Here is a 190,893-nt window from a genome sequence, read left to right as displayed (position 1 = left end):
TACGCAGAAGGTGACCACGGCGAACATCACGTTGAACCTGGGTTTTCCGGGGCAGTACTACGATGCCGAAAGGCAGACCTGGAACAACGGCTATCACGACTATAGCTCCGTGTTAGGTCGTTATATAGAAAGCGACCCCAGCGGCTTGGCAGGTGGAATTAATACCTATGCCTATGTCGGCGATAACCCCCTGACGGGGGTTGATCCATTCGGATTATTAACGGAGCAGCAAATTGCAGCTATCGTATTTAATGAGACGAGGTCTCTTTCTGGATCGAATATATTGCAGGCTAGAATTGACGTCGCTTCTGCCGTTATTAATGGGTCGAATGCGTATGGTGATAACGGTCGGCCAAAAACCGCATCTGACGTCGCTAATGTGCCAAGCGCTGAAGAAAGTGCTTATCAGAATAGCTTAGAAGCAACAAAAACGGCCCTTTGTGAAAACAAGAATGGTCAAGATCCAACAGATGGAGCCACCCACTTCAACTTGCGCCCGAATGATTCGACCGGGCCTTTTTTTGGTAGCCCCCTGTCTACCCAATCTGGGCCATTTAACAATAGCTTTCCCACCTCAGATCTTCCTGCAACAGGAATTTATGTTAATACTTATAGGTGATTTATGATTGGGATTATATTAGCTCTAATGACGCCCTTCGTTCACGACAATTTCTCGAACGATGCACTTTTTTTCGACCAATTTCATCGGGGTGAAGTTGTCGCTTACACAGCATGCCGTGTGAACGACGACGTGAGGGCTTTAGTATTTTATCAAAGCATAAATAATCCTGATTTTGTAGAAATTACAAGCGGCCATGTTTCAATGATGGCCCATATCCAACTTGGCGCCAATAAATTGAAGGTTATTGATGCTAATGGCGGTGTATCGACTTATGAAAAAATTCATGATATGGCAAAATTTTTGAGTACGTTGAGTCTAAAGCTATCTGGATCTGAGGAAATTCGGCAAGTACTCGCTGATAAAACATCCATAAATAGCTGCTCAAATGCTGGCAATGGTCCGTCTCACAGCTGATATCGATGTTAATGACATTTCTTAACCACCGACAGCCATAATTCGGGAAGTTATGGCTTCAGTAGGTCTCGATAAACCATCCTCTTGATGGTTTATCGAGACAACGCGCTTGGCGCAGGTTCGGACTCGTCTTGGCCAATTGTTGAGTTCCATCCAAAACTGAGCCACTTCGCTGGGTGATTTTCGTCGAATTTTGAGCCACCTCCTACCACCCTCACAAACAAATAGGACGGAGGTAGTTAAACCATGGCCGTCAGCAGCGGCGGCCGACATGGACAATCGTCAATGTCTGGCTGATCAGGTGCAGATGAGTCTCCACACTCGGCGAGCAACCCATGCGGACCTACCATGCCTCGCCAACCCGGTCTCGAGATCCCCGGCATTCCCGTTCATGTCACTCAGCGTGGAGTCAATCGGTGCGCGGTATTCCTCGACGATGACGACCGACAACACTATTTGAAACTCCTAGCCGCCAGTGCGCAGCGGCACGCGCTGCAAATTCATGCCTACGTGCTCATGGGGAACCATGTGCATTTGCTCATCAGTTCCGAGAAAGCGGGCGCGTTGTCCAAGGCAATGCGCCAAGTCGGGCAAAATTATGTATCGACATTCAACCGCAGGCATCGGCGTACCGGTACATTGTGGGAGGGGCGTTTCAAGTCTTGCTTGGTCGATTCGAATCGCTATCTGCTTACGGTGTACCGCTATATCGCGCTCAATCCAGTGCGCGCCGCCATGGTCGAATTACCCGAGCACTACCCGTGGTCAAGTGTTCACGCCAATCTGGCTTTGCTACAAGATCCGGTCGCCACTCCCCATGAGGCATTTCTAGCTATGGCTCCAGATCGACTGCAACGCGCCGAGGCATATTCTGCGTGGCTTCGTGCCGGAGTCAGCGACGACGAGCTGACAGGTATCCGCCAGCACATCAAGAGCGGGCGCTAGGAAGCCCACGATTTCAGGCGATGGCAGAGAAAACATTGGGACGATCAGTCATCGTGCGGCAGCAAGGAAGACCGCGAAGCAAACAAAAGGATGAAAGCTCAGCCAAACGCTCAGGTTAACTACCTCCGTCCCCTTTGCTGGGTATGATCAGCTACAGATCGTCGTCGACCGTTGGTAACCAACCCGAAACGGGCGTTTCGACCACGGAGGCCCAGGTCACGGAGGATAAATGGCACGTCGCGCTTTTGGCATCTCAGGTAAATGGATTTGTTTCATCGTTTTCGCTCTTTTCGCGGAAAACGCGCTGGCAACCTGTACGCCCGACGATTGGCTCCATGGGCTGGGGCGACCGGAGCATGGGGCCATCTATTTCGGCGTTATTGGAAGCCATCCTGTGCGAGTGATGCTGCGTCTTGATCCAGCGACAGGTCATCTTGATGGCGTCTATGGCTACAGTGGCCAACCGGGTTTGCTGAAGCTCACAGGAACTCTGCGAGCGGACGCGGCTGGCGCGGATCTTGATGAGCAAGACTCCCGGGGACATTCAACCGGCAATATTCGTTTGAGTTTTGCTGAACATTTGGAGCCGGGGCAAGATCCCGTGTTGGCGAAGAAATATCCCGCACGCTGTGACGCGCCCGTTGGCACCTGGCGGTCCTTGTCGGCAAACGAGAGCTTGCGAATTGGCCTGCATCGAGATGGTGAATGGGTCGCAGGCAACGAAAATGAAGAGCAGATGGACGACATCGTGGCTCTGAAGCTACAGCGAGCCTTGCTAGCAAAAGATCGAAGTGCTTTTGCTGCGCTTCTACAATATCCCTTTTATATGGTCGGCTTTCGATCGGGAGCGCATGCATGGAGCCGTCCAGATGATGTGATCAAGCACTATGCAGAGATCATGCGCATGACGGACATCGATGTTCGTAAAGCCGTACCTCATCTCTTGGCGGCCGATAAAACAGGAGCTGCTTACATAAGTGGGTCCGTTTATTTGTCGCACGGCAAAGTAACCATGATGTGCGAAGGAAGGTGCCCGATAGTCGCCAACTTCGAGCATCCCAATATGTGATGCTAAGTTGCAGGCCTCAATAACGTTCGACAATGTCAGCATAGCTGTCGGCAGGCGCACATTCTCGACACTACGACTTTAGAAGTCCATTCTGACCCCGGTTTCGGGCGAGTTAGGCCGGTCTTCGACAGGTTGTGAAGCGTGCTGGGGTATTCGCGTATCCGAGTAACTCGCTTCACAACACAGCCAGCCGGCTAGGTCTGTTAGACGACCCGGTCAGCAGAGTACCAATGGAAAGGGATGCGGGGGCGTCATGCTTCAATCGATTAGGAATCTCTGGAGCGGTTCGGAGCCGGTGGCGTTTGTCAGCGCGTATGGGCTGGCGGAATCAGTGGCGCGGTTGAAGGCGGCGACGAGGCCGTGGTCGCTGTTTCGGGTGGCTGAGCAGGCGGCGGTGGGCCGCGTGAGCGAGACGCGGGTGTCGTTGCGACGCGTGGTGCCGATGTTCGGCAATGGGTTCAAGCCGGTGTTTACGGGGCGCTTTAGTCAGGTCAACGGGCAGCTGGTGCTGACGGGGCGGTTCGGGCTCAGCTGGTTCGTAAAGTTGTTTATGGCGTATTGGTTCGGGTTTTGTGCGCTGTTTGTGCTGTTGTCGCTGCTGGCTGCCGCGCAAAAACCAGCTGCCGCATGGATGTCTTTGGCGGGTGTCGGCATGTTCGCCTTGGGCCTGGGCATGACGCGCCTGTTTGCCTGGTTCTCGCGCGGCGATGCCCCGTGGCTTTCGCAGGTGATCCGCACGGCGCTGCATGCGCCGTTGTCGCCAGAGGCGGCGTTGGCCTTGCCCGCATCGCCGCCGTCCGACGCGCGTCCGCGGTTCATCCTTATCGTTACCGGCGTTTTCTGCCTGTTCGGCGTGGTGTCGATTGTCAGTGCGCTGCGGGGCATGGGCGCAGGCAGCATCTATGCCGGTGGTGGACTGATCGAGCGCTATCCGCAAGCGGTACGTGTTGGAATCGTCGTCAACGGCGTGATGTTGTTGGCGAGCGCCTATGGCATCTATCGCCGTTACCTGTTCGCGTGGTGGGCCGGATTCGCGGTGCTGCTATTGGGGCAGGCGTACTCCGTGGTCGATCTCTTCATTCGCGGGGATCTGAGCAAAACACCTATGCCCGCCATGCCGTTCGCTGTGGCATCGCTGATCGTCGCAACTTTCTGGGGCTGCTGGTGGTATGCGCAGCGGGTTCACTTTCGGAGTTGGAAAAGCTGAGGGGCTTTGTCTCTGCCTGGCTCACTACCGCTCATTCGCGATAGCGCTACCGCCTCGATTCAATCACCTGACCGCAGGCTGCATCAGTGCGATGTGCTGGGCACACTGTTCTCTCCGGCCATCGATGCTCACGCGCTTGGATCCTTGCTGAAATACGGGCGTTCGTACACCGCCGTCGGTCGGCGGGGGCACTTTCGTTTCTATGTCTTGCCATCCTGCCTTCACTGAAGCGTCAAAAAATGGCGATACAGGGATGCACGGAACAAAAGGCGCAGAAAGGCTGCCAACAATAGCCAAATCGATACGTAAATCAGCATCCTTCATCTTGAAAAGTCGCTTAGGACGCAATCCGGGCACAAAACCCGGCCGACCTTTGCCCGATGGGTAGAAAGACTCTCGAACCCATACGGAAAGTTTCCAGCCGCCTTTGCCAGACAAGAGCATCGAATAATTTGCCGTATGCGGATCGTCGTATGACGTCGTCATCTTCGGCATAGCAAATGCCTTCTCCGCCGTTTCTACGCTATCCGGATCGTGCTTATCAAAACTGAGCTTGGTGATGCGTGCAACGAGCTCGCTGAAATCATATGCACATGTCGCCGTCCTTGTCGGGCGAAGCTGGCTTGCGAAGTGTGGGTCAACCGGTTCGGGAGCACCTTCGACACAGAGGGCATGAGAGCCCGCGGCCATGGCCGGACAAGCTGCGGAAAAAAGTAGTACTCCCATCAACCAACGAAAGAAAGCATGCATGGTCGAAAGCTTCGCGATTGGAAACGACTCGAGCGAGGATAGGGCCTACTTCAGCCCTGGTCTAGAACACTCTTTGATCATTGGCATTGACCAGGCGCGCAGCTGTCAGCCGCTTCAGTCGCAGTCGAGATGACGACCTCGTCATGCCGGCACAGTACGCCGAATACCCGTGGATCTAAGCAAAACACGCATGCCCGCTGTGTCCTTCGATGTGCATCGCTGATCGTCGCAACTATCTGGAGCTGCTGGTGGTACGCGCAGCGGTTTCACTTTCGGAGGTGGAAAAGCTGAGCTGATTTCACCGGGTCGAAGCCTAATGCTGACCAAAGGCCTCCTCTTTTTTGTTCGCATTCATGACGGCTAAAATGCTGTTGCTGGAATGCGGATCGATAGCTGAGTAAAGTCACATGAGTGAGTCCTGCAGTTGGGCGACGTTGAAACTGGGATAGTTCCAACTTACCGCCAGGCGCAGGACGCGGCGACATGAGTCTTCAGGCTCACTTCTTCAGTTCTAGGAAGTGAACTTGACCCTGCTTTTTCATTTGCGCGTGGCTAGGGCGGGCCAGCAATGTCAGCGGAAGACCAAGAGGCTAGATTCGCAGTTAATGTCTATTTGCTAAGAGAGGGCGTAGGTACGCCAACTAGCGTCTTAGACTTTTCGGGCTTAACCGACTCGGTTTTAGTGTCCGTTGGTCCCGATGATGCCGTTGCGCAACTTCACTATGGCCGAACCTCGGGCCCACCCGACTGGCTGGCCCGCCTTTTTCAGATGAGCCTTGGCTCTCCTGAATTGCCGAAAGGCGCGTCGATATCAGGCGTGTTACCTGTTCCGGTCAACGGTCGACACTTTATCCTCACATTTGGCCACGCGTGGCAGAAAATAAAGCCGACGCTGATCGAACCTAATTTCGGGATTAGGTGCGTCCTAAACTTGGCCGAAAAAAATTCACTCAGGGGAATTAGGCGTGATCGAATTGCCGAAGACACCCTTCAGGCGATTGAGCAAATCCCGGACAGTGACGACATTTCTCGATTTGGCATGGATCTCGAAAAGGATCTGCTACGCGGCGTTAAGGCCAAAGTTGATCCAGCTTTGGGGTACGGTCGATGGGTGGCGGGTGGGGATTCCTTCAAGACATCCTTGGATCTGTCTAAGGAATCATTCGTTAGTTTTCTTGCGAGGTGCTTGGACCTTTATGGCGCGCAGACTTACAAGGGCCGATTCGAATGGGTGGATAACATTGTGCCGCTTCGAGACTCCGGTCTCGTCGAAAAACTAGAGTATGAACTTGCTGAGTTAGTCCGGAACAAGAGTTCTACAATTGCAATGTCGGCTCCAGTACTTCTTTCTTGGAATGATCATGACTATTTCTCATTCGAGAAGAAGAAAAAAGGCCAAAGCCCTTGCGCAAACCATCTAGATATTGGCCATTGGGCTGAGCATGCTGCCCTGAAAGGAATTAAAATAAATCGAGAGGCCTTACATAACGAGAAAATATATGCGTTTCGTCAAGGAGAACAATCTTTCGAGCGTTGGTCAATTATTGAATGCCTTCATGCTGTTGTGCCTCTGGATGGTCGACTGTTTCTCGCTCACGCCGGGTTTTGGTTTGAGCTGAGTAAGAGTTTCGTCGCAGATATCGAAAAGAGAGTGGAGGAAATTCCAGTCTCAAAGATCATCTTGCCATCGACGACAATGTCTGAAAAAGAAGGGGATTACAATGCGCGTGCGGCAATAGAATCCCTCGGAGCGTTGTTGTTACTAGATAAGAAGCTTATTTGGCATGGGGGTGGCCAGAGCAGATTCGAGCTTTGTGATTTGCTTTCGCAGGAAGGCCAACTCGTTTGCGTCAAGCCTTGGGGAGGTGCATCTGGTTCGCTGAGTCACCTCTTCTATCAGGCGAAAAATGCGATTACCTTAATAAATAAGGACTCCGAATTTGTCACAAAGGTGCGAGATCACATTGCGAAAATTGATGCTGAGTTCGTCGACATTTGGGACTATGTATGCAAATATCCGAATGAGGCGGAAGTGGTTTTGGCTGTGATACGTGGGTGCAAAAAAGAGAGTCTCCCTTTTTTTGCAAAGCTAGCTCTTTGCGATTGCGTTACTGATCTACGCTCAATGCGATATATGGCTACATATTTTACTATTGAAGCTATCTAGTTTAAAGAATGATTAGTTCATGGTGCAATTTTAAAAAAATTCGACTCTGATCGCCGTTTCGGCCACGTTTCGCTGATGCTAATAACGTTCGATCGGCGGTAATTTACAAAAATTTGTTTTGAGTTCTAGCTTTGGGAGGAAAAATGGATGTTGCCTTTTGTAGAGAAGATTCCAAGGAATACGACGCCTATAGTTTCTCCCAATTAAGTCGAGCGACTCTCGAGCGAAAGCGCAGACTGTTAATATGTCCTGAATGCAAAGGCATCGCTTTTTTTCGTCGGGAGTCCTCGGACGGTCGTGCGGCCTGCTTCGGTGCACGACCTCATGCAGATACATGCAGCTTGGCTGGTTCGGAAGCCGGCGATTGGGGTACTGACGGTAGCGACGTCGAGGACGAGCGGCGTAATGCAGGCGACCATATTGTTATCGATTTGAGCTATGGCGCGGATGCTGATGGTCCAGACGGAGCTGCCGGCGGCGATCGTCGCCATGCAGGCGCAGGAAGAACTTTTACTGGTTCTGGAATGCCAAGGCAGTCGCGCAGCCAGAAGCGACTTAGTACCTTGTTGCGTTGGTTGGTTAAATCTGAAAACTTCAGGCAATCCACCCAGGTGATTGAGCTTCCGGGTCGTATAACTTTGCCAGCGAACCAACTTTTTGTTCCCTTTGATCGTATTGACGCGAGTCTGAGGGCGAAGTTCCACGGATTTTGGGGGATGATTAGCGATGCTACGGCAAGTAAGGGTGTCGTCTGGTTGAACACATCCGGCCATAAGGGCTTCAGCGTCATGATCGAGACTCAGTCAGCTGTGGATGCATTTAAGAAGCGCTATTCGATTACCTCTCTTGAGCAACTCGCGGGCGCATACGTCCTTGTGTTTGCTCAGCTTGTGAAGTCCGGAAAGACCGACAAGCTATTTTCCCGCGTAGACGATATCGGGTACATCGTAGTTAACATCGCTGATACTAAGTAACGTTAGGAACGGCATCATGCTCACTTGTTTCCAACAAGGTGAGAATTTCCTCTGTCCTTTTAAACCCTGTTCTTCGAAACGAATTACAAGATTGTCATGGCAAGCAGTTCTGACAATGGATCTTCCGCCTTCTTGAAATAATGCTCGAATACCGCATTGCGGTGATACTGGAGATAGGATCGTTGCTCTTTGAAGAAGTCACCGCATCGCTTACCCTGGGTGAGATCAAGGCCGATGCGTTCTATGACTTCTTTCGGGAGCTGATCTGATCTTACGAGCGACCCATTGTCTTCGAATGTGATCCAGCCGCGATCAAATAGAAAGTCGGCATGCGGGCTGAGTAGTAAGCCGTTGCTCCCATCAATGCGTTCCGTGCCGTCGGCGCATCTTGCCCACGGTTTGATATGACTTGCTCGCAGAAAGCGAAGGTCCGCAATTCCGCTGAGCCTGCACTTCTTTTCGACGGTTAGCAGCCGTCGTTTGAAAAGGGATTGTTTTGAACGGATTTCTACCAACTGTCGAGATGCGGTCGCAGATAAATCGAGTTGAGCTTTTATCCGGTCGGCAATCACGTTTTGGAAAGGATTGAATTCTCTCTCGACCGGCTCCAGCATGAATACGATGGCGGTTCTCGCCCTTCCTCTCGTGTCTGGAACGCCGTCTTTACTATAGGCGTGGCGAAAGCGGAATTCGCCCAGAAAGCGATAGGGTTGTGTACGTCCCATCATCTGGAAAAGTAGCAAACGTTTTCCGCTTTGTTGGTGCTCACGGACAGCGCGGTTACCGCCTTTGTCTTGCATGTCTCCACTTTGGCCTTCGCCGTAATAGTGGAGAACTCCGTTGTCGTCCCAGAAGTCGTCATAGCCATGCTGCTTCCCGGCTTCGCCAGTGAACAGGATTACGAATGGACTGTTAGCAGGAGTAGAAATTCCTCCTTGCGTCTGTCCACCCAATCGCCCGTGTATCTCCTGCTGCCGGTTGTAAAGGGCGCCGACTTGATAGGGGAGGTCGATGGAAAGTTGAGATGGCTCCATAGCGTTCGGAGGATACCAGGTGGTTCTCGATTAAATGCGAACAGGTCAACGACATAGTATGTGGCCAGGCATTGAGGTCTGACGGATTAGCTTCGCTGAGCGCCGCATCATATTTCTGCGACGCGATTGCTACGCAACACTCAATCTTCTGCAGAATTATGAGTGCACCATTCCAGTCCTAATCACGCCACTAGCTCAGCGCTTTGCCTTCGCCTTCAATTCGGCAGCCATTCGTCGTTGTTCTACAGGCGACATGCTTGCTACTGCGAGAATGATGTCCGCCAGCGCATCGTTGTCTGCCAGTAGGTAAGCCAACGGAACGCCAAGTTCTTTAGCCAGCTTGCTGGCTGTCGCGAAGTCCGGCTCAGAGGTTCCGAGTTCGTACCTTGTGACCCTGCTGGACACGACGTCCTCCGATAGTCCAATTCTCCTGCCCAGCTCCCGCTGGGAGATTTTCAAAGCCAAGCGTGCCTCTTTCAGGCGCTTGGTGAACATGCTGCGGGAGTTGGAAGGCGACATGAACTGTAGAAAGCCATTTCTGTAGTTCGCTACAGGATGGCTTCCCAAAGCCCAATCGTATGCTACATTATATGTAGCATCTTGCGAATGGCACGTTTGACCTGAGTGATGCTGAAGCGCTCAACGTTTTCTGACTGCCGTGCGAGGGAATAGAGCGGAGGAAAAGCGGATATAGCTATGTCGCCAAAGCTACATTAAATGTAGCTAATGATTGTCGCCGCACAATTTCTGGCTATCGAATTTTTGTGATTCACGACCGTGTGGCGGGGGAAAGATGAGGCGGGTGAAACGTGAAAGGGTGTCTTCGCTAGCGATGCTCCGCCGCCTTCGCAAGCCACACACAAAACAGCTCATGCCCGACGACTTTGCCAAGGCCCCGACACAACCGGACCGGCAGGCCAAGAGGGTCAACCCAGGGGAAAGCAAAGGACGCCGTTATGAAAACAAGCACGTTACGACACGCCGTTTCCATCGCCTTGCTGGTGGCTGCCACCGGTACGGCCGAACCGACGCGGGCGCAGAAGGCCGTCACGGACACGAGCCCGCCACCGCGAGCCGCGGTGACCGGTTCGCCGATCGATGGCGATATCGATCTGCCGGCCGGCACGCTGGCCGCGTCGCTCGATGCGCTCGGCCAGCAGAGCGGTCTGCGGATGGACTATGCGCCCACGCTGGTGTCGGGCAAGCAGGTGGGTGCGGTGCATGGCCACATGAGCTGGCGCGACGCGCTCGGCCGTTTGCTGCAGGGCAGTGGGCTGGCGTATCGGCAGGCTGCCGACACGAGCGTTGTGATCGTGCGCGTGCCGGACAGCGCCGCCTCCACCAAGCGTTCGACGGCCAACGACGCGGCAGCGACGACGTCGACCGCAGCACCGGCAGCGGCCCAACTGGCCACGGTGACCGTGACCGGCACGCGTATCCGCGGCGGCAGCACGCCGTCGCCGGTAGTGTCGATCGGCAGCGAGCAGATTCAGCAGGAGGGCTTCGCCGACCTCGGCGAGGTGATACGCAGCGTGCCGCAGAATTTTTCCGGCGGACAGAATCCGGGCGTCGCCGCGGGCGCCACCGGTGGCGGGCAGGGCAACCAGAACATTACCGGTGGCTCGGGCCTCAACCTGCGTGGCCTGGGCCCGGATGCCACCTTGACGCTGCTCGACGGCCGGCGCATGTCGTACGGCGGGTTCACCCAGATGGTGGATATCAGCGCCATTCCGGTGGAGGCGGTGGATCGCATCGAAATCGTCGCCGACGGGGCCTCGGCCATTTACGGCTCCGATGCGGTGGGCGGCGTGGGCAATGTGATTCTGCGTCGCGACTTCGACGGCGTGACGGTGGGCTCCCGCTATGGCAGCGCCACGGACGGGGGGCTGACCACGCACGAGTACACCGCCACGGGCGGCACGCACTGGTCCACCGGCGGGTTCATCGCCACTTGGCAGAAGACTGACAATGATCCGATCTATTCGGATCAACGCTCCTATACCCAGGGCATGTATGCGCCGTCCACGCTGTATCAGGCGAGCGATCTGCGCAGTGGCCTGTTCAGCCTGCATCAGTCGCTGGGCGATATCGGCGAGTTTCGGCTGGATACGTTTCGCACCGAGCGCGAGATCGCCACGGACGAGGGCTATGCCACCAACTACGAACACAATGCGCCATCGACCACCACGTCGCTGATTTCTCCCAGCCTCGACCTGTTTCTGCCCGGCGACTGGACGTTGTCGGTCGATGGCACCTGGGGCAGGGAGAGTACCGACGTGAACTACTCGGTGGTGACCCCGGCCAGCGAAACGTCCACGCTCTCGCGCACGGGCTACCGCAATCGAAGCCGCGATTACGAGATCGGCGCCGAGGGGCCCTTGTTCTCGCTCAACGGGCAGGAGGCGCGGTTGGCGGTGGGCGCCGGTTATAGGGACAACGCTTTTCAGAGTCGCAACCTGGTCAGCGGCGTGGCGCAGGTCGACGGCAGCGTCAGCAGTCGCTTTGCCTATGCCGAGCTCAACGTGCCGTTGATCGGTCCGGAGCAGGGTGTGCCCGGCGTGCAGCGGCTGGCGCTGACCGGCGCGCTGCGCGGCGAGGACTACGACAGCTTCGGCAGCGTCACCACGCCGAAGCTGGGCGTGGTCTACAGCCCCAGCGCGGACTTCACGTTGAAGGGCTCGTGGGGCAAGTCGTTCAAGGTGCCCACGCTGTCGCAGCAATACCTGGAGCGCGATGCGTTTCTGTTTCCAGCCGCGGCACTGGGCGGCACCGGCTACGCGCCGAATGCGAGCGTGCTTTATCTCACGGGTGGCAACCCCGACCTGCGTCCGGAGAAGGCGCGAACGTGGAGTGCGTCGCTGGCCTTTCATCCCGAGGTGTTGCCTGGGCTGGAGACGGAGCTGACCTGGTTCGACGTCGATTACGCCGACCGCGTCGTGCAGCCGCTGGTGCCCGCGCAGGCGCTGAGCAACCCGGCCTTTGCGCAGTTCATTGTCGATGCGCCGTCCGCCGCCGAGCTGGCGCAGATACTGCAGACCTTCCGATTCACCAACGCCACCGGGGCCGCGTACAACCCTGCCAACGTGGTCGCGATCGCGCCCAATCTTTTCATGAACACGTCCCGGCAGCAGGCGAAGGGGCTGGATGCGTCGGGCTCGTACCGGTTCGATCTGGCGCCGGGCCGGTTGACGCTGCGCGGTTCGGCCAGCTGGCTGCACAGCACGCAACAGATATCGTCGGCCCAGCCGGCCTACGACCTCGCGGGCACGTTGTTCTATCCGGCGAGGCTCAACAGCCAGCTCGGGGCGGTGTGGCAGCAGGGCGGCTTTACCGCCTCGCTGTTCGGCAACTACAAGAGCGGCGTGACCGACACCGTCGATGGCCACCAGGGTGCCTCGTTCACCACCTTCGACGCCACGCTGCGCTACGACACCGGCGCACGCGACGACGCATGGTCCGGTGTGGCGCTGGAGCTGAGTGTGCAGAACGCGCTCGACCGGGCGCCGCCGCTGTACGCCGTGACATCGCGGACGTATGCGCCGTACGACTCGACCAATTACTCGGCGATCGGGCGTTATCTCAGCCTGTCCGTTTCCAAGCACTGGTGATGCCGCGCGATGCACAGCGCACTGCGCTGCAAACCCCACAGGAGCGAGATCATGAGGTTTGTTTTATGCCGAACCATGGTCAGGCGTGTTGTCAGCCTGGCTGTGTTGCTGAGCACCTTTGCCGCGAGCACGCACGCGTTTGCGGTGTCGCCACGGCAGCTGGTGGAGATGGCGGACTTCAGCAGTCCCGTGGTGTCGCCCGACGGTTCGCGCGTGGCGTTCCGGATACAGCGGGCGTCGATCGAGCGCGATACGTACGACACCGTTTGGTACGTCCAGCCGATGGACGGATCGTCGCCGCCGCAGCGCGTGGGCGATGGCGGTGTTCCCTTGCGCGACTCGGCCGGCATCGAGCTGCCGCCTACACCCGTCTGGTCGCCTGACGGACGATGGATTTACTACCGTGCCCGCCTGAATGACCGGATAGACATCTGGCGCGCATCGGCCAACGGCGATGCCGCCGAACGCGTGACCCAGGGCGATGCAGATGTGCGGGACTTTTCGCTGAGCGTAGACGGCAAGGTGCTGCAGTACAGCGTCGGGCCGACCCGCGAGGACGTTGCGGCAGCAGAGCAGGCCGAATACGACCGTGGTATTCGCGTCGACCGGAGCACGCCACTCGGGCAGAACCTGTTCCGATCCGGCGCCACTGGGGGACGGTTGGCGACCCAGCGTCTGGGGCTGATCTTCAACCGGGTCGATCTGACGGACGCGGTGCCGGATCGATGGAAGGCGGTGGATATGGCGACCGGCGCGGTACGCGATCTCGCGCCGTCCGAAAAACCTGCTGCCGCGTCGACGGCGGCGGATCTGGCGACGCAGGTAAGCCATGTCTGGAAGCTGGATCGTGACCGCGCAAGCGGACGCCTGGCGCTGTTGACGCGCACGGCAGAAACCACCGACCACCCGCAGATCGTGCTGGCCATGTTGCCGGCCGGCAGCACTGGCCGCGTGGTGACGTGCGTGGCGCAGGCGTGCAGCGGCAAGGCGATCAGCGGTGTGCAGTGGCGTCCGGGGAGTGACGAGGTGATCTTTACCGTGTCGCCCTACAGCGACGGGTTCGCACAGTCCATCTATCGCTGGAACGTGGACACGGGTGTCGTGACGCCAGTAGCGACGTCCACTGGCATGTTTGGCGGCGAGGGCAGTTGGGGGCCCGGCGTCTGCGGCGTATCGCCGACCGCGCTGGCGTGCGTCACGGCCGAAGCCAATCGCCCGGCGCGACTGGAACGGGTCGATCTGCAGACGGGCGCGCGCGCGGTGTTGTTCGATCCCAATCAGGCACTGGCGCAGGCTATCTCCGGTATTCCCATGCAGCGGCTTCGCTGGACGGATGCGAAAGGGCAGACCTTCACCGGGCAGTTGTATTCCGCGCGCCGCACCGGCACCGCGCCGCCGCCGCTGTTCGTGACCTACTACCGATGCCTCGGCTTTATGCGCGGAGGCTCGGGCGATGAGTGGCCGTTGGCGACGATGGCAGAGCAGGGCATCTCCACGCTTTGCATCAACGCGCCCTCGTTTTCGAGCGACGCTGCCACACGCTACGAGGTGGGGCAGTCGGCGGTGGAAAGCGCGATCGATCGACTCGCCGCCGAAGGCAAGGCCGACCGGTCGAAGATAGGCATGGGTGGGCTCAGTTTCGGCAGCGAAGCGATGATGTGGATACTCATCCATTCTCACGCCATTGCGGCTGCATCGATGGCGTCGCCGACGACATCGCCGATGTATTACCTGCTGGGCAGCAATATCGGCGATCCATTCGTGTCGCTGCTTCGAAGCAACTGGCAGCTGGGCAACCCGGACGAAGCCTCGGCGCCGTGGCGACAGATTTCCCCCACCTTCAACCTGGGCAGGATCGACGCGCCGATCTTGATGCAGTTCTCGGAGCAGGAGTACATGCACGGTCTCGACTATGCCATTCCGATGATGCGGAGCAACCGCGCGGACCTTTATGTTTTCCCCCACGAGCCGCACAACAAGTTTCAGCCAAAGCACAAGCTGGCGGTGTACGAGCGCAATCTGGACTGGTTTCGATTCTGGCTGCTGGGTGTGGAAGATCCGGCGCCGGAAAAGGCGTCGCAATACGTCCACTGGCGATCGATGCGGTCGAGCCTGCACGACGCGCGCTAGAGCACTCCCTATGGCTGGTGACGGACCCAGTTTTCGACCATGCACAGATCGAACATCCTCAGAAAGGTCTGGTCGCGCGGTGGCAAAGGCCTTGCAACGAAGTCGTGGATGGCGCGTGCGTCGAGGAGGCGTTGCGACTGCAGGCGACCCGACAGCAGAAAGTCTGCGATGTGATGCTTGTTCTTTTCGTAGACGGCGCCGAGATAGCTCATATAGGTCGCCTTGCTCTGGCGGTTCATGACGTCCGGCGGTAGCACGTCGGAAAACGCCGCTCTGGCAAGCGCGCGATTTTTGCCGTCGGCTATCCACATCCAGCTGGGGGCGCGAAGGCAGGCTTCCATCACCGGCTGTGACAACAACGGGAAGCGCAGGGGGCGGCGCGCTCCACGCGACGCTTGGCCTTGAAAGAGCTGGTTGCCGGCCAGGTCGAACAGGCGCTCTCTGTCCCCGGGTAAGGCATGCTTCGGGGCCGTAAACCAGGGGTGCGCTTCCGGGCTGACGTTGGCCGTGCTTGGTGCGAGGAAGGTGGCATCGTCGTGGTAAGGCGATGTCGGAGGCCGACGCAGTTTGGCGATGGTGAGCCGGCCTGCTTTCCAGAGCGTGCATTGGTGCAGTTTGGATAAGTCTCTCGACGCAGCCCATGCCGCGCGAAACCCGCTCGCCCTGAGCGCATCCGCCGCGGGGGCCGCCGTTCGGAGGTAACAGAACACCGAGTCGCCGCCGCCTCCCGAGTGGTACGCGTCGGCGCCGTGGCGTTCGGCGGCAGACTCCATAATTTCATCGATGGCGTGCTGGAGCGCTCCCATGCCGGGGGCAATGGAATCGGGCGATGGAGTGAAATCAAAGCGCGCTCTGTCGATCTCCAGGCGCTCGGTATGGAGTTCGACATCGAGCTGTCGGGCCATCAGGTGCGCGTAATGCCGCTCGTCCACGCCGGGGACGGACGTCGTCAGATTGCAACAGATGACGCGCGCATGGCTATCGCGCAGGCAGGCCGCGACAATCGAAGAATCGAGACCGCCGGACAGTTCCAGCAGTATGGACCGGTCCGCATGCGTCCACGCGCGGACGGCGATCGAGACGGCGTGCCGGATATGGTCGGCGGCCTCGCGCCGATGGCGGTAGCGCTGATCGGGGCGGACGAAATCCCAGGGCGTCCACGCTTGGCGGGCGGCGATTTCGCTACCGCTTACGCTCAGCGAACATCCGGGCAACAACTCGACAAGATCGACGAATCCGCAGCGCTGTGTCTTGATGCCGGGATACGTCAGGCGATGGGCGATGAAATCCCAATCGATCTGTTTTCGATAGAGCCCTGCCCTGATCGCCAGGGAGATATCCGATGTCAGAAAACCGGACCCTGCCTGGATGGAATAGATGCATGGAAGATTGCCCGCGGCCGATGGGGCTCGCGTGATCGTAAAGGCTTCCGGGGCATGCGCATCGGGTTGGATGATGAGGTAAGAGCCCCAGCAGGTTTCCAGAATGTGCTTCCGGGTCTGCGCCGGATTTGCGTGTTCCGAAAACTTCGCGCTGTCACTGATGGGCATTCCGTCCTGCCCGAACAGATACCCGATGAGAACCCCGCCGCCGGGTAGTGACAGCACCGGCAGGTCGTTTGTGCCGAATAGCGTCATCGAACCGGACGCATGGCGGACGCGCATGCCCATCGTGTGCAGGGTGTCGCCGAGGTTGGGGAAGGCCACATCGAAAAGGCCTGCCGCAGGGGCAAGAACGGCAAGGTAATCGCTGTCCATCAAATCACCCGTATCGGCGTATAGGTCAATGCGTGTCCCAGCGCATCGTTCAGCACCGTCGTACCGTATTGCGCCCAGCAATGTGCCGAGAACGGATCTGCCGTCACGCCAAAGACGAGATCGGCATGAAGTTGGCGCTTGGCCAGGAACGTGATCATTGCGATGGAATCAAGCAGGCAGCAGGTATCTATCGGAACGTACGGGCGTGCGCTGCGGAAGGCGGCGGCCGTATCCATCGCTCGTGATTCGCTATCACTGGAGGTTGGCAATCCAGGCGTCAGCTTCGCTCTACGAGACGCCAGCCCGTCGAGTACTTTTTTCAGGCGGCAGGATTTCAATTGCCGCTGTGTCGAGCAAACGATGGCGGCGGTGTCCAGCACCTCACCGACACTGGCTCGCCTGGCACGGGCCGCTTCCTCCATCGCGCTGCGTTTCGGAACGTTCTTGAAGGCGGTCGGTATGTGGCCGAAGTCGTTCGATCCGTCGACAAGTATTTTTCTTTCGATCAACGTGCGGACATCGCTGTCTCGGCTGTCGACGCGATCCAGGTAGGCGATTAAGGCAGACTCCAGACGCTCTGTGAGACGAAAGTAACGATCGTTTTGAACGTCGAGGAAGATCAGGTGGCCGTCTATATTGCAGTACGACAGGTCGCCATGCAGTTTGAGCTGGGTCATTGCACCACTCCAAAAAAGGCGCGCCCTTCGGCGCGCCTTGTCGATCATGCTTCGGAGATACCATCGATGGGGACGAGGCCGAAGTTTTCGGTGATTCCGGCCATACCCTTTGTCTCGACGCTGGCGACGCCGAGCTCGATGACGTCTTCCGATGTGTCGTTGCGGATTTTCTCGTTCGTGTTCATGTCGGTCTCCTACGTTCGCGTCATGGCAGTTCCATGACGCGCGCAGCGTAGACGCCTGAAAATTTAATTTGCCAATGATTATTGCGTTGTCATCCGGTGATTAATTTCGGAGGGTGACGCAGGTCTTGTTGGGCCTGTCTGCGCAGGTTCGTCGGTCGACGCATGCTGCCATTGCGAGGGCAGCGCGGATGGATGCCTTGTCGTCAGCGTGCGATTTAGTGCAGGTAATCGATGCGGCCGCTGAGCGCGGCCACGATGGTCGGTACGAGTTGCTTGCGGCGCTCGTGGTAGTCGCGCAGGGCCGACTTCAAGCGGGGGATGTCGCGCATGCGCCAATGCCGGTCCAGCTGCGATAGTTCCTCGTCGGCGTGCTCGATCAATTCTTTTTTCGCGCGTCGTATCGGCGCCAGCCGGTCATTGGCCCGCTTTACGGCATGGTGCAGCGACCAGTGGGTTGTTGCGCGGGCGATCGCATCGAACAGCTGCCATGTCAGCTTCACCACATCGTCGTCGGCGGACACGATCTCCGGCTCGGCGATCGGCCGAAGTGTCGGCACGACCCCGATATCGCAGGCCATCAGCAACAGGCGCTCCATCCAGTCGTAGAGGTCGCGCAGCGCGACTTCGGTGAGCAGCGGCACATGCAGCCCACTGCGTGCATGATCGGCAATCAGGCCCTCGCCGACGAGTCGATACAGCGCGAGTCGAACCGGCGTGGGGCTGGTGTGGAACTCTTGCGCGAGCCTGGACGGGTCGATCCGCTGCCCCGGTGCATAGCGTCCCGATTGCAGAGCGCGTCTGACCTCCCCATACACGAAGGCACTCTTGGAGTGGATGGCATCCATAGCTGAACTCCCTGTCTGCTGATGACTGCTTCCCTGGACCGGACGGTACGAGGATCGTCCGGCAGGGGAATGGGTTTTCGTCGCATGGGGCGTCAGAAAAAAACGCTCGAGCAGGACGACGAAGTGCGAAACCCTGATACACGCAAAATGTTACGGCGAAAGGATGCACCAAAATCGGTTCAGAGTCACTTTCTCGATACGACACACGGGTGCTCTGCCTGGTTTAGGACGCAGGCTTTGCGATGCCCTCCGGTGTTGGTCTAGGCGTGCGCTCCCGATCCCTTATGATTTACATGCACCTTGAGCCGCTACACCTGTGGGATAAGTTCAGGTAGAGGATCTTTGACCCGGGTGCGCACCCAACCTTCGGAAATCCATGAGCACGCATCTTAAAATTTTCATCTGTCGCTGGTTGACCCTGTGTCTGGCACTTTCGCTAGTCACGCCTGCCATGGCTGCCGAAGCGCCAGATACACGCCTGCAACACGCGCTGGCGCAACTCGCCGACAAGGCGCAACCCGGCGTCCTGGGCATCACGGTGGTAGATCTGGATACGCATGCGCGACTCCGAATCAATGCCGATCGCGCGTATCCGATGATGAGCGTGTTCAAAGCGCCGGTCGCTGCGGCGGTGCTTGCACAGGTAGATGCGGGTCGCATTCGTTTGAGTCAGGAGGTGACGATCACCCGCGCACAAGTGGTGGATGGCACTGCCGTACCTTCCATCGGTGCGCATTTCTCGGGTGAGCAGATGCACTTCACGGTCGAGCGATTGCTGGCAGCTGCGGTGAGCGAAAGCGATAACACCGCCGTCGATGCATTGATCCGATTGCTGGGCGCCCCGCAAGTGGTCACGGCGTTCTTGCGCAAGCACGGCATCGAGGGTATGCGCGTGGACCTTGGCGAGGGCGGCATCAGCCGTATCTTCGAAGAGACGGCCAATGGGCAAACCATCCCGACCAACGAAACCGATGAAGCGGCGCTGGCACGACGGCGGCGCGGTTATCGCGCGTATTTGAATGACCCTCGCGATCGGACGACGCCTGACGCGGCAGTGGACTTTCTCGACAAGCTTTGGACGGGTCGACTGATTTCGGCGGATTCGAGCAAGCGGCTGCTCGATCTGATGTACGGACAGACGAAGCCGGTTCGTTTGCGCGCCGGCCTGCCCGCCGACGTGCGCTTTGCCGACAAGTGCGGCACGTCCTATTCGCTGGACGGCGAAACCGCCGCTTACAACGATATCGGCATCCTCACCTGGCCCAACGGCCACACCGTCATCGTGGCGGCCTTTCTCACGGGGTCGAAGGCCGACAAAAACACGCGGGACGCGCTGTTTGCCGAGATCGGCAAGGATGTGAGCGACATGTCCGGGCGTCCGTAAACATAGGGGCCGAAACATTTTTTGGATGGTGGGTGAAGGCCTGTGCCGACGGCCCCCTTTCTCTTAGTCCGCGCGTGGATTGCCTGTCCTTGAACGGGAAAGGGAGCCGAAGCGGCTCCCTTTCAAACAACAGAATCAGACTGACTCGCTTAAACGGTCAGCGGCATCACGGGTCGACGCCGAAGTCGTACAACCCGCCACTGAAGAGGCCGTATTCGCCCGGCTTCAGATCGTTGCTCGGCGTCAGTTTCCACTGGTTGCCGTTGCCCATCGAGACGACGTCGTAGGCGACCTGGTTGTCCTTGTCCGGCGCGCCCACGTTCTTCATGCCGCCCCAGAAGCGGGCGTTGCCCAGCTTCAGCGAACGATCCTGATCTCCCTTGTCCACGTCGAGCGACACGATGTAGATGCTGCCCTTCGGCTGAACCGTGGAGTTGACGATGAATGACGGTCGCGGGTCGTGCGTGCGCACGGCGGCTGCCATACCTGGGTAGTTCTCATGCATCAGCACGGTGACCACGGCATTCGTCGTGCTCATGGTCCCGGAGATGCTGCGCAGGTGCACACTGCCGCCGTCCTTAGTCACCAGCGTGACATCGGGGCCGCCCGGATAACCGGCCGGGCCGGATGCAGAGGCCATAGCGGAACCCGAAGTCGAAGCGGCCCCACCACCGTCGGCACGCTTGAGCATGGCGGAAATGACGTCCTGCGAAACACCGGCGTTCTTCAGCTTGACCAGATCATCGACATCCAGCTTGAAATTGACCGTCGATGCCCCGTTGATTTTTTCCTTGATGATCTCCGAGCCGAAACCCAGCTTGGCCAGCTTGACGACATCCGCATTGGTCATCGCCGCACTGCTCGACGACTGTGCGTAAGCCGTGGAGGGCGTAAGCAGTTGGACCGATGCCATACCCAGCGCGAGCAGCAATCCGGCCATGGCTATCCTTGCGTAACGTGACTTCATCGAGCATCTCTCCTTGGTTGCAATGGGGCAATCCGTTTGACTGCCCTCGAGTTTCCGCATTGTATGGCAGCCTTGCTTCTCGGCGCGATGGCCACCCAAAAAGGACCGTCGGCGTGGGATGACTTCACCCACCCGCAGAACTACTGGCGGCCGGTGCACTGGCGGGAACGCTGGTGCGCTGCGCAGCGTGGGTCGTGGCTTTCTTGGGCGACTTTCTGCGCGGACCTTGGGCGGCGATCAGCGCCGCTTTGTCCTGTTTCCTCTTGGCCTTGGCAGCCACCTTGGCGGCCTTGGCGGCCTTTTTGGCAGCCTGCTGTTTGGCTTTGGCTGCTTGCTTGGCTGCCTTCTGGGAAGCCTTGTCAGCGTTCCTGGTGGCTTTGTCGGTGGCTTTGGGCGTTGCACTCGGCGGCGCCGCTGCCGGTGCGGTGGCAGGAGCTGGAGCGGGATGAACTCCCTGAGCCTGCGCCAGCACCGCGCCGGAGAGAGTCACGCCAGCCGCGAGCAGCACGGCGATTACACGTTTGCGTATCATGATGATGAGGCCTCGAGTTTTGAGTTGCCGCGGCTCCGGCATGCTTTGCACGCACGAGCGATAGGGCGCATCGACAATGCATGGATATCGGCATACCGACGCTGAATAGTCAGGGGAAATGGCGTAAGGCACCGTTTCAGTTCGGGCTAAGCACCGGGCTAAGCGGGTCAGGGCACGTTCCTGTTGTGTACTTTGATCTGTATCAATCGGCTCCGACGTGCGTGGTCGCTGGCATCGCGCCTAACGTCTCAGGAAAGCACCGGCATCGGTCCCATGTATTTGTCCATGCCAAAAGCGACGGCGTCGTGCCAGCCGATCGTCCCCGATGCGGACGGACTGATCCATCTGGAGATGCGCCTGGCCAACACCGATGGCATTCGTCAAATCGGCGGCGTTGTCGCGAAAGCAGACGCGGCGAGTGCGCCTTGACGGTAGGCGAAGGCGGCGTTGCGACTACGCAACACCGCCGCGCGATGCCGCCACCAGATAGGCCCGGCACATCAGTGGAACCTGCGTGCGCAGCATCGTCAGCGCCGCCGGCGATGCATCGTTTTCCAGGCCGGCTCGCACGGTGCCCACCAGCAGGGTGCGCATGGCGAACGTGACGGTGGCGATGTCGTCGAAGCCGGCGTCCGGCGCACTGGCCAGCAGACGCGCGATGGCCCGGTCGGTCCGGTCCAGCACATCGCTGATCAGGTTTGCCGTGTCCAGATCCGCAGCGACCGTGTACAGCGCGAGTGAGCCGGGCAGATAGCGCAGCTTCGCATCGAGGTAGGCGCCGACCAGGCCGTCCGACATGTCGCACAGGCGCGCACCCTGGTAGCGTGCGCAGGCCTCTTCGATGGCGACGACGACCTCGTCCAGGTACTGATCCAGTACGGCATACAACAGCGCCTGCTTGTGCGGAAAGTACTGATACATCGTGCCCACGGATACGCCGGCACGTTGCGCCACGCGTGTCGTGGTGAGTCGGGCGATACCGTCGGACAGAAGAACCTGAATAGTCGCCTCGTGAATTGCCGTCACGGTCGCGGTCGAGCGCGCCTGACGCGGCGATTTGCGGGGCTTGAGCGCGTCGGTGGGTATGACTGGCATATGCGAATGTAAAAGCCGAAGGATAGTTCGCATATCACAGTACAGCACCACACCCCCACTCACCATCCGAAGGAAACGCCATGAACGCAGCAGATCGCCGTATCGCCCTGATCACCGGCGCCAACAAGGGCATCGGCCTGGAAGTCGCGCGACAGCTCGGCAAGGCCGGCCACCACATACTGCTCGGCGCCCGCGACGAAGCGCGCGGCCGCGCGGCCGAGAAAGCCCTGCGGGACGAAGGCATCGCCGTACGCTTTGTCGCCATCGATCTTGCCGATAGCGCATCGCTCGCCGCCGCCGCGGCCGATATCGAGGCTCACGAGGGCCGCATCGATATCTTGGTCAACAACGCCGGCATCGCGGTACAGGGCGACGGACTGCCCGGCACTACCGACCTCGACGTCGTACGCCGTACATTCGAAACCAATTTTTTCGGCAACGTCGCCGTGACCCAGGCGCTGTTGCCACTGGTGAAAAAATCCCGCGCGGGCCGCATCGTCAACGTCTCGAGCGGCCTCGGCTCGATCGCGCTCAACGCCGACCCGAACTGGGATTATGCGGCGGTCAAACTGATCGGCTACAACGGCTCGAAGGCCGCGCTGAACATGTTCACCGTGCTGCTCGCCGCGGAGCTCAAGGACAGCGGCATCAAGGTCAACGCGGTCAATCCGGGCTACACCGCCACCGACCTCAACGGCAACAGCGGCCACCAGTCGATCGAGGAAGGCGCCGCCGAAACGGTTCGCATGGCCCAGATTCCCGACGATGGCCCGACTGGCGGGTTCACTAGCACGGAGGGCGTTGAACCCTGGTAATCGACGCTCGGGCACCGCGAGACGACCTCGTCAGAGTGCACGTTTCACAGTAGCGACGGCGGAAAGAAAAAAGCGCAGGATGCGCTTTTTTTCTGCAATGGACTTACCCGTGACGGTGAGATTCGGTGCGGCATGGAAAGTCTTTGCACAGGCTTTATTCCTGTGGCTGTCCATATCGAGCGTTCGCTGCTGATCGAACGCTTACGGCCGTGCTTTTTTCGCCGACGCTGCATCGGCGCGCTCCTTCGCCAGCTGTGCCTCAAAATTTTCGCGCGAGGCGTTGGCGTAGGTGCGGCACAGCGTGGGGTCGATCAGCGCGTTTGCGTCGCCTTGGTCTCGCTTCGCCACGCGCGCCCAGAAATCCACCATCTCCGGATGCGGCGCGAGCGCGATGTCGCACGGCAGCGCGGCGATCATCGCAAAGCTGGCGCGAAAATCCTTGACGGCATCGGGATACTTCGCGTTGCCGATCAGTGTGAAATCCGGTGCCGATAGGCTGCCGACATCGACCATACGCAGGCAGCGTACGCCCTCGCAGGATGTCCACGTCCAGGTCGTATTGCCTTTGGTATGCCCTGGCGTGGCGTGAGCCGTCAGCACCAGATCGCCCAGATGCAGACGCTCACCGTCGGTCACCTTGCGCGTCACGTGCACCGGTGGAAACACGAATCGATCCCCGTATTCCGGGTCGTCGTGCCCGCCCCGCGCCAGCAGCGCGCTATCGGCGGCACCCGCGACCACCTGCGCACCCGTGTCGCGCGCGAGCTGCGCGATGCCGCCGGCATGATCGCAATGCGCATGCGAGTTGAGTATCCATCGGATATCGTGCAGCTCGATGCCCAGCGCTCGGATATTCGCTTCGATCAGTGTCGCGTCCTGCGGCACGCCGCCATCGATCAGAACGTCACCCGTCGGGGCGGTGATGAGGAATACGCCAAGACCGCGTGGCCCGATAAACCAGGTATTGCCATAGATGCGAAACGGCGTCTGCGCCGCCGTCCAGCTCGGATCGTTCGCGCATGAGCGCTCGCTCGCGGTGCTCGCTTTCTCTACCGAGGGCGTCTTCGCATGCGCACTCTGCGCGATCAAAGCGGTAATCAGAATCGCTGCCAGCCCTGTACGCATGTTCGACTCCGTTTTCATGGAAGCTTGCAGCATCCCTGGCTCTGGTGAATCGCCTGGGGCGCAACGCTGGCATTTTGCGGGCGACGAGTCGCTGCGATGGCCCATCGATACGTTCAGCCGCGTACGCCGATTCCCAGCGCCTGCTCGTCATCCTGCGTCGGCGCGCCGACATGTTCCCGTGCGTAATGCGTCGGCGCCTTGCCGACGTGGCGAGTGAAGGCGACGCTGAAGGTGCTGGCGGAGCTGTAGCCGATGCGTTCGGCGATGGCGGCGACGCCGGTCTCGTTCTGTCGCAGCAGATGTTTGGCGAGGGCCATGCGCCAGGCGAGCAGGTAGGCCATCGGGGCGACGCCGACGGTGCGGTTGAAGCGCTCGAAGAACGCCGAGCGCGATAGCGCAGCTTCGCTGGCCAGCTGCGCCACCGTCCAGCTGCGATCGGGCTGCGCGTGCATGGCGCGGATGGCCAGGGCGAGGCGATCGTCGGCCAGGCCGCGCACCAGGCCGGACGAGGCCGCGGTGTCGGCGTTCGAGCGCAGCGCTTCGATCAGCAGCACCTCGAGCAGGCGTGCCAGCACCACGTCGCGCGCGGGCCGCTGCTCGCGCGACTCTTCGCCGACGAGCGTCATCAGCGTCGCCAGACGCGGCTCGCCGCGGATATGCACCAGCCGGGGCAGCAGCGCCACGAGCAGATCGGCATCCGGTGACTCGAAGCTGCAGTGGCCCACCAGCATGCGTAAATCGGCCGGACCGTCCTGGTTGCCGATGCGAAAGACACCGTGGCCCTGCGCCACGGGCAGGCTGTTGAGCCCGGCCGGCGGCGTTTCCAGGCTGGACATGGCGACGCCCCAGGCGGCAGGCAGCAGCAGAAAGTCGCCCGACTGCAGCGTCAGCGCGGGCCGTCCGTCGACCTCGACTCGGCAGGCGCCTTCAAGCACCACGAAGTACCACGGCTGGCCCGCATCCGCATGGCGGATATGCCAGGTGCCAGCGCCCACCACCACTTTGGAGTACTGCGCACCGGGCTGCAGCAGCGAGACCACCTCGGCGAGGGGATCGATCATGTCCGGACTCCTGACGATGAAACATGGACTGATGATTGTAGTGAGTACGGTGTTAGCGGCCTATCGTGACGTTCCCCCATGCATCACCCCAGGAGTTTCTCCATGAACACGGTCCTTATAACCGGCTGCTCGTCCGGCTTCGGCGTCGAGATTGCCCGCTATTTCCTCGACCGCGACTGGCAGGTCATCGCCACCATGCGCACGCCGCGCGACGACGTGCTGCCCCGCTCAGAACGCCTGCGCGTGCTGCCTCTTGACATCACCGATGCGCAGAGCATTCAGCAGCTCGTCGAGGTGGCAGGACCGATCGATGTGCTGGTCAACAACGCCGGCTTTGGTGCGGGCTCGCCGGTCGAACTCACGCCGATGGCCACCGCGCGCGAGCTGTTCGAGACCAACACCTTCGGCACGCTGGCGATGACGCAGGCCTTTCTTCCGCAGTTCCGTCAGCGCGGCGCTGGCGTGATCGTCAATGTAACGTCCAGCGTGACGCTCAAGGCGCTGCCACTGGTAGGCATTTACAGCGCCAGCAAGGCAGCCGTGAACGCCTTCACTGCATCGCTGGCGGCGGAGGTCGAGCCGTTCGGCGTGCGCGTGCGGCTGGTGCTGCCGGGACGAGCGCCCGAAACCCGCTTCGGCGACAACGCCAGCACCCGCCTGCACGGCATGGACCACGAGGCCTACGCGGATTTGGCAGCCAGCGTTCTCGCCCGCATGCGCGACGAATCTGGCCCGGTCACGTACTCGTCCGACGTGGCCGAAGCCGTGTGGCGCGCCGCGACCGACCCATCGACGCCACTGCGCATTCCCGCAGGCGAGGATGCCGTGGCCTGGGCCAACGGCGGCTGAGGTGACGGACGGCTACATGCCGATGGACGGCGCGGCCTGCTGTGGCGACGACTGTTGCACGACTGGCTGGGTCGGTGCTTTGTCGGCCGTCTGCAGCGCCTGACTGCTTTGCGCCACCGGCGTGTGGACGGCTTGCGCCGTCTGCACCTGCGCGTAGTGCTTGTGCGCATCGTTCTGCACGGCGTAGGCGCGCGAGCCGTCCTCGTTGAGCACGACCTGATCGATTCGCGTCACGCCTTCGCGTTTCGCCGCCACGGTGAGCGCGGCGGCAAGGTTGTCGCTGTGCTGGTCGGGCTTTCGTCCCATGCGCGCATCGAGTTCGTATACGGCCTTTTGCGCCTGCACGTACAGCGCATGGTCGGGATGCGAGGTCTCTTCGAGGCTGGTCGTTTTGCCGGACTTCGCCTGCTGGTGGATGGCGGCGAGCGTCTTGGGTCCGGCGACGCCATCGACGGTGAGATGGTGATCGCGCTGAAACGCTTCCAGTGCCGCTTTCGTGCCGGGCCCGAAATCGCCATCGGCTTTCAGCGCATGCCCCTTGGTGTCGGTGTAGCCGAGCGCGGCGAGTTCGCTCTGCAGCGTGCCGACGGCCTTGCCGTGACTTCCCGAGTGCAGTGCGCCGCTATCGTGGTGTGCGCGTGTGGGTGCCGACTGACCGATGGCTTTCAAGGCGGCCTGGATATCCGGATCGGTTTTTTCGCTGGACGGATCGTAGGTCGCGCTGCTCACTTTGCGGTTGGCCCGATCCAGCGCCTCCTTGTTCCCCGGTTGCCCATAGGCGTTGTCGTAGGCCTCGGCGATGGTGGCCGCCTTGGGGCCGTCGTAGAACCGCACGGCGGAGCGCAGGGCGTCGGCATGCTTGAGCACGTCGTCGTAGTTGCCGCCGTCTTTGAGGACTTTTTCGAAGCCGGCGATCTTGCCGGGTATCTGGTTTTCCGTTTTGGCCAGGATGCAGATCGTCTCGAAGCGCCGATCCTCCGGGATGTTCTTGCCGTACTTGTCGACGATGGCGGTGGCGTCCGCGGTGATGCTCTTGATCTGCGGATAATCGACGTTTTGATGGATCCACTGCTTGCCGTCGCTGGACGACGCCCATTGGTTGATGCTGTCGCGCGTGTGGGTGTCGATGAAGTGGATCGACGAATGTTGCCCCTGACCGTCGCCGTGCGAGAGCAGATCCTTGCGCAGTGCGGTCAGATCGCCGGTGTAGGGCAAGTTGTGCGTTTTTGCATAGGCCGAGCTCTGTTCGATGATGGCATCGACATAGGTTTTCTCGCCCGGCTTCAACGGGCGGTCGCTGGCTGAGCCCAGCGGCCGCAGTCCCTGCTGGCCGAGGTCGACTTGAATCGTGCCTATGCTGTAACCGCTGTTGGATGCCACAGCGCTCACGTCGCCCCAGTCGGCGTTTCGAACGCCGGCAACGGACAATCGATAGGAGTCCGAGGGGCCGCCCTCCGTGCCTCGGCCGACCACGAAATACACCGCGCCGGCGGTGGAATCGATATTGCGGGTGTCGATGCGATCCGTCATGGCATGCCTCCAGGCAGCGTAATTGGGTCAGAGCTGGGCCAGCGTAAGGTAACTATCCAGTGCATTGGCTCGGGCGCAGAGTCGGGCCAGCTTGTTTTCCAGCTGCTGCGCGTTCTCTGCCTGCGAGTCGCCGTAAAGTTTGGACTCGAACGCTTCATCCTTGGCGGTGGACTGCACCCAGGTACGTTCGGCGTCGATCAGTGCCGCTTTGGCGTCCGGTTTCAGGGCGCCGAGCAGGGCCTTGTACGTTTTGTTGAGGCGAGCATCCTGCACCTTCATTTCGCTGCTCATGCACGCGTCGCTGGCGAGCGCATTGTCGCCGGCCGACGTCTGGCAGGAAATATAGGCGGGCGACATGCCCTTGAGATGCGTGAGGCCGGGATCGTCGTTGCCGGACGGCGCGGCGGCAAACGCGGCAAGCGGCCCGCAGCCCATCAATAAAGTCAGAGCCAGAGCGAAAGGTTTCCTTGAGGACATGGTGTTTCTCCCGGGTTGCGCCGATGCACAGCATAAAACGCCATGGATGAAATTGGCATGTCAACGGTTTCAGACGACGACAAACGCTGGTCTGACGCGGTGTTACCCCGGCCGCAGGCCATGCCGAAAAGCGCGCATGACGGGTACACGAAACGCTCGATGCCGGTTTGTCTGCAGCTTCACGCTGGCGGGCTTATCTCGCTGGGCGGCTAAAGATGATCGGCAAAGAACGCTTGCGCGGTGGCGATCGCCATCGCGTGAGTGGTCGACTGGGGTACGTGAAACTGCTTGCAGAGCGGCTCGTGCTCCACGCCCAGCGCGGTGCAGTCGGCCAGAAAATCGTAGTGGCCCACGCCAGGCAGCACTTTCAGGGTGGCGTGCGGCAGCAACGTTGCGGCCAGCCTGCCATTGCTGGCCGGCGGCGCCACCGGATCGGCATCGCCGAGCAGAATGCCGATCGGTGTGTCCAGCGCATGCAGGCTGGACGGGGCGATCGCTTCGATGGCGCCGGGCGCCATGACGAACACGGCACGAACGCCGGGTATCGCATAGTCGTCGCCAGCATGCTTTGCCAGCGCCGCCAGCGGTGGCGTCTTCAGCGCGAGCTCGCGCGCCGCCATGGTTTGATCGGGCGCCTCGGCCTGCGGCATGCATGTCGCGTCGGTGGCGTGCGAGCGGCAGAACTGGACGATGTGGTCGAGGTCGACCCGTGCGCCCGCGCTCACCAAGGCGGTGAAGCCACCCAGCGAAAAGCCGGCCACGCCGAGTCGCTGTGTATCCAGATGCGGTTTGATCTGCTTGTCGGCGATGACGGTATCGAGCGCCATGCGCAGATCGACCGCGCGCTCCCATATCAGCACGCTGCCGGCGATGGTCATCGAGTCGCGACCGTTATTGCCTGGATGATCCACCGCGATGACGACGTTGCCGGCGCGCGCCAGCGCCGTACCGAACCAGGCCATCATCCGCGCGCTGCCGCCGAAGCCGTGCGAGAGCAGGATCACCGGGTGCCGGCCCGACGCAAACGGCGCGTCGGCAGCGGCACTGCCGGCGTCGAACAGGGGTTGATCCGGTGGGCCGATCGGCAGCGGTGTTTCGCGCACGCCGTCGACGGCGGGATACCACGCGGTAATGCGCAGCGCTTCGCTGTGCTGCGCATCGCGAAGCGCGGCGCTTGGTAGGTGTGCCACACGATGGATTTCGCCGACGGCGCTCGCGCGTGCCGTGGTGCAAACGCCTAGCCACGCGGCAGCCAAGGCGATCAAAAGGGTACGGGCGGTCATGCGGTCCTCGTCGATGCTGATGGGTTCATGCTTGCAGGGGCAGCCAGATCTCGACATCGCCGATGCCGGTGGCATCGTCGAAGTCCGCGCTGTATTTCTCGAAATCGGGCGCGTCGGCGGCGCGAAGGCCCGAGCGCGGCAGCCAGTCGCCGACGAAGGCTTGCCAGGTACGGCGGATGTCGGAAATATGGCCGCGATGCGTGGCCACGACATACTCGCGCGCCGGTAGTCGCAAGGTGCTCAACGCGGGGTCGAGACCGCTAAAGCTCGGTACGTCGACACCGGCGATGTATTCGAAGCTGCCCTCGTCGTCGCTGTTGCAGAAAACGCCGAACGCGATGCCTTTCGTCGGCAGCGTCGCCGCGTGGTGCAGCGACAGCCTTTGCCACTGCGCCGGAATGCCCTGCGTAGTATCCGAGGTGTAGCGGCAGCCCAGGCCGGCGATCAGGCGAATGCCGTCGCGCGCCAGCCGCGGCCGATCCAGCACGACGTTCGGGCCGTCCGTGCTGCGCCAGGGTTCGACCAGCGCAAGCTCGGCTACCGAACCGCGCTCGCGCACGCTCGCCGGACTCAGGCCGAACTGCTCGCCGAAGGCTCGCGTGAACGCTTCATGCGAGCCGTAGCCGCTGGTGAGCGCTACCTCCAAAATATCAGGCGCACCACCGGCCAGCCTGTGCGCGGCCTCGCTCAGCCGGCGCGCGCGCAGGTAGCGCATCACCGAGCAGCCGGTCATCGTCTGAAACAGCCGCGCCAAATGAAACGGCGAGACGCCGGCTACGTCGGCGATAACGCCAAGCGAAAGATCCTCGCTGTAATGGCTTTCGATAAACCAGAGCGCTTTTTCGGCAGCCGCCATCTCAGACCCGGTGGTGGAATCGACCGGTGCAGATTAATGGCAGGCGAGGGCGGCGCGTTTGATCGTTCTTGCGCCTGGAGAAAAGGCGTCGAGAATGATTTGTAAGGGTTGCTCCCGGTCGGGGTCCTGGTAATGCAGCCTGTGTTTACAACCGCTCAGTTGTCGTTGCCGTTGAGCATCGAGCCGACAATGCCGCCAAGCAGGCCACCGCCGATACCCACCGATGCCGCCCGTCCGCCGCCACCGCTGCTGGGCAGATATTCGGCGATCTGGTGCGCGAGGCGGGAGATCGGCAGGGTCTGCAACCAGACGGTGCCGGGGCCGGTGAGCGCCGCGAGAAAAATGCCGTCGCCGCCGAAGATCGCGTTCTTGATACCGGGCACCGTGGTGATCTGAAAACCGACCGACGCCTGAAACGCACCGACATGGCCCGGATGCACGCGCAAGGTTTCGCCAGGCGCCAGATTTTTCTGGATCAGCTCACCGGAAAGCTCCAGCCACGCGGTCCCGTTGCCGCCGATCTTCTGCAGCAGAAAGCCATCGCCGCCGAAGATGCCGGCACCCAGCGACTGCTGAAAGCCCACGCCGAGGGTGACCTGCGGCGTGGCGCAGAGAAAGCCGTGCCGGTGTACCAGATATTCGTTGGACGGGCTTACCGGTACCGGCACGATATGTCCTGGCACCTTGGTGGCGAACGCGACCTCGCCGGGCCGCTGCACGGCGCGGTATTCGGTCATGAAGAAACTACCACCGCCGACCGCGCGCTTGAACATGCCCATCAGCCCACCGCCGCCGCCCATCTGGGTGTGCGTGGTCATCTGGATCGATGCGGTCATCCACGACAGCTCGCCGCTCTCGGCGAACACGCTGTCGTTGGGATCGAGCTGCACTTCCAGCACGGGCATGACTGTGCCTTGGATACGGGTCTGCATGAGGCGTCCTCCTGATAGTTGGCGTTGACCGGTTGCCCCTGGCGTCGGGCGACCACCGGCAATTCGGCAATGGCTAGCGGATAGTACGCCGCTGCTGCCTCTTCTGGTCGCCGTCATTCGCTTGGGTCTCGAGAGAACGCTTGCGCCACTTGCCGCTGTGCGAACCGCTTACGCACCTGACGGTGGTGCAGACGTCATCGGCGCACTGTTTTTGATGCTGCTGGCTAACTGACGCCGGTGTGACCGCTCAAGACGATTTTCACCTTGCGCGCCAACTCGGCGCGGCCGTAAGGCTTGTGGATGACGTCGAACTCGCTGCCGCGCGTATCGGTACGCTCGATGGACGAGTCGGCGTAGCCGGTGGTCAACAGCACCTTGAGACGGGGCAGGCGCTGGCAGGCCTTGCGTGCGAGCATCACGCCGTTCATGCCGCCGGGCATGATCAGGTCGGTGAAGAGCAGATCGTAGTGCGGGTTCGCATCGATGGCGTGCAACGCGTCGGTCGCATTGTTGGCGACCGTTACGCGGTAGCCGTACTCCTCCAGGATATCTCTGGCCAACACGGCCACGTCTTCGCGATCCTCCACGACAAGGACATGTTCGCGACCGCTGTGCGGCACGACCTTTTCTTTCAACACGGCCGCCGGCGAGTGCTCCAGCGCTTCGCTGGCGGGAAAGAACAGGCGCACGGAGGTTCCGACGTTTTCCTCGGAGTCGATCAGCACCGTACCGCCGGACTGGCGCACGAAGCCGTACACCATCGACAGCCCGAGGCCGGTGCCTTTGCCTTCTTCCTTCGTGGTGAAAAAAGGATCCATGACGCGCTTTTTGATTTCCGGCGGCATGCCGGCACCGTTGTCCGATAGGGAAATGACGACGTATTTGCCGGGTTTCAGATCGATACTTTCATATTTGTTGCCGTGGACGACGCTGACGTTTTCCGTCTTGATGCGTATCAGCTGATCGTCAAGGCCGGCCATCGCATCGCGTGCATTGATGACGATGTTGAGCATGGCCACTTCGCACTGCGTCGAGTCGATGCGCGCGTTCAACAGGTCGGGCGCCAGATCCAGCTCAAGCTCGGCCGATTCACCGAGTGCACGCGACATCATCTCGTGCATGTTCTCGATCAAGTGATTGACGTTGACCATGCGTCCCTCGAGCTGCTGCTTGCGCGCGAAAGCCAGCAGCTGCTTGGTCAGCGTGCCGGCGCGCTCCACCGCTTTTTGGCAGATATCTATCTGGCGATGCAGTTTCGGCTGGTCGACGTCGGGTCGGTCGATACCGTGCCCAATGCCCTCGAGAAAGCCGGTCAACACCTGCAGAATATTGTTGAAATCGTGCGCAATGCCGCCGGTGAGCTGGCCCAGCGCCTCCATTTTCTGCGACTGGCGCAGGGCATCTTCGGCATCGCGGCGGCGGCTGACGTCGAGCTGCGAAGCGAAGAAATAAACCAGGTTGCCCTGCTTGTCGTAGACCGGCGAAATGAACAGCGCGTTCCAGAAGGTAGAGCCGTCCTTGCGATAGTTGAGAATTTCGGTGGCGTATTCGCGCCGCTGTTGCACCGCGGCGCGAATGCCCGCGACAACTTCGGCATCGGTATCCTTGCCTTGCAGAAAGCGACAGTTCTGCCCGACGATTTCATCCACCGTGTAGCCGGTCATACGCAAAAACGCCTTGTTGGCGAAGATGATCGGGTTGTCCGGCCGGTGCGGATCGGTCACCGTCATCGGCATCCGGGTGATTTCGACCGCGGCGAAAAACATGTCCTCACCCGGATGATCCATGCCGGTGTAGGAAATGGCAGCGGCGGGCGAGGTGGGCTCCGGGAAATCGGGTGGCTTGACGTCGGTCGATTCGATCATGGATGGGCTCTGGCTTTGATTCGTCGATTTGAAAAGAGTTGACCTGTGCGGCAAGGCAAGGCTCGCCGGCGAGAGATCGCCTCTAACCGTTTGCACCCGATATTTCGACACCATCCATGCCGCACAAGGCGGGCGTCACGCGGCGTGGATGTTTCCACCCCCTTCCCGTTAAGCTCGGTGAAGAAAACGTGCCTGCAGGAAAAACCGCTGGCCGCCCTTCGAACGGCACCAGCAAGCCGATGGGCCTCAATCAAAGGAGTTGTTCGATGGAGCTAGCGACGATCGACGGTTCCTGCCACTGCGGTTCGGTGCGATGGCATCTCGACCACACGCCCGACAGCGCCACGGCGTGCAATTGCACGGTCTGCCGCCGTTACGGCGTGCTCTGGGCTTACGGTCACGAGAACGACGGCGTGCGAATCTCGGGGAACACGCGGGCTTACTGGCGCGGCGGCGGGATCGAGTTTCATTTCTGCGCGGTGTGCGGCGGCGTGGCCTACTGGCGCGGTCGCGAGACGGACGCGACGGGGCAGCGTCGGATCGGTGTCAATCTGCGCATGGCCGAGCTCGCATCGGTGGCGCCCATTCCCATCGAGCACCTCGACGGGCTGGACACGTTCGAGCCCCTGCCGCGCGATGGTCGCTGTGTCGGTGACTATTGGTTCTAGCGCAAGCGATTCCGCCATGCGTGCATCTCGGCGCGCGTTACCGGCTGCTAATCTGCGCGCATGATCAACACACGCCGTTCCACCATGATTGGACGACTCGGCATCGCCTTTTTTGCGCTTGGCCTGCTGGCCTTGAGCGGGTGCGCCACCACGGCGCCGCCGCGCAACAGCCAGAGTATTTGCCAGGTTTTCGATCAGTACCCGAGCTGGTATCGCGATGCTCTCGCAGCACAGAAGCGGTGGGGCACGCCGGTGAATGTGCTGATGGCCTTTGTCCAGCGGGAATCCGATTTCCGCGGCAAGGCGCGCCCGGATCGGCCGCACTTTCTTTTTATTCCGCTACCGCGCCGGTCCAGCGCCTATGGTTATGCGCAGGCGCAGGATCCGGTATGGAAGGAGTATCGGAGGGAAAACAGCGGCTGGTTCAAGAGCCGCAAAAACATGAACAACTCGCTCGATTTCCTCGGCTGGTACACCGACCGCATCCATCGTGAGCTGGCCATCTCGAAGTGGGATCCGAAGAATCTCTACCTTGCTTATCATGAGGGTATCGGCGGTTATCGCAGCGGCCAGTGGAAGCACGATGCCCACCTGCTGCAGACTGCCGACGTCGTCGACAACCTGGCGCGAGCGTACGGTGCGCAGCTGCGGCAGTGCAGGCAGTGAGAACGGTCGGAGCGCGCGTTTCCTCAGTGAGCCGTTTTTAGGCTTCTATAGGATTTCACTCTACGTTTGAAACGAAACGAAGCGGCATCCCGATCGTTCTGTGCATGCTCGTGGCTCCTTTGTTGCCGCCCAGTCCGGTACTCGCCGAAAAAGTGTCGGAGATCGGCATCGATCGCTCCGGATTGAGCAGGCAGGACGAAGCCACGCGAGAAAAGACGCTAAACGATATTCGTAGGCTTCATGCCATTTGGTTTCGTGACGGACCGACCTCCGGCTCGCCGCAGCGTCGATCTGTGGGAAGGAGTGCCGGACGGGTTCGCCGGCTCGATGGGTCGACTGGATGGCGCGGGTCAGGCACTAGCTGCTATCGCTGCTTTTCTGTCCGGGCCCATGGCCGCTTTCCATATCTCAGCTAGCGTCTGTTATCTGCGCTATGCCTCAGGCACCCACGACCCATGAGGTCAATGCCTGCCACGGCGGCAATGCCGGCAGCACGAAGATTCCGACAATCATCAGCACGTACAGTGCCAGGCCCCACCGCGTGGCCCAATGGACGCGGCGTGTCGTTGCCAGATCGTAAGCGGCGAGGGCGAGCGGAAAGGCGGTGAGAACTGCCGTGGTCATCAGGATCGAGTTCATAAAGGCGAACGGCCAGCGATCGACCGCAGGCGCCAGTATTGCGATGGTGGCAAACAGCATTAGCCGCTTGTGCGCTGCCGGTTCCTTGCGCTTGCGCAGGGCCCATGTCACCAGAATGGCGAAGGCAATCAGCTGTAACAGATCGCCGGCGAAAAACACCGACGGTGGTATGCGTGGCACCGCGTTGCGACGAAGCGCCAATACCAGAGTCGCAAAGCCGGCAATCACCATCAGCGGCGCCATCACAGCACCAAGCACGCCGAGTTGGCGATGCCAGCGCGTGTGTCCGCTGGCAACCAGCGTGATTTGCACGGCGAGCAGCAGCACCCAGCCGACGAACAGTGCGCCGTGTATATGCACCATTACGCTCGGCAGATGAGCAAAAATCAGCCCGGCCCGAAAATAGCTGTTCTCAAACCCGATATAGACGGCTGCAGCAACAGCCAGCGCCATCGCCCCGAAAAAAACGTGATCCCGTCTCCGCCCCGAAACGACGTTCAGCATGACATTCCCCTGGCTACCCCGGTTTGAGAAATAGTAGTTCAGATATTTGTCGTTCGCAGCGTATGCGCAAACGCCAGCTATGCCAGCCGAGTCACGCGAAAGGGTTCCCCGGTTTTGACGTCCAATTACTTGCGCCGGAATGACGAACTTTTTACGGGAATCCCCGCAAAGGATGTGCTCCTTTTACGCACCTGCCTGTAATTTCTTGCGACACCCACCGCGCCGAGATGGATCGGGCATTTGTCCGCCACGTTCGGCGCCACGCTGGATCGCTGATGAAAAAACCCCTTTTTATCCTTACAGCGGCACTGTTCCTTCAGAGTACCCCTATCGTCCACGCCCAAAGCGCCGACACCACGCCCATTTGCACCGACCGTCCGACCAAGGCCAACGCGACCTGCACCGTACCGCAGGGCAGCTGGCAGCTGGAAACCGATATCGGCAACACCACGCACGATCAGCATGGTGGTGTGAGCACCGATACCCTCTATTACCTCAATCCCTATTTCAAATATGGCTTAAACGATCATCAGGACATTGAGATCAACTGGGCGCCAGCCATCCGCGTGCGTACCAAGGACGATGGTCGGAACCGCAGCGTTTCCGGTGCCGGCGATGTCTACGTGCGGCTGAAGTCGCGGTTGTTCAGCGACGACACGGTCAGCATGTCGCTGATTCCCTTTATCAAGGCGCCTACCGCATCGCACGATCTGGGCAACGATCGTTGGGAGGGCGGCCTGGTGGCGCCGATCGGCGTTGCATTGCCGCGAGGTTTTTCACTGACGTTGGGACCGGAGCTCGATCTGCTGGCCGATAGCGATGGTCACGGCCATCATGCTGCCGTGACCGGCCTGGTCAACGTGGCGCATCCGCTAACCAGTCGATTGAGCCTCGCTGTCGAGCTATGGGCACAGGACAATCGCGACCCGGCCGGCACCATCCGCCAGCGATCGGCCGACGCGGCGCTGATTTTTCTGGTGAACCCGACACTGCAGCTGGACGCCGGTGCCAATTTCGGCCTCAACCGCAGCACGCCGGATAGCCAGATTTACCTTGGGCTGTCGCATCGGTTCTAGCGCTGGTGGTAGCGCGCGAGGTGGCCCAAACGCCTGCGCGCAAGCGCCGAACAAAGCTCTGCGCGTCATGAGTGCCAGCGCCGCGTTTACCGCGATAACGGCGTCGCGCTTCGCTGTTGCTGCGCTTCCGGCGCGTTCTGCATGGCAGTCGGAGCTTGCGCTTGCGCCTGCTGCTGGTTAACGCGTGCCATGGTGGCGGTGCTCTGCACGATGGACGTCTGAACCGCTAGCGCGGTGTCCACCGGGTGCGCGATCTGTCGGGCAGGTGATCCAGGATCGCCCTGAACGGCGAAGGCTCGACCGCCGTCCTCGCTCAATACCACGTGATCGATGTGTTTCAGGCCGCTGCTGCGCGCGGCTACGGCAACAGCGGCAGACAGGTTGTCGCTTTTCTGATCCGGCGTATGGCCGATCTGTGCATCGACCCTGTGCACGGCGTTTCGCGCCTGCAGATAGAGCGGATGGTCGGGATGCGCAGGCTGGTCGAGCCGCGCTGGCGCGGCTACGGGTGCACTAACGCTCGCGCGCGCTGCTTCCGTTTGCCGAGTGGCATCGAGTTCATCGCGCAGATTGCCGCTTGCGGTATTCGTACCCCACAGAGTGCCGGGTGTGCTCCACTGCCCATCGACCGCTCGCGTATAGGTATGCCCGTCCGATGCTTGCACGATGTTGTTGGACGTTTTCAGCGCGTGAGTTACCGCATCGGGCATGGCGCCGTATTGATTCCAGCCGTACTGGGCGTAAGCAGCCTGGTAGCGTTGGGCCATCCCTTGCGGCGAGGCAGCGATATTCTCGGCAATGGTTTGCCGCGCTGCCTGATCGAGCTGCGCCGCCCGCATGGGGTCGGCGGTTTCCACGCGCGTGCCGGCCATGCCGTGTTCGAGTATTTGATCGGTCACCTCGCGCGTCCACGCATGCGTCTGCGCATCGCGCGTCCAGGGCGCATTTCTCGCGCTCGGCGCATCCCCGGCAGCGGCCGGTTGCGCGTAGGGATCTTTTGGCGTGGCGGGGTTGGCCGGCGCCAGCTGCACCGCGGTGCTCGACGCCTGAAAATTGAGCTGATTGGAAAGCGCCGCATCGGCGGTCAGCGCGCGGTGCTGTTCCTGACGCGTCCAGCCCTGGGCCGGCTGCTGCGGATCATATCGCCAGGTGCTGCCTTGACTGTCAGATTGGTTATAGATGCGATGATGATCGATCGCATCGGCGATCTTGCTGCCACCAATCGCGCCAGCGATGCCACCAACGGCACCCGTGGCAAGCAGGCCTGGGCCCGATTCCACGCCCAGCGCCGCGCCGGTGGCCGCGCCAAGCTCCGCGCCCGCGAGCATGCCGAGATTTCGACCGCCAAAATGCAGAATCTCCGATTGGCCGCCGACACGGTTGCCTGCATGCAGCAGATCAGCCGTACGTTGCCCCGTAGCGGTGGCATCGTAGATCACGGCAGCCGCGCCCAGCGCGCCGAGACCCCTGCTGGCGGCATTGGACGATAGCCCTGCGCCGGCACTGCGCTCGGCCTGCACGGCGAGGCTGTTGTCCAGGCTCTTCAGGTAGGTGGGTTCGCTATACAGCCCGCGATGCGGCACCAGATACTGCTCGGCTCCGCCGGGCTTGGCTACTAAGCCGCCGAGTTCGGACGTCGGGGCGATGTGGCTGACGAACACCTCGGTCGGCGCCTTGGGTTTGATTTGATAGACGTCGTAACGCGCTGCTTCGCTCTGGATTGGCAGGCCGAAACGATCGGAGAGATTGTGGCCTTGATGCAGCGCGTCTTCGAACGCCGATTGCTTGGCGAAAAACGGCGAGTATGGCGACACCGTGCTGCCCGTCGGCACGATCTTCACCAGCGGCTCGCTGTTGAGTTCCATGCGCGGAAGTTCGCGGCCAGAGATGATCTGGCTAACGGCGCGATCGGTTATTTTCGATGCCGAGCTAGTAGGGTCGGCTTGTACCAGCCGCTGCAGATAGATCTGGCCATCCGAGGTTTTCAGATAGCTTTTTGCCGCCTCCTCACTCACGCCCTGTGTAACGAACGTTTCGCTTCGGCTGATGGCGGCGGCATGTTGCTGTCGCAGGTCGTCGGGAGTGATGCCCTCAGTCATGAGCTTTCGCTCCGTCGATCATGGCCTGAACACTGGCAATGATGTCGTTCTCTTCCTCGTCGCGCCCCCCGCGCATCTGCGCGGAGAATTCCGAATACGCCTCGTCGACATCCGGATCTTTATACGGTGTGTAGAGGCCATCGCCAAAGTTATAGTTGCCCGGACTATTCCTTCGATCGACGGGCTTCAGCACTTGTCCTGCCTTTGCCGCTTCGATAAGCGGCAGCAAAGCACGAAGGAGGCTCTGCACGTCCTCACTATCGGGATATTGCTTGAGCGTCCACTCCAGATGCTCTGCACTCGCCTGGAGCTTTGCCGGGTCGATGGACTGGGTCATGGCCTGATTTCCTGAGTCGATTGCGTGGATGAGCGAAAGGCCCGCATCCGATCAGGCCCAAGCGTCTTTCCTCGCGGGTTTCGTTCGGTGAAGCCGTCCTTCATTTCGGACATGAAGCTGTTGTGGGTGCCTTTTCGATAGAAGAGCCACGAGATGCGCTGAACACCAGCGGCGATGTTGTGAACCGCGGAAAACGGCGTAATTGCCTCAGACGTTGTGCGCGATCGCTCAACGAAAAAAAGGTTTAGCGAGTTCGACGCTGGCACAAAAACAGCTGCAGTTTCGCCGGAGCCAATCAAATTTTTGGCAGTATCACCCGGATAAAAAACGAGGCGCATGAACCGGCTCTCCGTGCGTTCAAAGCGAAATTCAACTTAGCACCGGTGGCGTCGATCCCGCAAACGTCTGCACCAACACGAGATAGGCGAACGAATGGAGCCGCAAGAGCAGCGAGCGATGAAACGATCGCCGCTGGGTCTACGTGCGTGTAAGACGCGACGATAGAACGCCGGCAATCAAATCGCTGCGTCACGCATCACATGCAGCACGCGGCTGGCGATCAGCTCGCCCGTTTCTTCGCCGTACTTGCGCATATGGTCGGTCGCCGCATGCGCATCGAGCGCCGCCACGCTGGACCACTTTTCAACAACGATATACGTGTCGGGGCCGATGGCTTCACGCGCACCGTCGAGCCCTGCGTCATTGTCGATGATGGGCCGGTATTCGATGCAGCCGTCTTCGGTGTGCACGATCGGCACCACGGCGAGAAAGCGTTCCAGCAGCTCGGCGCGGCGGCCGGGTTTGGCCGTGATGATGGCAATAACGTGGATCATTTCGTTTGCTCCTGAGCGGGAAGGGCAACCTAGCAGGGCGGTCATTCAATTGGAGTGAGGTTTATCGGTCGGTACGGCGTTTGGGAATGATTGCTTGCCGTCGATTCGAGGCCTGCGTCCAGTGCTAAAGTGATGCGATCGTCGTCACTTGAAAGCGAGCCGCGCAATGAGTAGTACCGAAGCCCCTTATTCCATCGGTACACCGGGACGTCCCTGGGGCGAGGCTGAGGTTGCGTTATGGCTGTCACGGCAAGTTGTCCAGCGCAGCTATGCCGCGGATGTGGTCAGCGTGATCGATACCTTTCGCTCTCGCTTCGATGTATCCGAGTACGGCCGGATCGACTACGCGCCGGACAGCTATCCGCTGTTCGCCATCCGCAGCCGCGACTGGAACGATGCGCTACCCGTGGTACTGGTCACCGGTGGCGTGCACGGTTATGAAACCAGCGGCGTGCACGGCGCGCTGCAGTTTGTCGATCGGCAGATGGCGAACTACGCCGGCCGGGTCAATATTTTGTTGGCGCCATGCATCAGTCCCTGGGCCTACGAACGCATTCACCGCTGGAACGCCGACGCGCTCGATCCGAACCGTTCGTTTCGCGCCGATAGTCCCGCACAGGAGTCGGCCGCATTGATGCGACTGGTCGAGCCCATCCGCGCTCGCGCCTTGATGCATATCGACCTGCATGAAACCACCGATACCGACGAGTCCGAGTTTCGGCCGGCCTTGGCCGCACGCGACGGCATCCATTACGAGCCCGACGATATTCCGGATGGCTTCTATCTGGTGGACGACAGCGAAAACCCGCAGCCCGCGTTTCAACAGGCGGTGATTGCCGCGGTTGCCAAAGTCACCCATATCGCGCCGGCCGATGAGCGCGGCGAAATCATCGGTTCACCGATGGTCGCGCCGGGGGTCATCGAGTACTCGCTGAAAAAACTCGGCCTGTGTGCCCGCGTCACTGACGCCCCCTATGTCACCACCACCGAGGTCTATCCCGACAGCCCTCGCGCCACGCCCGAGCAGTGCAACGCCGCGCAGGTGGCGGCGGTGTGTGCGGCGATCGATTTTGTGTTGGCAGAAGTCGCTAGCGCCTGAGTTGAGCTGAAGTGGCCAAACACCATCAATGCAGGTGAGAGCTCAGCTTTCGACTTGGGGTGTAAAGATAAAAGACGATAAACAGCTGCGCCATGCTAGATTCCCCGGTACTACAAGGATGCGTTCCACAGGGGAGCACAATGACTTTTAGAGATATGTCCAAGCGGGCATTTTTGCTCGTCGTTGTCTTGTCGTTGGCTGGATGCGCAACTGCTTACCAATCGAAGGGAATGACGGGCGGGTTTAGCGAAACAGATCTTGGTCCAACGAGCTTCAAGATTGCCTTCAGCGGCAACGGCTTCACCAGTGCGGAGCGCGCGTCAGACTTCGCCATGTTGCGCGCCGCCGACAAATCCATTGAAGATGGCTGCAATTATTTCGGCGTAATGAATGAGGCCGATGGCGGTTCCACCAGTTCAGTCACGATCGCAAATGCCGGGTACGGTAGGCACGGAGCGTGGGGGAGCGCTTTCACTACGCCGATATTCAAGCCGAACAGCATGCTTTTGATTAGGTGTTTTGCTGTTCAGCCACCAGGTGCCGAATTGTTCGACGCGCATTACATCGCACATTCCATTCGCACTAAATACCAGATACCGGATAGCTCAGGGCACACGACACGAACTGCTGCCGTTACATCTCAGGCGGGACCGGGCATCGTCACCGCCTCCGCACAGGTTGCGGCACCTGCCGCAAATATTGCGCAACAGGTGTTGGCAGCTCAACGCCTTTCCACAGGGCAGGGATGCGGTGATGTCAGTGCAAACCCAGACGGTACATTCCAGGCGTCCTGTCCCGCGGGCACGATGATTATCGAGTGCAGTGGGACATCGTGCCGGCCCGTGCGAATGAAGGCCGATTGAAAATCGTAAAAGCGGTGCCGTGCCATTCGCCTGCTTCAAGTCATAGGTAAGGGCGTTGCGCATACTGCGGAAGTGCTAGTCGTGTCGCGAAGTTAACAAATCAAGCCTCGTGCGTTGCAGGCATCTCAGTGGAAGAAAGGCTGTCCGCCACGATGTCGTGCACTTGTTTCGCGAGCGCCTTGCGGTCGGTGCCGGGCACAATGGCGATGGGTTCGTGGAAGGTCACGCGCACTCGCGCGCCGGTTGCGCGAAAAAACCGGCTGACGTGCGGGCCGGCTTCCATGCCGCCGTGGAAGGCGTAGCCGTCGCGATCGCCGCCGGCTGATAATGCGCGGCCATCCACGGATACGACGTCGAGCGTAAACGGCTGCAGCTGCCACGCCTGTGCGGCGGCCTGTGGACCGAGGAAGGGCGCGAGCAGGCTGGACTTAAAGGGCGCGACCTGCTCGCCGGATGAGGTGGTGCCTTCGGGGAACAACACCAGGTCGTGATCGGGGCGCATCTGCGCGGCAATAGCGGTCGCCATGCTGGCGGTGTCCTGCCGGCGCCGGCTGATGAACACCGTCTGCCCCAGGCCGCCGATAAAGCGTACGCCGGGCCAGCTTTCCATGTCGTCCTTGGCGATAAAGCGCGCGCGCAGAATGCTTCCCAGCAGCACGATGTCGTAATGCGAAATGTGGTTGCCGACAAAGAGCGTGCCGCCTGTTTCGCGCGGTGCGCCGACGATCTCCAACTGCAGACCCATCGCGCGGCGCAGGCAGACGAACCACAGCCGCGGCAGCACAAACGCGACGCGCCCGCGGGTAAAACGCATGAGCAGCCACTGTGGCGGCATCAGCACCGCGCTCGCCAGCAGGATCGCGGCGATCTTGATGCCTGCGCGCAGTGAGGCGAAAGCGTTGCCGGGGGCAGGGCGTGCGGGGTCGATGCTCATGCGGGAGATACGTGTTGTCGAGGGGCGGCGGATGCGCGCAAAGGAACCACGCACGGGTCGCCCATTGTCCCCGAAGCGGACACCTAAAACGAAACGGGTCGCGATCACTGCTTCTGTCGAAGCAAACCTAGCCCGGGGTCGTCGATGGTGCATTTATGCCGGCGCGGGTCCCGCCAGATATTCCTTGGACGTCTCGTCGATCAGCTGCGGCGCGTTCAACGAGCGCGGATAGCCGATGAATGGCAGGCTGTGCGCGTGGGAATGCGAGAAGGGTAATTATGCCTCGAACGTGCGCGCCGAAGGCCGGCTTACTTTCAGTAGAGTCCGGTAGATACTGGAGGCGTGCTGGCCCACCGGTGTCCGCCGTTTCCGGGCTATCAGGCTATCACCTGTATTACCCCAGCCGTAGTCAACCATCGTGGGCGTTTTCGCTTCTGCTGGAGGCACTGCGTCAGCGGGTTTGGCGGTGACAGCCCATGGCATCGCGTGCCTGACGCTGCGGCTCATGTTTTGAGCACGCCGCGCGCAAAGGACTATGCTGGCCCTCTTACCCAGGCTCAGAGGCATCCGTCATGAGCAACGTCGCCGGCAAGACCAGCAACGGCTATACCTACGAAGGCGACCACCATCCGGGCAGCTCCGGCCGGGTCAACTGGACGGCAACGTATCGATTGAAAGGCGAGTTTGCCGGCATACGCCACGGGCTGGTGCACGACATGCTCGGCATTTCCACCGACGGCGTCGACAGCGCGGTGAAAAGCGATATCGAATCTGTTTGGACGGATGCGGCCTGACCGGCTGCCGCTTTCACCCGTTCCAGTCACGCTAGTCGCTCGCACCCGTACTCATGAAAAGGCCTGCCGAAGCGCTTCGTACGCGTCGGCAGGTCGGTTTCACTGCATACCGGCTTAGGCCGGCAGCATGTCTTACGGGGTCTCGACAACCTTCTTCAGATTGTCCAGACCGGCCTGGTACACCCCGCCGATCACCTTCGTTGCGGTAGCGTCATTGGCGTCGTCGGCCGGCTTGGGGCCGATGTCCTTGCGCTTGAACGTGCCCGACCAGGTGACCTTGGCGCTGTCCTTGCCGACGGCGATGACTCGGAAGGTAGACGTATATGAGGTCACCGGCAGCACGCCATCGAGGATGACGTATTTGAACTGGTGGCCCTGCTCGTTGAAAGCGATCAGCTTTTCGTGGACCTTGCCGCCATCGCTCAGCGTGAGCTGGCGTTCCGCGCCGGGCTGGTTGTCGGTACCGGCAACGATCTCGTCCTTGGCCACGGCCGGGTGCCAGGTATTGAGGCCGCTGAAGTCCTTGGCTTTGGCCCACACCGCATCCGGCGTGGCGTGGATGACCACGCTTTTGCTGACCTTGAGCACCGGCGCAGCAGCCAGGCCGATACCGGGCAGCGCCACGAGCGCGACAAACGCAATCTTGTGAAATCTTTTCATGAAAGACGACCCCTTTGATTGGTGGACGCCGGAGCGCGGGGCGACCCTGCCGATCCCGGGAGCCGGACTGGCCGAATCTGACACAAAGATTCGGCGTAGGCTTGCCGCGTTGCAGCGGCTTTGCATCGGCGCGGGAAAACACATCAGATCGGAGTGTGAGCCGATCAGTGGCGATCGATCAGTTTGGCAATCACGACATTGAGCGAAGTCGTACCCTTGCGCACATGCGCGTCATCCGAATCGAAGCGAATCCATCCCTCGTTGAAGCCGTCGATCATCTGGGCGCGCGGCGTCGGGTTCTTCATGCCTTGGCGCGTGAACTCGTCGATCCAGCCATCCCGCGGAACGACTTCGGCTTTGACATGATGACCCAGTACTTCAGCGAACGCCGCAGCCAGTTGGTTCGGTGTGACGCGCTGCGGGCCTTCCAGTTCGACGATTCGGGTACCCGTCCAGGTTTCCAGCAGCAGTGCAGCGGCAAGCATGCCAACGTCCTGGGTGGCAACCATAGGAAACGCTCGGTCCAGCGGCTGCAGATAGCTGCGTAGCACGCCTTCCTTTCGCGCTGTCGCTACATCCCACAATGCGTTCTCCATAAACCAGCCGGCGCGCAGAAAAGCCACGGGCAGCGGCAATTCGGAAAAACTCGTTTCCATCATGCCCAGCAGATTGAGCAGATTGGGCTGGACTGCCTGGGCGCCTATGGTGGAAAGACAAACGATGCGCGGGGGTTTGGCGGCCTCCAATGCGGCACGTAGCGAGGCCAGCATCGCTTTGCCTTCGGTAAAGCCGGGGCTGGGGTCGAATATCGGTGGCAACAGTACGAAAACGCCATCGACACCCTGAAAGGCTTTAGTGAGCGCAGCGACATCGTTGACGTCGGCGACGGCGATCTCGCAGCCGCGCGATTTCCAGCTTTCGGCCTTTGCCGCATCGCGCACGACGGCACGAACCTCGAGACCTTGCGTCAGTAGGGTGTCGGCGACGGCGCTGCCGACCTGGCCAGTGATTCCGATGATGGCATACATGGTGATGGTCCTTAGTTATGGTGAAGCGGGATCGGAGGGGCTGGCGCGCTTGTCCTCCGGCTGCGGGCAAGATTAGCGATCGGGATGTCTTGACTGAAGATCACTTTTTTCAGATCTTTCATGACTGAAAATCAGGAGTGATGACGATGGCCTTCGATGGAAAAATGCTCGCCAATCTGGGCGTGCTGGCGGCGGTCGTGGAGTCGGGCAACTTCGCGCGCGCGTCGGATGCGCTGGGCATGACGGCCTCCGGCGTCAGTCGCGCCATCAGCCGCATGGAAGGGCGGCTCGGTATACGACTGCTGCATCGAACCACGCGCTCGATCACGCTGACCGACGAAGGCCAGCGCTTCTACGCCGAGGTGCAGCCGCTGCTGGTGGGCATCGAGGAGGCGGCGTCGCACGCGGGCAGCGCCTCGGCGTCGGTGCGCGGCCGCCTACGGATCAATGCCGACCCTTTGTTTTCACGGGAAGTGCTGGCGCCGAAATTGCCGGCGTTCATGGCGCGTCATCCGGAGCTGGAAATCGAGCTGATTACCCGCGACGAGCTGGGCGACATGATCGGCGACGGCATCGACGTCGCGGTGCGCTTCGGCGTTCCGCCATCGTCCTCGTTGGTGGCGAGGCTGTTGCTGGAGACGTGCATCGTCACGGTGGCGTCGCCGGCGTACCTGAAAAAGCACGGGCTGCCCACGGTGCCTGCCGATATCGCCCGCCATACGTGTATCCAGTTTCGCGACTCGCAGACGCGGCGGGCGTTCGACTGGGAGTTTCGCAAGGGCCGCAGGGTGGTGCCGGTGACCACGCACGGTCCGCTGCTGGTGACCGACGCGGGAACCCTGATCGGCGCCTGCGTCGCCGGTGCAGGGCTGGCGCAAATGATGTCGCTCGGCGTGGTGCAGGATCTGATCGCCAGAAAAAAGTTGGTGCAAGTGTTGCCGGACTGGGCCGACGAGCGCTTTCCGCTGTATGCCTTCTATCCCTCGCGGCATCATCCGGCGGGCAAGGTACGTGCCTTCATCGACTTCTGTCTGGAGATACTTGCCTGACGCCGCGCCTTCGATGCAGAAAAAAATACAGACGGCGTCGGCGGCTTGTGCGAATAATCGTTACTTATCGATCCGCTTTTTATTCGGGACTTCATGACAACCAACGTAACGACCGGCTCGAAGACGTTCTTCGGCGAACCGAGAGCTCTGGCCTTTCTCAGCTTTACCGAAGCATGGGAGCGGTTTTCGTATTACGGCATGACCTCGATCCTGGTGCTCTATATGAGTCAGGCGCTGCTGCTGCCGGGGCATGTGGAGGGCATCGTCGGCTTCACGGCGTTTCGGGCCGGGCTGGAGTCGGTGTTCGGACCGATGACGACGTTGGGCCTGGCCTCGCAGATCATGGGGCTGTACACCGGCTTCGTGTATTTCACGCCGGTGCTGGGCGGCTGGGTAGCCGATCGCTGGTTGGGTCGGCGGCTGGCGGTCATGATCGGCGCGATGATGATGAGCGTGGGCCAGTGGGCGATGGCCTTCGACGGCTCGTTTCTCATGGCGCTGCTGCTGCTCGTGGCCGGCTGCGGTTTGCTGAAGGGCAATATTTCCACCCAGGTCGGCGAGCTTTACGCCGAAACGGACGGCGAGGGCCGCACGCGTGCGTTCGCGATCTTCTCCATCGGCATCAACGTCGGCGCGGTGGTCGGTCCCCTGTTGTGCGGTCTGCTGGCGCAGCTGTACGGCTGGCATGCGGGTTTCGCGCTGGCCGGCACTCTGATGCTGATCGGCCTGTTCACCTATGTCGCCGGCTTCCGCTATCTGCCGAAGGATCGGCCGCGCGCCGGTCAGCGCGAGAAAACGTCACTGACGGCGCGCGAGTGGCGCGTGGTCGGCGCGCTGGCGGTAGTGGCCGCTATCACCATTTTCCAATCCGTCGGTTATTACCAGAACACCAATCTGGCGCTGGTGTGGATCGATCGCAGCGTCGATCTGAATTTCCTCGGCTTCCACGTGCCGGTGGCCTGGTTCAATTCGATCGATCCGCTGTCCAGCATTGTTTTTGTACCCGTGCTGTTCGCCCTTTGGCGGTTTCAGGCGGCGCGTGGCAGCGAGCCGGATGACCTGGGCAAGATCGCCACGGGCGCCTGGGTGACGGCGGCAGCGAATGCGCTGCTGGCGGTGTCGTGCCTGCTCAGCGCGCGCACGCCGGTGCTGGTGCCGGTGATTTACGACATCCTGCTCGGTATCGGCTTCCTCTACTACTGGCCGACCCTGCTCGCGCTGGTGTCGCGAGCGGCCCCGGCATCGATCAAGGCAACCCTGATGGGCGCCGTGTTTCTCAGCCTTTTTACCGGCAATTTCATCATCGGCTGGATCGGCGGCTTCTACGAGCACATGACGCCGGCCGGCTTCTGGTCCATGCACGCCGGCATCGCGGCGGTCGGCGGTGTGCTGGCCATCGCGCTCAGTCGTCCGTTGAAGCGGATGCTGGCGGTGGACTGAATCGACGTCCAGACGTCTTCTCGATCAACCGAGAGCTTTTAATACCGCGATGAATGCCTTCAGTCCCGGCGGCACGTGGCGGTGGCCGGGATAGTAGAGAAACAGGCCGGGTATTGAGGGGCACCAGTCGTCCAGTACGGTTACCAGATCGCCACGTTCGATCCACGGCGCAGCGGAGTGCGCCGAAACATAGGCGATGCCGAGCCCCTTCGCCGCGGCCTCGGCCATCAGTTCCACGTGATCGAGCGTGAGTGCGCCGGGAACGTCGACCGTGATTTCCTGGGCGCGTTTGGCAAACTCCCAGCGAAACATTTTGCCGCTGGCCAGGCGAAAGCGGATGCATTCGTGCTGCTTGAGGTCGTCGGGCGTCTTCGGCTTTTTGCGGCTGGCGAAATAATTGGGCGAGGCGACAGCGACAAAGCGAACCGGGCCGCCGAAACGCACGCCGATCATGTCCTGCGGTATCGCTTCGCCGAGCCGGATGCCGGCGTCATAGCCGTCGGCGACGATATCGACAAGGCGTCCTTCGGTGACCAGGTCCAGCTTCATCTGCGGATGTCGTGTGAGGAAGGTCGGTACGACCTGTTGCAGGAGCAGGCGGGCGGCGATCTCGCTGGTGTTGATGCGCAAGGTACCGCTGGGGCGGTCGCGAAAATCGTCCACTTCCGCCAGCGCCAGGTCGAGGTCGCGCAGCACCGGCTGCAGCCTTGCAACGAGGCGTTCGCCCGCTTCGGTCGCCGATACGCTGCGGGTGGTCCGGTGCAGCAGACGCACGCCCATGCTGGCTTCGAGCGTACGCATCATGTGGCTGAGTGTGGATGGCGCCACGCCGAGTTCGTCCGCCGCCTTGCGAAAACTGCGGTGGCTGACGATGGCGGCAAAGGCGGTGAGGTCGCTGAGCGCGGGCCGACTATTCATGGCTTATTTTCACTGGCTCATGCGGGATTGTGCGGATAGTAACAAGAGTGATCCGGGACTACGTTGGATGGCAGACACCCCGCGCTCCTGCGGCTCCGATCGAGGCTATCCCCGTGACCACTTCTTCCACTTGGCTTATCACCGGCACCTCGTCGGGCTTCGGCCGCGCGATGACCGAAAAATTGCTCGCCCGCGGCGATCGCGTGGCGGCCACTCTGCGCAAGGCCGATGCGCTGGATGATCTGAAGGCCGAGCATGGCGAGCGCCTGTGGGTCGCCGAACTCGATGTGACCGATACGGCAGCGGTGCATCGGGTCGTGGATCAGGCGTTTGCGGACTTCGGCCGCATCGACGTGGTCGTCAACAACGCGGGCTACGGCCTGTTCGGTGCCGCCGAAGAAGTCAGCGATGAACAGATTCGCCATCAGATCGACACCAATGTGATCGGCTCGATCCAGGTCATTCGGGCCGCGCTGCCGCATCTGCGCGCGCAGGGCGGTGGCCGCATTCTTCAGGTGTCGTCCGAAGGCGGACAGGTGACGTATCCGGTCTTCAGCCTGTATCACGCCAGCAAGTGGGCGATCGAGGGCTTTGTCGAGAGCGTGGCGCAGGAGGTCGCCCCGTTCGGAATCGAGTTTACTATCGCCGAACCGGGCGCGGCCAGAACGCGTTTCGGCGACGGTTTAGTGCAGCCCGCGCCGATGCCGGTGTATGAAGCCTCACTGGTGGGTGACGTGCGTCGTGCCGTGATGAGCGGCAATCTGGAAGATTTCGGTGCCATGGGCGACCCCGACAAGATCGCCCAGGCGATGATCGATTCGGCAAGCCTTAGTCCCGCACCGCGGCGGCTTGCGATGGGTAGTTCGACCTATGCCCATATTCGCGAAGCGCTGACGACCCGGCTCGCCGAGCTCGAAGCGTTGAAAGACATCACGCTGTCGACGGACGAGACGGCATAGCAGCAAGGCAAAGGGAATCCGCCCACGAAGGGAAGGTCGGCGGCGAGCCGGCCTTTCATTCTTTTCGAGCCTTTGCTCGTTGACCCATGCAGACCGTGGATTATATTTGCGTATATGCAACTATTGCTTACTGAGTTATAGTTGCGCCTATGCGAACACTAGCCCCAGCCGACGATTCTCTCAGCCATCGCCTTATCGCCGCCATCATGCCGCTGATGAAGGGCAGCCAGGCGGAGGTGATGTCGGCCACCGCGGAATTCGAGCTCACCATGACCCAGCTGCGCATGCTGTTCGTGTTGGAGCATGCCGGGCGCGACATGGCCGTCAACGAGCTGGCCGAACAGGTCGGTGTGTCGATGGCGGCCACCGGGCGCGCGGTGGATATCGTCGTTCGCACCGGCCTGCTGTCGCGGCGCGAGGATGACAGCGACCGCCGCATCAAGCGCATTGGCCTAACCGAGTCCGGGCGTGCCGCGATCGTGCAGATTGGCTTGGCGCGTCGCCGAGCGGTCGAGGCGTTCGTGGCCAAGCTCGATCCGGATGAGCGTGCCGCACTCGATGCGGCCGTCGCCACGCTCGGCGAACTGACCGCACGGCACCTGCCTCTGCCCGGCGGCATCCACGCTCCCTCGGCGTGCGCCGCGACGCCTTCCAAAGCTTCCCAGTGAATAAGCCCATGCCGAACCCCCAAACTCCTGCTGCAGCCACGCTCGATCCACGCCTGCTTCGCATCGCGGCGGTGGTGATTCTCGGCACCTTTATGTCGATCCTCGATACGACCATCGTCAATGTCGCGATCAAGGATTTGTCGAAAAGCTTCAGCGCACCGCTGGCGACAATGCAGTGGATTTCGACCGGTTACATGCTGGCGCTGGCCACGGTGATTCCACTGACCGGCTGGGCCGCCGATCGCTTCGGCACCAAGCGCCTGTACATGGCGTCGATCGGCATGTTTCTGCTGGGCTCGGCGCTGTCCGGCGCGGCGTGGTCGGCCGGCTCGCTGATCGTCTTTCGCGTGCTGCAGGGCTTGGGCGGCGGCATGATCATGCCGGCCGGCATGACGATTCTGACCCATGCGGCCGGGCCGAAGCGGATGGGCCGGGTGATGGGTATCGTCGGGGTGCCGATGCTGCTGGCGCCGATCGTCGGGCCGATTCTCGGCGGCTGGCTGGTGGACGACGTGTCGTGGCGCTGGATCTTTTTCGTCAACCTGCCGATCGGCGCGATTGCGCTGTTCGCTGCCTTGCGCGTGTTCGAGCGCGACGACCCCAAGCCGCACCATGCGCTGGATTGGCCCGGCCTGCTGATGCTGTCGCCGGGGCTGGCGATCTTTGTCTACGGGTTGGCGGAAACCGCGGCCGGCTCGGGTCTGGATTCGGTCGGCGGCGGCGGAGCGGTGCTGCTTGGGCTGTTGCTGGTCATCGCCTTCGTGCTGCATGCGCGCGTGCGCCACGGCGCGCTGATCGACGTGAAGATGTTCGCGCAGCGCGCCGTGGGTGCGCCGGCGCTCACCGTGTTTCTTTTCTGCACGGCGTTCTTCGGCGTGGCGCTGCTGATGCCGCTGTACTTTCAGGTGGTGCGCGGCGACTCGGCCCTGCGCGCTGGCCTGCTGCTGGCGGCACAAGGCATTGGCGCGATGATCTCGATGCCGATCGCCGCGCGCCTGACCGACAAGCTCGGCGCGCGTCGGGTCGTGACGGTGGGTTTGTCGCTGGTGGCGCTGGGCATGTTGAGCCTCAGCAGGATCTCGGCCACCACCACGCTGCTGCAGGTCGAGCTGACGCTGTTCCTGATGGGCCTGGGCATGGGCTCGACCATGATGCCGGCGATGAGCGCCGCGCTGTCCTCGATCGAGCGCCATGCGGTGGCGCGCGTCACCGCTGGGCTCAACGTGCTGCAGCGGGTCGGGGGTTCGATCGGCACGGCGCTGCTGGCGGTGGTGTTGTCGCACGAGCTGGCCGCGGCCATGCCGCCAGGTGCGGGCGCGACGACGCTTCATACCGGCGAAGCGGCTTCGGCCGTCGCTGCCGCCCGGGCGGTTCCCGCGCTGGGTGCCGCATTCGGTCACACCTTTACGTGGTCGCTGGTGCTGGTGGTGTGCGCGCTGGCTGCCGCGTTCTTTATTCGCCGCCGCCATGTGGATGTGACGGCGCCCGGCGCCGCGCATGTGATCGTCGAATAGTTGCCCGCGCTATCGGCCCTCTGAGCCTTATGCCGGGACAGACGGCATAAGGTTCAAAGCTATTCATGCCGCCGTCCCGGGCCAGCCAGTTGCCACGACTGGCCTTCTTGCAACTGGATTTCGCGATTTTCCGCAGCACGGCGGGAAGGCGGCTTCTTGCGTGGCGCCGGGGCACATTCCAGGCCCCCGCTCATGCACGACCATAAAACCCGAGCATAAAAAAACCCGCAGAGGGGAGTCTGCGGGTTCGGGGGTTCCATCTGAGTGCGGGCTATCGGAGGGGAGCCAATGCCACGCGGTGGGAGGAATGTCTCACGACATGGGGTTAATGTACTCGGTGGTTCGTTAATGAAGTGTGACCAGAAACGAGGCAATTCACCGATTTTTGCAAATCGGTTGGAACTAACCCGGATCGGCCTCGTTCGCCGCCACGGCCAGCCCCGAGACCACGCCAAGCGAGGGGTCGCCCTGGACCAGCGGGATCTCCGGGAAGCAGGACTGCACATGGTCGCGGATCTGCGGTGAACGCGAGGTGCCGCCAGTCAGAAAGAGGCTGGCCGGCAGCTGGGCAAGGTCGCCACGCACGATCGTGAGGGTACGTTCCATCTGCAGCAGGAAGCTGTCGATGGCGGCATGAAAGTCGTCGCGGCCGAGTTCGACCGCGAGGCCGGGCTCGAGGAAATCCAGTTCGGCGCGAAAGCCGGCCGATGCGCTCAGCGTGATCTTGCTGCGCTCGGCGAGCTGGTTGAGTCGGGTGGTGGCACCGGCCTCCTGCAAGGCGCGCAGGCGCGAGCCGTAAGGCTCGTCGACGAGGCGATAATCCTGCTGGCGAAATTCACGCTGCTTGGGCAGGTTGTGCACGCTGGCCGCGTCGACATAGCGATGCGCCGGCATGCTGATGATGTCCTTGCCCAGCTGCGGCATGAAACTGTGCAGGCTCACATTGACATCCAGATCGGTGCCGCCCTTGGGCAAGCCCCAGCTGCGCACGATGTGGGGCGCTTCGTCGCCGCCGAGCTGTGCGTGGGCCACGTCGGTCGTGCCGCCGCCGATATCGACCACCAGCACGTGCTGACGCTGCGCCAGGCTCTTGTGATAGTGCATGGCCGCGGCGGCGGGCTCTTCCAGAAAGCTCACGCTGTCGAAGCCGGCCGCGGCCGCCGCCTCGCGCAGAATCTCGATCGCCTGCAGCGAACCCTGCGCACCCATGGAACTGCGAAACTCCACTGGCCGGCCGATCACCGCGCCGCGCACCGGTGTGCCGAACTGCTGGCTGGCGCTGAGCCGAATGTGTTCGATGATGTGCGTGGCGATATGCACGATGACCTTGCGCACCTGCGGATCGAGTCGATAACCGAACATCGACTTGGGCGATTCGATCAGGTTGCCGCCGCCGCTTTCCAGATAACCCTCGACGGCGGCCTCGCCGAACAGCGCATGCTGAAAACTGGCGACGGATGCGGTGGCGTTGCGCGTTTGTTCTTCCATCCACTGCCGCCGCACCACGCGCAGCGCTTCGCTGCGCAGCTCATGCTCGCTGCGCGCCACCGGCGCCTGTCCGCGCGCGCTCGCGGCGGTTGCCAGCTGACGCTGCTGCTGACGGGCCAGGCGCAGCTGGTTTTCGAGCTGCGCTTCGAGCGCAGGCGTCAGGGCGAAGTCGCTGGGGTCGGGCACCAGCTCGGGGAAAAACACCGCCGTACGAAACTGCTCGGCGTCGCCGAAGCGCACGAGCTTGAGTTCGCCGTCGATGATGGCGGCCGCGGCCGAATAGCTGGTGCCGAAATCGATACCGATATGCATGGGTCACGCTGTCGCTGGATGGCAACCCGGCATTATGAGGGTTGCGCCGGCGACGGCCCATGACCACGAACGTTCGGTACGGCCGCGCTCGACCGCACCTGCCGGTGAAAAGCGCTTCAGGCCAGCGGCTCCAGATGCGGCTGCAGTACCTGTGTGATCCAGGCCATGAAAGCCTGCACGCGTCGGGGCAGGTTGCGGCGGTTGGCGTAGAGCAGCGACACCGGCATCGGTTCGGCGCGGCAATCCGGCATCACTTCCACCAGCCGTCCGGCGTCGATCAGTGGCTGCAGGCCGGCCGCGGGCGCCTGGATCAATCCCAGTCCCGCGATGCACGCGGCGGTGTACGAGTCGCTGTTGTTGACCGTGATGCTGCCCGCCATCGGCAGGCTGGCGTAGCCGCCGCCGTCGGGATATTCCCAGCCGGGCGAGCGCGCGCCCAGGGTGGACACATAGTGGACGAGCTGGTGCGTCGCCAGGTCGTCCAGCGTCCGCGGGGTGCCATGGCGTTCGAGATACGCGGGGCTGGCGCAGTTGATGATGCGGAATGCGCCCAGCGGCCGTGCCACCAGGCTGCTGTCGACCAGCGGTCCCACGCGCAGCACGCAGTCGAACCCTTCGCGCACCAGGTCCACGAGTCGATCGGTGCTGCTCAACTCCAGCTCGATCAGCGGGTGCGCCTGCATGAAATCCGCCAGCTGTGGCAGCACGAAAAGCCGCGCCACGCCACCGGACATGTCCACGCGCAGCCGGCCGCGCAGCGATTGTTCGCCCTGCTGGAACATCGACTGCAGCTCGTCCACATCGGTGAGCAGGTCTTTGCTGCGTTCATAGAATGCCTGGCCGTCGTGCGTCATCTGCACCCTGCGCGTGGTCCGGTGCAGCAGCCGCGTGCCCAGCGTGGCCTCGAGTTGCTGCACGGCGTTCGAGGCGCTGGCTTTGGGAATGCCCAGGCTGTCGGCGGCGCGGGTAAAGCTGGCCAGTTCGGCCACCCGGATAAAGATCTGCATGGCTTCGAGCGGGTTCATGCGGCGTGGCTTTCCCAGCGGCCTGGCTTATTGGTCGATTTATTTGAACATATAAATCGAATGGCGGCGATTTATCCACACTATTTCAACCAATAGAGTGTGCTTGCCGAATTCTTCCCGCCATCCCAAGGAGTTATCCATGAGCACACCATCCATCGCCATCATTACCGGCGGCAGCCGCGGCCTGGGCAAGAGCACCGCCTTGAAACTGGCCGAGCAGGGGACGGACGTCATCCTGACCTACCGCAGCGGCCACGACGAGGCCGTCGCGGTCGTCGCCGCCATCGAAAAACTGGGCCGCAAGGCCGTGGCTCTGCCGTTGGATGTCGGCAAGAGCGCCACCTTCGACGATTTTGCCGCCACGGTTCGCGACGCGCTGAGCAAGACCTGGCAGCGCGAGAGCTTCAACTTTCTGGTGAACAACGCGGGCACCGGCCTGCAGGCCAGCATTGTCGAGACCACCGAGGCGGACTTCGATGAACTCGTCAATGTCCACTTCAAGGGCGTGTTCTTTCTCACCCAGAAGCTGCTGCCGCTGATAGCCGACGGCGGGCGCATCGTGAACATTTCCAGCGGGCTGGCGCGCTTCGCGTTGCCCGGCTCTTCCGCCTATGCGGCGGTGAAAGGCGCGGTCGAAGTGCTCACGCGCTATCAGGCAAGAGAGCTCGGTTCGCGTGGCATCGCGGTAAACACCGTGGCACCGGGTGCGATCGAAACCGACTTCCGGGGCGGCGCCGTACGCGACAACCCCGAGATGAAAAAAATGATTGCGTCGATGACGGCGCTCGGCCGCACCGGCTTGCCCGACGACATCGGCGGCGTGATCGCCTCGCTGCTGCTGCCGGCCAATGGTTGGATCAACGCCCAGCGCATTGAAGCCTCCGGTGGCACGCTTATCTAGTTATAGCGGTTCGATGAAGAAGCCAGTGCACGAGATGCACTGGCTTCTGTCGATATAGGCCGCGGCGAACGGTCCGCCTACTCAAGCCAGCCGCACACCGTGCTTGGGAAGAATCACCTGCGTGACCACGAAGCGGTGTTCCTTGATCGCGTCGTGGAATTTCCGGTAGTCGGATTGTTCGAAGGCTTCCGACCACACCGGCTTTTTGTCGCCATCGCCATCCTCGTCGACGATGCCGGTGGCCTGGTCTTTCCACGAACCGGGGCCTTTGCCGATGTAAGGCGTCACCGTTTCGGCGAAGCCGGGCACTTGGCCTTCGGCGAGGGCTGCGCACAGTACGTCCAGTCGTTTGATCGGATCGTCATCGCGATTGGAGGCCAGCAGTAAAGCGAGTGCCGCCTTGGTTTCTTCGGACAGTCCTTCCTCCTGCGCGTATGCCGTGTTGCCGCAGCGAAATCCCTTGATGGCCCGATACGCCATATCTGCCGCTTCCATAAAAATCGGCAGGTTGTCGCGCTGGAAGGTCAGGCCGTGGCCGTTCTGGTACTGCCATTTGGCCCAGGGCTGGTCGGGAAAATGCAGCGCTGCGCCGTGGCCGAGCTTGACCACGTGATCGAGAAAATCGGACTGCGCCGCGTGCACTGCATCGCTGGCCATATGCTTCAGTTTTTCTAGCCATGCTTCGTGCGAGTAATCCTCGCTCGTCAGCGACGTCACCACATTGTGGTCGCTGATGGTGCCGGTAAAGTTCTGGTGCGCCCAGGTGTCGACGTAAACATGCAGGGTTACGCCCAGGCGGTGCAGCGCATTCTCGGCGCCGCGGTTGTCGATGGCGTGCGCGACCATGTCGCGTGCTATCGCGCTGTCGGGTTTGCAGATGGATTTATCTTCCAGCGTGCTGCCTTCGCCGGCCGGCAGGAAGTGGAAAGGCGCCCAGATGCGCTTGTCGCTGGTGTTGCTGATATTCATGTAATCGAACATCTTGTGCGCACTGGCAAAGCGCTCGTAGCTCTCGCCGCCGGCGAATTCCAGCGTGCCGCTGACCGTGGCGTCATCTACGTACTGGCAGCAGTGCGCCACGATCCGGGCGTCCGACTTTTCGAGTCCGGCGAGGCGGCTGACGAGATAGATCACGCCGTAGTGGAAATCGATATTCACCGGATGGCCTTTTTTCGGGTTTTTCGAAGCGGCAGCGCACTGGCCCCGCGCGGGGATGCTGTCTGGACCAGTCTTGTACGCAATGCCTCCAGCATGGCTGAAAGCGCTGGCGGCGTCTGGCGACGGCTGGGGCGATAAAGCTAGCAATTCGGCAGTGTAATGCGAAGCCCGCCGCTCTGGCTTAAGTGCTTGGCGTTATAGGCCAGATGCCGACAGGCAAATCGCGCCCAGTGGCGAAATGGGAAAGTCTTGTGACATTTGGCCTTCCATTTATGGCCGAACATCTGCAAGACATGACCCGTACGTTATGGCTCGGCGTTCGCTTGAACGACGAGCGCTGTCATGCGTTCTTCACTGGCGCGAGATCAACTTACGCATCATCCGCAGGAGAATGACCCATGACCGGTTCCACGCCCCAGACGCACACCCGCACCGCCGATGGCACTACGTACACTGTGAAAACATCGCAGCATGAGCGTGGCATCTCGATCGTCGTTACCGTGCCCGGCGTCGGGCCGGAAGAAGAGAACGACCGCACCTATGCCTCGATCGATGAAGCGCTGGCCGCGGGCGACGAGATCGCGCGTTCGCTGATTCGGCGCAAGAGTCACACCCGGTAGATTATGCAAAACCGCGCAAGAGGTCTCCGATGAGTAATGCATCCGGTTATAAGATCTACCCTTCGTGTCAGCTCCAGTCGTCCAGCGATGGAAGTTTCGTTTACGAAGCGACGTACACCATCGAGGACAAGAACGGGCTGCGCGGCGAACCGATCACGGTCGTCGGCACTTTCCAGTCGGCCGACGAGGCGATCGCCGCCGCGCAGGCCGCCGGCGAAAGGCTGCTCTCGCAGATGCACTAGGCGGCGCGTTCGCCGCGCCTTATTGCCAGCCCGGGAAAAGCCGCGCCACGCCGTTGTGGGATTGGGCGCCTTATTTCAGCCGCTTCGGTGGTGCAGGCCAAGCCAGCTCCGCGACTACCGGAAAATGATCGGACGGGTAATGACCGCCCTGCTGCGAGGTGATGGTTTGCACCGTCAGCGCGCGAAAGCCGCGGTAGAGAATCCAGTCGATACGCTGATCGGGTATGCCGGTGAAGTCGTGGAAGGTCTTTTCCGGCCCGCTGCGGCTGTCCGCCTTCAGCCATGCATCGTCCAGCCGGGATGTGAGGATCGCATGATCGGGCTGGTCGGGGGAGCTGTTGAAATCGCCAGTCAGTACGATAGGCAGTTGGGGCGGGAGCGCATCGAGACGCGCCAGGAGTTCCTTTGCCGAGCGCGTGCGCGCCGGCTCATCCTGATCGCGATGTGGGAAATGCGTGTTGCAGTAGTAGAAGCGCCGACCGTCAGCTTTGGTTTCGAAGATCGCCCACGTCACCATGCGCGGAAGGTCGTTGCCCCACGTCATGCTGCCGGGTTTGTCTGGCGTATCGGATAGCCAGTAATTGCCCGACTCGATCACGCGCAGACGATCGGTGCGATAAAACACGCCCATGTGCTCGTCGCCATCATCACCTTGGCGGCCGATACCGAACCAGACGTATTGCGGCAGCTTGCTGACGATGTAATCGCCCTGGAATTTGTTGAGCTCCTGCGTACCCAACACGTCGGGACGCTGCTCGCCGATAGTGTGCACCATGAGGTCGCGGCGGTGGTTCCAGTCGTTCGGGCCATCGTTGGCGACGCCGGTGCGCACGTTAAAGGTCATCACGCGCAGGGTCTGTGCGGCGAGCGCTGCGGTGTTCAGCGCGGTACATGCAACCATCGCGGTGACGAGAAGTAGGCGGGCTACACGCATTTTCGAAAGATTCATCCAACAAGAGGCGATGAAGTATTGCAGCGAAGATGACAGACAATCCAGAAGCCTGCCATCCCTCTGCGGGTCGAACAACGCGTCGCCTGCCTGGGATCAGCGTGAGGCGGTGTCCCTCGCTGCGTCGGATGCTTTCGATGCGCTGAGAATATCGCCGCCGTGCTTGATCTGTACCAGTGCTGCGGTCGAAAGTCCGCTGATCGTGGGCGCTGGCATGGCAAAAGTTTTGGCGTGCCCATCCCACGTACCAAGATTGACCAACTCGCGCACCACGTTGCGATGGGGCAGCGTGCGGCCGCCGTTTTCGCCGGCACGAATGGCCACGTCGATCGTGCGCGGATCGTAGCGGACCAGCCACACGTCGGTCGGCGCGGCAGGCTTGCCTGCGCCAACCTGCAGCTGGCCATTTGCCCAGGACAGCGACGGACCTTGTGTATGCGCATGGGCAATGACCTGATCGAGCTGCGCGCGATCGCTGCCCACGATGGCCGTTTGCCCGTTCACGATCACCTGCGGCGTGTAGACGCCATCCTGCTTCTGGTAATGCGAATAGTCGTACTGCCGGTTGGTGAACGCCTCGCTGGCAAAGGTGTCCTTCCAGCCGAGGTTGTCCCAATACGTCACCGCAAACGAGAGTGCGAGAATATTCGGCTGCCCGGCGATCGCATTGAGGTTGGCCTCGGCGGGCGGGCACGACGAGCAGCCCTGGCTCTGGAACAGCTCCACCACGACCGGCGACGCGATCGCTGGGGGCTCCTGGCCATAGCTGATCTCGCTGAAAGACATCAGCGCAAGCGCGCCAAGCAGGACCTTGGCGGGCAGTCGAATGAACGTGTTCATGGCAGGCTCCGACCGACACGGCGGGTGGGATGAGTGCAGCAATGCGTGTCGTTACCGAGGTTCTTCGCCGAGACGGCGGAGAAAGTTACCTCGGCATATCCGGCGATACGCCATAAGCTCTGCGCTCAACCGATGTCTGGCCAGTGAACCGTCGGCAGCTCCTCGAATCCGGGGTGAGCGAACAGGAAGCCTTGAAACAGATAAACGCCCATCGACTGCAGCACCTGCAGCTCGCCGATCTGCTCGATGCCTTCGGCAATCACCTCGACGCCCAGCGTACGGCAAATATCGAGCAGGCCCCGAACAATGGTCTGGCGGACGTGGTCCTTGTCGATGTTGCGAAGGAGTGCCATGTCCAGCTTGATGATGTCAGGCTGGAATTCGGACAGCAGATTGAGTCCGGCATAGCCCGCCCCGAAATCGTCGAAGGCGGTCTTGAAGCCTTGCCGTTGGTATTCCAGCACGATGTTCTTCAAATGCGCCTGATCGGGTCGCTCGTTTTCGGTGATCTCGAAAATCAGCCGGTCCGTGGGGAAATGGCAGCGCTCTGCTGCCGCCAGCGTAGCGCGAATGCAGGTGCTCGCCTGATACACCGCATTCGGTAGAAAGTTGATGCTCAGGAAACAGCTCATACCGAGCTTCGAAGCCATCTCCACGGCGGTCACCCGACAGGCCTGGTCGAAGGTATAGCGGTTGCGATCGGTTACCTGAGCGAGAATGCTGGCAGCGCTGCTGCCGTCGATACCGCGGATCAGGCTTTCATAGGCATAGACGCTGCGATCCCGAAAGTCGACGATCGGCTGAAACGCCATCGTGAATTCGAAGCCGAGCGGTTCCTGTTCGCGGCACAGAGAGCAGGGCCTTACTTCGTTTGGAGCTGACATGCGTCTGCCTCCCAATGCCACTGCGCTGATATCTTTCCGCGCCAGCCAAGGCAACAGTAAACGAAGCCCATGGCGACGACGTGTGAAAGTCGTTTCGAATCCCCAACTGTGGCGACCGTCAGCATAGTCTGATGTATGAACCGATGCACCCTCGCCGGCAGCGTTGTTATATGACTATCGAACGCCCGCCAGCTGCGATCGAAGCCTGCGCCACGTCGGCATCGGCGTTTTCTTCAGGCGCCGGCCTATGGTTCTCGGGAATAGGGCGGGTGTAAAGCTGCAATCGCGTGCTGGCGGCGCATCACGACTTTGGCTTTTTGTTCGGGACGTTTTGCGGCTCGTGCGGCGTCCTCGCGTCGGGCTTGTCGCTTTTTTTAGCTGTCTTGGGTTGCTCCTCCGCATACCCGGAGTTCTTTGGCGGCTGCTTGGACGGTTTATCGCTCATGTGGCATCTCCCTCGGAGGCAGGTCTCGATTCTTCGACGATGCGAGTGATGATGAGGTCATGGCCGGCCCGCCGCGTTTGGACGTCCGCGGCGTGGCATACTCGGGCCACACAGGTTGACCGGCGAATTGCACCCGATGATCCCTCTCGACGCTGGCGCTGACCTTGCTGGCGAGGCGCCAGCGCAGCCTCGACGCCATCTGGGCATTCGCCATGGCATCGCCATGTGTGCCGGTATGGTGATCGGCTCGGGCATCTTCAAATCCACGCCGATGGTGGCTGCCAGCATCAGTTCGCCAATCGGGCTTTTTCTGGTTTGGCTGATCGGCGGCGTGCTGTCGTTCTGCGGTGCGCTGTGTTTTGCCGAAATGGCGGCGGCGTTTCCGGATGCGGGCGGCGACTACCATTTTCTGTACAAGGCCTACGGACGCAAGCTGGCGTTTCTGTTTGCATGGTCGCGCTTTGCCGTGATCCACACCGGCTTTATCGCCATCCTCGCCTACGTGTTCGCCGACTACGTCAACGAGGCACTGCCGCTGGGCGAGCACGGCACCGGCTTTCTGGCGGTCGGCACGATCGTATTGCTGTGCGTGATCAATCTGCGCGGCGTGCGCACCGGCATGGGTGCGCAGACCGGTTTTGTGGCCATCGTGGTGTGCGGCATGCTGGCGCTGGGTGCGGCCGGCGTATGGATGGCTATTCACGGCATGCCGCCGCTCAACGATGCGCCGGTGCCGCCATCGACTGCCTACGGTACAGCGATGATTTTCGTGATGCTGGCCTACGGCGGCTGGAGCGACGCGGCGACGTTGTCCGCCGAGCTGCGTGCCGGGCCGCGCGGCATTGTGATGACCCTGATCGGCGGTATGTCGCTGGTTACCGTGCTGTACACGCTGGTCAACTGGGCCTATGTGCGTTGCCTGGGTCACGCGGGCTTGGCTGCCAGCAATGCGCCGGCGGCGACGGCGATGTATCTGGCTTTCGGTCGCACCGGCGAGTGGCTGGTGGTGGGCGCGGTGGCGGTCACCTCGATCGCGGTGATCAATGCGCTGCTGATTGCGGGCGCACGCACCACCTATGCCGTCGCGCGAGACAGCGGCCTGCTCGGTTCGGTGGGGCAATGGGATGGCGCACGCGGCATACCCGCTTCGGCTCTGCTGACCATCGGCGGCGTGGCGCTGGTGGAGGCGGCAGTGGCGGGACTGACTCATGGCGCCTTCGCTACTCTGGTCGACTTTGTTTCGCCGGTGTACTGGTTTTTTCTGGTACTCAGCGGCGCAGCCGTGATCGTGCTGCGTGTGCGTTTTCCGGACGCGCCGCGGCCGTTCCGGGTGCCGCTGTACCCGTTCCTGCCGATTCTTTTTTGTGCGACCAGCGCGTACGTGCTTTACGCCACGCTGGCGTACGTCAAAGCCGGTGCGCTGGTCGGCATCGTGGTGCTGGCACTCGGCACGCTGCTGCTGCCGTGGTTTGGCAAAGCGCGCCAACGCGCAAGCGTGCGTCCCGAAATCAGTGGTTGATCAGCCGCGACGCATGCGGGACATCAGCGCTGCGATCTGGCGCACGGCCGCCTCGGACGCGGCCCGGTTCGGCGTCACGTCGCTATTGTTGAAATTGCCGTTGTCGCCAAACGCCTGAATCAGCAGCCCGTCACTGCGCGGAACCATGCTGACGTGCTCGGTGTTTACGGCGTAGGTGACTTCCGGCTGCGGAATCAGTCGCGCGGTCTGTCCGCGCACGGGGATGATCGAATCATCGTCGAACAATGCCCGCGCGCCGTAGCCCGTCGCATTGATCAGGGTGCGTTCGGGCAGCTTCAGCAGCTCGCGCGGATGATCGAATTCGCGTACCTCGATCTTGCCGCCGGCGGTCAAGAAGTCCGACATCAGCATGCGCGCGTAGGTGCTGATGTTGAACATCATCGTGGTGTAGCGATGCACGTACGGCTGCGGAAACGGGGTGCTGCCGGGTGGCATATCGACCGTGCGCGGGGTCAATTCACGGATGCGGCCGCGCAGGTCGCCGTAGTCCGGCTCGTCGGTGACCTTGGACGGATGCGGCTGGTCGAACGGGGTGTCGGAAAGCGAGTAGCCGTCGATCCATTCGATCGGCCGGCCGGGCAGGCCGAGCAGGCTTTGATACATGGCGTAGGACGTGCGCGCCATGTCTTCCCAGCGCGCGCCGAAATCCGGCGCGTGCTGCGCATCGCAGATGCGCGAGTCGGGCGTCCACAGGCCGGACGCACGCATCGAATAGACGTCCGGCGGCAGCGCCTTGGCATAGATGCGCACCGACAGCCCGGCGCGCTGCGCCAGCAGTGCCGAGGTGAGACCCAGCGCACCGCAGCCGATCACGCCGAGCTTGCGCACGCCGGTGTCCTGCGCCAGACGCAGGGCCAGCGCGCTCGATCCCCACGACAACGACCAGCCGCTGCCGCCGTGGCCATAGTTGTGCACGAGCGTTTTTTCACCCAGCCGCCGCGTTTCGATCCGCGGCCCGGCGGCACGAAACGGACGCGTGCAGACGTACACGCCGGTGATGCGATCGGGCTCTGCGCGGATCGGTGCCAGGTGCAGCATGTCCGCCGATGGGGCGCTCGGTGGCGATACCAGCGCGCCCGCTTTGGGCGCCGCGAGCAAAGGCTGGCGTGCGCAGGCGGCGAGCCCTGCCGTGGACGCCACCGCCAGCGTGGCGCCGGCGCCGCGCAGAAATTGCCGTCGTTGCATGGATCGATCCCCGAGATGATTGACGAAAAACCAGCGCTGTATCGCAGAATAGGTCGAGCCGACTTTGCTTGTCCGATCGTTATTATCCGATGGTCATGGCGAAATCAAAGCCATCCTGTGGCATGGTTCTGACCTCGATCCGAAGCCCGCCGTCGCGACAAGGCGTCTACATGGGCCTGTTCCTCGCCCAGCACCGAGTCCTTTTCCATGAAAACGCCGTTTCGATATGTTGTCGCTTTTGCATCGCTGCTGCTCGCGCTCAATGCGTCGGCCGCGCAGCCCGATCCGCAGAAAACGCGGCTCTTCATCGACCACGCCTGGGATACGCTGACGCGCTCGATGGACGACTGCTCGGCGTTGCGCGACGGCGATACAGGCACGCGCGCGGCGCTCTATCTACCGGCCGATCTGTTGCCATCGCCCGACCTTGCCGATGTCGTAAGCCATTGTCATGTCCAGGTACGCATACTGCCTCGGGCAATCGGCAAGATCGGCGATTTTTCACCGACGGCGCTGCCCGAGCAGGGTCTGCTTTACCTGCCGCATCCGTACGTCGTACCGGGCGGTTTCTTCAACGAGATGTATGGCTGGGACAGCTACTTCATCGTGCTTGGTCTGCTTGCCGATCGTCGCGAGGCGATGGCGAAAGGCATGGTCGATAACGCGCTGTTCGAGGTGCAGCACTATGGCGCCGTGCTCAACGCCAACCGCACCTATTACCTCACGCGCTCGCAGCCACCGTTTCTCGGCGCCATGATCCGTGCCGTATTGGACGATCCGGCCAGTTTCAAGACCACCGCGGACGCGAAGTCGTGGCTGGCGCAGGCTTACCCGCTGGCGGTGCGCGACTATTCGACCTGGACGCGCAAAGAGCATCTCGCCGGCACTACCGGCTTGGCCCGCTACTTCGATTACGGTGGCGCTACGCCGGTGCCGGAGTTCGATAGCGAGTACTTGCCCGGGGTGATCCGCTGGCTGCTCGCGCATTCGGCCGATGATCCGGGCTACCTGATCAGGGCCACCAAACATCCGGCTGCGGCGCAGGCTGCACGGCTGAAAAAAACCAGCTGCGACATCCAGGCCTCGACGCTATGCGCCGGGGCCTGGGCCAACGGCTATCGACTCACGGCCGATTTTTATCTCGGCGATCGCGCGATGCGCGAATCGGGTTTCGATACGACTTTTCGCGCCGGGCCTTTCGGCGGCTCCACCCACCGGTACGCGACCGTCGATCTCAACAGTCTGCTCTACCGCTACGAGCGCGATCTGCATGATTTCGCCATCGAACTGGGCAACGACGCCGATGCACGACGCTGGAGCGCTGCTGCCGCTGCGCGCAAAACGGCGATCGATCGCTACCTGTGGCGTGCCGACAAGGGCCTGTACATGGACTACGACTTCGTCGCCGGCCAATCGTCGAACTACCGCTTCGTCACGACCTTCTATCCACTATGGGCCGGCGTGGCATCGCCGGCGCAGGCCGACGCGCTGCGCAAGAACCTCGGCGTTTTCGAGCGCAGGGGCGGGTTGCAGATGAGCGACCACGACAGCGGTGCGCAGTGGGATGCGCCGTTCGGTTGGGCGCCGACCCATTGGCTCGCGGCGTCCGGCCTCGATGCCTACGGTTTCCACGGCGATGCGCGACGGATTGCCGGCGAATTCACCGGCACCATCGACCGCAGTTTCGCTGACGACGGCACCATCCGCGAGAAATACAACATGGTCAGCGGCAATGCCGACGTAAAAATCAGCGCAGGCTACAAGGACAACGTGATCGGGTTCGGCTGGAGCAACGGGGTCTACCTGAAGCTGCAGCAGCTGTTGAGCACAACTGCAGCGGCCGAGGCTTCATCCGCGCATTGAATCAGCGCCGTCGCGACGTCCGGCGCGGCTTCAATTCATCCAGCGCCGAAGCGTTGCTGCGCGCCCATTCGTAGACCAGCTCGATCGGCTCGATCATGCGCTGGCCCAGCGGTGTGAGCGAGTAATCGACCTCGGGCGGTACGGTGTCGTGCACGTGCCGATGCACCAGGGCGCTGGCCTCGAGTTCGCGCAGGGTCTGGGTCAGCATTTTCTGCGAAATGCCGGGCAGGCTGTGCAGCAGCACGCCCGAGCGCGCATGGCCCTCATGCCGCACATGCAGGGCGTGCAGGATCATGCTGGTCCACTTGGTGGCGAACAGCTCCAGTACGCGGCGCGGCGCGCAGTCTTCCAGCCATTGCTCGTCGGGTGATCCGGGTTTCATGACGGTGGTTACCTTTTGGTGCCGACTTGGTTTGTCGTCGCGGCGGATTTATTTTGAACGATCATTCTTGCAGAGATACTCATGAACAAAGCGCTCGTGGTAGGAACCAGCGGTATCGTCGGCAGCGCGACCGCGCGACTTCTGGTGGAAAAGGGCTGGCCGGTGGCCGGCGCCGCGCGTCGACCGCCGGCGCAGGATGGCGTGACACCGGTGGCAGTGGATCTCACCGACGCCGAAGGCACGCGCGCCGCGCTGGCCGACGTCGCGCCGTCGCATGTGTTCATCGCCACGTGGTCGCGGCAGGCGACCGAGGCGGAGAACATTCGCGTCAATGGCTCGATGGTGCGGCATCTTCTCGATGCATTGCGTCCGGCCGGTAGCGTGCGCCATGTCGCGCTGGTCACCGGTCTCAAACACTATCTCGGACCGTTCGAGGCCTACGGCAAAGGCGTGCTGCCGCAGACGCCGTTCCGCGAGGAGCAGGGTCGTCTCGATGTCGAAAATTTCTATTACGCGCAGGAGGACGAAGTGTTTGCCGCGGCCGCGCGCGACGGCTACAGCTGGAGCGTGCATCGCCCGCACACGATTACCGGCGTGGCCGTCGGCAATGCGATGAACATGGCCACCACGCTGGCGGTTTATGCGTCCATCTGCCAATTCACCGGGCGTCCGTTTCGTTTTCCCGGCTCCGCCGCGCAATGGAACAGCCTCACCGACATGACCGACGCGCGTCAGCTGGCCAAGCACCTGCTGTGGGCGTCGACGAACGCCATCGCCGCCAACGAGGCATTCAATATCGTCAACGGCGACGTGTTCCGCTGGAGTTGGATGTGGTCGCGCCTCGCCGACTGGTTCGGCCTCGACGCGGCGCCGTTCGACGGCACGATCGAGCCGCTGGCATCGCAGATGGACGGCGACGCCGATATCTGGCGCGAGATCGCCGCACAGCGTGGGCTGGTCGAGCCGGATATCGACCGGCTCATCTCGCCCTGGCATACCGATGCCGATCTGGGCCGGCCGATCGAAGTGGTCACCGACATGTCGAAAAGTCGGCGCATGGGTTTTCTCGACTATCAGCCCAGCGACGATGCGTTCTTCAACGTGTTTGCCACGCTGCGCGAGCGCCGGCTGATTCCCTGAGAAAAAGTTGCTCCGTGAGGCGTGAGCGCAGCGAACCCCAGCGCGGTGGCCTCCGATGCTGGGGTTTGCTGCGCTCACACCAATCTACGGCAGAACTTGCCGCATTCACTCGCGGGACATCTGCCACTGACGACACTGCGCAGTCGGACTTTCGGGAGTGGCAGTGCCAAACGCTATCGGTATGAAAAACGTTTCCCGCTGCGCGGTCGTGAATCCGCGCCTTGCCCTGCGCCTCCTGCTGCTTGCCGTCGGTCTCGTGTCGATCTCGATCGTCCAGGCGCGGAGTGGCTCCCGAAGCTCGTCGCACGCGGCGGCCGACCAGCTCGCCGTTCAGGTCACCGATGACCGGCTGACGCTTGCTGTCACCGATGTACCGCAGGTCTATCTGTACGGCACGATCGACGAGGATGCGCCGCAGCGCGTCGGCGCTTTGATCCGATCCGGCAAGATTCCCAGCGGCTCGGACATTTATCTCAATTCCTCCAGCGGTAGCGTCAGCGCCGGCATGGCCCTGGGTCGACTGTTCCGCACGGGCTCGATGGTCACCCACCTGGGCAAGCCACGGCGCAAGGGCGAGTCGAATACGGCCATCTGCGTGGGTGCCTGTGCGTATGCTTACTTCGGCGGCCTTTACCGCTGGGCGCCGACCGGCAGCGATCGCATTGGCGTTTCTGCCTATCCGGCCACGTCGGCGTCGACCGCCGGCTCCAGCCAGTCGACGCAGCCATCCGGCGACGTCGCCGGCTATCTGAAGGACATGGGCATCGACCCCGCGGCGCTCGCGCCCACGCCGGGCACGGCATCCAACGGGACCGTATGGCTCTCCGCCGACCAGATGATGGCCTCGGGGCTGGCCAACAATGGACGGCTGCCGCTGGTAGCGAAGTATCAGACATTGTCCACCGGCCCCTACCTCACCCTCGATCAGGTCGATCGTCACGGCGAACATCGCATGACGATCGAGTGCAAACCCGGGCGCGTGATTCTCACGGCGATCAACAAGGTCGGCAACGAGCGCGCCAAAGATATCGTCATGCGCGGAACGCGCTCGTATTTCGAGCTCAACCGGCAGGAGATCCTGACTCAGCAAAGCGGTGGCGCCGAGGTGGCCAGCGAGTCGATCAGCATGACGCGCACCTATCCGCCGGCGCGCCTGCAGTACATCATCTACGCGCCGTCCGTCGGCGCCTGGGTTGCCGGCCGAACCAACGCGTTCCGCAACGGCTTCACTTTCGAACTCGAACCGGTCCGCAGTACCCTCAAGCAATACTACGAAGCCTGCTGGCAAGCGGCGCCGTGGCCGACGACCAAGCAAAATTCCTGAGCCTGCGTTGCCGGCGGCGCGCATGGCAGATGGAAAACGACGCTTGATCGAATCGCCACCGAACGACATCCGCTGATGGACGAGCCCCGGTGATGCCGGGGCTTTTTTGTGCGTCCGTTTTCCGGCTGGCTTGGCCGTCACATCCCGACGCCCAGTAATCGATCGCGGAATGCAAGCTTTCCGCCGCTCGGTCACGCCTGCCTGTTTAACTATGTGTGTCCCTGTCCGAATTCGCGGATGGGGCTATCAAAGGAGCAGGGGCATGATCACGTTGGGTATGGAAGAAGAGATCCAGATCATCGACGACCGGGGAGAACTGGTCGCGCATGATTTTTCGGCGGACTTCGTCGAGGCGACGATTCCGGAGGGATTGATGGATAAGGAGATCCACCGCTGCGTCATCGAAACCAAGACGCGCGTGTGCCAAACCGTGCCGGAGCTGCTGTCGTGCGTGCGGTTGATGCGTGGGCAGGCGCGTCGTCAGGCCGCGTCGCAGGGGCAGCGCATTCTCATCGCCGGCGTCCATCCGACCTCGACGTGGCAGCAACAGCCGCTGCATGAGGGGGCCGACTTTCCGCACTATGCGAGTCTGATCGACGAGTACCGCGACGTGTCGCGCAGCGCGCTGAGTTTCGGCATGCATCTGCATCTGGGCTTCGAGCTGGGCGCGCCGCGCATGGCGATCATGAACCGGCTGCGGCATGTGTTGCCGGAGGTGCTGGCGCTGTCCGCCAGCTCGCCGTTTTTCGAAGGTCGCGACACCGGGTTGCAATCGTGGCGCCACAGCCTGCTGGACCGCTATCCGCGCATGGGTACGTCGGACGCGTGGGAAAGCGAGCAGCACTATCAGGCGCACGTGGACCGGCTGCGCGCCGTGGGCTGCCTCGGCGAAGACCAGGGCTTGTGGCAGGACATTCGCCTGCATCATCGCTACGGCACGCTGGAAATTCGCATCATGGACACGCATCCCGATCCGGTACGCATCGGCCTGATCGCCACGTTGCTGAAATGGGAGGCCGAAACGCTGCAGCTGGAAATTCGAGCCGGCAGACAGGGCCCGGTGTGGTCGCGTGCATGCATCGATGAAAACAAATGGCGTGCGCGCCGGCACGGCTTGCGCGCCCAGTGGATCGACTGGAACCGCGATACGGTGTCGGACACGCCCAAACATTTCGAACGCTGGTGGTCGCGCGTGGCGCCGCGGGCCAAGGACCCCGCCGAGCGCAGCTACTGGGAGCGGCATCTGGCCGATGCGCTGATCCAGCGTACTTTCGCCGATGTGCTGCGCCAGCAGGCACTGCGACTCGGCGACTGGAAAACCACATTGCAGTGGATGGCTTCGCTGGCCTGTGACGATGCCTACGTGCCGCAAGCGGCGGAGGCCTTGGCATGAACGCCTTACCTCACGTGCATCTCGAATTCGTCGGTGAAGCGAAGTTCGCGCGCGCCCTGTCCGATACCCGCGCGCCGCACCTGCCGCAAAGCCTGTTGTCCGACCATTACGCGGTCGGCAATCGTGCGCTGCGCACCGCGCTCGACCGCAAGATCGGCCATCTGGTGACGGCACTGCAGCCGCATCTGCACCCCGAACGCGTGGCGTGGCCCGGCGCGCGGGCGGACGTTCTGGCGCTGGACATGGCGTTCACCGAGCACCCGACGCAGCCGTTCGATCTGGCCTGGGTGGAAATTCAGGCCTTCACCTCGATGCTGCCCACCTTCCACACCATGCATCTGGCGCAGCGTCGGGCGAACGATATGGACGTCCATTTACTGCCGCACGATCCGCTGCCGCGAGGGACATCGTGGGTGGATCATTCGCGCCGGTGGCTCGCCCCGCATGCCGACACGGTGCTGATCGAGGATCGTCCGCGCGACGGTTTGAGCTGGCCGGATTTCGACGGCGCGCGCCACTGGTGGAACGTCGACGTGCACGACTGGCGCGATGTCATCGTCGAAGACGGCCATCTCTACAGCCCGGATCGCTCCAGGCGCTACGCCCACGTGTGGAACCGGCTGATCTTTTCCGACCTCTCGATCGAAGATCGCGCCATGGCCGAAGCGAAGATGCGCGCCGCGCATCAGGTCAACTGGCACAGCCATCCGGCCTGGTACGACGGCATACACAAAGGCAGCCTTGCCGATCTGCCGCTGGCCGCGCATGAAGCCTGTCACTGGGTCGAGGACGCCGCCGTGCACGCCACGCAATGGAGCAGCCCCGAGCGCTGGGTGGCCAAATCCGTCAGCGGGCATTCCGGCATCGGCCTGTTGCTCAATCCCACCAGCGCGGAATTGCAGGCGTTGCCCACACCGCGGCAGTGGATCGTGCAGAACAAGTTCAAGCAGGTGCCGATCGGCAAGCATCCGATCACCGATGCGCCGCTGTTCGGCGAGGTGCGCTGCCTGCTCGCCCTGCAGGACGGCAGGGCGCCCTGGGTGATGGCCTGGATCTTCCGCTGCTCCACCAATGGCATTGCGACCATGAGCGGCCGCCAAACCCGCCCCGGTGAAGGCATGACCCTGTTGTACTTCGACACGCGCGAGCAGGATCATGAGGGGTAGTCGCAGGGCGCGATTAGATTGATTGGCGGTGATTGCAGCGGCTGTGGCGGCACGGCGCAGCAACGAGCATTTACGCAGTGGATGGTCGGAAAGGCGGGCCGAATCACCGACCCGTAAATCCAGCGCCGAGGCGTTTCATGTTGGGGTTCGCTTTGCTCACCGCCAACCTACGGGCGGAGGCACCTCACGTCTTCGACTGCGATCACAGCGGTGGCTCAACCCGCTGCGGAATAATCCATCTCCCTCAGATCATCCAGCAGACTCGGGCCGCTGGGCTCCCAGCCCAGAACCTTGCGCGTCCACTCGCTCGACGACAGCATATCCAGGCCAACGAATCCGCCCAGCCAGCCGAAGTGATCAGCCGCTTCATTCGGCAAGATGGACTTCACCGGCACGCCCAGTCCGTCGCCGATCGCTTGCGCGATATCGCGCGCAGACACGCCTTCCTCGTCGACCGCGTGATAGCGCGCACCGGGCTCGCACTTCTCGATGGCCAGCCGGTAGAGCCGGGCCACGTCGAGCACGTGCGCTGCGGGGAATCGGCTGAGTCCTTCGCCGACATAGGCCGACACGCCCTTGGCGCGAGCCACCTCGATCAGCGGCGTGACCAGACCCTGCTTGACCGTGTCGTGCACCTGCGGAAGCCGCATGACCGACACCGCAACGCCAGCGGCCAGCATCTCCTCGCCGGCGATTTCCGAAGCGGATCGCGGGTTGGGATGTGCTTTATTGAACACGTCCTCGGTGGCGGGTTTGCCCGGCATGGTGCTGCCCATGCCCGTACCCGAGGTGATTAGCAGTGGGCGGCTCGAACCGATCAGCACTGAACCCAGTGCTTTGATCACCTGACTATCCTTCGCGCAGTTCGCGACGAAGTTCGAAAAATCATGATCGAACGCGGTGTGGATCACCGCATCGGCCTTGGCAGCGCCGCTGCGCAGGCTGTCCAAATCCTCCAACTGGCCGTGGTGCACCTCGGCGCCAGCGGCAGCGAGCGTGCGCGCGCCTTGTTCCGAACGTGTCATACCGAGAACCTGATGGCCGGCCGCCAGCAGCTCGGGCACGATGCGAGAGCCGATAAAGCCGGTCGCGCCGGTGAGAAATATGCGCATAAGCAGTCTCCAGTGGTGAATATTCGCCTAGACTAGTCCTGCGCTCATAAGGGTAAAGTAGTGGCATTATCATGGTATATAAACCAACAGGATGCTCATGTCCGTCCCACCAGGCAACGCACTCGGTATCTATTTGAGAGATCGACGCACCCGGCTCGATCCAGCCTCTTTTGGCTTCGCCAGCGGTCGCCGGCGAACGCCGGGCCTGCGTCGGGAAGAAGTTGCCCAGCGCGCCAACATCAGCCCCACCTGGTACGCGTGGCTGGAGCAGGGCCGCGGCGGGGCACCTTCGGCTGACGTGCTCAACCGCATCGCCAAGGGGCTGATGCTGACCGAACCCGAACGCGAGCACCTGTTCATGCTCGGCCTCGGTCATCCGCCCGAGGTGCGTTACAAGGCCGCCGAAGGCGTCACGCCGCGCCTGCAGCGCGTGCTCGATGCGATGGAAGTCAGTCCGGCCATCGTCAAGACGCCGCTGTGGGACGTGGTCGCGTGGAACCGGCCCGCTGCCGTGCTGTTCACGGACTACGGTGCGCTGGCTCCGAACGAGCGGAATATTCTTCGAATGATCTTTGCCGATGCACGCGTTCGCGCCGCGCAGGAAGACTGGCAAAGCGTGGCCCGTTTCGTCGTGGGCGCGTTTCGCGCGGACGCGGCACGTGCCGGTGCAACAGCGGAGATCGGCCAGTTTGTGGAAGAGCTGTCCCGGCTCAGCCCCGAGTTCGAAGCGCTATGGCTGGCCAACGACGTCAACGCGTACGGTGAAGGTCTCAAGCGTTTGCATCACGCCGAACTCGGTTTGCTGGAACTCGAGTTTTCCGCCTTCGCCGTCGACGGTCGACCCGACCTCGGCATGATCGTGTACAACCCCGTGACCCGCGCCGAGGCGGATCGCATTCGTGCTTATATCGAGTCGCAAGCGGTGTCGGCCTAGCCGCGCATCGTTATGTCGCAACTCGCCGATGGCGGATTGGATCGGGCGCCGTTTTCAATAATGAGGAGTTATCGAGTGAAATCGTCGGATGCAGCAGCCGTCGTTCAGCGTCAACTGGATGCGTATAACGCGAAGGACATGGAGGCATGGCTTGCCACGTATTCCGTCCAGGCCGAGCAGTTCGTGCTCCACGGCGAAAGGATCGCGCATGGTCACAAAGAAATGCGAGAGCGCATGCGGCTCCGCTTCGCCGAACCCGATCTCCACGCTCAGTTGGTCAGCCGACTGGTCATGGGGCATATCGTCGTCGACCTCGAGCAAATCACTCGTAACTTCCCTCAAGGCAACGGAGTAATCGAGATGGTCTGCGTGTACGAAGTTGTCGACGGTCTCATCGTCAAGGCGTCGTTTGCGATGGGGACGCCGGTGTTCAAGGGGTAATCGCTATGTCCACGACGCAGACCCGGTCTCGTCTGCAAGTGTTCATCGATGTCTTGCTTGGCGGCGTGTTCTCTGCCAGCAAAGTCACGAATATGTTCGCCGTTTCGCATCGGCGAGTAGGTCGCCATCTGGCGCGATAATCAATACTCGGTGCGCTGGAGCTATTGGGCTCAGCTTGGCGCGTCTTTCATCATGCGGCCGATAACATTCGGTCCGCTCAGCACTCGATCCAATCCTCGGAGAATTCACGTGACCTATCAAGCGGCGACGAATCGCTACAATGACCTGATGCCTTATCGCCGCTGTGGCCGCAGCGGTATCGACCTGCCGGCCATTTCGCTGGGGCTGTGGCAGAACTTCGGCGGGGCGGATGTGTTCGAGACGGGACGCGCCATGTTGCGACGCGCGTTCGATCGCGGCGTGACGCACTTCGATCTGGCCAACAATTACGGTCCGCCGTATGGTTCGGCCGAGGAGAATTTCGGCCGCGTGATGGCGACCGATCTTGCGCCGTACCGCGATGAACTGATCATCTCCAGCAAGGCCGGCTGGGATATGTGGCCGGGCCCTTACGGCGGCATCGGCGGCAGCCGCAAGTATCTGATCGCCAGCCTGGATCAGTCGCTCAAGCGCATGGGCCTGGATTACGTCGACATCTTCTATTCGCACCGCGTCGATGCCACCACGCCGCTGGAAGAAACCATGGGTGCGTTGGCGCACATGCATCGCCAGGGCAAGGCGCTGTATATCGGTATTTCCAGCTATTCGCCCGAACTCACGCGCAAGGCGGCCGCCATCCTTGCCGAGGAGCGTGTGCCGCTTTTTATCCACCAGCCGAACTACTCCATGTTCAACCGCTGGATCGAAGACGGCCTGCTCGACACGCTGGAAGACCTCGGCACCGGCTGCATCGCGTTTTCGCCGCTGGCCCAGGGGCTGCTCACGTCGAAGTACCTCGACGGCGTGCCTGCCGATGCCCGGGCCACGCGCGACGGCTCGCTGAGCAAGGAGCAGCTCAGCGAGAAAAACATTGCACGCATTCGCGCGCTCAACGCGATCGCCGAACGTCGCGGACAAACGCTGGCGCAGATGGCGATCGCCTGGGTGCTGCGCGATCCGCGCGTAACCTCGGCCCTGATCGGTGCGCGCACCGTCGAGCAGTTGGACAACTCGCTGGATGCAGTGCATTCGCTCGACTTCTCCGCCGCGGAGCTGGCCGAGATCGACAAGTACGCGACCGACGGCGGCACGGATCTTTGGAAAGATTCGGCGAAGCTTTGAGTTGTGTGCAGGCCGGGCGACGGGCACCGCTCCGTTGACCTGGGCCGACGCGGAAAGCGGCGGGTAGTGCCATCGAACTGTCATACCTCGCGTGCGTGACCGGTTAGCCATCGTCGCAGACGTCAACCTGCACGCCCCGGCGACGTTCATCTCATAAGGTCAGTGGAACACGGCTAAAGCGTCTCTGACGGCCAAGCGCAGCGCACCCCAACATCGGCGCGGACTCATGTTGGGGTGCGCTGCGCTTAACCCCAACCTACAAAGCGCTCTGCGGAAGCTTGCACACTTTCCGAGAACGATTCTCGCTGCTGGTGCGTCATGACGCCGCCCCCGGTTTCTGGCTCTGCTTGCGTCGTATGTGCAGCGATTCGGCGCGGGTCTGGCTAAGCTAGCGCCAAGGCGACGATCTATGTGTTGTCCGGTGAGCCGCCAACGAGTCCCCCCCTTGCCCCACCAAAGCAGATCGTCGTGAAAACTTCCCCTCCCATGAAAGGTGCCCCCCTTCGAGCGGTGCCGGATACCAAGCTAGGATCGACCATGTCGACAGCCTCCATCACCGAGGACGCGCTGAAATACACGCGCGTGGCGATGCTGCTGCACTGGACGATCGCGCTGCTGATTCTCGCCAATATCGCGCTGGGTCTCGCGGCGTCGCTGTTGCCGACTTCGGTGTTGCCAGATACGTCCGTGCGCTTTGTCATCGACACGCACAAGTCTATCGGCATTACGGTGCTGGGGCTGGCCATCGTGCGCGTCCTGTGGCGGCTCACACACAGGCCGCCATCGCTGCCGGGCGTCTTTGCCGGCTGGGAGAAAACCGCGGCGCACGTGGCACACATCGCGCTGTACGTGCTGATCTTCGCGCTACCGCTGTCGGGATGGGCGCACGATTCGGCGTGGAACGCCGCGGCGACGCATCCGATGCATCTGTTCGGCCTTGTGCCGTGGCCGCGCATGGGTTTTCTGATGCATCTCGACCCCGCGCTGAAAGAGCAGCTGCATACCCGGCTGGGTACCTTGCACACCTGGTTTGGCTACGCGCTTTACGTAGTGCTGGCACTGCACATTCTGGGCGCCCTGAAGCACCAGTGGATCGATCGCCATTCGGTCCTTCGGCGCATGCTGCCGTAATGCGCCAGTGTGATCCATCGTTGCCCATGAACACTCGCATCCGCGACTTCCGGTACTCCCGGCTCGCGCAGGTTGCCGCCATCGAAACGGAAGAAGGTTGATGGATACGCCCCTCGGTTCTCTCGATCGCGCGCTGGCGCTTGCCTCGCCGCGCATCTCGCCGGTGCGTACGCCGGTGATCAGCGTGATGATCCACGGCGGCGTGATGGTGCTGTGGCTGGTGCTGTTCGCGCGCGCGTTCTTTCTGCACGGTGTCGGCGCGTGGTCCACCGGTATTGCCTACGTGATTTACGATACGGCGCTGCTGCTGTTCGTAGCGTGGAAATCGCTGTCGCTGATGAGGCCGCTGCCGGCCGCGCCGGCGAGCCGGCCGACTCCAACGCTGGGCGTCATCGTCGCCGCGCACAATGAAGCCGCGGTGCTGCCGATCACGCTCAATGCGCTGCTCGCGCAGACCAGCGTGCCGACACAGATCGTGATCGCCGACGACGGTTCGACCGACGGCACCGCACAGCTGCTCGCGAGCCGCTTCGGCCTCGTCGATCCCGGTGAAGGCAAGCTCAGCGAGCCGAGTTCGCTTTATCCTGCGATGCGCTGGCTGCGCGTGCCGCACGGTGGTAAGGCGCGCGCGCTGAACGCGGCGATGCTGCTGATGACTACCGAAACAGTGATGACGGTGGACGCGGACACCCTGCTCGAACCGGAAGCGTGTGCGGCGATGGCCAACGCCTTCGCGGCGTTGCCGCAGCTGGTAGTTGCCGCGGGCCTGCTGTCACCGGTGTGCAGTCGCACACTCAGCGGGCGTTTCTTCCAGTGGTTTCAGACTTACGAATACATCCGCAATTTCGTTTCGCGCTACGCCTGGATGCGCGCGCACAGCCTGCTGCTGATTTCCGGCGCGTTTGCGTGCTTCCGGCGCGAGGCGGTGTTGACCGTCGGCGGCTTCGATCCGGATTGTCTGGTCGAAGACTACGAGCTGATCCACCGGCTGCGTCGCTATTCCTTCGACCGCGGCCTGGATTGGGACGTGCGCGTGATCGGCACGGCGAAAGCGCGCACCGATGCGCCCAGCACGCTGCCGAGTTTTCTGCGCCAGCGGCGGCGCTGGTTCGCCGGCTTTCTACAGACGCAGTACTGGTATCGCAGCATGATCGGCAACCGCCGCTACGGCACGCTCGGCACGCTGATGCTGCCGGTCAAGGCCTTCGATACCGTGCAGCCGCTCTACGGCCTCGCCGCCTTCGGCCTGCTGCTCGCCTTCCTGTTCGGCGGTCGCTTCACCATCGTGCTGCCGGTTCTGACGATCATTCTGCTCAAGATCGCCATCGATCTGGCATTTCAGGCGTGGTCGGTGCATCTGTATCGTCGCTGGAGTGGCGACAGCAGCACGTCGAGTTTCGCCATGGCGCTGCTCGCCTCGGTCATCGAACCGTTCTCGTTCCAGCTGATGCGTCATGCCGGCGCCACGCTGGGCTGGGTGTATTTTTTGCTGAAGCGCAACGAATGGGGCACACAGCACCGGGTGGGGCTGAATGCAGGGAACGAACCCTAGTTTTCTGCGCGAAGACTTCTGGCTGTTGCCAGTAAATCAGCCAAACTCCGGCCCGTGCTTCCAAAGCTCGCTCCATGGCTTGCGCGTGGGGCCGCATACGAAGATATCCGGGTGATCCATGGTTTCCTCATTGGCTATACCCAGGGCATTAGCCGTGTGGCCAGCCAGGCGACACTGGGTGAAGAGCTCATCGGCGCGCTCGTGCGAACTTCCCAGCACGATAAATGTGCCGAGCGGCGTTTGCGGATAGCCTCGCAACCATCCCGTATTGACCGCGCTGATCGGCACGGGCAAATGGTAGCGCTGACCCAGTAGCGCTATGGCGCCGTACTCGCCATAGTTGCCCACCACAATGCCCAAGCTGGCTTGCTGTTCGGCAGGCAACGCATCACGTATGGTCGCCACTCGCGCGACGATTTCGTCCCAGCCGATTTCCTAGCGTAGGTCGGTGTTGTTTTTGAGCGCAAAGTCGCGCAACGGACCGCTCGATGCGATGGGCACGATGCGCAAGGTCGCGTAGATGCCGACGGCGAAGACGCCCGCAAAGGCCAGCGAAGAGATTCCGTATTTCCAGGTCGGGCGCAGCGTGCGCAACCATCGTTCGCTCACAACCGCGCCCATGGCCAGCACCATGGGGTAAGCGCCGCCGGTGTAATAGAAGCGTCCCCGGGCAAGCAGGAACAGCACGACCGGCACCACGTACATCCAGGCCAGCATGCGATAGTGGCGATGCTTGAAGTAAGCGAACAGGCCCGCCAGCCAGACAGGTGCAGCGAACAGGTTGGCACCCAGCAGAAGTTGATCGCGCAGGAAACCGTCGGCACGGCCCTGATGCACGTCGCGCGCGTGGATACCTTGAAGAAAATGGTACGAGATGAAGTCGTGCCGGATCAGCCACACCAGGTTGGGCGCAAATATCAGTAACGCGATGGCGCCGCCAACCCAGAACCAGCGATTGGCGACATATCGCCGTGCGTCGGTGAGCAATACGCCCACCAGCACGCCGGCGAGCTCGAACGTCATCGAATACTTGGTCTGCATGCCGAGCCCGGCGAATAGGCCAATGGCCATCCACCAGCGTGGCTCGTCGTCCCGCAGCAGGCGAATCGTGCACCACGCGATAAGCACCCACCACAGCAGGTCGAACGAGGAATACTGGAATTCCGTCGCCCAGAACAAGGGCAATGGCGACAGCGCGACAGCGACCGCCGTAAAGGTTTGTGCGAGCCGTCCACCACCCAGGTCGCGCGCCATAAGCCCGCTGGCAATAATCACCAGCATCTGCGCGAGCACCGAAAACAACCGCAGGCCAATCAGCGACAGGCCAAACATCTTCAGGCCCAGGTGCTCCAGCGCGGCGGTGAGCGGCGGGTAGGGCACAAAGCCCCAATCCAGACGCTGGGCATCGCTGAGAAATTGCCACTCATCTCGATGAAAACCGTACTGTCCGTTGGTCAACATGTGCGCCATGCCGAAGAGCGCGGCGATGATGAGCACCGGTGTCGCGCTCGCGCGCTCCCCCGGTGTGGCGCGTTGAACCGGAACACTGCTCGCAACCATACGTGTGTCCTTGAAAGTAGTCGACTGTTTACTCGCGCGCCTGCCCGGCTCCCCCGGCGGCAATTGCTTTACTTGCCTAAAATAGCCAATGTCGGATAGTCAATGTTGGCCTTGGAACATCACCCGTCGCGGATATTTTTGGCAACTTGCCAAGCGAGTCGCTTTTGCGGAGGGAAACCATGTTCGGTCAACGCTTTCTGGTCATTTATTCCGGTGTGCTCACGGCGGCGTTTGCGGTATCGATGCTGGCTGGATTCGCAAAGAGCCCTGTCGCGACGTTTGATGAAATCAATGTCCACCGTATCAACGTGCGCGAGCCCGATGGCACGCTGAGGATGGTGATTTCCGACAGTGCGAAATTTCCTGGCGTGATCGTCAAGGGAAAAGAGCAGCCCAAGGTCGACCGACCACAGGCGAGAATGATTTTCTTCAACGACGAAGGCTCGGAGAACGGCGGCCTGATCTTCGGTGGAAAGCGCGATGCACACGGGGACGTAGTGGATTCCGGAGGCAGCCTGTCCTTCGATCGCTACAACGCAAACCAGGTCGTGCAGCTTCTGGGCGTCGATGACAAAGACAACCGTATGGCGGGTATGGCCGTCTCGGACAGCCAGGAAAACGGTAGCAGACATCGCCGTCTCTGGGTGGGAAGATCCGCCGACGGATCGGCGCTGCTGTCGTTGATGGATGGCGGCGGCAACAAACGCATCCAGATGACGGTGGCCTCCGACGGCGCGGCCGAAATCGATTTCCTCGATGCGAATGGGAAAGTCATCAAGGCGATCAGGGGAGATAGTGCCTCGCCGTAAAATTTATCGATGGGAATGTCCATTTCCACCCGTCGCTGCCGGTGACGGCCGTCCGCTTTTTACACGGCCAATTTTCAAGCAGGGGGGCCTTAGCTGGATCGCTGAGGAGAGGCTTCCTTTGCATTCAGCGAAACGTGAAACAATCTTGGCCTAAAAGAGCTTCTGACGATGCCTCCGACCACGCCAAGTGCGATCGCTTCAAACAGCATTAGGAGAACAAAGGACATGCCGATGCCGATGAGAACGGCGCCCACGCCAGCCAGCAAAAAATAGAGCTCGGAACCTTTCGGTCGGCGCAAAACAATCGATGGACGATCCAGACTGATGTCGCTCACTGGTCAATCGCCATGACGGCCACGTAGCTTTCCAGTTGCAGTGCCCGATCACGGATGAAGTTGGTGGCATCATCTGCCTGCATCGGCACATACATCGTGCCTTGCCGCGTTTCGTAAAGCGCGCCGCGGGCTTTCGCTTCTTGATCCCGAAAGGTCAGCCAAGTTCTCTGCGAGGCGCGAAGATCGGCAGCGACATTTGGCGGCAGCTTGCGCATCAAGGTAGCGTACGCAGCGTTCATCCGGTGATCGTAGGCCTGCGTTGCCGTCGCCTCACAATCGGTCTGGCCAGCCGTCGATGCGTTGGCGGCATCATTGAGGCAATGATTGAGTACCACTGCTGTCGGGTCCTGTGATCCTGCGGCGAAGGCGGCCACCGGCAAACTGACCACCAACATCGCGACAAATTTTTTGCTGATATGCATGGACCGTTTCCTCGACCTGTAATAGTGATGTTGGCCTCAACGACATTAGGCCTCACCAGCGGTAGCCTAACAATTCTTTTGCCTGATTCATCTTTCTTCTTTGTGCGCGCAGGCTGCAGACAAAGAGGCCGCCAGGCTATCGGACGGCTCGCACGCAGTGACGGTAAGGAAGCCTTGAATTCAGCCCTTATAAAGACATATGCCGTCAGCCAAATCTGCCAACTGAGTTCGACGAGATGCTCTGTGCCGGGATCAGTGCTACGCACCTTCAAAGGAACTTCAGATGCCTGGCTATTATCTTGGTATGGCATTGAATAGCTTGGCGCGCAACTTTCCGACCGCGGCGGCCTACTTTCGGGAAACCGGCAATGCGCAGCAAACTCTCGCAGCGTTGCCTCGCGATCAGCGTATCGATTGGCAGCATCGGTAGTGTGCTCGCTACAGCTGTGCCGGTCGCTACAACGGTGACTAGCCGATGAGATCTCACTCCTGCACAGCGCCACCTACTTCAGCCGCGGGGACCAGCGCTACGCTCCGTTTACGTCGATCTCGAAGACGAAGGAACGGGCGTTCGACGAGATAGTGGAGCAGGGCGGCGATGCCGACGGCGACCAGTACGCAGCAAAGAAATGTCACGATGCCGCGGTGGTTGAGGGAGGCGGGCAGGTAGCGGACTGCGATTTTCAGCGAGGCTTTGTGCGTCAGATATATGCTGTAGGACGCGCCGGCGATCCAGGCGACGCCCGGCACTCGCGTTTTGCCGAGCAGGCCGGTGGGGCTGGCGGCGGAGGCGACAAGCAGGGCGAGGCCGATGGACAACATGGGGAAACCAAAGACGCAGGCGGCGAAGGTGAGGGTGTCGCGGAATATCCAGGCCGCAAAGCCGACGACGATGATGCCCAGAAGCGCGAGCGCATTGGCATTGCGCTGAAGACGCTGCCATAGCGGCTGCTGGTAGACGCTCAGCATGGCCAGCGCAACGCCGCACATCAGGCCATCAAGGCGAGCATAGGTGGGGTAGTAGACCAGCTGCATGTAACGCCAGATGTCCATTTCCCACACGCCACCGTCGGCGGGCGCGGCGGACTGCGACCATGCAAATCCACGCCAGGCCATGCCCAGCAGCATCAGGCTGGCCATGACAACGACGACGCGCCTCGCACGGATTCTCGGCGCCAGCACGAGTATGGCCAGTGGAAAGAGCAGGTAGAAATATTCCTCGACGCACAGCGACCATGCCGAAGAGAACGCATGCGGGACACGCTGGTCCACGAACAGGTTCATGGTGAACGTGAGGAACTGCCACAGCGGCTGGATCACCGGCTGCTCTCTGAGTCCGGGCGCGGCGAAATAAATCGCCACCACGACCAGATACGCAGGCAGGATGCGGTAGGCGCGCTGACGGTAGAACGCTTTCAGGTCCAGCCGGCCACTGCGTTCGTAGCGCACAAAAAGCTGATGGCCAATCAGGTACCCGCTCAGAACGAAGAACAGATCGACCCCCATCCAGCCATAGCTTTCGATCCAGCCGAAGCCGTTCCCCATGCCGCCGACCAGCCACGAGTGAGTACAGATAACCGCGACAATGGCCAGGGCGCGCAGCAAGTCGAGGCCGGGCAAGCGTTGCATGCATTCTTTCCTTGAAACGATAGCGAAGGATAACGACTTTCAGCTGGCCGCCGGCTTGTTCCGGTGCACCTCAGCAGCGGCTTCGCTGCCTGATTAGCTTTGCACCATGCCAATCGTTCGCAGCCACACCTCGACCAGCGCGGGCCAGCCGCTGATCGGAAACTTGCTGGGCCGCAGGCCGAACGCGTGGCCGCCGTTGGCGTAGAGGTGCATTTCCACCGGCACGCCGGCTTTCTTCAACGCGGTGTAGTAGACCAGCGACTGCTGCACGCCATCCACGTCGTCGTCCTCTGCCTGGGCAAGAAACGTCGGTGGCGTGTCGTGAGAAACCGGGACATTCTTATTCAACTTGCCACCGTCTGTGGTGAGGTGGCCGGGGTAAATCGCGATGGCGAAATCCGGTCGGCTGCTTTCCCTGTCGGTCGCATCCATCGGCTTGTACAGGTCGTGCTTGAAGCGCGTGCTGGCCTCCGCCACCAGATAGCCGCCGGCCGAAAATCCGAGCACGCCCACCTTGTGCGGATCGATATGCCATTCGGCGGCGTGCGTGCGCACCAGGCGCAGCGTGCGCTGGGTATCTTGCAACGACGGTACGGACGTCGTCAGATTGTGCGGGCGACAATCGCATTGCCAGACATACGGCACGCTCGGCACGCGATACTTCAGCAGCACGCAGGTGATGCCGCGGGATGTCAGCCAATCGCATACCTCGGTGCCTTCGAGGTCGATGGCGAGTATCTGAAAGCCGCCGCCCGGAATGACCACCACTGCAGCCCCGGTGTTCCGACCCTGCGGGGCATACACCGTCATCGTAGGGTGCGTGACGTTGGTGATGGCAGCATAGGTTTTGGCGGGAGTCACGCTAACGGTTTCGGGACCGGGCGCCGGCTGCCCGTCGGGCGTGGCTTTCGGCCAGATCGGTATTTGCGTGTGGCCGGCCGATGGTTGCCAGACGGTCGTGTTGGCGTGGACGCTTGGGCCAAGGGCCAGCAGACATGCGGCGATCATCCAGCGCTTCATGAGGCTCCCTGTTTCCGGCACGTGGCCAGCGTTGCACGATTCGAATAAGGATTCATCGGTGAACCGAAGATGCCAATCATGCCCAACGCATCGGCCGTGATGCAGCGCCTGCGATGGCTTTTTGCGGGCAGGCAGCAGGGGGCCGCCGTCTGTCATTCGATCATACGGTGGCCGGTGGCACGTTGCCGTCTCTTGGTCCGGTTTCCACCGGTAAGGCGACAGATCAGGCGATCAAGGCGACGCGCGATAAACCTTGTCTTGCGGTGGAACTCGCTTGTCTTGCGGTGGAACTCGGGCTCGGTCCATGAATGGTCCACCCGCCACTCGACGAGCCGGAAGCGGTTAGCTCCACATGCCCGCTGTCACCTTCGCGGCCAGCACACGGGCTGTTGGCGGAGCGCTGGCTCATGAGCACTCCGCCGAGATCACTTATTACCAGCCGCGGTAGTAGTAATGCGGGTGTCCATAGTAACCGCCGCGGGGCGGCACCACGATGCAGCCGGACAGCGCGGCCAGCATCGAGAGAGTCACAAGAGTCAGCAGAAGTTTTTTCATGGCATCACCTTTTCCGGTTTTGATCCATCGGTTGGTGGGCACAAGAACGATCTGCCGTCGGCGCTGTTGACGCGATTTTTTGAAACGCCTGAAACGGGTGGCGGTGTGTTCATCAACCCGACGACAACCTGACTGGACGAGAGGGAGTTAACCGCCCATACAGCGGCGTGACGCTCCACGCGATGGGATCGAGGTGCCGCCACCGCATCCCATGGGATAGCGACCTCGCTGTGAACCATCGACCGATCAGGTGCTGCGCCAAGCGTGAGCGATAGATACAAATGCTGATCGATCCGGTTCAGATGAAGATCGTCGTGCAGGTATTTTCACGACTTCATGCAAAGCGTGTCCCTAACCTCGGCACCAGCGTTCAACCACGAGCGCTGCGCGCCGTGATGACGCAGTTTCCGCGGCGCCAACCCATTCCCCCAGGAGTTTGCGATGAGCACGAACGACCATGATGTAAAAATTCTCAACGGCCTGATCGAGACCACCATCGACAGCGCCGAAGGCTACGAAGAAGCGGCCAAGGATGCCGACAATTCGCGCTTTACCGCGATGTTCCAGAGCCGTGGTTCGGAGCGTCACCAGGTCGCCTCGAAGCTGCAGCATCAGGTAGTGGCGCTGGGCGGCAAGCCGGAAGACAGTGGCACCGTGCTGGCGTCGGCGCACCGCGTGTTCGTCAACCTTCGTCACACGATCAGCAAGGGCGACACCGCGGTAGTCGATGAAGTCGAGCGCGGCGAAGACCACATTAAAGCCAAGTTCGAGGATGCATTGAAGGACAACGACGTGTCCATCGCGACCAAGCAGGTGATCACGGACGCGTATGCGTCAGTGCGCCAGGGCCACGACCAGATGCGCGACCTGAAGCACGCGCTGCACAATCAGCAGAGCTGAGTTGCATCACGCGTGATCGCATCGAAGAAAAGCCGCCTCAGGGCGGCTTTTCTTATCAAGAAGCTTTGTTGAGAGCGGCGTCGGTCCAGCGGACGCCGCCGTGGCGTCCGTTGCCCTGGGTCAGAAGGGCGGTAGCGAGGTCGGCTCGGCGATCGACGCCTTGTTTTGCCGTGCGCGAATCTTCGACATGGTGTCGTAGACGACCCTGCGCACACGCATGATCGAACCGATCGGGCGATGCGCCGCCAGACCGTGCCACGGGCTGAACGCCATGCCATCGTCGATGGCCGCCGAGCGGGCTTCGGACCAGGCCACCTGCCGCGGTACATGGATGTGCGCCACGGTGATGAACGGACTCTTGTTTTCCGGCCACGGCACCGAGGCATCTTCGATCGGCATGGCGTCGAGGTCGGTGCACAGCTGGACGCGCAGCTCCCACTGCGCCTCGTTGTGCGCAAAATAGTCGTTGACCGCGTCGCGGATGCCGTTGGGCCTGTCGTGCAGGTCCACCGGCGCGTCGGTGAGCGCCTTCAGAGCCGGCGATGTGGGAGCGATGGAGAACTTGGCGATATAAGGGCCATAGAGCGACGGCACCTGGCTGTAAAACGTTTCGCCCAGAATGTTGGTTTCCGGGTGGCCGCCCATGGCGATAACGGTGCCGCTCTTGCCGCCGAAGGCCTCGATCACTTTCTCGGTGCCGCGCGCGAGCGCCGAAAACGCCTTTTTCAGCGACTCGCCTTTGTCGGTGGTGGAGGCCAGCAGTTTCAGATTTTTCAGAAAGTGTTTGGCATCGGGTGCGCCGAACGCGGGGCCGTTGACCATCACGAAATCCTGCGTGGTGTCGCCTTCGCTGCCGGGCAGACGCTCGCCTTCGACACCGAGCAGCTTGATGGCGAGCGCGCGCGGCGTGGAAACCTTGTCGTCCAGCACGTCGCCCGGCACCGTGGAGAGGCGCAGCACCGCCGGATAGGTGCAGGCCTTGGAGAACAAACCTTGCGCCAATACCGGTGGCAGATGGTCGAGCACGCGTACTTCGCCTGTGAGCAGGCCGTGGCTCTTGGCGTGCACACCGCGCAGGCCGTGCTTGGTGTCTTCAAACGTCGTGTGGCTGATTTTTTCCAGTGTTTCGATCAGTCCGTGAATCGTTTCGGCTTCGCCGTCTTCCGGTTTTTCGAAGGCAGCTTGGTAGGGCAGCGGCGCAGCGGGGACAGTGGCGGTCATCAGGGCACTCCGATGGGGGGGAAGGCTCATAAGCACATGGCCGCAGTCAACGTGAGGTGTGCACAGCGCGGCATACGCCGCGTCATCGATAAAAAGCCGCGCCAGGAGATCCGGGCGCGGCAAAAGGTATAAACCGACCACTGCCAGTGCATCGGTGCCATCATCGGAGGGGGCCGAACGGGCAGATGCGACGTTAATCAGCGGTCGTCTCAAATCCTGCGAATCAGCCGAGGTCGACTTTCTTGTTTTCCCCCAGCTGAGGCGGCTTGCCGGTGATGCGCGCTTTCAGATAGTCGAACGCCACGACCATGCGCGAGCCGGGCGCGTCCCAGTATTCGGCCTGGTGGACATCGACTTTCAGTAACGCGAGGTTGGGATCGGACTTGCCATCGGGGAACCAGGCTTTGAGCATATCGTTCCAGTGCGCGTCGATGTCGCCACGGTCGAATACCAGGCTCGCTTCGCCGGACAGGGAGACGAAGCTGTTATCCGCTGCGCTGGCGTACGCCGCATTGACCTGATGCTCGCGCTTCACCTGATCGGCCTTGGGCGAATCGGCGCGGGTAAAAAACCACAGGCAGCCGTCGTCGAAATGCTTCTGACTGGCCACCATCGGGCGGCTGCGCAGGCGGCCGTCGTCTTCGCTGGTGAGCATGGCAACGCGGGCGTCCTTGATGAGTGCCCAGATTTTTTCGCGTTCGTCGTGGGTGCTGGTCATGAGCGGTGACTCCAGTAGGGGAGTCGTTACGCTGGCAGCCGGCCGGTGAATGCGAAGGCAAACCCATGCATGCGCGGCGACGACATCCGGCATGTGCTGCAGCCGCACATCCGTGCGAGTGCGCGCCCTCACACGACCTATACGCGGCCGCAGTGCAGGATGCGCCACCCGGTGCCGCACGCGCCTCAACCTTTTGCAACACTGACGGAGTCTCCGCCCATGCTCGTTACCATCCTGCTGGTTATTCTCATTCTGGCGCTTATCGGTGGCCTGCCGCACTGGGGCTATTCGCGTTCGTGGGGCTATGGCCCCAGCGGCGGCCTGGGCCTGATCGTGATCATTCTGGTCGTGCTGCTGCTGATGGGTCGCATCTAAGACATCGGCCACATCCATAAAAAAGCCCGGCGAGGATGTCGGGCTTTTTTATGGATGTTCATTCGTGAAGCGCTGCAAGTAACGGTCGGTCAGTTCGGATCAGCCCAGACCATGCGGCGTGCGGCGCGGTCGCTTCGGGCCAGGCGCCGAATGCTGGCCCTGGGCGGCGTCGATCGCATCGATCCATCCGGCGCGCGATGAGGGGAACGCATCGGCGTAGGGCACATAGGGTTTGATATCGAGAATCGGTGTGCCGTCCAGCAGATCCATTCCGCGCACACGCAGAATGCGTTCTTCCACGGCGACAAGTTCGACCGCCGACAGCCCAATCGCATTCGGCCGATGCGGCGAGCGGGTCGCCAGGACGCTGCGCTTGCCGCCGCCGCGCGGTGGCCGCACTTCGGCTTTCCAGCCCTCGCTGCGGTGAAACGCGAACACCAGCCAGATGCGCTCGAACCCTGCAAGATCGCGAAACGCCGCTGCGGGAATACCCTCGACAAACTCGATGCTGGCCTCGGCTGTTTCGCCGCTTTCGGTGCCCTCCACCACGGTGGGTTGATGCGGCGCATCGATCCGTCGCGCATACGGCGAGCGCGCGAAGGCGATGGGTGAATAGGCGGGGAGCTCGCTGAGTACGTCTGGCATAGGGCAAGTATCCCATCCTCAACGCTGGCTCGCTGCCTGACGGATTTGTTGGTTCTGCAAGCAGAGCGGCGATAGGTGTCCTCGTGCTGTCCTCACTGGCCTTCGCCACACTTCCCAAATTCTCGCCGCGCGCGCACCATGCATCGCCTCCATAAAGTGTTCAAAGTGATTGCCCATGAGCCATGACGACGATGATTTCGAAACCGAGTTCGACTTTGACGAAGCCGATGACGATTCGGTCGAGTCGCAGGTCTGGCAGCTGCTGCGGCTGATCAATCCGGGCGACGACGACATGGCCATGCAGCAGTTTGTCGACTACCGCGAGGCGGTGGCCGAGGTCGAGCCCGAAGACGTGGTACCGGTAGAGGTGATCGGTCGCGTAATCGACTGGCGCTCGGGCTTTATCGTGGACGAGCACGATCTGCGCTCGCTGGTGCAGGCGATCGACGAGCTGGCCTCGCGCTGGAACCTCACGATCGACTGGAACGGCGACCCGGACGACGATGAATTCTTCGACGACATCGATGCGGCCGGCCTGTTCGGCATCGCCTACGATCGCCTCGCCGAATTCGGCTACACGCTGTGGGCGTGGGAAACCGAAACCGAAAGCCACGCCGGCTGGATGACGCTGACGCGGGACAATGAGCCGATGCGTGAACTGGCCACGGTGCTGGGCATCAATCTGCGCCTTGGCAGTGAGGTTGGCTGAGACGTTCCATGCAGAAATATCCCTCCATTAAAGTGACGCATGAAGTGACTGACGGTTGGCACGAGGAGGGCAAGCGATGAGTTTTCCAAGGCGCGCCGTGCCAGCCATGCGAGTGCTGTTGCAGTGGGCGATGCTGCTGATTCCCATGGCACTGCTGGCGGCCTGCGCTGCGGCACCCGTACATAACCCACTCGCTACCTGGATACCTTCACCCAACTACGGCGAGCGCCGACCGCAGCTGATCGTGCTGCACTTCACCGATGAAACGTCGGTACAAAACAGCTTGAAGACGTTGCGTACCGGCAATAGCGAAGGACCAGTCAGCGCGCATTATCTGATCGGTGGCGATGGGCACATCTATCAGCTGGTCGCCGATTCGATGCGCGCCTGGCACGCCGGCGAGGGCCGCTGGGGCACGATCACCGACGTCAACTCCGCCTCCATCGGCATCGAACTGGACAACGACGGTCGCACGCCGTTTGCGCCGGCGCAGATCGAAAGCCTGCTGCGCCTGCTCAGCGACCTTACCGATCGGCTGCATATACCGCGCACGCAGATTGTCGGTCATGAGGATTTCGCGCCTACCCGCAAGAACGATCCCGGCCCGCTGTTTCCGTGGAGGCAGCTGGCCGGCGCAGGCTTCGGTCTGTGGCCGCAGGGGCCGCTGATCGATCCGCCGCCGGGATTCGATCCGTGGATGGCGCTGGGTGTGATCGGCTATCCGCCGGACGATCACGCCGCCGTGGTGCGCGCGTTTCATCATCACTACCGCGGCATGGATGGCGACACACTCGATGCACAGGATCTGCAAATCCTGTATGCCCTGACGCGCCAGCTGTTGCCGGCCCAGCCGTTATCGCCACAGCCGTTATCGCCGCATTGATGGAACGTAGGCCGCGACCGTTCACGGTCACGGCCGACTCTGCGATCACGACGCCTTCCGTTGGGGCCGCCTTTCCGCGGCGCGTTGCTCCATCCAGTCATACAGCACCGGCAACAGGATGAGGGTCAGCAGGGTCGAGGTGATCAGCCCGCCGACGACGACGGTCGCCAGCGGCCGCTGCGTTTCCGCACCCACACCGCTGGAGAGCAGCATCGGCACCAGGCCGAGAATCGCCACGCTGGCCGTCATCAGCACCGGACGCATGCGCAGCGCGGTGCCGCGGATGACCGCATCACGCACGTTCAATCCTTTTTCGCGCTGCTCGTTCAAGAAGCTCACCAGCACGATGCCGTTCAACATGGCCACACCGAACACGGCGATAAATCCGATCGCCGACGGCACCGACAGGTATTGCCCGGTGATCGCCAGCGCCACGATGCCGCCGATGGTGGCGAAGGGCACGTTGGCCAGGATCAGCGCGGCGTGCTTGATCGAATTGAACGCGGTATAAAGCAGCACGAAGATGAAGAAGATCGTGGCCGGCACGATCAGCGACAGCCGCTTCAGCGCACGCTGTTGGTTCTCGAACGCGCCGCCCCACTCGCTGTAGTAGCCGGTCGGCAGCTTTATTTGCTGGGCGATCGCCGCGTTGGCCTCGCGCACAAAGCCGTCGATGTCGCGGCCGCGCACATCCATCTGGATCACCGCATAGCGTTGCAGCTGCTCGCGGCGAATGAAGGAGTAGCCTTCGCCGTCGCTGACCTCGGCGACCTGCGCCAGCTGCACCAGCGCGCCGCTGGCGCTGCGGATCGGAATACGTCCGATCGCCTGCAGCGAGGCCTTTTCCGCATCGTTCAGGCGCACGGCAATGTCGAAGCGCTTCACGCCGTCGAGCAAGGTGGTGACCGGCTCGCCGCCGATACCGTTCTTGACCACGGTCAGCACATCGTCCGCGTTGAGGCCGTAACGCGCCAGCGCATCGCGATCGACCTTGATGCGGATCTGCGGCTTGCCGATATTCGCCTCGAGCGCGAGATCGGCCACGCCGGGGACGCCGGCCAGCACGTTCTTCAATCGCGCGCTCAGGCGATCCAGTTCGCCAAGGTCGTCGCCGTAGATCTTCAGTGCCAGCGTGGCGCGCACGCCGGAAATCAGCTCCTCGATGCGCATCTGGATCGGCTGGGTATAGCTCACCACGGCCGTGGGCAGTGCTTCGGTCAGGGCGGCCTGCATCGAGGTTTCGATGCTTTCCAGGGTCTGGCCGCGGCGCCACTGATCCTTCGGCTTCAGCGGCGTATAGACTTCCATGTAGTTGACGTCCGCGGTCTCGCCTTTTTCGGCGCGGCCGATCATCGCCAGCGTGGTCTGTACTTCGGGAAACTTCTGCTGGATCAGCGCGGAGACCCGATTCGACAGCCCGATCGATTCGTCCAGCGAGGCGGATGGGATCGAGGTGATGCGCCACATGATCGCGCCCTCTTTCAGGTTCGGCATGAACTCCTTGCCGAGAAACGGAAACAGCGCGAGGCTGCCGAGCAGCGCGGTCACGGCCATGCCGAGCACCCGCTTGCGACGCGCGAGCGACCACGCCAGTGCGCTCGCATAGCGGCGTTTCAGCCAGCCCACCAGGCGGGTGTCCTTTTCCTCTTTCGGCTTCAGCACCAGTGCGGCCAGCACGGGTATCAGGGTCAGCGCGAGGATGAGCGAGCCGGCCATTGCGAAGCTGATGTTGAACGCCATCGGCTTGAACATCTTGCCTTCCAGCCCCTGCAGGCTGAAGAGCGGCAGAAACACCACGATGATGATCCCGATCGCAAACGCCATCGGCTTGGCCACTTCGCGCGCGGCGGCGAGCACGGCGGCGCTGCGATCGACAGGGCCACCTTCGGCCTTGCGTTCGGCCATGATGCGATAGGCGTTCTCCACCATCACCACCGCGCCGTCGACCATCATGCCGATACCGATCGCCAACCCCGCCAGCGACATCAGATTGGCGGACAGGCCGAGCCGGTCCATGCAGATGAACGCGATCAGCATCGCCAGCGGCAGCGCCACCACCACGACCAGCGCACTGCGCAGTTCGCCGAGAAACAGAAACAGCACCAGCGCCACCAGGATCGAGCCTTCGATCAGCGCGCGTACCGCCGTACCGACGGCCGCGTCGACCAGCTCGGTGCGTTCGTACACGGGTTTCACCACGACGCCCGGCGGCAGCGCCTGTTTCACCGTATCGAGCTTGGCCTTGATCGCATCGACCACACTCTTCGCGTTTTCGCCGATGCGCGCCAGGCCCATGCCCAGCACCACCTCCTTGCCGTCGCGGGTGACGGCGCCCGTGCGCGGCGCCGCGGCCTCTTCCACGGTGGCGACATCGCGCACGTAGACCGGTGTGCCGTCCTCGGTCTTCAGCACGATATGGCCAAGGTCTTTCGCGTTCTGAATCAGGCCCAGGCCGCGCACGAGATACTGCTCACGGCCGACGTCGATGAAGTTGCCGCCCACCTGTGCGTTGTTGGCCTGCAGCGCCTCGATCACCTGCTTGAAGCCGAGCTGGTGCCCGATCAGCTTCAGCGGATCCACGCGCACCTGGAACTGCTTTTCCTGCCCGCCCCACGAGGTGACGTCGTCGACGCCCGGTGCGGTGCGCAGAATCAGCCGGATGTTCCAGTCCTGCAGCGTGCGCAGGTCCATGGCGTCCTTTGCACTGTCTTTCGACGAGGGATTGGCGCGTTCGACCGTATACCAGAACACCTGGCCCAGGCCGGAGGTGTTCGGCCCCATCTCCGGCTTGCCGTAGCCGGCGGGCAAACGGTCGCCGACCTGCTGCAGGCGTTCGTTGACCAGCTGGCGGGCGAAATAGACGTCCATACGGTCGTCGAAATACACCGACACGAACGACAGCCCGAACAGGCTGACCGAGCGGATCTGTTCCACCTTGGGCAGGCCGGCCAGCGCCGATTCCACCGGCGTGGTCAGCAGCTGCTCCACATCTTCGGCGGCGAGGCCGGAGGCTTCGGTGTACACGCTGACCTGCACCGGCGTCACGTCGGGGAAGGCGTCGATGGGCAGCTGGCGCAAGGCTTGAAAGCCAAGAAAGCCGATGACGATAAAAACAATCAGCACCAGCACCTTGTAGCGCAGTGAGAGTTCAACCAGACGTTCGAGCATCAATCTTCTCCCAGCTGCGAGCGGAGCAGTCGCGCTTTCAGGGCGAACGCGCCCTGGCGCACATAGTTGTCGCCGGGTTTCAGGCCCTGGTTGATGACTGTCCAGCCGTCCTGGGTTTCACCGGTCGTCACGGCGACCGGCTCGAACCGGCCGTTGCCCTGGTCGATGAACACGGTGGTCTGGTTCTGCAGCAGGACGATCGCCTCGGTCGGCACGGCCAGCTTCGGCGCGGCGTTGCCGACGCCGATGCGAACGTCGACGAGTTCACCGGCGTGCAGCAGATCCTTGCTGTTGTCGACCTCGATGCGAACCGGCACGGTGCGCGTGCGCTCGTCGGTCTGGTGCGACCGCTGCGCGACTTTGCCGAGCAGCGTCGCGCCATGGACGAGTAGGCGTGCGGGCTCGCCGGGTTGCAGTTTCTCCGCATCGGCCGGCGCCATCTGCGCGACGACCCAGATCAGATCCTCCTGCACCACGGTGAACAGCGTGCGGCCGGGTTCGACGCGCTCGCCCACCAGAAACTCGTCACTGGAAATCCGTCCGGCGCTGGGCGCCAGCAGCTCGAAACTGCCGTCGGCGGCGGCCGAGCCTTTGCGCAGCAGGGTGCCGATCTGGCCGTCCGAAAGGCCGTACGCGCGCAGCTTGGCGCGGGCCTGATCGCGCTGCACTTTGGCCTCGTTGTAGCGGCGGGCCGATACGGCCTGTTCGCCCAGTGCGGCGATGCGCTGCCAGTCCTGCGAAGCCACGATCAGCGCGCCCTGCGTTTCGGCCACCTGCACGCTGGAAAGCGTGACCAACGGCTGACCGGCTTTCACCACATCGCCGAGCCAGGCTTTGCGGGCCAGCACCAGAGACTCCACGCGCGGGGTGACCAGCACGGTGGAATAGGCGTTGGCCTTGACCTCACCAGGTGCTTTCAATTCATCGCTGAGTGTGCGCGAGCCGATCTTATCCAGCACGATGCCGGCGTCCTTGATCGCTTGGGCATCGAGCGACAGCGGGTTGGCCGGTGCAGCCTCCTGGCCTATGGCGATGCCGGAAACGGCGACCAGCAGCACCAGAGAAAACAAGCGGCGTCGAAACAAAGAAATGATCATCGGGAGGCGTCCTGTGTGCGGCCGTCGAGCCAGTCGGTCAGACGGCCCGCGGCGGTGAGATAGTCGAACCACGTCTGCCAGGTCTGGCTTTGCAGTTCGTCGCCGGACAGGGCGGTGTCCAGGCTTTGCTTGAGTTGAACGAGATAGTCGGAGGTGGTGATTTCACCGGCGGCCCAGAGCCGTTCCAGCAGCGCAGTGCGATCCTCGAACGCGGCCGCACGGCTGCGGCGAAACGCTGCGCTGGCGTCTCGCAGCGCGGTGTAGCGTGCCTGCGCTTCCTGCAGTCCGGCGCGCAGGGAGAACTGGCGTGCACGCACGCCGGCCGCCGTAGCGTCGGCTTCCGATTGGGCTGCAGCCACGTCGGCGCGGCCGGTGTTGAACACCGGTAGCGGAACGGACACGCTGACGCCGATCACGCGCTCGCTGAGCGCTCCGCTGCGCACGCGGCCGCCGGTAAGGCTGAGTGTGGGGTCGGGAATACGTGCGCGACGTGCCACCTGCACACCCGCCTCGGCGCTGGCTTGCCGCGCCTGTGCCTGGTGCAGTTCGGGCAGCTCGTCGACGGGTCGCGCAGTGACGCTCTCGACGGCGGGTAGCAGATCGTCGGGTAGCGGCAGCAGGTCGTCGCTGGCTCGATCGCCGCTGATCGCCATGAGCGACGCGCGTGCGGAGGCCTCATCGCTGATCAGATTCGCCTGTTGAAGCTGCGCGTCGCTCAGCGCCAGCGCGGCCAGGTCGCGCTCCGGGCTACTGATGTCGCCGACTTTCAGCCGTTGCGCAGCCAGATCGTCGAAGCGCTGCATCAGCCTCAGCCGGCGCTGGCCCAGTGCGCTCTGCTTTTGCGCGAGTGCCGCCGTGGACCAAGCTTTCAGCCAGCGCGCGGCGACATCGCGCCGCAACAGGTCATAGCCGGCCTCACTGACGCGCACTTCGGCGTCGCCCTGGCTGGCGCGGGCCACGCGTTTGCCGGACAGATCCAGCGCCAGACTGACGCCGACGGTGCGCCGATCGACGTCGGCGTTCTCGGCGTCCAGCGACAGCGATGGGTTATAGATCGGCTGCGCGGCGGCCAGCGCGCGGGCGCGAGCGGCGTCGAGCTCGGCGCGCGCCGCCGCGACTTCCGGGCTGGCTTTCCACACGCGAGCCAGGGCATCGCGCAGACGCGGTGAAGCGGCGGCGGTCGGCGTACCGACGGGTGTCGCCGCCCATAGGGCCGAAGGCGTGGCACCGAGCGCGAACGCAAACAGCAGCACGGCGCCGAGCGGCACCGAACGTAAAACGGACATGGAGCATCTCCTGAAAACAGTTCACGAAGCAATGCGCTGCAGACGCAGCGGCATCACGAAACGGAGGGTTTTCAGGCGATGGGTGGGCGCAGCAGCGAACCGGTGGTGGCCGGTTCGAATCCCGAATGGATGGCTAAAGACTCGAAACGCGTTTCCATCCTGGCGACGGAAAGCGAGGCGACAGTCGGTAGCGGCAGCGTATGCGCGCAGGCGCAGTGGCAGCCGCCGGCTTCACCCAGCACGCAGCCGCCGTCTTCATCTGCCGCTGTCGGGTCGGCGGGCGCATCGACCGACAGGCTGCTGGACGCAGCGAGGTTCTTGAGCGAGTCGCCCGGGTACGCGCCATCGGTCAGACAGATGGTACCCGCAGCGAGTTTGATCAGCAGCACCGCCACAGCGAGCACCCACAGGCCGCGATGGCGGCGCAGGCGACTCAGCAGCGATGGCATGGTGCGAAACATCCGCGAAGACTAGAGGACATCCGCACTGTTAGACAATTTCATTCGTCGGCGAATGTTCGCTTTTCGGGTGGCTGCCGCCGACGCATTGACCTTCCTGTCGCCGAAACGCATGCTCCGGCGCTGGTATCCATGCACTTCAGATCAACGGCGTATCGACATGCTTCAACTGATCGGCTTCGACGGCGACGACACCCTGTGGCACAGCGAGGACTACTACCAGCAGGCGAATGCCGCGTTCGCCGCCATCGTCGGCCGCTACGTCGATCTGGCCGACGGCCGCGTGCAGAGCGACATGCTGGCGACCGAGCGGCGCAATCTCGAACTGTTCGGCTACGGCGCCAAGGGCATGACGCTGTCGATGGTGGAAACGGCGATCGCGATGACCGATCAGCGCATTTCAGCGAGCGATATCCACCGCATCGTCGAGCTCGGCAAAACGGTGCTGCAGCATCCGGTGGAGCTGCTACCCGGCATGCGCGAGGCGGTCGAGCAGGTAGCCGCGGACTATGGGGTAGTGCTGATCACCAAGGGCGATCTGTTTCATCAGGAAAAGAAGGTGGCGCAGTCCGGCGTGGCCGATCTGTTTCAGCGTATCGAGATCGTGTCGGAAAAAGATGCCAGGACCTATCGCCGCGTGCTCAACGAGTTCGCTCTGCAGCCGGCGCAGTTCGCGATGGTCGGCAACTCGCTGCGCTCGGACATCGAGCCGGTGGTGCGGCTCGGTGGCTGGGGGGTGCACTTGCCGTACCACGTAACCTGGGCGCACGAGCTGGAAACCGGGTTGGGTGACGACGAGCAGCGGGTGATTACCGTGGCGCTACCCGTCGATGTTCCGGCTGCCGTGGCCGAGCTGGCGCAGCGGGCCGCCTGATCGTCAGCGTCGTTGAATCGCCTCAGGCCGGATCGGGCGGCACATCGTCATCGAAGCCGGTGTAGCCCTCGGGGAAGATCGGCGTGCCGTCGTCTTCCAGGCCGGTCATATCGGCCAGCGCCTTGGCGGCGGCGGCCTCGGCGACATCCTTGGCGCGAAAGCTGCGGTTTTCGCAGATCGCGAAATACATCGGAAAGCCGTTGCCGCGCGGCGTCACGGCCAGATACGCGGTATAGCGCGAGCCTTCCAGCGTGGCCCCGGAACGGGCACGGTAGTGGTTGAACTCGCGCTCGGCCATGGTTGTTTTCTCGTGCAGCGTGCAGATTCGGTGCGCGCAGTGTATCGCCTTGCCGGTAACGGCGGCGCTAGCGGCGCTTCAGTCAGCCGCGTGGCTGTTCGATATCGTCCAGTGGCACGACCTGATGGAACACGCTGTAGTCGATGATGCTGACGCCGTCGGCGTCCTCATTGACGAGATCGACGTAGCGATGATTCCAGCGCAGATCGCTGTGGCTCCAGCGCTGGCGCGCGAGCATGGACTGTGCGGTGGTTTCGTCGACGCCTTCGATGGTCAGCAGCAGGATCGATTGGTTGCGGTCCAGGCTTTCCGGCGTTTCGCCGAACAGCGGACTGCTGGCATCGATGACGTGCATCAGGCTCCAGCTGAGCACGAAGATCGGATGCCGGTCGCGCGTGAGTTTGAGGTCGTAGATCTTGCGCAGGCGAAAGCCTTCCGGCGAGGTTTCCAGCCGCAGCAGGTGCAGCTGTGCCGTGGCTTCGGCAATCACGTTCTGCCGGGTGTTGGCGGCGCGGATCATCAGCGTGGGCTGGCCGTCGATCATGCGCACTACCGGATAGTCGGCAAACAGGATCTTCGCGCGCGGCCGTGAGAAGCGCGAAAAGATCAGGCCGGTCACCACCGCAATGCTGACCATGCCGGTGAAGATCTCCACCGTTGCCACGATATGCGCATACACCGTCTGCGGATGCATGTCGCCGTAGCCGACGGTGGAAAGCGTTTCGACGCTGAAGAAGAACGCGCCGCCGAAGCCGTGCGGATACTGGTTGGCGATCGCGTTGTCGCCAAGCTGGTAGATCACCGCAAAGAGCGCGTTGAGCAGGAGAAAGATCGCGCCGATCAGACCGAAGAACACCGGCCAGCGAATGGTCAGCGCGCGATGGTAGATATCGTCCCAGAAGCGCCGCGACAGGCCGACGCTGACGAAGGCCCTGCCGCCGACATCGACAATGCGTGGACGCTGTCTGAAACGCTTGGGCGGTAAATTCATTGCAAGCCTGGGCTGGTGAAGATGCGGCACGGCCGCCGGTGCGGCGATTGTAGCGCCTGGCCTGCACGCATCCGGGGCGGCTCTGTGGCAAGCTGGCCCGCCGTGTTTCGGTCATGCGTCGATGCCTACGCCCTGCGATATTTCCTGTCCCTACTGCGGCGAGCCGATCGAGATTCTGGTCGACGAATCGGCCGGCGACCAGTTCTACATCGAAGACTGCCAGGTCTGCTGCCGGCCGATTTCGCTGAGCGTGCGCATCGATGACGACGGCGAACCGCAGGTCGGCGCCGCCGGTGAGAACGACGCTTGATGACGGCGGACCCTCCGGTTGCGCCGAGCGTGCCGCGCATCGTGCTGGACACCAACGTCTGTCTCGACCTGTTTTTGTTCAACGATCCGCATTGTGCGCATCTGATGATCGCGCTGCGCAACGGCTCGGTGCAGGCGGTGACGCGCGACGATTGCCGCGATGAATGGCGCCGCGTGTTGCACTACCCGCAGATCCCGATCGACGACGCCATCCGTCCCGCTGTGAGCGCGGCGTTCGATGCCTTGATTCATCCTCTGCCCATCGACGAATCCACCGCGTCGGATGCGGCATGGCTGCCGCGCTGCGCCGATCCGGACGATCAAAAATTTCTGCAGCTGGCACTGGCCAGCGGAGCGCGCTGGCTGATCAGCAAGGACAAGGAACTGCTGAAGCTGGACTGGCGATCACGCGCCGCGGGCCTGTTTCCGATCCTGCTGCCGCAGCAGTGGTCGCGGGCGATGGTTTGATGTGCTGACGGCCGACAGTCGTCAGTCAGGCGAACGCCAGAGCGCCAACGGCGGTGATGTCGATCCGCTGGGCGGCAAGCGCGTCGCGGGTGGCTTTGTCTGTCGCGGGCGTCACCGGACGGGTCAGATCCCACAGCACGTGCGTGCGAAAGCCGGATTCCACCGCGTCCTGGGCTGTCCATAAAACGCAGACGTCGCGCGCCAGCCCGCAGACATACACCTCGACCACGCCGCGCTCGCTCAGCCAGCCGGCCAGGCCGGTGCTAGGCCGTTCGCCGTTCGGTCCGTGGTTTTCGCGAAAGCCGCTGTACGAATCCACGCCGGCACGGCTGCCTTTGCGGATGACGGCATCGAGCGCCGACCAGTCCACGCCTCCGTGCAGCGCCGCGCCGTTCGTGCCTTGCACGCAGTGGTCGGGCCACAGCGTCTGCGGCTGGCCATACAGCGCGATCTGATCGAACGGCTTGCTGCCGGTATGCGAACTGGCGAACGACACATGGCCGGCGGGGTGCCAGTCTTGCGTGGCCACCACGTGCTCGAACAGGCCGGCGCGCAGCAACGCGTCGATGCCGGGCACGACCGCGTCGCCCTCGTGACAGGCGAGTGTGCCGCCGGGCATGAAATCCGGCTGCACGTCGACGACGATCAGGGCAGCGCGAGAGTCGATGACAGGTTTCATAGACGAGCCTTGCGGAAGGGCTTAGCGAGTCGAAGTTTAGCGTGCGCCGCCCGGGTCGGTTTTCGGATGCCTGCGCTTGATGCAGAATCGGCGCGGGGCAAGGACGAATCAGCCAGGGGAAAGCGATGGATCAGGTTTTCGGCGATACGGGATACAGGCAATCGGTGCTGGCGAGCGCGAGCTATCCGCGGACATATCGTTATTCCACTGCGGTGCGCTGGCTCATTTATGCGATTGCCGCCGCGATGATGGCCGGTGGCATCTGGATGGTGTTCATGCAAATCCGGCAAGCGTCTGCGCCGGCCGTGTTTCTATGGCTGGGCATGACTGCGTTAGGCCTGGGTTTGTTTATGGCGGCGTCCTGTACGGTCGCGTGCCTCACGCTGCGCGCCGATGCGATCGAGGTGCGCCGGCTTTTCAGTACACGGCGGCTGCGTCGCGACGAGATCGAAGGCCGCCGCCTGGTGCCGACACGAGGCAAGCCGATATCGGTACTGGTAGCCAGAAGCGGTCCGCCGCTGCGGCTGGATTCGGGTTATCGGGGTGACAGCGTGCTGGACGCGTGGATCGCCACCCTGCCGGATCTGGACCGGCAGGAGCGCGACGCTTCGCAGGCCAGACTGGCAGCCGATCGCAGCTACGGCGCCAGCCCGCAGGAACGCCTGAGCCGCCTGGCCACGGCGCGGCAGTTCGCCAAGGTCGCGCAGGTGGCGACGTTGGCGGTGAGCGCATGGGCATACGTGTATCCGCGCCCCTATCTTCCAGTTATCGCGCTGGTGGCCCTGCTGCCGTGGTGTGCGGTGGCCCTGGTCGGCTGGTCGCGCGGTCTGATCCGCTTCGACACCACGCGCAACGACGTGCGTCCGAATATTGCGATCATGCTGATCCTGCCCGGCGTCGTGCTGGGCGTGCGCGCCTTGTTCGACACTCACATGCTGGATGTCAGTTCAGTGCTCGAATACGGCGTGGTGGTCGGACTGCCGCTGCTGGCCGCGGTGATGCTGGTAAACGGTCGCAGCGATCGGACGCGCGCCTCGGGCTGGGGCGTGCTGTTGCTGGCATTCGTTGCGTTGCCTTACGGTGCCGGCGTGCTGAGTCTGTCGGACGTGTTGCTCGATCAGCAGCCGGCGCAGGTTTTTTCGACGCAGGTGCAAGGCAAGTACATCTCCAGCGGCAAGCACCCGCAGCCCTATCTGGTGCTGGCACCGTGGGGTCCGGAAACGATGGGCGACAAGGTTGCGGTAAGCCGCGCCTACTACGCGCAGACGCCGGTGAACGCGACCGTGTGTGCGGCGCTGCACCCGGGTAGCGTCAAGCTCCGCTGGTTCGACGTGCGTGAATGCCCGTCGACGACGGCCGGCATCCACTCGGCGAAGCCCTGAGATGGTGAATAGGCTCTAAGCCAACACTTCACTGCATAATGGCGAGCCAACCCACGAGGAAGCGAGACTCGCCATGCATTACGACCAGAGCTGGATGGGGTTTGGCATGGTCGGCGGCATGCAGGCCGGCCTGATCTCCGCGTTGGCGGCGTTGCTGCTGTTCGTGGTGTTCCACTGGCTCGGTCAGCGCAATGCCTGGGGTGACGGCACGCAGATCGGCTGGACCGTGCTGGTGGCTGCATTGGTCACCGCCAGCGGCGACCTGTGGGATCTGTTCTATTTCAACTACGCGAGGCTGCAGTCGATAGCGCTACTGCGCGCCAAGCTGGCCGAGGTGCACGATCCGGACAGCATCGGCGTGCGCGTGCTGTGCGAGCTGCTCGGCATCGTGGTGGGCATCTACGCGGCGTGGGTGCTGTGTCATTCGCGGTGGGGAACGCGGCTGCTGCGTCGCCGCTGACGCCTACGGGGTGGCGCGAACGGTCTCGAGCCGGTGCGAGAACATCCACGGCCACAGTTCCGGTAGCGCGTACGCCGGCACCCACGAGCCGTGGTTGACGCCGGGAAATTCGGTATAGCGCACCTCGTCGTGCGCGGCCTGCAGCGCGGGATACAGGCGATGATCGTCGGTGAGCGGCACCACCGTATCGGCGCTGCCGTGGAAGATCCACACCGGCAGACCGCCGATGTGCGAGGCGACCCACGCATACGAATCCGCACCGGCGGGAAGGCCCAGCACGTGCAGCGCCGGCTCGTCGGCGATCGGGTTGATCGCGCCGCAGATGATCGCGGCGGCGGCGAACAGGCCCGGATGATCGATGGCGATCTGCCACGCGCCGAAGCCGCCCATCGACAGCCCGGTGAGGTAGAGCCGGTGACGATCGCCGTGGAATTCGTCGATGCTGTTCTGCATCGCTTGCAGCGCCATCTGCTCGATCGGCCCGTTCCAGTAGGTGTGCTCGGGCGCCTGAGGTATCACCACCACGGCCGGGAAGCTGGCGCCGTGCTCGCGCAACCACGGCGGCAGGCCTTGGGTCATCTGTTTGGTATTGTCGCTGCCGGCTTCGCCGCTGCCGTGCAGAAACAGCACGATGGGCCAGCGGCGTTTAGCCGTCCAGCCGTCCGGCACGAACACCTGGTAGCGATAAGCAGTTCCCTGTACGGTGACACTGCGTTCGACGAAGTGCGAACCGTCGGCGGCCCTCGCACGGAAGCTTGGCAGGTACAGCGAAAGCAGCAGGAGTATAGACAGCAGGGAAAAGCGCAGGCGCATCGGCGGTGTCCATGGAAAGGTCGGACTATTCAAGGCCCTCGCGCGGACAGGCGCAAGTCACCGTGCAGCATGGCGACGCCGGAGCATTACAGCAGCGGGTCGAACAGTCGCGCCACGTGCATGGCCACGCGGTGCAGATAGGGCGCATCGAGGTATTCGCTTTTTTCCACCGGCAGCGCCTTGGCGAAATCCGCGGTCAGCATGGCTTCCACGTCGCGGGCAAACGTTGCATCGACGATCAAGGCGCTGACCTCGAAGTTGAGTCGGAACGAGCGGCTGTCGAGATTCATGCTGCCCACGGCGGCGGTGTCGTCGTCGATCAGCAGCACTTTTTGATGGGTAAAGCCGGGCTGATAGCGGAACATGCGAATGCCTGCGCCCAGCGCCTCGTGCGCGTGCAGGGTTGAGGCCAGAAACACCGTGCGGTGATCGGGCCGCGAGGGAATCAATACGCGCACGTCGACACCGCGCGCCACCGCCAGCCGCAGCGCGGCGAGCACCGCGTTGTCCGGCACGAAGTAGGGTGTAGTCAGCCACAGCCGCTCGCGCGCGGCATGAATGGCGGCGGTGAAAAACAGCGAGCAAGTTTCCTGTGCGTCGGCCGGACCGCTGGCCACGATCAGCGCGCTGGCCTCGCCGGTGCAGGGCGGTGCAGGCAGCAGCGGCGGCGGTGCGCCGGTGATCCACTGCCAGTCCCGTGCAAACAGCTGCTGCAGGTCGGATACCGCAGGGCCGCGCAGCTCCATATGCGTATCGCGCCACGGCGCCAGCGGCGGCTTCAGGCCGAGGTATTCGTCGCCTACGTTGAGGCCGCCGACGAAGGCGCGTGCGCCATCGACGACAACGATCTTGCGGTGATTGCGGAAGTTCAGCTGAAAGCGGTTACGCCAGCGGTGCGTGGCGAACGGATGAATCGCCACGCCGCCGGCGCGCAGCGTCTCGATGTAGTGCTTGGGCAGGTCGTGGCTGCCGACGCCGTCAAACAGCACGCAAACCGTTACGCCGGCGGCCGCCCGTTCCAGCAGCAGCTGCTGCACGCGCCGGCCGAGCTGGTCGTCGTGAAAAATGAAAAACTGCACCAGCAGGCAGTGCTTCGCCTCGGCCATGGCGGCCAGCATCGCTGCAAAAGCCGCGTCGCCGTCGATGAGCAGCTTCAACTGATGGCCGCTGCGAAACGGTCGGCCCTGAATCGCGCTGATGGACGCGTAGCGCGCGCAGTCCGGATCGATCACCTGCGTATTGCCGCCGTCAGGCGCGCGCGAGGAGAGCTTCGACTGCTGGCTGGTGAGATAGCCGAGAAAACGATTGGAGCCCAGGTACAGATAGGGAATCAGGGTCAGATACGGCAGCAGAATCAGGCCCAGCGCCCAGCCGATGGCGCCCTGCGGCGTGCGCGTGTGCATCACGGCATGCATGGCCGCCAGCACGCCGGCTACATGAAACAGCAAAAAGCCGGCGGTGATCAGAAACGCGGTCATCGGCGTGAGGTCTTGGAATGGAGAGTAGTGCTGACGGTGCTGGGCGTGCGCTTACTTGGCCAGCAGCTGGTCGGCCAGGCTGCGTGCCTGCTGACGGATTTCCGGCATGGCGGTGGATTCCCACAGGGTGCCGCGCAGCATGCTGCCGATCGCAAACAGATTGGACCAGTAGTCCTCGCCACGCGCCAGTCGCCCGTCGGGCATGGCCTGCATGCCCAAGCCGAGCGGATCGGAGACGACGTGCCCATTGGTAAGCAGTTGGCCGACCAGGGGATGCCCGGTGCGGCGAATATCGTTGTTCATGCCGGTGGTCTGGATGACCAGGTCGGCGTCCAGTGTCTGGGGATTGCCGGCCGGCACCGAGGCTAGCTGCAACTGCAGGTTGTCGCCGAGCACGGCAACGGATTTCATCCGGCCGCGCAGTCGATGCAGCCGGCCTTCGCCCTCGAGCGCCGCGATCGACCTGCCCACCTGCGGGGGCATGCGGTGACGCGCGCGTTCCCAGGCCCAGCGCGCGTGGCGCAGAAAGCGCGCACGCTGCTCCTGATCCAGTTCGCGCCACAGGCCCGGGGTATGCGGCCGCAGGCTGTCCAGCACCGCGCGCCAGTCGCGCTCGTGCGCCAGCGCCTCGCGCAACAGGTGCAGCCAGTGCCGGACGTCGGGCGATTCGCGCATCGCTTCGATCAGCTCGCCGCTGTCGCCGGTCGGCGCCGCCGCGGCGTTGAGATGTGCCTCGGGCAGCAGACCGTGACGGGAGATGGCGGTGAAGTCGGTTTGCGGCCAGCGTGCCGACAGCTCGAGCAGCACGTCGACGGCGGTCAGCCCCAGCCCGATCAGAACGACCTTGCGCGGCGTCGGAAGCTTGTCCGCGTTGGCCATCAGTGCCCACGGATCGACCACGTAGCGCCCACTTTCCAGCGCTTGCGCACTGACGCCGCTGAGCGGCTGTGTGGGCAGCGAGCCCAGGGCCAGCACGGCGGCGTCGAAGAGGCGGCTCTCCTCGCCGTGCATCACGGTGACGGCATCGCGCTCGGGTACGACCGCCTCGACCGCGAACGGAATCACATTCACGTCGTGGCCGTTGGCCTTGCCCTGCGCCAGCGCGCGCGCTACCTCTGCTTCGAGGTAGTCGCCGTAGCGGCGGCGCGGCATGAAATCGGTGCCCGCGATGGTGGGATCTTCGCGCTGCAGAAAGTCGAGAAATCCGCTGGGCTTGCCGGCGAACATGCTCATCGACGCCGCGCGGACGTTCAGCAGGTGGCGGTCGGAGGCGGTGCCATAGGCCACACCGCGCGCCAGTGTGCCGCCGCCGGTGTACCAGTCCAGATGCAGCGGCTGCGACGGCTTTCGCTCCAGCAATTCGCTGAGCAAAGTAGCGGCCGCGGCACCGCCGCCGATGATGGCGACCCGTCGAAACATGAATTTACCTGATCGGTTTAGCGTTGAGCGAGTGGTGGCGTGACGATCAGCTGATATGACCGGCAACGGCCGCACGCTGCAGCTTCGCCACCCAACCCGCTTCCGGCTCAGCCTTCTCGTAAGCGAAGTACTGTGCCAGATCGCCCCCATAAACGTGAAGCGTCAATGCCGTATCGCGTTGGGAGAGGTTGCGGCAGCGATGCGCATGGCTTTCGCTGCCCTCGAACCAGGTGCCGTCGCCCGGGCCGAGCCAGTCGCGACCGAGCTCGCGCAGATCGCCGGTTTGCGGATCGCGATCGTACGACTGCACCTCCAGCGCACCGAGCAGGGTGACCTCAAGTCCCCACAGGCCGCCGTGGTCGTGCACGGGGGTGATGTGGTTCGGCGGCCATGCCATGACCAGCACGCTGATGGCGGGCTTGCTGCGCTCGGCCACCAGCCAGCGCTCAAAGCCGTGACGGCGCGCGCGCAGCGGGGCGAAGCGCGTGGTCAGCGCCTCGGCATCCTGATGCACCACGCGGCCGAGCTCGCGCGCCATCAGCGCCAGATCGGGCTGTTCGGCGGCGCCGTGCTCCAGTGCGATCTCGCGCAGCGTCTTCAAAGTGTGCAGATATTTCCCCATACGTGGAATCCGGCTGAACGACTGGTGTCCAGTGGAGCATGCGACTCGTTAAAGACGCGTAAGGCTAGCGCAGGGTTTACGCGACGCTATTTGCCGGTAAATGACGTAGCCGATGAAGTGCCCGACCGGTTCTTTTTCCAGCCTTCAGCGGCGCGTCTGCATCGCTCCATGCGTCTTGGCGCCGATGCGTGCATGTCGGTTGTCGCTGCACCTGCCGTCGATGGCAAAAGCCTCGGTCTCCGGATACATACACCAAAAGGCGCTCCGGTCGGCACGTGGGTGCCGACCGGAGCGCGTTGCTCTTGGTGCCCTTATTGCTGACGCAAATCGAAACTGACCGGAACCTTTGCCCAGGCGCGTACGGCTTTTCCGTCGACCATCGCCGGTTGAAACGTCCACGACGCCAGCACCTGCTCGCGCGCGCTGCGGTCCAGCAGCGTGTGACCGCTGCTTCGTTCGATCACGACGTCGAGCGGCTTGCCGCTCTCATCCACGAGTACCCGCAAAAGCACCGTGCCGTGAAGCTGCTCGCGCAGCGCCTGTACCGGGAATTGCAGCGGCGCGGACCGGTAAGCCAGGCTCGCCTCGACCGGTTTGCCAGTCGCCGCCGGTGCCTCGGGTGCCGTCGTGGGCGTTATGGTCGGCGGTGCCGTGGGGGCCACGGCGAGCCGGCCTTCGTCCGTCGGCACGACCGCGGGCACCACCAGCGGCGTGGTCTTCGGCGCGCTGTGCGGAGCGACCTTGTGCAAGTGCGGCAGCGGCTTCATCACGATGGCCGGCGGTGGCGGTATCACGGCGGGTGGACTGATCCATCGAATCAGCGTAGCGGCAGCAGGCCGCTCCAGCCCAGGCAGGGTAGGCGCACCCATCGGACGGGTGGCGATGAGGAGTACGCCGAGATTCAGCGCGATCGCGGCGCTGAGGGCGACAATCCGGACAGGATCGGGCTGGGCGGAATGCTGCGGCGTATGACGAGCGTGGACCAGACTTGCGGAAGACATGGGCGACCTCCTGACGGCAGTTTGGATGGGCGCGGCAGAGCCACAGACCGATATGCTGGGTATTGCGCTGCAGCAATTGCAGCGTATGCTCATCTCATACGGTGGCGCAAGTGAAGCTGCTGCCGTTTTCAAGTGGACGGCTGGACGTCCGTTTCAGGAGTCTGGATGAACGTTACATCGCACATCGCCGGTCCGCGCTACAGTTTCGGCGACGAACTGGCCAGCAGCGTCATTCATGGCGTCGGTATCGTGCTGAGCATTGCGGGTCTGGCGATTCTGATGGCCTTCGCCGCGCGCCATGGCGATGCGCGGGTGATCGCGGCAAGCGCGGTCTACGGCACTACGCTGATTCTGCTTTATACGGCTTCGACGCTGTATCACTCGATTCCCGTGGTGAGAGCCAAGCCGACTTTGCGCACGCTGGATCACATCGCGATCTTTCTGTTGATCGCCGGCACGTATACGCCGTTCACGCTCATTGCTCTGCCTGGCGTTTGGGGCTGGAGTCTGTTCATCGCGGTGTGGACGATGGCGTTGCTGGGCAGCGCGCTGGAAGTGGGGCCGCTGAAGCGTTATCGGAAATTCGCCGTGCTGCTCTATGTGGGCATGGGCTGGATCGGCATGATTGCCTTCAAACCCTTGAGCGCCTATCTGCAGAGCGGCGGCACGGCGCTGCTCATTGCCGGTGGCCTGGCCTACACGCTGGGTGTGCCGTTTTATCTGTGGCGCAAATTGCCGTATCACCACTCGCTGTGGCATCTGTGCGTGCTGACCGGCAGCGTGCTGCATTTTCTGGCGGTGCTGCTTTACGTGATACCCGATCCGGCCTGAGCGGTCGGTTCGATGCGCCGGCCGGTTATCGCGATGACGCAACGGCGGCCAACGCCTTTCGACTTCTAGCCCAGCAGCCAAGCCAGCCCGAACAGCCCGACCATCATGAACGAGATCACCAGTTTCATCAGCGTGCCGAACAGCAGGCCGATCCACGTGCCCACGCCGACATGCGCCGAGCGCAGCACGCTGGTGCCGGAAGCGAGTTCGCCCAGCAGGGCGCCGATGAACGGCCCGAGGATAAGTCCGGGTATGCCGAGAAACATGCCGGCCAGGGTGCCCATACTGGCGCCCCAGAGTGCCAGCCGGCTGGCGCCGACACGTTTGGCGCCCAGCGTGCTGGCGATGAATTCGATGATGACGCCTGCGGTGCCGAGTCCGCCGATGATCAGCAGCCACCACAGTCCGAGGTGCCGGTAATCGTCCACAGCCGCGGTCAGCCAGATACCGCCGAAAATCATCGGCAGTCCGGGCAGGGCGGGAATGATCGAGCCGGCCAGTCCGCCGACGATCAACGCCGCGGCCAGCAGGTAGAGCGCCATATCCATTCGATGCGGTCCTTTACTGTCGCGCCAACGCTGTAGCGCCGACGCTCATTTTTCGACGAAGGCCCGTTCGATCACGTAGTCGCCCGGTTCGCGCGTGCGCGGCGATGCGTGGAAGCCGCGGCCGTCGAGCAGTGTGGAAAGATCGTCCAGCATCGCCGGACTGCCACACAGCATGATGCGATCGATCGCCGGGTCCAGCGGCGGCAGGCCGATGGTCTGGTTCATCAGGCCGTCGGCGATCGCGTCGGTGATGCGGCCGCGGTTGCGAAAGGGCTCACGGGTGACGCTGGGATAATAGATCAGCTTGTCGCGTACCAGCGGTCCAAGATACTCGTGCTGCGGCAGCTCGTGTTCGAGATAATCGCCGTAGGCCAGATCGGCGATGTTGCGCACGCCGTGGGCCAGCACGATCTTGTCGAAGCGCTCGTAGGTTTCCGGGTCGCGCACCAGGCTCAGAAACGGCGCCAGCCCCGTGCCGGTGCCCAGCAGGTACAGATGGCGGCCGGGCTTGAGATCGTTCAGCACCAGCGTACCGGTCGGCTTGCGGCTGACCAGCACCGGATCGCCCGGCTGCAGATGCTGCAGGCGCGAGGTCAGCGGACCATCGGCTACCTTGATCGAGAAGAACTCCAGATGCTCCTCGTAGTTCGCGCTGGCGATGGAATACGCCCGCATCAGCGGGCGGCCGTCCACTTCCAGCCCCATCATCACGAACTGGCCGCTGTCGAAACGAAAGCCGGGATCGCGTGTGGTGCGGAAGCTGAAAAGCGAATCGTTCCAGTGATGCACGTCGATCACGCGCTCGGATGCCATTGCCACCATGGTTTATCTCACTTTGGAATGGGGTTGGTCGATGGCCGCAAGGCGGCTCAACGTCGGATTGGCTGTTCGCGTCGTTTCGGCTACTGCCGCGCGATGGCTGGCTGCGCGTATTTTACGCGATCGACGATGCGCTCTGCCGCGTGAAGCGAAAGCGCCGCTGTGGCATTTCGCTGGCCCCGATCATCAACTATCGCGCCCACGCTACTGCTGGTGTGCCGCTCTGCGCATTTCGGCGCGATATCTGCGGGACGCCAAGCCGGAGCAAATTGGAACTCCACTCGCGGGCAGCAATCCAGGACAATAGGATGGTCATGACCGATTCCAGCGCCGCCGCGAACACTCCCAATACCGAATCCACCGGCATCCCGTGGCGCGTCTGCGTAGCGCCGATGATGGACTGGACCGATCGGCATTGCCGCTATTTCCACCGGCTGCTGTCGCCGCGCGCGCGCCTCTATACAGAGATGGTGACCAGCGCGGCGCTCGTGCGCGGCCGACAGTTGCGATTACTCGAACACAGTCAACAGGAGCACCCCGTCGCCCTGCAGCTCGGCGGCAGCGATCCGCGCGAGCTGGCGCAGGCGGCGCGCGACGGCGCGCAGGCCGGCTACGACGAGATCAACCTCAACGTGGGCTGCCCGTCCGATCGCGTGCAGTCCGGTCGCTTCGGCGCCTGCCTGATGCGCGAACCGGCCCTGGTCGGCGACTGCATGCGGGCAATGCGTGACGCGGTCAGCGTGCCGGTCACCGTGAAATGCCGTATCGGCGTCGACGATCAGGACGACTACGCGGGCCTGCAGCACTTCACCGAGACCATGCTGGAAGCGGGCGTCGAAGTGATGGCCGTGCATGCACGCAAGGCCTGGCTGCAGGGCCTGTCGCCGAAGGAAAATCGCGAAATTCCGCCACTGGATTACGAGCGCGTTTATCGGCTCAAGCGCGAATTTCCCGAGCTGACCGTGGTGATCAACGGCGGCATCGGCACGGTCGAGCAGGTCCAAACACACCTGGGCCAGGTCGATGGCGTGATGCTGGGTCGCGCCGCCTATCACGATCCGTATCTGCTGGCCCGGATCGAGGCGGCGCTTTACGGCGAGCCGTTGCCCACGCGCGACGACGTGTTGCGGCAGATGCGGCCTTATGTGGAGGCCGAGCTGGCGCGCGGCACGGCGCTGAAGCACATCAGTCGGCATCTGCTGGGGCTTTACCAGGGTGAGCCGGGGGCGCGGGCGTTTCGGCGCACGATCAGCGAGGGGGCGCATTTGCCCGGGGCAGGTTGGCAACTGATCGAACAGGCGATCGCACCGTGTTCGGTCGCGGCGTGACAGCCGCCGTTCGTCCGGTCAGTATTCAGCCCGGATTGCCTAATCTGAACGCTCCGGCAACTGCCGGTCGGAATGTAGACGCATGGCAACCCACAAATTCTTCACCACAGCTTTGTTTGCATTAGCCAGTTTTGGCGCGGTGGCGTCGGCGCAGTCGGGGGAGCCGGATGTGTCGATGGATCAGGCCGTGCAGAGGGTGCAGCGCGAAACCGGTGGCAAGGTGCTTTCGGCCGAACCACATCACGTGGGTCGACGCACCGAGTACCGCATCAAGGTGCTGACGCCACAAGGGCATGTGCGAGTGATGGCGATACCGTCGGATGCCGGCAGGGGTCCGATAACGACACCAGTTTTCACACCATTGATCAAGAACCCGCCCGGCCGAAATCCGGGCAGCAAGGAGAGACACTGATGCGCATCCTGTTGGTGGAGGACGAAGCGCCGCTGCGCGAGACCCTGGCGGCTCGCCTGAAGCGCGATGGTTTCGCCGTCGATGCGGCGCAGGACGGGGAAGAGGGCATCTACCTCGGCCGCGAAGTGCCGTTCGATCTGGCGATCATCGACCTGGGCCTGCCGAAGATGTCCGGCATGGATCTGGTCAAGGCGTTGCGCGAGGACGGTCAGCGTTACCCGATTCTGATCCTCACCGCACGCGGCAGCTGGCAGGACAAGGTCGAAGGCCTGAAGTACGGCGCCGACGATTACCTGGTCAAGCCCTTTCATGTCGAAGAGCTGCTGGCCCGAATCAACGCACTGGTGCGTCGCGCCAGCGGCTGGTCCAAGCCGATCCTGGCCTGCGGCATGATCAAGCTCGACACCACCGCGCAGACGGTCACGGTGGAGGGCAAACTGGTCGACCTCACCAGCTACGAGTACAAGGTGCTGGAGTACCTGATGCTGCATGCCGGCGAACTGGTCTCCAAGGCCGACCTCACCGAGCACATCTACCAGCAGGATTTCGACCGCGACTCCAACGTGCTCGAAGTGTTCATCGGCCGCCTGCGGCGCAAGCTCGATCCGGAAGGCACCCTCAAGCCCATCGAGACGGTTCGTGGACGCGGATACCGCTTTGCCATCCCGCGCACCGACGGCGACGACGAGTAATCTCGTGCCGCCGCGCCAGCCGCTGTCACTGGCGGCGCGCGCGGCGATCGCCACCGGGTTCGTGCTCGCCGGCTTTCTCGGGCTGGTCGGCCTGACGCTGTCGAAGGCCAACCAGAGCCGTGCTTTGAGCGCGCTGCAGGAACGTCTGCAGAACGACACCATCGCGCTGATCACCAACTTCGACGTCAATCGTTTCGGCAAGCTGCTGCCGCCGGATACCTTGCCCAACCCCGACTTTTCACGGCCCGGCTCCGGGCTGTATGCCGTGGCACAGGGGGACGACAACTATCGCTGGGAGTCCTCGTCGGCGATCGGCCGTGACTTCAGCTTTCTCAAACCGCTGGAGCCTGGGGAGAGTACGGCGCTGGTGGGTCCGGTCGATACCCGCATGGGCCGGCTGTACTACTACAGCTACGGCGTGGCGCTGGACACCGCCGAGAAAAAATCCGTGCGCCTCACAGTGACGGTGGCGCAGACCGAGGATCAGCTCGAAGGCGACAGCGCCGGCTATCGCCGAACTCTATTTGCGTGGTTGTCCATACTCGGCGTAATGCTGATCGTGCTGCAGTTTCTGCTGCTGCGCTGGAGCCTCACGCCGCTGCGCAAGGTGGCCAGCGACATGACCCGCGTCGAGCGCGGGGATAGCGAACATCTGGACAGCCAATATCCGCTGGAGCTCACCAGCCTAACCGAACGCATCAACGTCTTCATCGACAACGAGCGGGAGCAGCGCACGCGCTATCGGCACACGCTGGCCGATCTCGCCCACAGCCTGAAGACGCCGCTGGCGGTGATTCGCTCGCAGCTGGAGTCCACCGTCCTCGATGACGCCTCGCGCCGCAGCAGCGTGCTCGATCAGGTGCGCCGCATGGACGATCTGGTCGCCTATCAGCTGTCCCGTGCGGCGACATCCGGCCGGCAGACGTTTGCCAGCGCCGTGCCGATCGCCGGCCATGCCGAAGACCTGGTGCAGAGTCTGGAGAAGGTCTACGCGGCCAAGAATGTGCTGTGCGAATTCGATATCGACGAGCGCGCAGTGTTCTACGGCGAGCAGGGCGACTTGCTGGAGCTGATGGGCAACCTGCTGGAAAACGCGTTCAAGTGGGCCGGTCACCGGGTGCTGCTGGTGGTGAAGTCGCAGGCGACCACGGCGCGCCAGCGCACCGGGTTGTGGTTGAGCGTGGAAGACGACGGCCCCGGCATCCCCGAGGACAAGATCGAAAAAATCCTGCAGCGCGGCGTACGCGGCGACGAGCGCGTGCAGGGTCATGGCATCGGCCTGTCCATCGTGCAGGACATCGTGCATGCCTACCAGGGCGAGCTGCTGGTCGACCGTTCGCCCGAGCTCGGCGGCGCACGTTTCAGCGTGAGCCTGACGCCGGCCTGATCGTGCAAGGCGCGCGTCGACCTAAGAGCCTGTTCAAAGTCTCCGCGGGGCACGGGGAGATGGTGAACAGGCTCTAATGGGCGATCGGCTTTTTCAGCACGCGCACGGCGCTGGACGTTTCACCCCAGATGGCCGGCGAGGGCCCATAAAACGCTTCGAGCAGGTGAGCTATCGCCGGTTCCGCCTCGCGCAGAAGCGAGGGCTGCGAATAGTGCAGCTCGGTAACGACCGCAAAGTACTCGCTGGCGTTTTCAGCGCCGCGGTGATCGATCGGATGGCCGTCGTTCCGCACCGGCGCATCCGCAAGGCGGCGATACGCCCGGTCGAACTGCTCGACCCAGCGCCGCCGCGAAATGTCCATCAGCGGCGGCATGCCGTCGGGCGGTCCGTCGAGCATGTCCAGCTTGTGCGCCATTTCGTGCAGCACGACGTTATAGCCATCCCACGGTTGCTCCAGATCCAGCTGCACATCGGCCAGCGACAGCACCAGCGGGCCGTGCTCCCAGGTATCCACGCTGCGCGTATCGCCACTGACGTTCGCCACACTGCTGTGGCAGGCGTGCTGAGTGCCGCGCACCTTGAATTCACCGGGATAGATCAGCACCTCGCGCCAGCCGCGCAGGCTGCCGGCACCCTGCTGCAGGGCGGGCAGGCAGGCCTGCATGGCGATCAGCAGTCGCCAGTAGTCGTCCAACACGGCGCCGGCCAGCGCGTGAAACCGCTTGCGCGCCAGAAATAGCGCGGCCAGCCGGCGCAGACGCTGCTGTCTTTCCGCATCAAGGCCGCGAGCGAGCGGGCAGCCGAACAGCGCGCGCCGCCACAGGGGATCGGCGATGGGTGGAGGCTCGAGTCGAGCTCGTAGCGATTGCCACCAATGCCCCGGCATGACCTTGGACGCTTACTGGATGGATCCGGGCAGCAAAGACTGCCAGCCAAGATGGGTTTGTTGAACGCGCGCAGGCGGTACCGCGTCCATGCTGGAGCGGCCCGTTGCGCTGATGCCGGAGCCGCTCTTGCGCGAATCGCTGCTGCTGGGCGGGGCGTTGTCGCGAGACAGGACAGGTTCGTTGACGCTGCCCGGTTCGCTGCTGCTGCCTGAGTCGCGCGCGCTGTTGGTGTCGCCGTTTCCATGCAGCGAGCCGTCGAGTTCGCGGCTGTCCACGTTTGTCGCTGCGGCGCCGCCGATGCCGGCAAAACAGATGGCGCAGCCGATGAGCCAATGTTTGACGCGCATGGCAATCGAACTCCCTAGACTCGCAAGGCAAGCCCCGATCGTGTCAGAAACCGCGCTGCGTTGCCAGTGCTGCCCCCGCGGCGACCCAGGGGCATCGGCGTCGGCGGCGCGCCGGGCTAAACTGCGCGGATGTTTATCCCCCATTTTGCCGCTTGCCGTCATCGCGCCTCCCGTTTGCGCCTACCCGCCGTTGGGCAGTGCTGATGCAGCCGTCTCAGCTTTTGTCGGCGCTTGCCGCCGGTGAGCCGATCTCCGGCGCTGGATTAGCCATCGGGGCCGGCGTGACGCGGGCGGCGATCTGGAAACAGATCGAAGCCCTGCGCGCGCGCGGCGTGCCGATCGAAGCGCGCGGCGCCGCGGGCTACTGCTTGCCGTGGCCGCTGCAGATGCTCGATGCCGACCGGATACGTGCGGCCATACCCGCGCCATTGGCACAAAAGCTGGGGGCGCTCGACGTGTACTGGGAGCTGGACTCCACCTCCAGCGAGCTGCAGCGGCGCGGCGCCGGCGCCGCGGACTTCAGCGTAGTGCTGGCGGAAACGCAAAGCGCCGGTCGCGGTCGTCGCGGCCGCCCATGGCTGTCGCCGCCTGGACTGAATCTCTATGTGTCTTGCCTCAAGCGATTCGATCAGGGTTTTGCCGCGCTGGGCGGTCTGTCGCTGGCCATCGGGGTCATCGTGATGCGGACGTTGGAAACGCTCGGTATCGGCGGAACCGGCCTGAAGTGGCCGAACGACATACTCACCGCGCAGGGCAAGCTCGGCGGCATTCTGGTCGAGCTCAGCGGTGAATATCAGGGGCCGTGCGCGGCGGTTGTCGGCATCGGCCTCAACCTGCGGCTCACGCCGGCCTTGCGCGAGCAGGCGGGGCAGCCGGCGAGCGATCTGGCCAGTCTGACGCAGGACGCTCCGCCGGATCGCAACCGCGTCGCGGCCACGCTGATCGCTGCGCTTGTCGAAGGCCTGCAGCAGTTCGAGCGCGATGGCTTTGCCGGCTTCCTCGACGAATACGCGCGGCACGATCTGCTGAAAGACCAGCCGCTGCAGCTTAGCGGCGCACTGGGTCTATTCGAGGGCGTCGGCGCCGGCGTCGATGCGCGCGGTGCGCTGCAGGTACGCCTGCACGACGGTAGCCTGCGTCAGGTCGACAGCGCCGAAGTCACGGTGCGCCGCACATGAGGCTGCTGCTCGATCTCGGCAATACCCGCATGAAGTGGGCGCTGATGCTGCAGCCGGAGGGCTGGCTGGCGCAGGGCGCACTGGACTGGCAGGAGGGTTTCGCCGCGCAGCTTGAGTCCGCACTCGCGGGGTTGCCTACTCCGGAGATGATCGTTGCCGCGTCGGTGGTCGATGCGGCGCGCGAGGCCCTGGTCGCCGACGTGATCGGCCGCCGGTTTGCGCGCGCACCGATCTGGCTGCGCACGCCGGCCAGCGCGTGCGGCGTGCGCAATGCCTATGCCGAACCGCAGCGGCTGGGCGTGGATCGGTTTCTGGCGATGGTCGCCGCGTATGCCGACGGCTATGCGCCCTGCGTGGTCGCCAGCGCCGGCACTGCGCTCACGCTCGATGCGCTGGCAGCCGACGGACGCCATCTCGGCGGCCTGATCGCGCCCGGCCCGCTGCTCATGCAGCGTTCGCTGATCGACGCCACCGCGCGCGTGCGGCCGGAGCGTACGGGTGAAATATTCGACCTGGCCGACAACACCGCCGACGCGGTGACGTCGGGTTGCTGGCAGGCGGCGGCCGCATTGATCGAACGCTTCGCTGCGCGCGTGACACCTTTGCTTGAAGGTGCGCCCACTCTGATTCTCGGCGGTGGCGACGCCGCCGAGCTGCAGCCGCTGCTGGCCCTGCCGGCGCAAATGACTCGCGACGGCGTGCTGCGCGGTCTGGCGGTATGGGCGAACACGCAGAGCAGGGCGTCGAACTAGACCGCCTCGGTCGACGCGTCGTCGATCTAGAATGAGTTGCCGTCCGGTATGGGGGATTCGATGTTTCTGCGTCTGCTGTTCGTCCTTTTGATGGCCCTCAATATTGCGGTAGGGGCATGGCTGTTGCTTGGCCAGCCCTATGCGCACAACGGCAATGCCGTCGACCCTGGCGTACGTGAATTGCGCCTGCTGTCGGAAATGCCCCAGCCCGTAGCTACCGTGGCCGCCCCCAGCATCGCGGCATCTGTCGCAACGGCGGCTCCGGTTTCTTTGCCGGCTCCCGCCGCACCCGTGAATACCCCGCCGCCTCGGCCTGCGCAACCGGTACCGCAAATCTGCCTCGCGCTAGGTCCGTTCGCTACCCCGCAGGATCTGCGCAATGCCCGCCAGGCGCTTGGCGCGCAGGTTACACGCATGCGGTCGCGCCAGGAGCAGATCAACCAGCCCAACGGTTTCTGGGTCTATCTGCCCGCCACCAGCAGTCACGCGCAGGCGCTGGAGCTGGCCCGCCAGCTCGGCGCGCGCAACATCAAGGATTACTTCGTAGTGAGCAGCGGCGATCAGCCCAATACGGTTTCGCTGGGCCTGTTCAAGGATCCGGCCAACGCGCGCAAGCGCCGCGACGAAGTGGTGGCGGCCGGCTTTCCGGCCCGTTTGAGCGAACGCAGCGAAACCGTGCCCGAGTACTGGCTCGATCTGGTCGCCAACAACAGCCCGCGATTCGAATGGCGCAACCGCGTCCGCGCCAGCGGCGTCAACTCACACAGCACCAGCTGTTTCTGATTTACGTGCCGGGGCGATCAGCGGTTGAAAATCATCCGACTCACTCGTCCGCTTGGAGCAACCGTAGCGCGACTGCTAGAATCGCGCTCCTTGCCGGCATAGCTCAGTTGGTAGAGCAACTGATTTGTAATCAGTAGGTCCCCAGTTCGAATCCGGGTGCCGGCACCAAATGACCATCTAAAGCCATCCCATATCGGCTCAATAATCCATCGAAACCCGCATTAAAGCGGGTTTTTGTGCGATATCGTCCAAGGTCGTCCCATTGCAGCCCGCTCAAAGTGTGAAAGGTTGTGCGTAACACGGCGGTTACTCACGGTTTCGCCGATCAGTTACTCACTTTCAGGGGCCTTGTTTACTCACATGCTCACCGAGAAGGAGTTACTCACACTCGAGCGCAAGCCAAGCCTCTATCGGCTGGCTGATGGTGGCGGTCTTTGCACCGAGCTTCCTCCGACCGGCAGCCCTCGCTGGCACTATCGATATCGCTTCCAGGGCAAGGCAAAGATGCTGAGCCTGAGCACCTATTCCGAGGTCAAGTCGGCGCAGGCACGGAAGCTGGCCGCCGCGGCGAAGGATTTACTCAGCCAGGGCGTCGATCCGAGCGCAAAGCGTCAGACGGACAAGGCGACCCAGCATCTATCCGCGGCGACCGCGTTCAAAGCCGTAGGCGACGAATGGCTCGGCGGCCGCGGCGAGCTGGCTCCGATCATCCGTCGCAAGATGAAGTGGATGCTCAAGGAGCTGGCCAATCCGTGGATCGGTGAGCGGCAAGTCTTTGACATCACAGCGCCGGAGCCGCTTGCCGTGCTGCGAGGTGTGGAGTCGCGCGGGCACCTGGAAAAGGCGCAGCGGCTGAAATCGATCTGGTCTTCCGTTGTGCGGTGGCCACCGGCTGCGCCGAGCGTGATCCTTCCGCCGATCTGTGCGGGCACTGAAGACGGCCAAGACGCGGCACCACGCCAGCATCACCAGCCTGTCAAGGTCGGCGAGCTGCTGCGCGCGATCGAGAAGGCTATAGCGGCATCATGGCGGTGCGCTGTACCCTCCAGCTGGCGTCGTTGTTGTTGGTCCGGCCGGGTGAGTTGAGCAAAGCCAAGTGGTCTGAATTCAACCGAGAGTCCTACGCTTTAGTGGGCACCCTGAACTATCACTTCTGGAGTGCTCGCATGCCCGGCCCCTGTCCGCATACGACGTAGCGATATACTCAGGAATTCAAGGCGACAGCCGTCCATTTAAGTGAGTTGCCTGGCGTAGCCGTGCAAGACGTGACCGGTATCGCAGTTTCATCGAGTTTCATCCAGCGTCATTATCAATTCACCGACGCCCATAGCGAATCGATTTATGCTCGCGGAGCCGTGATGTACGGCTAATGATGGAGTAGATGATTATGAGTGAGCTCAACGTCGAAACTGAAATGTCATCAACGATTCGCCCCTTGGCTCGACTCAGCGCCACTGCCTTCGGCGAAGAGTGGGCTGATCCAAGCAGAGGCCATTTTCTAACAATGATAACGATGACTGCATCTATTCACTCTCCGGCGGATGGCGGTCTCGATTACGATCCAAGTTGATTTCAGACGATTGACTCAATGCGCTTTGGCAACAAGGCGCATTGTTCTGACAGGAGTCTTTTTTCGTGACGCGCAAAGTACATGTGCTTGCCTTCGAAGACGATCCGCATGCCCTTGCGTTAAGCTGGGCGCTTGAGCGTTTGGGCGTACAAGTGGTACTTAGCACTGGACTGGCGCAATGGCGAGGCCGTGAAGTTGGCATCGAGATAGGGCCTGGACACGCCGGGCTACGCGACATGGGCGACGCGCCTATATCAGTATGGAATCGGCGGCCGCAAGCGCCGAAATTAAAGCCCAGTTTGCCGCAAGATGAGGCTTTTCTCGCTGGCGAGTGGCGCACTTTTTATGAAAACCTTGTCGCTACCGCGCCGAAGTTCCTGCCTTCGTTCTGGGTCAATCCGCCAGAAGAATCCCGACGCGCCGAAAACAAATTGTTGCAACTCGTCGCGGCGCGAGATGTAGGGTTGAAATTTCCTGAGACAGTGATGGGTAACGACGCGGCCGCGCTGCGACAGTTGGCGCAAGGCGGCCGCGTCGTCTTCAAGGCGTTTCATCCGCACTTGTGGCGAGAAGAAGGTGGGCTCAGCGCAGCAACGACCATACTGGATAACGACCACTTGCCTGATACTCAGGTGATCGAGTTTTGTCCGGGCATCTACCAGCGTTATGTAGAGAAGACGGCTGATATTCGTGTCACCGTGGCGGGTAATCGGTTGCTTGCCGTACGCATGCGGCGACGCTCCGGAGAAGGCTACGTCGATTGGCGAACACATGTGCTCGAGCAGGATTTTTTCGCCGAGAGAATAACGCTACCTGCAACGCTTGAGGAAGGTATCCAAGCCTTGATGGCATCGCTAGGGTTGGTCTTCGGTTGCCTTGACTTTGTGGTCGATGCCGATGGTGCGTATCAGTTCTTGGAAGTCAATCAGGCAGGGCAATTTTTGTTTCTGGAAGACATGATTCCTGATATCGGAGTCATGCGAATGGTGGCTTCGTTTCTGGCTGCGGGCAAGCGTGACTACTCGGTGGTCGAAGACGCCTCGCTCACCATGGCGGAATTTCGATCGAGCAAGGCTTATGTTGACCTAGCGCGCCGACTTCACATGGATGAGCCTTCGATTGTCTAATACGGTGGCTCAGATCTATAAGAAGGCTTACGGCAGTGGTTTTTATCTCCTGGTCAATCGCAACGGCTCTCGCTGGTGGCGATGATGAAACACCGGCCATGCGGGCGATATCCGCCATCTGAGGTCATTTCAATGCATCTCGGCTGCCAGAAACTGCAGCCGTTTTCTTCTTGGCCATGGATGGACACCTACGAGATGCGCGAGCCTCCCGTCCTAGCGAGGGGATATCTATATGCGGCGATTTTAGCATTAGAAACCAAGGTGCTTTCCAAGCATCGCACCTGTCTGAGGCGTCGTGTTGCTCGGGTCTACTTCGCGGCATTTGATCTACTGTTCACCCAGCATCACTAATGATCAGAATGGTTGCCGCATGAGACGCCGTCCATGAGAAAACGTACAAGCAAGTATTTTTCTGATCCTTTGCTGTCTTTCAAGGGCGGTTCCGGCTGGGCGATTGGAAGACGCCAGGAATGGCTTGGTGTGCCGTCCAGGCGCTCACCGGCCCGCATGCGCCTCAACGTTTTGGCAGATAGCTAGATTCAAGCGGACGCCGCTTGATGGAATGGTGGGTGTTTTGGTTGAGCGATGGCGCAATAAGTTGCACCGGCCGCCTGCATGCTCAGTGCTTGGTCTCGCTGAGCGAGGCGGGAGAAGCTTTTGCGTTGCATCGTCAACAACGCTAGCGCTTCCTGGAGTTCAATGCCTCGTGTGGTGGCATCGTCCAATACGTTGCCCGCTACCCTCATAGGTTTCTTAAATGGCAACGCGAGCCAAGCACGATTCAGATGTGTCGTTCCATTGGTACGGTCGTTGCTGCTCCCTTAACAAGGCTGTTTTCAGCAACTTCGCCAATCGACGGCGATGACTTCGTGGCGGACGAGGGTGTCAGTGAATCCGCGTGGCGGACCTGAGCGTATATGCGTATGCAAGCAACCGATGATCTCACGCTTATTTGCAGGAGTATTTCATGTCTGTTGTGAACCCCATCGAGCTTTTCGCCCAAACTGCCCATATGCTCGCCAACGCGGACTGCCCTCAGTGCGGCAGGAAGGACGGTTCGGCGCTGGCACCCGGGCGCAAGGATTCCGGTGCCTGCGAATGGTGTCATGGTCGGCACCAGCTGCTTGATCAATCCAAGCAGTGGCTGCAGAGGAGCGGAGTTTCGGTCGGCAAAGACCGGCCCCAGCCCGTTGTGCAAGATGCTGTGAACCGTGAGTGCTACAGCTAAGCGCCGTCGTTAAAATTTGACAACGATGGTTTGACTCGGTCATCGGGTCGAACGCGATGTTAGGTTATCTGCGATCAATGCAATTACGCTTTCTCGCCAAAACGTGCTGCTCCGCTGTTGGGGAAATGCCGAATCGACATCGGTAGAGCGAGAGGTCCGACGCGATGCGGGCCTCTGGCCTCCAGGTCGGCCGTAACCTAGGCAAGAAATAGATCGTGCGGCGGCAGCTATGCGTCGGCGTACTTGTTGATCTCTTCAAGCAGGGCATTGAAGCGATCCACGAGCAACTGACGGTGGGCTGCATGCGCCTGACGTGCGATGGTGTCTGCTCTGCCCGCAAAAAGCGGCATAAAGTCGGCGCTGTCGAGCTTGTTGATGATCGGCTGCGGCATGGATGCATCCAGGTCGGCCAGCAAGATGGCCAGTTCATCTCGATGCTTCCATGAAGCCTGGTGCGGTACGGACTGCGGTTCTTCACGAATTGTGTACGTGGCTTGTCCCTTCAGTCATCTCACATCAAAGCAGTGCGCGATGGATCACTCGATCGTACGTTCAGGCGCTCGACGAAAAGACTTTAGAATTTCCCCCCAGCCAGTCTCTTCGGTTTTTCGGCAGGCGTATTGGAGCCATTTGTGACGCTGTGCGCGCTTTTGTCGGACAGATGCCGTGTGATTCGCTGATCCGCAAGCGCACGATTCAACCCTAAGGCCAATAGGCATAGGCATATCGAGAGGCCGATATACTTCAACATTCCGTGTGCCCATAAATTTTGATAGCCATGTGAAGCAAGTTTTTTGCCAACCGCTGGCGAAGCGTGGGCATGCTTGTGCCGCGGTTTAACGCATTACAACGCGTCACCCCGGCAAGGCTATCCATGAGCTGCTGCGGGATTGTAGCGTCCGGAAAGCGTCCGCCTTACCGGCGTTCAAGGCATGAATGTTGCATATTCTCGGGCAGTGCCTCGTTGAGAAGATTGGCCGCGTCATGCCGATGGCGCAGATTTTTTCGGTACATTGCCGCCTGGATCAGAAGGGCGCGCGGCATCGTCAAAACGCTTTCATCCCCTCCCAGGAACGCTGCTGCGTCGACACTCTTTCCGCCGACATGACCGCCAATCCCCATCTGAAATTTCGCCATTCGCCGTGGACTTTCGACGAACGCAGCACTGCCGAGCTCGAGCAGCTCGCCGATGGCGCTATCGTTGTGGATGCGGCGGGCAGCATCGTTTTTGCCAACGCGGTGGCCATCGCGATGCACGGTCGGCTCATCATGGGCGTGCAGCCGGATGACTACAGCCCGATGCACGGGCTATTTACCGAGGATGGCAGACCCTATCCGTCGACCGATCTGCCGCTGGCTCGCGCCGCCATGTTCGGTGAAACCGTTCTGGGTGCGAAATGGCGGATCCGCCGGCCGGATGGATCCAGCGTCACGGCTATGGGCGACGCCATGCCGTTGACGGACGCGCAGGGCACGCAGAGCGGCGCGATCTTGCTCTTTCATCAGACCAGTTCATGACGTTTGTTCCGAGTCGTCAGCGGCTTGGACCAGCGCTCGACGTGCGCGCCAGATGAGCGCAGCGCTACGTCGGTCAACCGCCAGTGCACCCGCGCGTATCGCCGCTACACGAAAATCCGGCTTGAGGTCATAGTGCGGCGCGACGGTCTTGTTTTGGAACCATTCTCTACGCATGCCTATCTGGGCAGCGATGGCGTGTAGTTCGGTCAGGTCGATGGCGTCGGTAAACATATGGCAGCTGGGTGTCACCTCTCCATGCACCACCCAGCCATAGTTGCGCAAATTGTCGACATAAACAGTCACGGCCGGCGCATGCTCAGTGCTTGGCGCCCGAGCTTGCGGCGGGGGCGCCGGGCGCTACAGTCGGTGTCAACGATTTCACGGTCGGGGTCTGTGTTGTCGATGGTGTGGCCGTTGCGGCCGTTGCCGTCGATGCTGTTGCCGGGGTGCTGTCCATGGTGCCGGCCATCGATTTCGATGCCTGATCCATCGCCTGGTCGCGCGCATCCGGCACGGCGGCGAGTTGCTGCGCCGTTTCCAGATGCGACTTCAGCGTGGGCAGGTTGGTCTTGACGAACTGCTGGATGTCGGTGTCCTTGGTGTCCTTGCCTTCGGCCGTAAAGAGTTTGATCGCGTCCTGGTGATCCTTGATCATCGCCTTGGACCACGTCTGGTCGAAGCCGGCCGGCTTCATGGCCGCGAGCTTGTCGTTCTCTTTCTGCGCGTCTTTCCCGGGGGCGGACGGGAAGCTCACTTTTTTGCTTTCTGCCAACGTTTTCAGCGCGGTGTTGGCTTTGGTGTGATCATCAACGATGCGCTGCGCGAGCGCTTTCACCTTGTCATCGCTGGATTTGCCGAGCGCTGTGTTGCCCATCTGTATTTCCGCCATGCCGTCTTTGGCAGCGCTTTCGATGAATACGGTGTCGGCCGCGCTGAGGCCGCTATTTGTTTCGCTGGTCTCGGACTGGGCCGCCGCTGCGAGGGCTGAGCTCAGCAACAAGGCGGCTGTGATTGCTCGGAGTACATGGCGATTTTGCATAGGGAATCCTGTTGATACTCGGTAGGTTACCGATGAAAACCCAGCGGTTGGAAAGAGTTTGTGATGGTGGGGTGTATGGCCCGAAGGTTGGCGGCTTGAAACAGGCTCTAAAAGCCGAGGTTTAGGTATCGCGGCCTCGCCCCGCCGGCCGGCCACCGGTCATGCAAAGCGATCGTGCGGGCAATCCGTTAGAATTCGAGGGCTTGGCTGCGGGCATCGCCAGCGACGGTTTTTTCGCTCGTGCCGCGGCTCACCAACACGCAGGTATACAGGTTATGAGCACAAAGACCGTTTCACTGATCGGCGTACCGACCGACATCGGCGCCGGACATCGCGGTGCGTCGATGGGGCCCGAAGCACTGCGCGTGGCGAATCTGTTCGCCCGCCTGCAACGTTGCGGACTGAAGGTAGTTGATCGCGGCAATCTGCACGGCCCGCTCAACCCCTGGCAGCCGCCTGCGGACGGCTATCGTCATCTGGATGAGGTGGTGGCATGGAATACGGCCGTCTATACGGCTGTTCATGAAGAGCTTCAGGCGGGCTATCTGCCTATCATGCTGGGTGGAGATCACTGTCTGGCGATTGGTTCCATCTCCGCCGTTGCGCGGCATTGCGAAGACCAGGGCAAGAAGCTGCGCGTACTGTGGCTCGATGCCCATACCGATTTCAATACGGCACTTGCCACGCCGTCGGGCAATATTCACGGCATGCCGGTGGCCTGCCTGTGCGGCAACGGTCCCGATGCGCTCACTCACCTCGGCGGCACCAAGCCGGCGACCAAGCCCGACGTGTTTCGCCAGATCGGTATTCGTTCGGTCGATGCGGCGGAGAAGAAACTGGTACGCGAAGCCAGTGTCGGCGTCTATGACATGCGCCATATCGACGAGGTCGGCATGAAACGCACGATGGAAGAGGCGCTCGACGACATCGACGACAACACGCATTTGCACGTGAGCTTCGACGTCGATTTTCTCGATCCAAGCATCGCGCCGGGTGTGGGCACGACAGTGCGCGGTGGCCCGAATTATCGCGAGGCGCAGCTGTGCATGGAGATGATTGCCGACACCGGTCGGCTGGCCTCGCTGGATATCGTCGAGCTGAACCCCGCGTACGACAAGCGCAACCAGACGGCCAAGCTTGCGGTCGATCTGGTCGAGTCGCTGTTCGGCAAATCCACGCTGATCCGCTGACGCTCGAATTCACGCGTTTCCATTCGATTATCCACAAGCGAACATCATGCAGACTCGTGTACTGACCGGCATCACCACCACCGGCACGCCGCATCTGGGCAATTACGTCGGCGCGATCCGCCCCGCGGTGCAAGCCAGCAGGCGCGACGACGTCGATGCGTTCTATTTCATGGCCGACTATCACGCGCTGATCAAAAGCGGCGATGCCGATCGGATCGAGCGTTCGCGGCTGGAGATCGCCGCGACCTGGTTGGCGGCCGGACTCGATCCGCAACGCGTCACGTTTTATCGGCAGTCGGACATTGCGGAAATACCGGAGCTGACCTGGTTCCTCACCTGCATCGCCGCCAAGGGGATGCTTAATCGCGCCCATGCCTACAAAGCAGCGGTGGATCGCAACACCGAGACCGGTGAAGACGCCGATGCCGGCATCAACGCCGGCCTGTACATGTATCCGGTGCTGATGGCCGCGGACATCCTGGCGTTCGACGCGCACAAGGTGCCGGTGGGGCGCGATCAGATTCAGCATATCGAGATGGCGCGCGATCTCGGCCAGCGCTTCAACCATATCCACGGCCGCGAGTTCTTCGTGCTGCCCGAGGCGCTGATCGAGGAGCAGGTGGCGACTTTGCCGGGTCTCGACGGTCGCAAGATGTCGAAGAGTTACGACAACACCATTCCGCTCTTCGCCGGCGGCAAAAAGCAGCTGCGCGAAACCATCATGCGCATCGTCACCGACTCGCGCCTTCCGGGCGAGCCGAAGGATGCGGACAACTCGGCGCTGTTCACGATCTTTCGCGCGTTTGCGGGCGAGAAAGAAGCGACGGCGTTTCGCCAGTCGCTGCTCGACGGCATGGGCTGGGGCGACGCGAAGCAGGCGCTGTACGAGCGAGTCGAGCAGGACGTGGCGCCGATGCGCGAACGCTACGAGGCGTTGATCGCCGATCCGTCCGATATCGAGCGCATTCTTCAGGAAGGGGCGATCAAGGCACGTGCGATTGCCACGCCGAAGATTGCCGCTTTGCGCGATGCGCTGGGGCTGCGTTCGGCCAGTAGCTCGCTAAAGAAGCCGGCACCGACCAAGACGGCCGCAAAGTCGAGCAAGGCGCCACGTTTTGCCAGCTTCCGCGACGCCGACGGCAGCTTCCGCTTTCGCCTGTTTTCGGCCGATGGCGATGAGCTGCTGCTGTCGGTGCCGTTCTCCGATCCCAAGGCGGCCGGCGCATTGCAAAAGCGGATCAAGACGGCTGGCACCGACGGTGTCGCGCTGCAGATCGATGCCTTGCGCGTCGTGCTCGAACTGGACGGCGAGCCGGTGGCGAGCTCCGCCGACTATCGCGACGAGCCCACTTGCGATGACGCGCTGGCGCAACTGCGTCAGGCGATCGATCAACTGGCGGCCGGCGAGTGATGCTTGAGCTCGCCGACCGGAAGAGCTGCTGACCGATGCGTTACCTCGCCTTTGTATTGCTCACGCCCTGGCTGCTGATTCTCTGCTGGGCGTACTGGGCTTACCCCAAGAGTCTGCCCAGGACACGCGTGCGGCGTGCGTTTGATGCCGCCGCTGTGCTGATTGCGCTGGTCGGCGCGGCGGAGGCTGCGGTGCTGGGTTTCGATACCGCCCTGCAGCCGGCGATCGGTCCGTTCGGCCGCAGCAGCGGCGGCATCTGGCAGCAGGTGTTGCCCGCGCTTTACGGCTACGGCGCGCTGCTCCTCGTGCTGGCGGTGGCGCTGGGCGTGCGCTGGATGCTGTGGGGCCGTCGGCGCTGAGTCGGCTCGGCTACGCAACCGTCGTCGGATGCCGGCGCCTTGGGATGCGACAATGCCGGGCATGACGCCGCTCAAATATCTCCAGGCTTATCCCGCCCACCTGCAGGACAAGGTCCGCGAACTGATGGCGCGCGATCAGCTGGGCGATCATCTCGCGGCGCGTTATCCCGAGCGTCATGCCGTGCAAAGCGACAAGGCGCTTTACGCGTACACCATGGCGCTGAAGCAGCAGCATCTGAAAAACGCGCCGGGCATCGACAAGGTGCTTTACGACAGCAAGCTCGACGTAGTCCAGCGCGCGCTGGGTTTGCACACGGCGATCTCGCGCGTGCAGGGCACCAAGCTCAAGGCGAAAAAGGAAATTCGCGTGGCGGCGCTGTTCAAGGCCGCCGCGCCGGAGTTTCTGCAGATGATCGTGGTGCACGAACTGGCGCACCTGAAGGAACTGGATCACAACAAGGCGTTCTATCAGCTGTGCCAATACATGCTGCCTGACTACCACCAGCTCGAATTCGATCTGCGCGTGTATCTGACCTGGCGCGATCTGCCGTCGGTCGACAGCGCCAAGCCACCCCACTGAGGATCATCATGGATAGCGCGGCACTACAGAAATACCTGTTGCGGTTGTTCGAGCGTCACGACGTCGAGCTCGAGGAAGACGAAGAAGACTGGCTGGTGACCGACGGTGATTTTCCGGCGATTCGCGCCAGCTGGACGCCCGCGACAGCGGACGCGCCTGGGCGTCTCGATATCGACATCGTGATCAGTGAAGAGCGACGTATCGAGGAAAGCTTTGCAGGCTTCGGCGACGGCGATGCGGCCTGCCGCGACGCGCTGAAAGCCTTCGAGCAGAACACCTTTCATCTCGTGCTGGCCGCCTGCTGGTACGTTACCGACGACCGCCGCATGCAGATTACCGCCTGGGACATCGGCGTGCGCACGTGGGACGTGTTCATCGGCCCGTTTACCGTGCGCGGCGTTGACGACGCGGTGGCGATGCCGCCCGAGGCGATGGCGTCGATCGAAACCGCGCTGAAGCGTGAGTCGCTGACGCCCGAACTGCACTGGGTGCGCGTGATCCATCGCCGCGACAGTCATGGTGAGGGACGCACCGATGTCTTGCTCGACAACGAGCCGTGGCCAACGGGTGTGCAGGCCTTGAGCGGCGTCGACTGGCCGGCTGTCGGCGACTACACCGCCAGCGCTTTCGTGATGCTGGACGTGCGGGATTATTAGACGCTTGGTCGGTATCTCCCCGACAAAAAAATTCCCGTATCAAAGCAAAAGGCCCGTGGAAAACCATGGGCCTTTTGCGTGACGGTCGCTGACGCTGCAACTCAGTTCGGCAGCGACAGATCGTCCAGCATGGCTTTGAGGAAGCGGGCCGCTTCACCGCCGGTGGCGGCGCGGTGATCGAACGTCACCGACAGCGGCATGCGGCGATGCACCTCGATACCGCCGATCACGGCGACGACGTCGTGGCTGAGCTTTCCCGCGCCGATGATGGCCACGGTCGGCGGCACCACCACTGGCGTCGCATAGCGGCCGGCGAACATGCCGAAGTTGGACAGGCTGATGGTGTAGCCGGACAGCTCCGATGCCGGGATGCTGCGATCTTCGACTTGCGTGCGCAAACGCTTGATCGCCGAACGCACGCCGGCCGCGTCGAGCACGTCGGCATTGCGCAGGGCCGGCACGAACAGGCCGTCGTCAGTGTCCACCGCGATGCCGATGTCGACGTGCGGATGCAGGGTGCGCGTGAGGTTCTTACCGTCGAACCAGGCATTCAGCGCCGGCACGGTCTTGCAGGCAAACACAATGGCGCGCACCAGCCGGGCGGTGATGTCCTGCTTGCCGATCCAGGCATGCAGGTCGGCATCGTCGACGAGGGTGGTCGGCACGACCTGCGCATGGGCGTCGGCCATGACGCGCGCCATGTTGCGACGCACACCCTTGAGCTGCTCGGGCTGGCCGCTCGCCTGTGCGCCGGGCGACGAGGTACGCACCGGCTTGCCGGCGAGCGAAACCGGGCCGCGAGCCTGCTCCTGTGGCACGGGCTGCGGCAGCTCGGGGGCGAGATGCCTTCCGGCCGACGCGGGGACCGCGCGTGCTGGCGCGGCACCGAAGCCGGCCGAGCCGCTGGCGGCGGCATCCTTGACGTCCTTCAGCGTCACCACGCCGTCGGCACCGGTGGGCGCGACGCGGGCCAGGTCGATCTTGAGTTTCTTGGCCAGCGCACGCACGGCCGGCACCGCCTTCACACCGCCGACGCTGGCGGCCTGTTCGACGTGCACGTGATTGCCGCTGACCATGGCGCCGACCACGGTGCCCTCGTCTTCGCGCACGGCCGTGGTTTCTTCGACTGCGCCACCTTCATCGGAGGCGACCACTTTTTCGCTCTCCTGTGGTGCCGGGCTACCCACACTTTTCTTCGGGCCATGCTGGTGGCCGGTAGACTCGGCTTCCGCGCGCTGCTTGGCATTCGGGTCGGGCTCGAACTCGGCCAGCGCGGCGCCGGTCTCGATGATGTCGCCCGGCGCGCCGTGCAGCTTGGTCACCTTGCCGGTGTAGGGCGAGGGCACGTCGACGACCGCCTTGGCGGTTTCCATCGAGCACAGCGGCGCGTCCAGCTTGATGCTGTCGCCGACCTTGACGTGCCACTCGACCACGGTCGCGTCGGGCAGGCCTTCGCCGAGGTCGGGCAGGTAGAACGTTTTGATATCAGCCATTGGATTTCATCCAGCAATGGGGAACAAAAAAAGGTGGACGGGAAACGGTCGGGCTGCCGAGGACTATACGTTCCTCGTTCCCTGTTCCCCGTTCCCTAAAGATCAGCTTGCCGCCAGCGTGCGCTTGGCCGCATCGACGATGCGCTCCACGCTGGGCAGGTATTTCATCTCGAGGCGGAACAGCGGGATGTGCGTGTCGAAACCGGTCACGCGCTCGACCGGCGCGAGCAGGTCGTAGAGGCATTCCTCCGACAGGCGTGCGGCGATTTCGGCGCCGAAACCGGCGGTCTTCGGGGCTTCATGCACGATGACGCAGCGGCCGGTCTTCTGCACCGACTCGGCAATGGTGTCGAAGTCCAGCGGCGTCAGCGTAGCCACGTCGATCACTTCGGCGCTGATGCCTTCGGCGGCCAGCTCGTCGGCGGCTTCCAGGCATTCCTTCACCTGCGCGCCCCAAGTCACCAGGGTCACGTCGGTGCCGTCGCGCAGCACGAAGCAGACGTCCAGCGGCAGCGCCTCGCCGTCGTCCGGCACCTCTTCCTTGTACTGGCGATAGATGCGCTTGGGCTCGAAGAACATCACCGGATCGGGATCGCGGATCGCGGCGAGCAGCAAGCCGTAGGCGCGCGCCGGCGACGACGGCAGCACCACGCGCAGGCCGGGGATATTGGTGAACAGGTGCTCGTTCGCCTCGGAGTGATGCTCCGGCGCGCGGATGCCGCCGCCCCAAGGTGCGCGGAACACCGCCGGCACGGTGATGCGGCCGCGCGTGCGGTTGCGCAGGCGCGCGGCGTGGCAGGCGATCTGCTCCATCATCGGATAGATGAAGCCCTCGAACTGCGCTTCGGCGACGGGCTTCATACCGGCAGCGGCCAGTCCCACCGTCACACCGGCGATGGTGGTTTCGTCCAGCGGCGTATCGAGTACGCGCAGCTCGCCGAATTTTTCCTGCAGCCCCTGGGTGGCGCGGAACACGCCGCCGTTCAAGCCGACGTCTTCGCCGAGCACGACGACGCTGTCGTCGTGGGCCATTTCATACGCGAGCGCCTGGGTGACGGCTTCGATAAGAGTGATTTGTGCCATGACTTTAATGGGCCCTGTTTTTATTGGACGCGGATTCGAGGGAAAGGACGTAATCCCGCTGTTTGGCGAGATCGGCGGGGATTTCGGCGAAGATGTAGTCGAACATCGCCGATACCGGCTGCGTCTTGGTTTCGAGATAGGCATTCACCTCGTTGTCCATCCACTCGTCGCACTCGGCCTTCCAGGCCTCTTCTTTCGCGTCGTCCCACACGCCCTTGGCCACCAGCCAGTTGCGCAGGCGCTTCATCGGTTCGCGCTCCCAGCCGTCCTTCACTTCCTGCTCGCCGCGGTAGCGACGGGCGTCGTCGGCGGTGGTGTGATCGCCGAGGCGATAGGTCACCGCCTCGATCACGCTGCCGCCCTGGCCGCTGCGCGCGCGTTCGAGTGCATCTTCCATCGCCTTGCGCACGGCGATGATGTCGTTGCCGTCCACTTGGATGCAGAACAGGCCGGCCGCAATGCCTTTCTGTGCCAGCGTCGGGGCGCCGGACTGGATCTTGCGCGGCACCGAGATCGCCCACTGGTTATTGACGATCACCGCCACCAGCGGCAGGTTCTGCGCGCCAGCGATATTGATGGCGCCGTAGAAGTCGCCCTTGGACGAGCCGCCATCGCCGATGGTGCACACGGCCACGCGCTTTTCGCCGCGGATCTTGAAGGCCAGTGCGGTACCCGCCGCGTGCAGGCACTGTGTGGCGATCGGCACCGACCAGGCGAAGTCGTGTCGCGCGGGCTCCTTCTGATAGTCGTTGCCGCGCTCGTCGCCGCCCCAGTACATGTAGACCTCGCGCGGCTGCACGCCGCGGTAGAGCTGGGCGCCGTATTCGCGGTAGCTCACCGCGAGAACGTCTTCGGGCCGCATCGCGCTGCCGATGCCGACATGCGAGGCCTCGTGGCCCAGGCAGCTGGCGTAGGTGCCCAGCTTGCCGGTGCGCTGCAGGGCGATGGACTTGGCGTCGAACACGCGGGTCGACAGCATCAGTTTGTACAGCTCGACCATATGCGGCAGGTCTTTGGCAAATTCGGGAAGGTCGTCACGAACTTCCTTGCCCTCGGCGTCGAGGTATTGCAGGTATTCAATTTCAAACTTGGCGGCGATGGTCACGACTCGCTCCGGCGTGGGGAATACGGGAAAAGCGGCTGAAGATCATGCGCCCGGCGGTTGCCCGCGCGCGCAAACGATCAAACAAGACCGCGCTTGATAACAGGCTCCCATGTTGCACTGCAAGGTTCGGCGCAGCAATGCGGCAGCGTATAGGGGCTGTTGCATCGACTCCCTGAAGTGCCATGAAGTTCGGTAGCAGGGGGAACTATTCAAGCCAGCACAGGCTTCGTTGGGTCGAATCAAGACCCGGCGCGGGCGTAGCCGCTAACATGACTGCTTTATAAAGTGCATTGACCTGTCCATGGCTGAAAACCAGCGTGACCTCGAAGCCGGCATCGAAACCGATCTCGAAGGCAAGATGACCTACGGCGGCTATCTACGGCTCGATCTGCTGCTGGCCGCCCAGCAACCCCGCAGCCAGCCGCCGCATCACGACGAGCTGCTATTCATCGTGCAGCATCAGGTCAGCGAGCTGTGGATGAAGCTGATGATCCACGAACTGGGCTCGGCGATCGATTTTCTGCGCCGTGATCAGGTCTGGCAGACGCGCAAGGTGATCGCGCGCTGCAAGTCGGTGCTGCGTCAACTGACCGAGCAGTGGGCCGTGCTGGAGACGCTGACGCCCTCGGAATATCTCGAATTCCGCGAAACGCTGGGCCCCTCGTCGGGCTTCCAGTCGCTGCAGTACCGGGTGATGGAGTTCATGCTCGGCAACAAAAACGCGGCCATGCTGAAGGTGTTCGAACACGATCCGGATGGGCAGGCGGCCCTGCGTGAGGTGCTTGCGGCGCCCAGCCTTTACGATGAGTTCTTGCGTTATCTCGCCCGCTTCGATCATGCGATTCCGGCCAAGCACCTCGATCGCGACTGGGCCGAGCCGCATGCTTCCGATTCAGACCTGCTGCCGGTGTTCGAACGTGTCTATGGCGATACCGACCGCTACTGGCGCGAATACGCGCTGTGCGAGGACTTCGTCGATCTGGAAACGCAGTTTCAGCTGTGGCGCTTCCGCCATCTGCGCACCGTGCAAAGGATCATCGGCTTCCGCCGCGGCACGGGCGGTTCGTCGGGTGTGTCGTTTCTGAAAAAGGCGCTGGAGCTGGAGTTTTTTCCCGAGCTGTTCGAGGTGCGGACCACCTTGCAGCCCAAAGGGTTTTAACCGAAAGGGTTTGGCGCTACCGCTGAGTCTCTCGGCAGTGTTTTTCGACCGGCGCTTCAGCTCTGCAGCTTGTCCAGAATGCGGTTCAGCCAGAGGCGCTCCTGCTCGTCGAGCTTGGCCAGCACCTCGCGTTCGCGCTGGCGGGCCATCGGCGCCACTACGTCGTGGATGGCCCAGCCCGCTTCGGTGAGATCGAGTACGGAGCGCCGCTTGTCATTGTCGTGCGTGTGCCGGCTGACCCGACCGGCGTCGACCAGTCGCGACAGCGCCCGGCTGACGGCCACCTTGTCCATCGCGGTGCGCTCGGCCACTTCGCGCGCCGACAGGCCCGCGAAGCGGGCCAGCACGGCCATGACGCGCCATTCGGTCACACCGATGTCGTAGCGTTGCTGATAGTCGTCAGCGATGGCCTGGCTCACCCTGTTGGAGAGGATCGAAAGCCTGTAGGGCAGGAAGTTTTCCAGCTCGATGGGCGCGTGCTCCCCGGGTTTTCTTGCATGCGGCGGTTTCCCGGTAGCCGGTTTGACGGATGCAGGTTTCGGTATCGGAGAGGCGGGCATGCTGCAATCGTCCTTGCAAATGGTTTCATATGTAACTATAACGTCGGTTACGCAGATTCTTTGCGCAAGCTCGCGCATGCTTGCGTCGGTCTTCGCCATCATCCAACGGATAGCGGGGGAGCGCCATGAATGGCGTAGCCCGCCGCGTAAAGAGCTAGCCATGAATGGCGTCTTTAACTTCGGGAGCTTGCCATGAATGGCGTTGTCGACTTTTTAGAAGCTAGCCATGAATGGTGTCATCAACTTTAGGAGCTTGCCAATGAACGCCCAGCCCAATCTCGGTATGCAAGTCACCACCTTCGACAACCCCATGGGTATCGACGGATTCGAATTCGTCGAGTTCGCCGCGCCGGCCGGCCGCGCGGCCGAGCTGCACACGCTGTTCGGCAAGATGGGTTTCAGTGCGGTGCTCAAGCACACGTCGCGGCCGATCACCGTGTATCGCCAGAACGGCGTCAACTTTCTGCTCAACGAAGATCCCGATTCCTTCGCCGCGGATTTCGCCAACGCGCACGGTCCCTGCGCCTGCGGTTTCGCTATCCGCTTCAAGCATCCTGCCGCGGACGTGCTGAAAACCGTGCTCGGCAACGGCGGCGAAGAGATCACCCACAAGGCCGCCAGCAAGGCGGTCGATGCGCCGGTGGTCAAGGGCATTGGTGACTGCATGCTGTATCTGGTCGATCGCTACGGCAGCGCCGGCAGCATCTATGACGGCAACTATGCGCCGATCGTCGGTGCCGAGCCGAACCCCAGCGGTTTCGGTCTGACCTTTATCGACCACCTGACGCACAACCTCTACTTCGGCAATATGCAGAAGTGGTCGGACTATTACGAGCGGTTGTTCAACTTCCGCGAGATCCGCTACTTCGACATCAAGGGCGTCAAGACCGGCCTGGTATCCAAAGCCATGACCGCGCCCGATGGCGTGGTGCGCATTCCGCTGAACGAGTCGAACGATCCCAAGTCGCAGATCAACGAATACCTCGACGCGTATAAGGGCGAGGGCATCCAGCACATTGCCTGCTTCACCGACGATATTTACGAGACGGTGGAGAAGATGCGCGCGCAGGGCGTGGAATTCCTCGACACGCCGGACACGTATTTCGACGTGATCGACCTGCGCGTACCGAACCATGGCGAAGACGTGCCGCGTCTGCGCAAGAACAAGATCCTGATCGACGCCGACAAGGAAACCAAGCAGCGCAAGCTGCTGCAGATCTTCACCCAGAACAATATCGGCCCGATATTTTTCGAGATCATCCAGCGCAAGGGTAACGAGGGCTTCGGCGAAGGTAATTTCCAGGCCTTGTTCGAGAGCATCGAGCGCGATCAGGAGCGTCGTGGCGTGCTGTAATTCCTGGCCCGACACGAGTGGCGGCGCTGCCGTCACTTGGCCCTCCTTTTTTGGCACCGCGCGCGTCGTCTAAACCAGGATTACCGACCATGAATTATCAGTCCGGCTTCGGCAATGAATTCGCCACCGAGGCGCTGCCCGGCACGCTGCCGGTGGGACAGAATTCGCCGCAGCGCGTAGCGCACGGCCTGTATGCCGAGCAGCTGTCTGGTACGGCGTTCACCGCGCCACGCCACAGCAATCGTCGCAGCTGGTTGTACCGCATTCGTCCGGCTGCCGTGCACGAACCGTTTGCGCCGCTGGCGCATGCCACGTTACACAACCGTTTCAACGAAGCGCCGGCCACGCCGAACCAGCTGCGTTGGAATCCGCTGCCGCTGCCAGACGCGCCGACGGATTTCATCGATGGATTGGTCACGCTGGCGGGCAACGGCGGCGCTGACGAACAGGCGGGCGTGGGTATCCACGTCTACACGGCCAATCGCTCGATGCAGGGGCGTTTTTTCTACAGCGCCGACGGCGAACTGGTGATCGTGCCGCAGCTCGGCAAGCTGCGGCTGGCCACTGAGCTTGGCGTGATCGAGATCGAGCCGCAGGAGATCGCGGTGATTCCGCGCGGCGTGCGCTTCCGCGTGGAGTTGCTGGATGCCGAAGCGGCCGCTCCTGCGCATCCTGCGCCCGCGGCACTTGCACATCCATGTGCGCGCGGCTACGTCTGCGAGAACTTCGGCGCCTTTCTGCGCCTTCCCGATCTGGGTCCTATCGGCTCGAACGGTCTGGCCAACGCGCGCGACTTCCTGACGCCGCATGCGGCCTACGAAGACGTCGACGGCGCCTTCGAGCTGGTCGCCAAATTCCAGGGCGCGCTGTGGTCGGCGAAGATCGATCACTCTCCGCTGGACGTGGTCGCCTGGCACGGCAACTACGCGCCCTACAAATACGACCTGCGCCGCTTCAATGCGATCGGCTCGATCAGCTTCGATCATCCCGACCCGTCGATATTCACGGTTCTTACGTCACCCAGCGATACTGCCGGCACCGCGAACGTGGATTTTGCGATCTTCCCACCGCGCTGGCTGGTGGCGCAGCACACGTTCCGTCCGCCGTGGTTCCATCGCAACGTGGCCAGCGAATTCATGGGCCTGATCGCCGGCGTCTACGATGCCAAGGCGGAAGGTTTTGTGCCGGGCGGTGCGTCGCTGCACAACTGCATGAGCGGCCACGGTCCGGATGCGGCTACGTTCGAAAAAGCGTCGACGGCGGATTTATCCAAGCCGAACGTCATCGAAGGCACCATGGCTTTCATGTTCGAAACGCGCAAGGTCATCCGCCCTACGCAGCAGGCGCTGGATTCGCCGCAGCTGCAGGGCAACTATTACGAGTGCTGGCAAGGCATAGCCAGGCATTTCGATCCGTCGCAGGCATAAGCACCATCCATTCTGTCGAGAGAAAAACATGAAGCTGGGAAGTCTCAAGGAAGGCGGCCGCGACGGTACGCTCATCGTGGTAAGCCGCGATCTGACCAAGGCCGTCAAAGCGAGCGGCATCGCCAACACCCTCCAGGCCGCACTCGACGACTGGTCGAACAGTGCGCCGCGCCTGAATGCGCTGTACGAGCAGCTCAATGAAGGTCAGGCCAGCGGGAGCTTCGCACTCGACATGAGCCTGCTGGCATCGCCGCTGCCGCGTGCTTACGAGTTCGTCGACGGCAGCGCCTATCTGCCGCACGTCGAGCGGGTGCGCAAGGCGCGCGGCGCCGAGGTGCCGGCCAGCTTCTACACCGATCCGCTGATGTATCAGGCGACCAGCGCGGGCTTTCTCGGCCCGCGCGATCCGGTGATCGTGCCCAGCGAGGACTATGGCATCGATCTGGAAGCCGAAGTCGTGGTGGTCACCGACGATGTGCCGATGGCGCCGACCGCCGCGCAGGCTGCCGAACACATCCAACTGATCGGGCTGGTCAACGACGTCAGCCTGCGCGGGCTGATTCCCGGCGAGCTGGCCAAGGGCTTCGGCTTCCTGCAGAGCAAGCCACGTTCGGCCTTGTCGCCAGTACTGGTCACGCCCGACGAACTCGGCGATGCCTGGCAGGGCGACAAGCTGCACCTGCCCATGCGTACCTGGTTGAACGGCGCCTGGTTCGGCGAGGCCGAATGCGGCGTGGACATGCAGTTCAGCTTTGCCGAACTGGTGGCGCACGCGGCAAAAACCCGGCCGCTGACCGCTGGCACCATCGTCGGTTCGGGCACCATCGCCAACCAGGACACGAGCAAGGGCGCCTCCTGCCTGGCCGAGCAGCGCACCGTGGAAACGCTGCGTGACGGCGAAGCAAAGACCCCCTTTTTGAAGTTCGGCGACAGCCTGCGGATGGATGTCACGGATGCCGCAGGGGCCAGCATTTTCGGCGCCATCGAGCAACGTATCGCGCCGCTGAAACCATGATGCGGTCGGACTGACCCAGCGCGCGGCGGTCGGGATAGGCGCGGGTCGCGCCGACGCGGTATCGTGACGGTTCCTTCCCCTTCGTTCTCTTCGTTCAAGGAAAACCTCATGTCTCAAGTCACTCTCCGCGGCAACCCGGTCAAGGTCGACGGGACCTTTCCCACCGTCGGCAGCAAGGCACCGGCATTCAAGCTGGTCGGCAAAGATCTTGCCGATGTCACGCTGTCCAACTTCAGCGGCAAGCGCAAAGTGCTGAATATTTTCCCAAGCGTCGATACGCCGACCTGTGCCACCTCGGTGCGCCATTTCAACGAGTCCGCCAGCCAACTCGACAACACTGTGGTGCTTTGCATCTCGGCGGACCTGCCGTTCGCACAGGCGCGCTTCTGTGGCGCCGAAGGCCTGGATAACGTGGTGACGCTGTCCACGCTGCGCGGCCATGAGTTCATCAACAACTACGGCGTCGCTCTGGCCGAGGGTCCGCTGGCCGGCCTGACCGCGCGGGCTGTAGTGGTGCTGGATGAGCAGGACAAGGTGATTCACACCGAGCTGGTCGGCGAGATCGCCAACGAGCCGAATTACGAGGCGGTGCTTGCCGTACTGAAGTAACCGGCGGTTGCTCCGCATGTCGTCGCTCCAAGAAAAAAGCGCCTCATGGGCGCTTTTTTCTTGGTCAGTTTGAAGCCCAATTACTTGGCGACAACCCGTACCATTTCCAGGCACTTGTTCGAATAGCCCCACTCGTTGTCGTACCAGGACACCAGCTTGACGAAGGTCGAGTCCAGCGCGATGCCGGCGTTGGCATCGAACACCGAGGTGCGGGTTTCGCCGCGGAAATCGGTGGCGACCACGGCGTCTTCGGTATAGCCCAGCACGCCCTTCAGCGCGCCTTCGCTCTGTGCCTTCATTTCGGCGCAGATCTCGGCGTAGGTGGCCGGCTTTTCCAGTTCGCAGGTCAGGTCGACCACGGAGACGTCCGAGGTCGGTACGCGGAAGCTCATGCCGGTCAGCTTCTTGTTGAGTTCCGGAATCACCACGCCCACGGCCTTGGCCGCGCCGGTGGAGGAAGGAATGATGTTTTCCAGAATGCCGCGGCCGCCGCGCCAGTCCTTGGAGGACGGGCCATCGACGGTTTTCTGCGTCGCGGTGGTGGCGTGCACGGTGGTCATCAGGCCGCGCTTGATGCCCCACTTGTCGTTGATCACCTTGGCCAGCGGGGCCAGGCAGTTGGTCGTGCACGATGCATTGGAGATGATCGCTTCGCCCTTGTAGCTCTTGTCGTTGACGCCGTAGACGAACATCGGCGTGTCGTCCTTCGACGGCGCGGACAGGATCACCTTCTTGGCGCCGGCATCGATATGCTTTTGCGCGCCTTCCTTGGTCAGAAATATGCCGGTGGATTCGATCACCACCTCGGCGCCGACTTCGTCCCACTTCAGCGCGGCCGGGTCGCGCTCGGCGGTGAGGCGAATTTTCTTGCCGTTGATCACCAGCGTGCTGCCCTCGACCGACACGTCGCCCTTGAAGCGGCCGTGCACGGAGTCGTATTGCAGCATATACGCCAGGTAGTCGGGTTCCAGCAGATCGTTGATGGCGACGATCTCGATGTCGTTGCCGAAGTTCTGCACGGCGGCGCGCAGTACGTTGCGGCCGATGCGGCCGAAGCCGTTGATGCCTACCTTGATCGTCATTGCTGGAAACTCCCGCGCGCAGCGCAGCTCGTTGAATGAACCCCGGATTCTAACAGGGCATGCGGGCGAGGCCACCTGCCTGCCGAAAGAACGTACGGGTCGAGAGCTGTCATGCGCCTGTGGCAGACTTCTCAGCCCGTCTGTTGCCATCGTGGTCGAACTTCATGAACCTGCGTCCGAATTGCCTTGTCGTCGCTGCCTGTGCTGGCCTGCTCGGCCTAGCCACGCCTTTGGCCATGTCCTGGGGCCCTGAAGGGCATGCCATCGTGGCGGATATCGCTCAGGCACATCTGGACTCGGCCGCCGCGGCCGAGGTGGCGTCATTGCTGAAGCTGGAGGGGCTGGACCGGTTGGATCAGATTTCCTCGTGGGCCGATGGCAACCGCAAGGAGTTTCCGCACACCGGCACCTGGCACTACGTCGATATTCCCCTGAAAGCCGAGCGCTACGATGCCGCACGCGATTGCAAAGAGGGCAATTGCGTCGTCGCCAAACTCGATGAAAACGTCCACGTGCTGGCCGACAAATCGGCCTCGCCGCAGGCGCGGCTGCTGGCGCTGAAGTGGGTCGTGCATCTGGTTGGCGACATTCACCAGCCGCTGCATGCCGAAGACAATGACGACAAGGGCGGCAACACCGTGCAAGTGCAGTTTTTCGGTCAGGGTACCAACCTGCATGCCATGTGGGACGGCGGCATTCTGCGCCACGCGCTCAACCTGCAGCCCGGGCCGAATTACAGCTTCGATCACGCGGCGGTGCAGGCCGATGCGATGACGCTGGACGCGGCTATCTCGCCAGCGCAGCGTGCGAACTGGGCGACGCACAACCTGTTGCCCCAGATTGCCGATGCTTCGATCGTCTGGGCCGACGAGTCGCACATGCTGGCGCGGAACTTGGCTTACATGGATATCGACAAGCCGTCCGGCGAGGCGTGGTCGCAGCGCTATCAGCAGAAGGCGTGGCCGGTCGTTCAGACCAGGCTGGAGCAGGGCGGCGTGCGGCTGGCCGAGGTATTGAACGAAGCGTTGGACTGACGGGAGAAACGTGACGTCGTGACCGAGTGACGTGTCGATTCGCTAAAAGCCTCTGTAGAGCGGCGGCTGATATTTTTTCTCACCTGCATTTATGAAAAGCCACGAAAAGTCTGGGTTGCGGTGCTGCATCGTGGTAACGCCGGACCGAAATTGCTAAGTTGTGCGGATGACTAACGAACTTATCCAGACTCGCCGCACCAAGATCGTCGCCACCCTTGGCCCCGCCACCGATGCACCCGGCATGCTCGAACGCATCATCAGCGAGGGCGTCGATGTGGTTCGCCTCAACCTCTCGCACGGCCAGCCGGACGATCATCGTGCACGCGCCGCGGCGGTCCGCGAAGCGGCCGCGAAAGTAGGCAGGGAGGTCGGCATTCTGGCCGATCTGCAGGGTCCGAAAATTCGCATCGAGCGGTTTGCCAACGGACCGATCGAGCTGCAGACGGGTGCAGCTTTCGTGCTTGAATGCCGACCCGATGCGGCTCCCGGCACGATCGACCATGTGGGTGTCAGCTACTACGGCCTGCCGCACGACGTGCATGCCGGCGACGTGCTGTTGCTCGACGACGGACTGGTCGCGCTGGACGTGATCAGCGTGCAGGGCGCGGACATTCACTGCGTCGTGCAGATTGCCGGCAAGCTGTCCGATCGCAAAGGCCTCAATCGCCAGGGTGGCGGGCTTTCGGTGGAGGCGTTGTCGGACAAGGATCGCAACGACATCAAGCTCGCGGCCGAGATCGGTGCCGACTTTCTGGCCGTGTCGTTCGTGCGCTCCGCCGCGGACATGAATCAGGCTCGCCAGCTGCTGCACGAAGCCGGTGGCAATGCTGCACTGGTGGCAAAGATCGAGCGCGCCGACGCGATTCCCGTGCTGGGCGAAATCATCGACGCGTCCGATGTGGTGATGGTGGCGCGCGGCGATCTGGGCGTAGAGATCGGTGACGCCGAATTGCCCGGCCTGCAGAAAAAGATCATCCGCGAATCGGTGGAGCGTAACCGCGCCGTGATTACCGCGACGCAGATGCTGCAGTCGATGGTGCGATCGCCGATTCCCACCCGCGCCGAAGTGCTCGACGTGGCCAATGCGGTGATCGACGGCACCGATGCGGTGATGCTGTCGGAGGAGACCGCCGCCGGTGCCCATCCGGACAAGGCCGTAGCTGCGATGCGCCGTATCTGCCTCGGTGCCGAACGCCAGTTCGAACCCAAAGACGATCTGGCCGGCCAGGGCCGCACGATCGATCGCACGGATCAGGCGATCGCGCTGGCTGCCATGCTGCTGGCCAGCGAGCTAGGCGTGCGGGCCATCGTCGCGCTCACCGAAACCGGTGCGACGGCGCAGTGGCTGTCGCGCTATCGCAGCGCCGTGCCGATCTACGCACTGTCGCCGTTCGACGATGCGCGTCGCCGCATGCTGATGCTGCGCGACGTGCAGCCGGTCAAGTTCAACCATGTGGGGTTGACCAGCGCATCGTCCGCGCGGGCGGCCGTGCAGCAGCTGTTCGGCGCGGGCAAACTGAGTGAGGGCGATCGTGTCGTGCTCACCCACGGCGACCACGTCGGCCGCGGTGGCGGCACCAACACGCTGAAGCTGCTTTCCGTGGGTGCCGAAGGCATGGTCGAGAGTCTGCGCGATCTTTGATGAATGGGGCGCTCGATCTTTATGCCGGCGGTTTCGCCAGGTATCGAAGACGCGACTACACTTCGAGTATCAGCTTGTCCCGCGCCCATTCAGGAGATCGCCATGAAATCGATATTTTGCCCGCTTGGTAAAGGCCTTTTGTTGGCACTGGCACTGGGGAGCGCCGCGCCGGTGATGGCGCAGGCGCGCAGGCTGGACCCGGAGCACCTCTCGCACGATTGGATTCTGCTCAATACCAATGTGCAGATGAATACGCCCAACAGCGGCCTGAATCTGGACAAGCCCGGTTGTGTGGCGGTGACTTACACCGTGGGTTCGGGTGGCGTGCCGATGAACGTGAAGGTGGCCAAGGTCGTGCCGCGCAGCGATCTGGGTCCGGCGGCGGCCAGTGCGGTGGCCAATTTCCGCTACGGGCCGTCGCTGACCAACCGCCAGGGTGATCCGGTGGATACCTATTACGTCGTAGCGTTCAATTCCCCCGACGACAAGGCCAAGCGCCAGGCGCTGACGGATGCCTGCAAGCTGCCGGGTTACGGGCAGTAATCAGCTAAGCCGAGCCGCAAAACCCCGCCGGCGAATTGCGCGCGAAGCCTTGATACGGCGCCTGCAGGTCGGTTTTGCCGATCTGGCCTATAATTGATGTTTTGAACCACGCCGCTTCGATCCCGAAGCGGCGGTCTTTTTTGCGGTCCCGCATCGCCTTCGCACTACGGAGTCAGCATGAGTATTGAAGATCTCGAAAGCATCGCCCTGGCAATGGTCGCGCCCGGCAAGGGCATTATCGCCATCGACGAGTCGACCAACACGATCGCCAAACGCTTCGACGCCGTGGGCATCGAAAATACCGAGGAAAATCGTCGCGCCTACCGCGAATTGCTGCTGACCACGCCCGGTCTGTCCGAGCATATTTCCGGTGCGATCCTGTACGACGAGACGATCCGCCAGTCGACCAAGGACGGCGTGCCGTTTACCCAGATCATGAAGAAGGCCGGCATCATTCCCGGCATCAAGGTCGACAAGGGCCCGCAGCCGCTGGCCGGTTTCCCGGGCGACGTCGTCACCGAAGGCCTCGATGGCCTGCGCGAGCGCCTGCAGGAATACGCCAAGCTCGGCGCGCAGTTCGCCAAGTGGCGCGCCGTGATCAACATCAGCGAAGACAACCCCAGCTCCAGTGCGATCGAAGCCAACTGCCACGTGCTGGCACGCTACGCCGCGCTGTGCCAGGAGGCGGGCATAGTGCCGATGGTCGAGCCGGAAGTGATCATGGACGGCGACCACAGCATCGAGGTGAGCTACGAGGTGCACGAGGCCGTGCTGCGCAGCCTGTTCAACGCGCTGTACGAGCAGAACGTGATGCTGGAAGGCACCATTCTGAAAGTCAGCATGGTCATTCCCGGCAAGGATTCGGACGAGCAGGTCGATGTCGAGGAAGTGGCCGAAGCCACCGTGCGCGTGCTCAAGACCACCGTGCCGGCTTCGCTGCCGGGCATCGTATTCCTCTCCGGCGGTCAGACGGATGAGCAATCCACTGCGCACCTCAATGCAATGAACCGCATCGGGCCGCATCCCTGGCCGCTGTCGTTCTCGTACGGTCGCGCCATGCAGCAGGCGGCACTGAAGCTGTGGGCCAAGGACATGAAGGCGAATTACGTCGAAGCCCAGAAGACCGTGCATGCGCGAGCACGCGACAACGGCTTGGCCGCCTTGGGCCAGTGGCACGCCAAGTAGCCGAGCGCTTCTTGTCGAACGCGATAAAAAACGGGCGCTTTGGGCGCCCGTTTTTTTTACTGCTTTCAGAAAGCGCGTCGACGATACCCGACGCGCATCGAGAGCTTCTTTTTAGAAGCGGTACTCGGCGCTGGCCGTCAGCGTATTGGTGTCCAGACCCACGCGCGTGCCGGCGATCTGGCCGTTGGTCAGGCTCGGGTCGCGGTTGATGCCGTAATAGGTGTAGTTCACACCCACCGACCAATTCCGGTTGATGTCCCAGCCCGTTCCCAAACCGGCGTAGTAGCCGATGTTGTTGGAGAAGCTGCGACGCACCGGGAACTGCGTGTCTTCCGACAGTGCCGAGCCGTGCGCGTCAAACACACCGCCGCGCAGGTTGATGTACCAGGCCTGCGTGAGGTTCAGGCGCATCGCGCCGCCCAGGGTAGCGCCGCGCAGGTTCGAACGTGCACCACCGATGCTGCCACCGTTGGCCAGATAGTTCTGGTTGACATCGGACTTGGCGTCGAACTTGCCCAGATACACGTAACCCAACTCGGCACCGACCGACATGTCAGGGCTCACGGCCCAGCGGTAGCCGCCAGTCAGCGCGCCGGCATAGTTGGCCTTGCGGTAGGTCTGGTTGTCGTTGGCGCGGCTGGTGCCGAGATCACCATCGATATACCAACCGGAATGGGACTTCCAGCCAGCCTGGGTGCTGCTGTCGGTGGAAGCATCTTGCGCAAAGGCGGCAGGAATGGCGAGGACGCCGGCTGTGGCGAGTGCGATGGCAAACAGTGTCTTTTTCATGGGGGCGTACTCCTAACTTTTTTGGGTCCGTCCGCGCTGCCGGGGGTTCGGCTGGCGCAGACGTCGCACCTGCTCTGGGCGGTGCTGGCGTATTAGATGGGAGTGCACCTGAAGAGTTTCAATACCGTTAAGTACATAATTAAGCCGGCGTTAATGTCAATATTTTTTAAGGCTTTGTAGCCAATTTCTTGAGGCGGTCGAGCAGTTCAGGCTGATGGCAATGCGAGGTACGGGAGATCATGAACAGGCTCTTAGGCATCCAAAAAAAACGGGCGCCTGTGGGCGCCCGTCAATATCATGTGGTTCGTTCTTTAAAGCGTTTCAAAACACAGCTTAGAAACGGTATTCCGCATCCAGCGACACGATGCCGGTGGTGCGACGGACCGCAAAGTCCGAGTTCGTCGGCGTGTCGTGAATGTTGCCGGCCGACACGTGGTAGTAGTCGTACTTCACGCCAATGCCGAAGTGCTCATTGACATCCCAGCCGGTGCCCAGGCCGGCGTAGAAACCGCCACGATCGCCGCCGTGGAACAGGTCCTGGCTCAGCGTGTCGTTGTAGGCGCCGCCGTTGTTATTGGCATGGAAGTAACCACCGTGAGCGCTGATGTACCACTGCGGCAGCAGGTTGATGCGGCCGTTGACGCCGGCCACCCAGCCGCGCAGGGCATTCTCGCGGTTGCTCTGATTGACCGAGCCATTGCCGCCACCGATATTGCTCAGCTTGTAATTGCCCAGATCGGTGTAGCCGGCTTCCAGACCCAGACCGAGATCCGGGCCGACCTTCCAGCGGTAACCGCCGAGCAAGCCGTAACCCGTGCGGCGGCCGTTCCTGTTGCTGAACAGGCTGCCGGAGCCGTTGCTGAAGCCGCTGCCGAAGTCGCTGTTCTTGCTGTAGCCATCGGTGCGTCCGGCGCTGAGGTCGACAAACCAGTTGCCGCTGCCGACAGCCTGGCTGGACTGATAGTTGCCGGTGGCAGGGGCCGCGGCGTCTTGCGCGAAAGCGGGCGCAGTCACCAGGCCGGTCGTCACGAGGGCAAGGGCGAGTAGTGTCTTTTTCATGGGAAGCTCCTTTCTTGAATTCTTATGCTTGGTTTAGGCAACTACCCGTCGAGCGCCTGGGGATGCGTTCAACGGTGGTGCGCGGGGATCGCACAACACGCATTTAACACTTGGAAGTCTGAAGCCAAGCGATATCCGATTCGGAGAAATTAAGGATGAGTTAATTCGCTAATTTTTTGTTGTCGTGCAGCAACATGCACGTGCAGCGGGCGTGACGGTGGCTGACCAAGCGGCGCGGTTTGCAAATACGCGCGCAGCGGGTCGGCGACAGCGCACGGCCGATCGGCGACAATTCACGTTTGCCGAATCTTCTGGAGATCTGCCGATGACTAGCCGACGCGAACTGGCCAACGCCGTGCGTGCCCTTGCCATGGATGCCGTCGAGGCCGCCAATTCCGGCCATCCGGGCATGCCTATGGGCATGGCCGATATCGCCGAAGTGCTCTGGAACGACTTTCTGCAGTTCAATCCAGGCAACCCGAAGTGGGCCAATCGCGATCGCTTCGTGCTTTCCAACGGCCACGGCTCGATGCTGCAGTACGCGCTGCTGCACCTGACAGGATTCGATCTGCCGATCGACCAGCTCAAGCGATTCCGCCAGCTGCATTCGCATACCGCCGGGCATCCGGAGTTCAACGAAACGCCGGGCGTGGAAACTACAACCGGTCCGCTCGGACAGGGCTTGGCCAACGCTGTGGGTTTCGCTTTGGCGGAGAAGGCGCTGGCGGCGCACTTCAATCGCCCAGGGCATGCGGTGGTTGACCATCATACTTACGTCTTCCTCGGCGACGGTTGCCTGATGGAAGGCATTTCGCACGAAGCCGCTTCGCTGGCCGGTACCTGGAAGCTCGGCAGGCTGGTGGCCGTGTATGACGACAACGGCATCTCGATCGACGGCGAGGTACATGGCTGGTTTACCGACGACACGCCGGCGCGCTTCGAGTCCTACGGCTGGAACGTGATCCGCCACGTCGACGGCCACGATGCCGAAGCGATCAAGCAGGCGCTTGCCCAAGCCACCTCGCAGCACGACAAGCCGACCCTGATCTGCTGTAAAACCATTATCGGCTTCGGCGCACCGAACAAGCAGGGCAAAGAAGAAAGCCACGGCGCCGCGCTAGGCAAGACCGAGATCGCCGCGGCCCGCGAGCAGCTCAACTGGCATTACGCACCCTTTGAAATTCCCGCCGACATTTATGCCGGCTGGAATGCGAAAGAGGCCGGTGCCAAGCGCGAACAGGACTGGAACACGCTATTCGACGCCTACGCCGCGGCGCATCCTGAACTGGCGGCCGAGCTGAAGCGTCGCCTCGCCGGTACGCTGCCGGCCGACTGGGCGGAAAAATCGGCCGCCTATGTGGCAAAGGTGCAGAGCGACGGCCCGGAGGTCGCCTCGCGCAAGGCCTCGCAGATGACGCTGGACGCGTTCGGCCCGCTGTTGCCGGAACTGCTCGGCGGCTCGGCCGACCTGGCCGGATCCAACCTGACCAAGTGGAAGGGCAGCGTCGACATCAGCGAGAAGGACGGCAACTACGTGCACTACGGCGTGCGCGAGTTCGGCATGACCGCGATCGCCAATGGCGTGGCCCTGCATGGCGGCTTTATCCCGTACGACGCCACGTTCCTGGTGTTTTCCGACTACGCGCGCAACGCCGTACGCATGAGTGCGCTGATTCCGGCGCACAACATCCACGTCTACACCCACGACTCGATCGGCTTGGGCGAAGACGGCCCGACCCATCAGCCGGTCGAGCACATGGCCAGCCTGCGCTACATTCCCAACAACCATCTGTGGCGGCCGTGCGATGCGGTGGAGTCGGCGATGTGCTGGAAGCTGGCGATTGAGCGCGCTGGTGCGCCGAGCTGCCTGATCTTTTCCCGGCAGACGCTCAAGCATCAGCAGCGCAGCGAGCGGCAGGTCGCCGACATCGCGCGCGGCGGCTACGTGCTGTCCGATCCGCTCGATACCCAGTTCAAGGCCATCATCATCGCCACGGGGTCCGAGGTGGAGCTGGCGATGGAAGCGATGCGCTCGTTGGCGCAGCAGGGCGTGCCCGTGCGCGTGGTTTCGATGCCGTGCGCCGAGGTCTTCGATGCGCAGCCGCTGGAATATCGCGAGGGCGTGCTCCCCGGTTGGTGCCGTGCGCGCGTGGCGGTGGAAGCGGGTATCGCCGACTACTGGCGCAAGTACGTCGGCCTCGATGGCGACGTGATCGGCATGACCACCTTCGGTGCCTCCGCACCTGCCGCGCAGCTTTACGACTATTTCGGCATCACCACGCCCAAGGTCATCGACGCGGTGAAGCGGGTCGTCGGCTGAGCTCGATGAGCGAGCCGACCAAGGAGCCTTTCCTGATTTTCGGCGCCCCGAAGATCGGCGAGGAGGAAATCGCCGAAGTCGAGGCCTGCATGCGCTCGGGCTGGCTCGGCACCGGTCCGCGCGTCGCCCGGCTGGAAAAGGATTTCGCCGCCTACCGGCGCGTGCAGGCCAGCCAGGTCGCCGCGGTCAATTCATGTACCGCGGCTCTGCACGTGAGCATGGTGGCCGCGTCGCTGGAGCCGGGCGCCGAAGTGATCACCACGCCGTTGACCTTTTGCGCCACGGTCAATGCGATTTTGCATGCGGGGTTGTCGCCGGTGATGGCGGACGTCGATCCGCGCACGCAGAACATCGATCCGGCCGCGATCGAGGCGGCGATTACGCCGCGCACGCGGGCCATCGTGCCGGTGCATTTCGCCGGCCGGCCGTGCGACATGGACGCGATCATGGCGATTGCCGCCAGGCACGATCTGGTGGTGATCGAGGATTGTGCGCACGCGATTGAAACCGAGTATCGCAGCCGGCCAGCCGGCACTTTCGGCGACTTCGGCTGCTTCAGTTTCTACGTCACCAAGAATGTGACCACCGGCGAGGGCGGCATGATTCTGGGGCGCGACGAGGAGCGTATTGCGCGGGCTCGGATTCTCGCCCTGCATGGTATGAGCAAGGACGCATGGCATCGTTTCGGCGACGCCGGCTACAAGCATTACCAAGTCGTCGAGTGCGGTTTCAAATACAACATGATGGATCTGCAGGCGGCCATCGGCCTGCATCAGCTGGCCAAGGTCGATACGCACTGGCAGCGCCGACGCGAGATCTGGGCGTTTTATCAGCAGGCGCTGGCGGATCTCCCGCTGGAATTGCCCTCGGAGCCCGACGCCGACACCCGTCACGGTTTCCATCTGTACACGGTGATGATCGACGCCGCACGCTGCGGGGTGACGCGCGATGCATTTCTCGACGCGATGAACGATGCGCGTATCGGCACCGGCGTGCACTACCTCTCGGTGCCCGAACACCCGTATTACCAGCAGCGTTTCGGCTGGCGCCCCGAACAGTGGCCGCACGCGATGCGGCTGGGCCGGCAGACAGTCAGCCTGCCGCTGTCGCCGGGCTTGAGCGATGGCGACATCGAACGCGTTGTCGCCGCGGTGCGGCGCATCGTCGGCTGACGTTGCCTCTGAACTAGCGTGGTATTGAGCCAGGCGGCTGCGGGGCGGCTCAAAGACGTCCCAGCTACTGGCCCTTCATTCCTCGCTACGCTATTACCGAGCCCGCGCCTTCAGCGCCGTGACCGCCGGCAATTCCTTGCCTTCGAGGAATTCCAAAAACGCGCCGCCGCCGGTGGAGATGTAAGAAACGTCTTTGGCGATGCCGTATTTTTCCACCGCTGCCAGCGTGTCGCCGCCGCCGGCAATCGAGAACGCCTTGGACGCCGCGATCGCTTTCGCCAGCGTTTCAGTGCCCTTACCGAAGGCGTCGTACTCGAACACGCCAACCGGGCCGTTCCACACCACCGTGCCCGCCTTGGCAATCAGCTCGGCGTAGCTCGCGGCGGTTTCTGGTCCGATGTCCAGAATCATCTCGTCGTCCTTGACCTGATGCACCGGCCTGATGGTGGCGGTGGCATTGGCCGAGAACTCCGTCGCCACGACCACGTCGACTGGCATCGGCAGGTCGACCTTGCGACGCTTGGCGTCGGCGATGACCTTTTTGGCGGCGTCGATCAGGTCGGGTTCGCACAGCGAGTTGCCGATCGAATGGCCTAGCGCGGCGATGAAGGTATTGGCGATGCCACCACCGACGATCAGCTGATCGACCTTGCCGATCAGGTTTTCCAGCAGGGTCAGCTTGGTCGACACCTTGGAGCCGGCGACGATCGCCAGCAGCGGATGCGCCGGATGTTCAAGCGCCTTGCCCAGCGCGTCGAGCTCGTCGCACAGCAGCGGGCCGGCGGCTGCGATGGGCGCGAACTTGATCACACCGTGCGTTGAGGCCTGCGCACGATGCGCGGTGCCGAAGGCATCCATGACGAAAATGTCGCACAGTGCGGCATAGCGTTTGGCCAGCGCCTCGTCGTCCTTGCCTTCGCCGACGTTCATGCGGCAATTTTCCAGCAGCACCACTTCACCGGCAGCCACCTCGACGCCATCGAGATAGTCCGCGACCAGCCGTACCTCGCTGCCGAGTTGCTTGCTCAGCCACTCGGCGACCGGTGCGAGCGAAGATTCGGCGTCGAAGCGGCCTTCCTTCGGCCGACCCAGGTGCGACAGCACCATGACGCGCGCGCCGGCGTCGCGCGCCGCGACGATCGTCGGCAGCGAGCTTTCCAGGCGCTGGGTGGAGGTCATATGGCCGTGGTCGTCGATCGGCACGTTCAGATCCTCGCGAATCAGCACGCGCTGGTTGCGCAAATCAAGGTCGCTCATGCGAATAACGGACACGGCGTAACTCCGGTGAAGGTTGAAAGCTGAGGTTGGAAAGAGAGCGCTGAACGGCTGTTCAGCCGGCTATTGTCGGCCGCCGCGGAAGTCGATGCAAACCGATTCGATGCATGCGCGTCTGGAACGGGGCTTTATCGACGCCCGCGCTTGGCTACACTGCGCCTTTGGGAGGGCGGCCGGCAATGACGACGATGGGCTTTGTGCTTTACGACTATTGGCGCTCCAGCGCGGCCTATCGCGTACGTATTGCGCTGAATCTGAAAGGACTGAGCTACGCCTCGCGTCCCGTGCATCTGGTTCGTGACGGCGGCGAGCAGCATTCGGCCGATTACCAGGCGATCAATCCAAGCCAGCTGGTTCCCTCGCTGCTCGACGGCGAGCGGGTCGTCACCCAGTCGCTTGCGATCATGGAATACCTCGACGAAACGCATCCCGAGCCGGCGCTGCTGCCGGCCGATGCGCGGGGCAGGGCGCGCGTGCGGGCGCTGGCCATGACGGTGAGCAGTGACGCCCATCCGATCGGCAATTTGCGCGTTTTGCAATATTTGCAGTCGACGTTCAATGCCGACGAGCTGCAGCGTGCCGATTGGTCGCGGCACTGGATCGCGGTGAGCTTCACCGCGCTGGAAACCATGCTGGCCAACAACGCGGCGACCGGCCGTTACTGCCACGGCGACGTGCCGGGCATGGCCGACGCCTGTCTAGTGCCGCAGTTCTACAATGCGCTGCGCTGGAAGCTGTCGCTGGAGCCCTACCCGACGCTGCAGCGCATCTACGACGAGTGCAGTGCGCTGGAAGCGTTTCGGCGGGCGGCGCCCGAAGCGCAGCCGGATGCGCCGGCTGCGGCGCCCGCTTAACGCAGGTTCGGCTGCGGTCGCAGATGCGGACTGCCGCAACAATCCGAACCTGGAAGCAGGCTCCTCAAAAGCCCATGCCGTATGGGTCGTTGCCGGCCAGTTCCTGGTTGTCCGTACCGCCTTCGGCCAGTCGAATCTTCAGCGACAGGCCATCGCGCGAATCGGACTTGTTGAGCGCTTCCTCCAGCGACACCCGGCCATCCTTGTACAGCCGGTACAGAGACTGATCGAAGGTCTGCATGCCTTCCTGCAGGCTGCGATCCATCGCCTCCTTGATTTCGTGGATCTGGCCGCGGCGGATCATGTCGCGGATCAGCGGCGTGTTCAGCAGCACCTCGGCCGCGGGAATGCGCCGGCCGTCCTTGCCCACCACCAGGCGCTGGCTGATCACGGCGCGCAGGTTCAGCGCCAGGTTCATCAACACGTTCTTGTGCGAGGCCTCGGGGAAGAAGTTGAGGATGCGCTCCAGCGTCTGGTCGGCGTTGTTCGAGTGCAGGGTGGCCAGGCACAGGTGGCCCGTTTCGGAAAACGCGATCGCCGCTTCCATGGTTTCGGTATCGCGGATCTCGCCGATCATGATCACGTCGGGCGCCTCGCGCATCGCGTTTTTCAGCGCCTCGTTGTAGCTGTGCGTGTCCAGGCCCACTTCGCGCTGGTTGACGATCGATTTCTTGTGCCGATGCAGATATTCGATCGGGTCTTCGATAGTCAGAATATGGCCAGGCGAATGGATATTGCGATGGTCGATCATGGCCGCCAGCGTGGTCGATTTGCCCGAACCGGTGGCGCCGACGACAAGAATCAGCCCACGCGGCTCCATGATCAGGTCGCGGAAGATATTCGGCAGCTGCAGTTGATCGACGCTGGGAATCTCGCTCTTGATCGCGCGAATCACCATGCCCACTTCGCCGCGCTGCTTGAACACGTTGATGCGGAAGCGGCCCGCCTCCTTCACGGCCAGCGCCATGTTCAGTTCCAGCGTGCGCTCGAACTGCGGCACCTGGCCCTCGTCCATCAGCGAATAGGCGATCTTCTTGACCATGCCGGCGGGCAGCCCGGTATTGCCCAGCGGGTAAAGCCGGCCCTCGACCTTGATATTCACCGGTGCGCCGGTGGTCAGGAACATGTCCGACGCACCTTTGTCTACCATCAGCTTGAGGAAGTAACCGATATCCACGTCTAGCCCCTGTTAGGAATGCGCCGGTTACGATGATCGCCTGATTCGACCTTGCGTAATCTCACGCTATGTAGCCATTGTGCGTGTAAATGATGCATCAAGGCGACGCGTCGAGAAATTGCGCGTTGCAATCATGGATTATGCCCGCCCACAATACGTCGCGACACTCTATGAGGAATGTGATGGTGCACATCTTTTTCCGAACGGCTGGTTCTACGAGCCGCCTTCCGGCAGCCACGGCGCTGTTGGCCCTGGTCTTTGCTTTGGGCGGCTGCGCTTCCGCGCCGCCGCCGAATGACTCGATGAACGAGGCGCAGGCTCGTCTGCAGAGCGCGCGCGATGCCGGCGCGGCGGATTACGCGCCGGTCGATCTGGGTTTTGCCCAGGACAAGTTCCAACAGGCGCAGGCGGCATTCGCCAATCGCAAATATGCCGACGCGGAAAATCTGGCCGAAGAATCCCGCGCCGACGCCGAGTTGGCGACCGCCAAGGCGCGCCTTGCCGCGGCACGGTCGCAGATCCAGAACAAGACGCAGGAAAACGCCAGCCTTCGCGCCGAAGGCCAGCAGGTGGTAGCGGCGGCTGCGCAGCGCGAACAGCAGGAACAGGCCCAGCTACAGCAGCTCCAGCAACAACAACAGCAGCAACAGGCCGATCCGGCCGGCGCGACATCGAGCAGCATCCCGACGCCGCCGCCGCCGGATATGCCGGCGCCGTCTTCGTCAACGCTTTCCCAGCCTTCGCAGGGTGGCGGCTTCCAGACGATGCCAGAACAGCAACAGCAGACCTTGCCCGACCAAACGCTGCCGCAACCAGGCCAGTCGCCTGCGTCGGGTCAGCCAGCGGATTCGAACAACCCCGATACCGGCAACCAGGGAGGCCATCCATGAGGCGTTTCACGGTTACCTTTGCCGCCGCGGCAATGGCCTTGGCCGCCGCCGGTGCGCATGCCAAGAACGACGATATCGACATCAACCGCCTGAACGGCAACCTCGACCAGCTGGCCAGCGATCCTGTACTCGGCAGCTACGCGCAGGCAGAGCAGGCGCGCGCGCGCGACGCGATCAATCGGCTGGCTCAGGCCAAGTCGCGCGATCGCGCGCACGATCTCTATCTGGCCGAACGTCGCGTCGATCTGGCCAGAGCGGCCGCACAGTTGCAGGACGCCCAGGTCAAATCGACCCAGCTGGATCGTGAGCACGATCAGATCCTGCTCGAGAACAGCCGCAACGAGGCCGACATCGCGCAGCGCGAGCTGGAGCGCCAGCGCATGCAGTACCAGCTGGCGCAGGAAGAGTCCGCCCGCCTGCAGCAGCAGGGCGAAGCCGCTTCGCAGGCCGCCGAACAAGCCCGTGCCGAGGCAGATCAGGCGAAGAAGCTCGCTGCTGCCCAGAGCAAGGTTGCCGGTGCCGCCAAGCGTGAGGCTGCGCTGGCCGCGCAGGCGGCCAAGGCAATGCGCTCGCAGATGCAGGGCGACTCGTCGTCGTCCGATACGCCTGCACCGGCGACGCATAAAAAAGCCAAGAAGCCGCCGGCGGACGATCAGCAGTGAAACGACGCGTGGCGGCCTTGTCCGCCACGCAATACCTGTATCGAGCGTTTTCTCGTTGTTGCATGCAGCGCCAGCTTTGGCGGCCTGTATACAGCGTTTGCTTGCGCGCCTGATTCGGCCCAGGCCATATGCCATCCACGCCTCGAAGCGGCCAACTTGCGCGCTCCAGGTGGGCGGAGTACGGTCGAATTCCCATCGCGGCTTTCCCAGTATGGGCAATGCTTGATTTGCTGAAGGTTTGGTTTTGCATCGGTGGTCAATCCAGCCCGCTACCAAACAAGCCGCGGCAGGTATTCCACGCATTGGCGGATGCCCGGTTTCAGGGCATCCGCTCATCCACTCCCAAGGAGGTCGGATCATGTTCGAAAACCAGCATCGCGATGATGTCGAAGCATTGATGAAAACAGACGCCGAGTTTCGCCGGCTCTACCAGCACCATCAGCATCTGGACAGCAAGGTGCACGACGCCGATATCGGCGTACTCCCGATCGACGACGCCACTCTCAGCAGCATGAAAAAAGAGAAGCTGCAGGCGAAAGTGCGGCTGGAGCGCATGTGGGCAGCCAGGGCACCGCTCATCCACTGATTCGCGCTGTGCGCGAGTCATCACATACCGCCTGACTCGACGAAACCCTGGCCGCGGTTCTCCGCGCGACTGGAGAGGCCGGGGCCGCTGCGTTTGGACGCTGCGAGCGGGCATTCGCGTGGCTCGGTTATCATGGCCGTCTTTTCGGGCCGCCGCAGCACGTGTCGGCCCAGCCTTTCGCGGAGTTTTCATGACGGTCCACCAGAGTGTTCTCGAACTGATCGGACGTACCCCGGTGGTGCGTGCGCAGCGGCTGGATACCGGGCTGTGCGAGCTGTTTCTCAAGCTCGAAAGCACCAATCCGGGCGGCTCGATCAAGGATCGTATCGGCCTGTCGATGGTCGAGGGCGCCGAGAAGGCCGGCAAGATCAAGCCCGGCGACACCCTGGTCGAGGGTACGGCGGGCAATACCGGACTCGGGCTGGCTCTGGTCGCGCAGCAGAAGGGTTATCGGTTGATTCTGGTGGTGCCGGACAAGATGAGCCGGGAGAAAATCTTCAATCTCAAGGCGATGGGCGCCGAAGTGGTGCTGACCCGCTCGGACGTCGCCAAGGGTCACCCCGAGTATTACCAGGACATGGCCGAGCGCATCGCGCAGGAAACGCCCGGGGCGTATTTTATCAACCAGTTCGGCAATCCGGACAACCCGGCCGCGCATATTCAGACCACCGGTCCGGAAATGCTCGAACAGATGGACGGCAACGTGGATGCGGTCGTCGTCGGCTGCGGCTCGTCGGGCACCATCACCGGTCTGTCGCGCTACTTCGCCGAGCACTCGCCGCACACCGAGCTGATTCTGGCCGACCCGGTCGGCTCGATCCTGACCCAGTACATCAATGAGGGCACACTCTCGACTAAATCGGCCAGTTGGATGGTCGAAGGCATCGGCGAGGATTTCCTGCCGTCGATCAGCGACTTCACCCGGGTGACCAAGGCCTTCGCGATCACCGACAAGGAAAGCTTTCTGACGGCACGCGAGCTGTTGGCGAAGGAAGGACTCCTTGGCGGCTCGTCCACGGGTACGCTGGTGGCGGCGGCGCTGAAATACTGCCGCGAGCAGACCCGGCACAAGCGCGTGCTGACCTTGGTCTGCGATACCGGCAACAAGTATCTGTCCAAGATGTACAACGACTACTGGATGCTCGACAACGGTTTCCTCGAGCGTGAGCCGCAGGGCGATCTGCGCGACCTGCTGCTGCGTCCGTTCGCGCAGCGAGACACCGTGGTGATCGGCCCGCACGAGTTGTTGATCACTGCCTACAACCGCATGAAGCTGTACGACGTGTCGCAGCTGCCGGTCATGGACGGTCACAAGCTGGTCGGTATCGTCGACGAGTCGGACGTGCTGATGCACGTGCACGCCGACGAGACGCGCTTCCGCGATCCGGTATCCACCGCGATGATGAGCAACCTGCAGATGCTGCCCGTCAGCGAACCGATCGAATCGCTGCTGCCGGTGTTCGAGCGCGGTCACGTGGCGATCGTGGTCGATGGCGATCAGTTTCTCGGCCTGATCACCCGCATCGATCTGTTGAATTATCTGCGGCGCAAGGTGAACTAGCGGCGTTGCTGGCCGGTGCAAGGATGAAAGCTGGCAGCAATGCGCGCTCGCCAAACTCAGTACTTCAAGGGAGCCGCGCGCTCCGTCAAACCATCAAGGTCGCCCATGTGTGGAATCGTTGCTGCCGCCGCCCAGCGTGATGTTGCGCCGCTGCTGATCGTCGGACTGAAGGCGCTAGAATATCGCGGCTACGATTCGTCCGGCGTGGCCGTGCTCGACCACGGCACGCTTCGGCGCGTGCGGGCCAAGGGCAAGGTGCGCGAGATGGAAGCGCTGTATCTCGCCGATCCGTTCCCCGGTGGCACCGGCATTGCGCACACGCGCTGGGCCACACACGGCGTGCCGAACGAAGCCAACGCGCATCCGCATGTCGCTGGACGCGTCGCCCTCGTGCATAACGGCATCATCGAGAATTACGTCAGCCTGCGCAGCGAGCTGCAAGCGGGCGGTCACGTGTTCACCTCGGAAACTGACACCGAAGTGATGGCCGCTCTGATCGAGCGCCATATCCTGCAAGGCATGAATCTGCGCGAAGCCGTGCTCGCCACAGTGCGCAGTCTCGAAGGCGCTTACGCGATCGCAGTGATCAGCCGCGACGAACCCGGCCACGTGGTCGGCGCCCGCCGGGGTGCGCCGCTGCTGGTCGGCCTGGGCATCGGCGAGAACTTTCTCGGCTCCGATGCGCAGGCGCTGATTCAGGTAACCAACAAGATGCTTTATCTCGACGAGGACGATGTGGTCGAGATCACCCGCGACAGCGTGCACGTCTACGGTCTCGACGGTAGCCCGGTTCAACGCGCGGTGCATGAGAGTGAGCTGTCTTCCGATGCGGTGGAGCGTGGCGAATATCGCCACTACATGCAGAAGGAAATCTTCGAGCAGCCGCGCGCGGTGGCCGACACGCTCGAAGCACGCATCGGTCCGAAAGGCGTGCTGCCGAATATCTTCGGCATCGACAGCGACGTGCTGCTGCAGCGCACCCGCGCCCTGCACATCATCGCCTGCGGCACCAGCTATCACGCCGGCCTGGTGGCCAAATATTGGATCGAGGAATACGCGCGTTTACCCGTCAGCGTCGAAGTGGCGAGCGAGTATCGCTACCGCGATGCGGTGGTGCCGGCGGACTCGCTCTTTGTCGCTATCTCGCAGTCCGGCGAAACCGCCGACACGCTCGCCGCGCTGCGCGAGTCACGCCGGCGTGGCTACCTCGGCACACTGGCGATCTGCAACGTGCCCGAGTCGTCCTTGGTGCGCGAAGCGGACCTAAAGCTGATGACGCGCGCCGGCCCCGAAATCGGCGTCGCCTCGACCAAGGCCTTCACCACGCAGCTTGCCGCATTGGCGCTGCTGGCATTGGAGTTGGCTCGCCGCAACGGCTTGGATCCCGATCGCTATGCCAGTCTTTGCACTGAACTACAGCACCTCCCGCGCGCGATCGAAAACGCGCTGAAGCTTGAGCCCGCGATCATGGCGCTGGCCGGCGAATTCATTCATCACGAGCACGCGCTGTTCCTCGGCCGGGGGGCGCAGTATCCGGTGGCGCTGGAAGGCTCGCTCAAGCTCAAGGAAATTTCCTACATCCACGCCGAGGCCTATCCCGCCGGCGAACTCAAGCACGGGCCGCTGGCACTGGTCGACGAAAATATGCCGGTGGTCGCCGTCGCGCCCAACGGTCCGCTGCTCGACAAGCTCAAATCCAACCTGCAGGAAGTCCGCGCTCGTGGCGGCCGGCTGATCGTCTTCGCCGATGGCGCCGCCGGCATGGACGATATGGCCACTTACGGCGCCATGCTGCGCGTCGACGCCGGCGGCAGTTTCATCGCTCCAGCCGTATTTACCGTGCCGCTGCAACTACTGGCTTATCATGTTGCCGTACTGCGCGGCACCGATGTCGACCAGCCGCGAAACCTGGCTAAATCGGTGACAGTGGAGTGAGGTGGATTGAAGTGCCGATGGGGTCTGGCGAGTGAGACAGGCAATACCCGTCCGAGAAATTTCGCATGAGTAAGACGCGCCGCATTTTCGTAGCTGCCGAGAGGGCGGATCGTTGAAAGAGCATGTCGATAGTCCGAATGCTGAGGATTTCCCTTTGCCGGATCAGAAAGCCGGCTCCGCGAACTCCGAAACCGGGATCCCCGAATTCGACGTCAGCTGGCTAGGTCTGGTCGATGCCGGGCTCAGCGGCTGGTATCTAAACGACAGCGATGAAGTATTTCGCGGTGTTCACATCAGCGCCGACGACGTAGTGGTTGATGTGGGCTGTGGCGACGGTGGCGCAGTTTTGTTTTGTGCCCAACGCGGCGCGGAAGTCGTCGCGGTGGATATCGATGCCAATGTCATTGCCGACATTGCTGCCCGCTTGGTGAATTCGTCAGCGAGAGCTCACGCGACCCACGTCAGCGACTCGGATCCGCTGCCGCTGGCCGATGGCATAGCCACTCGCGTGATCTGCTCCGAGGTACTGGAGCATGTCGACGATCCGAGTCGGGTATTGTCCGAACTGGTCAGGATCGGCAAGCCCGGAGCGATCTATTTGCTGACGGTACCCGATCCGTTGCATGAGGCGATGCAGAAACATGTTGCGCCCGATTCTTATTTCGAAAAGCCGAATCACATCCGCATTATCGAAAGAGAGCAGTTCGCCGAGATGGTTCGCCAGGCCGGACTGATCGTCCAGGAACAGACCTATTACGGATTCTATTGGGGTATGTGGTGGGCACTTTTCTGGGCTTGTGGCGTCGAGCTGGGCGAGAGCCATCCCATTCTGGATAACTGGAACACGACCTGGAAAATGGTGCTCAAGACACGGCGGGGGTTGGAGCTAAAGCGGAAACTCGACCAGTTCATGCCCAAGAGCCAGCTGATCATTGCCCGCAAGCCCCAGGTTGATATGTCCCTCTGATCTCCGATGGACGGTGGTTGATCACACTGGCTGAAGTAACTCTGGGTCTTTTCAGGATCGACCGTAGACATCGTCAAAACGCACGATGTCGTCTTCCCCGAGATAGCTGCCCGATTGCACCTCGATCAATTCCAGAACTACCTTGCCAGGGTTGCGCAAACGATGCACGCTTCCAAGGGGAATATAGGTGCTTTCATTCTCAGCGAGCAGGAAAACTTTTTCATCGCATGTCACCTCTGCGGTGCCCGACACCACGATCCAGTGTTCGGCGCGATGATGATGCTTTTGCAGGCTCAGCGCGGCCCCCGGCTTGACCACGATGCGCTTGACCTGAAAACGGTCACGCGATTCTAGTGAGTCGTAGCTTCCCCATGGCCGGTGCACGACACGGTGCAGCGAGTGCTCGGTGCGGCTGGATGCCTTCAGCTGCTCCACGACACGCCTTACGTCCTGTGCCGCGCTGCGGTGGGCGACCAGTGTGGCGTCTGGCGTGGTCACCACGATCAGATCATCGATGCCGACCGTGGCCAGCAGGTGGCGATCATGCGAACGCAGCAGGGAATTATGGCTATCGATGCTCAGCGTGTCGCCTTCGCTCAAGTTGCCGTCGGCGTCCTTTTCCCCGGTCAGCCAAAGTGCTGACCATGAGCCAATGTCGCTCCAGCCGCAACTCACCGGAATAACCGCTGCGCGCAGGGTTTTTTCCATCACGGCATAGTCGATCGAGCGATCCGGCACCAGAGAAAAAGCTTCCTGATCGATCCGCACAAAATCCAGATCGGCCGTCGTCTTCGCGTCGGCGTCGCGTACCGCAGCCAGCATCGTCGGCGCATGCTGTGCCAGTTCCTCCAGGTAACGCGATGCCTTGAACAGGAACATGCCGGAATTCCAGTCGTAGCGTCCATCGGCTAGATAAGACTCAGCTGTCGCCAGATCGGGCTTCTCAACGAATTGCCCCACTTGGTAGCCGTCTACGTTGATCGCCTGCGCACGCCGTATATAGCCGAAGCCGGTTTCGGGTCGATCCGGGCGAATGCCGAAGGTTACCAACCAGCCCTGTTCGGCCAGAGGCGTGGCTTGCCGTACCGCATTCAAGAAGGCGTCCGTGTCGCCGATCAGGTGGTCCGCGGGCAGCACCAGCAGCAAAGGATCGCCGCCGCGCCGCAATGCCTGCAGGGCGCCCAGGGCGATCGCCGGGGCGGTGTTGCGCGCCAGCGGCTCGAGCACGATCGTTGCATTATCGATACCCAGTTCGAGCAGCTGATCCGCGGCTAGAAAGCGATGGTCATCGCTAGCCACGACGATGGGCGCAGCCAGGTCAGGCAGTTGTCGCGTCCGTTGCAGCGTTTGCTGGAACAAGGTGCCCTTGCCGGCCAGGGCGAGAAATTGCTTCGGCAGGTTTTTGCGCGACACTGGCCATAACCGAGTGCCGCTACCGCCGCTGAGGATCAGTGGAATCAACATGGTTGCCGGGCCCCGAATCAGTGGCTGGAAACAGCAAGCTTCGACATGACCTCATGCAGGCCTTGCTGCCAATCGGGCAAGCTGAAGTCGAAGCTCTCCTGAAAACCGCGGTTATCCAGAAGTGACCAAGCCGGCCGAGCGGCTGGGGTGGGGAACTCGGCACTGGAAATTGACGTGACCTTGGGCCGGCGAGCCAGTATTCCCAAGCTCATGGCAGTGTCGAAGATCGCTTCAGCAAAGCCATGCCACGTGGTTTCGCCGCTGGAAACCAGATGATAGGTGCCACCTTTAATGTGTCCGTCATCATCCGATAGCCACCGGTCAAGTGCCGCGAGGCTGCCTTTGACGATGAGTGTTGTATCGGTAGGCGCTCCGTGCTGATCGGCAACGACGCGCAATTCATCGCGCTCGCTGCCCAAACGAAGCATGGTGCGCAAAAAGTTTTGCCCGTGCGCGGCATAGACCCACGCGGTGCGCAGGATAATGTGGTCCGCGCCACTGTCGCGCAGTAGCTGTTCCCCGCGCTGTTTGCTGCGTCCATAAGCGCCGAGCGGCGCTGTATGCGCATCCACGGCGTACGGTTGAGATTGCAGCCCGTCGAAAACGTAATCGGTGGAATAGTGAATGACCTTCGCCGAATGAGCGACGGCCCACTGCCCGATTTCGCCGACCGCTTGACCATTCACGCGATCAGCCAATTCTTCTTCCTGCTCGGCGCGATCGACCGCGGTGTACGCGGCGGCGTTCACGATGATCTCCGGCTGCACTCGATCAAGCAAGGCAGCGAGTGCTTCTGGCGCAGAAAGATCGCCGATCTCGGCTCGGCCACCATCTACCAGCGTGCCGTCACGGCTGGCGACGACCAATTCGCCGCGAGCGGCAAGGTTGCTTTCGCCGATAAAGCTACGGCCCAATTGTCCGTTGCCGCCAAGCAGCAGGATCCTCACTGTTGAAACACCGGCAGTCGATCGTCTGCAATATCTTTCAGCAGCGGCGTCTTGCCATCCTTATCGGATAACAGGGGCTCACTTACAGGCCAGTCGATGCCGATATCTGCATCGTTCCAGCGAACGCCGGCATCCGCCGCCGGGTCATATAGCGCGGTACACTGGTAGGTAAACGTGGCAAATTCCGACAGCACGCAGAAGCCGTGTGCAAAACCTTCCGGTATCCAGAAGTGGCGGTGATTGTCGGCCGTGAGCATTACGCCGACCCACTGTCCGAAATTCGGCGAGCCACGCCGGATATCGACGGCGACATCGTATACCTCACCTTCGAGAACGCTGACCAGTTTGCCCTGTGGCTTCGGCCACTGATAGTGGAGACCGCGCAATACGCCCTTGGCTGAGCGCGAGACATTGGTCTGGACGAAGTCTCCTAGGACGCCGGCGTCTCGATAACGGGCTTGATGATAGCTCTCATAGAAAAAACCGCGGCTGTCGCCAAACACCTGTGGCTCCAGAATCAGCGCCCCGGGCAACGTGGTTTCGATCACTTTCATCGGGCGTACTCTTGACGGGTCAGTTGCTGCAGATACTGGCCATAGCCAGTCTTGATCAGCGGGGCGGCCAGTTTCAGCAACTGCTCCGCGTCGATCCAGCCGTTGTTGTAGGCAATTTCTTCGGGACAGCACACTTTGAGCCCCTGTCGATTTTCGATGGTCTGAATGTAGTTGCCTGCTTCCATCAAGGAGTCATGGGTGCCCGTATCCAGCCACGCGAAGCCGCGGCCCAATTGCTCCAGATGCAGCGATCCGTCGTCCAAGTAGCAGCGATTGAGATCGGTGATTTCGAACTCACCACGGTGCGATGGCTTGAGATCGGCAGCGTAATCGCATACGCGACCGTCGTAAAAATAGAGGCCAGTGACGGCATAGTGCGATTTTGGCTGGCCCGGCTTTTCTTCCAGGCCGATGACCTTGCCCGTGGCGTCGAATTCCGCCACTCCGTAACGCTCGGGGTCTTTCACCCAATAACCAAAAACGGTGGCGCCACGGTCGCGCGAAGCCGCGCGATGAAGTTGTTCACTCAAGCCGACGCCATAAAAAATATTGTCGCCAAGCACCAGGCAACTGGATTTGCCGTTGACGAAATCGCGACCTATAGTAAAAGCTTGTGCCAGCCCATCGGGTGACGGCTGTACGGCGTAGTGAATATCGATACCCCATTGCGAGCCATCGCCTAGCAAGCGTTGAAACATCGCTTGCTCATGCGGCGTATTGATCATCAATATCTGACGAATGCCCGCCAGCATCAGGGTCGCCAGCGGGTAATAAATCATCGGCTTGTCGTACACCGGCAGCAGTTGCTTACTGACGGCGCGCGTAATGGGATAAAGCCGAGTGCCGGAACCGCCCGCTAGAATGATGCCTTTCTCGGTCTGATTGACGGTATTGGTCTTCACGAGCCAAGGCGCTCCATGCGGTAGCTGCCATCGAGTACGCGCTGGGTCCAGTTTTGGTGCGATAGATACCAATCGACAGTTTCGCGAATTCCTGTTTCAAACGTCTGCGACGGCCTCCAGCCGAGTTCGTTTTGTAGCTTGCTCGAGTCGATCGCGTAACGGCGATCGTGCCCAGGACGATCTTTCACGTAGGTGATCAGCGATTCGCGCGTGCGCCCATCAGTCAGCGGCTGGAGTTCGTCCAGCAGCCCACAGATAACTTTCACCACGACGATGTTTTCACGCTCTGCGTTGCCGCCGACGTTATAGGTTTCTCCCACACGTCCAGAGCCCAGTACGCGACGAATCGCGCTGCAGTGATCGCCGACATATAGCCAGTCGCGGATATTCAGGCCATCGCCGTACACCGGAAGCGCCTCCCCGGCCAGCGCCTTTTGAATGATCAGCGGGATGAGCTTTTCAGGGAACTGGTAAGGGCCGTAATTGTTCGAACAGTTGGTCGTCAGCGTGGGCAGGCCATAGGTGTGATGAAACGCACGTACCAGATGATCGGAGGCGGCTTTCGACGCGGAGTAGGGCGAATTGGGAGCGTAGGCGGTCTGCTCGGTGAAACTGCCCTCGGCGCCCAGCGAGCCGTAGACCTCATCGGTCGATACGTGCAGGAAACGAAATGCGTCGCGTTTAGTCTCATCAAGGCCGCGCCAATAGTCGCGCGCACTCTCCAACAGCGCGAGGGTGCCAACGACGTTGGTTTGCACGAATTCGGCAGGGCCGTCTATTGACCGATCGACGTGCGACTCGGCAGCAAAGTTGACCACAGCATCCGGCCGATGCTCTGCAAGGAGTCTGGCCACAAGCTCACGGTCGCCGATATCGCCCTGTACAAAGACGTGCTGGCGATTATGCTGCAACGAGGATAGGGTGTCGGGATTACCCGCATAGGTAAGTTTGTCAAGATTGACGACCGTCAGCCCGTCGCTGACAGCCTGCAGGACAAAATTTGCCCCGATGAACCCGGCTCCACCGGTGACCAGCAATGTTTTCATCTATATCTCCAAGGTCAACTTGGCCATTTTGACATAGGAGGGCGTGCCGCGCTGCGTGCTTCTTCTGGTCTTGCGGGGTTTGTTCACGCCGGATAATTTAAAAACGCAAAATTTCCGAACCTCGGCGTGTATCAGGTCAAGCCGTTTTCGTAATTATCATGACCGCTCCACTTGGAGCGATGCGTATATTGCTCAAGTTTCAGTTTTGCTGAGGTAGTTTGCCGTTGACACAACGCCAATCGATACGTTCCCCATTGCGTGCGCTGCTGATTCGGGCGGCATCGAGTGCTTTCATGGCTCCCGTGCGCCGGTTGCTGCCTTTTTCCTTCAAACACTCGATGCGCCAAGCGCTGGAGCGATCGGCCGTGGATGCGCTCCGATTTCGGCGTACAGGTGAGTGGTTGAAACGTTCAGCATTGGCGCAGGCCCCGACGCTCTCTGATTCGTTTAACAAATGGCGGTATGACAGTAGTGCGGGTATCAACCTATATGGCTATTTTTCCCGCTGGCTCGGCCTAGGAGAATGCGCGAGGCTTTATGCAAACGCCATGCTTGTGTCGGGATATCCGGTTGCCATCCACGATGTCGATATCGATATTCCGCATGAGCGCAACGACAATACGCTGGCTCCCCACCTTGGCGGGGCGGTCCGGTTCACGCATGACCTTATTTTTGTCAATCCCGATCACTGGAAAGATACCCAAATAAGCATCGGTCGAGATGCCACATCCCGACAGCATGTGATCGGATTTTGGTTCTGGGAGCTGGAGAATTTTCCTGAGGGATGGCTGCACGCGCTTGATGACGTTGACGAAGTGATGGTGTCTTCGGCCTTCGTCGAACAATCCATTCGCAGGGTTTGCAACAAGCCAGTGACGCGCGTGCCTTTGCCCGTCGTGCCGGGTGAGGATAGTGGCCTGCAGCGAAGCCACTTTGGTCTTGATGAAGACAGCTACATCTACTTTTGCGCCTTTGATTTCAATTCAACGATCGCGCGAAAAAATCCCCGGGCGGTGATTGAGGCTTTTTGCCTTGCTTTCCCCCGGGGCGATGAGAAAGTGACCTTGTTGATCAAATCCAGCAACGGGCATCGCCATGCGCCGCAGCTGATTCAGCTGCTGGCAGCGGCATCGGTGGACCGACGCATTATCATTCGCGATGACATGCTTGAGCGGGCTCATCTTCAGGCGTTGCACCGCTGTGTCGATGTTTACGTCTCATTGCATCGCAGCGAAGGTTTTGGTCTCGGCATCGCCGAAGCCATGTGCATGGGCAAGCCGGTGGTGGCAACGGCCTATTCGGGGAATATGGAGTTCATGACACCGGCAAACAGCTGTCTGGTGAATTATCGGATGATCCCGGTTGGGGCGAGCGACTATCCACATGCAAAGGGACAGCAGTGGGCCGATCCCGATCCAGGCCACGCGGCGCATCATTTCAGAAGCTTGCATTATGATCGCGCACTGGCCAAACGCCTTGGTGCGCAAGCTTCGATCGATATAGCGCGCGATTTTTCTATCGCCGCTTGCATGCGTGTCTTGTCGGAACGACTGCGATTCGTTGGAGCCTCTCGCGATGTGATCATATGAACGGTATTCAATGTCGGTCTACCGTAAGTCTGCTCATTCAAGCGCGTAATGTTGTTCTATCGCTGGTGGTGATAAACGGTGCGGCGCTACTGCCCTTACGGAAATACGAATCATGAGTGACGAGCATGGCGAGAGGATCGACACGGCTGAGTCAGGGGTGCCGCGTATGCTGGATTGGAAGGCGCTCGCCGATCAACGGCTCAACCGTCTGGTGAAAGTGGAAAACGATTGCTCGGTGATGCATGATCGCCTCGATCGGCTTCGCAGCGAGCACGATGCGTTGCTGCTGGTCAATCACGATTATCTGAAGCGCTTGCATGCGCTTCAGAAATCGGCTGAGCGATGCCATCAGGCCCTGATCGAACTCGATCGGAGATGCGCTTCCATGGAGGCTAGCCGTTCCTGGCGCATCACAGCGCCGCTGCGCAACTTCTCGATGCGAACGCGGCGCATAAAGCCTGTCATCTTGGATGCTGTGCGTTGGGTGATACGTCGCACGCGTCTGGGTCCTGCCTTTTCGCGCATTGCACCGGCTCTTCATGCGCGTGCTCGGTCCAGACTGTATCCGTAATCGACTTGCTCCCGATGGCTAAAATCACTGGCTCGTTCACCCTGTCGATCGTAGGAAAGACTTCGCCAATCGCTCCATGGACATCCGAAGGGTGCCGATGAAAATCGTGCTTGACCTCCAGGGCGCACAGTCAAACAGCCGGTATCGTGGCATCGGACGCTATACGTTGGCGATGGCGAAAGCCTTTGCTCAAGAGGCGACGCATCACGAGCTTTGGTTGCTGCTCAATGGGCGTGAAAATGAAACGTCGCTCAGCCTGATGGAGCAGTTCGAGGAATTTGTCCCGCGTCGGCGAGTGGTGATCAATGAGTTGCCAGTTGGCATAGCCGGTTTCCACGTCGGGAATGGGTCGAGTCAGAGGATCGCGGCGGCCGCACATGCCGCCGCCCTGGATGGCATGCAGGCGGACTGCATTTGGCACAGCAGCCTGTTTGAAGGCTGGGGCGATGATTCGACAGCGGCACTGGGCTCGGGCCATACGGATTGCAAGCATGTCGCCACGCTTTACGATCTGATCCCTTTTTTGCACTCCCATCGATATCTTCAGAATTCCCTATATCGGGAATGGTATTTGCGGCGTGTGGGTTTGCTGAAACGCTGCGATTTGCTATTGGCAATTTCGGAATCTTCCCGTCATGAGGCCGTCGAGCATCTGCATATTCAGGCAGATAGCATTGCCGTCGTACATGGGGCCGCAGATCCCGTTTTCTATCGTCGTCCAGCAGATGCAATGACCTGGGATCGATGGAAGCAGCAGTGGAACTTGCATCCGGGTTTTCTGCTCTACGCCGGCGGTTTCGACAGTCACAAAAATGTGGATACGTTGATAGCTGCGTTTGCCGATCTGCAGGCATCCGCTAGGTCAAGTCATCAGTTGGTGCTGGCCGGACGCTGCAGCGACGAAGACAAAAAAAGGCTGGCCCTGATAGGCCGTCAGAACGGTCTGTCAGGGACAAATCTCGTCTTCACTGGTGCGCTGGATGACAACGACCTGACCAGTCTGTATTCGAGCTGCGAGCTTTTCATATCGCCCTCGTTGCACGAAGGACTGGGGCTTCCGGTACTTGAGGCCATGGCCTGTGGAGCCGCAGTCATCTGTTCGGATGCCGCCAGTTTGCCGGAAGTGGTGGGGCGATCGGATGCATTGTTCGATCCGCGCAGCCAGAGCGCGATAGCGAGCAAGCTTCAACAGGCGCTCTCGGACAGCGGTTTTATCGATAGTCTGCGAACTCACTCCGAAGTACAGACGCTTCAGTTCACCTGGCCGGCCAGCGCGCGCAAGGCACTGGCGGCCATCGAGCGGTTTTCGAATCGCTCAAAAACAACCGAGTTTCGTACTAGACCACGGCCTAGGCTGATCTATGTCTCGCCACTGCCGCCTGCACGTTCGGGGATTGCCGACTACAGCGCTCGCCTTTTGCGTGAGCTGGCTAGCCACTATGTGATTGACGTGGTGATCGACTCGGCAGAGGTGGTCGATCCATGGATACAAGCCAACTTTCCGGTCCGCTCAGTGCGCTGGTTTAGCCAGCAGGTAGATCCCTGCGCAAGAGTTTTGTACCACTTCGGCAATTCGCCGTTTCATGCCCATATGTTCGGTCTGTTGGAGCAGCATCCGGGAGTCGTCGTATTGCATGACTCCTGGCTGGGGGCCGCCCGGAACTGGATGGCGAATCAGGCGGGAGACGCGGCCGCCTTTTTGCGGATGCTTTACGAAAGCCACGGTTATGCGGGACTTTCGCACGACTTGATGCACGGGCGCTCGTCGACACTGAATACCTACCCGATCAATCGCGATGTCATTGATGGGGCGCTGGGCGTGATCGTGCACTCGCGTTATGCCATACAGCAGGCAGCGCGCTTCTTTGGCCCAGCCGCCGCCGACAAATTCCGGATCGTCCCCTTCCCTCAGGGGCAAAGGTTATGTCAACAGCCAGCAGCGCGCCGGTTGCTGGGTATCGGGCAGGATGATTTCGTCGTATGCAGTTTCGGCATGCTGGCGCCCACGAAGTTGAATCATCGCCTATTGGAGGCATGGTTGCAGTCTTCGCTGGCCAGAGATGTTCGCTGTCATTTGGTTTTTGTCGGTGAAAACCATGGGGGTGACTATGGCGATGCGTTGACGGCAGCCATCCGGGTGGGCGGTAGCGGGCGTATCCGCATCACAGGCTTTGTCAGTGCCGATACCTATGCCGATTATCTGGCAGTTGCCGACCTTGCCGTGCAGTTGCGGACCGATTCGCGTGGGGAGACGTCTGCAGCCATCTTCGACGTGCTTGGCCACGGAGTTCCTGCCATCGTCAATGCAAATGGTTCTGCTGATGAGTTGCCTGACACCGTAGTCTTGAAGATCGGCGATCGCTTCAGCGACGCAGAGCTGGTGGCCGCTTTGCAGTCATTGCGCAAAGATGCATCGCGCCGGGCGGAATTGGCTGAGGAAGCTTCCCGCTGGATTGAGCGAGAGCATCATCCCTCCACCGTAGGTTTGCACTATCGCGATGTCATCGAACAGTTCACGCTCGATTCGCCTTCGGCTTCCCGGCAGCGTCTGATGGCGGAGGCGATGCGAACATCCGAGGCGTTCGCCGTTGGCAGTGTGGACTGGCACCGCATGCGTCGTAGCTTGGTTGCGAACCTGCCACGTGTGGAGTTGCCGAGTCTATACGTCGATGTCACGGCAACGGCGTCCAGCGTTCTGCATACCGGTATAGAGCGTGTCGTGCGTGGCGTACTGCTGTCGTTGCTTCAGATCGACCAGAAGCACTACCGGATCCAGCCGGTGCGTATGGAGGGCGGACGCTATCTTCTGGCCAATCGCTATGGCTTGAAGCTGCTCGATTGCCTCACGCTCGAATTACCGGAAGATGAGGTAGTACCGCGTGCCGGAGACCTGCTGCTGGGGCTGGACTGGGTGGCGGATATCCTGCCGACGCAGACGGCGTTGCTTGATGCTTGGCGAGTACGCGGCGTTCGGATGTTTTTTGTGGTTTATGACCTGCTGCCGGTGCGGATGCCGGCACGGTTTCCCGAAGGTATTGCCGAGATGCATGCCGGCTGGCTTCGGTGCATTGGCAGTTATGCCGAGGGATTGATTGGTATATCGAAGTCGGTGACCGAGGATCTGCGTCGATGGTTCGACGAACATCCGCCGAATCGTCGGCGCGACTTACGCCTGGGCTATTTCTACCCCGGCAATGACCCAGACTCTACGCGCCCAAGTTTGGGCGTGCCTGAAGATGCATCGCGGGTTCTGGCTCGGCTTCGTGCCGCTCCAACCTTTCTGATGGTTGGCACTGTCGAGCCCCGCAAAGGCCACGCGCTGGTGCTGGATGCCTTCGAAGAGTTATGGGAAGAGGGTTCTGCGGCTTGCCTGGTCGTCGTTGGACGACAGGGCTGGATGGCCGACGAGGTAGCGGCCAGAATGCGCTTGCACAGTCATGCTGGAAGCCAGCTGATCTGGCTGGAGCATGCCAGCGATGAATATCTCGCGCAACTATACGATGTCGCGCGCGCCCTTGTGGCGGCTTCGGAAGGCGAGGGTTTCGGGCTACCGCTGGTCGAGGCCGCGCAGAAAGGGTTGCCCGTGATTGCGCGGGATATTCCGGTTTTCCGCGAGGTTTCCTCCGCATTTGCCGAGTACTTCGATGCAGAACAGCTTTTTACTCTGGTGGATGCGCTTCGATCCGCGGCCGCCTCGGATCGTCCCGCCGAGCAGCCTCGCGCCGACGCGACGCTCAGCTGGAAAGAGACGACCGATCGGCTGCTTAACCTGCTTCTCGACCGCCATCATGAGCAATGGCAGGAACCTTGGAAGCTTGCTTGAGATACTGGCCCGTCTCCTGATTTGCGCGATATGTGGTTTATCCCTTCCTTGGACGCCTGCCTGTCATCCCCGTAACATGCGGGGATCGAAAAGGTGCAGGAGTGCTAGATGAAGTCGGCTTTAATCACGGGTATCACCGGACAAGACGGCGCCTATCTGGCGGAGTTTCTTCTGCATAAAGGCTATCGTGTGGTGGGCGCGTACCGTCGCACCAGTTCCACTAATTTCTGGCGCGTTGAAGAATTGGGGATTTCCGATCATCCGCAGCTGCAGCTGGTGGAATTCGATCTCAATGACATGGGCTCTGCCATTCGACTCTTGGACAAATACGCGATTCGAGAGGTGTATAACCTCGCGGCACAGAGCTTTGTCGGCGTGTCGTTCGATCAGCCGGTCACCACGGCGCAGATCACCGGTGTGGGAGCTCTGAACCTTCTTGAGGCGATACGCGTGGTTGATTCAACCATACGTTTCTATCAGGCCTCGACATCCGAGATGTTCGGCAAGGTCCACGCCATACCTCAAAATGAGGAGACGCCCTTCCACCCCAGAAGCCCCTATGGTGTCGCCAAGCTTTACGCGCACTGGATCACGGTCAATTATCGCGAGTCGTACGGGCTTTTCGGCGCCAGTGGGATTCTTTTCAATCATGAATCGCCGCTGCGTGGGCGTGAGTTCGTGACTCGGAAGATCACCGATTCGGTGGCCAAGATCCGGCTCGGCAAGCTTGGTGTCCTTGAGTTGGGCAATCTGGATGCCCGGCGCGACTGGGGTTACGCCAAAGAGTATGTCGACGGCATGTGGCGGATGCTGCAGGCGGCGGTGCCTGACACGTTTGTGCTGGCCACCCAGCGCACGGAAACGGTCCGCGATTTCGCCAGCATGGCGTTTGCGGCGGCCGATATCGAAATCGCCTGGCAAGGTCAGAACCTCGCGGAAATAGGAGTCGATACGAAAACAGGCAGAACGCTGGTGCAGATCAATCCCCGTTTCTACCGGCCCGCCGAGGTGGATCTGTTGATCGGCGATGCACGCAAGGTCAAGGATGAGTTGGGTTGGGCGTCACAGACCTCGCTGGAATTGCTTTGCCGGATGATGGTGGACGCCGACTTACGCAGGAACGCGCATGGTCTTTCCTTCTGAGCGACCTTCCGCACGAGTACTGGTGACGGGCCTCGAAGGGTTCACCGGGCGCTATGTTGGTGCCGAGCTCAGGCAGGCAGGGTATGAGGTCTTTGGTCTGTCCTCCAAAGTGGGAGCGGATACGGACGATCTGGTCGACTTACTTGACGCAAACGCCTTGGCGCAGATCGTGCAAAAGATCCGTCCGCAGGCCGTCATCCATCTGGCGGCTATCGCTTTTGTCGCCCACGGCGATACGGAGGCGATCTATCGCACCAATATTATGGGGACACGCAATCTGCTGTCTGCGCTGGTCAGTTTGCAGGAACATCCGTCGTGCGTGTTGCTGGCCAGCAGTGCGAATGTCTACGGCAATGCCCAAGGATGTGAAGGTCCGCTGGACGAGCTCACTCCGTTGGCTCCGCTCAATGACTACGCCGTCAGCAAGCTGGCCATGGAATATATGGCCAGGACCTGGGCCGAGCGTTTGCCGATACTGTTCAGCCGACCGTTCAATTACACCGGAGTAGGGCAGAGACCGCAGTTTCTTATTCCGAAAATCGTGGATCATTTCCGGCGCGGCGAACGCCATATCGAGCTCGGCAACCTGGATGTCTGGCGTGAGTTCACAGACGTACGTGCCGTGGCGTGGGCTTATCGACGTCTGCTTGAAACCCACAATGAAGTCGACACTTTCAATATTTGCACCGGAAGCACTTATTCGTTGCGCGAGGTGATCGCAATGATGGAAGAAATTGCCGGCTATTCGATCGATGTCAGCGTCAACCCAGCGTTTGTTCGCACAAACGAGGTACGGCGCCTGCAAGGTAGCAGTGTGCGCCTACAAGGCCGCATCGGAACGCTCCCCCCTTATTCGCTCAGGGAAACGTTGCTCTGGATGTATCAGGCTCCGCCGCACGGCTGATATCTACTTTTGCATCGAGCCAGCTGGTGCCGACGAAATTTTCCTGACGCGTATTGACGACGTGGAACATCCAGGCGTTGTCGCGCCACTCGTAGTTCGTGTCCAGGTGCGAGTCTTCGCGTGATAGCGAAAGTGATATCGAGTAACTGCCCTTTCCAAGGTTTGCCGGAAAGCGATAGCGATAGAGTACTTCCTCGCCCGGCAAAAGGTCGGTCAACGGTTGGTCAAGGCGATGCGTGTTGATACCGTACATGCACTGGCCCAGACGATCGGTGATCATGAAGCCAAGCACCAGTCGCGGTATGGGTGCTTTGATCGCAACCCTTACCTGAAGTTCCAGGGCATCGCCCACTTCGACGCTGTCGGCGGTTTCGTCGTTTTCATTCAACAGCCTGACTTCGGCAACGGTCGCCTCGCCACTGCCGGAAATGGTTTTCATGCGGCCATCCGCCAGTTTCTCCTGACGTACGAGCAACTGATCGCGTTCGGCCATCATGGCGTTGTAAAAGTCCAGTACGTCGACCGGCAGACCTTCCTTGATCAGCTGCCCTGCCTGCAGGAGTATTGCTCGATCGCAGATCGTCTGGATGGCATAGCGATCGTGCGAGACGATCATCAGTGTGGTGCCGGCGCGGCGAAACTCACGAATGCGTTCAAAGCTTTTGTGTTGGAAATACGAGTCGCCGACCGACAGCGCCTCGTCAACGATAAGTACATCTGGCCTGCGCGCGGTAGCGACGCTGAAAGCCAGGCGCATCTGCATGCCACTGGAGTAGGTACGCACGGGCTGATCGATGTACTCGCCGATCTCCGCAAAAGCCTCGATGGACGGCATCAATCGAAGGATTTCCTCGACGGAAAGGCCGAGCAACTGACCGCCCATCATGGCGTTCTGCCGGCCGGTAAAGTCCGGATGAAAGCCCATGCCCAGTTCAAGCAGCGCCGCGACGCTGCCGTTGACCGAAATTTTACCGGTCGTCGGCCGTGTGGTGCCCGTCAATAACTTCAGCAGGGTGCTTTTACCGGCACCATTGGCTCCGACAATACCCACGGCTTCGCCGGCACGCAGGTGGAAATTGATGTCCCGCAGCACCCAGTGCAGCCTGTGCTTCGGTTTGCCCGAGGGATTGATCCACTCGGCCAACCTCGACCATTGACTGGGATAACTCTTGTAGGCCTTGCCCAGGCCGCTGACGACAATATCGCCCATTACAGTTCATCCACCATTTCAGCCGAACGGTTGCGGAACAGGCTCAGCGCAAGTACGCACAGCACGGTTGCCAAAACAATGCTCGGCCACAACGTCGACCACTGTGGCCACGTACCATTGACGAAAATACCCTGATACGCCTGTGCAAACGGTGTCAGCGGATTCAACCGAATCCATGGCCTGACCACGGCCGGCAGCGTGGCGGTGGAGTAAACGATCGGCGTAAACCAGAACCAGAACTGCAACAAGATGTTGACGAACTGTCCGACATCCCGAAAAAACACGTTGAGAACCCCGACCGCTATACCCAGGCCGGCGGCGAACATGGTGTGGAATAACAATAACGGGATCATGCTCAGCACAACCCAACTGGGGAAATGGCCGGTAATCAGCAGAAATGCGAGAAACACCGCAAAGGTAATCGCAAAATTGACCAGCGCACTGCTGACAACGATGGTTGGCAGGCAAATACGCGGAAAGCTGAGCTTCTTGATCATGTTGCCGTTGTCCAGAAAAACGGTCTGGCACCGTTGCACGATTTCCGCAAACAAACCCCAGGTCAGGAGCCCAGCGCACAAATAGATGCTGTAGGCGAAAGGGTCATTGACGCCCGGTAGTCGCGCCTGCATCAGCTGGGAAAAGACCACCGTATAGACGGTGATCATCGCCAGCGGCTGCAACACCGTCCACGCTGCGCCCATCAGAGAGTTGCGGTAGCGCGCCTGGAATTCGCGCTTGACGCTGCCCAAGACAAATCCGCGATAACGCCAAAGGGCACGACCCAGCTTCAGGGACATTCGAACACCTCGTGTAACAGGTTCATTTCATTTTTTACCGGGCGATCCGTTGATGCAATCCGTCCAGTGCATGATGGTGCGGACTACGCATCGTACAGGTTGGATGGGGTCACGCCATGTCCGCAGAAGGTTTTGCGATGCGATTGGCCACACGTCTTCCAACTCGCCGTAGCGGCCGTTCAACCATCCGGAAGTTGAACTCTGCCAGCAATGCGATGAGCGCGCCCGCCGCAATAGCGAAGACCGCCGTCGGTATCAGACCACCTTGCGGTGGCGTTCCGATGAGGCGAAACCAGCATTCGCGGATGAAAAAGAATGCGGGCACATGAATAAGATAAATCGCATAAGAGCGTTGGCCGGTCCAGATCATGATGCGTTTGATCGGGCCATCGAGCCCACTGAGAAAATCGTGGTTGTAGGCGGCCAGCCAGACAAGGATGGCGGCCAGCACCGCGATCAGTGAGACGCGGTGCCCTATCGTCAACGATTCGCGCGCGGAAACCGCGGCAATCGCCACGACAAGCAAAAGAGTGATCGCACGCTGCAGCCAGCGTCGGCCATGCAGCCAGCGTGGTTCCAGGCGGTCAAATATCGGAAGTCGACTGGTCAGCGCCAGCAGTACTCCCCAAGCCAGGGCATCGGTGCGAAGGGACATCGTCAACAAGGTGCGTGGAAGGATCGCCTGCACAATAATAAGAAGCACCAACAACCAGGCTACATGGCGTCGCAGCAGCAGTGCGACCAGCGGCAGCGCCAGGTAAAACTGTTCCTCGAGAGACAGGCTCCAGTAAGCGAAGCTGGCGCCGTAAGGATAGTTGGCGAAGGCATCGGCGAAACGAAAGTTGGCCACCTGAAAGATGCCTGCCAGTGCAGCCATGGCGTTGGTGTGCACGCTGCCAAAGGCGCCAAGCCGGTTGAACTGCCATGCGCCGATCAGGATCAGAGCCAGCCAAAGCCACGCCGAGGGCAACAACCGAAACGCACGGGCTATCCAGAATGCGCCGACTTGTCGACTCGCCGCTCCAAGCTCGCTCTGGCACACCTGCAGCTTAGGCAGCAGACTTCGTGCGATGACGAAGCCCGAGATGGCAAAAAAAATGTCGACGCCAGACCACATGTCGAGATGGCCGAGCAGATTGCCGAGCCACGCTGGGTTCCAGTTGAACAGGTTGCCCTGCGCATGGTGCACGACCACGCCCAGTACCGCGACAGCGCGGAGCCATTCGATATCGTCGATGCGACGTTGATGACTCTCGATGGTAGGCGTCACCGTAGTGGTCACAGTGGCGACAGACTCCCTGCCTGCTGTAGATCGCTGGCAATGACTGCCTGCAGAAATCCAGCGAGACGGGGACCCACCACGGCATGCGAACAATAGGCCCGCAGCGATTCCCTGGCGGCCGCGGCCATCGCCCGATAGGTATCCGGTTCCTGTTTGGCAACGTAGTAGCTCGAGCGATAGGCATGGATCAGGGAATCGACTCGAACATGCTCGCGCAAGGTTCGAAATGCCTGGCGCATATCGTGCGGCCACGTTCCCGGTTCCAGGAAACTGTCGACCACAAAGGCGCAGGATTCGTCGATGTAGTCGAGCATGGCCGTATGCCGGGGGGAGATGGCCGGCTTGCCGCTGGACATGTATTCCATCAACGGCAGGCATTGACCTTCGCCGTGCGAGGTGTTTACCGCATACGTAGTGGCATCGACCATGCACTCATAGTCTTCCTGGCGAAGATAGCCATGAACAATCACGACTCTGCAGGCGAAGTTGTCGCCCTTGTGCATGCATTCGAGCATTTTCGGCACGACTTCGCGGATGTCGTGGTGACTCAGCTTCAAAAGAAGGGTCGCGTCCGCGGTGCGGGCGAAGGCGACGCAGAAGGCGCTGATCATATCGACCCAGTTTTTTCGGCCGTCTCCGGGGTTGAATACCGAAGTATAGACAATGCCATCGAGTTCGAGCTCCGAGGCGCCTTCGCATCGTTCGCGGGGTAACGGAAGAGGCTCTGGAGCGCAGGCCAGTTCATTGGCCTTTGAATAATTGCTGAGATCGATGAGCCGGCTGTCGATGACCATGCCGTCGACGCGCAGGCGCGAGGAGCGTGCGCCTGGGGGCGAGGCAGGGCGGTTTCCCGCAGCGAGTCGGTCCCACAATGGCGCAGGTGCTGCGATGATGGGAAACGCTCCATCCACCGCGCGTTTCACCGCTTCAACGGTAAACGTCGAATGGGTGATGGCGGCGCCAACCTGTTTGAGCACACGCCGCCAGTCGTTGCGCGTCTTGCCGCTGAAATCTTCATCCGGGATGTTGGGGTATTCCCAGGCAAAGACAGGAATGGTCGGGCAAGCCAGGCCCAGTGGTGTCTTGTTCGGGGGTAGGAACGACAGGAACACGCACGGAACGCCACGCTTCAGGCAGTTTCGGTAGATGACGTCCACATCACGCTCGGGGTTGTGGATATCGATCACGATGCCGAGCTGTTCGAGCATCGGGCGAAATTCGCGCAGCACGAAATAGTAGCTGTACTCCGGTTGCCCAAGATTGGAGGCGACATTGCCGCCGTGAAATGCCGTGTGCACAAGGATGATCATGACGCCAATGCCGTCCAATCCATCCTGTCCTCTTCGATGCTGAAGTCATGCAGGCGCGCTGCAAGGAACTGATGAAGTTGCTTGGAGATTGCATCGGTGGCGCAGTAAGCCTGCATGGCGGCCATGGCGCTTTCAGACATGGTGGTATACGCCGCTACGTCACTCTTGGCGACGAGGTAACTTTGCCGATAAGCAAGCATCAGCGAGTGCCAGTTGATCTGATGGCGGGAGGTTTTATAGACCTGATGATCGCCGTGGGGCCATACCGTGGGAAGGTTCGGGGTACTGTCGACCACGAAGGTAAAGTCGGGGCTGATGTAGTCAGCCATCGAGGTGTGGTCCGGTGCGATGGCCGGCACGCCGCAGCAGAGAAACTCCAGCAGCGGCATGCACAATCCCTCGCACAGCGACGCGTTGACGTAGTAGGTGCTGGCACCGATCAGCTGGTGGTAGTCAGCCTCGTCGAGGTAGCCATGCAGCGCAACGATCCGGCATTTCATGGGCGACAGTTTGGACATCAGCATCAGCATCTGATGATGATGCTTCACTCGATCCGGTCCGCCCAGCTTGAGTACCAAAGTCGCGTCCTCGACATCGCGGAAGGCCCAGCCGAAGGCGGTAATGATGTCTTCCCAGTTCTTGCGGCCATCCGACGGCGTGAGCACGGCCGTATACACCACCCCCGAGAGGCGGGTACTGACATCGTACAGTGGCGGAATATCCCAGCCGGCGCCAACTGGAGGGTTGCCTATCCGTGAGCTTGCGTCCACCACTTCAGAGTTCTTCGGTCGGCCACTCCGTGTCGCGAGCCAGCCGTCTTGCGCAGCCGCCGGCACCGCAGTCAGGATCGCATCCACCAATGGGTTCACGGGTGTGCCGTCATCAGGATGATCGGTCATCAATCCTTCGGCGGATAGCCCGAGCAGTCTACTGTCGACCAGCTGCGTGTTGAGACACACGTCGACAGCCTCACGATCGGGTGCCAGCACGCCACGGCGACGCATGAGCCCGAATTTCTCCCACAGGGGCGTGGGCACCGCTTCGATCGGGTACGCATCCCCCAGGCTGTCCCTTACCGCCCGCTTCGTGTGCGTGGAGAGTGTGATTGCTGCGCGGCAATTCAGTAATACCATTGGCCAGTCGTGCCGAGGATCGTCCCGCCAGCTCTCCTCATCGGTGGTAACGGGCAGGTTGGGATATTCCCAGGCGAATACGGGAATCGTCGGGCACTGCACACCCTGCAGGGTCTTGTTTGGCGGAGCGAACGACAAGAGCATGCAGTCTTCGCGACGAGCTCTGGATTCAACCCACGCAGCGTTAGCTTCCCCAGACGAGTGAATGCGCCGCACCTCGGCAAATTTTGTCAAAGCCTCATGAAACGACTCGAGCACGAAGTAATAGCTGTACTCCGGCGTGCCAAGGCGCCGGCCAATATCGCCGACCTCGACATCGCAGTAAGTGAGAATCCGCATCGATAAAGGTCTCTCTCGTGGCCATCGGCGCGGGCCGTCTGCCAGTATAGTGGCTTGAGCCAGGACCGATTACAGATTGCCATAGCATGCCGCGGCATTTCTGGCGCATGTGTTTTATAACAAGGGGCAATGGCGTGATGGGCGAGCGATGAATTTTCCGAAAACGGGATATGACTGGACGCTCTGGCTGACTCTGCTGATGGGGCTGATGGCCTTCTGGATTTGGGGTGGCGCCTATACGATCGCGCCAGGCCACGTAGGTTGGGTCATGTCGGGCCTCGATACGCCGACTCATTACCAAGGATGGCAATTCTTTCGCCATTCGACCTGGTGGCAGTGGCCGATTGGCAACAATCCAGCCAATGGCAGTGATGCGCCTGGAACAATTGTCTTGTCCGACAGCATTCCGCTGGTCGCCATTCCATTCAAGCTTTTATCGCCGCTGCTACCCAAGGATTTTCAGTACTTCGGCTTGTGGGCGCTTTCATGTTTCTTCCTGCAGGGATGGTTTGCCCGAAAGTTGTTGGGTAGGCTCACCAATGACCCCGTAGTGAAACTCTTGGGTACGGCTTTTTTTCTTAGCGCCACCATCTTTCTGATGCGCGTCTATTTGCATCCAGCACTCTCCGCGCAGTGGGTGTTGCTTGCTGCCTTCTATCTATTTTTTGACACTCGGTTCCGCGCACTTCCCTGGTCCATTCTTCTATGTGTAACCGTTTTGGTGCACGCCTATCTCTTTGCGATGCTTTTGGTGCTGTGGTTCGCCGATCTGATTCAGCGCCTATGGCGCGGTGAATACACGCTCACCAAGGTATGCGTGCACTGTCTTATCACCGCTTTCGCGGTGTTAGCGCTGATGTGGGCGGCCGGTTACCTGGTTCACAGTTCCACGATAACCGCAGGCATCCGCTCGCATCTGGACTTGTTTTTTCCGCTGTGGACAGGTATTCGGGTGTGGGGTGAATGGTCGAGGTTCCTCCCCGCATCGGATATGGATTTGCTTGCCTATGATGGATTTGGCTACTTCGGGCTTGGGTTTATTCTCATATTGCTTGTCGCTATCGCCAGCTGCGTGGCGCACGCCGCCGGCAAAATTCATCGGCAAGGCAGCGAAGTACAGCCACCATCGAGTTGGATAGCGGCTTCTGTCGCTTGCGGCGCTCTATTTGTTTATGCGTTGGGCAACAAGATTTATTTTTCTCAGCGGCTTCTTTTTTCTTATCCGCTGGTACCTTGGCTTGATCATTTCTACGACGTATTCCGTGCTTCCGCGCGCATGATGTGGCCGACGTGGTATCTCCTGCTATTTGCGGTCCTATATATTTTGCTGCGAAGTATGCCCTTGCGTTACGTGCGCTATTTGTTGGCGTTTTGCTTGATAGTCCAATTCGCCGATCTGTCGAAACCAGTGATGGATATGCGCAACAAGCTCGCGGCTAATCACACGTGGCATTCGGTGATGACATCCCCGCTCTGGGTTGACCTTGCCGTGCGCTACAAACATGTCGGTTACCTGCAACCTGCCACCATTCCTGTCGAGTGGGTGACGTTCGTGCCCAGTTATCACAGTGTGGCTGACTTTGCGGCAATCAATGGCATGACGATAAACATCGCCTATCTTGCACGTCAAGACCAGGAGCAGATGGCCAAAGCCCGGGCCGCGCGCATTGCTTTGCTCAAGCGCGGGCTGGCCGAGCCGGAAACGTTTTACGTAGTCGAAGACGAGCCGCTGTGGAAACAGTTGATTTGTGTTCCCGGATCGACATTATGGTATGGAACGATCGACGGTCTGCACATTGTGGTGCCGGATAGTCTGCCTGACCTCTCCTTAGAGTCTCGAGCCGCGTGCGGTGTCTAGCAATGCCGTCAACCGCTGTGACTTATCTTGCCTCATCCCTGAAACACTGTCGTGGGCAGCGGCGCGTTTTTCGTCTTTGCTGATCCGAATTCGGGGAAAAGTGACATGAAAACGCTTTCCGAAACGCTTGAGCGTGGGAATAACAATTTCGACCTTATCCGCCTTGTCGCCGCGCTGGCGGTGATGCTAGGACATTCGTACGGGCTGCAAGCCGGCAGCAAGATGGAATCGATGTTGATATTCACGCATCGGGAATCATTTGGAAGCCTGGCGGTTTATGGGTTCTTCCTGATTAGCGGCATGCTCGTTTCCGCCAGCTTCTTTAAACAGCCGTCACCGATGCGTTTTGTTTTGCTGCGCGCTTTGCGAATCTGGCCCGGAGCCATTGTTTGCGCATTGTTTATCGGTTTGTTCATCGGCCCCCTCTTCTCGAGCATGACAGTCTCCGCCTATTTCGCCAACCCGCAAACATTGTCTTGGCTGCTGCACAACACTTCCCTGATCGGGCATGTGGGAGGAGTGTTGCCAGGACTGTTCGAATCCAACGTTCTCAAGGGTTTTGCCAATGCAACTGTTTGGACGTTACCCGTTGAATTGGACTGCTATGTCATCGTTTTGCTGGCGGGACTGGCGGGTGTGATCGGTTCAAAGCGAGGGACCCTGTTATGGGTCGGCGTGGCTGCGGCGATTTTCACGATGTTCGCCAACCATCCGCCAGCCTTTCTGCCGACGGGCAATTTTTTTCTGCTCCCATTGGCGTATTCTTTTTATCCCGTGCCGTTTTTTCTGCTCGGTATGCTGTTGTACACGTACAGGGAAAATGTACGATTGAGTTGGATACCTGCTGCTCTGCTGGCGGTCGCCTATGTGGTTCTCCGGTTTTCCATGATCAGCACGATTCTGCTTTATCCGGCTTTTGCTTACGGCCTGTTGTGGCTGGCATCCGCGAATTGTCTGAAAAGACTCAAGCCGAAGCACGATTATTCGTATGGTATTTATCTTTACGGGTTCGTGGTTCAGCAGATCGTTGCGAGCATCAGTCCTTCATTGAACAATTATCTGGCGTTCTTCATTTCCGTTCCGGTAACGGTTGCACTGGCCGCGGCATCCTGGCACTGGGTCGAGCGTCCCTGTCTGTCCGTATACAGGCGTCGAACGATGAAGGCGGCTGGGAACGCAGCGCTCCCCCCTGAAGCGCGCCAATCCTGATACGACGCCGGGCGAAGTTCGCGATTCAGTTGGTTTGCATAGCAGCGGCGCCCCATGGCTGCTTACGGTCTTGCAGCTGCTCGAGAATTTCCGGTTCCACAGTGAACCTGGACGGTATGGCAGTGTCCTGCTTGCCCGGGCTCGGCCCTGAAAGCAGGTAATATATGCAACCTTTTATGGTAGTCGCCTGCGGAGGTTTGCCGCGGTGGCACAAGACGGCTGATAACTTATGACACCAAGAAAAACCGCCGATAAGCTCGGTCTGGGCACCCGTGCCATCCACGCCGGCCAGCAACCCGATCCAAGCACAGGCGCCATCATGACGCCGATTTACGCGACTTCGACGTATGTTCAGGAGAGCCCGGGCAAGCACAAGGGCTTTGAGTATTCTCGTACTCAAAATCCCACCCGCATGGCCTACGAGCGCTGCGTGGCCGATCTGGAAGGCGGTGTGGCCGGCTTCGCCTTTGCTTCGGGGCTGGCTGCCGCCGCCACCGTGCTGGATCTACTCGATTCCGGCAGCCATGTCATCGCGATGGACGACCTTTACGGTGGCACCTATCGCCTATTTGAAAAGGTGCGGCGCCGCTCCGCCGGGCTGGACTTCAGCTTCATCGATCTGAACGACACCGCAGCATTGAAGGCGGCGCTTAAGCCGAATACCCGGATGATCTGGGCGGAAACGCCGACCAATCCCATGCTGAAGCTGGTGGATCTGGTCCGGGTCGCAGCGTTTGCCAAAAAGCACGGCTTGATTCTGGTAGTGGACAACACCTTTTGTTCGCCGATGTTGCAGCGACCGCTCGAGTTCGGCGCCGATCTCGTGCTGCACTCGGCCACCAAATACCTCAACGGTCATTCTGACATGGTCGGTGGCATCGTGGTGGCTGGTGATAAAGAGCTGGCCGAGCAGATGGGTTTTCTGCAGAACTCGGTAGGTGCAGTAGCAGGGCCATTTGATTCATTCCTGGCCATGCGCGGTTTGAAGACCCTGCACCTGCGTATGAAGGCGCATTGCGCAGGTGCTTTGGAGCTCGCTGGCTGGCTGGAAAAACATCCTGCGATTGACCGTGTGATCTATCCGGGTTTGAAGAGTCACCCGCAGCATGCGCTCGCCAAACGTCAGATGGACGGTTTCGGCGGCATCATTTCTGCCGAAATAAAGGGTGGGCTGAAAAAGGCAAAGCGTATGCTCGAGCGCTGCGAGCTATTCGCGCTGGCCGAATCGCTCGGTGGTGTCGAAAGCCTGATTGAGCATCCGGCAATTATGACGCATGCTTCGGTGCCTTCCGCTAACCGCAAAAGGCTAGGCATCAGTGATGGCTTAGTGCGGCTGTCCATTGGCGTGGAGGATGTTGTGGATCTCATTGATGAGCTTGAAGAGGCGTTGCGATGAAAAAAGATTCCGCTCCTAGTGGTGCTGGAATTGTGTGGTATGTGTCTGGAGCGTTTATTTCAATTCTCCGCAATCGCTCTTTGTACGGAAGATTGGTCGGACGCGATATTCACAACCGGTATAAGGGTTCAGTACTCGGTATTGTCTGGACTTTACTCAACCCGCTTTCTTTGCTGGTAGTTTTTTCCTTCGTTTTCGGACTAGTTTTAAAGGCGCGTTGGGGAATAGGTGGGCGCAACTTTACTCTAGTGCTTTTTTCAGGTCTTATTCTTTTTACATTCATGGCGGAGTGCGTCAATCGAGGTCCAACGTTAATTCTTCAAAACGCGAATTATGTGAAGAAAGTAGTATTCCCTCTTGAGCTCCTGCCGGCTGTTGTGTTGGGGAGCGCTACTATCAATCTTGTGCTCTCCATGGCGATTCTAATGATCGGCGAGCTCTGGTATGGGGGAGGTTTACCTGTGACTTGGATTGCTATGCCGTTAGTTATTTTCCCTTTGATTTTACTGACGTACGGTTGGGTGCTCTTTTTGGCATCTCTAGGAGTTTTTCTCCGTGATTTGGCGCAACTTACTGGCATTCTAACTCTATTGTTGATGTACCTCGGACCGATTTTGTTCCCAGTTGATATGGTTCCCTCCCAGTTCCGTCCGTGGCTTAATTTAAACCCACTGACTTTTCCTGTTACTCAGTTTCGTGCTATCGCATTAAATAATCAGTGGCCGGATTGGAGTGGTTTGTGCTGGTATACGCTTATAGCCATTAGCATTACAACTTTTGGTTTTTGGTGGTTCTGGCGTACAAAAAATGGATTTGCCGATGTTGTCTGAACTTGCAATAGATGTAAGGTCGTTGTCTAAGTCTTTCTCAATTTATGAGAGTCCAGCGCACCGTCTTTGGCAGATGTTATTTCGCGGACATAGAAAGTTCTTCCGTGAACATGTCGTGCTAAAAGGAATATCTTTTCAAGTCCGTCGAGGCGAGACAGTTGCATTAATAGGGCGCAATGGGGCAGGAAAATCCACTCTCCTACAGATTCTATGCGGAACGCTAGATGCGTCTGGAGGACATTGCATCGTCAATGGCCGCGTTGCAGCTCTACTGGAACTCGGTGCAGGCTTTAATCCAGAGTTTACAGGGCGCGAAAACGTGTATATGAGCGGGCAAATATTGGGTTTGAGTGACGAGGAACTTGATTCACGTTACGAGAAAATCGTTGCCTTTGCTGATATCGGCGATTATGTCGATCAACCTGTAAAAACTTATTCCAGCGGAATGTTCATGCGATTGGCTTTCGCAGTGATCGCTCACGTTGATGCCGAAGTCTTGGTTATCGATGAGGCGCTAGCTGTGGGCGATGCGTACTTCGTCCAAAAATGCATGAGATTCTTGCAGACATTCAAGGCTTCTGGCGGCACTCTTTTGTTCGTAAGTCACGACACTACAACGGTTACGTCCCTATGTGATCGTGCAATCTGGCTTCAGGATGGTGCGGTGCGTTTAGACGCGGATCCAAAGCAAGTAACGGAAGCCTATCTTGCCGATATGTATCGACGTGCTCAGGGGGCAGATGAGTTGGACTCGCCAATTTATCAAGCTAGTAATGCTATAGCTCACCACAATGAGGACTTCATTGATGCTAGGCGTGACTTAGTATTGCACTCAAACATACGTAACGATATTGAAGTAAGGCCTTTTGATATTTTTGCAGAAGGATTTGGTAAAGGCGGGGCCGCGATCAAAAGCGTAAAACTAATGAATGAGCATGGTTCACCGTTATCATGGTGTGTAGGTGGTGAACGTGTAGATCTGATTATAAACGTTTTGGCAAACGAGCCAATTTCTAGTCTTATAGTTGGTTTTTTAGTTCGTAATAAGCAAGGGTTGTCTCTATTTGGGGATAATACGTATTTATCGTACTTGAATAATCCAATCGCTTTAGCTCCAGGCGAGGAATGCTGCGCAAGTTTTGAATTTCGTATGCCAGTGCTTCCGGGCGGAGACTATTCTATATCCGTTGCAGTATCCGACGGTACTCAAAACTCGCATGTTGTGCACCAATGGAAACACGACGCAATCATATTAAGCAGTCATTCTTCTCAGGTAAGTACAGGCTTGATTGGCATTCCGATGCGTTCGGTGAGGCTTGTGGCGCCATCTAAAATATAGCTAATGAATGTTATTCAATTGCTGCATATTTCTGGGTATGGATTAAATAAAATGGATGTTTTAAGTTTTTAAGTCAGCAATAGTAGCAAATTTAAATTCAAAATTTAATAAAAATCCATGAATATATGGAATTAATATTTATTGAAATTGCCGAAATAATTAATCGAAATTTCTTCCACGCAGAGGAGATGCCGATTTGGCAGTGACGCGCTAAACGAGACGATGCTGAATTTAAAGAAATACAACTACACGCATCTAGTATCTTCTTCTTATATGCAAGCCAAGCACAGCGTACTAGATTTTAGCTGGCTACAGCACGAATAAACGGTTAGCAAATTCGTAGTTATATTAACGTTAAACGTACGGTGCTTTAAAAGAGCTTCAGACGCCTCAAGCATATTCTTGGCAGTGCTTAAAAATATTTACTTAATATGGAAAATTTATTAGCTTAATTACGAAAATTGCTTTGTAGAGGCTTATCCATACTTTAGTCTGAGCTCAATTTTCATTATAGGATTTTTATGCACCGCGAAAACAACTTCGACGCAGTTAGACTGCTAGCGGCAGCGGTAGTTATCTTTGGTCACGCGCATCCATTAACCCATACGGTAGACCAAGGTGTTCTTGGAAACTCTGTGCAGGCTTTGGCCGTGAAAATTTTTTTCGTGATTAGCGGCTATTTGATTTGTACTAGCTGGTCGATCGACCCAAATTTTTTTCGCTATCTTCGTAAGCGTGCGCTGCGAATTTTCCCAGGCCTGATAGTGCTGTGCTTACTGACGGTATTCGTCGTTGGTCCTTTGATGACGGTCCTTCCGGTTTCTCAGTATTTCTCTTATTTGCATACATTTGGCTACTTTAAAAATATTGTTCTTAGGCCTGTATACGATTTGCCTGGTCTTTTTGCTCAAAACAGCTATCCAATAGCGGTTAACGGTTCTTTATGGAGCCTTCCGATAGAATTTGCAATGTACATGGTTCTTCCCTTGCTTTTGGTCTTAGGCAATGCACTCAAGACCCGCTCAGTGCTCGCCCTAGTCACCTTAATTTTTTGCGCTTTCAGTCTTAAATTTACGAGAATTGCACAGCCGTCGCTTCATCCCGTAATTTACGGTAGTGATCTGATAAGTGCACTAGATGTTGCTCCATACTTTCTAATTGGTGCGGTGGTAAAAGCGCTAAACATAGATGCGTTGCTTAACCCAACGGTGGCATTATTCTTTGTTTTCACGGTAGCTTTAGTTCAGCCATCTTCGCTTATTGGCTCTGAAGCCGTGCTATTCATTTTACTTCCATATTGCACTCTGTCATTGGCACTTAGCTCGCAACGCTTGCTTTCTAGTGCTGGTAGATTTGGCGATTTTTCCTACGGTCTATATCTGTACGGTTTTCTAGTTCAACAGGTAGTTAACCAATTAACTCAAAACGGGCTATCGGCCCTGCAAAACGCGTTAATCAGTCTGCCCATTGCACTCTTGTGTGCATGGTTCTCTTGGCGTTTTGTTGAGAAACCGATGCTTTCATTCAAACCACGCCCACGTCTAAATGACCTAAAGTTATCGCTTAAGGAAACCAACGTATGACAAACTGCCTCGTTACCGGCGGCGCCGGCTTTATCGGCTGTGCTATTTCCTCTGCGCTGGCGCAGCAGTTCGACAAAGTTATTGCCCTGGATAATCTTCATCCTCAGGTGCATAAAACCTCTGAGAGACCATCCGCTTTGGATGATAATGTGGAGCTTGTTGTCGGTGACATAACTGATCAGGCGTTATGGGGCTCGCTTTTGGCTCGATTTCAGCCAGACGTTGTCATTCATTTGGCTGCTGAGACTGGAACGGGTCAGTCGTTGACCGAAGCAACTAGGCATGCTCATGTCAACGTGACGGGTACCACCCGCATGCTCGACGCTCTGGCCGCCAGAGGCATCGTCCCTACTCGCTTTGTACTTTCAAGCAGCCGTGCGGTCTATGGTGAGGGGGCTTGGTGTGACTCTAATGGCAACGTTAGCTATCCAGGCCAACGCTCAGATTCGATGTTAGAGTCACAAACCTGGGACTTTCCTGGTTTACAAGCGCTTCCTTTTTGTGCGGATACCACGCAAACAAAGCCAACGAGCATTTATGGTGCTACGAAACTTGCTCAAGAGCATATTTTAAAAGCTTGGGCTCTTTCGTTCGGCTCATCCGCGAACATTGTCAGGCTTCAGAATGTTTATGGACCTGGCCAGTCTCTCTCTAATCCCTATACAGGAATCGTTTCCTTGTTTGCTCGACTTGCTAAAGAGGGACGCAGCATTCCGGTATACGAAGATGGAAAAATGCTTAGAGACTTTGTTTTCATAGAGGACGTCGCTAGAGCTATCTTGGCAGCGGCAACCACCGTACGAACAGACGTGTTGGCAGATATAGGCACTGGTGTCAGTACTAATATTTGGAGTATCGCTCGGATTGCGGCACAGATTTATGGGGCACCTGATCCGCACGTTACTTCGCAATATCGCAATGGCGACGTAAGGCATGCGGCATGCAAGGTTGATCTAGCCGCAGAACAGCTCAATTGGAAGCCAGAGACTAGTGCTGAGGATGGCATCCGGTTGTTATGCCATTGGATCGATAATGGCAACAAAAGGGCAGATGCATGAAAAAGAAGATTCCAATTAATAAAGTCGGGCATGTACGGATTCACTCGGTTCTTTATGGTAACGAACTTGACCGTATTCTAACGACTATTAGACATTTAAATCGGGCTGCAGATTTAGCCATAGGCGCCGGTGCTGTCGCATCGGTTACTTTGGTATACGGTGATAGCTCCCCTACGCCAACGTTCTCGAAAGATGATATTGAGTCAATTCGTGCCCAAAGTCCCGCCCTTGCTTGCGTAGACTATCTTTTTTTTGACAGTAATTTAGGTTCTGCTAAAGGCCACAATGCGCTGCTCGCCTATGCAGACGAGATGACGGAAGCAGGCACAGTAACCGATCACGTTTTAATTATGAATCCGGACGTGATGCTTGCTCCAGATGCTCTAATAGAGCTTGTACGGCCATTCCAGGACCCTCTGACTGGAATTGTTGAAGCCCGTCAGCTGCCCATTGAACACCCGAAAGACTATGACAAATCAACGGGGGAAACCGGTTGGGCAACGACGGCTTGTGCGCTTATTCGAATGGATGTGCTCCATAAGCTGAGCGGTTTCGATAGTGAGTCCTTCTTTCTATATTGCGACGACGTTGATTTTTCGTGGCGCGCACGTTTAAACGGCTATAAAGTGATATACCAACCATCGGCTGCTGTGTTTCATGACAAACGGCTTGGGCCGCAAGGTCAATGGGCTCCGACATCCTCTGAGCGCTATTATTCGGCAGAAGCTGCCTTGCTAATGGCGTACAAATACTCTCGTCTTGATATCGTTGAGCGGCTTTTGAAAACATTTGCGACATCGACCGAAAGTCATCTGAATAAGGCGGCTGAAAGCTATATTCAACGTAAGAAAGACGGTCGTTTACCCGAGGCAATCGACGCAGCCGGCAAAGTGGCTCACTTCGAAGGCGATTTCTACACTAAACACCGTTTCGGTCTCTAATATGTCTCTTTACCAAAACCCGTACCATCACGACAACGTCTATGGACACGTTATCGCTCTGCTCAAACAGCACACTGCTGGTGCTTCAGGTGTGCATATTGACATAGGCTGCAACGTTGCTGCCATTGCAGAGCATGTGCGTGATGATCTGCACCGAGAATATATCGGCTTCGATATTGACGGAGAGGCTCTGTCAATACTATCAAAGCGAGGTTTCGCCGGCCACCATATCGATCTATCAGATGTAGCTTCAGCTAAGACGGTAATTGAGGCTGCCGTATACGGAAGTAAAATAGCGTCCATAACAATTATAGACACACTTGAACACATAACTACTGGACCACAATTACTGTCCATGCTTAGCGAACTGGCTAAATCGCATGGAGCTCCACTGGTATCCTCGGTGCCCAACGTTGCTCACAGAGATGTAGGTTTTAAGCTCGCATTGGGAAAATGGGACTACACAACCGCAGGTCTACTTGACCACACTCACGTTCATCTATTTACTGACACGGGGCTGCGTAAAGTAATGCGGCTGGCTGGTTGGCACCAGATTGCAGCGTATGACGTTCTTCTTGCCAAAAGCGATCAACATTTCCCGCCTCATCATCCAGCCGTGGCTAGCGCTTCGGCATTGCACGGCCTACTTACTAGTCTCCGTGATGCTGTCGATGATCATGCACAAACGAATCAGTTGGTAAGAATGTGGTTGCCTGGACCTTCCTCGGGGGAAGGGGATATCGCGCATCCAGAATGCGATAAATCTCCTTTTTTGAGTGTTGTTACTCGTACTCAAGGTCGTCGCATAGACACACTTAGAGACGTACTTCTTTGTCTATCAGCTCAGACTGATCAGGATTTTGAACTCTGCATAATTGGACACAAGCTTAACAGCGAAGATCGCTTAGCCGTAGAGAGGATAATAGAAAATACGCACCTCGAAATGCGCGAGCGTATAAGGCTCATCAAAGTGGATTCGGGTAACCGCACTCATCCTCTTAATGTTGGCTTTCGTGAGGCTAGAGGAGAATACGTCGCGATCCTGGACGATGACGACATAGTGCTAGGACATTGGGTCGAAGAGTTCAAAAAGCTTGCGACTAAAACGCCTGGTGCAGTGTTGCGTGCGGGTAATGTTGCGCAGCTTTGGAGGCCTGTAAAAACGGCGTATGGTACACAGAGTGTGCGTGCAGTTGGTTCTATGGATGCATGCTTTCCTTTGACCTTTGATCATCTTAATCATTTGGTTGAGAATGCAAGCCCGCCGGTGTCACTGGCTTTTCCACGATCTGCATATGCCGATTTGTGTATCGTTTTCGATGAAACTTTAACGACAACAGAAGATTGGGATTTTTTGCTTCGCACCGCGGCAGTATGCGGTGTGGCATCAGCGAAGGAGATCACCTCGATTTATAGGCGCTGGGATCAAGCGGAGTCTTCATACACTGTCCATTCGCAAGAAGAATGGTTGTCCAATCATCACGCAATTTGGCGGAAGCTAGATTCGTTGCCACTCTTGTTGGGGCCCGGATCAGCTACACGGATACGACAACTGGTTGCCGACTACAACGCAAGGCATTTTGGAACACATCAAGTACTTCCGCATCCAGATATTGAGGCAGAGCGCTATGAAAACGCGATGCGCGAAGACATACATAACCTTTTACAAAGCAGGGGGTGGCGTTTTACCTCTCCCATTCGATTTGTTGCCGCGTTGCTTGGTCGTCCCAACAAATATCCAATGCTCTGGGCTATGCGTGGAGTTGAGTTGGAGCAATACAAAAAAATATTGCTTGGATCATTTTCTTATCGAGTTGCAAAAAAACTTAGAAGATTTAGCGCTCACTTACCGATTAAGGCTACTAAAGCTTAGAGATCATTATCTATAATATTTTTGTTATGGCGATAAATAACTAAATATTCATCTGATAAATTTGTATCGTATGCGATAAATTTAAGTTCACTTATAGTTTCCTGATTAGCGCTGATCCTCATTCAGTCGTCGCGCGATTTGAGACGTCCCGGAGCGATGGTATGCCCACATTCGATGGGGATAGGGGGCATGGCGATGAATCGGGCGCAGTTCTAACAAGGCCTGTCGATGGCACAGTTCATGGCGCAGTATGCAAGCGAGGCGAAGTTCCATCTGGCGCTGTTCACTCGCGCTGGCCGAAGGGGTATCACTGTCCGGCGTGTGCCGGCCGGTTGTCTTCTCGATTCCGAGCGAGGGGCAGTTGTACTACCAGTTTCGGGCGTGTTGGCATCAAACGACGCTGCTGAGATGCGCCGTGTTCGAGTCTACCAAGCTGCCGCTGACGACCGGGTTCCTCCCGATCCATCCGCTGCCTCGACCAGCATGGCCGCACTGGAAATGAAACGGCATCTGGGGATGAGCTACCGCACCGCATGGCGCTTGAAACACAAGGCGATGGAGGCGATGATGCATCGCGAGGAACCGTGCCAGCTCAACGGTTTCGTACAAATTGACGATGCCTGCCTGGGCGCTGAGCACGACGGCGGCAGGTCAGGCCGTGGCTCGGAAAACAAGCAGGCCTTCGTGATCGCGATAAAAACCGATGCCAATCTCGATCATCCGACCTTAGCCCTCATCGAACCGGTGTGCACCTTCGACAACTCGGCGATCACCGGCTGGGCCCAACGGCGGCTGGCCCCAGAGGCCGAAGCCTTTAGCGATGGGCTAGGTGCTTTTCGCCGTTTTGAGACCACCGGTCATGCCCATACCGTGCTCAAAAGCGAAGGCGGCCGGACCGCTCCCGAGATCGACGACACCTGCTGGGTCAATGTGCTGCTGTCAAACTTGAAATGCTCCATCGAAGGGACATATCACGCGTTCAAACATCACAAGTACGTATGTCGCTATCTGGCGGAAGCGGCCTGCCGATTGAACCGCCTTTTTCGCCTGCCTGAGTTCGTTCCGCGACGGCTGCGCGCCATGGTGCTCTGCATGCCTACCCCTGAGCCGCTTTTACGTTAGGCTACCAATTTTTCAGCTCAGGATCAGCGCTAATCAGGCAGTATCTTCAGTAAATTTTAATCATTTGGCTCTTATGGATGATTGGGCCGCCTATATAAGAATTAGGTGGCATCGAAGTGAAATACTTTATACATATTCCAAAAACAGCCGGAACATCACTCCGCGCCGCGGTGTGCAATATCGACCAGAGGAAATTAATTGTTGATCTCATTTATTCAGGTGATGATGTAAGTCGCCTGAGTAAATCGAATATTTTGAATAGAGATTCCCGCCTCCTTTTTGGGCACTTTTCTTTTGGAATTCATGCCTTATTTAGTGATCCTTCGCCGCAATATGCGACTGTAATGCGAGAGCCTGTTGAACGTGTTGCTTCGCTATATAGGCACCACTGTCGATTTACAAGTTCGCCGTTTTATTCTTTGCTGAAGAAGGAATGTTTGAGTCTCTCTGATTTTGTCGAGGCATGCATTACACCCGAAACAAATAACGAAATGGTGCGAACGCTTACTGCGAGTTACGGACGCCTTCCACTCTTGAGCGATAAGCTGTCAAATCTTTGGTGGCGGATGACTCGTGGAGTTCCCACTCGACAAATTAGCGAAAAATTTCGAATTAGACGAGCAATCAATAATATTGAAAATCACTTCAGTCACGTTGGTTTTACCAGTGATGTCAGCAGTACTTCAAGATTCTTTGAGGGATGGTTTGGTTGTGATTCAGGGACCATTATTGTTCCTCACGAAAATGGATTTCAGGGAGTGCGCGACGAGATATCTAGTACAGAACGACGTGTTATAGAAAATGCCAATCAGCTCGACCTCGAGCTTTACGAAAAAATGCGCGTAAGAGCTAAATAAAGTATTGAGGGCTTTGTCGACCGACGTCCCCCGCTTTGAGTAGCGGGACGGTTTGGAGTCCAGGGTTACTTTAACTGCTCGGCGTAGGCGGCGGGTGTCAGCCCGCCCAGCGCCTTCTTGGGTCGCTCCTCGTTGTATTCCCGGCGCCAAGTTTCGATCTCGGTGCGTGCATGTAACAGGCTCGGAAACCAGTGTTCGTTAAGGCACTCGTTGTAATGACCCAGCACTTCCTGCACAGGTCAGGCCGCTAAGGCATACGCCTCAGCGGGTGTTTTCATCTTCAACGCCTGGTGCGGGCGCTGGTGGTTGTAGAAGTGGATCCAGTCGCCGATCGTGCGCATGGCGTGGGTCAGGCTTTCGAACCGATGACGATGCACGCACTGCTCTTTCAACGTGCGAATGACCCGCTCGACCATGCCGTTCTGCTGCGGGCAATGCGGCGTAATGGACTCTTGCTGCAGGCCATAGCTGCGGACCAGGCTGGTGTATTTCCGGCTGGTAAAAACTAAGCCGTTGTCCGATCGAAGAAGAAAGGACGTGTTCACCTTGCCCAGGGTACCGAAGCGGCTGATCAGCGCCTGCTCCAGGGCGCCGGCGGCCGTGCTGGCCTTGCCACTGCGCGACAGATGCCAGCCAAGAAGCTCGCGGGTATGGCAATCGATGACCAACGCCAAGCTGAGCCAGCCGTCCTTGCCGCCCCAGACCCGGCACAGATCCGTCGACCAGCGCTCGTCCGGCCTGCTGGCGACCGACGGCAATGCCTGGATACGTGGACGCTGACCAATGGGTCGTTTGCGCACCTGCCAGCCCTTGAGCTGGAAGATGCGCTGGACCGTGT

Annotated in this window: 186 protein-coding genes, 1 tRNA gene and 2 pseudogenes; 102 read left to right on the top strand and 87 right to left on the bottom strand. The window is 60.9% G+C overall.

Annotated features, from left to right (window positions below; translation table 11 throughout):
* From HDE78_RS16460 to HDE78_RS16440, 5 genes are all read left to right on the top strand, one after another.
* Positions 1–619: RHS repeat-associated core domain-containing protein (locus HDE78_RS16460; RefSeq protein WP_179481449.1), on the top strand; the 619-nt coding region annotated here is incomplete at its 5' end.
* 27 nt (positions 620–646) lie between these two features.
* A complete protein-coding gene (locus HDE78_RS16455; protein ID WP_218862439.1) occupies positions 647–1,036 on the top strand; it encodes a hypothetical protein in 390 nt (129 codons plus the stop codon).
* Between the two features lie 348 nt (positions 1,037–1,384).
* The gene (locus HDE78_RS16450; RefSeq protein WP_345776079.1) at positions 1,385–1,981 is read left to right on the top strand and encodes a transposase; all 597 of its coding nucleotides are present in this window, start codon (positions 1,385–1,387) and stop codon (positions 1,979–1,981) included.
* 229 nt (positions 1,982–2,210) lie between these two features.
* Positions 2,211–3,050 carry a hypothetical protein gene (locus HDE78_RS16445; RefSeq protein WP_179481445.1) on the top strand — a complete coding sequence of 280 codons (840 nt, stop codon included), beginning with the start codon at positions 2,211–2,213 and terminating at the stop codon, positions 3,048–3,050.
* Between the two features lie 253 nt (positions 3,051–3,303).
* Positions 3,304–4,257, top strand: coding sequence for a hypothetical protein (locus tag HDE78_RS16440; RefSeq protein WP_179481443.1), 954 nt, complete (start codon positions 3,304–3,306; stop codon positions 4,255–4,257).
* 63 nt (positions 4,258–4,320) lie between these two features.
* On the opposite strand, the gene HDE78_RS16435 is transcribed toward HDE78_RS16440, so the two are convergent.
* On the bottom strand, positions 4,321–5,007 hold the full coding sequence (locus HDE78_RS16435; RefSeq protein ID WP_179481441.1) for a hypothetical protein: 687 nt from the start codon (positions 5,005–5,007) through the stop codon (positions 4,321–4,323).
* 568 nt (positions 5,008–5,575) lie between these two features.
* Between HDE78_RS16435 and HDE78_RS16430 the strand changes: the two genes are divergently transcribed.
* Positions 5,576–7,174, top strand: coding sequence for a TIGR04141 family sporadically distributed protein (locus HDE78_RS16430; RefSeq protein ID WP_179481439.1), 1,599 nt, complete (start codon positions 5,576–5,578; stop codon positions 7,172–7,174).
* Positions 7,175–7,317: 143 nt separating this feature from the next.
* Positions 7,318–8,148 carry a hypothetical protein gene (locus tag HDE78_RS16425; protein ID WP_179481437.1) on the top strand — a complete coding sequence of 277 codons (831 nt, stop codon included), beginning with the start codon at positions 7,318–7,320 and terminating at the stop codon, positions 8,146–8,148.
* A gap of 83 nt (positions 8,149–8,231) precedes the next feature.
* Here the strand turns inward: HDE78_RS16425 and HDE78_RS16420 are convergent, their stop codons facing one another.
* On the bottom strand, positions 8,232–9,182 hold the full coding sequence (locus HDE78_RS16420; protein WP_179481435.1) for an HNH endonuclease signature motif containing protein: 951 nt from the start codon (positions 9,180–9,182) through the stop codon (positions 8,232–8,234).
* Between the two features lie 195 nt (positions 9,183–9,377).
* Positions 9,378–9,701, bottom strand: coding sequence for a helix-turn-helix transcriptional regulator (locus HDE78_RS16415; RefSeq protein ID WP_255457865.1), 324 nt, complete (start codon positions 9,699–9,701; stop codon positions 9,378–9,380).
* Positions 9,702–10,138: 437 nt separating this feature from the next.
* Between HDE78_RS16415 and HDE78_RS16410 the strand changes: the two genes are divergently transcribed.
* Positions 10,139–12,790, top strand: a complete 2,652-nt coding sequence (locus HDE78_RS16410; RefSeq protein WP_179481433.1) for a TonB-dependent receptor — start codon at positions 10,139–10,141, stop codon at positions 12,788–12,790.
* 51 nt (positions 12,791–12,841) lie between these two features.
* Entirely contained in the window at positions 12,842–14,920 is a 2,079-nt protein-coding gene (locus HDE78_RS16405) for an Atxe2 family lasso peptide isopeptidase (protein ID WP_179481431.1), read from the top strand.
* Positions 14,921–14,928: 8 nt separating this feature from the next.
* On the opposite strand, the gene HDE78_RS16400 is transcribed toward HDE78_RS16405, so the two are convergent.
* From HDE78_RS16400 to HDE78_RS16385, 4 genes are all read right to left on the bottom strand, one after another.
* On the bottom strand, positions 14,929–16,677 hold the full coding sequence (locus HDE78_RS16400; RefSeq protein ID WP_179481429.1) for an asparagine synthase C-terminal domain-containing protein: 1,749 nt from the start codon (positions 16,675–16,677) through the stop codon (positions 14,929–14,931).
* Complete coding sequence (locus HDE78_RS16395; protein WP_179481427.1) at positions 16,677–17,354, bottom strand: lasso peptide biosynthesis B2 protein; 678 nt, start codon at positions 17,352–17,354, stop codon at positions 16,677–16,679. The genes HDE78_RS16400 and HDE78_RS16395 overlap by 1 nt, the downstream gene beginning before the upstream one ends.
* A 44-nt stretch (positions 17,355–17,398) precedes the next feature.
* Positions 17,399–17,539 carry a benenodin family lasso peptide gene (locus HDE78_RS16390; RefSeq protein ID WP_179481425.1) on the bottom strand — a complete coding sequence of 47 codons (141 nt, stop codon included), beginning with the start codon at positions 17,537–17,539 and terminating at the stop codon, positions 17,399–17,401.
* 215 nt (positions 17,540–17,754) lie between these two features.
* Complete coding sequence (locus tag HDE78_RS16385) at positions 17,755–18,384, bottom strand: GntR family transcriptional regulator (protein ID WP_179481423.1); 630 nt, start codon at positions 18,382–18,384, stop codon at positions 17,755–17,757.
* A 376-nt stretch (positions 18,385–18,760) separates the two neighbouring features.
* Between HDE78_RS16385 and bla (HDE78_RS16380) the strand changes: the two genes are divergently transcribed.
* Positions 18,761–19,768, top strand: coding sequence for a class A beta-lactamase (gene bla, locus HDE78_RS16380; RefSeq protein WP_179481421.1), 1,008 nt, complete (start codon positions 18,761–18,763; stop codon positions 19,766–19,768).
* A gap of 166 nt (positions 19,769–19,934) precedes the next feature.
* On the opposite strand, the gene HDE78_RS16375 is transcribed toward bla (HDE78_RS16380), so the two are convergent.
* Entirely contained in the window at positions 19,935–20,735 is an 801-nt protein-coding gene (locus HDE78_RS16375; RefSeq protein WP_179481420.1) for a hypothetical protein, read from the bottom strand.
* Positions 20,736–20,859: 124 nt separating this feature from the next.
* The gene (locus tag HDE78_RS16370; protein WP_179481418.1) at positions 20,860–21,267 is read right to left on the bottom strand and encodes an acid-shock protein; all 408 of its coding nucleotides are present in this window, start codon (positions 21,265–21,267) and stop codon (positions 20,860–20,862) included.
* 285 nt (positions 21,268–21,552) lie between these two features.
* Here HDE78_RS16370 and HDE78_RS16365 point away from each other — a divergent pair, with 285 nt between their 5' ends.
* Positions 21,553–21,696, top strand: coding sequence for a hypothetical protein (locus HDE78_RS16365; RefSeq protein WP_179481416.1), 144 nt, complete (start codon positions 21,553–21,555; stop codon positions 21,694–21,696).
* Between the two features lie 24 nt (positions 21,697–21,720).
* Here the strand turns inward: HDE78_RS16365 and HDE78_RS16360 are convergent, their stop codons facing one another.
* Positions 21,721–22,362 (bottom strand): TetR/AcrR family transcriptional regulator, encoded by a 642-nt coding sequence (locus tag HDE78_RS16360; protein WP_179481415.1) that lies wholly within the window; start codon positions 22,360–22,362, stop codon positions 21,721–21,723.
* Positions 22,363–22,442: 80 nt separating this feature from the next.
* Between HDE78_RS16360 and HDE78_RS16355 the strand changes: the two genes are divergently transcribed.
* Positions 22,443–23,177 (top strand): SDR family oxidoreductase, encoded by a 735-nt coding sequence (locus HDE78_RS16355; protein WP_179481413.1) that lies wholly within the window; start codon positions 22,443–22,445, stop codon positions 23,175–23,177.
* A 201-nt stretch (positions 23,178–23,378) separates the two neighbouring features.
* Here HDE78_RS16355 and bla (HDE78_RS16350) read toward each other — a convergent pair whose 3' ends face one another.
* Together bla (HDE78_RS16350) and HDE78_RS16345 are read right to left on the bottom strand one after the other, a co-directional pair.
* Positions 23,379–24,302 (bottom strand): subclass B3 metallo-beta-lactamase, encoded by a 924-nt coding sequence (gene bla / locus HDE78_RS16350; RefSeq protein WP_179481411.1) that lies wholly within the window; start codon positions 24,300–24,302, stop codon positions 23,379–23,381.
* Positions 24,303–24,415: 113 nt separating this feature from the next.
* The gene (locus HDE78_RS16345; protein ID WP_179481409.1) at positions 24,416–25,363 is read right to left on the bottom strand and encodes an AraC family transcriptional regulator; all 948 of its coding nucleotides are present in this window, start codon (positions 25,361–25,363) and stop codon (positions 24,416–24,418) included.
* A gap of 102 nt (positions 25,364–25,465) precedes the next feature.
* Here HDE78_RS16345 and HDE78_RS16340 point away from each other — a divergent pair, with 102 nt between their 5' ends.
* Positions 25,466–26,212 carry an SDR family oxidoreductase gene (locus HDE78_RS16340; RefSeq protein WP_179481407.1) on the top strand — a complete coding sequence of 249 codons (747 nt, stop codon included), beginning with the start codon at positions 25,466–25,468 and terminating at the stop codon, positions 26,210–26,212.
* A 12-nt stretch (positions 26,213–26,224) separates the two neighbouring features.
* Here HDE78_RS16340 and HDE78_RS16335 read toward each other — a convergent pair whose 3' ends face one another.
* From HDE78_RS16335 to HDE78_RS16310, 6 genes are all read right to left on the bottom strand, one after another.
* Complete coding sequence (locus HDE78_RS16335) at positions 26,225–27,742, bottom strand: peptidoglycan-binding domain-containing protein (RefSeq protein ID WP_179481405.1); 1,518 nt, start codon at positions 27,740–27,742, stop codon at positions 26,225–26,227.
* A 27-nt stretch (positions 27,743–27,769) separates the two neighbouring features.
* Positions 27,770–28,219, bottom strand: a complete 450-nt coding sequence (locus HDE78_RS16330; RefSeq protein ID WP_179481403.1) for a lysozyme inhibitor LprI family protein — start codon at positions 28,217–28,219, stop codon at positions 27,770–27,772.
* Positions 28,220–28,428: 209 nt separating this feature from the next.
* Positions 28,429–29,502, bottom strand: coding sequence for an alpha/beta fold hydrolase (locus HDE78_RS16325; protein WP_255457864.1), 1,074 nt, complete (start codon positions 29,500–29,502; stop codon positions 28,429–28,431).
* A gap of 25 nt (positions 29,503–29,527) precedes the next feature.
* Entirely contained in the window at positions 29,528–30,358 is an 831-nt protein-coding gene (locus HDE78_RS16320; RefSeq protein WP_179481399.1) for an AraC family transcriptional regulator, read from the bottom strand.
* A 155-nt stretch (positions 30,359–30,513) separates the two neighbouring features.
* Positions 30,514–31,290 (bottom strand): TIGR00266 family protein, encoded by a 777-nt coding sequence (locus HDE78_RS16315; protein ID WP_179481397.1) that lies wholly within the window; start codon positions 31,288–31,290, stop codon positions 30,514–30,516.
* 224 nt (positions 31,291–31,514) lie between these two features.
* Complete coding sequence (locus HDE78_RS16310; protein ID WP_304624665.1) at positions 31,515–33,155, bottom strand: histidine kinase famiy protein; 1,641 nt, start codon at positions 33,153–33,155, stop codon at positions 31,515–31,517.
* 116 nt (positions 33,156–33,271) lie between these two features.
* On the opposite strand from HDE78_RS16310, the gene HDE78_RS16305 reads away from it, so the two are divergent.
* Together HDE78_RS16305 and HDE78_RS16300 are read left to right on the top strand one after the other, a co-directional pair.
* Positions 33,272–33,823: a GFA family protein gene (locus HDE78_RS16305; protein WP_255457863.1), complete on the top strand. Its 552-nt coding sequence runs from the start codon at positions 33,272–33,274 to the stop codon at positions 33,821–33,823.
* Positions 33,824–33,883: 60 nt separating this feature from the next.
* Positions 33,884–34,489, top strand: coding sequence for a hypothetical protein (locus tag HDE78_RS16300; RefSeq protein ID WP_218862437.1), 606 nt, complete (start codon positions 33,884–33,886; stop codon positions 34,487–34,489).
* Between the two features lie 438 nt (positions 34,490–34,927).
* Here HDE78_RS16300 and HDE78_RS16295 read toward each other — a convergent pair whose 3' ends face one another.
* Positions 34,928–35,632 (bottom strand): hypothetical protein, encoded by a 705-nt coding sequence (locus HDE78_RS16295; protein ID WP_179481395.1) that lies wholly within the window; start codon positions 35,630–35,632, stop codon positions 34,928–34,930.
* Between the two features lie 275 nt (positions 35,633–35,907).
* On the opposite strand from HDE78_RS16295, the gene HDE78_RS16290 reads away from it, so the two are divergent.
* The gene (locus HDE78_RS16290) at positions 35,908–36,708 is read left to right on the top strand and encodes a transporter (protein ID WP_179481393.1); all 801 of its coding nucleotides are present in this window, start codon (positions 35,908–35,910) and stop codon (positions 36,706–36,708) included.
* A gap of 86 nt (positions 36,709–36,794) precedes the next feature.
* Here HDE78_RS16290 and HDE78_RS16285 read toward each other — a convergent pair whose 3' ends face one another.
* From HDE78_RS16285 to HDE78_RS16270, 4 genes are all read right to left on the bottom strand, one after another.
* Complete coding sequence (locus tag HDE78_RS16285; RefSeq protein WP_179481391.1) at positions 36,795–38,807, bottom strand: XVIPCD domain-containing protein; 2,013 nt, start codon at positions 38,805–38,807, stop codon at positions 36,795–36,797.
* Positions 38,800–39,144 (bottom strand): hypothetical protein, encoded by a 345-nt coding sequence (locus HDE78_RS16280; protein WP_179481389.1) that lies wholly within the window; start codon positions 39,142–39,144, stop codon positions 38,800–38,802. The genes HDE78_RS16285 and HDE78_RS16280 overlap by 8 nt, the downstream gene beginning before the upstream one ends.
* The gene (locus HDE78_RS16275) at positions 39,141–39,482 is read right to left on the bottom strand and encodes a hypothetical protein (protein ID WP_179481387.1); all 342 of its coding nucleotides are present in this window, start codon (positions 39,480–39,482) and stop codon (positions 39,141–39,143) included. The genes HDE78_RS16280 and HDE78_RS16275 overlap by 4 nt, the downstream gene beginning before the upstream one ends.
* 177 nt (positions 39,483–39,659) lie before the next feature.
* Positions 39,660–39,977: a putative quinol monooxygenase gene (locus HDE78_RS16270; RefSeq protein WP_179481385.1), complete on the bottom strand. Its 318-nt coding sequence runs from the start codon at positions 39,975–39,977 to the stop codon at positions 39,660–39,662.
* 166 nt (positions 39,978–40,143) lie between these two features.
* Between HDE78_RS16270 and HDE78_RS16265 the strand changes: the two genes are divergently transcribed.
* The gene (locus HDE78_RS16265) at positions 40,144–41,076 is read left to right on the top strand and encodes a M14 family metallocarboxypeptidase (RefSeq protein WP_179481383.1); all 933 of its coding nucleotides are present in this window, start codon (positions 40,144–40,146) and stop codon (positions 41,074–41,076) included.
* A gap of 155 nt (positions 41,077–41,231) precedes the next feature.
* A complete protein-coding gene (locus tag HDE78_RS16260) occupies positions 41,232–41,939 on the top strand; it encodes a hypothetical protein (RefSeq protein ID WP_179481381.1) in 708 nt (235 codons plus the stop codon).
* A gap of 100 nt (positions 41,940–42,039) precedes the next feature.
* Here the strand turns inward: HDE78_RS16260 and HDE78_RS16255 are convergent, their stop codons facing one another.
* Positions 42,040–42,873, bottom strand: coding sequence for a lysophospholipid acyltransferase family protein (locus HDE78_RS16255; RefSeq protein ID WP_255457862.1), 834 nt, complete (start codon positions 42,871–42,873; stop codon positions 42,040–42,042).
* Positions 42,874–43,445: 572 nt separating this feature from the next.
* On the opposite strand from HDE78_RS16255, the gene HDE78_RS16250 reads away from it, so the two are divergent.
* Entirely contained in the window at positions 43,446–43,667 is a 222-nt protein-coding gene (locus HDE78_RS16250) for a TonB-dependent receptor (RefSeq protein WP_179481379.1), read from the top strand.
* Positions 43,668–43,799: 132 nt separating this feature from the next.
* Here HDE78_RS16250 and HDE78_RS16245 read toward each other — a convergent pair whose 3' ends face one another.
* Positions 43,800–44,327, bottom strand: coding sequence for an SRPBCC family protein (locus HDE78_RS16245; RefSeq protein ID WP_179481377.1), 528 nt, complete (start codon positions 44,325–44,327; stop codon positions 43,800–43,802).
* A gap of 164 nt (positions 44,328–44,491) precedes the next feature.
* Positions 44,492–45,355: an NmrA family NAD(P)-binding protein gene (locus HDE78_RS16240; protein ID WP_179481375.1), complete on the bottom strand. Its 864-nt coding sequence runs from the start codon at positions 45,353–45,355 to the stop codon at positions 44,492–44,494.
* 146 nt (positions 45,356–45,501) lie between these two features.
* On the opposite strand from HDE78_RS16240, the gene HDE78_RS16235 reads away from it, so the two are divergent.
* Both HDE78_RS16235 and HDE78_RS16230 read left to right on the top strand, forming a co-directional pair.
* A complete protein-coding gene (locus HDE78_RS16235; RefSeq protein ID WP_179481373.1) occupies positions 45,502–46,404 on the top strand; it encodes a LysR family transcriptional regulator in 903 nt (300 codons plus the stop codon).
* A gap of 93 nt (positions 46,405–46,497) precedes the next feature.
* Complete coding sequence (locus tag HDE78_RS16230; RefSeq protein WP_179481371.1) at positions 46,498–47,844, top strand: peptide MFS transporter; 1,347 nt, start codon at positions 46,498–46,500, stop codon at positions 47,842–47,844.
* Positions 47,845–47,868: 24 nt separating this feature from the next.
* Here the strand turns inward: HDE78_RS16230 and HDE78_RS16225 are convergent, their stop codons facing one another.
* Positions 47,869–48,762: a LysR family transcriptional regulator gene (locus HDE78_RS16225; protein WP_179481369.1), complete on the bottom strand. Its 894-nt coding sequence runs from the start codon at positions 48,760–48,762 to the stop codon at positions 47,869–47,871.
* 113 nt (positions 48,763–48,875) lie between these two features.
* Here HDE78_RS16225 and HDE78_RS16220 point away from each other — a divergent pair, with 113 nt between their 5' ends.
* From HDE78_RS16220 to HDE78_RS16210, 3 genes are all read left to right on the top strand, one after another.
* Entirely contained in the window at positions 48,876–49,721 is an 846-nt protein-coding gene (locus tag HDE78_RS16220) for an SDR family oxidoreductase (RefSeq protein WP_179481367.1), read from the top strand.
* 206 nt (positions 49,722–49,927) lie between these two features.
* Positions 49,928–50,389 carry a MarR family transcriptional regulator gene (locus tag HDE78_RS16215; RefSeq protein ID WP_179481365.1) on the top strand — a complete coding sequence of 154 codons (462 nt, stop codon included), beginning with the start codon at positions 49,928–49,930 and terminating at the stop codon, positions 50,387–50,389.
* An 8-nt stretch (positions 50,390–50,397) separates the two neighbouring features.
* Positions 50,398–51,903: a DHA2 family efflux MFS transporter permease subunit gene (locus HDE78_RS16210; protein WP_218862431.1), complete on the top strand. Its 1,506-nt coding sequence runs from the start codon at positions 50,398–50,400 to the stop codon at positions 51,901–51,903.
* Between the two features lie 402 nt (positions 51,904–52,305).
* Here HDE78_RS16210 and HDE78_RS16205 read toward each other — a convergent pair whose 3' ends face one another.
* The gene (locus HDE78_RS16205; RefSeq protein WP_179481363.1) at positions 52,306–53,703 is read right to left on the bottom strand and encodes an Hsp70 family protein; all 1,398 of its coding nucleotides are present in this window, start codon (positions 53,701–53,703) and stop codon (positions 52,306–52,308) included.
* Positions 53,704–53,819: 116 nt separating this feature from the next.
* A complete protein-coding gene (locus tag HDE78_RS16200) occupies positions 53,820–54,728 on the bottom strand; it encodes a LysR family transcriptional regulator (protein WP_179481361.1) in 909 nt (302 codons plus the stop codon).
* Between the two features lie 139 nt (positions 54,729–54,867).
* On the opposite strand from HDE78_RS16200, the gene HDE78_RS16195 reads away from it, so the two are divergent.
* Positions 54,868–55,629: an SDR family oxidoreductase gene (locus tag HDE78_RS16195; protein WP_179481359.1), complete on the top strand. Its 762-nt coding sequence runs from the start codon at positions 54,868–54,870 to the stop codon at positions 55,627–55,629.
* Positions 55,630–55,710: 81 nt separating this feature from the next.
* Here HDE78_RS16195 and HDE78_RS16190 read toward each other — a convergent pair whose 3' ends face one another.
* Positions 55,711–56,787, bottom strand: coding sequence for a DUF6765 family protein (locus HDE78_RS16190; RefSeq protein ID WP_179481357.1), 1,077 nt, complete (start codon positions 56,785–56,787; stop codon positions 55,711–55,713).
* Between the two features lie 398 nt (positions 56,788–57,185).
* On the opposite strand from HDE78_RS16190, the gene HDE78_RS16185 reads away from it, so the two are divergent.
* Positions 57,186–57,407 (top strand): hypothetical protein, encoded by a 222-nt coding sequence (locus tag HDE78_RS16185; RefSeq protein ID WP_179481355.1) that lies wholly within the window; start codon positions 57,186–57,188, stop codon positions 57,405–57,407.
* Between the two features lie 29 nt (positions 57,408–57,436).
* Complete coding sequence (locus tag HDE78_RS16180) at positions 57,437–57,649, top strand: hypothetical protein (RefSeq protein ID WP_179481353.1); 213 nt, start codon at positions 57,437–57,439, stop codon at positions 57,647–57,649.
* Positions 57,650–57,719: 70 nt separating this feature from the next.
* On the opposite strand, the gene HDE78_RS16175 is transcribed toward HDE78_RS16180, so the two are convergent.
* The 4 genes from HDE78_RS16175 to HDE78_RS16160 form a co-directional block, all read right to left on the bottom strand.
* Entirely contained in the window at positions 57,720–58,598 is an 879-nt protein-coding gene (locus HDE78_RS16175) for an endonuclease/exonuclease/phosphatase family protein (protein WP_179481351.1), read from the bottom strand.
* 96 nt (positions 58,599–58,694) lie between these two features.
* A complete protein-coding gene (locus HDE78_RS16170; RefSeq protein WP_179481349.1) occupies positions 58,695–59,438 on the bottom strand; it encodes a DUF1223 domain-containing protein in 744 nt (247 codons plus the stop codon).
* A gap of 125 nt (positions 59,439–59,563) precedes the next feature.
* Entirely contained in the window at positions 59,564–60,250 is a 687-nt protein-coding gene (locus tag HDE78_RS16165; RefSeq protein WP_179481464.1) for an EAL domain-containing protein, read from the bottom strand.
* 373 nt (positions 60,251–60,623) lie between these two features.
* On the bottom strand, positions 60,624–60,767 hold the full coding sequence (locus HDE78_RS16160) for a hypothetical protein (RefSeq protein ID WP_179481347.1): 144 nt from the start codon (positions 60,765–60,767) through the stop codon (positions 60,624–60,626).
* Between the two features lie 136 nt (positions 60,768–60,903).
* On the opposite strand from HDE78_RS16160, the gene HDE78_RS16155 reads away from it, so the two are divergent.
* Positions 60,904–62,286 (top strand): amino acid permease, encoded by a 1,383-nt coding sequence (locus tag HDE78_RS16155; RefSeq protein WP_218862430.1) that lies wholly within the window; start codon positions 60,904–60,906, stop codon positions 62,284–62,286.
* Here the strand turns inward: HDE78_RS16155 and HDE78_RS16150 are convergent, their stop codons facing one another.
* Positions 62,287–63,492 carry an FAD-dependent oxidoreductase gene (locus HDE78_RS16150; RefSeq protein ID WP_179481345.1) on the bottom strand — a complete coding sequence of 402 codons (1,206 nt, stop codon included), beginning with the start codon at positions 63,490–63,492 and terminating at the stop codon, positions 62,287–62,289.
* A gap of 207 nt (positions 63,493–63,699) precedes the next feature.
* Between HDE78_RS16150 and HDE78_RS16145 the strand changes: the two genes are divergently transcribed.
* Positions 63,700–65,355, top strand: a complete 1,656-nt coding sequence (locus HDE78_RS16145; RefSeq protein ID WP_179481343.1) for a trehalase family glycosidase — start codon at positions 63,700–63,702, stop codon at positions 65,353–65,355.
* A gap of 1 nt (position 65,356) precedes the next feature.
* Here HDE78_RS16145 and HDE78_RS16140 read toward each other — a convergent pair whose 3' ends face one another.
* On the bottom strand, positions 65,357–65,737 hold the full coding sequence (locus HDE78_RS16140) for a helix-turn-helix domain-containing protein (protein ID WP_179481341.1): 381 nt from the start codon (positions 65,735–65,737) through the stop codon (positions 65,357–65,359).
* Between the two features lie 81 nt (positions 65,738–65,818).
* On the opposite strand from HDE78_RS16140, the gene HDE78_RS16135 reads away from it, so the two are divergent.
* The 4 genes from HDE78_RS16135 (at position 65,819) to HDE78_RS16120 (ending at position 70,760) form a co-directional block, all read left to right on the top strand.
* On the top strand, positions 65,819–66,877 hold the full coding sequence (locus HDE78_RS16135) for an SDR family oxidoreductase (RefSeq protein WP_179481339.1): 1,059 nt from the start codon (positions 65,819–65,821) through the stop codon (positions 66,875–66,877).
* Positions 66,878–67,058: 181 nt separating this feature from the next.
* Positions 67,059–68,201 (top strand): hypothetical protein, encoded by a 1,143-nt coding sequence (locus HDE78_RS16130; RefSeq protein WP_255457861.1) that lies wholly within the window; start codon positions 67,059–67,061, stop codon positions 68,199–68,201.
* Between the two features lie 262 nt (positions 68,202–68,463).
* Positions 68,464–69,594, top strand: a complete 1,131-nt coding sequence (locus HDE78_RS16125) for a YbdK family carboxylate-amine ligase (protein ID WP_179481336.1) — start codon at positions 68,464–68,466, stop codon at positions 69,592–69,594.
* Entirely contained in the window at positions 69,591–70,760 is a 1,170-nt protein-coding gene (locus HDE78_RS16120; protein WP_179481334.1) for a hypothetical protein, read from the top strand. Before HDE78_RS16125 ends, HDE78_RS16120 begins: the two co-directional genes overlap by 4 nt.
* A gap of 215 nt (positions 70,761–70,975) precedes the next feature.
* Here HDE78_RS16120 and HDE78_RS16115 read toward each other — a convergent pair whose 3' ends face one another.
* Positions 70,976–71,872, bottom strand: a complete 897-nt coding sequence (locus HDE78_RS16115) for an SDR family oxidoreductase (protein WP_179481333.1) — start codon at positions 71,870–71,872, stop codon at positions 70,976–70,978.
* 97 nt (positions 71,873–71,969) lie between these two features.
* Between HDE78_RS16115 and HDE78_RS16110 the strand changes: the two genes are divergently transcribed.
* From HDE78_RS16110 to HDE78_RS16090, 5 genes are all read left to right on the top strand, one after another.
* Complete coding sequence (locus HDE78_RS16110) at positions 71,970–72,806, top strand: helix-turn-helix transcriptional regulator (RefSeq protein WP_179481331.1); 837 nt, start codon at positions 71,970–71,972, stop codon at positions 72,804–72,806.
* 75 nt (positions 72,807–72,881) lie between these two features.
* Positions 72,882–73,247 (top strand): nuclear transport factor 2 family protein, encoded by a 366-nt coding sequence (locus HDE78_RS16105; protein WP_345776078.1) that lies wholly within the window; start codon positions 72,882–72,884, stop codon positions 73,245–73,247.
* 249 nt (positions 73,248–73,496) lie between these two features.
* Complete coding sequence (gene mgrA, locus HDE78_RS16100; RefSeq protein WP_343205736.1) at positions 73,497–74,528, top strand: L-glyceraldehyde 3-phosphate reductase; 1,032 nt, start codon at positions 73,497–73,499, stop codon at positions 74,526–74,528.
* 537 nt (positions 74,529–75,065) lie between these two features.
* Positions 75,066–75,659 carry a cytochrome b gene (locus HDE78_RS16095; protein ID WP_179481327.1) on the top strand — a complete coding sequence of 198 codons (594 nt, stop codon included), beginning with the start codon at positions 75,066–75,068 and terminating at the stop codon, positions 75,657–75,659.
* 100 nt (positions 75,660–75,759) lie between these two features.
* Complete coding sequence (locus HDE78_RS16090; RefSeq protein WP_179481325.1) at positions 75,760–77,211, top strand: glycosyltransferase; 1,452 nt, start codon at positions 75,760–75,762, stop codon at positions 77,209–77,211.
* A 36-nt stretch (positions 77,212–77,247) separates the two neighbouring features.
* Here HDE78_RS16090 and HDE78_RS16085 read toward each other — a convergent pair whose 3' ends face one another.
* Together HDE78_RS16085 and HDE78_RS16080 are read right to left on the bottom strand one after the other, a co-directional pair.
* Entirely contained in the window at positions 77,248–77,616 is a 369-nt protein-coding gene (locus HDE78_RS16085) for a hypothetical protein (RefSeq protein ID WP_179481323.1), read from the bottom strand.
* 30 nt (positions 77,617–77,646) lie between these two features.
* Entirely contained in the window at positions 77,647–78,771 is a 1,125-nt protein-coding gene (locus HDE78_RS16080; protein ID WP_179481321.1) for a glycosyltransferase family 39 protein, read from the bottom strand.
* A 179-nt stretch (positions 78,772–78,950) separates the two neighbouring features.
* On the opposite strand from HDE78_RS16080, the gene HDE78_RS16075 reads away from it, so the two are divergent.
* Complete coding sequence (locus tag HDE78_RS16075; RefSeq protein ID WP_179481318.1) at positions 78,951–79,580, top strand: hypothetical protein; 630 nt, start codon at positions 78,951–78,953, stop codon at positions 79,578–79,580.
* A gap of 89 nt (positions 79,581–79,669) precedes the next feature.
* On the opposite strand, the gene HDE78_RS16070 is transcribed toward HDE78_RS16075, so the two are convergent.
* From HDE78_RS16070 to HDE78_RS21125, 5 genes are all read right to left on the bottom strand, one after another.
* Positions 79,670–79,915, bottom strand: coding sequence for a hypothetical protein (locus HDE78_RS16070; protein WP_179481316.1), 246 nt, complete (start codon positions 79,913–79,915; stop codon positions 79,670–79,672).
* The gene (locus HDE78_RS16065) at positions 79,912–80,337 is read right to left on the bottom strand and encodes a lysozyme inhibitor LprI family protein (protein ID WP_179481314.1); all 426 of its coding nucleotides are present in this window, start codon (positions 80,335–80,337) and stop codon (positions 79,912–79,914) included. The genes HDE78_RS16070 and HDE78_RS16065 overlap by 4 nt, the downstream gene beginning before the upstream one ends.
* A 483-nt stretch (positions 80,338–80,820) precedes the next feature.
* Positions 80,821–81,966 carry an acyltransferase gene (locus HDE78_RS16060; protein WP_179481312.1) on the bottom strand — a complete coding sequence of 382 codons (1,146 nt, stop codon included), beginning with the start codon at positions 81,964–81,966 and terminating at the stop codon, positions 80,821–80,823.
* 93 nt (positions 81,967–82,059) lie between these two features.
* Complete coding sequence (locus HDE78_RS16055) at positions 82,060–82,986, bottom strand: alpha/beta hydrolase (protein WP_179481310.1); 927 nt, start codon at positions 82,984–82,986, stop codon at positions 82,060–82,062.
* A gap of 432 nt (positions 82,987–83,418) precedes the next feature.
* Positions 83,419–83,541, bottom strand: a complete 123-nt coding sequence (locus HDE78_RS21125) for a hypothetical protein (RefSeq protein WP_255457860.1) — start codon at positions 83,539–83,541, stop codon at positions 83,419–83,421.
* Between the two features lie 441 nt (positions 83,542–83,982).
* Here HDE78_RS21125 and HDE78_RS16050 point away from each other — a divergent pair, with 441 nt between their 5' ends.
* Positions 83,983–84,441: a PA2169 family four-helix-bundle protein gene (locus tag HDE78_RS16050; RefSeq protein WP_179481308.1), complete on the top strand. Its 459-nt coding sequence runs from the start codon at positions 83,983–83,985 to the stop codon at positions 84,439–84,441.
* 120 nt (positions 84,442–84,561) lie between these two features.
* On the opposite strand, the gene HDE78_RS16045 is transcribed toward HDE78_RS16050, so the two are convergent.
* Both HDE78_RS16045 and HDE78_RS16040 read right to left on the bottom strand, forming a co-directional pair.
* Complete coding sequence (locus HDE78_RS16045) at positions 84,562–85,662, bottom strand: catalase family protein (RefSeq protein ID WP_179481306.1); 1,101 nt, start codon at positions 85,660–85,662, stop codon at positions 84,562–84,564.
* 223 nt (positions 85,663–85,885) lie between these two features.
* Positions 85,886–86,380: a pyridoxamine 5'-phosphate oxidase family protein gene (locus HDE78_RS16040; protein WP_179481304.1), complete on the bottom strand. Its 495-nt coding sequence runs from the start codon at positions 86,378–86,380 to the stop codon at positions 85,886–85,888.
* A 219-nt stretch (positions 86,381–86,599) separates the two neighbouring features.
* Between HDE78_RS16040 and HDE78_RS16035 the strand changes: the two genes are divergently transcribed.
* Positions 86,600–86,755 carry a DUF3309 family protein gene (locus tag HDE78_RS16035; RefSeq protein WP_179481302.1) on the top strand — a complete coding sequence of 52 codons (156 nt, stop codon included), beginning with the start codon at positions 86,600–86,602 and terminating at the stop codon, positions 86,753–86,755.
* A 99-nt stretch (positions 86,756–86,854) separates the two neighbouring features.
* Here the strand turns inward: HDE78_RS16035 and tsaA are convergent, their stop codons facing one another.
* Positions 86,855–87,400, bottom strand: coding sequence for a tRNA (N6-threonylcarbamoyladenosine(37)-N6)-methyltransferase TrmO (tsaA, locus tag HDE78_RS16030; protein ID WP_179481300.1), 546 nt, complete (start codon positions 87,398–87,400; stop codon positions 86,855–86,857).
* 175 nt (positions 87,401–87,575) lie between these two features.
* Here tsaA and HDE78_RS16025 point away from each other — a divergent pair, with 175 nt between their 5' ends.
* Together HDE78_RS16025 and HDE78_RS16020 are read left to right on the top strand one after the other, a co-directional pair.
* The gene (locus tag HDE78_RS16025; RefSeq protein ID WP_179481298.1) at positions 87,576–88,109 is read left to right on the top strand and encodes a hypothetical protein; all 534 of its coding nucleotides are present in this window, start codon (positions 87,576–87,578) and stop codon (positions 88,107–88,109) included.
* Between the two features lie 76 nt (positions 88,110–88,185).
* Entirely contained in the window at positions 88,186–88,992 is an 807-nt protein-coding gene (locus HDE78_RS16020) for an N-acetylmuramoyl-L-alanine amidase (protein WP_179481296.1), read from the top strand.
* Between the two features lie 45 nt (positions 88,993–89,037).
* Here the strand turns inward: HDE78_RS16020 and HDE78_RS16015 are convergent, their stop codons facing one another.
* The 4 genes from HDE78_RS16015 to HDE78_RS16000 form a co-directional block, all read right to left on the bottom strand.
* Positions 89,038–92,160, bottom strand: a complete 3,123-nt coding sequence (locus tag HDE78_RS16015) for a CusA/CzcA family heavy metal efflux RND transporter (protein WP_179481294.1) — start codon at positions 92,158–92,160, stop codon at positions 89,038–89,040.
* Positions 92,160–93,257, bottom strand: coding sequence for an efflux RND transporter periplasmic adaptor subunit (locus HDE78_RS16010; protein WP_179481292.1), 1,098 nt, complete (start codon positions 93,255–93,257; stop codon positions 92,160–92,162). Before HDE78_RS16010 ends, HDE78_RS16015 begins: the two co-directional genes overlap by 1 nt.
* A complete protein-coding gene (locus HDE78_RS16005; RefSeq protein ID WP_179481290.1) occupies positions 93,254–94,543 on the bottom strand; it encodes a TolC family protein in 1,290 nt (429 codons plus the stop codon). Before HDE78_RS16005 ends, HDE78_RS16010 begins: the two co-directional genes overlap by 4 nt.
* 71 nt (positions 94,544–94,614) lie before the next feature.
* On the bottom strand, positions 94,615–94,992 hold the full coding sequence (locus HDE78_RS16000) for a hypothetical protein (RefSeq protein ID WP_255457859.1): 378 nt from the start codon (positions 94,990–94,992) through the stop codon (positions 94,615–94,617).
* A 169-nt stretch (positions 94,993–95,161) separates the two neighbouring features.
* On the opposite strand from HDE78_RS16000, the gene HDE78_RS15995 reads away from it, so the two are divergent.
* A complete protein-coding gene (locus tag HDE78_RS15995; protein ID WP_179481287.1) occupies positions 95,162–95,875 on the top strand; it encodes an HAD family hydrolase in 714 nt (237 codons plus the stop codon).
* Between the two features lie 22 nt (positions 95,876–95,897).
* On the opposite strand, the gene HDE78_RS15990 is transcribed toward HDE78_RS15995, so the two are convergent.
* Together HDE78_RS15990 and HDE78_RS15985 are read right to left on the bottom strand one after the other, a co-directional pair.
* Positions 95,898–96,173, bottom strand: coding sequence for a hypothetical protein (locus HDE78_RS15990; protein WP_179481285.1), 276 nt, complete (start codon positions 96,171–96,173; stop codon positions 95,898–95,900).
* Positions 96,174–96,255: 82 nt separating this feature from the next.
* Entirely contained in the window at positions 96,256–97,164 is a 909-nt protein-coding gene (locus tag HDE78_RS15985; RefSeq protein WP_179481283.1) for an ion channel, read from the bottom strand.
* 121 nt (positions 97,165–97,285) lie between these two features.
* On the opposite strand from HDE78_RS15985, the gene HDE78_RS15980 reads away from it, so the two are divergent.
* Entirely contained in the window at positions 97,286–97,474 is a 189-nt protein-coding gene (locus tag HDE78_RS15980) for a CPXCG motif-containing cysteine-rich protein (protein WP_179481282.1), read from the top strand.
* A complete protein-coding gene (locus HDE78_RS15975) occupies positions 97,474–97,941 on the top strand; it encodes a putative toxin-antitoxin system toxin component, PIN family (protein WP_179481280.1) in 468 nt (155 codons plus the stop codon). Before HDE78_RS15980 ends, HDE78_RS15975 begins: the two co-directional genes overlap by 1 nt.
* Positions 97,942–97,966: 25 nt before the next feature.
* Here HDE78_RS15975 and HDE78_RS15970 read toward each other — a convergent pair whose 3' ends face one another.
* Positions 97,967–98,620, bottom strand: coding sequence for a nicotinamidase (locus HDE78_RS15970; RefSeq protein WP_179481278.1), 654 nt, complete (start codon positions 98,618–98,620; stop codon positions 97,967–97,969).
* A gap of 125 nt (positions 98,621–98,745) precedes the next feature.
* Here HDE78_RS15970 and HDE78_RS15965 point away from each other — a divergent pair, with 125 nt between their 5' ends.
* Together HDE78_RS15965 and HDE78_RS15960 are read left to right on the top strand one after the other, a co-directional pair.
* Positions 98,746–100,002, top strand: coding sequence for a hypothetical protein (locus tag HDE78_RS15965; RefSeq protein WP_179481277.1), 1,257 nt, complete (start codon positions 98,746–98,748; stop codon positions 100,000–100,002).
* A gap of 73 nt (positions 100,003–100,075) precedes the next feature.
* Positions 100,076–100,462, top strand: coding sequence for a hypothetical protein (locus tag HDE78_RS15960; RefSeq protein ID WP_179481275.1), 387 nt, complete (start codon positions 100,076–100,078; stop codon positions 100,460–100,462).
* Positions 100,463–100,465: 3 nt separating this feature from the next.
* On the opposite strand, the gene HDE78_RS15955 is transcribed toward HDE78_RS15960, so the two are convergent.
* The 5 genes from HDE78_RS15955 to HDE78_RS15935 all read right to left on the bottom strand — a co-directional run bounded on the left by HDE78_RS15955 (position 100,466) and on the right by HDE78_RS15935 (position 105,795).
* Positions 100,466–101,275 (bottom strand): prolyl oligopeptidase family serine peptidase, encoded by an 810-nt coding sequence (locus HDE78_RS15955; RefSeq protein ID WP_179481273.1) that lies wholly within the window; start codon positions 101,273–101,275, stop codon positions 100,466–100,468.
* Between the two features lie 86 nt (positions 101,276–101,361).
* Complete coding sequence (gene cls / locus HDE78_RS15950; protein WP_179481272.1) at positions 101,362–102,753, bottom strand: cardiolipin synthase; 1,392 nt, start codon at positions 102,751–102,753, stop codon at positions 101,362–101,364.
* A gap of 51 nt (positions 102,754–102,804) precedes the next feature.
* Positions 102,805–104,172 carry an FAD/NAD(P)-binding protein gene (locus tag HDE78_RS15945; protein ID WP_179481270.1) on the bottom strand — a complete coding sequence of 456 codons (1,368 nt, stop codon included), beginning with the start codon at positions 104,170–104,172 and terminating at the stop codon, positions 102,805–102,807.
* A gap of 46 nt (positions 104,173–104,218) precedes the next feature.
* Complete coding sequence (locus HDE78_RS15940; protein WP_179481268.1) at positions 104,219–104,794, bottom strand: cysteine dioxygenase family protein; 576 nt, start codon at positions 104,792–104,794, stop codon at positions 104,219–104,221.
* Positions 104,795–105,105: 311 nt separating this feature from the next.
* Complete coding sequence (locus tag HDE78_RS15935; protein WP_179481266.1) at positions 105,106–105,795, bottom strand: energy transducer TonB; 690 nt, start codon at positions 105,793–105,795, stop codon at positions 105,106–105,108.
* 165 nt (positions 105,796–105,960) lie between these two features.
* Here HDE78_RS15935 and HDE78_RS15930 point away from each other — a divergent pair, with 165 nt between their 5' ends.
* Positions 105,961–106,626, top strand: coding sequence for a hemolysin III family protein (locus HDE78_RS15930; protein ID WP_179481264.1), 666 nt, complete (start codon positions 105,961–105,963; stop codon positions 106,624–106,626).
* 65 nt (positions 106,627–106,691) lie between these two features.
* Here the strand turns inward: HDE78_RS15930 and HDE78_RS15925 are convergent, their stop codons facing one another.
* Both HDE78_RS15925 and HDE78_RS15920 read right to left on the bottom strand, forming a co-directional pair.
* The gene (locus HDE78_RS15925; RefSeq protein WP_179481262.1) at positions 106,692–107,174 is read right to left on the bottom strand and encodes a DUF456 domain-containing protein; all 483 of its coding nucleotides are present in this window, start codon (positions 107,172–107,174) and stop codon (positions 106,692–106,694) included.
* A gap of 45 nt (positions 107,175–107,219) precedes the next feature.
* A complete protein-coding gene (locus tag HDE78_RS15920; protein ID WP_179481261.1) occupies positions 107,220–107,996 on the bottom strand; it encodes a ferredoxin--NADP reductase in 777 nt (258 codons plus the stop codon).
* 311 nt (positions 107,997–108,307) lie between these two features.
* On the opposite strand from HDE78_RS15920, the gene dusA reads away from it, so the two are divergent.
* From dusA to HDE78_RS15900, 4 genes are all read left to right on the top strand, one after another.
* Entirely contained in the window at positions 108,308–109,321 is a 1,014-nt protein-coding gene (gene dusA, locus HDE78_RS15915) for a tRNA dihydrouridine(20/20a) synthase DusA (protein WP_179481259.1), read from the top strand.
* Positions 109,322–109,403: 82 nt separating this feature from the next.
* Positions 109,404–109,733 (top strand): PepSY domain-containing protein, encoded by a 330-nt coding sequence (locus HDE78_RS15910; RefSeq protein WP_179481256.1) that lies wholly within the window; start codon positions 109,404–109,406, stop codon positions 109,731–109,733.
* A complete protein-coding gene (locus HDE78_RS15905; RefSeq protein ID WP_179481254.1) occupies positions 109,733–110,425 on the top strand; it encodes a response regulator transcription factor in 693 nt (230 codons plus the stop codon). Before HDE78_RS15910 ends, HDE78_RS15905 begins: the two co-directional genes overlap by 1 nt.
* Entirely contained in the window at positions 110,391–111,812 is a 1,422-nt protein-coding gene (locus HDE78_RS15900; RefSeq protein WP_179481456.1) for an ATP-binding protein, read from the top strand. The genes HDE78_RS15905 and HDE78_RS15900 overlap by 35 nt, the downstream gene beginning before the upstream one ends.
* 73 nt (positions 111,813–111,885) lie before the next feature.
* Here the strand turns inward: HDE78_RS15900 and HDE78_RS15895 are convergent, their stop codons facing one another.
* Together HDE78_RS15895 and HDE78_RS15890 are read right to left on the bottom strand one after the other, a co-directional pair.
* On the bottom strand, positions 111,886–112,698 hold the full coding sequence (locus tag HDE78_RS15895; RefSeq protein WP_179481252.1) for a M90 family metallopeptidase: 813 nt from the start codon (positions 112,696–112,698) through the stop codon (positions 111,886–111,888).
* Positions 112,699–112,710: 12 nt separating this feature from the next.
* Positions 112,711–113,208 (bottom strand): hypothetical protein, encoded by a 498-nt coding sequence (locus HDE78_RS15890; RefSeq protein WP_255457858.1) that lies wholly within the window; start codon positions 113,206–113,208, stop codon positions 112,711–112,713.
* A gap of 41 nt (positions 113,209–113,249) precedes the next feature.
* On the opposite strand from HDE78_RS15890, the gene HDE78_RS15885 reads away from it, so the two are divergent.
* From HDE78_RS15885 to HDE78_RS15850, 8 genes are all read left to right on the top strand, one after another.
* Positions 113,250–114,224 carry a biotin--[acetyl-CoA-carboxylase] ligase gene (locus HDE78_RS15885; RefSeq protein ID WP_179481250.1) on the top strand — a complete coding sequence of 325 codons (975 nt, stop codon included), beginning with the start codon at positions 113,250–113,252 and terminating at the stop codon, positions 114,222–114,224.
* Positions 114,221–114,976 carry a type III pantothenate kinase gene (locus HDE78_RS15880; RefSeq protein WP_179481248.1) on the top strand — a complete coding sequence of 252 codons (756 nt, stop codon included), beginning with the start codon at positions 114,221–114,223 and terminating at the stop codon, positions 114,974–114,976. Before HDE78_RS15885 ends, HDE78_RS15880 begins: the two co-directional genes overlap by 4 nt.
* Positions 114,977–115,036: 60 nt before the next feature.
* On the top strand, positions 115,037–115,759 hold the full coding sequence (locus HDE78_RS15875) for an SPOR domain-containing protein (RefSeq protein ID WP_179481246.1): 723 nt from the start codon (positions 115,037–115,039) through the stop codon (positions 115,757–115,759).
* A 92-nt stretch (positions 115,760–115,851) separates the two neighbouring features.
* Positions 115,852–115,927, top strand: a tRNA-Thr gene (locus tag HDE78_RS15870).
* 192 nt (positions 115,928–116,119) lie between these two features.
* On the top strand, positions 116,120–116,845 hold the full coding sequence (locus HDE78_RS15865; RefSeq protein WP_179481244.1) for an integrase arm-type DNA-binding domain-containing protein: 726 nt from the start codon (positions 116,120–116,122) through the stop codon (positions 116,843–116,845).
* A gap of 301 nt (positions 116,846–117,146) precedes the next feature.
* The gene (locus tag HDE78_RS15860) at positions 117,147–117,329 is read left to right on the top strand and encodes a hypothetical protein (RefSeq protein ID WP_179481242.1); all 183 of its coding nucleotides are present in this window, start codon (positions 117,147–117,149) and stop codon (positions 117,327–117,329) included.
* A 65-nt stretch (positions 117,330–117,394) separates the two neighbouring features.
* Positions 117,395–118,456: a hypothetical protein gene (locus HDE78_RS15855; protein ID WP_179481240.1), complete on the top strand. Its 1,062-nt coding sequence runs from the start codon at positions 117,395–117,397 to the stop codon at positions 118,454–118,456.
* A gap of 967 nt (positions 118,457–119,423) precedes the next feature.
* Positions 119,424–119,684 carry a hypothetical protein gene (locus HDE78_RS15850; protein WP_179481238.1) on the top strand — a complete coding sequence of 87 codons (261 nt, stop codon included), beginning with the start codon at positions 119,424–119,426 and terminating at the stop codon, positions 119,682–119,684.
* 227 nt (positions 119,685–119,911) lie between these two features.
* Here HDE78_RS15850 and HDE78_RS15845 read toward each other — a convergent pair whose 3' ends face one another.
* Positions 119,912–120,076, bottom strand: coding sequence for a hypothetical protein (locus HDE78_RS15845; protein WP_179481236.1), 165 nt, complete (start codon positions 120,074–120,076; stop codon positions 119,912–119,914).
* Positions 120,077–120,620: 544 nt separating this feature from the next.
* Here HDE78_RS15845 and HDE78_RS15840 point away from each other — a divergent pair.
* The gene (locus HDE78_RS15840; protein ID WP_179481234.1) at positions 120,621–121,202 is read left to right on the top strand and encodes a hypothetical protein; all 582 of its coding nucleotides are present in this window, start codon (positions 120,621–120,623) and stop codon (positions 121,200–121,202) included.
* On the opposite strand, the gene HDE78_RS15835 is transcribed toward HDE78_RS15840, so the two are convergent.
* A complete protein-coding gene (locus HDE78_RS15835) occupies positions 121,197–121,505 on the bottom strand; it encodes a DUF4031 domain-containing protein (RefSeq protein WP_179481232.1) in 309 nt (102 codons plus the stop codon). The two genes, HDE78_RS15840 and HDE78_RS15835, sit on opposite strands and share 6 nt — an antisense overlap.
* Before the next feature lie 13 nt (positions 121,506–121,518).
* On the bottom strand, positions 121,519–122,397 hold the full coding sequence (locus HDE78_RS15830; protein ID WP_179481230.1) for a DUF4142 domain-containing protein: 879 nt from the start codon (positions 122,395–122,397) through the stop codon (positions 121,519–121,521).
* 119 nt (positions 122,398–122,516) lie between these two features.
* Between HDE78_RS15830 and rocF the strand changes: the two genes are divergently transcribed.
* From rocF to HDE78_RS15805, 5 genes are all read left to right on the top strand, one after another.
* Complete coding sequence (gene rocF, locus HDE78_RS15825) at positions 122,517–123,431, top strand: arginase (protein ID WP_179481229.1); 915 nt, start codon at positions 122,517–122,519, stop codon at positions 123,429–123,431.
* 46 nt (positions 123,432–123,477) lie between these two features.
* Complete coding sequence (locus tag HDE78_RS15820) at positions 123,478–124,842, top strand: tryptophan--tRNA ligase (protein WP_179481227.1); 1,365 nt, start codon at positions 123,478–123,480, stop codon at positions 124,840–124,842.
* Positions 124,843–124,877: 35 nt separating this feature from the next.
* Positions 124,878–125,201, top strand: a complete 324-nt coding sequence (locus HDE78_RS15815) for a hypothetical protein (RefSeq protein WP_179481225.1) — start codon at positions 124,878–124,880, stop codon at positions 125,199–125,201.
* Between the two features lie 61 nt (positions 125,202–125,262).
* The gene (locus HDE78_RS15810; protein WP_179481223.1) at positions 125,263–125,781 is read left to right on the top strand and encodes a M48 family metallopeptidase; all 519 of its coding nucleotides are present in this window, start codon (positions 125,263–125,265) and stop codon (positions 125,779–125,781) included.
* 8 nt (positions 125,782–125,789) lie between these two features.
* Complete coding sequence (locus HDE78_RS15805) at positions 125,790–126,437, top strand: DUF6348 family protein (protein ID WP_179481221.1); 648 nt, start codon at positions 125,790–125,792, stop codon at positions 126,435–126,437.
* Positions 126,438–126,538: 101 nt separating this feature from the next.
* On the opposite strand, the gene HDE78_RS15800 is transcribed toward HDE78_RS15805, so the two are convergent.
* The 3 genes from HDE78_RS15800 to pdhA form a co-directional block, all read right to left on the bottom strand.
* Positions 126,539–127,930: a dihydrolipoamide acetyltransferase family protein gene (locus HDE78_RS15800; RefSeq protein ID WP_179481219.1), complete on the bottom strand. Its 1,392-nt coding sequence runs from the start codon at positions 127,928–127,930 to the stop codon at positions 126,539–126,541.
* Between the two features lie 102 nt (positions 127,931–128,032).
* Positions 128,033–129,013, bottom strand: a complete 981-nt coding sequence (locus HDE78_RS15795; protein WP_179481217.1) for an alpha-ketoacid dehydrogenase subunit beta — start codon at positions 129,011–129,013, stop codon at positions 128,033–128,035.
* 4 nt (positions 129,014–129,017) lie between these two features.
* A complete protein-coding gene (gene pdhA, locus HDE78_RS15790) occupies positions 129,018–130,118 on the bottom strand; it encodes a pyruvate dehydrogenase (acetyl-transferring) E1 component subunit alpha (protein WP_179481215.1) in 1,101 nt (366 codons plus the stop codon).
* A gap of 295 nt (positions 130,119–130,413) precedes the next feature.
* Here pdhA and HDE78_RS15785 point away from each other — a divergent pair, with 295 nt between their 5' ends.
* A complete protein-coding gene (locus HDE78_RS15785; protein ID WP_179481452.1) occupies positions 130,414–131,277 on the top strand; it encodes a tryptophan 2,3-dioxygenase family protein in 864 nt (287 codons plus the stop codon).
* Between the two features lie 56 nt (positions 131,278–131,333).
* On the opposite strand, the gene HDE78_RS15780 is transcribed toward HDE78_RS15785, so the two are convergent.
* Positions 131,334–131,837, bottom strand: a complete 504-nt coding sequence (locus HDE78_RS15780; RefSeq protein ID WP_179481213.1) for a MarR family winged helix-turn-helix transcriptional regulator — start codon at positions 131,835–131,837, stop codon at positions 131,334–131,336.
* Between the two features lie 259 nt (positions 131,838–132,096).
* Between HDE78_RS15780 and hppD the strand changes: the two genes are divergently transcribed.
* The 4 genes from hppD to tpx all read left to right on the top strand — a co-directional run bounded on the left by hppD (position 132,097) and on the right by tpx (position 136,242).
* Positions 132,097–133,191, top strand: coding sequence for a 4-hydroxyphenylpyruvate dioxygenase (gene hppD / locus HDE78_RS15775; RefSeq protein WP_179481211.1), 1,095 nt, complete (start codon positions 132,097–132,099; stop codon positions 133,189–133,191).
* 89 nt (positions 133,192–133,280) lie between these two features.
* A complete protein-coding gene (gene hmgA, locus HDE78_RS15770) occupies positions 133,281–134,618 on the top strand; it encodes a homogentisate 1,2-dioxygenase (RefSeq protein WP_179481209.1) in 1,338 nt (445 codons plus the stop codon).
* 28 nt (positions 134,619–134,646) lie between these two features.
* A complete protein-coding gene (locus HDE78_RS15765; protein ID WP_179481207.1) occupies positions 134,647–135,633 on the top strand; it encodes a fumarylacetoacetate hydrolase family protein in 987 nt (328 codons plus the stop codon).
* A gap of 108 nt (positions 135,634–135,741) precedes the next feature.
* Positions 135,742–136,242 (top strand): thiol peroxidase, encoded by a 501-nt coding sequence (gene tpx / locus HDE78_RS15760; protein ID WP_179481205.1) that lies wholly within the window; start codon positions 135,742–135,744, stop codon positions 136,240–136,242.
* A gap of 80 nt (positions 136,243–136,322) precedes the next feature.
* Here the strand turns inward: tpx and gap are convergent, their stop codons facing one another.
* Positions 136,323–137,324 carry a type I glyceraldehyde-3-phosphate dehydrogenase gene (gene gap, locus HDE78_RS15755; protein WP_179481203.1) on the bottom strand — a complete coding sequence of 334 codons (1,002 nt, stop codon included), beginning with the start codon at positions 137,322–137,324 and terminating at the stop codon, positions 136,323–136,325.
* A gap of 236 nt (positions 137,325–137,560) precedes the next feature.
* On the opposite strand from gap, the gene HDE78_RS15750 reads away from it, so the two are divergent.
* The 4 genes from HDE78_RS15750 (at position 137,561) to HDE78_RS15735 (ending at position 141,728) form a co-directional block, all read left to right on the top strand.
* Entirely contained in the window at positions 137,561–138,358 is a 798-nt protein-coding gene (locus HDE78_RS15750; protein WP_179481201.1) for a S1/P1 nuclease, read from the top strand.
* A 166-nt stretch (positions 138,359–138,524) separates the two neighbouring features.
* Positions 138,525–140,000, top strand: a complete 1,476-nt coding sequence (pyk, locus tag HDE78_RS15745; protein WP_179481198.1) for a pyruvate kinase — start codon at positions 138,525–138,527, stop codon at positions 139,998–140,000.
* A 102-nt stretch (positions 140,001–140,102) separates the two neighbouring features.
* Positions 140,103–140,543, top strand: a complete 441-nt coding sequence (locus HDE78_RS15740) for an energy transducer TonB (protein WP_179481196.1) — start codon at positions 140,103–140,105, stop codon at positions 140,541–140,543.
* Between the two features lie 177 nt (positions 140,544–140,720).
* Positions 140,721–141,728: a class I fructose-bisphosphate aldolase gene (locus tag HDE78_RS15735; protein ID WP_179481194.1), complete on the top strand. Its 1,008-nt coding sequence runs from the start codon at positions 140,721–140,723 to the stop codon at positions 141,726–141,728.
* A 111-nt stretch (positions 141,729–141,839) separates the two neighbouring features.
* Here HDE78_RS15735 and HDE78_RS15730 read toward each other — a convergent pair whose 3' ends face one another.
* On the bottom strand, positions 141,840–142,517 hold the full coding sequence (locus HDE78_RS15730; RefSeq protein ID WP_179481192.1) for an outer membrane beta-barrel protein: 678 nt from the start codon (positions 142,515–142,517) through the stop codon (positions 141,840–141,842).
* 333 nt (positions 142,518–142,850) lie between these two features.
* Positions 142,851–143,576, bottom strand: a complete 726-nt coding sequence (locus HDE78_RS15725) for an outer membrane beta-barrel protein (RefSeq protein WP_179481190.1) — start codon at positions 143,574–143,576, stop codon at positions 142,851–142,853.
* Between the two features lie 325 nt (positions 143,577–143,901).
* Here HDE78_RS15725 and tkt point away from each other — a divergent pair, with 325 nt between their 5' ends.
* Positions 143,902–145,896, top strand: coding sequence for a transketolase (gene tkt / locus HDE78_RS15720; protein WP_179481188.1), 1,995 nt, complete (start codon positions 143,902–143,904; stop codon positions 145,894–145,896).
* Between the two features lie 5 nt (positions 145,897–145,901).
* Positions 145,902–147,068: a DegT/DnrJ/EryC1/StrS family aminotransferase gene (locus tag HDE78_RS15715; RefSeq protein ID WP_179481186.1), complete on the top strand. Its 1,167-nt coding sequence runs from the start codon at positions 145,902–145,904 to the stop codon at positions 147,066–147,068.
* A gap of 93 nt (positions 147,069–147,161) precedes the next feature.
* On the opposite strand, the gene HDE78_RS15710 is transcribed toward HDE78_RS15715, so the two are convergent.
* Positions 147,162–148,340, bottom strand: a complete 1,179-nt coding sequence (locus HDE78_RS15710; RefSeq protein WP_179481184.1) for a phosphoglycerate kinase — start codon at positions 148,338–148,340, stop codon at positions 147,162–147,164.
* Positions 148,341–148,522: 182 nt separating this feature from the next.
* Here HDE78_RS15710 and maiA point away from each other — a divergent pair, with 182 nt between their 5' ends.
* A complete protein-coding gene (gene maiA, locus HDE78_RS15705; RefSeq protein WP_255457857.1) occupies positions 148,523–149,197 on the top strand; it encodes a maleylacetoacetate isomerase in 675 nt (224 codons plus the stop codon).
* 64 nt (positions 149,198–149,261) lie between these two features.
* On the opposite strand, the gene HDE78_RS15700 is transcribed toward maiA, so the two are convergent.
* Positions 149,262–150,374 carry a PilT/PilU family type 4a pilus ATPase gene (locus HDE78_RS15700; RefSeq protein WP_179481182.1) on the bottom strand — a complete coding sequence of 371 codons (1,113 nt, stop codon included), beginning with the start codon at positions 150,372–150,374 and terminating at the stop codon, positions 149,262–149,264.
* Positions 150,375–150,507: 133 nt separating this feature from the next.
* Here HDE78_RS15700 and HDE78_RS21120 point away from each other — a divergent pair, with 133 nt between their 5' ends.
* The 7 genes from HDE78_RS21120 (at position 150,508) to HDE78_RS15670 (ending at position 156,975) form a co-directional block, all read left to right on the top strand.
* Positions 150,508–150,672, top strand: coding sequence for a hypothetical protein (locus HDE78_RS21120; protein WP_255457856.1), 165 nt, complete (start codon positions 150,508–150,510; stop codon positions 150,670–150,672).
* 4 nt (positions 150,673–150,676) lie between these two features.
* The gene (locus HDE78_RS15695) at positions 150,677–151,264 is read left to right on the top strand and encodes a DUF4398 domain-containing protein (RefSeq protein ID WP_255457855.1); all 588 of its coding nucleotides are present in this window, start codon (positions 150,677–150,679) and stop codon (positions 151,262–151,264) included.
* Positions 151,261–151,926 carry a hypothetical protein gene (locus tag HDE78_RS15690; protein WP_179481178.1) on the top strand — a complete coding sequence of 222 codons (666 nt, stop codon included), beginning with the start codon at positions 151,261–151,263 and terminating at the stop codon, positions 151,924–151,926. The genes HDE78_RS15695 and HDE78_RS15690 overlap by 4 nt, the downstream gene beginning before the upstream one ends.
* A gap of 358 nt (positions 151,927–152,284) precedes the next feature.
* Complete coding sequence (locus HDE78_RS15685; RefSeq protein WP_179481176.1) at positions 152,285–152,512, top strand: YdcH family protein; 228 nt, start codon at positions 152,285–152,287, stop codon at positions 152,510–152,512.
* Positions 152,513–152,702: 190 nt separating this feature from the next.
* Positions 152,703–154,073 carry a pyridoxal-phosphate dependent enzyme gene (locus tag HDE78_RS15680; protein WP_179481174.1) on the top strand — a complete coding sequence of 457 codons (1,371 nt, stop codon included), beginning with the start codon at positions 152,703–152,705 and terminating at the stop codon, positions 154,071–154,073.
* Positions 154,074–154,178: 105 nt separating this feature from the next.
* Entirely contained in the window at positions 154,179–156,008 is a 1,830-nt protein-coding gene (glmS, locus tag HDE78_RS15675; RefSeq protein ID WP_179481172.1) for a glutamine--fructose-6-phosphate transaminase (isomerizing), read from the top strand.
* Between the two features lie 112 nt (positions 156,009–156,120).
* Positions 156,121–156,975: a class I SAM-dependent methyltransferase gene (locus HDE78_RS15670; RefSeq protein WP_179481170.1), complete on the top strand. Its 855-nt coding sequence runs from the start codon at positions 156,121–156,123 to the stop codon at positions 156,973–156,975.
* A gap of 51 nt (positions 156,976–157,026) precedes the next feature.
* On the opposite strand, the gene HDE78_RS15665 is transcribed toward HDE78_RS15670, so the two are convergent.
* Genes HDE78_RS15665 through rfbB form a run of 5 tightly spaced genes read right to left on the bottom strand, consistent with a single transcriptional unit; the run spans position 157,027 to position 161,888 of the window.
* Positions 157,027–158,439: a mannose-1-phosphate guanylyltransferase/mannose-6-phosphate isomerase gene (locus HDE78_RS15665; RefSeq protein WP_179481168.1), complete on the bottom strand. Its 1,413-nt coding sequence runs from the start codon at positions 158,437–158,439 to the stop codon at positions 157,027–157,029.
* A gap of 17 nt (positions 158,440–158,456) precedes the next feature.
* Positions 158,457–159,386: a dTDP-4-dehydrorhamnose reductase gene (gene rfbD, locus HDE78_RS15660; protein WP_179481166.1), complete on the bottom strand. Its 930-nt coding sequence runs from the start codon at positions 159,384–159,386 to the stop codon at positions 158,457–158,459.
* Positions 159,383–159,940 carry a dTDP-4-dehydrorhamnose 3,5-epimerase gene (gene rfbC / locus HDE78_RS15655; protein WP_179481164.1) on the bottom strand — a complete coding sequence of 186 codons (558 nt, stop codon included), beginning with the start codon at positions 159,938–159,940 and terminating at the stop codon, positions 159,383–159,385. Before rfbC ends, rfbD begins: the two co-directional genes overlap by 4 nt.
* Entirely contained in the window at positions 159,937–160,842 is a 906-nt protein-coding gene (rfbA, locus tag HDE78_RS15650) for a glucose-1-phosphate thymidylyltransferase RfbA (protein WP_179481162.1), read from the bottom strand. Before rfbA ends, rfbC begins: the two co-directional genes overlap by 4 nt.
* Complete coding sequence (rfbB, locus tag HDE78_RS15645) at positions 160,839–161,888, bottom strand: dTDP-glucose 4,6-dehydratase (RefSeq protein ID WP_179481161.1); 1,050 nt, start codon at positions 161,886–161,888, stop codon at positions 160,839–160,841. The genes rfbA and rfbB overlap by 4 nt, the downstream gene beginning before the upstream one ends.
* 293 nt (positions 161,889–162,181) lie before the next feature.
* Between rfbB and HDE78_RS15640 the strand changes: the two genes are divergently transcribed.
* The 5 genes from HDE78_RS15640 (at position 162,182) to HDE78_RS15620 (ending at position 169,918) form a co-directional block, all read left to right on the top strand.
* Complete coding sequence (locus tag HDE78_RS15640) at positions 162,182–163,477, top strand: glycosyltransferase family 4 protein (protein WP_179481159.1); 1,296 nt, start codon at positions 162,182–162,184, stop codon at positions 163,475–163,477.
* Positions 163,478–163,589: 112 nt separating this feature from the next.
* Complete coding sequence (locus HDE78_RS15635) at positions 163,590–164,048, top strand: hypothetical protein (protein ID WP_179481157.1); 459 nt, start codon at positions 163,590–163,592, stop codon at positions 164,046–164,048.
* A 97-nt stretch (positions 164,049–164,145) separates the two neighbouring features.
* On the top strand, positions 164,146–167,871 hold the full coding sequence (locus HDE78_RS15630) for a glycosyltransferase (protein WP_179481156.1): 3,726 nt from the start codon (positions 164,146–164,148) through the stop codon (positions 167,869–167,871).
* A 108-nt stretch (positions 167,872–167,979) separates the two neighbouring features.
* Positions 167,980–169,014, top strand: a complete 1,035-nt coding sequence (gene gmd / locus HDE78_RS15625) for a GDP-mannose 4,6-dehydratase (protein WP_179481154.1) — start codon at positions 167,980–167,982, stop codon at positions 169,012–169,014.
* Positions 168,998–169,918 (top strand): GDP-mannose 4,6-dehydratase, encoded by a 921-nt coding sequence (locus HDE78_RS15620; RefSeq protein WP_179481152.1) that lies wholly within the window; start codon positions 168,998–169,000, stop codon positions 169,916–169,918. Before gmd ends, HDE78_RS15620 begins: the two co-directional genes overlap by 17 nt.
* On the opposite strand, the gene HDE78_RS15615 is transcribed toward HDE78_RS15620, so the two are convergent.
* The 5 genes from HDE78_RS15615 to HDE78_RS15600 all read right to left on the bottom strand — a co-directional run bounded on the left by HDE78_RS15615 (position 169,872) and on the right by HDE78_RS15600 (position 175,989).
* Positions 169,872–171,128, bottom strand: coding sequence for an ABC transporter ATP-binding protein (locus HDE78_RS15615; RefSeq protein WP_179481150.1), 1,257 nt, complete (start codon positions 171,126–171,128; stop codon positions 169,872–169,874). The genes HDE78_RS15620 and HDE78_RS15615 overlap by 47 nt on opposite strands.
* Positions 171,128–171,925, bottom strand: a complete 798-nt coding sequence (locus HDE78_RS15610; RefSeq protein ID WP_179481148.1) for an ABC transporter permease — start codon at positions 171,923–171,925, stop codon at positions 171,128–171,130. The genes HDE78_RS15615 and HDE78_RS15610 overlap by 1 nt, the downstream gene beginning before the upstream one ends.
* Before the next feature lie 109 nt (positions 171,926–172,034).
* Positions 172,035–173,300, bottom strand: a complete 1,266-nt coding sequence (locus HDE78_RS15605) for an acyltransferase (RefSeq protein WP_218862428.1) — start codon at positions 173,298–173,300, stop codon at positions 172,035–172,037.
* Positions 173,204–174,517, bottom strand: a complete 1,314-nt coding sequence (locus tag HDE78_RS20860; RefSeq protein WP_218862426.1) for a glycosyltransferase — start codon at positions 174,515–174,517, stop codon at positions 173,204–173,206. The genes HDE78_RS15605 and HDE78_RS20860 overlap by 97 nt, the downstream gene beginning before the upstream one ends.
* Positions 174,514–175,989, bottom strand: coding sequence for a glycosyltransferase (locus HDE78_RS15600; RefSeq protein WP_179481144.1), 1,476 nt, complete (start codon positions 175,987–175,989; stop codon positions 174,514–174,516). Before HDE78_RS15600 ends, HDE78_RS20860 begins: the two co-directional genes overlap by 4 nt.
* Positions 175,990–176,137: 148 nt before the next feature.
* On the opposite strand from HDE78_RS15600, the gene HDE78_RS15595 reads away from it, so the two are divergent.
* The 11 genes and pseudogenes from HDE78_RS15595 (at position 176,138) to HDE78_RS15545 (ending at position 190,055) form a co-directional block, all read left to right on the top strand.
* A complete protein-coding gene (locus HDE78_RS15595) occupies positions 176,138–177,847 on the top strand; it encodes a DUF6311 domain-containing protein (RefSeq protein ID WP_179481142.1) in 1,710 nt (569 codons plus the stop codon).
* A gap of 105 nt (positions 177,848–177,952) precedes the next feature.
* Positions 177,953–179,056, top strand: a complete 1,104-nt coding sequence (locus HDE78_RS15590) for an acyltransferase (protein ID WP_179481140.1) — start codon at positions 177,953–177,955, stop codon at positions 179,054–179,056.
* A gap of 229 nt (positions 179,057–179,285) precedes the next feature.
* The gene (locus tag HDE78_RS15585; protein ID WP_179481138.1) at positions 179,286–180,452 is read left to right on the top strand and encodes a PLP-dependent aspartate aminotransferase family protein; all 1,167 of its coding nucleotides are present in this window, start codon (positions 179,286–179,288) and stop codon (positions 180,450–180,452) included.
* Entirely contained in the window at positions 180,449–181,282 is an 834-nt protein-coding gene (locus tag HDE78_RS15580) for an ABC transporter permease (protein ID WP_179481136.1), read from the top strand. Before HDE78_RS15585 ends, HDE78_RS15580 begins: the two co-directional genes overlap by 4 nt.
* On the top strand, positions 181,272–182,621 hold the full coding sequence (locus HDE78_RS15575) for an ABC transporter ATP-binding protein (RefSeq protein ID WP_179481134.1): 1,350 nt from the start codon (positions 181,272–181,274) through the stop codon (positions 182,619–182,621). Before HDE78_RS15580 ends, HDE78_RS15575 begins: the two co-directional genes overlap by 11 nt.
* 521 nt (positions 182,622–183,142) lie before the next feature.
* Positions 183,143–184,204, top strand: a complete 1,062-nt coding sequence (locus tag HDE78_RS15570; RefSeq protein WP_179481132.1) for an acyltransferase — start codon at positions 183,143–183,145, stop codon at positions 184,202–184,204.
* Entirely contained in the window at positions 184,201–185,262 is a 1,062-nt protein-coding gene (locus tag HDE78_RS15565; RefSeq protein ID WP_179481130.1) for an NAD-dependent epimerase/dehydratase family protein, read from the top strand. Before HDE78_RS15570 ends, HDE78_RS15565 begins: the two co-directional genes overlap by 4 nt.
* Positions 185,259–186,203: a glycosyltransferase family 2 protein gene (locus tag HDE78_RS15560; protein ID WP_179481128.1), complete on the top strand. Its 945-nt coding sequence runs from the start codon at positions 185,259–185,261 to the stop codon at positions 186,201–186,203. Before HDE78_RS15565 ends, HDE78_RS15560 begins: the two co-directional genes overlap by 4 nt.
* 1 nt (position 186,204) lies before the next feature.
* Entirely contained in the window at positions 186,205–188,076 is a 1,872-nt protein-coding gene (locus HDE78_RS15555; RefSeq protein ID WP_179481126.1) for a methyltransferase domain-containing protein, read from the top strand.
* Between the two features lie 228 nt (positions 188,077–188,304).
* Positions 188,305–189,198, top strand: a pseudogene (locus HDE78_RS15550) (IS1595 family transposase).
* 116 nt (positions 189,199–189,314) lie between these two features.
* The gene (locus HDE78_RS15545; RefSeq protein ID WP_179481124.1) at positions 189,315–190,055 is read left to right on the top strand and encodes a sulfotransferase family 2 domain-containing protein; all 741 of its coding nucleotides are present in this window, start codon (positions 189,315–189,317) and stop codon (positions 190,053–190,055) included.
* A 65-nt stretch (positions 190,056–190,120) separates the two neighbouring features.
* Here HDE78_RS15545 and HDE78_RS15540 read toward each other — a convergent pair.
* Together HDE78_RS15540 and HDE78_RS15535 are read right to left on the bottom strand one after the other, a co-directional pair.
* Positions 190,121–190,267 (bottom strand): annotated as a pseudogene (locus tag HDE78_RS15540) (integrase core domain-containing protein); the annotation flags it as partial.
* A 27-nt stretch (positions 190,268–190,294) separates the two neighbouring features.
* On the bottom strand, positions 190,295–190,893 hold a 599-nt coding region (locus tag HDE78_RS15535), incomplete at its 5' end, for an IS3 family transposase (protein ID WP_179481122.1).

Origin of the sequence: Rhodanobacter sp. K2T2 (assembly GCF_013408815.1) — a bacterium.
Classification (GTDB): Bacteria; Pseudomonadota; Gammaproteobacteria; order Xanthomonadales; family Rhodanobacteraceae; genus Rhodanobacter.
Note: the sequence above shows the minus strand (reverse complement) of the source record. Positions and strands in the feature narration are given on the sequence as shown.

Coding starts and splice junctions, on each gene's coding strand:
- HDE78_RS15880 (WP_179481248.1), top strand. CDS start 114,221: ATGAGGCTGCTGCTCGATCTCGGCAATACCCGCATGAAGTGGGCGCTG.
- HDE78_RS16225 (WP_179481369.1), bottom strand. CDS start 48,762: ATGAATAGTCGGCCCGCGCTCAGCGACCTCACCGCCTTTGCCGCCATC.
- HDE78_RS16415 (WP_255457865.1), bottom strand. CDS start 9,701: ATGTCGCCTTCCAACTCCCGCAGCATGTTCACCAAGCGCCTGAAAGAG.
- HDE78_RS15690 (WP_179481178.1), top strand. CDS start 151,261: ATGAGGCGTTTCACGGTTACCTTTGCCGCCGCGGCAATGGCCTTGGCC.
- HDE78_RS15735 (WP_179481194.1), top strand. CDS start 140,721: ATGAGTATTGAAGATCTCGAAAGCATCGCCCTGGCAATGGTCGCGCCC.
- bla (WP_179481411.1), bottom strand. CDS start 24,302: ATGCGTACAGGGCTGGCAGCGATTCTGATTACCGCTTTGATCGCGCAG.
- HDE78_RS15590 (WP_179481140.1), top strand. CDS start 177,953: ATGAAAACGCTTTCCGAAACGCTTGAGCGTGGGAATAACAATTTCGAC.
- HDE78_RS16045 (WP_179481306.1), bottom strand. CDS start 85,662: ATGACCGCCACTGTCCCCGCTGCGCCGCTGCCCTACCAAGCTGCCTTC.
- HDE78_RS15850 (WP_179481238.1), top strand. CDS start 119,424: ATGTCTGTTGTGAACCCCATCGAGCTTTTCGCCCAAACTGCCCATATG.
- HDE78_RS15795 (WP_179481217.1), bottom strand. CDS start 129,013: ATGGCACAAATCACTCTTATCGAAGCCGTCACCCAGGCGCTCGCGTAT.
- HDE78_RS15635 (WP_179481157.1), top strand. CDS start 163,590: ATGAGTGACGAGCATGGCGAGAGGATCGACACGGCTGAGTCAGGGGTG.
- hppD (WP_179481211.1), top strand. CDS start 132,097: ATGAACGCCCAGCCCAATCTCGGTATGCAAGTCACCACCTTCGACAAC.
- HDE78_RS16405 (WP_179481431.1), top strand. CDS start 12,842: ATGAGGTTTGTTTTATGCCGAACCATGGTCAGGCGTGTTGTCAGCCTG.
- HDE78_RS16035 (WP_179481302.1), top strand. CDS start 86,600: ATGCTCGTTACCATCCTGCTGGTTATTCTCATTCTGGCGCTTATCGGT.
- HDE78_RS16195 (WP_179481359.1), top strand. CDS start 54,868: ATGAGCACACCATCCATCGCCATCATTACCGGCGGCAGCCGCGGCCTG.
- HDE78_RS16270 (WP_179481385.1), bottom strand. CDS start 39,977: ATGATCCACGTTATTGCCATCATCACGGCCAAACCCGGCCGCCGCGCC.
- HDE78_RS16340 (WP_179481407.1), top strand. CDS start 25,466: ATGAACACGGTCCTTATAACCGGCTGCTCGTCCGGCTTCGGCGTCGAG.
- HDE78_RS16080 (WP_179481321.1), bottom strand. CDS start 78,771: ATGGTTGCGAGCAGTGTTCCGGTTCAACGCGCCACACCGGGGGAGCGC.
- HDE78_RS15860 (WP_179481242.1), top strand. CDS start 117,147: ATGAGTGAGCTCAACGTCGAAACTGAAATGTCATCAACGATTCGCCCC.
- HDE78_RS16240 (WP_179481375.1), bottom strand. CDS start 45,355: ATGTATGCCATCATCGGAATCACTGGCCAGGTCGGCAGCGCCGTCGCC.
- HDE78_RS15995 (WP_179481287.1), top strand. CDS start 95,162: ATGCTTCAACTGATCGGCTTCGACGGCGACGACACCCTGTGGCACAGC.
- HDE78_RS15560 (WP_179481128.1), top strand. CDS start 185,259: ATGAAAAAGAAGATTCCAATTAATAAAGTCGGGCATGTACGGATTCAC.
- HDE78_RS16050 (WP_179481308.1), top strand. CDS start 83,983: ATGAGCACGAACGACCATGATGTAAAAATTCTCAACGGCCTGATCGAG.
- HDE78_RS16145 (WP_179481343.1), top strand. CDS start 63,700: ATGAAAACGCCGTTTCGATATGTTGTCGCTTTTGCATCGCTGCTGCTC.
- HDE78_RS15905 (WP_179481254.1), top strand. CDS start 109,733: ATGCGCATCCTGTTGGTGGAGGACGAAGCGCCGCTGCGCGAGACCCTG.
- HDE78_RS16400 (WP_179481429.1), bottom strand. CDS start 16,677: ATGGACAGCGATTACCTTGCCGTTCTTGCCCCTGCGGCAGGCCTTTTC.
- HDE78_RS15570 (WP_179481132.1), top strand. CDS start 183,143: ATGCACCGCGAAAACAACTTCGACGCAGTTAGACTGCTAGCGGCAGCG.
- HDE78_RS15565 (WP_179481130.1), top strand. CDS start 184,201: ATGACAAACTGCCTCGTTACCGGCGGCGCCGGCTTTATCGGCTGTGCT.
- HDE78_RS16130 (WP_255457861.1), top strand. CDS start 67,059: ATGAAAAACGTTTCCCGCTGCGCGGTCGTGAATCCGCGCCTTGCCCTG.
- HDE78_RS15620 (WP_179481152.1), top strand. CDS start 168,998: ATGGTCTTTCCTTCTGAGCGACCTTCCGCACGAGTACTGGTGACGGGC.
- HDE78_RS15640 (WP_179481159.1), top strand. CDS start 162,182: ATGGCTCCCGTGCGCCGGTTGCTGCCTTTTTCCTTCAAACACTCGATG.
- HDE78_RS16020 (WP_179481296.1), top strand. CDS start 88,186: ATGAGTTTTCCAAGGCGCGCCGTGCCAGCCATGCGAGTGCTGTTGCAG.
- HDE78_RS16140 (WP_179481341.1), bottom strand. CDS start 65,737: ATGAAACCCGGATCACCCGACGAGCAATGGCTGGAAGACTGCGCGCCG.
- HDE78_RS15730 (WP_179481192.1), bottom strand. CDS start 142,517: ATGAAAAAGACACTGTTTGCCATCGCACTCGCCACAGCCGGCGTCCTC.
- HDE78_RS15960 (WP_179481275.1), top strand. CDS start 100,076: ATGCATTACGACCAGAGCTGGATGGGGTTTGGCATGGTCGGCGGCATG.
- HDE78_RS16060 (WP_179481312.1), bottom strand. CDS start 81,966: ATGCAACGCTTGCCCGGCCTCGACTTGCTGCGCGCCCTGGCCATTGTC.
- tsaA (WP_179481300.1), bottom strand. CDS start 87,400: ATGCCAGACGTACTCAGCGAGCTCCCCGCCTATTCACCCATCGCCTTC.
- HDE78_RS16310 (WP_304624665.1), bottom strand. CDS start 33,155: ATGATCGAATCGACCGACGTCAAGCCACCCGATTTCCCGGAGCCCACC.
- HDE78_RS16015 (WP_179481294.1), bottom strand. CDS start 92,160: ATGCTCGAACGTCTGGTTGAACTCTCACTGCGCTACAAGGTGCTGGTG.
- HDE78_RS15685 (WP_179481176.1), top strand. CDS start 152,285: ATGTTCGAAAACCAGCATCGCGATGATGTCGAAGCATTGATGAAAACA.
- HDE78_RS15865 (WP_179481244.1), top strand. CDS start 116,120: ATGCTCACCGAGAAGGAGTTACTCACACTCGAGCGCAAGCCAAGCCTC.
- HDE78_RS15935 (WP_179481266.1), bottom strand. CDS start 105,795: ATGTCTTCCGCAAGTCTGGTCCACGCTCGTCATACGCCGCAGCATTCC.
- HDE78_RS15945 (WP_179481270.1), bottom strand. CDS start 104,172: ATGTTTCGACGGGTCGCCATCATCGGCGGCGGTGCCGCGGCCGCTACT.
- HDE78_RS16005 (WP_179481290.1), bottom strand. CDS start 94,543: ATGTCCGTTTTACGTTCGGTGCCGCTCGGCGCCGTGCTGCTGTTTGCG.
- HDE78_RS15800 (WP_179481219.1), bottom strand. CDS start 127,930: ATGGCTGATATCAAAACGTTCTACCTGCCCGACCTCGGCGAAGGCCTG.
- gap (WP_179481203.1), bottom strand. CDS start 137,324: ATGACGATCAAGGTAGGCATCAACGGCTTCGGCCGCATCGGCCGCAAC.
- HDE78_RS15820 (WP_179481227.1), top strand. CDS start 123,478: ATGCAGACTCGTGTACTGACCGGCATCACCACCACCGGCACGCCGCAT.
- HDE78_RS16120 (WP_179481334.1), top strand. CDS start 69,591: ATGAACGCCTTACCTCACGTGCATCTCGAATTCGTCGGTGAAGCGAAG.
- HDE78_RS15615 (WP_179481150.1), bottom strand. CDS start 171,128: ATGGGCGATATTGTCGTCAGCGGCCTGGGCAAGGCCTACAAGAGTTAT.
- HDE78_RS15910 (WP_179481256.1), top strand. CDS start 109,404: ATGGCAACCCACAAATTCTTCACCACAGCTTTGTTTGCATTAGCCAGT.
- HDE78_RS15575 (WP_179481134.1), top strand. CDS start 181,272: ATGTTGTCTGAACTTGCAATAGATGTAAGGTCGTTGTCTAAGTCTTTC.
- HDE78_RS15815 (WP_179481225.1), top strand. CDS start 124,878: ATGCGTTACCTCGCCTTTGTATTGCTCACGCCCTGGCTGCTGATTCTC.
- HDE78_RS15940 (WP_179481268.1), bottom strand. CDS start 104,794: ATGGGGAAATATCTGCACACTTTGAAGACGCTGCGCGAGATCGCACTG.
- HDE78_RS16375 (WP_179481420.1), bottom strand. CDS start 20,735: ATGAAGTCACGTTACGCAAGGATAGCCATGGCCGGATTGCTGCTCGCG.
- HDE78_RS16110 (WP_179481331.1), top strand. CDS start 71,970: ATGTCCGTCCCACCAGGCAACGCACTCGGTATCTATTTGAGAGATCGA.
- rfbB (WP_179481161.1), bottom strand. CDS start 161,888: ATGAAAACATTGCTGGTCACCGGTGGAGCCGGGTTCATCGGGGCAAAT.
- HDE78_RS16200 (WP_179481361.1), bottom strand. CDS start 54,728: ATGAACCCGCTCGAAGCCATGCAGATCTTTATCCGGGTGGCCGAACTG.
- HDE78_RS21120 (WP_255457856.1), top strand. CDS start 150,508: ATGGATTATGCCCGCCCACAATACGTCGCGACACTCTATGAGGAATGT.
- dusA (WP_179481259.1), top strand. CDS start 108,308: ATGACCGATTCCAGCGCCGCCGCGAACACTCCCAATACCGAATCCACC.
- HDE78_RS15695 (WP_255457855.1), top strand. CDS start 150,677: ATGAACGAGGCGCAGGCTCGTCTGCAGAGCGCGCGCGATGCCGGCGCG.
- HDE78_RS15990 (WP_179481285.1), bottom strand. CDS start 96,173: ATGGCCGAGCGCGAGTTCAACCACTACCGTGCCCGTTCCGGGGCCACG.
- HDE78_RS16075 (WP_179481318.1), top strand. CDS start 78,951: ATGTTCGGTCAACGCTTTCTGGTCATTTATTCCGGTGTGCTCACGGCG.
- HDE78_RS15980 (WP_179481282.1), top strand. CDS start 97,286: ATGCCTACGCCCTGCGATATTTCCTGTCCCTACTGCGGCGAGCCGATC.
- glmS (WP_179481172.1), top strand. CDS start 154,179: ATGTGTGGAATCGTTGCTGCCGCCGCCCAGCGTGATGTTGCGCCGCTG.
- HDE78_RS16275 (WP_179481387.1), bottom strand. CDS start 39,482: ATGCGCCTCGTTTTTTATCCGGGTGATACTGCCAAAAATTTGATTGGC.
- HDE78_RS15665 (WP_179481168.1), bottom strand. CDS start 158,439: ATGTTGATTCCACTGATCCTCAGCGGCGGTAGCGGCACTCGGTTATGG.
- HDE78_RS16135 (WP_179481339.1), top strand. CDS start 65,819: ATGAACAAAGCGCTCGTGGTAGGAACCAGCGGTATCGTCGGCAGCGCG.
- HDE78_RS16365 (WP_179481416.1), top strand. CDS start 21,553: ATGCCAAAAGCGACGGCGTCGTGCCAGCCGATCGTCCCCGATGCGGAC.
- HDE78_RS16260 (WP_179481381.1), top strand. CDS start 41,232: ATGTCCAAGCGGGCATTTTTGCTCGTCGTTGTCTTGTCGTTGGCTGGA.
- HDE78_RS16430 (WP_179481439.1), top strand. CDS start 5,576: ATGTCAGCGGAAGACCAAGAGGCTAGATTCGCAGTTAATGTCTATTTG.
- HDE78_RS16290 (WP_179481393.1), top strand. CDS start 35,908: ATGAAAAAACCCCTTTTTATCCTTACAGCGGCACTGTTCCTTCAGAGT.
- HDE78_RS16040 (WP_179481304.1), bottom strand. CDS start 86,380: ATGACCAGCACCCACGACGAACGCGAAAAAATCTGGGCACTCATCAAG.
- HDE78_RS16215 (WP_179481365.1), top strand. CDS start 49,928: ATGCCGCTGATGAAGGGCAGCCAGGCGGAGGTGATGTCGGCCACCGCG.
- HDE78_RS16455 (WP_218862439.1), top strand. CDS start 647: ATGACGCCCTTCGTTCACGACAATTTCTCGAACGATGCACTTTTTTTC.
- tkt (WP_179481188.1), top strand. CDS start 143,902: ATGACTAGCCGACGCGAACTGGCCAACGCCGTGCGTGCCCTTGCCATG.
- HDE78_RS16385 (WP_179481423.1), bottom strand. CDS start 18,384: ATGGATGCCATCCACTCCAAGAGTGCCTTCGTGTATGGGGAGGTCAGA.
- HDE78_RS16180 (WP_179481353.1), top strand. CDS start 57,437: ATGAGTAATGCATCCGGTTATAAGATCTACCCTTCGTGTCAGCTCCAG.
- HDE78_RS16175 (WP_179481351.1), bottom strand. CDS start 58,598: ATGAATCTTTCGAAAATGCGTGTAGCCCGCCTACTTCTCGTCACCGCG.
- HDE78_RS16095 (WP_179481327.1), top strand. CDS start 75,066: ATGTCGACAGCCTCCATCACCGAGGACGCGCTGAAATACACGCGCGTG.
- rocF (WP_179481229.1), top strand. CDS start 122,517: ATGAGCACAAAGACCGTTTCACTGATCGGCGTACCGACCGACATCGGC.
- HDE78_RS15600 (WP_179481144.1), bottom strand. CDS start 175,989: ATGCGGATTCTCACTTACTGCGATGTCGAGGTCGGCGATATTGGCCGG.
- HDE78_RS16360 (WP_179481415.1), bottom strand. CDS start 22,362: ATGCCAGTCATACCCACCGACGCGCTCAAGCCCCGCAAATCGCCGCGT.
- HDE78_RS16165 (WP_179481464.1), bottom strand. CDS start 60,250: ATGGCGTTTCAGCCGATCGTCGACTTTCGGGATCGCAGCGTCTATGCC.
- HDE78_RS16150 (WP_179481345.1), bottom strand. CDS start 63,492: ATGCAACGACGGCAATTTCTGCGCGGCGCCGGCGCCACGCTGGCGGTG.
- HDE78_RS15630 (WP_179481156.1), top strand. CDS start 164,146: ATGAAAATCGTGCTTGACCTCCAGGGCGCACAGTCAAACAGCCGGTAT.
- HDE78_RS15890 (WP_255457858.1), bottom strand. CDS start 113,208: ATGACGGCAAGCGGCAAAATGGGGGATAAACATCCGCGCAGTTTAGCC.
- HDE78_RS15895 (WP_179481252.1), bottom strand. CDS start 112,698: ATGCCGGGGCATTGGTGGCAATCGCTACGAGCTCGACTCGAGCCTCCA.
- HDE78_RS16170 (WP_179481349.1), bottom strand. CDS start 59,438: ATGAACACGTTCATTCGACTGCCCGCCAAGGTCCTGCTTGGCGCGCTT.
- maiA (WP_255457857.1), top strand. CDS start 148,523: ATGACGACGATGGGCTTTGTGCTTTACGACTATTGGCGCTCCAGCGCG.
- HDE78_RS16305 (WP_255457863.1), top strand. CDS start 33,272: ATGCCGCACAAGGCGGGCGTCACGCGGCGTGGATGTTTCCACCCCCTT.
- HDE78_RS16010 (WP_179481292.1), bottom strand. CDS start 93,257: ATGATCATTTCTTTGTTTCGACGCCGCTTGTTTTCTCTGGTGCTGCTG.
- HDE78_RS15875 (WP_179481246.1), top strand. CDS start 115,037: ATGTTTCTGCGTCTGCTGTTCGTCCTTTTGATGGCCCTCAATATTGCG.
- HDE78_RS16295 (WP_179481395.1), bottom strand. CDS start 35,632: ATGCTGAACGTCGTTTCGGGGCGGAGACGGGATCACGTTTTTTTCGGG.
- HDE78_RS20860 (WP_218862426.1), bottom strand. CDS start 174,517: ATGATCATCCTTGTGCACACGGCATTTCACGGCGGCAATGTCGCCTCC.
- HDE78_RS16390 (WP_179481425.1), bottom strand. CDS start 17,539: ATGAACACGAACGAGAAAATCCGCAACGACACATCGGAAGACGTCATC.
- cls (WP_179481272.1), bottom strand. CDS start 102,753: ATGACCGCGTTTCTGATCACCGCCGGCTTTTTGCTGTTTCATGTAGCC.
- HDE78_RS16285 (WP_179481391.1), bottom strand. CDS start 38,807: ATGACTGAGGGCATCACTCCCGACGACCTGCGACAGCAACATGCCGCC.
- HDE78_RS16245 (WP_179481377.1), bottom strand. CDS start 44,327: ATGAAAAGATTTCACAAGATTGCGTTTGTCGCGCTCGTGGCGCTGCCC.
- HDE78_RS16210 (WP_218862431.1), top strand. CDS start 50,398: ATGCCGAACCCCCAAACTCCTGCTGCAGCCACGCTCGATCCACGCCTG.
- HDE78_RS16025 (WP_179481298.1), top strand. CDS start 87,576: ATGAGCCATGACGACGATGATTTCGAAACCGAGTTCGACTTTGACGAA.
- HDE78_RS16450 (WP_345776079.1), top strand. CDS start 1,385: ATGCCTCGCCAACCCGGTCTCGAGATCCCCGGCATTCCCGTTCATGTC.
- HDE78_RS16255 (WP_255457862.1), bottom strand. CDS start 42,873: ATGAGCATCGACCCCGCACGCCCTGCCCCCGGCAACGCTTTCGCCTCA.
- HDE78_RS16185 (WP_179481355.1), top strand. CDS start 57,186: ATGACCGGTTCCACGCCCCAGACGCACACCCGCACCGCCGATGGCACT.
- HDE78_RS15725 (WP_179481190.1), bottom strand. CDS start 143,576: ATGAAAAAGACACTACTCGCCCTTGCCCTCGTGACGACCGGCCTGGTG.
- HDE78_RS15610 (WP_179481148.1), bottom strand. CDS start 171,925: ATGTCCCTGAAGCTGGGTCGTGCCCTTTGGCGTTATCGCGGATTTGTC.
- HDE78_RS16155 (WP_218862430.1), top strand. CDS start 60,904: ATGATCCCTCTCGACGCTGGCGCTGACCTTGCTGGCGAGGCGCCAGCG.
- HDE78_RS16425 (WP_179481437.1), top strand. CDS start 7,318: ATGGATGTTGCCTTTTGTAGAGAAGATTCCAAGGAATACGACGCCTAT.
- HDE78_RS15750 (WP_179481201.1), top strand. CDS start 137,561: ATGTCCTGGGGCCCTGAAGGGCATGCCATCGTGGCGGATATCGCTCAG.
- HDE78_RS15810 (WP_179481223.1), top strand. CDS start 125,263: ATGACGCCGCTCAAATATCTCCAGGCTTATCCCGCCCACCTGCAGGAC.
- HDE78_RS16420 (WP_179481435.1), bottom strand. CDS start 9,182: ATGGAGCCATCTCAACTTTCCATCGACCTCCCCTATCAAGTCGGCGCC.
- HDE78_RS15805 (WP_179481221.1), top strand. CDS start 125,790: ATGGATAGCGCGGCACTACAGAAATACCTGTTGCGGTTGTTCGAGCGT.
- HDE78_RS15780 (WP_179481213.1), bottom strand. CDS start 131,837: ATGCCCGCCTCTCCGATACCGAAACCTGCATCCGTCAAACCGGCTACC.
- HDE78_RS16335 (WP_179481405.1), bottom strand. CDS start 27,742: ATGACGGATCGCATCGACACCCGCAATATCGATTCCACCGCCGGCGCG.
- bla (WP_179481421.1), top strand. CDS start 18,761: ATGAGCACGCATCTTAAAATTTTCATCTGTCGCTGGTTGACCCTGTGT.
- tpx (WP_179481205.1), top strand. CDS start 135,742: ATGTCTCAAGTCACTCTCCGCGGCAACCCGGTCAAGGTCGACGGGACC.
- HDE78_RS16440 (WP_179481443.1), top strand. CDS start 3,304: ATGCTTCAATCGATTAGGAATCTCTGGAGCGGTTCGGAGCCGGTGGCG.
- HDE78_RS15930 (WP_179481264.1), top strand. CDS start 105,961: ATGAACGTTACATCGCACATCGCCGGTCCGCGCTACAGTTTCGGCGAC.
- HDE78_RS15975 (WP_179481280.1), top strand. CDS start 97,474: ATGACGGCGGACCCTCCGGTTGCGCCGAGCGTGCCGCGCATCGTGCTG.
- HDE78_RS16235 (WP_179481373.1), top strand. CDS start 45,502: ATGGCCTTCGATGGAAAAATGCTCGCCAATCTGGGCGTGCTGGCGGCG.
- HDE78_RS16125 (WP_179481336.1), top strand. CDS start 68,464: ATGATCACGTTGGGTATGGAAGAAGAGATCCAGATCATCGACGACCGG.
- hmgA (WP_179481209.1), top strand. CDS start 133,281: ATGAATTATCAGTCCGGCTTCGGCAATGAATTCGCCACCGAGGCGCTG.
- HDE78_RS15985 (WP_179481283.1), bottom strand. CDS start 97,164: ATGAATTTACCGCCCAAGCGTTTCAGACAGCGTCCACGCATTGTCGAT.
- HDE78_RS16250 (WP_179481379.1), top strand. CDS start 43,446: ATGAGCAACGTCGCCGGCAAGACCAGCAACGGCTATACCTACGAAGGC.
- HDE78_RS16230 (WP_179481371.1), top strand. CDS start 46,498: ATGACAACCAACGTAACGACCGGCTCGAAGACGTTCTTCGGCGAACCG.
- HDE78_RS21125 (WP_255457860.1), bottom strand. CDS start 83,541: ATGAAAAAACTTCTGCTGACTCTTGTGACTCTCTCGATGCTGGCCGCG.
- HDE78_RS15740 (WP_179481196.1), top strand. CDS start 140,103: ATGAAATCGATATTTTGCCCGCTTGGTAAAGGCCTTTTGTTGGCACTG.
- HDE78_RS16445 (WP_179481445.1), top strand. CDS start 2,211: ATGGCACGTCGCGCTTTTGGCATCTCAGGTAAATGGATTTGTTTCATC.
- pyk (WP_179481198.1), top strand. CDS start 138,525: ATGACTAACGAACTTATCCAGACTCGCCGCACCAAGATCGTCGCCACC.
- HDE78_RS15925 (WP_179481262.1), bottom strand. CDS start 107,174: ATGGATATGGCGCTCTACCTGCTGGCCGCGGCGTTGATCGTCGGCGGA.
- HDE78_RS16435 (WP_179481441.1), bottom strand. CDS start 5,007: ATGCATGCTTTCTTTCGTTGGTTGATGGGAGTACTACTTTTTTCCGCA.
- HDE78_RS15965 (WP_179481277.1), top strand. CDS start 98,746: ATGGATCAGGTTTTCGGCGATACGGGATACAGGCAATCGGTGCTGGCG.
- HDE78_RS15715 (WP_179481186.1), top strand. CDS start 145,902: ATGAGCGAGCCGACCAAGGAGCCTTTCCTGATTTTCGGCGCCCCGAAG.
- HDE78_RS16410 (WP_179481433.1), top strand. CDS start 10,139: ATGAAAACAAGCACGTTACGACACGCCGTTTCCATCGCCTTGCTGGTG.
- HDE78_RS16300 (WP_218862437.1), top strand. CDS start 33,884: ATGATCAACACACGCCGTTCCACCATGATTGGACGACTCGGCATCGCC.
- rfbC (WP_179481164.1), bottom strand. CDS start 159,940: ATGAAAGTGATCGAAACCACGTTGCCCGGGGCGCTGATTCTGGAGCCA.
- HDE78_RS16370 (WP_179481418.1), bottom strand. CDS start 21,267: ATGATACGCAAACGTGTAATCGCCGTGCTGCTCGCGGCTGGCGTGACT.
- HDE78_RS16330 (WP_179481403.1), bottom strand. CDS start 28,219: ATGTCCTCAAGGAAACCTTTCGCTCTGGCTCTGACTTTATTGATGGGC.
- HDE78_RS16265 (WP_179481383.1), top strand. CDS start 40,144: ATGAGTAGTACCGAAGCCCCTTATTCCATCGGTACACCGGGACGTCCC.
- HDE78_RS15585 (WP_179481138.1), top strand. CDS start 179,286: ATGACACCAAGAAAAACCGCCGATAAGCTCGGTCTGGGCACCCGTGCC.
- HDE78_RS16315 (WP_179481397.1), bottom strand. CDS start 31,290: ATGCAGACCCGTATCCAAGGCACAGTCATGCCCGTGCTGGAAGTGCAG.
- HDE78_RS15955 (WP_179481273.1), bottom strand. CDS start 101,275: ATGCGCCTGCGCTTTTCCCTGCTGTCTATACTCCTGCTGCTTTCGCTG.
- HDE78_RS15885 (WP_179481250.1), top strand. CDS start 113,250: ATGCAGCCGTCTCAGCTTTTGTCGGCGCTTGCCGCCGGTGAGCCGATC.
- HDE78_RS15845 (WP_179481236.1), bottom strand. CDS start 120,076: ATGCCGCAGCCGATCATCAACAAGCTCGACAGCGCCGACTTTATGCCG.
- HDE78_RS15555 (WP_179481126.1), top strand. CDS start 186,205: ATGTCTCTTTACCAAAACCCGTACCATCACGACAACGTCTATGGACAC.
- HDE78_RS15970 (WP_179481278.1), bottom strand. CDS start 98,620: ATGAAACCTGTCATCGACTCTCGCGCTGCCCTGATCGTCGTCGACGTG.
- HDE78_RS16320 (WP_179481399.1), bottom strand. CDS start 30,358: ATGGCGGCTGCCGAAAAAGCGCTCTGGTTTATCGAAAGCCATTACAGC.
- HDE78_RS16280 (WP_179481389.1), bottom strand. CDS start 39,144: ATGACCCAGTCCATCGACCCGGCAAAGCTCCAGGCGAGTGCAGAGCAT.
- HDE78_RS16000 (WP_255457859.1), bottom strand. CDS start 94,992: ATGCCATCGCTGCTGAGTCGCCTGCGCCGCCATCGCGGCCTGTGGGTG.
- gmd (WP_179481154.1), top strand. CDS start 167,980: ATGAAGTCGGCTTTAATCACGGGTATCACCGGACAAGACGGCGCCTAT.
- HDE78_RS16065 (WP_179481314.1), bottom strand. CDS start 80,337: ATGCATATCAGCAAAAAATTTGTCGCGATGTTGGTGGTCAGTTTGCCG.
- HDE78_RS16090 (WP_179481325.1), top strand. CDS start 75,760: ATGGATACGCCCCTCGGTTCTCTCGATCGCGCGCTGGCGCTTGCCTCG.
- HDE78_RS16115 (WP_179481333.1), bottom strand. CDS start 71,872: ATGCGCATATTTCTCACCGGCGCGACCGGCTTTATCGGCTCTCGCATC.
- HDE78_RS16055 (WP_179481310.1), bottom strand. CDS start 82,986: ATGAAGCGCTGGATGATCGCCGCATGTCTGCTGGCCCTTGGCCCAAGC.
- HDE78_RS16325 (WP_255457864.1), bottom strand. CDS start 29,502: ATGACCGCCCGTACCCTTTTGATCGCCTTGGCTGCCGCGTGGCTAGGC.
- HDE78_RS15595 (WP_179481142.1), top strand. CDS start 176,138: ATGAATTTTCCGAAAACGGGATATGACTGGACGCTCTGGCTGACTCTG.
- HDE78_RS16355 (WP_179481413.1), top strand. CDS start 22,443: ATGAACGCAGCAGATCGCCGTATCGCCCTGATCACCGGCGCCAACAAG.
- HDE78_RS15840 (WP_179481234.1), top strand. CDS start 120,621: ATGTTGCATATTCTCGGGCAGTGCCTCGTTGAGAAGATTGGCCGCGTC.
- HDE78_RS16395 (WP_179481427.1), bottom strand. CDS start 17,354: ATGACCCAGCTCAAACTGCATGGCGACCTGTCGTACTGCAATATAGAC.
- HDE78_RS15680 (WP_179481174.1), top strand. CDS start 152,703: ATGACGGTCCACCAGAGTGTTCTCGAACTGATCGGACGTACCCCGGTG.
- HDE78_RS15580 (WP_179481136.1), top strand. CDS start 180,449: ATGAAAAAAGATTCCGCTCCTAGTGGTGCTGGAATTGTGTGGTATGTG.
- HDE78_RS15920 (WP_179481261.1), bottom strand. CDS start 107,996: ATGGTGGCAATGGCATCCGAGCGCGTGATCGACGTGCATCACTGGAAC.
- HDE78_RS15765 (WP_179481207.1), top strand. CDS start 134,647: ATGAAGCTGGGAAGTCTCAAGGAAGGCGGCCGCGACGGTACGCTCATC.
- HDE78_RS16205 (WP_179481363.1), bottom strand. CDS start 53,703: ATGCATATCGGTATCGATTTCGGCACCAGCTATTCGGCCGCGGCCGCC.
- HDE78_RS16160 (WP_179481347.1), bottom strand. CDS start 60,767: ATGAGCGATAAACCGTCCAAGCAGCCGCCAAAGAACTCCGGGTATGCG.
- HDE78_RS16345 (WP_179481409.1), bottom strand. CDS start 25,363: ATGATCGATCCCCTCGCCGAGGTGGTCTCGCTGCTGCAGCCCGGTGCG.